A 230,015-nucleotide genomic window follows, 5' to 3' on the forward strand; every position below is an offset into this window, starting at 1 on the left:
CCGTGGCCGAGGTAGGCGGCGAGGTCGGCGCGCAGCTTGACCGCATCGCGGTCGGGGTAGCGGTTGAGGTCGGCGATCTCGCTGGTCAGGGCGGTGGCGACCGCTCGGACCACCTCGTCGGGGACCGAGTAGGAGTTCTCGTTGGTGTTGAGGCGGACCGCCACGTCGAGCTGCGGCGCGCCGTAGGGCGACAGGCCGCGCAGCCCCGGCCGGAGCAGGCCCTGGATCTCGTCGGCGACGGTCATGACGCCTCCCGGCTGAATCGCGCCGTCACGGCCTGGCCGTGCGCGGGGAGGTCCTCCACCGTGGCGAGCGTGACCACATGGTGCGCCACGTCGCGCAGCGCCTCCTGCGTGTATTCGATGAGGTGGATGCCGCGCAGGAACGACTGCACCGACAGGCCGCTGGAGTGCCGGGCGCAGCCGCCGGTCGGCAGCACGTGGTTGGAGCCCGCGCAGTAGTCGCCGAGGCTCACCGGGGCCCACGGGCCGACGAAGATGGCGCCGGCGTTGCGGACGCGGTCGGCCACGGCGCGGGCGTCGCGGGTCTGGATCTCCAGGTGCTCGGCCGCGTAGGCGTCGACCACGCGCAGCCCTTGGTCGATGCCGTCGACGAGGACCGTGCCCGACTGGGGGCCGCGCAGCGCCGCGAGGATGCGCTCGGTGTGCTTGGTCTCGCCGACCTGGCGGACCAGCTCGGCGTCGACCGCGTCGGCGAGAGCGACCGAGTCGGTGACGAGCACGCTCGCCGCGAGCGGGTCGTGCTCGGCCTGGCTGATCAGGTCGGCCGCGACGTGCACCGGATCGGCGGTCTCGTCGGCGAGCACCGCGATCTCGGTGGGTCCGGCCTCGGCGTCGATGCCGACCACGCCCCGGCACAGCCGCTTGGCCGCCGTCACCCAGACGTTGCCGGGGCCGGTGATGAGGTCGACCGGTGCGCAGTAGTCGTCGTCGGGCTCGTCACCGCGCTCGGCGGCGATCCGTCCCTGACTGCCGTAGGCGAGCATCGCGATCGCCTGGGAACCGCCGACGCCGTAGACCTCGTCGACACCGAGCAGCGCGCACGCCGCCATGACCCGCGCGTCGGGCAGCCCGGTCTCCTTCTGCGGCGGCGAGGCCACGACGAGGCCCTCGACGCCCGCGACCTGTGCGGGGACGACGTTCATGACGACCGTCGACGGGTACATGGCGAGGCCGCCGGGGACATAGAGCCCGACCCGGGAGACCGGCACCCAGCGCTCGGTCACCGTGCCGCCGGGGACGACCTGCGTCGTCACCTCGTGGCGCCGCTGGTCGGAGTGGACCTTGACCGCGCGGGAGATCGACTCCTCCAGCGCCGCCCGGACGGCGGGGTCGAGCTGCTCCAGGGCCTCGGCGAGCGAGGCGACGGGGACTCGCAGCCGCTCCGGGCGCAGACCGTCATAGCGCTCGGTCGCCTCGATGATCGCCTCGGTGCCACGCTGATGGACAGCCTCGATCACCGGCCGGATCGTCTCCGCCGCGACGGAGACGTCGAGCTGTGCACGGGGCAGCAGCCCCCGGGGGTCGGTCTTGCGACCACGCAGGTCGATCCGAGTCAGCACGTGTCGATTCTAGTGACCACCGCGCTGACCAGACCCGCCCGCCCACCTCCTGAGAAGTGACCCACATCTCGTGGGCTGCACGGAAGCCGTCGGCGGGGGTGGATTCCGCGCACGACCGGAGAGGCCGGTCCGCCACGGTCGCTGAGAATCGATGGCTGCGCCGACCGGATTCGGCGATCCGAGAGCGCTAATGTGGCGGCATGACGCAGCGGCTGCCCCTGTTTCCGCTCGGAACGGTGCTCTTCCCGGGTCTGGTGCTGCCGCTGACCGTCTTCGAGGACCGGTACAGGCACCTCGTGCGGCACCTGATGGACCTGCCCGACGGGACCCCCCGCGAGTTCGGGGTGGTCGCGATCGAGCAGGGCCTGGAGGTGCTGCCGCCGACGACGGGCGGGATCGTGCACAGCGAGGTGAGCCTGCACAACGTGGGCTGCGTCGCCCAGCTGCGGCAGGTCACCGAGCACACCGACGGGCACTTCGAGATCGTCAGCGTCGGCGACCGCCGGTTCCGGATCACCGGGCTCGTCGCCGATCCGGCGCCCTACCCCGTCGCCTCCGTCGAGTGGTTCCCCGAACCGGCCGCCACCGAGCTCGCCGACGAGCTCGCACCGCAGGTGCTGGCCGCCTTCCGGGAATACCTCGGCGTGCTGCGGGGCGGCCACGACGACCAGCTGCCCGACGATCCGACCGTGCTCTCGCACCTGATCGCGGCACTCACCGTCGCCGACCGGCAGGAGTTGCTCGCCACCCCCGACACCGACACCCGGCTCCGCGACGAGCTGAGGCTGCTGCAGCGGGAGACGGCGCTGCTGCGCCACGTGCGAGCGGTGCCCCTGACGCCGGGCGAGCTGGATCAGCGCTACTCGCCGAACTGACCCGGCCCCGGCTGCACCGGCTGCGGATAGGGCTGCCATGACTCCTGCGGCTCGGGGTTGAGCGAGGGCCACTGGGAGAAGCCGGCGAGCAGGGTCGTCGTCACCACCGCGCCGAGCGCGGGGACCAGCAGCACGCCCTGCAGGCGCCAGTCCTTCCAGGACGCCGGCCACCAGGTGTCGGCCGTGATCCGCAGTTGCGACGGTTTGCTGAGCTCAGCGCCCGCCTTCGCGCTCTGCAGCGCGGCCTGGTAGTCCGCGAGGCCCAGGTTGCGGCCGAACCACCAGGCGACGAAGCCAGCGGCGAGACACCCGAGCAGCAGCGTGATCAGGCCGACCGGCCCGCGCAGGCGGCGGACCAGCACCCAGACCAGGACCGCGACGAGGATGCCGAAGGCGAGCCCGAGCAGCGCGAACCAGCCGTCAGCGGCGGCGAACTCCTCCGGTTGCGACTCCGGGACGATGCCGGAGAGCTTGCCGCCGTCCTCCACGATCTGCACCGGGACGTTGGGGGCGAGCTGCTGCCAGAGCCAGCCCAGCGGCAGACCCAGCAGGCCCAGCAGGGCGAAGACGCCGACCGCGAGACCCACGATCAGCGCCGGCCGCCTCTTCGGCGCGGGCGACGGCTCGGCGGTCATCCACGGCTGATCGTGATAATCGGTCACCCACTGATCCTCTCAGACGATCGCGGCGGGCCCGAGGAGTGCCTTCAGATCCGCCATCAGCGCGGGTGAGGAGGCGACACGCAGCGGACCGAGCCGCAGCAGCGTCGCCCGGGTGCCGTTGGTCAGTTTCAGGTGCACCTCGGCCGAGCCGGGGTGGCTGGTCAGGACATCGCGCAGCCGCTCCACCAGCGGCGGGGTGCACTTGCTGGAGGGCAGCGCGACCACGACCGGCCGGACGTCGTCGGAGACCGTGATGTCCGGGATCGACAGGTCCATCGCCATCATCCGGGGCTGGTCGTCGCGGCGGTCGACGCGGCCCCGGACCACCACGATGGCGTCCTCGGCCACATATTGCCCGACCAGCTCATAGGTGTTGGGGAAGAAGAGCACCTCGACCGCGCCGCCCAGGTCCTCCAGCGTGCCCGAGGCCCAGGCCTTGCCCTGCTTGGTGATGCGCCGCTGCACGCCGGAGAGGATGCCCGCCAGGTTGACGATCTGCCCGTCGGAGACGTTGCCCTCCTCCGACAGCGCGGCGATGGACATGTCCGCGGCGCCGAGCAGGATGTGCTCGATGCCGAAGAGCGGGTGGTCGGAGACGTAGAGGCCGAGCATCTCCCGCTCGAAACCCAGCAGGTCGGTCTTCTCCCACTCCGTATCGGGGATCACCGGCGTGGCGAGCATGCTGCCCCCGGGCGTGGCGTCGCTGAACGCGCTCCCGAAGAGATCGAACTGGCCGACCTCCTCCTTCTTCTTGACATCGAGGAAGGAGTCGATCGCGTCGGCGTGGACCGCGAGCAGGCCCTTACGGCTGTGCTTGAGCGAGTCGAAAGCACCCGCCTTGATCAGTGATTCGATCGTGCGCTTGTTGCAGGCGACCGCCTCGACCTTGCGCAGGTAGTCGTAGAAGTCGGTGTAGGCGCCCTTCTCCTTGCGGCAGCGCATGATCGAATCCACGACGTTGACGCCGACGTTGCGTACGGCCGAGAGGCCGAAGCGGATGTCGTTGCCGACCGGGGTGAAGCGCATCGTCGAGGCGTTCACGTCCGGCGGCAGCACCTTGATGCCCATCCGGCGGCACTCCGCCAGATAGACGGCCATCTTGTCCTTGTCGTCGCCGACGCTGGTGAGCAGGGCGGCCATGTACTCCGCCGGGTAGTTGGCCTTGAGGAACGCCGTCCAGAAGGAGACGAGACCGTAGCCGGCGGTGTGCGCCTTGTTGAAGGCGTAGTCGGAGAAGGGGACGAGGATGTCCCAGAGGGTCTTGATCGCCTCGTCGGAGTAGCCGTTCTCCCGCATGCCGCCGGAGAAGGGGACGTACTCCTTGTCGAGGATCTCCTTCTTCTTCTTGCCCATGGCGCGGCGGAGCAGGTCGGCGGCGCCGAGGGAGTAGCCGGCGAGCTTCTGCGCGATCGCCATGACCTGCTCCTGATAGACGATCAGGCCGTAGGTGTCGCCGAGGATCTCCGAGAGCGGCTCGGCCAGCTCCGGATGGATCGGCACGACCGGCTTGCGACCGTTCTTGCGGTCGGCGTAGTCGTTGTGCGCGTTGGCGCCCATCGGACCCGGCCGGTAGAGCGCCAGCACGGCGGAGATGTCCTCGAAGCCGTCGGGGACCATCGAGCGCAGCAGCGACCGCATCGGCCCGCCGTCGAGCTGGAAGACGCCGAGCGTGTCGCCCCGGGCGAGCAGCTCATAGGTGGGCTTGTCCTCCAGCGGCAGCTCCTCCAGCACCACCTCGATGCCCCGGTTGGACTTGATGCCCTCCAGGCAGTCGTCCATGACCGTGAGGTTGCGCAGGCCCAGGAAGTCCATCTTGAGCAGGCCGATGTATTCACACGCACCCATGTCCCACTGGGTGATGATCGCGCCGTCCTGATCGCGCTTGTGGATCGGCAGCACGTCGAGCAGCGGCTCGCCGGAGAGGATGACACCGGCCGCGTGCACGCCCCACTGGCGCTTGAGCCCCTCCAGGCCCTTCGCCGTGTCGACCACCTTCTGCACGTCGTTGTCGGTCTCGTAGAGCTGGCGGAACTCGGCCGCCTCCGGGTAGCGGTTGTGCGAGGGGTCGAAGATGCCGCCGAGCGGGATGTCCTTGCCCATGACGGCCGGGGGCATCGCCTTGGTGATCCGGTCGCCCATCGCGAACGGGTAGCCCAGCACCCGGGCGGCGTCCTTGATCGCGGCCTTCGCCTTGATGGTGCCGTAGGTGATGATCTGGGCGACGCGCTCCTCGCCGTAGCGCTCCGTCGCGTAACGGATCATGTCACCGCGCCGACGCTCGTCGAAGTCCATGTCGATGTCGGGCATCGAGACGCGCTCGGGGTTGAGGAACCGCTCGAAGAGCAGGCCGTGCTGGATCGGGTCCAGCTCGGTGATGCGCAACGCGTACGCGATCAGGGCGCCGGCGGCCGAACCACGGCCCGGACCCACCCGGATCTTCTCGCTGCGGGCATAGGTGCACAGGTCGGCGGTGACGAGGAAGTAGCCGGGGAAGCCCATCTGGGCGATGACGTCGAGTTCGTACTCCGCCTGGCGGGCGTGGCCCTCGGGGACGCCGTTGGGGAACCGCTCGGCGAGGCCGCGGCGGACCTCCTTGCGCAGGAAGGACTCCTCGGTCTCCCCCTCGGGCACCGGGAACTGCGGCATCAGGTTGCGGGAGGCGAAGACGCTGGCGTAGTCGCCGATCTTGTCCGCGATCTCCAGCGTGTTGTCGCAGGCGCCGGGGACCTCGGAGTCCCACAGGTCGCGCATCTCCGCCGGGCTCTTCAGATAGAAGTCGCGCGCGTCGAACTTGAACCGCTTGGGATCCGCCATCGTGGATCCACTCTGGACACAGAGCAGGACCTCGTGCGCCTCGGCGTCCTTGGCATAGGTGTAGTGCAGGTCGTTCGTCGCGATCGGCTTGAGCCCCAGGCGCTTGCCGAGGTTGATCAGGTCCTGCCGGATCCGGGTCTCGATGTTGAGACCGTGGTCCATCAGCTCCAGGTAGAAGTTGTCCGCGCCGAAGATGTCGCGGAACTCCCCCGCGCTGGCACAGGCCCGCTCGAAGTCGCCGATGCGCAGCCAGGTCTGAATCTCGCCGGACGGGCACCCCGTCGTCGCGATGATCCCCTTGCCATAGGCGTTGAGCAGCTCACGGTCGGCACGGGGCTTGTAGAAGAAGCCCTCAAGACTCGCCTTCGACTGCATCCGGAAGAGGTTGTGCAGGCCGTCGGCGTCGATCGCGAGCATCGTCATGTGCGTGTAGGCACCGGAGCCGGAGACGTCGTTCTCGCCGCCGTCGGCCCAGCGGACCCTGGTGCGGTCGCGGCGATCGGTCCCGGGCGTGACATAGCTCTCGACGCCGATGATCGGCTTGATGCCCGCCGCGGTCGCCTGCTTGTAGAAGTCGAAGGCCCCGAACATGTTGCCGTGATCGGTCATGGCCAGCGCCGGCATCTCCAGCCGGCCCGCCTCCTTGAACAACTCCTTCAGCCGGGCCGCACCATCGAGCATCGAATACTCGGTGTGATTGTGCAGGTGAACGAAGGAGTCAGCCACCTTCTCGCCCCCTTTGTTTCCAACGTGCGCCAGCCAGCCTAGCCGCCGACGCCGATCGTTTTCGCGTGCCCCGCGCGGGGGTTTTCTATCCGCCGAAGGCAGACATCATGACCGAAGCCGCGGTGAGCCAAGCCCGACGTGTCGACGCCTGGAGCTGACCGTATTCGATCGACGATCCTGGCTCGAGAGCCGGGTCGTAGGGAACCACCGCCACGGCGCGTGTCCGCGTGGCGAAGTGCTTGCGGAGATCCTCCAGCATCGCCGACGGACCCGGCGTCGGGCACGACAGGAGCGTCACCGCGTTGGTGGCGAGCCTGCCCAGGCCGACCTCGTGCAGGATGTCGATCATCCAGTCGGCGGTGAAGGCGGCGTCCTCGCGCGGCACCGTGGTGATGACGAGCTGGTCGGCGGCCTGCAGCACCGTCTGCCAGTTGGCGCTCTCCACGTTGTTGCCGGTGTCGACGCAGATCACCTCGTGGGTCCGGGAGACCACGTCCAGCACCCGGCGCACGGTGTTGCGGTCGAGCTTCTGGGCGAAGCGCGGATTCTCCTCACCGGCGAGCACGTCATAGGAGGCGTCGGAGGCGTGGCGGAGGTATTCGTCGAGGCGGTCGGGCAGCTCCTGGGCCGGGAGGTTCTCCAGCTCGACCAGGTCGGCGAGGAGGTGCCGGATCGTCCGGGCATGCCGCGCACTGCCGGCCCGCAGGCCGAGCGTGCCGCGCAGCTCGTTGTCGTCCCAGGCGAGCACGCCGCGACCGCGGACGCTGCCGATCGTCGCGGCGGCGAGAACAGTCGCGGTGGTCTTGTGCACGCCGCCCTTGGGGTTGGCGAAGGCGAGCACCTTGGGGCCGCCGAGCGCCCGTTTGAGGATCGCCAGCTCCGCCTCGACGCCGCCGGGCGAGGGCGCCGGACGCCACTCGATCGGGCCGTTGATGCGCCCGGGCACCTGGCCGTCGGCCGCGCCGATCGTCGGCACGTCGGTCGGGCGGGGCGGACGGGCCTTGTCCAGGAGTGCACGCCAGCGCGGGCCCTGATCCGGCTTGTCCCAGCCGGCATCGGTGCGCTCCACGCTTCGCCTCCCCGATCCTGTGATTCCTGCGCGCCTTGCGGGGCTCCCTCGCTGTGCTCGGTCACTCCTCATGCCGGCGCGAGTTGCCTCAACCCTATGCGGAGCGCGCTGCGAAATGCATCCCGCCGTCGGCCGATTCCGCCCCTCGGAATGATCGTGCTGGACTGCAAGGATACCGAGTGCCCGACGACCGACCGAGCGGAGCGAGGATCAGCCCACCGGGATGGCCCGCTGCTTCTGCTCGGGCAGCGGCGGGAGGAACACCGTCCGGTCCAGGCGGTGGATCTCCGGCGCCGGGTCGACGGCCCGCACGCCCGGTCGGCCCGCGAGAGCCCGCAGCTCCGCCGGGGTCGCCGAAACCACCGCCGCGTACGCGCAGGAGCAGTGCTCGGCGTAGGCGGTCGCCTCGGCCTCGGCGGTGCGCGCCCCGGCGGAGTAGACGTCGGCGAGTCCGGGATCGGCCGCCTTGGCGAGCTGCTCACGATAGGAGGCTGCCTCCGCCGTCTTGCGGGCGGCGAGGGTGTCCATGCCCCGGACGACGTCCGCCGGGACCACGCTCGCCGACACCCGGACGATCTCGGTCTGGATCCGCTCGAGCGGGACCCGTACATAGACGTCAATGATCTTGACCTTGGCGAGGACCGGTGGCAAGCGGTCCGGCGCGAGGTAGGCGCTGAAGCTGACCAGCGCGTAGGCCGGCTCCCCCGCGTCGCCCAGCGCGGCGAGCTCGGCGCGGCTGGACAGCTCGTAGTCCGGGATCGAACCGCCCTGCGCCACGCCGACCCGGACCACCTGGCCGACCGACGTGTCCGTGGTCGGCGCCGCCTGGTTGGCCTGCCAGACTGCGGCGACCAGCACGGCGGCGACGCTGAGGCCCGCCACGATCGTCAGCGCCGGGGGTCGCCGCCGCCCCCGGGCGAGCCGCCGGTAGCCGCGGGCAACCGGCATGAGCAGGGTCCGGTCGAGGTCTCGCAGGAATGACCCCGCAGCGGTCACTGAACGTCCCGCAGAAGCTCCAGTGCGTGCGCGAGGTCACTCGGGTACTCGCTGACGAACGTGACCTGCTCCAGCGTCGTGGGGTGGACGAAGGAGAGCTGCCGCGCGTGCAGCCACTGCCGGGACAGGCCCAGCCGGGCGGCGAGCGTCGGGTCGGCGCCGTACTGCAGGTCGCCGACGCACGGGTGGCGCATCGCGGAGAAGTGGACCCGGATCTGGTGCGTCCGGCCCGTCTCCAGGTGCACGTCGACGAGGCTGGCGGCGGGGAAGGCCTCCAGCGTGTCGTAGTGCGTGACGCTGGGCTTGCCGCCGGACATCACCGCGAAGCGGTAGTCGTGCTGGGGGTGCCGGTCGATCGGCGCGTCGATCGTGCCGCTGAAGGGGTCGAGATGGCCCTGGACGACCGCGTGGTAGCGCTTGTCGACCTCGCGCTCCTTGAAGGCCCGCTTGAGCGCGGTGTATGCGTGCTCGCTCTTCGCCACGACCATGATCCCGGTCGTACCGACGTCTAGACGGTGCACGACGCCTTGCCGCTCCGCCGCGCCGCTGGTGGAGATCCGGTGCCCCATCGCGGCGAGGCCGCCGATGACGGTCGGGCCGGTCCAGCCGGGGCTCGGGTGCGCCGCGACCCCGACCGGCTTGTCGACCGCCACGATGTCGTCGTCGGCGAAGACGACCCGCAGGCCCTCGACGTTCTCCACGACGATCGTCGGCGGCGCCGGTGGCGGCGGCAGGGTGACCTCGAGCCAGGCGCCGCCGGCGACCTTGTCGGCCTTCTGCTTGGTGACACCGTTGACGAGGGCACCGCCGTTCTCGATGAGATCGGCGGCGACGGTGCGGGACAGGCCGAACAACCGGGAGACCGCCTGGTCCATCCGCATGCCGTCGAGGCCGTCGGGGACCGGCAGTGATCGCTGCTCACCCGTCATGCGGGCACTTCTCCGGCCGGCTTGTCGTCACGGCGCAGGCGACTGCCGTCGCGCTGCCGACCGGTCAGTTCCAGGTAGATCGCGAGGATGACACCGAAGGTCAGCGACATGTCGGCGACGTTGAAGACGGCGAAGACCTCGCCGTAGGGGCCGAAGAGGCTGATGAAGTCCACCACATGTCCGTTGAAGGGGCTGGGCCAGCGGAAGATCCGATCCAGCAGGTTGCCGCAGGCACCGCCCGCGACGAGGCCGAGGGCGACGCCCCAGGCCGGCGACGCGAGCTTGCGCGCGTTCCACCCGATCCAGGCGAGCACGCAGAACGCGATCACCGGGAAGATGAAGGTGTAGTCCTTGCCCAGGCTGAAGGCGGCACCACCGTTGCGGGTGACCGACAGGTAGACGGCGCCGCCCAGCCACTTGACCGGCTCACCGCCCTCGAGATGGGCGATCACGAGCTGCTTGGTCAGCAGGTCGAGCCCGATCGCGGCGAGGGCGACGGTGACCAGTGTGGCCACCGCTCGCCGCCGCTTGCCCTGCCCGCCGTGGAGGGGCGCCGACACCGGTTCTGCCTCGATCACCGTCTGGCTCCCCTTGGTCTCCATGGTCAGCGCCGCTCCTCCAACTGCTTGCACGAGACGCACAGTGTCGCCGACGGGAATGCCGCCAGGCGCTCGACCGGGATCGGGTTGCCGCATCGCTCGCACCAACCGTAGCTTCCCTCATCGAGCCGCTCCAATGCGCGCTCGACCTGGGTGATCCGCTCGAGGATCGAGTTGGCCAGGGTGATCTCCTGCTCCCGCTCGAACGTCTTCGTGCCGGTATCAGCCTGATCGTCCCCGGCCGAGTCGGTGAGGCGGTCGCGCTGCAGCTCCGTGATCTCGGTCAGCGTGTGATCATACTCGGCGCGGAGTTCGTCGCGCCGGGCGGCGAGCGCGGACCGGATCTTCTCCGTGTCGGCTGCGCTGCGGGTGCCCTTGGTGGCGGTGGCGGCGCCTCGAGTGCCGGTCGCCTTCGAATCTGCTGGCTTCGCCATCGTCGCTCCCTTGGCCGCGCTGTCGGCGGCTATCTCCGATGCATCAACTGGGGGGCGTGCCGAAGCCGTGGAGCGCTCCGACACCGGTTCCGCCGAGGCCGCTGGTGCCGACCCCGCCGGCACGGCCGCACCACTGCGGACGACCGTGGTCTTCTTCGCAGCTGCCGGAGCAGCCGCTTTCTTCGCCGAACCCGCCGACCCCGTCTTGGCCTTCACCGTGGCCTTCTTCGCCCCGGTGGCGGCCTGTGCCGCGGTGGCCGCGGCGGCCGGGACAGCCGCTCGCTTCGTGCCCGCCGCTGTGGCGGCCTTGGTCGTGGCCGCCTTGGCGGTCGTCTTCGCGGGCTTCGCCGGGGCCGACGTGTCAGCCTCGGTCTTTCCCGCAGTCTTTCGCGCTCGCGGCTCGGCCATGATGGGAAACCCCCACATGCAAAACGGGCGCGCGGCGGGTGCCGCGCACTCGGAGTAGGTTGGCAAGGATACGGAACCCTGAGGCGTCCGACAAACATGCAACACGTTCCGTGCCTAAACCGGACACTCAGGTAAGCGACCTTAGCCGCTAATCCCCCATGTCGGCGCCATTTTCGCCAAACCACCTGGCGAGTCGCCCGCGCCTGCTAACGGCTCGCAGACGGCGCACGGTCGCCTCGCGTACCTGGTCGGAGGCGACGATCAGCAGGCCGTCACCGGCCTTGATCCGGGTGCTCGGCGTCGGCACGAAGCCGGTCTCGCCACGCTGCACCATCGTCACCACCGCCCCGGTGGGCAGGCGCAACTCGTCAAGATGCACGCCGACGAGGTTGGACTCCGCCGGGACGTCGAGTTGCAGCAGGTCAGCACGCATTCGCTCGAGCGGCGCGGTCTCGACCCGCAGCTCCGTCGGCTCGGCGCCGGCGGTCACGCCGAGCCGTCGCGCGATCGGCGGAAGGGTGCTGGCCTGCACCAATGTGAAGATCACCACAAGCACGAAGACGACGTCGAAGAGCTCCTCCGCCCCCGGGACGGCGAGCGAGAGCGGAATCGTGGCGAAGACGATCGGCACCGCACCGCGCAGCCCCGCCCAGGAGAGGAACGCCTGCTCCCGAAGGGTGACCGGGGTGGTCCACCGGAACGGCAGCACCGAGAGGAAGACCGAAACCGGGCGCGCGAGGAGAACCAGCGTCAGCCCGATGATCACCGCCGGGACGATCGCCTCGGGCAGCCGGGACGGCGAAGCGAGCAATCCCAGCAAAACAAAGAGCCCGATCTGAGAAAGCCAGGCGATCCCGTCGGCGAAGCCGAGAATCGCCTGGCGGTGCGGCAGACGGGCATTGCCGATGAGGACACCGGCGACATATACCGCGATGAAGCCCGAGGCGTGCACGACGGCGCCACCGGCGTACGCGATCAAGGTCAACCCCACCGCGGCGATCGGGTAGAGCCCGGCCGACGGCAGGGCCGCCCGGCGCAGCAGCCACCGGCCGGTGAAGCCCACGACCAGGCCGATCAGCGTGCCGACGGCGAGTTCGTAGACGAAGAGCAGGGCGTCCCACCAGAGCGGGTGCGGCGCGGCGGCCGAGGTCGCGGCGGTCGCCAGCAGCACCACCAGCAGGACCGCGGGCGCGTCGTTGATGCCCGACTCCGCCTCCAGGATCGCCACCAGCCGGGGCCGCAGCCGCAGCCGTCGCAGCGTGGAGAAGACCGCCGCCGCGTCGGTGGAGCTCAGCACGGCGCCGTAGAGCAGCGCGGTCGGCAGGTCCAGGCCGAGCAGGAGGTGCAGCACGCCGCCGACGATCGCGACGCTGATCATGACACCGGCGGTCGCGAGCGTGGCCGAGATCCCCAGGGACGGGCGCAGGCTGCTCCAGCGGGCCGTCAGTCCGCCCTCGGCGATGATCAGCACGAGGGCGACCGTGCCGAGGATGCGGGTCAGGTCGGCGTCGTCGAACTGGATGCCGAAACCCGACTCGCCGAGCATCATGCCGAGCGCGAGGTAGACGAGCAGACTCGGCAGCCCCAGGCGGGTGGAGAAGCGGACGGCCACGACGGCCACGAGCAGGACGAGCGCGCCGACCAGCAGGGCGGCCTCGAAGGAGCCGGTCACCCGGCGGCCCGCAGGGATGTCAGGCGCTCCGCCAGGTCGGCCGGCGGGTCCGTGATCGCGAAGAGCTTGTCGCGGGAGGCGGCACCGCTGCGCAGCGACACGGCCGACGGCCGGAGACCCAGCGCGGCCGCGAGCGCCCGCCGGGCCGCCTCGGTCGCCTTGCCGTCCACCGGCGGGGACTGCACGGCGACGATCAGCTCCGCACCGAGCGGACCCTCGTGGACACCGCCCACGCGGGCACGGCTGACCCCCGGCTTCACCCGGATCGCAACCGTCACATCACCCTCGCCCGCCACCCCCACATCATCCCAGGTGGAAAGGCGCGCTCAGACCAGACCCTCAGACCGACCGCACCCCACCAAACGGTGCAACGCACAGTGACGCAACTCTTCAAGAGTTGGTGCTGAGGCCTGGCGGCCTGAAGCACCAACTCTTGAAGAGTTGCGTCACGCGGAGGTGCGGCTAGACGCGGCGGGCGTCGGCCAGCAGAGCCGAATCGGGCTCGCAGAGACCGCAGGGCGTGAACCCGAGCTCCACCGCCTCGCCGACCGGCAACGGCTCATGCGGCCGTCCCAGCAGGTGCACGCACCCGGCGACGTGGTACCTCGGGCGGCCGTCGATCACGAGCACATCGGTGGCCATCCGGGCGATCCGCGCCGCGTCCGCGGGCTGAACCCGCTGCGGGATCGGCTCGTCCGGCGGGTCTTCCTCATCGTCGATATCCTCCGGCGCGGCACTCGTGCCCTGCGCCGGGATGACGACCGTGGCCGTGTCGGACCGCTCGGCGCGGTCGTTGCGGTCCTGCCGGCGCTGCGACAGCGGCTCCGGTTCGATCAGGGGTTCGGCACCGCGTGCTGAACCCCGGCGTTCGCGTGGTTCTTCGTAGTCGTCGCTCTCGGCCCGCTCGTCCTCGATGTCGAGGAGGTCCGCCTCCGCTCGCGCGGAGGTGGCCTGACGCGCGCCCACTACCAGGGCGACCGCGGCCAGGAGACTGGTCCCGATCGAACCGACGAGCAGTCCGCTCGATCCGTTCGCCAGGCCCAGCACCAGCAGGCCGATAGCGACGGCAATGAGCAGCAGACTTGCGACTATCACAGCTCACCCCCGCCGCATCGGCATCCAGAGGTCATCCCGACGCGCGTCTTCGCGCCGGGTCCAACGTGCAGTGCATCAACCGCTACGCGCGCTGCCGGTTACGGCGGCGTGAGAAAGCGGACACGTGCTTGCCGGGGTGGGCCATGTGTGCTGAGTCGACCGTGCCAGGGCATGGTCGACCCACGGCACGCCCGCATGCTGGTGCGAGGGGTCGCAGGGACATGCGGGCGGCGTGTGTGTCAGCGCGCGTCAGCGCGCGGTGCCGCCGAAGGAGCCGCCGGCACCCGTCGCAGCGGCGGCCAGATTGCCGCCGACCGCGCCGCGGCCGTTGTCAGCCCCACGGGTGACCTCGGTCTCCAGGCCCTGTGCCCGGCCTTCGAGGTCGCGGAGCTGGCTCTCCAGGTACGCCTTCAGGCGCGTCCGGTACTCGCGCTCGAACTGCTTGAGCTCTTCGATGTGCTTCTGCAGTGCGGTGCGCTTGGCGTCGAGACCGCCCATCGCCTCCTGGTGCCGCTGCCGGGCGTCACGCTCCAGGGCGTCGGCCTTGGCCCGGGACTCCCGGGTGACCTCCTCCGCCTTGGCGCGTGCCTCGGAGAGCACTTTGTCGGCTTCCCGACGCGCGTCGGAGACGTGGTCGTCGGCGGTGCGCTGAGCCATCATGAGCACCCGCAGCGCCTGCTGCTCGCCATCGGGCCCCACGGGGCCGCCGGCGACAGCGCCGCGGAACTGCTCCAGCTCGCCCTGCATGGCGCGGGCAGCGCGCTCCGCCTCGCCCTTGTCCCGTTGGACACGGTCGAGCTGAGCCTTGAGCTCGTTGAGCTCGGCGGCGAGTCGTGGATCACCGCCACCGATGGCCATCGGGGGTCCAGCCGGTGGACGTCCGCCCCGGTCGCCTTGGGCGCGAAGCTCGTTGTTTTCCTCGATCAGACGAGCAAGTTCGCGCTCAACCTCGTCCAGGAAGGCGTCAACCTCCTCCTCGTCGTACCCCCGTTTGCCGATCGGGGGCTTCTTGAAGGCGACGTTGTGCACGTCGGCCGGGGTGAGCGGCATCGAAACTCCTCGGGTCAGTTGCGGCCGCGTCAGGGTGCTGGTCAGCGGGCTAGGGCCCGCTAAATCAGCCCCCTTACGATCTGCATCAGAACGTACAGGATAATCAGCAGGATAAGGTCAGCCAGCGCAACGCTCACGTTACCAAGTCGCAGTGGTGGGATCACACGCCTCAACGGCTTGAGGGCCGGATCAGTGACGCTCCACACCACTTCGAGTCCGGCTGCCCCGTTACGACCCGGCCGCCAGTGCCTGGACCGCTGGAGGATGAACGACATCAGGAACCGGGCGATCAAGATCACCCAGAACATGTACAGCACCAGATAAACGACTTGCCACACGATCGATAACACGACAGATGAGGTCCTTTGCCGAACTAGCCCTGGCCGGTGTACCCACCTTCGGCGATCTTGGCCTTCTCCTCCGCGGTCACCTGGACGTTGGCGGGCGAAAGCAGGAACACCCGGTGCGTAACGCGCTCGATCGTACCCCGGAGTCCGAATGCCAGACCCGCTGCGAAGTCAACCAATCGCTTGGCGTCGGCCTCGTCCATCTCCGTCAGATTCATGATCACCGGCGTGCCGTCGCGGAAGTGCTCACCGATGGTGCGCGCCTCGTTGTAGGTCGTGGGGTGCAGCGTCGTGATCTGGTAACGCCGCTCCTCCTGCTTCGGCGCCATGGCCGAGCGCGGTGCGGCCGTCGGCTGCGGGCTCAGGGCGAGGTTGTCCCGCGTCGGGAAGGCGCTCGCGCCACCCGAGCCCGAACCGGCGGAACCAGTCGAACGGGTGATGGGACGCACCGTCGAACGGTCCGACCGCGGCTCGTCGTAGCGGGACGTCTCGGACCGCGAGGCATCGGCCCGGGCGCTCTCGCCCCGACCGAGGTCACCGCGCCCGGCGGAGTCGGCGCGGCCGAGGTCCGGCCGGGACCGGTCGGAGTAGCGGGTCCGCGGGACCACCGGAAGGTCGTCCTCGTCGTCCTCGTCGTCGAAGTCGTCGGCCACGCGCGCATCGGCGTAGCGGGAGTCGCGACGGGAGTCCCGGTAGCTCGACCGCTCCCGGGTGCTCGCAGCACTGTAGCGCCGATCGTCGTACTCGCGGTCATCGTCATCCTCGACGAGCCCGAGCCAGACACCAGCCTTTCGCAAAGCGCTCACGTGCCACCGCCCCCTTATGATCTTGCGAAAGCGACCGGCACCGCTGGAGTGACCAGCAGCGATCTGTCACCTTCAACGGGACCGCGTTCGCGGCGCTGCCCCGGCTGGCCGCCGCACCGCCGCGATTGCCAGATGCGAACCACACACGTGTAGTTTCGCCCGCCGTCAGGCTACCGGAGCGGCGGTCTGTTTCCGAGCAATGCGCTGCCTATCCGCACATGTGTCGCGCCATTCGCAATCGCTTCCGCCAGGTCACCGCTCATTCCGGCGGAGATGATCGTCGCTGAAGGATGATCCTTTAGCAGGCGCTCCGCCACCCCGGCGAGGGATGCGAACGCCGCCAAGGGATTGACGGACAGCGGTGCGACAGCCATCACACCGGCCAGTCTCAGCCCGCTGCTCCCGGCGATCGCCTCGGCCACCCGGTCGAAGCTCCGATCAGGATCGTCGGTCGCCAGGGCGGCGCCACCCCGGTCGAGATCACCGTCGAGACTCACCTGCACCAGCGCCTCCAGCGGCCGCTCCCGGCCGGCCGCCGCAGCGGTGGCCAGCGCCCGGACGAGCCGGACGCTGTCGACAGAGTGCACGACATCGGCGTAGCCGACCACTGATCGACACTTGTTGCGCTGGAGTTGGCCCACAAAATGCCACGTCGGCGCCGCCGCCTCGGCGAGGGCGGCAGCCACCTCGGCCGCCTTGGGAGCGGCGTCCTGGTCCCGGTTCTCGCCGACATCGCGTACCCCCAGCTGGGCCAGGTGCACGACGTCAGCCGCAGGGTAGGTCTTGGTGATCGCGACCAGGGTGACCGAGGACGGGTCGCGGCCCGCCGCAGCGCAAGCGGCGGCGATGCGCTCGCGCACCGCCGCCAGGTTCTGCGCGATCTGCTCGCGCCGCTCGTCAGAGTTCATGTGGAGACCCGAACCGACCGCAGCCGGTCCCTATGAACCGTTCTTCAGGAAGTCCGGTACGTCGACATCGTCGAAGAGCACCTTGCGGGGCTGCTTCGGCGGCTCGACCTGCTGCGGGTGCGGGTGCCGGATCGTGGTCTCCACGGTCGGCGTGACCCGGCGCGGAATCTCCACCGGCTTGTAGGTGGGCGAGCCGCCGTCGAAGCCGGCCGCGATCACCGTGACCCGGACCTCGTCACCGAGGGCGTCGTCGATGACGGCGCCGAAGATGATGTTGGCGTCGGGGTGAGCCGCGTCGGTGACGAGCTGCGCCGCGTCGTTGATCTCGAAGAGGCCCAGGTCGGAGCCGCCCGCGATGGAGAGCAGGACGCCACGTGCGCCGTCCATGCTCTGCTCCAGCAGCGGGCTGGAGATCGCCCGCTCCGCCGCCTCGACGGCCCGGCTGTCGCCCCGCGCGCTGCCGATGCCCATGAGGGCACTGCCGGCACCGCTCATGACGCTCTTGACATCGGCGAAGTCGAGGTTGATCAGGCCGGGCGTGGTGATGAGGTCGGTGATGCCCTGGACACCGGAGAGCAGCACCTGATCGGCCTGCCGGAAGGCGTCCATCATGGTGATGCCACGGTCACCGAGGGCGAGGAGCCGGTCGTTGGGGATCACGATGAGCGTGTCGCACTGGTTGCGCAGCTCCTCGATGCCCGTCTCGGCCTGGACCTGACGGCGCTTGCCCTCGAAGGAGAACGGCCGGGTGACCACGCCGATGGTGAGCGCGCCCAGCTTGCGAGAGATGTTGGCGACCACCGGCGCGCCGCCGGTGCCCGTGCCGCCGCCCTCACCGCACGTCACGAAGACCATGTCGGCGCCCTTGAGCACTTCCTCGATCTCGTCGCGGTGGTCCTCGGCGGCGTTCTTGCCGACGTCAGGATTGGCTCCCGCGCCGAGACCCCTGGTCAGCTCGCGGCCGACATCGAGCTTCACATCGGCGTCGCTCATCAGCAGCGCCTGCGCATCAGTGTTGATGGCGATGAACTCGACGCCCTTCAGGCCAACCTCGATCATCCGGTTGACGGCGTTGACGCCACCTCCGCCGATGCCGACGACCTTGATGACCGCGAGATAGTTGTGCGGAGGTGTCATTCGGCCCTTCCCCTCTGTGGCGTGCGAGGGGGAGAGGAAACCCTCACCCTCTACTAGAGGCTCAGAGTTATGTCAACTACTGTGCCCTGTGGAAAACGTAGGCGCCCCACGCTCGTGATCCAAGGACCACGTGCGGCGTGTCGAGAGCGCTCCTGTCTGCTCCACTGTGGATCTGATGCTTTATGTGGCGAGTGATCAGGATATCGTGACCACCTCAGGGGCTGTCACGTCGATTGTCTTGCCGGGCCGGTTGAGCAACGCAGTCGCCACCCGAGCCTTGAGATCACCCTCCGACGTGTCACCCCAGAGCACCACCCTATCGCGCCGGAGCTCGAGTCTGATGCGCGCGGGCGCGTCCACGACCAGGGTGACGAGCTGATCACGGAGCTGCGGCGTCAGCACACTGAGGACGGCGATCGCCGCCATCGTCTCCGGATCGTCCGGTCCGGGCTCGCCGACCCGCACCAGCGGCAGGTGCGCGGGCCGCTCATCGACCGTCAGAAACGCCACTCCCGCGGCGTCTACCAGGGAAAACTTCTTCTCCCGAGGGACGGCGGCGACGGCCGTCCGCTCGGTCACCGCGATGGTGATCTCATGGGGCCAGGAGCGGCTCACGACCGCGTCGGCGGCCGGGACCAGCGCCGCCACCCGGTCGCGTACGGCCGCCAAATCCACTTTGAGCAGCGGCGTGCCGAGCGGGATCGCGGCGGCCGCGACCACCTCGTCCGGGTGCAGGATCGCCACGCCGGAGACACGGACGGAGTCCACGCCGAAGACCGAGGTCGCGAGCAGGACCCAGGCCGCCACCGCCCCGAGGGCCACGACGAGGGCGCCGATCCCCCACGGCGCCATCGACTTCAGCCGACGGCGCCGGGCCCGCCGCATGAAGCGCCGGACCGACGGCGGGACGGCGTCGCGCCCCGCCCGGACCAGGCGCCAGCGCCGGATGCCGTCGGCGTCGGTCTCGCCGGCCACGCTCACCCCTCCGCGAGGCGGGAGTGCCGGGCGATGTAGCCCTCGTCGGCGGGGTCGGCAGAACCGTCCGCCTCCTCCCGCAGGGCATCCGCCCGGCGGGCCAGGATCGTCAGGAGCTCGTCGCCCATGAGGGAGATCGGGGGCGCCCCCATCGTCACGACCACGTCGCCCTCACGGGCCCGGCGGGCCACCTCCGGCGGCACGTCCTCCCAGGACGGCACGAAGACCTTGGCATCGGCGGGGAGTCCGATCGCACCGGTGAGCGCGACACCACCCTCGCCCGGGTGCCGGGTCTCCCCCGGTCCGAAGACCTCCAGCACGATCACCTCGTCGGCGATCGCCAACGCCTGCGCGATCTCGGCCTGCAGATCCCGGGTGCGGTAGACGCGGTAGGGCTGGAAGACGACGATCAGCCGCCCGGCCCCGGCCACCTCCTTCAGCGTGGAGATCGCCGCGGTCATCGAGGTGGGGTGGTAGGCGTACTCGTCGTAGACCTTGACACCGCCGACGATGCCCTTGAGCTCGAACCGGCGGCGTACGCCGGGGAAGACCGCCAGCGCCTCGACCGCCATCGGCGCGGGCAGCCCGAGTTTCACCGCCGTGAGCAGCGCCCCGGCACTGTTGAGCCCCAGGTGCCGCCCCGGCGACGGCAGGCTCACCTCGCCGAGCGACTCACCGTCCACCGTGGCCAGATAGCGCACCCCGGCGACCGAGGAGGAGACCTCGGTGAGGCGCAGGTCGGCGTCGGCGGACTCACCGTAGGTGTAGACGGTGCGCCCCTCGGCCCGCAGCGTGGCGGCGAGTTCCCGGGTGAAGTCGTTGTCGGCCCAGGTCACCACGAAGCCCGACGGATCGGTGAGCCGCCCGAACTCCCGGAACGCCTCGCGGAGCCCGTCGAGGTCGCCGTAGGTGTTGAGGTGGTCCGAGTCGATATTGGTGACGATCGAGACATGCGGCCGATAGAGCAGGAAGGACCGGTCGCTCTCGTCGGCCTCGGCGACGAAGTAGTCGCCGCCGCCGTGGTGGGCGTTGGAGCCGACCTCGGAGATCTCACCGCCGATGACGAAGGACGGGTCCAGCCCGGCGTGCTGGAAGATGAGCGTCGCCATCGAGGTGGTGGTGGTCTTGCCGTGGGTGCCGGCGATCGCGATCGTCTGGCGGCCCGTCATCGCCGCGGCGAGCGCCTCGGCCCGGTGCAGCACCCGCAGCCCGCGCCGCCGCGCCTCGACCAGCTCGATGTGGTCGTCGGGGATGGCGGTGGAGTAGACGACCGTGTCCACGCCATCCAGATTGGACCCCTCGTGGGTCATGTAGATCGTGCCGCCCAGGGCGCGCAGCGCCGCCAGGGCGGGCCACTCCCGCAGCTCCGACCCCGAGACCGCGATGCTGCGGGTCAGGTAGAGCCGGGCCAGGCCGCTCATGCCGACGCCACCGACCCCGATGAAGTGCACGGTGCCCAGCTCCTCGGCGGTGAGCACGCCCGCCGGTGTCAACTCAGCAGTCTCCATGCCGACCTCCTTAGTTTCCCGCCCGCTGGGCGGCGACGGCGTCCAGGACAAACCTGCGCAGGGCCTCGTCGCCGTCCCGCCGCCCGTACGCCGCAGCCGCCACACCCATCGCCGACAGGCGCTGCCGGTCCGTGACGAGCGGGATGATCTGCTGCCCGATCCACTCTGGACTCAGGTCGGCGTCGTCGACGATGACACCGCCACCAGCCTCAACGACTGGGAGCGCGTTGCGCCGCTGCTCGCCGTTGCCGTAGGGCAGGGGGACGTAGATCGCCGGCAGGCCCAGGGCCGCGGTCTCGGCGCAGGTCAGCGCGCCGCCACGGCAGAGCACGAGGTCCGCGGCGGCGTAGCCGAGCTCCATCTCGGAGAGGAATTTCACCGTGACGTAGGGCGCGGCGAGGCCGGTCGGGATCTCGACATCGTCGTTGCGGGCACCGATGACGTGCAGCACCTGGATCCCGGCGTCGGTGAGCGCCCGGGCGGCGCCGGCCATGGCGAGGTTGATCGAGCGGGCGCCCTGGGAGGCGCCGAAGACGAAGAGGGTGGGCCGGTGCGGGTCGAGCCCGAAGTGGGCCAGGGCCTTCTCCCGGGTGGCGGCCCGGTCGAGCGAGGTGATCGAGGTGCGCAGCGGTACGCCGACCACGCTCGCGTCGCGCAGCGCCTCGGACTGCACGGGCTGGTGCGGGAAGCCCACGGCGACGTTCTGGGTGAACTTCATGCCGAGCCGGTTGGCGACACCCGGCGGCACGTTGACCTCGTGGATCACGATCGGCGTGTGCCGGCGCCAGGCCGCGAGGTAGGCCGGGACGCTGACGTAGCCGCCGAAGCCGACGACGACATCGGCCGAGACCTCGTCGAGGATCTCCCGGGCGGCCCGGGAGGACTTCCACATCCGGTCCGGGGTACGCAGCAGGTTCATGTTGACCGAGCGCGGGAGCTGATAGGCCGGGATGTGCCGCAGGTCGTAGCCGCGGGGCGGGATCAGCTCGGTCTCCAGGCCCTTCGGCGTGCCGAGGCACGTGATCCGCACGGACGGGTCGTGCCGGCGCAGGCAGTCGGCGAAGGCGAGCAGCGGATAGATGTGCCCGCCGGTGCCACCTCCCGCCAGCACTACCGACCGCACCGCAGAGCCCTCACCTGTCTGAGTCAACCGTCTCGCCCCTTCCACGTCCCGCACGTCGTTGCCCATCGCCGGATCGGCGTCTCGCCGCAGGCGCCGCGGGGCGGCCGGTCCGGCGCTCCCCGGGCGCGGTGGACGCGTCAGCGGGGACAGCCGAGTCGGCCGGGCGGAACCGGGCGGACAGAGCGGGCAACGGCGCCCAGAGTAGCCGCACCCATCGGGCCGGTGGGCGGGCATGCAGGGCCCGGGCCGCTTCGGGCTCCGCCCGGGCGAACGAGGCGAGCATCCCGACCGCGCCCATGGAGACGACGAGCGCCGATCCGCCGTAGGAGATGAAGGGCAGCACCAGGCCCGTGACCGGCAGCAATCCGACGACTCCGCCGATGTTGATCAATGCTTGGCCGAGCAGCCAGAGTGTCACCGCGGTCGCCGCGATCCGCCGGAACGGGTCCGGCACCCGGCTGGCGATCCGCAGCCCGGTGTAGCCGAGCACCCCGAACAGGACCAGCACCATCACGCAGCCGACGACGCCGAGCTCCTCGGCGATGATCGCGAAGATGAAGTCGTTGCGGTTCTCCGGCAGGCGGCCCCACTTGAACACGCTCTGGCCGAGGCCCGCACCGAACCAGCCGCCGTCGAGCAGGGCCAGCTTGCCCTGGGTGATCTGGTAGCACTCCTCCATCTGATTGCACAGCTCCGGATGGAGGAAGGCGGTGAGCCGACCGAACCGGTAGCCCTTGCCCGGCGCCATCACCAGCGCGGCGACACCGGCGAGCGCGACGAGGATCATGGTGCCGAAGACCCGGAACCGCACCCCGGCGACCCAGAGCATCGAGACGAAGATGATCAGGATCGTCAGCATCGTGCCGAGGTCGTTGTATCCGACCAGGACGAAGAGCAGGCCGACGACGGGGAAGAGCGGCGTCGCCAGCTCGCGCAGGCGGCCGATCTGCTCACCCTTGCGTACGAGCACGTCGGCGCCCCAGATGACCAGGGCGAACTTGGCGAGCTCGGACGGCTGGAGCTGGACCGGGCCGACGTTGAGCCAGAGCTCGTGCGCGACGAAGGGGCCGAGCTTCGGTGCGTTGATCTTGCTGGACCCGGCGAGCAGGTTGATCAGGTCCAGGATGGCGAGCAGGCCGATCGAGGTGCCGAGGGCGAGCCGCGCCAGGCCCCGGAACGTCCGCCGGGGCAGCCGCTGGCAGATCCAGAAGGCGATCAGCCCGACCACCGCCGCGCCGAACTGCTGGATCACGTCACCGTAGGCGCTGCGGGTCTCCACGAAGGAGGTGATGCTCGTCGCGGAGAAGACCATCGTCAGGCCGATGATGAGCAGCAGGCCCGCGCTCGCGAGCAGCAGGTAGTAGGAGGCGAGCGGCCGGTCCAGCATGCCGCGCAGGGCGGAGACCCACCCCAGCAGGTCAGCGGGGCTCGGCCGGTGCCAGGTGGTCGGCTGGGCCTCGGTGGCGGCGGGCGGGGCCGCAGGCGCGGACTCAGGCGCCTCCGGCGTACCCCGGCCGGTCCCCGTCACGCCTCACCCGTTGGCGCGGCACCCGACAGCGCCGCCACGGCGGCGGCGAACGCCTTGCCGCGGTGCGCGTAGCTCTGGTACATGTCCAGGCTCGCCGCGGCCGGTGCCAGCAGCACGGTGTCGCCCGGTCCGGCCAGTGCCGACGCCGCCTTCACGACCTCCCCCATCGCCCCATCATCGGTCCTCGCCACGTCGACGACCGGCACCCCGGGGGCGTGTCGGGCAAGCGCCGCGGCCACCTGGGCCCGATCGACGCCGAGCAGGACCGCCCCGGCGAGCCGGTCCGCGATCGAGATCACCAGCTCACTGATGTCGACGCCCTTGAGCTGACCACCCACGACCCACACCACCCGGGGGTACGCCGTGAGCGAGGCGAGGGCCGCGTGCGGGTTCGTCGCCTTGCTGTCATCCACATAGGAGACCTCGTCGACCGTGGCGACGAACTCGTTGCGGTGGTGCTCCGGCAGGTAGGCCTCGAGACCGGCCCGGATCGCCTCGACCGGCACCCCGTGCGCCACCGCCAGCGCCGCCGCGGCGAGGGCGTTGGCGACGTTGTGCGCACCGGCGGGCCTGATCACGGCAGCCTCGACGATCCGGGTGCCGTCGGGCGTGACGAGCCAGCCGTCGACGACGCCGAAGGATCCCGAGGCGTCCGCGCCGAGCGTGAAGCCGACATGCCGCCCGGGTGCCTGGGCCAGCTGTGCGCGTACCCACGGATCATCGAGATTGCCCACCGCGACCGGGCCGCGCCAGACGGCGGTCTTGGCCCCGCCGTATGCGTCGATGTCGCCGTGCCACTCCAGGTGGTCGGGGGCGAGGTTGAGCAGCGCACCGGCCTGCGGCGCGAGCGTGGAGGACCAGTGCAGCTGGAAGCTGGACAGCTCCACGGCGAGCACGGCGTAGTCGTCGGGGAGGTCGACGAGCGGCTCGCCGATGTTGCCGAGCGCGGCGGTGCGCAGCCCGGCGGCGCGCAGGATCGAGGCGAGCATCGTGACCGTCGTGGTCTTGCCGTTGGTGCCGGTGACCGCGAGCCAGGGCGGCGAGTCGGGCCCGCGCAGGCGCCAGGCGAGCTCCGGCTCGCTGTAGACGTCGATGCCGCGCGCGATCGCCTCGACGACGAGCGGGTGGTGCGGCGGGATCCCCGGCGAGACGATCAGGTCGTCGGCCCCGTCGAGCAGATCGGCCCGGGGTTCCTCGGTGATGACGACGGTAGCGCCCGCGGCGGCGAGCTCAGCGGTCTGCGCGGTGTCGGTCCGATCGACGACGGTGACGATCCCCCCGCGCCGCAGGACGGCCGAGGCGCACGCGCCCCCCGCCATCCGCGCTCCGACAACAACAACCCGACGCCCCGAAAAATCGGCCACCGTCATCGCTCAACCCCTCGTTAATTCGCGTTGATCAAGGGAAGACTCACCATGTCGGGTGTCCGATTCGCGGCGAGTCTTCCCTTGATCAACGCGATATCAGCTATGGCGAGACCGCTCTGAGGAACTCGCTGTAGAACAAGCCCAGGCCTACCGCCACGCCGATGCCGCCGATGATCCAGAAGCGGATGACGATGTTGACCTCGCTCCAGCCCGCTAACTCGAAGTGGTGCTGTAGCGGGGACATGCGGAAGACGCGTTTGCCGGTCGTCTTGAAGGAGATGATCTGGATGATCACGCTCATGGTGATGATGAAGAAGAGGGCGCCGATGATCGCCAGGAGCATCATCGTGCGGGTCGCCATCGCCAGGCCCGCGATCAGGGCACCCAGGCCCAGCGCGCCGGTGTCGCCCATGAAGATCCGGGCCGGCGAGGCGTTCCACCAGAGGAAGCCGACGCAGGCGGCGGCCGCCGCGGCGGCGATCATCGAGATCTCCAGCGGGTCCCGGACCTCGTAGCAGTAGTTGGCGGTGTAGGCGGGGTCCGCGCACCAGTGCCGGTACTGCCAGAAGCCGAGGAAGCTGTAGCACGCGAGCACCATCACCGAGGTGCCGGTCGCGAGGCCGTCGAGGCCGTCGGTGAGGTTCACCGCGTTGCTCGCCGCGAGCACCATGAAGATGAAGACGATGACCGCGCCGATCTTGCCGACGTTGAGCCAGTCGATGTCGCGGATGAAGGAGATCTTCGTCGAGCCGACGGTCGCCTGGTTGGTGCTCGGGTTGTAGAGCGCCACGACCGCGAAGATCGCACCGACCAGGAACTGGCCGAAGAGCTTGCCGCGCTTGTTGAGGCCGCCGCTGTTGCGCTTGCGCACCTTGAGGAAGTCGTCGATGAAGCCGACCGCGCCGCAGAAGACGAAGAGTCCCAGCAGCACCAGCGCCGTGATCGTGGGCTTGACCTGCCCGATCTGCGCGGCGGGCAGCGTGGTGAGGGCGAGGTGGCCCGCGACGTAGGCGATCACCGTCGAGACGATGAAGACGACGCCGCCCATGGTGGGCGTGCCCTTCTTGCTCAGGTGGCTCTGCGGCCCGTCGGCCCGGATGGGCTGGCCGCCGGTCTTCAGCTTCGTGAAGACCCGGATCGCGAGCGGCGTGCCGAAGAGCGACACGAGGAACGCCACGATCACCGCGATGAACACAGCCCTCATGACACAGGCTCCCGGAGGGAGTCGACCACGTCCCAGGTCCGGTAGCGCGACCCCTTCACCAGGATCACATCACCCGGACTCAATCGCTGCCGCAGCACCTCGATCGCGGCGTCCTGATCGTCGACCAGCACAGCCTCTCCTCCCCACTGCAATTGCGCTACCGCTCCGTCATGGATCGCCGCAGCGGGCGAACCCACCACGATCAGCAGGTCAACCCCGGTCTCGGCGGCGGTCCGGCCCACTTCTTCGTGTCCGGACCGTTCGAAATCGCCGAGCTCCGCGTGGTATCCCAGCACCGCGATGGAGCGCCGACCGGTCGCCATCGCCGCGAGCGCGTGGAGCGCGGCAGCGGTGGAGCCCGGATTCGCGTTGTACGAGTCGTCGATCACCGTGACACCGTCGGCACGGTTGAAGACATCCATCCTTCGGCTGGAGACGAGCCGCGACTCGCCCAGCGCGGTCGCACATTCATCGAGCGGCAGGCCCACCGCGCGGGCGACGGCGACAGCGGCCAGGCTGTTGCCGACCTGATGCCCGCCGGCCACCGCGAGCCGCACCGGCACGGTCCCATCCAGGGTGTACGCCGCCCGCCCCGCCTCGTCGAGCGTCACGTCGGTGGCCCGGAGCCCGGCGTCGGCGGAGGTGCCGACGGTGAGCACCCGGGCGCGGGTGCGCGGCGCCATCGCAGCGACGAGCGGGTCGTCGGCGTTGAGGATCGCGAGCCCGTCCGGCGGCAGCGCCTCGATCAGCTCGCCCTTCGCCAGCGCGATCTTCTCCACCGAGCCGAACTCGCCGATGTGGGCGGAGCCGACGTTGACGACCACGCCGATCCGGGGCGGCGCGATCTCGCAGAGGTAGCGCAGGTGTCCGACCCCGCGGGCGCCCATCTCCAGCACCAGGAAGCGGGTCTGCTCGTCGGCGATGAGCACGGTGTGCGGCAGGCCGAGCTCGTTGTTGAAGGACCCGGCGGGCGCCACGGTCGGGCCGACCCGGGCGACGAGCTGCCCGATCAGGTCCTTCGTCGTGGTCTTGCCCGAGGAGCCGGTGATCCCGATGACGGTCAGCTCGGGCAGCCGGTCGAGCACGGCGCGGGCGAGCAGGCCGACCGCGGCGAGCACGTCGCCGACGACGATCATCGGCACGCCCTCGACGACCCGGCTGCCGAGCACACCGGCCGCGCCCTGGTCGACGGCCCTGGCGGCGAAGTCGTGCCCGTCCACCGACGCGCCGTCGAAGGCGAGGAAGAGCCCGCCCGGCCCGACCTTGCGGGAGTCGTACTCCACCGCACCCGTCACCGGGGTCGACGGGTCGGCCGCGGACAGGGTGCCGCCGACCACCGCGGCGATCTCGCCGAGCGTCATCGTGATCATCGGGTGCTCCGGGCGGTCAGGGCGTCGGCGAGCTCGATCCGGTCGTCGAAGGGCAGCACCTGGCCGTGGATCTCCTGGCCGCGCTCGTGCCCCTTGCCGAGGACGGCGATGACGTCACCGGGCTCGGCGCGGCGGACCGCCTCGTCGAGGGCGCGGCGGCGACCGGCCACCTCGACCACCTCGGTGGCGGAGCCGTGCGTTCCGGCGATCACCTCGGCCCGGATCGCGGCCGGGTCCTCGGTGCGCGGGTTGTCGTCGGTGACGAGGACCAGGTCGGCGGCGACGGCGGCCGCACCCATCATCGGGCGCTTGCCGCGGTCGCGGTCGCCACCGGCACCGATCACGCAGATCAACCGACCGTGCCGGTGCTCGGCGAGTTCCCGCAGGGCGCGCAGCGCCGCCACGATCGCGTCCGGCTTGTGGGCGTAGTCCACGACACCGAGGATCTCCCCCGGCACGGTGACCCGCTCCAACCGCCCCGGTACGCCGGGGCAGGCGGCGATGCCCCGGGCCGCCGTGGCGGGGTCGACCCCGACGGCGGCGAGCAGGGCGAGGCCGAGCAGCGCGTTGGCGACGTTGTGCCGTCCGGCGATGGCGACACCCGCGTCGACCACGATCCCGTCCGGTCCCAGGGCGAGGAAGCTCTGGTCGTACCCCCCGGAGATCTTGTCCGCCCGCCAGGTGGCGGCGGGGTCACCCGCCGCCGAGTAGGTGAGCGTGCCCGGGCGCAGCAGCGGCTCCAGGGCCGGATCGTCGCGGTTGATGACCTCGGCGGCGGCGCGGCCGTCGAAGAGGGACGCCTTGGCCGCGAAATACTCCTCGGCGTCGGCGTGGAAGTCCAGGTGGTCCATGCCGAAGTTGGTCCAGCCCACGGCGGCGAAGCGGACCCCGCCGACCCGGCCCAGCGTCAGGGCGTGGCTCGACACCTCCATCACCACGGCGGTGACGCCGCGCTCGCGGGCCACCGCGAGCAGCGCGTGCAGGTCGGCCGCCTCGGGCGTGGTGCGGGCACTGTCGATCACCAGATCGCCGAGACGGGTCTCGACCGTGCCGATCAGCCCGGTCACGTGTCCGGCCGCCCGCAGCCCCGACTCGACCAGATAGGCGGTCGAGGTCTTGCCCGCCGTGCCGGTGATGCCGATGACCGTCAGCGCGGCCGTCGGCGCCCCGAAGACCAGGTCGGCCACCGCGCCCAGCACCGCCCGGGGATCGGGCACCACGAGCACCGGCAGGCCGGTGGCCGCCGCCTGCTCGGCGCCTGCGGCATCGGTGAGGACCGCCACCGCGCCCGCGTCGCGCGCCTGGGCGGCGAACTCGGCGCCGTGCCGCCGCGAGCCGGGCAGGCCTGCGTAAAGGTCACCGGGACGGACCTCAGACCCGGCGTGCGTGACGCCCGTGACCTGCGGGTTGTCGGCTGGAAGCGGTGCACCTGCGAGCGCCGCGATTTCCCGCAGCGCGACCGGTGGCACGCCGCCAGGCCGTGGAGTTGCTGACACGCCGTAGGACCTTACCCGTTGCTAGTAGGGAGCCCGCCGCTAGTGCTGGCCCATCGGTCGATGAGCGAGCCGACCGGGCTAGTAGGTGAGCTGGAACGTCGGCGGCTTCGTGCCCGTCGGCGGCACCCGGAAGTGCTTGAGGCTGAACTCCATCATCGCTTTGAAGGCCGGACCGCAGATCAGGCCGCCACCGCCGCCGGGCGTGTGCGCGAAGACCGCGACGACGTAGCGGGGCGCGTCGGCCGGTGCCATCCCGATGAAGGAGGCGACCTCGCCGGGCGCGTACTTCCCGTTGACGACGAGCTGCCCCGTGCCGGTCTTGGCGGCCACCCGGTAGCCGGGGATGGCCCCGCTGCGCCCGGTGGCGTCCTTGACCGTCGTGACCGCCTCCAGCATCGTGCGCAGCTGTGCGGCGTGCTCCTCGCTGATCACCCGGCGGGTGGTCGGCGGGGCGGCCGGGGTGACGGTGTTGCCCGGGGGCGGGCTGATGAACTCCCGGACCAGGTGCGGCTGCACCCAGACGCCGCCGTTGGCGATCGCCGCGTAGACGGCGGCCATCTGGATCGGCGTCGTCGAGACGCCCAGCCCGATCGGGATCGAGCCGTAGGACGTCCCGCTCCAGTTCTCCGGCGGCTGCACGAGTCCGGCGGCCTCGCCCGGGACGGAGATCCCGGTCGGGGTCCCCAGGCCGAACCTGCGCTGGTACTCATAGAGCTTCTCGGCACCGAGCTCGTTGGCGATCTTGATCGTGCCCACGTTCGACGAGTACGCCAGGATCGCCGGCACGCTGATCTTCGTGCCCTCGGCGAACGGGTGCGCGTGGTCCTCGTAGTCCTTGTCCTTCGGGCCGCCGACGTGGATCGACGGGCCGACGGTGATCGGCGTACCGGGGGTGATGACCCCCTCCTCCAGCGCCGCGGCCATGACGATCGCCTTGTGCACCGAACCGGGGTCCACGACGATGTTGGTCATGTTGTCGCCCCGGTCGGCCTGCTTGCTGGCGAAGGGGTTGCCCGCGTCGTAGGTCGGCCAGCTCGCCTGCGCCAGCACCTCGCCGGAGGCGATGTCGAGCACCACGGCGGCACCCATCGTCGCCTTGGCCTGTGCCATCTTGGCGGTGAGGATCCGCTGCACCTCATATTGCAGGTCGCGGTCGATCGTCAGCTGCAGCGACGAGCCCGGCTTCGCGGGGGTGTTGCTGTGGAAGCCGCCGGGGATCTCCTCGCCCAGCATCGCGCCCTGGCCGACCTCGTAGATCCGCTGGCCCTTGACCCCGGCGAGCTTGTCGTCGAAGCGGGCCTCCAGCCCGGCGAGCCCGTTGAGCTCCTCGCCGGTGAAGCCGATGATGTTGGCGGCCAGGTCGCGGCCGGGCACGTCGCGGCTCTCGCCCCGGGTCACCACGACGCCCCGGATGGCGAGGGAGTTGACGGCGTCGCCGGTGGCGAGCTTCAGCCCGTGCGCGAGCCACTCGAAGCAGGTCGGACCGCTGCCGTCGGGCTGCTGGTGCGGGCTCAGCAGCGGCAGCAGCACCGAGGCGGGCCGACCGAGCAGTGGCGCCAGCTGACCGGCGACGGTGGCCGGGTCGAGCTTCGCCTCCTGGATCAGGCACGGGTCGGCGAAGATCGAGCGCGCCTCGACGCTGCGGGCGAGCACCGCGCCGTTGCGGTCGAGGATCTGGCCGCGGGGCGCGGGCAGCTCCTCCACGCGGGTGCGGTCCTTGAGCCCCTGGGCCGCGAGCGCGGGGTCGCCGGTGACCTGAAGCTGCATCAGGCGCAGCCCGACCATGACGAGCATCAGCAGCACCAGCGCCGAGGCGAGGCGGATGCGGCGCCGCGGGTCGCCCAGCGGCGGCGGGCCGAGGTCGACGATCGGCTCCGGCTCGCGCGGCGGGCGCGGGGCGCGATCGCCCCGCCCCCGTGGTGCCCGCCGATCCCGGTCGGCACCGGCCCGCCCGCCGGTGACGACCTTCAGCTCGGGACGCGGCTCGCGCGTGGCGGCGTCCCGCTCACGCTGCGGCTCCCGAGTGGTCCTGCCCCGAGGTGTGTACGCCCGGGCGGCGCCCAATCCACCGCGACGCGGCTGCTCGGGTGCCCTGTCGGTGCTGCCCCGGGACTTGTCGCCGGTGCCTTTGGAATTCTCGCCGTCGGCCCTCGGGTTCTCGCCGCCGGTCCTCGACGACGACGTGCCGCGACCCGCGCCTGGCCTGCGGGCCTGGCGCGGGTCGTCGGGCTCGTCGGGTCGGCGCGGCATCAGCCGGCGCCTCCGCCCGTCGTCGTCGAATTCGTGTTCGTCTCGCTGGTGATCGCCGTCGACCCCGTGGCCGGCTGCGGCACGCCGATGACCCGGCCGTCCGGCAGCCGGATGAAGGCCGGTGCGCCCGCCGGGACGAGGCCCAGCTTGCGCGCGTGCGCCGCCAGGTTGCCCGGCGCCTCGCTGTCGGCGATCTCCTGCTCGAGCTGCTGCTGGCGCTGATTGAGCTTCTGCTGCTCGGTCTTGAGGTCGCCCACGGTGAAGGCGCTCTCGTTGATCTTCGTGTTGAGCAGCAGGATGCCGATCGTGCCGCCGACGACGAGGAACACGATGAGCAGCACAAACGGCGCACGGGGTGCCGAGACCGGTGCCGGTGGCGCCAGCTTCAGCTTCGACCGCCGCTCGGCCGCCTCGTTGAGCTCAGCGCGCCGTGCCCTGGTGGTGTCGTAGTTGTCCTCGTCCCGCGGCGACCGTGCCGCATTACCGCGCGTGTTCATCTCTTCCCTCCCCCGCTAGCTCTCGTGCCGTGCCTGTCTGGTGCTGGTTGGTCCTGTGCCGGTGGTCCTTTTCCCGGCGCGCCCAGCGGGGCTGACGCCGGCGCTGTCGATGAGCTCCGCGGCTCGCAACTTCACCGACGCCGCTCGCGGGTTCGCGGCGACCTCGGCCTCGGTCGGCGGCTCGGCGCCCCTGGTGAGGAGCCGGACCGTGGGGCCCGTCCCGGGCAGCTCGACCGGCAGGTCGATCGGCCCGGTGGAGCGTGCCCGCTCCGTCAACGCCTGCTTGGTGATCCGGTCCTCCAGCGAGTGGTAGGACATGACCACGATCCGTCCGCCCGGCGCGAGCGCGTCGAGCGCGGCCGGCAGGGCTGCCTCCAGCACCGCCAGCTCCCGGTTGACCTCGATCCGCAGCGCCTGGAACGTGCGCTTCGCCGGGTGTCCACCGGTCCGCCGCGTCGCCGCCGGGATCGCGTCCCGGACCAGCTCCGCCAGGCGGGCCGAGCTGGTGAGGCCGCCCGGCTTCGCCCGTTCCTTAACGATCGCCGAGACGATCCGGGTCGCGAACTTCTCCTCGCCGTAGACCCGCAGGACCCGGACCAGCTCGCCGGGCGGGTATTCGTTGACCACCTGCGCGGCGGTCGTCCCCCGGCTCTGATCCATCCGCATGTCCAGCGGCGCGTCCTGCGCGTAGGCGAAGCCGCGATCCGCCTCGTCGAGCTGCAGCGAGGAGACGCCGAGATCGAAGAGGGCACCGTCGATGCGGTCGATGTCGAGCTTCGCGAGTACGTCGGGAAGCTCGTCATAGACCGCGTGGACGAGGTGGATGCGGTCGGCGAAGCGGGCCAGCCGGTGGCCCGCGTGCGCGAGCGCCTCGGTGTCCCGGTCCAGTCCGATGAGGATGGTGTGCGGGTGCCTTTCGAGCACCGCCTCGGCGTGTCCGCCGAGACCAAGCGTCGCATCGACGTGGTACGTGGTCCGATCAGCCCGGTCGAGCGCGGGTGCGAGCAGGTCGAGACAACGTTCGAGGAGCACCGGCACGTGCGTGCCGCGCGGTTCCTCCATCTCGACCCCCCTCACATTGTTTCGAATGCCGTACCGCCAGATCCCCATCCGCTCCACCGCCGGAGTCCACCGCGCGGTGGGTCCGAAGCAGAGGCGCCTGGCACCGGGGAAGTGACGCCAGGTGGCCCCTCAAGCGGCTGGAGATCTCGCGGTACGCCAGTCGTGTCCGGTGCTGCGGCCTTCGCGGGGCCACTCGCCGAACGTCGCGCTTCTCATCGGCTGTCGGACCACCCCCGCTCGTCCGCTGCGTCTCCCAGGCCTGGGCCCGCTTCGTCGACGTCGGCGAAGGCTTCCTCGCTCGCTGCCAGGTAGCTCTGCCAGGCCGTCGCGTCCCAGATCTCCACCCGGGTGCTCGCCCCGATGACGACCAGGTCGCGCTCGAGCCCGGCATAGTCCCGCAGCGTCGCCGGGATGGTGACCCGGCCCTGCTTGTCGGGGACCTCGTCGTGCGCTCCGGAGAAGAGGACCCGGGTGAAGGCCCGAGCCGCCTTGTCGCTCATGGGGCGCGCCGACTGCTCGGCGGCGTATCGCTGGAATTCGGCGGTGGGGAAGACATAGAGACAGCGCTCCTGCCCTTTTGTGATCACGACCCCTCCCGCCAACTCGTCCCGGAACCGGGCCGGGAGGATCAGCCGGCCCTTGTCGTCGAGGCGCGGGGTATGCGTACCGAGGAACATCGGCAACCCCCTGCGCCTGAAGTCCTGCGCCGACGACGGAGCCACTCCGTCGAAGGATTGGGACGTTTCGATGATCAGGACTCGTTCGCGGCGAGTCCCTCCCCAGGCCGATGGAGACTCCCGACTCCACCATCAGCCACCACTTTACTCCACTTCCCTCCACCGTCAACCGGAAATGACTCTTGACGAACACTTCTCGCTCCACATCGCCGCAGCTCAGGGCATACGTGAATGAGTGGAGGGGAATGATGATCGAATTCGTCCACATTCCGACATGGCCGTAACGAGGAGCACAATTCGTCGTTGCCATCCAGTCGTCTTAACGACAATCGCCACGAACGAGTCGTGGCGATGTCGAACAGATGGCGGCGGCGCGGGGCGCCGGGGTCAGACGAGGCGGCGTACCTCGTAGGAACTGGTCCAGATGCGGTGCAGACCGGTGGTCCTGCCCGGGCGCGGCGCGTCGTACATGTAGCCCTTACCGGCGTAGATCGCGACGTGGTAGACCGATCCCCCGCTGGAGAAGAGCATCAGGTCCCCGGGCCGGGCGGCGGACTTCGCGACGTGCTTGCCGTAACGGCCCTGCGCGCCGGAGTGCGGCAGCGTGATGCCGACCCGCTTGAAGATGAACTTGGTGTAACCGGTGCAGTCGAAGGTCTTCGGACCCGCGGTGCCGAAGACATAGGGTCGACCGCTGTACTGCTTCGCCAGCGCGATCACCGTCTGCGCCTTGGTCGGCTTCGGTGCGGGGGGCTTGGGCGGCGCCGGCGGCCGCGGCACGGCCTTGACGGCCGCCGGACCGGCGGTCGGCTCGGGGTTCATGCTCACTGGCGCCGGTACGGCGGCCGGATCGACGGCGGTGAAGACCGTGGGGGCGGCGGCGTCACCGGTCGGCGTGGCGGCGATGCCGTTGGCGGCGAGCGCGGCCGGGGCGCCGGTATGTCGGGCTGCGGCGTGCGCGCCGGAGCCGATCAGCGGGGCCGTGACCAGGCCTGCGGCGACCGCGAAGGCCACGGCGACCGGTCGGCAGGGCATCCGCCGGGTTGCTCGGGGGGAAGTCAACATTGAGCTTTTCTACCGAGCGGGCGGCCTTCAGCGAAAGCCGACAACAACGCCCGTGACCTGCCCGAACGTGCCCGAGACTGCCCCTCACGCATTCAATGCCCGATATATTTCCGCCCCTATGCCATGGTTTGTTTGTGTCGCAGGTCACAGAGAATCCCCAGCACCTGTCCGTAACCGTCGACCGGATACGCTCGCCGACGTGACCGAGGAGGAACGAAAGCTACCGCTGCGAGCGGCGCTGGCCGTGTCGGTGTCCAAGACCGCTGCCGCTCTCTCCCGCGCGACCGGCCGCGGCGACGGTTCGGTCATCGGCGGCCGCATCGGCATGATGATCGACCCCGACCTGCTGGCGCACCTCGCCGACGGACGACAGATCGCCCTGGTCTCCGGCACCAACGGCAAGACCACGACGACCAGGTTCACCGCCGCCGCGATCGGTGTCCTCGGCGATGTCGCCACCAACTCCTTCGGCGCCAACATGCCGACCGGGCACACCTCCGCGCTCGCCAAGGCCGGCGCCACCAGGTACGCGGTGCTGGAGGTCGACGAGCACTACCTGGCCCAGGTCATCACCGCGACGAAGCCGCTCGTCGTCGCCCTGCTCAACCTCTCCCGCGACCAGCTCGACCGGGCGAAGGAGGTGGCGATGATGGCGCAGCTCTGGCGCGACACCCTCGCCGCCAACCCGAACGTGCACATCGTCGCCAACGCCGACGACCCGATGGTCGTCTACGCCGCGATCGGCGCGGGTGTCGCCATCCCCGCCCCGCGCAAGCCGTCCGATCCGCCGCTCGCCGAGCTCGCCGTCGTTCCCGCGCTCGCCACGGCCACGGCCCCGCCCGCAGCTCCCGCAGCGAAGTCGAGTGCCATCTCGGTCGAGGCGGGCCGGTCGTCGTCCACCGCCGATGTGGTCGACGGCGAGGTCATCGGCGACCCGATCGTCGAGCCGGAGCCCGCAGCACCGGCAGCCACCGCACCCGCCGCGAGCGGCCGGGTGACCTGGTTCTCCGCCGGTCAGCGCTGGCAGGAGGACTCGCACGTCTGCCCCGCCTGCGGCGGTCACATCGATCGCGTCGACGGCGGCTGGGCCTGCGCCAACGGCGACCTGCGCCGTCCCGAGACCCAGTGGAGCGTCGCCGACGGCAAGGTGATCGGCCCCGACGGCACCGCGCACGAGATGAACCTCCAGCTCCCCGGCACGGTCAACCTCGGCAACGCGGCGACCGCGCTCGCCGTCGCCGCCCGCTTCGGTGTCTCCCCCGCCGCCGCCGCGCCGCGCCTGCGCGAGGTCGCCAGCGTCGCGGGCCGGTACGCCCAGGTCGACCGCGAGGGCCGCAACATCCGGCTGCTGCTCGCCAAGAACCCGGCGAGCTGGCTGGAGGCCTTCGAGATGGCCGACGACGCGCCGACACTGCTCTCGATCAACGCCCGCGATCCCGACGGGCTCGACACGAGCTGGCTCTACGACGTCGACTTCGCCCCGCTGCGCGGCCGCCAGGTGCTGATCACCGGTGACCGCGCGATGGACCTCGCCGTCCGGCTGGAGGTCAACGAGGTGCCGTTCACGCACGTCACCACGTTCGCAGCGGCGCTCGCGGCCGTCCCGGCGGGTCGCCTGGAGGTCATCGCCAACTACACCGCCTTCCAGGACATCCGAGCGGAGCTTGATCGCGTTGTCTAAGTTGCAGATCGTCTGGGTCTACCCCGACCTGCTCTCCACCTATGGAGACCGGGGCAACATGCTGATCCTCGGCAAGCGGGCCGCCGCCCGCGGCATCCCCGCCGAGATGGTCGAGGTCCGTTCCGACCAGCCGCTACCGCGTCAGGGCGACATCTACCTGCTCGGCGGCGGTGAGGACGGGCCGCAGGCGCTCGCCGCCGAGCGCCTGCGCGCCGACCAGGGCCTCTCCCGGGCCGTCGACCGCCGGGCCGTCGTCTTCGCCGTCTGCGCCGGTTACCAGCTCCTCGGCAAGGACTTCTTCGCCAAGGGCGAGAAGTTCGCCGGGCTCGATCTGATGGACATCAGCTCCGACCGGGGACCCTCCCGGGCGGTCGGCGAGCTCGCCGGCGAGTGCGACCCCCAGCTGGGGCTGCCCGCACTCACCGGTTTCGAGAACCACGGCGGGCGCACCCACGTCGGTCCCGGCGCCCGGCCGCTGGCGAAGGTGCTCGCGGGCATCGGCAACGACGGCAGCACCGAGGGCGCGTGGTCGGGCACGATGCTCGGCACCTACGCACACGGTCCGGCGCTCGCCCGCAACCCCGACCTCGCCGACCTGCTGCTGCGCTGGGCCACCGGCGAGGAGCAGCTCGCACCGATCGACGACACCTGGCCGCAGAAGCTCCGCGCCGAGCGGCTCGCGGCGCTGCGTTAGATGACGGCACCCGAACCCGCCGCCCCGTCGCGGCGAGCCTGGCTGAAGCCTGCCCTGCTGGCCCTAGCCATCGGTGCCGCCGCGATCGCCGTCAGCCTGCTCCCGGTGGAGCGGATCCCGGATCACGTCGCCACCCTCGGCACCGCCGGTCCGGTCGCCGCGGTCGCCGTCGGTGCGACGCTGCTGACGGTGCTCTTCCCGCGTACCCTGCTGTCGCTGGCGTGCGGCGCGCTCTTCGGCGCGCTGGGCGGCGCGGCCACCTCCCTGGCCGCGGCCCTGATCGCGGCCCTGACGACCTTCGCGATCGGGCGGTGGGCCGGGCGCGAGGTGGTGGCCGCGCGGCTGCGGGGGCGGCTGGCGCGGGTCGACTCCTTCCTCGCCCGGCGCGGGCTGCTCGCGGTGGTGGTGACGCGGCTGCTGCCGCTGGGCCCGTTCGGGCTGATCGGCTACGTCTACGGCAGCTCGTCCACCCGGCTGCGCGACTTCGCCGCCGGCACGGCGATCGGCGCGGCGCCGTCGTCCTTCGCCTACGCCGCGATCGGCGCGGCGGCGGTCTCCCCGTCGGAGTTCACCTGGGTGACCTACGCCCCCGCTGCAGCAGGCCTGCTGATCAGCGCATCCGCCGCCCTCTACTGGCGCCACACCACCCGCCGCGAGGCCGCAGCAGCCACCCCGACCGGCGAGCCCACCGCGAGCAAGCCCACCGCTGACGCACCCGAGTAGCGCAGCAGCCCAAGATCGCCGCAACTCTTCAAGAGTTGGTCCTAAAGCCGCGCGTTTTGCAGCAAAGCGTGGCCATTTCGCGCCGCAAGGCCACGCTTTGCTGCAAAACGTGACGCCCCTCACGCGGCGGCCAGCTCCAGGACCGGGGCGGGCCAGCGGCGGCGCAGCCAGCGGTCGTGGCTGGCGATCACCACCGCGCCGGGTGCCGTCCCCAGGGCCGCCTCCAGCTCGTCGGCGAGCGCCAGCGAGAGGTGGTTCGTCGGCTCGTCCAGCAGCAGCACCTGCGGCGGCGCGGCGATGAGCAGCGCGAGCGCCACCCGGCGCCGCTGGCCGACGCTGAGCTGCCCGACCGGCCGATCGAGGTCGGCCGGTGCGACCAGACCCAGCTCCCCGAGCGGCACCGCAGCCTCGACCCGCTGGTAGAGGGCGCGCGGCGTGAGCGTCGGCTCCGGGAAGTGATCGTCCTGGGCGAGTAGCCCCACGGTGAGGCCCGGCCGCCGCAGCACCTCCCCCGACACCGGTGCGAGCTGCCCGGCGAGCACCGCGAGCAGCGTGGACTTGCCCGAGCCGTTGGGCCCGGTGACGAGCAGGCGGCCTCCGGCGGGCAGATCCAGGTGATCGAGCCGGAGCCGTCCCGGTATGGCGAGCCCGCTCGCCGTCAACGCGGCACCCGACGGACCTTCGCTGGTCAGCGCGGGCGCCTGGAACCGCAGCGGGGCGGGCGGGCGGCGGACGGCGTCGCGTTCGAGCACGGTCAGCTTCTGCTGCGCGTTGCGTACCCGCTGGGAGATCGAGGCCTGGACCAGCTCACCGTGCCTCTTGTAGCCCATCTTGTCGCCGTCTTTCGGCGGGCGACCGTGCGCGACCTGCCGCGCGGTCGTCGCCATCGCCACCCGCAGCGCCGCGAGCTGGTCCTGCTGCGCGGCGAAGAGCTGCTCCCACCGCGCGCGCTCCGCCGCCTTGGCACGCAGATAGGAGGTGTACGCCCCACCGTAGCGAGTGACACCGCCACGGGCCGGATCGAGATCGACGATGTCGGTGCAGACGGCATCGAGGAAGACCCGATCGTGGCTGACGACGACCACGACGCCGGGCAGCTCCCGCAGGTGCCGCTCGACGAAGCCGATCGCGTCGTCGTCGAGGTGGTTCGTCGGCTCGTCCAGCAGCAGCGCGCCCGGTCGGCGGACCAGCAGCGCGGCGAGTCCGACCCGGGACCGCTGACCGCCGGAGAGGGTCCCCAGTGGACGGTCCCGCCCGATGGCGGCGAGGCCGAGGCCGTGCAGGATCTCGTCGGCCCGCCGGTCGGCACCCCACGCGTCCAGCTCTTCGGCACGGGTGAGCACCTCGCCGTACTCGGCGAGCACGGTCGGGTCGGCGAGCCGGGGCGAGAGCTCGTCGAGGCGGCTGAGCACCCCGAGCGGAACGGCGAGCGCGTCGGCGATGACGTCACCGACGGTCCGGTCCGGTTCGAAGGGCAGCTCCTGCGGGAGGAAGCCGAGGTCGGCCGGGCGGATGATCTCGCCGTCGTCGGGGTCCTCGGTGCCCGCGAGGAGGCGGAGCAGCGTGGACTTGCCGACGCCGTTCTCCCCGACGAGGCCGATGCGCTGGCCGGGGTGGGCGAGGAGGGTGACGCCGTCGAGCACGCGCCGGTCGGCGTAGAGCTTGACGAGGTCACGGGCGATCAGGGAGGGAGCAGGCATGGGCACCACCGATGGCGAGAGAGCCGGAAGCCCGCCGGGCAGGTCAGCCTCGGGCGCGGGCGGGTTCGGTGATCACAGCTTCATAGTGGGGCCAGCGTAACCGGGCTCCCGAAACCCCGGCAAGACATTTGTGACCTGCATGATCGCCGCAACTCTTGAAGAGTTGCGGCGATCACGGCTCAGGCCTTGACCGTGACGACGGCGCCGACGACCTCGCGGGTCTTGCGGGCGGCGAGGGCGTCGAGCAGCGCATCGGCCTCCGTGCGGTCGGAGAGCAGCAGGCACCTTCCCGGTACGCGTCGCCGCCCCACGTCCGCCGCCGAGATCCGGAAGTAGGGCGACTCGACCTCGGCGGTCCGCACCGACCGGAACCCGTATCCGCTGAACCACTCCTCCAGCACCTCGGCCGCCGACTCGAAGTCCTGCGGCACCTCGACGATGACGAACGCCTGCGCGACCGTGGCCGAGAGGCGCTGGGCGGCACCGGCCACCATCGCCATCGCCCGGTCGGCCTCGAGCTCCGCATTGCCGAGGGAGAAGCCGGTGGGCGTGTTGAAGGCGAGGCCGGCCACGGCGCCACCGGTCTCGGCCGGCCCGACCGTGCTCGCATCGCCGACGGCGAAGGTGGCGTCCACGTCGTTGAGGAACGCGTTGGCGGTGGAGAACGCGACCGCGCGCGGATTGATGTCGATCCCGAGGACGCGGGTGTGCGACCGCCGCCGGGTGATCGCGGCGAAGCCGCAGCCGCAGCCGAGGTCAAGGAACGCGCCGGGCGGCTGGTCGCCGAGGTAGGCGTTGAGGGCGAACGTCGACGCGTGCGGCGGCATCACCACCTGCGGCGGGCGCTCCACCGTGACATCGGAGGTCCCGGCGCTGCGGAAGAGCCGGTCGGAGAGGAAATACTGCGAGCGGAAGGGCGTCAGCGAGGCCCGGCCGGTCGTCACGCCGTCGGCCTCGGCGAGCAGCCCCAGCCCGTCGAGCGACTTCGTCAGCCCCTTGCCGAGCGCGCCCCGGATCACCTTGGTGGGGACCGGCCGGTTGAGCACGAAGAGGTGGCCGAGGACCGTGGCGGCGTCGGCGCGGGCGAAGTCGGGCACGTCGGCGGCGTAGGCGTACATCGCCGACTCGCTGAGCACCTCGTCCACGTTGGCCGCCCCGATCGCGGTGGCGAGCCCCGGACCAGAGTAGGCGAGGTCGCGCAGGTGCTCGCCGAGCTCCCGCAGCCGCTTGTCGGCCTTGCGCTCGGCGAGCAGCGCGTCGATGTCGAGGCTCATCGCGGTCCCCAGGTGGTGAGCAGGCGCCGCACCCACGCGTACGCCATCGGCAGGTACTGGAACTCGTAGTCCGGGCCGACCCGGTCGGCGAGGTCGACGAACTTGAGCAGCTCCGCGAGGGCGGCGACCGGTCGGGTCGCCTGCCAGGCGGAGCGCAGCGCGGTCGGCGACCCGTGCCCGCGCCAGCGGTCCAGGTAGACCTTGACGTGCTGCGCGGCGGACTCCTCGGTCTCCTGGTGCAGCCAGGAGGCGAGGTCGAAGAACGGGTGCGAGACGGCGGCGAAGCTCCAGTCATAGAGGACGAAGCCGTCGTCGGTGCGGGCCACGTTGTCGATGTGGAAGTCCCCGTGGGTCAGGGTCAGCGGCAGGTCGAGGTCGGCGAGCTCCGCGCACTGGTCCTGCAGCCGCAGCCCGAACTCGGCCCAGCGCAGGCGTTCCTCGGTGCTCAGCGTCGCGCCGACGGGCGCCGCCCGGCCGGGGAAGGCCCAGAGGTCGGCTCGCCGCATCAGGGCCGGGACCCGGGCGGCGAGGTCGTCGAGGGTGACGACCGGGCAGTCGAGTTCGTCGACGATGTCGATCGTGGCCTGCTGGAGGTCGGCGAGGGCGACGAGGGCACCGGTCCGGGTGGCCGGATCCAGCAGGGAGCCCGCGGTGCCGCCGAAGTCGGCCGCGAGCCACCAGCCCTGCGCGGCGTCGTGAGCGAGGACCTGCGGAGCGCTGCCCGGCCGGATCGCCGCGATCCGCGAGATCACCTGCGGTTCGTGGGCCAGGTGGGGCAGGACCGCCTTGAAGAACAGGAAGCCCTGAGGAACCGGGACACGGAGCACACACGACATGCTCCAGTGCTGCACCTGCTCCACGGGCCCGATCCTGACCAGGTCCCGGACCGCGAGCGCCTCGTCGATCCAGGTGACCGCGGTCTCCAGCCACCCCGCCCGGAACCACGCCGGGCGCCGGTCGTCGTCGGGGCGGGCCAGCCAGTTCCGCAACCCGGGGTGGTCGACCTTGTCGGCGTCGACCCAGGCGTACCCGTCGAGGGGCGCGACCCGGCCGACCGGCGTGAGCACGAAGGCCGTCTCGTCGAGCGGCTCCAGCAGGAAGGAGTCGACGCCGGTCTCGGCGGCGAGCGCGCGCGGCATCGCCGCGTTGGTGGGCGCCCAATCCGCGTCGATGCGGAGCAGCGGCAGTGTGTAGCCGCCGCCGGACGGTCGGGCGAGGACCGCGCCGTCCGGCGTCGGCACGATCACCTCGATCTCCACGCTCATCGGCGGGCACCCGCCAGGGGCCGTTCCTCGACGGCCGGAGCGGTCGACGCGGCGGCCCGTTCGGCGAGCACCTGGACGCCGACGACGTCGTCGGGGAGCGCGTCGGGCACGTCGGTGTCGAACCGGGACAGTGCCCTGGTCCGCATCGCGACGAGCACGAGCACCACCATCGCGGCGCCGAGGATGAGATAGAGGAAGCCCATCCCCCGGCCGGGCCCGGTGCCGAGGACCACGCCGACCGTGTCGGCGAGCGCGCCGCCGGGCATCAGCATCGGCTCGAAGACCGCCGTGCCGAGCGGCGCGATCACGGCGAAGCCGAGCGGCAGCGTCGACCAGGAGATCATCTGGTTCACCGCGAAGACCCGGCCGTGATAGCGCTGCGGCACCTTGACCTGCACGATCGTGCCATAGATGCCGTTGACGAAGGTGAGGCCGACCGACATCGCGAAGACGCCGATGCCGATCACGATGAGCGACGGCGCGCTTCCGACCACGGCGACCGCGAAGCCCATGCAGAGCGCCGCGATGAGCACGCCGCGCATCCGGCGCCGGGGCGGACCACCCCAGAGCAGCACGGCGAAGCCGGCGAGCACCACGCCGAGACCCTCGACGAAGGCGATCCGGCTGGCATCGGTGAGGTCGCCGAAGGAGAGCACCAGCGGTGTCGACATGATCATCGGACCGGCGAGGAAGATGTTGAAGGCGACGAAGAAGGTGAGCATCGCCCGGAAGCCCTTGTTGCCGCCGGCGAAGCGGAACCCGTTGGCGATCTCGGTGAGCAGGGGCTCCTTCGGCCGCCACGGCATCGTGTTGGGGAAGCGCACGATGAGCAGGACGCCGAGCATCACGACGAAGGTGATGATGTCGATGACGACGATGCCGTCGAGCCCGATCGCGGCCATGATGCCGACCGCGAAGAGCGGCACGCAGATCACCGCGAGCCCGTTGACGAGCTGCACCGCACCCATCGCATGGCCCAGGTAGTGCTTGGGCACGAGCTGGGCGATGGCCGCCGCGTAGCCGAGGCGCTGGAAGGTCTGCGATATCGACAAGCCGATGAGCAGCACGTATATGTGCCAGATCTGCAGGTTGTCCGTCCACAGCAGAGCCCCGAGCGCGACCTGGGTGGTGCCGGCGCCGATGTTGGCGGCGAGCATCACCTTGCGGCGGTCGAAGCGGTCCACGAGCGCACCGGCGAGCGGCGCGACGAGCAGGCCGGGCACCATGGCGACGACGACGAAGAGCGCGAACCGCATCATCGAGCCGGTCGTGGTGTAGATCCAGATCGGCACCGCCCAGCCGGTGAGCGAGGAGCCGATGACCGAGACGAACTGGCCGCCGATGACCGAGAGGAAGCGCCCCATGCTGGGCTTCACCTCTTTACTCGCGGCCGCGGGTGGTTCCTCTCCCGCTCTGTGTACGCCGTGCAGCCACCACGTCGCCGCCTCGCCCCGTGCGCCCTGGGTGAGCGGCTCGGTGATCCCCGCCTCGACGGCGAGGTCGGTCCGGCTGACGATCTCGGCGAGCTCCTCGGCCCGGTAGCGGGCGAAGTAGTGCCCGCCCTCGGCGAGGACCACCAGCGCGGTGGTGTCGCTCAGGAACTCCCACTCCCGATAGCGCTCCTGGAAGAAGTCGGTCGCCGGGTCCTGGTCGCCGATGACGGAGATGATCGGGGCGTGCAGCTTCGCGGTGCCCTCGTGCAGCAGCCCGTCGAAGTAGTCCTCGGCGCTGCGCGAGTCGTGCCGCATGTTGCGGACGATCCGGTCGATCTGCTCGGAGTCGAAGTCCTCCAGGTCGACGCCCTGCGACTTGAGCCGGTTGGTGTAGGTGCGGTTGCTGCGCAGCCGCTCGGCCTGGGCGAAGCGGGACAGCCCGCCGAGGATGCCGCGCGGCCGGGCGAAGGGGAAGATCGCCGCGATGTAGACGGCCTCCAGCTCCCGCCCCGCCGCCTCCAGCCGACGGGCGATCTCCACGGTGAGCGTGGCACCGACACCGCAGTGTCCATAGAGGACCAGCGGGCCGGGCACCTCGGCGAGGATCTCCGCGACGCAGGCCGTCGCCATCTCGTCGAGGGACATCGTGTCCTCGATCCGGCCGACATCGTGGCCGTGGGTGGCGACGGCGAAGAGCGCCTGGCCCTTCGGGAGGGCGTCGGCGAGCGGCTGGTAGACGACCGCGCTGCCACCGCCGTAGGGCACGCAGACATAGGAGCGGGTCCGTGCCTCGGGAGCGAGCCCCCGGGTCAGCTCGAAGAGCAGCTTGCGCGGCTGGTCGACATCGGTCGGGCCGTTGTCGATGAGCGCGGCGAGCTCCCGGACGGTCCGGCTGCGGAAGATGTCCATCACCGTGACGACACCGCTGCCGGGCCCGGTCGCCTTGCGCAGCCGGGAGACCATCTGCGTGGCGAGCAGCGAGTGCCCGCCGAGGTCGAAGAAGTCGTCGTCGATGCCGATCTGCTCGACCGTGAGCAGCTCCGCCCAGACACCGGCGACGAGGCGCTCGGCGTCGGTGCGCGGCGCCACGAAGGCGGTCTCGGCGGCGCCGCCGGACCAGTCGGGCTCGGGCAGCGCCCGGTGGTCGAGCTTGCCGTTCGCGGTGATCGGCAGCGCCTCCAGGGCCACGAAGGCCGCCGGGACCATGTACTCCGGCAGCGTGGCGCGGAGGTGTTCGCGCAGCTCGGCGGTGCTCGGCTTCACGCCGTTGGCGACGATGTAGCCGACGAGCGAGCGGTCGCCGTTGCCGTCGTCGCGGGCGAGCACGGCAGCGGCCCGCACCTGCGGGTGCTTCTCCAGCGCGGCGACGATCTCGCCCGGCTCGATCCGGTAGCCGCGGACCTTGACCTGCTGGTCGACGCGGCCGAGATACTCCAGGTCGCCCTCGGGGAGCCAGCGGACCTGGTCGCCGGTGCGGTACATCCGGGCGTCGGGGTCGCTGTGGAACGGGTCGCGGGGGAAGCGCTCGGCGTTGAGCTCGGGGCGGTTGAGGTAGCCCCGGGCCAGGCCCGCGCCGCCGACGTAGAGCTCACCCGGTACGCCGGCCGGCACCGGATTGCCGTGCTGGTCGAGCACGTAGGCGCGCAGGTCGCCGAGCTGGCGTCCGATCGGCGACGAGACGCCCCGGCGCAGGTCCGCCCGGCGCATCCGGTGCGCGGTGACGTGCACGGTGGTCTCGGTGATGCCGTACATGTTGACGAGGGCGGGTTTGGCGTCGCCGTACTGGGTGAACCACTGGCGCAGCTCGCGGACGTGCAGCTCGGCACCGCCGAAGACGATCGTGCGCACGTCGGTGTCGGCGAAGGACCGGTCGGTCGCCGCCAGGGTGGCCCGCAGCGCCCGGAAGGCGGCCGGGGTCTGGTTGAGCACCGTCACCTTCGTGTCGCGCAGCACGTCGAAGAGCTGCTCGTGGTCGCGGACCACGTCGGCGGGGACGATGACGAGCTTGCCGCCCTTGGCGAGCGCGCCCCAGATCTCCCAGACCGAGAAGTCGAAGGCGTAGGAGTGCAGCATGATCCAGGTGTCGGCGGCGGTGAAGTCGAAGACCTCGTCGCAGGAGTCGAGGAGCCGCACCACCTGCCGGTGCTCGATCAGCACGCCCTTGGGCAGCCCGGTCGATCCGGAGGTGTAGATGACGTAGGCGAGGTTCGCGGGGCCCGCCAGCGGCTCCGGGTTGTGCTCGGGTCCGCCCGCCGCGCTCACCTCGCGCAGCACCTCGTGGGTGAGGTTGATCTCGGCGCCGGTGTCGCCGAGGATGAAGTCGAGCCGCTCGGCCGGGTTCGCCGGGTCGAGCGGCACGTAAGCGCCGCCCGCCTTGAGCACGCCGAGGATCGCCACGATCGTGTCGAGGCTGCGCTCGACGCTGATCGCGACGAGGGTGTCCGGCCCGACGCCTCGGCCGCGCAGGTGGTGGGCGAGCCGGTTGGCGCGCGCGTTGAGGTCGGCGTAGGTGACCTCGGCGTCGCCGAAGACGAGCGCGATCGCGTCGGGAGTCTCGGCGGCCCGTGCCTCGAAGAGCTGCGGCAGCGTGGTGCTCACCGGGAAGTCGCCGGTCTCGGCGCCCCAGCCCATGATCGTGGCGAGCTCGGCCTCGCCGAGCAGGCTCAGCTCCGCGAGCGGCCCCTCGGGGCGGGCGACGACGGCGCGCAGCAGCGTCTCGAAGTGCTGGGCGAGCCGGGAGACGGTCGGCTCGCCGAAGAGCGCGGTGCTGTAGGTGAACAGGCACTTCAGTCCGGCATCGGCCTCGGTGACGTAGAGCTCCAGGTCGAAGCGGGTCGCCGGGAGCTGCACGGGGTACCAGCTCACCGCGAGGTCGCCCTCGGCGTCGGTGTGGCGGCCCCGGGCGTAGTTCTGCATCGCGAACGTCACCTGGAACAGCGGCGACCGGCTGACGTCCCGCTTGACGGCGAGATCGTTGACGAGCTGGTCGAACGGGAGCTCCTGGTGGCTCATCGCGTCGAGCACCGACCGCCGGGTGGCGGTGAGCAGCTCGGTGAAGGTGTTCGCGCCCGCGAGGGACGAGGGCAGTGCCAGCACGTTGACGAACATGCCGACCAGGCCCTCCAGCTCGGTCCGGCCGCGACCGGCGACCGGCGAACCGATCGCGAAGTCGTCCTGCCGGGCATAGATGCCGAGCAGCACCTGGTAGGCCGAGAGCAGCGTCATGTAGAGCGTCGCGCCGTTGGCCCGGCCCAGCTCGGTGAGCGCGGCGGTCAGCTCGGCGTCGAGGTGGAAGCCGAACGCGGCGCCCTCGAAGCTCTGCACGGCCGGGCGCGGCTTGTCGGTCGGCAGCTCCAGCGGCGCCACCCCGGCGAGCCGGTCCCGCCAGAAGGCGATGTCGGTCCGGTAGGCGTCGGACGCGACGCGGTCGCGCTGCCAGTGGGCGAAGTCGGCGTACTGCAGGGGCAGGGCGGGCAGCTCGTCGCCGCGGTAGAGCGCGAGCAGCTCGCCGACGACGATGTCGGTCGACCAGCCGTCGGAGACGACGTGGTGGGAGGTGAGCGCCAGCACGTGCTCCCGCTCGCCGAGCCGGATCAGCAGCGCCCGCACCAGCGGGCCGCCGGCCAGGTCGAACGGCTCCTCCAGGTCGTCGCGGATGAGGTCGAGCGCGCCGTCGGTGTCGGCCTCGACGATCCGCAGCGGGACCGTCACCGCCTCGTCGATGACCGGGGCGGGCTGGCCGCCGTCGCCGACGGGCACCCGCATCCGCAGCACCTCGTGCCGGTCGGCGAGCGCGTTCAGCGCCGCGGCGAGCCGGTCGGTGTCGAGCGGGCCGGTGAGCCGGACCGCGACGGGGACGGCGTAGGCAGCCGTGCCGGGTGCGAGCTGCTCCATGAACCACAGGCGTTCCTGCGCCGAGGAGAGCTGCACATCCGCATCGGCCGGTCGGGCGCCGATCCGGTCGCCGCCGGAGCGCTGGGCGAGCCTGCGCTCCAGCAGCGCCCGCTTCGCGGCGGAGAGGGTCGAGTCGCTGGGTGCCACGGTCATGCTGGCCTTACCTCCTGTTGTCGTCGGCGGCGAGCAGCATGGCCGCCTCCTCGTCCGAGAGCTCGCCCAGCTCGGCGAGGAGCAGCTGCTCCACCGCGTCCGCGAGACCAGCGACGGTCGGGTGATCGAAGATCGTGTGGATCGGCACGGCGAGCTCGACGTTCGCCGAGAGCCGGGCGATGACCCGGGTGGCGAGCAGCGAGTGCCCGCCGAGGCCGAAGAAGTCGTCGTGCGCGCCGATCCGGTCCACGCCGAGCACCTCGGCCCAGACCGCCGCCACCAGCTCCTGCGAGGCACCGGCCGGGGCCTGGAAGGGCCGGTCGGCGGCGACGGCGGGCGCGGGCAGCGCGCGGCGGTCGAGCTTGCCGTTGGGCGTCAGCGGCAACGCGTCGAGCGGCATGAGCGCGTCGGGGACCATGTGCGCGGGCAGCCGCCGGGCCAGGTGCTCCCGCACCTGCTCCACGGTGGCCGCGCCCACGAAATAGCCGACCAATCGCAGATCAGAGCTGTCCTTGCGGACCACGACAGCGGCGAGCGCCACGTGCGGGTGGTCGAGCAGAACCGCCTCGACCTCGCCCGGCTCGATCCGGTAGCCGCGGAGTTTGACCTGGTCGTCGAGGCGCCCGAGGAACTCCAGCGTGCCGTCCGGGCGCCAGCGCACCCGGTCGCCGGTGCGGTAGAGCCGCCCCGCCGGGTGGTCGACGAACCGCGCCGAGGTCAGCTCGGGCCGGCGCAGATAGCCGCGCGCCAGGCCCGCGCCGCCGATGCACAACTCGCCGGGTGAGCCGACCGGCACCTCCCGCAGCGCCGCGTCGAGCACGAGCGTGACGGTGTCGGCGATGGGCCGGCCGATCGGCGGCTGCCGCAGCGCGTCGGCGGCGCCGAGCTCGTGCGTGGTCGCGATGATCGTCGCCTCGGTCGGACCGTAGGAGTTGATCAGCCGGACCCGGTCCCCGAAACGCTCCCGCCACGCGGCGACGGCCTGCGCCCGGACCTGATCGGCACCGAGGATGACCAGGCGCAGCGAGGCCGGCCAGGTGACGTGCGGATCGGCGACGAGCTCGTGCCAGTAGGGCGTCGGCAGGTCGAGCACGGTCAGCGCCGCGGCGGCCGGGGTGGTGAGGAAGTCGGTCAGGTGGGCGCTCGCCGTGGGCGGCAGCACCAGCCCGGCCCCGGCCGTCAGCGCCGGGAAGACCTCCTCGACGTGGGTGTCGAAGCTGACCGAGGCGAAGAGCAGCACCCGGTCGGCGGGCGTGATCGCGTAACCCTCCCGCATCCAGGCGACCCGGCTCGCGACGGCCCGGTGCGCCACCTCGACGCCCTTGGGCTGCCCGGTCGACCCGGAGGTGTAGATGACGTAGGCGAGGTCGTCGAGGCTCGGCGGCTCGCCGTGCGGCGCCGGGCCGACGGCGTCGGGCGCGAGCACGGTGACCCCGGGGAGCTCCCGGTCGGAGACGACGAGCCGAGCACCACCGTCGCTGAGCAGATAGGCGATCCGGTCCGCCGGGTAGGCCGGGTCCAGCGGCAGGTAGGCGGCACCGGCCTTCCAGATCGCCAGCAGCGTGACGACGAGCTCCGCCGACCGGTCCAGGCAGACGCCGACGAGCGACTCCGCCCCGGCTCCGGCGACGAGCAGTGCACCGGCGAGCCGGTCGGCCCGGGCGTCGAGCTCCGCGTAGGTGATCGATTCGCCGGCCGTGTGCAGGGCGACCGCCTGCGGTGTCTCGGCGACCTGGGCGACGAACTCGTCGAGGACGGTGCCGTGCGGTGTGCCGCCGACGGGTCCGGTGGTCCAGGCCCGATCGGGCTCGTCGCCGAGGGAGACCGCCGAGAGCGGCAGGTCGGGTGCGGCGCTCCACTCGTCGAGCAGGCGGGCGAAGCGGCGGGCGAACCCGGCCACCGTCTCGGCGTCGAAGAGCTCGGCCGCGTAGACGAACTGCGTGTGCAGCGCCGACGGCTCCCGCCAGGCCTCCAGGGTGAGGTCGCAGCGGGCCTGCGGCAGGAGGTCGGTGAGCATCCGCACGTCGAGCCCGTGGAAGGGGGCCTGCTCGGCGCCCTGGTTCTGCAGGGTGAACATCGCCTGGAAGAGCGGCGTGCGGCTGGTGTCGCGGTCCACCCGCAGCTCGGCCATGAGCCGCTCGAAGGGGATGTCCTGGTAGGAGAAGGCGCGCAGCGCCACCTCACGGGTCCGGGCCAGCAGCTCCCGCAGCGTCGGATCGCCGGACAGGTCGCCGCGCAGCACGACGGTGTTGAGGAAGTAGCCGATCAGCGGCTCCAGCTCGACCCGGTCCCGGCCCGCGACGGGCGAGCCGACACAGACGTCGTCCTGCCCGGCGTGCCGTCCGAGCAGCACCTGATAGGCGGCGAGCAGGCCCATGAAGGGGGTGCAGCCCGACTCGGCGGCGATCCGGGTGAACCGGTCGGCGACCTCGCCCGGCACCCGGTGGGTGACCATGGCGCCCCGACCGCTGCGGACCGGCGGGCGCGGGTGATCGGTCGGCAGGTCCAGCACCGGCGCGTCGGCGAGCTGGTTTCGCCAGTAGGCGGCACCCTGCTCGCCGACGCCGTTGTCACGCTGCCAGGCGGCGAAGTCGGCGTACTGGACGGGCAGGTCGGGCAGGCTCGGCGTGGTGCCGATGACCCGGGCCGAGTAGCCGGTGGCGAGCTCGTCGAGGAAGACGTTCATCGAGACGCCGTCGCTGACGATGTGGTGGGTGACGGCGCAGAGCAGGTGGTCGTCGTCGCCGAGCCGGATCAGCGTCACCCGCAGCAGCGGCGCCGCGGTGAGGTCGAAGGGGCGGCTGGCGAGTTCGGTGGCGAGCGCGCGGCCCGCCTGCTCGTCGGCGGCGTCGGCCCGGTCGATGACGACCCGGGCGTCGGGCCGGACGACCTGGGCCGGCGTGCCGTCGCGGTCGGGGAACTCGGTCCGGATCGCATCGTGCCGGGCCACCACGTCGGCGAGGGCGCCGTCGAGCGCCGCCACGTCGAGCGGGCCGCGCAGCCGGCGGACGATCGGCACGTTGAAGCCGATGTCGGCCGGGTCGTAGCGGTGCAGGAACCACAGCCGTTCCTGGGCCGCGGTGAGCGGCGCTTCGGCCTGGTCGCGGCGGGTGATCGGTGCCTGCGCGGGCGTGTCGGCCCGCTCATCGAGCACCCGGGCGAACCCGGCGACGCTGGACGCGCTGAACATCGCCCGCAGCGGCACCTCGACCCCGGTCAGCGCCGCCAGCCGGGCCAGCGCCCGTGTCGCCAGCAGCGAGTGCCCGCCGAGGCCGAAGAAGTCGTCGTGCGCGCCGATCCGGTCGACCCCGAGCACCTCCGACCAGGCCAGGGCCACCTGGCGCTCGGTCTCGGTGCGCGGCTCCACGTGCTCGCGGGTCGGGCCGCCGGCCTCCGGCACGGGCAGCGCCGCGCGGTCCAGCTTGCCGTTGGCCGTCACCGGCAGCCGGTCCACGGGCACGAAGACCGAGGGCACCATGTACGCCGGGAGCGTCTTGCCCAGCGCCTCGGCGTCTGCCCGGCCCACCACGTAGGCCACGATCCGCTGATCGCCGGGCACGTCCTCGCGCAGCAGCACGACGGCGTCGGTCACCTCGGGCTGCGCCCGCAGGACGGTCTCGATCTCGCCGAGCTCGATCCGCTGCCCCCGCAGTTTCACCTGGTGGTCCAGGCGCCCCAGGTAGACGAGGTTGCCGTCGGCCCGCCACTTCGCGAGGTCGCCGGTGGCGTAGAGGCGGCCGAAGCGGGTCTGCAGGAAGCGCTCGGCGGTGAGCTCCGGCCGCCGGTGGTAGCCCTCGGCGATGCCGACGCCGCCGATGTAGAGCTGGCCCGCCGTGCCGATCGGCACCGGTTCGAGCTGCTCGTCGAGGACGAACAGGCGGATGTTCTGGATCGGCGCGCCGATCGGCACCGGGCCCGGGTCGCCGGGGCGGCACTGCCAGGCGCTGACATCCACGGCCGCCTCGGTCGGGCCGTAGAGGTTGTGCAGCTCGGTCCAGGGCAGCCGGTCGAGCAGGCGCCGGGCCAGGTCGGCCGGGAGCTCCTCACCGGAGCAGATCACCCGCCGCAGCGAGGTGCAGGAGCCGATGCGGCCCGCGCCGAGGAAGGCGGCGAGCATCGACGGGACGAAGTGGAGGGTGGTCACACCCTCGGCGACGATGAGGTCGCGGACGGCGGCCGGGTCCCGGTGCTCCCCCGGCGGCATCAGCACGAGCCGGGCACCGGTGATCAGCGGCCAGAAGAACTCCCAGACCGAGACGTCGAAGCTGGCCGGGGTCTTCTGCAGCACGGTGTCGGCGGCGTCGATCTGGTAGCGCTTCTGCATCCAGTCGAGCCGGTTGACGATGGCCCGGTGCGTGTTGGGCACGCCCTTCGGGCGCCCGGTGGAGCCGGAGGTGTAGATCATGTAGGCGGGGTCGGCCGGTCCGGCCCGCTCGCCCTCGGGGTCGGTCGTCGGCTGGTCCGCCCACTGTGCCGGGTCGTCGAGCCGCAGCACGACCGGGCTCGGCGGTGCGTCGGCGGCCCCGGCGGTGAGCAGGATCGTCGCGCCCGAGTCCTCGACCATGAAGGCCAGCCGCTCCGACGGGTAGTCCGGGTCCAGCGGCACGTAGGCGGCACCGGCCTTCACCACGCCGAGCAGGCCCGCGACGAGTTCGGGCGAGCGGTGGGCGTACACCCCGATGAGAGTGCCGGGAGCGGCGCCGAGCGCGCGGAGGCGGTGGGCGACCCGGTTGGCGCTCGCGTTGAGCTCGGCGTAGCTGAGCGTGCGGCCGTCCAGCACCACGGCCGGGGCGTCCGGCGTCCGGGCGGCCTGGGCCTCGACCAGCGACGCCAGGGTCTCCTCGGCCGGGAAGTCGGCCTCGGTGTCGTTGAACTCCTCGGTGACCTGGCGCCGCTCGACCGCGCCCAGCAGCGGCAGCTCGGAGAGGCGGAGCTCCTCGTCGACCATCGCGGCGACGACGCGCAGATAGCGTCCGCCGAACGCGAGCACGCTCGCCTCGTCGAAGAGCGCGACGTTGTAGTTGATCCGGAGCTGGTCGAGGCTCATCGTGAGCGAGAGGTCCTCGTGCGCACCGCCGTTGGGGGTGTCGCCGGTGCCGGTCTGCGGCAGGTAGTTGAAGCTGAGCTGGTAGAGCGGCGGCACCCCGGTGTCGCGGGGCGGCGCGAGCGCCTCGACGACGTGCTGGAACGGCGCGTCCTGATGGCGCCAGGCATCGACCATCGTGTCGCGGACCCGGTCGGCGAGCTCCTCCAGCGTCGGGTCGCCGCTCGCGTCCACCCGGGCGACGAGGGTGTTGACGAACATGCCGATCAGCGGTTCGAGGTCGGGGTCGCCGCGGCCCGCCACCGGGATGCCGACCACCACATCGGACTGGCCGCTCAGCCGGGCCAGCAGCGCGACATAGGCGGTGAGCAGGACGACGAACGGGGAGGTCTTCCACTGCCGCGCCACCGCGTTGACCTCGTCGTTGATCCCCGCCGCGATCGGCACCAGGGCGATCTCGGTGGCGTAGGAGTCGTCGGCGGGCCGGGGGCGGTCGGTCGGCACTCCGTGCACGAGCGGGAGCCCGGCGAGCGCTTCGCGCCAGTAGTCGAGCTGTGCGGCGATGAGCGCGGTGTCGGCGCGCTGGGCCAGGGTGGCGTCGGCGTACTGCAGACGCAGCTCCGGCAGGACCGCCGGGCGCCGCTCGACGTCGGCGGCGCAGAGTTCGACGAGCTCGAGGTAGATGTTGTTGATCGAGGTGGCGTCGAAGATCGCGTGGTGCGCGGCGAAGAACAGCGTCCACCGGTCGTCGGCGATCCGGAGCAGCCAGGACCGCCACAGTGGAGCGTCGTGCAGCGGCAGCGGCTCGGCGAGGAGCTCGTCCACCAGGACCGAGGCGCGCGCGGTGACCTCGTCGGCGTCGAGACCCCGAAGGTCGGTCTCGCGCAGCGGAGGCAGCGGAGCGACCGCGTGCACGACCTGGACCAGCGTGTCGCCGTCGAGGCGCAGACTGGTGCGCAGCGCCTCGTGCCGCGCGACGATCGCCGCCAACGCCGCCTGCAGCGTCGCCGGAGTCACCCCGGCGGGCGCGCGGAACGGCGGCGCCAGGATGGTGAAGTCGGTCGAACCCGGGTCAAGCAGACTCGCCAGCCAGATCCGCTCCTGACCGAACGACGCGGGGGTCGCCCGCAGAACTGTCGAAACGATTCCGTCCATGGTTGACAACGCCGTCTCCCTGTTGCCCCAGCCAGTGGTTCCGGCGCGCAATCAGGGGAGACCGATCGGTCGACCCGGACAGCGGACGATGGTGATCGTCAATGCCCAGCCCTCATACCCATCGACCACAGAACACGCGGCGGTGCGGCGAGCATAGATCGGCCCACTAGAGGAATCAATCAGCGTCACCCTTACGACAGTCTGAACAGCACTCTATGTTTAGATGCATTTTGGCGATTCGCGTCTACATAGCAGCAAAGCGCGACCCGCCTGACCAGGCGAACCACGCTTTGCTGTGATGTTGCTGAAATATAGAGAACTATTGATTTTCTATATGACGATGCTCACCATTCGGCCCGGCACCACGATTACTTTGCGTGGGTCTGAGCCTACGGGCAGGTATGTCGCGACGGCGTCCAGCGCCGCCGCCCGGACCGACTCCTCGGCGGTGTCGGCCGCGACCTCGATCCGGCCGCGCACCTTCCCGTTGATCTGCACGGGGTAGGTGACCGTCGACTCGACCAGCAGCGCCGGGTCCGCCACCGGGAAGTCGACGTAGGCCAGCGTGCCCTGGTGCCCCAGCACGCCCCACAGCTCCTCGGCGATGTGCGGCGCGAACGGCGCCACCATCAGCGTCAGCGCCTCCGCGACCTCCCGGGGCGTCGAGGACAGGCGGGTCAGGCCGTTGGTCAGCTCGATCAGCTTGGCGATCGCCGTGTTGAAGCGCAGCTCGGCCAGGTCCTCGCGGACCCCCGCGATCGTCTTGTGCAGCAGCCGCCGGGTCGCCTCGTCGGCGGGCTCGTCGACGACCCGCGAGGCGCCGGTCTCCTCGTCCACGACGACGCGCCAGGCGCGCTGCAGGAACCGCTGCGCACCGACGACGGCACGGGTGTCCCAGGGGCGGGACACCTCCAGCGGACCCATCGACATCTCGTAGACCCGGAACGTGTCGGCACCGTACTGCTCGCACATCTCGTCGGGGGTCACCGCGTTCTTCAGCGACTTGCCGATCTTGCCGTACTCCCGGTTGACCTTCTCGCCGTTGTAGGTGAAGACGCCCAGCGGCTCCTCCACCACCTCGGCGGCGGGCACGTAGACCTTGCGGTCGTCGGTGAAGGCGTACGCCTGGATCATGCCCTGGTTGAACAGGCGGTAATAGGGCTCGATCCCGCTGACGTGGCCCAGGTCGAACAGCACCTTGTGCCAGAACCGGGCATACAGCAGGTGCAGCACGGCGTGCTCGGCGCCGCCGACATACAGATCGACGCCACCCGCCTCCTGCCCCGGTCGCGGGCCCACCCAGTAGGCCTCGTTGGCCGGGTCGACGAACGCCTCGGTGTTGGTCGGATCGGTGTAGCGCAGCTGGTACCAGCACGATCCCGCCCACTGCGGCATCGTGTTCGTCTCGCGGGTGTAGGGCTTCGGCCCGTCGCCCAGGTCCAGGGTGACCTCGACCCACTCGCGGGCCCGCGACAGCGGCGTCTCCGGCGAGGAGTTCGCGTCGTCGGGGGCGAAGGTCTTCGGCGAGAAGTCGTCGACCTCCGGCAGCTCCAGCGGCAGCATCGACTCGGGCAGCGCGATCGCCGCGCCGTCGGCGGAGTAGACGATCGGGAACGGCTCGCCCCAGTAGCGCTGGCGGCTGAACAGCCAGTCGCGCAGCCGGTAGGTCACCGCGCCCTGGCCGTGCCCGTTGGCCTCCAGCCACTCGATGATGGCCGCCTTCGCCTCGGCGATGCCCAGCCCGTCCAGCATGCCGCTGTTGATCGCGGGTCCGTCACCGGTGAACGCCTTGCCGGCGAAGTCCGGCGTCGGCTCGACGGTCCGGATGATCGGCAGGTCGAACGCCTCGGCGAAGGCCCAGTCCCGCTCGTCCTGGCCGGGGACGGCCATGATCGCGCCGGTGCCGTAGCCCGCCAGGACGTAGTCCGCGATGAAGATCGGGATCTGCGCCCCGTTGACCGGGTTGGTGGCGTAGGCGCCGGTGAAGACCCCGGTCTTCTCCTTCGTCTCGACCTGGCGCTCCACATCGGACTTGCTGCCCGCGAAGGCCCGGTAGGCGGAGACCGCACCCGCCGGGGTCTCGGCGGCGGCGGTCCAGATGTCCTTGGTGCCCTCCGGCCACGCGGCCGGGACCAGGGCGTCGACCAGCTCGTGCTCCGGCGCCAGCACGATGTAGGTGGCGCCGAAGATGGTGTCGGGCCGGGTGGTGAAGACCCGGATCGGCTCGCCGGGGGTGGCGAAGCTGATGTGCGCACCGGTCGAGCGGCCGATCCAGTTGCGCTGCATCAGCTTGATCGGCTCGGGCCAGTCCAGCGAGTCCAGATCGGCGATCAGCCGGTCGGAGTAGGCCGTGATCCGCATCATCCACTGCTTCAGGTTGCGCTTGAAGACCGGGAAGTTGCCCCGGTCGCTCAGCCCGTCGGCGGTGACCTCCTCGTTGGCCAGCACCGTGCCCAGGCCGGGGCACCAGTTGACCGGCGCCTCGCTGATATAGGCCAGCCGGAACTCGTTGACGACCGCCCGGCGCTCGACCCCGGTCAGCTCCGACCACGCCCGGCCGTCCGGCGTCGCCCGCTCCCCCGACTCGAACTGCGCCTCCAGCTCGGCGATGGGCCTGGCCTTGCCGACCGACGGGTCGAACCACGAGTTGAAGATCTGCAGGAAGATCCACTGGGTCCAGCGGTAGAATTCGACATCTATCGTTGCCACACTACGGCGGTCGTCATGACCCAGACCCAGCATCCGCAGCTGTTCCTTATACCGGGCGATGTTCTGCTCGGTGGTCGTGCGCGGGTGGGTGCCGGTCTGCACGGCGTACTGCTCGGCGGGCAGGCCGTAGGCGTCGAAGCCCATCGTGTGCAGCACGTTGAAGCCGGCCATCCGCTGGAAGCGGGCGAAGACGTCGGTGCCGATGAAGCCCAGCGGGTGCCCGACGTGCAGCCCCGCGCCCGAGGGGTAGGGGAACATGTCCAGCACGAACTGCTTGGGCGCACCGCTGCGCGGGTGCGAGGGGTCGCTGAGCGGTCCCACCGGATTAGGCGCCCGGAATGTGCCGTTAACTGCCCAGTAGTCCTGCCAGCGCTTCTCGATGTCATTCGCCAGCGCGGCGGTGTACCGGAACGGAGGAACGCTCTCGCTCATGCTCGTCACCCTCTATCGAAAGCTTGCGACCTAACCCGGACAACAAAAAACCCCTCGCGCAGGAGGGGTTGCCGTGCTCACGCCATATGTCGCGTCAGCACGGCTCCGTAAGGAGCGCGAAGGTCCGGGTCATGCCCTCCACCATACCGTATCGACCGCGACGCACGCCTGGGCATATCGGGTCGCTATTGCCGGGGGACTGGAGCGTCGGCAAGACTGGCCAAGACCGGCGGATTACCCACTCCGTAATCTACCTGCAACCGTGTGGCGGGCCTATCGCGTCATGTGTTGGCAAGCCGCGCTAACGACGATGAGGGAGGAAGTCCCGTTGACCACGCAACGCACTTGGGACGAGCTCGGCGGTGGGATGCCCACCGAGGAGTTCCGGACCGCGACAGAGGCCATCGTGGCCAACATCGAGCAGGTCATCGAGGGTAAGACCGCGACGGTGAGGCTGGCCCTGGCCGTCCTCCTCGCCGAAGGTCACCTGCTCATCGAGGACGTGCCCGGTGTCGGCAAGACCAAGCTGGCCAAGGCGCTCGCCCGCTCGATCGACTGCTCGGTCCGGCGGATCCAGTTCACGCCCGACCTGCTCCCCAGCGACGTCACCGGCGTCAGCGTCTACAACCAGGAGAACCACGACTTCGAGTTCAAGCCGGGCGCCGTCTTCGCCAACCTGGTGGTCGGCGACGAGATCAACCGCGCCTCGCCGAAGACCCAGTCGGCGCTGCTGGAGTGCATGGAGGAGCGGCAGGTCACCGTCGACGGCGTGACCTACCCGCTGCAGACGCCGTTCATGGTGATCGCGACGCAGAACCCGATCGAGATGGAGGGCACCTACCCCCTGCCCGAGGCTCAGCGGGACCGCTTCACCGCCCGCATCGCGATGGGCTACCCCGACGCCCGGGCCGAGCTCGCCATGCTCGACGTGCACGCTGCCGCCGACCCGCTCGACAACCTGGGCGCGGTCTCCGACGCCGCCACGGTTCGCGGCCTGATCGCGACGGTACGCGGGGTGCACGTCTCCGAGCCGGTCAAGCAGTACGCCATCGCGCTCGTCACGGCGACCCGCGAGTCGCAGGACCTCCGCCTCGGCGCCTCGCCCCGGGCCACCCTGCAACTGCTGCGCACCGCCCGTGCCGTTGCCGCCCTCGACGGCCGCGACTACGTGCTCCCCGACGACCTGCAGGCCCTCGCGGTGCCGGTGCTCGCGCACCGCATCATCCCGACGGCCGACTCGCAGCTTTCGCGGCGTACCACCGATGCGATCGTCGCGGACCTGGTGCACCGCCTGCCGGTGCCGACCGACCGCCGCTCGGGCACGAGCCAGCATTACGACCGGAGGCGCTGACGTGCGAGAGGCCCTGCGCGGGCTCACGACGAGAGGACGGGCGTTCCTCGGCGCGGCGGGTGCCGCCGCGCTCGCCTCGCTCGTCCTGGGCGAACGTGACCTCTTCCGCGTCGCCGTGCTCCTCTTCGCCCTCCCGATGCTCGCAGCGGCCTACGTCGGGCGCTCCCGATACAAGCTCGCCTGCAGCCGCAACCTCGACCCGCACCGGGTCCCGGTCGGATCGACCGCGCGAGTCGTGCTGCGCCTGCAGAACCTCTCCCGGCTGCCCACCGGCACGATGCTGCTGGAGGACCGGCTCCCCTACGCGCTGGGCAGCCGTCCCCGGCTGGTGCTGGAGCGGCTCGGACCGCACCAGTCGTCGAGCGTGGCCTACACGGTGCGCGCGGACGCGCGGGGGCGCTATGACGTCGGACCGCTCTCGATCCGGCTCACCGACCCGTTCGGGCTCTGCGAGCTGACCCGCTCGTTCCCCAGCACCGACAACCTCGTGGTGATCCCGCAGGTCGTGCCGTTGCCGACGGTTCGCCTCGCGGGCGAGTTCGCCGGTTCCGGCGACAGCCGGGCCCGCTCCGTCTCCACCCACGGTGAGGACGACGCCGCGACCCGCGAATACCGCCACGGCGACGACCTGCGCCGGGTGCACTGGCGCTCGACGGCCCGCGTCGGCGAGCTGATGGTCCGCCGCGAGGAGCAGCCCTGGGAGAGCCGCGCCACGGTCGTGCTCGACATGCGCTCCGTCGCGCACCGCGGTGAGGGGCCCGCGGCCAGCTTCGAATGGGCGGTCGCCGCGGCCGCCAGCATCTCCCGGCACCTGCGTGAGGCCGGTTACCGGGTCCGCCTGGTGGCGGGCTCGCAGATCGACATCGACGCCAACGACGCCTCCGGCGACGTGCTGCTGCTCGACCACCTCGCCGAGGTGAAAGCCAGCCCGCGTTTCGACATCGCCACCCTGGTGGAGCAGGTCCGGCGACGCGGCGACGGCGGCCTCGTCATCGCCGTGCTGGGCCAGATCTCCCCCGCCGAGGCGCAGATGCTCGCGGCGGTCCGGGGCAACGGCGCCACCTGCATCGCCTTCCTCCTCGACACCTCCACCTGGCTCAACCTGCCCGCGCAGCACCGCGAGTCGGCGGAGCGCGAGCAGGCGGCCTCCGCCCTCGCGCTGATGCACACGGGCTGGCGGGTCGTCTCGGTCGCGCACGGTGCGCGGCTGGCGACGCTGTGGCCGCAGGCCGGTCGCGGGTCGGCAGGATTCGCCTGGCGGGCCGCGCTCGCCGAGACAGCCATGACCGGAGGCATGCGATGACGACACGGCGGCATCTCGGCTTCGTCGCGGCGGGCGCCACGCTGATGGCGTCCTTCCCGCTCTCCCTCATCTTCGAGCAGTGGACCTGGGCGTTCTTCGCGCTGATCGTCGTCGGCATGGTCGCCGGCGGCGCGCTGATCGCCCGGACGCTGCGGGCACGGCCGCTCTTCCAGGCCGGTGCCATGGTGCTCGGCCTGCTCATCTCGCTCACCTGGCTCTTCCCCAACGGGTCGGCGCTGCTCGGGCTGGTGCCGATGCCGGACACGTTCGTGTACTTCGCCCACCTGCTCACGCAGGCCGGCACCGAGATGCGCGAGAACGCCCCGCCGGTGCACGACCTGGACGGGCTGCTCTTCCTCTGCGTGCTCGGCGTCGGACTGGTCGCGGTCATCACCGACCTCGTCGCGGTCACGCTGCGCCGGCCGGCCCTCGCGGGCCTGCCGATGCTCGCGATCTACTCCGTGCCGGTCGCGGTCTACAGCGAGTCCATCCCGGTGCTGCCGTTCATCGTCGGCGCCGTCGGGTTCCTCTGGCTGCTGGTCAGCGACTCCGTCGATCGCGTACGCCGGTTCGGCCGCCGCTTCACCGGCGAGGGCCGCGATGTCGACGTGTGGGAGCCGTCTCCGCTCGCCTCGGCGGGACGGCGACTGGCGATCGTCGGCGTGGTCACCGCGATCCTGCTGCCGATGGCGATGCCGACCTTCGGCGGCGGCTGGTTCGGCGAGGGCGTGGGCAGCGGTGACGGCGAGGGCGGCGGGCCCGGCCGGGGCGGCGGGCCCGGCTCGGTCAACCTCTTCGCTGAGCTCTCCGGCCGCCTCAACCAGATCGAGGTTCAGGATCTGGCCCGGGTCACCACCAACGACCCGTCTCCCTATTACCTGCGCTTCGGCATCGCCGACGAGCTCACCGACAACGGCTTCAAGACCCGCACGCCGAGCGGCCAGCAGATCGGCGGCGCCAACCTGCCCAACCCGCTCGACCGGGAGCAGCGCCAGGGTGTCGAGCGGCGGCAGTTCCAGGCCAAGGTCGAGATCACCGGCAACTTCAACATGCCGATGCTGCCCGTCTACGCCGAGCCGATCTCGACGAAGCAGATCGATTCGAGCTGGTCCTACGACCCCAACATGGGCATCGTCTTCTCGACGCGGTCCCGGTCGACCAACAAGCGCTACGAGTTCGATTTCGTCCGCTCGACCTACACCGCCGACGCCCTGCGTACGGCGCAGCAGCTCAGCGTCGACAGCTCCATCCGGCGGCAGTTCGCGCACGTGCCGGTGGTCCCCGAGGTCAAGCAGCAGGCCGACAAGCTGGTCACCGCGGACATGACGCAGTACGACAAGGTCCGCGCGATCTTCGACTTCTTCTCCTCGAAGAACGGCTTCCGCTACGACACCACGACGGTCGCGGGCACCTCCGGCAACAAGATGGTGGACTTCCTGAAGGCGCGGGTCGGTTTCTGCGAGCAGTACGCGGCCGCGCTGGCCTGGATGATCCGCTCGGTCAACATCCCGGCGCGGGTGGCGTTCGGCTTCACCCGGGGCAACAACCCCACCCAGAACGGCGTCTACACCCTCACCAACCACAACCTGCACGCCTGGACCGAGGTCTACTTCGACGGCTTCGGCTGGGTCCCGTTCGACGCCACCCCGGCGTCGAACGTCGCGGGTTCGGTGAGCCCGCCGTGGGCCCCCGACGTCAACGCCCCCACCCCGAGCGACGGCCCGACCGACCCGGGCGCTTCGATCGACCCCAACGAGGACCTGCCCGGCGCCGGGCCCCGTCCCGATCGCAACCCCAACGACCTCGACGGCGAGCTGGGCGGCGACGCGGCGGCGAAGGCACCCGTGTGGCCCTGGTATGTCCTGGGCGGCGTGATCCTGCTGCTGCTCTTCCTGATCAGCCCCGCCATCCGGCGTACCCTGCTGCGTCGCCGGCGGTCGGCGGCGGTCGCGGAGCTCGGCGACGCCACGGAGCCGCTGCTCACCCGGGACGGCTCACCGGCCGCACCGGGGGTGGAGATCTTCGTCGGCGGCGACGAGGTGACTCTCGGCAACTACCGGCGACGGGCTCACGCGGCCTGGGACGAGCTGATGGACACGCTCGTCGACTTCCGGGTCGAGGTGGACCGGTCCGACACACCGCGCATGGTGGCGGCGCGCCTCATCGAGGAGCAGGTGCTCGGCGAGACCGCGGCATCGGCGGCGAAGCTGCTGGCCTGGGCGGAGGAGCGGGCCCGCTATGCCCTGACACCGCTCGCACCGGTCGGGCTCTCCGACGCGCTCATCGTCGTCCGCCGGACGCTCTCGGAGAGCGCGACCAGGCAGACCAGGATGGTGGCCTTCCTCGCGCCGCCGTCGGTGGTCGGGCGCTGGCGCACGTCGTTCCTGAACTCCTCGACCGGTGTGATCACCGGCATCGGCCGGTTCCGGGACCTGCTGGTGCGTTACCTGAGCCCGCGAAGGCTCCTGTCCCGCTGATCACACGGCGTACAGCATGGAGAGGAGGGCCGGATCACCGGCCCTCCTCTCCATGTGTGGAGTCTTAACGGCTCTCGGGGCGATCTCGCCATCGCGCTTCGAGCCTTGCGATGAAGCCCCCGCTGCTGCGCTGGCCGGTCTGGCGGCTGGCGGTGCCGTCGACCGCGCGCAGTTCGTTGCCCTGGGCGCGGCGCCTGGATTGGATCGCGAACCCGGAGGCAAGCATCATGATCACAAATCCGGCGACGCCCAGCAGTGTGTTGTCCCGCACCGCGCCGAGGACGACCACCCCCAGGCCGGCGAGCACCACGACACCGGCGACGACCATCCGTCGCCGCGCGTGGAACCGCGGGTCTGTGCTGCGCACGGCTGAGGCGAACTTCGGGTCCTCGGCGAGCGACTTCTCGATCTGCTCGAACAGTCGCTGCTCGTGCTCGGAGAGCGGCACTCTTACTCCTCCCCGGTACGACACTTACACAGCCGGTCGGCTGCTTCTCATTAGTCTACGAGTGTGACAAGCAGTCGGAAAGCGCGAAGCTGTGTTTCCCGCTGCGATGAGTTTCGGCATGGGCACTCCGCGTCAGCATTCGAGCCCGTCCGGCCCGGCTGAAATCACGAAAGACCAGGTCACCGGCTTTCCTCCCGGCCGAGCAGGCTCGCCGGCCGGATGGCCGATCGGCCATAGCGAGCCGACGCGGCATCCACCGCCGCCTCCGCCTCCCGCCAGCCCCGCTCCGGCTCGCCGAGAAAGAGCTGCCGCACCTGGTCATCGGCGTCGCCGAGGCCCTCGACCCGCACCCCGATCAGCCGGATCCGCTCGGTCGTCTGCAGCGCCTCGAAGAGCGACCAGCCCGTCTCGAAGATCTCCCGGGTGACGTCGGTGGGCGCGGGGAGCGTGCGGGAGCGGTTGATCGTGTGGAAGTCCGAGTAGCGCACCTTCACGGCGATCGTGCGCCCCGACTGCCCGGCCTTGCGCAGCCGGGCACCGACCGTGCCGGAGAGCGCGAGCAGGGTCTGCCGGATCTTCACCGGGTCGGTCACGTCGACGGGGAAGGTGACCTCCGCACCGATCGACTTCTCCTCCCGGCGGGTGTCGACCACCCGGGGGTCGCGGCCCCACGCCAGCTCCTGCAGGTGCGCGGCGGCGGCCTGGCCGACGGCCGAACGCAGCAGACCGATGGGAGCCTGCGCGACATCGCCCACGAAACGCAGGCCGAAGCGCCGGAGCTGCTCGGCGGAGCGCTCGCCGACACCCCAGAGCGCCGTGATCGGCAGTGGGTGGAGGAACTCCAGCACCCGCTCCACCGGAATGACCAGCAGACCGTCGGGTTTGGACCGGGTGGAGGCGAGCTTGGCGACGAACTTCGTCGGCGCGACCCCGACCGAGCAGGTGAGCCGCTGCTCGTGCTGGATGCGGCGGCGCAGCTCCACGGCGATGGCGGCGGGTCGGCCGAACAGGCGCTCGGCCCCGGCGACGTCGAGGAACGCCTCGTCCACCGAGAGCGGCTCCACCAGGGGCGTCACGTCGGCGAAGATCGCCATCACCGCCCGCGACGCCTCCTGGTAGGCGGTGAAGTCGGGCGGGAGGACGATCGCCTGCGGGCAGAGCCCTCGGGCCCTCGCCATCGGCATGGCGCTGCGCACCCCGAAGGCCCGGGCCTCGTAACTCGCGGCGGAGACGACGCCGCGCAGCCCCGTGCCGCCGACGATGACCGGCTTGCCGCGCAGCTCAGGACGGGCCCGCACCTCCACCGAGGCGAAGAACGCGTCCATGTCGACGTGCAGGATGTGGCAGCCGGAGTCGTCGCCATCGGGTCCGAATGACCCGGTGTCGCCCCGCTCGGCCTCGCTGCTGCGTCCCACGCCGCCACGGTAACCCCCACCACCGACGTTCCCGTGCCGACCCCGTGTCACGTTTTGCAGCAAAGCGTGGCCATTTCGCTGCGCGAAGCCACGCTTTGCTGCAAAACGTGACGGGGGGGGCAGCGCGCCGCGCGAAACGTGACACGGTGGCAGCGCCGCGCGAAACATGACGGGGTGGCAGCGGGACGCGCGGACGGACCAGCGAGGTCAGCTGGTGATGGTGATCAGGGGGATCGTCATCTCGGCCTCGGTGAGGGCGCCGTGGAACGCGACCAGCCGGGCGATCTCGGCCGGCTCCCGCTCGGTGGCGAGGATCGCCCAGTCGTCGGCGCAGATCACGACGAGATCGCCGATCCGGTCCCGGTGCGCGGCCGGGACCGGCCCGAAGAGTCCCTCGTCGATCGCTTCGTCCCGGGTGAGCACCCAGCCCGCCGCGCCGAGCACCCCGCGCCACGCGTCGGCGACGTCGGCGGTGGCGCCGGGCAGGGTGTGCAGGTAGCGGACCCGGGGCTCGCCCGCCGCCACCCGCAGACCGGCGCGCAGGCGGGGATCGGTGTCGAGGTCGATCCGCCGGTCCGCCGGCACGTCGAGCTGGCCGTGATCGGCCGTGATGACCAGTGCCGTGCCATAGGGCAGGCCCTCGACGAGCGCCGTCACCAGCCGGTCGACCCCGACGGCGGCATCCCACCACCGCATCGACGTGATGCCGTGGCGGTGACCCGCCTGGTCGAGATCTGAGTGGTACCCGTAGACGACGGCCGGTCCCGGTGTCCGCGCGATCGTCGCCAACAATTCGGCCGCGAGGGCGTCGGCGCCGCTCGCGCCCCGATAACCGGAGACGCCGGTGCTGACCCGGGTGAGGCCGCTCGACGCGAACTCGGGGTAGTTGACGATGGCCGTGTTGACCCCCGCCCGCCCGGCGGCGCGGAAGAGCACCTCGACCGGCTGCCACAGCTCCGGCACCGGATCGTCCGGCCAGTGCGTGTGGACGAGGATCCGGTCGGTGCCGGGCACGTTGACGGTGAAGCCCAGGACGCCGTGCTCGCCGGGGCGGGCGCCCGTGCCGAGGCTGACCAGGCTCGTCGGGGTGGTGGACGGGAAGCCGGTCGTCATCGGCCGGGCCGCACCGAGCCCACCGGCGGTGATCGCGTGCAGGGTCGGCGTCCGGATCGGGTCCTCCGGCAGGTTGTGCCAGCCCATGCCGTCGACGAGCAGCACGATGACCTTGTCCATCCCGGCGAGCGTGCCGGTGAGGCCGAGCGGGTCGCGCTGCCCCGCCACACCGAGCGCGGCGAGCACGCTGGGCATCAGGTCGGCGAGGCTACCGTCACCGTACGCCGGGCGGGTCCACATCGACGTCAAGCAGTCTTGCGGGCGAACAGGTGCAGTTGCGTGGCGATGTCGCGATAGGGGGCCAGCCCCGAGACCGCCAATTCGAACCGCAGCAGCCCCTCGGGATCGGCATCGGCGAGCGCGCCGGGGATGAGGTCGGCTATCACGCGTACCCCATGGAGCTTCTCGACGGTGAGCCCGGCGGACCGCAGCAGCTCCGCGGCGCTCTCGGCGTCGTAACGTCGCGGGGTGCCCTCGGCCTGGTCGAGGAGCTGCTCGGCGGCGTCGATCTGGCCGGCGACGGCCTTCGCCAGCACGGCGGCGGCCCGGTTGACGACGACGACACTCGCCGCGCCACCCGGCAGCAGGACCTGTGCGAGCGCCGCCGTGACCTTGGCGGGATCGTCGACGACCTCCAGCACGGTGTGGCAGAGGACCAGGTCGACACTGGCCGGCTCGACGAGCTCGGCGAGCGAGTCGGCGTCGCCCTGCCGTGCGGTGATGAGTCCGGCGACACCCGCCTCGGCGGCCCGGCGCTCGGCGGCGGCGAGCGCGTCCGGGCTCGGATCGATGACCGTGACCGAGTGACCGGCCCGGGCGAGCGGCACGGCGAACCCGCCGGTGCCGCCACCGACATCGACCACCCGCAGCGATCGACCGGTCCGGGCCATCTCCTCCCGGAGCGCCGCCCAGATCACCGCCTGCCGGGGTCCACCCCGAGTCTGTGTCCGCTCCATCCGGCCAGCCTAGATACCGAACCGGTCCGGCGCAGCCCCGGGGCGGTCAGGACCGTCCGGCCCTGCTCGGCAGGACCGTCAGCGCGTCGCCGTAGCGTGCCTGCAACTGGGCGACCTCGGCCGTGGTGAAGTCGCCGGTGAGCTGCACGCTGCAGCTCACCGGGTCGACGTTGACGCCGACGGCCATCTCCTTGGCCCGGGGCAGGAAGTTCTGCTCGGTGAGCTGGGCCTGCAGGCCGCGCAGCTCCCCGCCGGAGTAGCGGCACGGCTGGAGCCGGAACTTCTCGCCCCGCACGAGCGCGGCGACCCGGGCCTGCCAGCTCTCCACGCTGATGGTCGGCGCGAACGCGATGACGAGCGTGCCGTCGCGGTCGGCGCCCACTCCGACGATCGACTCCTGATCGAGCCGGGCGAGCTCCGCGATGGCTCGGGCGCCGGGCGTGCCCTCGCCACCGGCGACCGGCGGCTTGCCCGCGACGACGACCACGACCACGTCACCGGTCTCGGCCCGGCTGCCCGCGACGGGCTCCAGCGCGACCACCGTGCCCGCGTTGGTGATGAGTTCGGGCGCGAAGCGCAGGATCGGTACGAGGAGCTGGGTCTGCAGGGCTGCGTCGGCCTCGTCGTAGCGCATGCCGACGAGGTCGGGCACGAAGCCGCGGACGATCGTCGGACCGGGCAGCGCCTGCAGTGGCTCGGGCGAGCGGGAGCAGCCGACCGTGAACGCGACGGCCAGCACCGCCGTCAGGGCAGCGAACCGGCGCAGCGCGGCGGGGGCTGTCGGCACGCGATCACCCGGTCACAATCGTGACGCCCAGACCGACCTTGACCGACGCCGCCGTCTCGGCGAGCATCCGGTTGCCGCCGTAGTAGGCGTCCTGGCCGACGATCATGCCGTTGATCACGGCGTCGTCGGTGCCGACCCGGCTGTAGACCGGGCCGCCGGAGTCGCCGGCCCGGACGATGGCCCTGTCCCAGCGCTCGGCCGCGATCAGGTTGGTGACGCACCCCTCGGGCTGGCAGTAGACCCCGCCGACATTGACGACCTTGAGACTGCAGAGCGCCTTGGAGGACATGCCGCTGACGCAGACGTACATGTTGACCGAGGGGGTCTCGTCGCCGACGACCGTCCGCGTGCACGGCGAGCACGGATCGACGTGGATGACCGGCGCGTAGCTCTCCGTGGTGCTGTAGATCCCGATCACGTCGTGGTTGTTGACGTTCTCGTTGGCGGCCGTGCCGACGTAGGACGGCCCGGAGTAGATCGCCTGGTTGTTCTCGAAGCAGTGCGCGGCGGAGACCACGCCCCGGCGGGCATCGCTGTTGCGGCGCACCATGAAGCCGGTGCTGCAGATGTTGCTGCCGGTCGAGCCCGAGCCGACCCGGACCGCCGAGCCGCCGTAGTGGGGCTCGCCGTCGTCGTAGCGGCCGGTGGGGATCCGGTTGGCGCCGAGCTGCACCTGGACCCGGTCGCCGAGCGCCTTGCCCAGCGCCTCGGCGGCCTCGGGGTAGCGGGCGTCGAAGCTGACGTGGAAGACGGAGTCGGCGGGGTCGAGCTCGTAGTTGAAGCTCGCCCGCGCCGCGTCGGGGTGCCAGGCCCGGCCGAAGATCAGGTCGTCGGCCTCGATGAGGCTCTCCGCGCTGCGGCAGGCCGTCACGACCGCGACCTTGGGCGTGAACGCCGAGACCCCGGTGAACGCGCGGCGCACGACGTCGAGGCGGCCGGCCACGTTGGTCCTAGCCGTCACATCGGGGGTGACGACGACGCTGATCGTCTGCGTCGTGTCGTCGGCGGCATAGCCCACGAGCCCGCGCCGGAGCTGGTCGGCGATCCGCTCCTTGCCCTGGGGCGCCGCGCCGAGCAGGGCGCCGAGCTCGCGCTGGATGCGGGTGTTGAGGCTCTGGGTGGTGCTGTCGGCGAGCCAGCGCTCGCTCGGGGCCAGGTCGTCGGCGCCGCGCGCGACGGGGCTGAGGCTCTGCCTGCTGCGGCTCTCCGCGGTGGCACCGGTGATCGTGCACTGTGCATCCTCGGACCCACGGCGTGGCGCACCGGCGGCAGCGCCGGGCGCGAGCAGCGCACCGGCCACCATCACCGTCGCAACGGCCGTGGCCGTCAGCGCTCTGGCCATGCGTCCTCCCCGAAATCAGCGCGCAATTCGCACCGACGGTAGTCGCGAGTGGACTTTCGGGCAATATCCCGTGTCCGAAGCAGGACCCCCTGTCCGGAACATCCGGCGGGGAATCAGCGCATTCCGCCACCAGCGCGGCTACGGCTCGGCCATGATCGAGGAACGATGGCCGAAACCATGCCGATAACCAGTCCACCGCCGGAAAAGAGAGTGCTCCCCCGGATCGCGCGGCTTCTCGCGCCCTATAAGGGTTCGCTCCTGCTGGTGGCCCTCGCCGTGGTGGTCGCGGCGGTGGTGACGTCGATCGCGCCGTTCCTCACCAAGGCGGTCTTCGATAAGGCGCTCTTCCCGCCCGGTGGCGGCCCGCCCGACCTGCCGCTGCTGACCTGGCTGGTCGTCGGGCTCATCGCGATCCCGCTGATCTCGGCGGTGATCGGGATCGGGCAGAACTACCTCACCAGCAAGGTCGGCAACTCGGCCATGGCCGATCTGCGCAGCAGCCTCTTCGAGCACCTGCAGCGGATGGAGCTGGCCTTCTTCACCGCCACGAAGACGGGGGCGATCCAGTCCCGGCTCGCCAACGACGTCAACGGTGTGCGTACGGTCCTGACGAGCACGGCGACGACGATCCTCGCCAATGTGGTCACGGTGACGGCCGCCCTGATCTCGATGATCATCCTGTCCTGGCAGTTGACGATCATCACGCTGATCCTGATGCCGATCTTCATCTTCGTCCAGGTACGCGTCGGGCGGCGCCGGCAGCGGTTGGCCCGGCGTACGCAGGAGTCGCTCTCGGAGATGACCGCGATCACCGAGGAGTCGCTGTCGGTCTCGGGCATCCTGCTGGCGAAGGTCTTCAACCGGGCCGATGTGGAGACGCAGCGCTACCGCCGGGAGAACCAGCGGCAGACCCGGCTGCAGGTGAAGGCGTCGATGACCGGGCAGAGCTTCTTCGCCCTGGTGAGCACGTTCTTCGCCATCACACCGGCGATCATCTATTTCGTCTCCGGCCGGATGCTCGGCAACGACGCCGCGCTGACGGCGGGCACCCTGGTGGCGTTCACGACGCTGCAGGCCCGGTTGCAGATGCCGCTGATGCAGCTGATGCGGGTCTCGCTCGACGTGCAGACCTCGCTCGCGCTCTTCCGCCGGATCTTCGAGTACCTCGACCTGGTCCCGGCGATCCAGGAGCGGCCGGGCGCGATCGCGGTCGACCCGAAAACGCTGCGCGGCATGGTCGAGCTGCGCGATGTCTGGTTCCGCTATCCCCCGCCGCGCCAGCTCTCCGAGGCACCCGCGTCGAGCCGCCTCCCCACGCCGGGCGGCCGGGCCGGTGGTGGCGGTGGCGGTGGCGGCCGGATGGGCCTGCTGTCGAGCGGCGGTGGCGAGACCGTGCTGGCGGCGACCGTCGCGGCGGACTCGGCGATCACCGACGAGCAGCAGGCCGAGAGCACGCTGGAGGAGACCGAGTCGCCGGGGCGCGACGCGGAGCCGCTGGAGCCGGTCGGCGCCAGCGAGCGCTGGGCGCTGACGGGCCTGACGCTGCGGGTCGAACCGGGCCAGCTCGCCGCGATCGTCGGCCCGTCGGGGTCGGGCAAGACGACCGCGACCTATCTCATCCCCCGCTTCTACGACGTGGACCGGGGTGCGTGCCTCATCGACGGGATCGATGTCCGTGACATCACGATGGGCTCGCTCGCCGACACCGTCGGCATGGTCACCCAGGAGCCCTACCTCTTCCACGGCACGATTCGTGACAACCTCGCCTACGCCCGGCCCGACGCGAGCCAGGACGAGATCGAGCAGGCGGCGCGCGACGCGAACATCCACGACAAGATCATGAGCTTTGAGCAGGGGTACGAAACGATCACCGGCGAGCGCGGGTACCGCCTGTCCGGCGGCGAGAAGCAACGGCTGGCGATCGCCCGCGTCCTGCTGATGAACCCCCGCGTACTCATCCTCGACGAGGCGACCTCGGCGCTGGACACCGAGACGGAGCGGCTGGTCCAGGAGGCGCTGGAGCGGGCCACCCAGAACCGCACCACGATCGCGATCGCGCACCGGCTCTCCACCATTCAGAACGCCGACGTCATCTTCGGCCTGGAGGACGGCCGCCTGGTCGAGCAGGGCACCCATGACGAACTGCTCGCGCACGGCGGGCTCTACTGGCGGCTCTACACCGAGCAGTTCGGCGGCGGCCAGGTCGAGGCGCGCCTCGCCGACGGGATCAAGTTCACCGACGGCACGGTCCTGTGCGACCACGGCCCCCACGTCCACACCGACGTCCGGGTCTGACGCCGCGAGTGGGGTCACGCTCGCCCGGTCACGTTTTGCAGCAAAGCGTGGCCATTTCGCGCCACGAGGCCACGCTTTGCTGCAAAACGTGACCAGGCCGCGCAGCGTGCGGCACGGCGGCGCAGCGCGGGTGGGAGCTAGCGGCTGATCTCGACGCCGTGGACCCCCGGGAGGGCTCGGACGCGTTCGCCGATCGAGGTCAGGGCGGTGCCGTTGTGCGGCTGGGAGCTGAAGACGAGCGCCTGCCCCGTCGCCGTGTAGGAGACCCGCAGCACCCGGCTGCGCGGCAGGATCAGCCTGACCTCGCGTTCCACCTCGTCGAGCGGCGCGGACTGCTCCAGGGTGACGGTGACCGCGAGCATCCGCCGGTGCGGCAGCACCTCGCGCTCCACCCGCTTGACGACCCAGAGCACCGCGAGCGCGAGCACGGTCGAGATGATCGCGGCGAACCACCAGCGCAGCCCGGCGGCGAGCCCGATCGCGGCGGTCACCCAGAGCGACGCGGCGGTGGTGAGCCCGCGCACGGTGGCGCCCTCGCGCAGGATCGCGCCGCCGCCGAGGAAGCCGATCCCGGTCACGACCTGGGCCGCGATCCGCGTCGGGTCGCTGCCGACCACGCCCGCGCCGGCGAGCGTGAACAGCGCCGCGCCCAGCGAGACCAACATGTGGGTACGCAGACCCGCCGGCTGCGCACTCATCTCCCGCTCCAGTCCGATGGCAGCACCGCAGACGGCCGCCACCGCGATCTGCAGGATGACGATCCACTGCCCGTTCGTGGCTACCATCCCCTCAGCATCCCCGCACCGAAGTGACCCGGCACCGCGACACCCCGGATGCCCGATGTCCCCTTTGAGTGCTAAGTAACCCCAGGTCACAGTTGCTTGGCGAGATCATTAGAACTAGTGTTCCAATCCATGCGGCCGGCGATCGAGGGACTGGTCCGGCGGGCCAGCGACCTGGCACCGGACATGGTCGGGCAGGGCTCCGACCGGCTCCTGCCGGTGCGGCCGGAGCTGCGCGACCTGCTGCCGGAGCACGGGCTGCGCCGGGGCACCACGATCGCGATCACCGGCGACGAGCCCGGCGCCACCTCCCTGCTGCTGGCCCTGCTGGCGGAGGCATCCCGGACCGGCTCCTGGTGCGCGGTGGTGGGCCTGCCCGGCCTGGGCCTGGTCGCCGCCGCCGAGTCCGGCATCGCCCTGGACCGGCTCGCCGTCGTGCCGAGGCCGGGACCGGAGTGGGCCACCGTGGTCGCAGCCCTGCTGGACGGGTTCGACGTGGTGGTCACCGCGGTGACCAGGGTGACCGCCACCGTCGCCGGGCAGCTCGCCGCCCGGGCCCGTCAGCGCGGCAGCGTGCTGGTGCCGTTCGGGGCGGGGTGGGACGGTTCCGAGATCACCCTCAGTACGGCGGAGCACCGCTGGCACGGTGTCGGGGAGACGGCGACCCGGCGGATGACGGTCGCGGCACGGGGCCGGGGTTCGGCGGCGAGACCGCGTCGGACGCAGTTCTGGCTGCCGGGACCGGCCGTCCCCGAGTCCGCGCCACCCCGGTTGCGCTCGATCCACTGAGGACGAGGATGGCATCTATCAATCGATGATTCTAGTTATGATGCATGCCATGCGCCCCTCCATCAAAGCCCTGATCGCGACGGCCGCGATCACCCTGGGCCTGCTGACGGTGACCCCCGGCACCGCCAGCGCCGCACCCGTACCCGAGTGCTCGTCGGGCTACTCCGCGTTCACCTGCGTCGCGACGGCCAACACGGGCCAGACCACGTGGACCCTCACCTTCTACTACGCGACCAGCGGCTCCCCCGTCACCACCCAGTGGCGCACGCCGGAGGCGAAGGTCTCGTCCGCCTGCTACAACCCGAACCAGCTGATCATCGTGAGCTACGCCCTCTCCAGCGGCGGCGGCTCCAGCCCGGCGGCCTGGTTCTACTGCAACCCGGGCGCCTGGCCGTAGGCCGGATGACACCGACTCTTCAAGAGTTGCGTCGGGTTCGTGCCCGCTCGGCCGGATCAGCACAGTGGGCCATCACACCACGCACGGCCAGCCCCTTTACCCGGACAGCCGTTAGCACTAGCGTTCGACCAGCAGTAAGATCACTAACGGCTGGTCGGGTGGATGAGCAGGCAAACAGCGACGCGCACGATGCTGGTGTGGTGCCCCGACTGGCCCATCATCGCGGCGGAGATCGTCGAGGGCGTCCCCGCCCGGGCGCCCGTGGCGGTGCTGCACGCCAACCGGGTGGTCGCCTCCTCGATCGCCGCCCGCGCCGAGGGGGTCCGGCGCGGGCTGCGCAAGCGTGACGCCCAGGCGCGCTGCCCCGAACTGATCGTGCTCGACCAGGACCTCGGCCGCGACGCCCGGGCCTTCGAACCGGTCGTCGCCGCCGTCGAGGAGATCGCCGCCGGGGTGGCGATCCTGCGGGCCGGGGTCTGCGCCTTCGCCGCCCGGGGTCCGGCCCGCTACTTCGGGGGCGAGGAGGCCGCCGCTGAGCGGATCGTGGAGCAGATCGCGGTCGAGTGCTCGGTGGAGGCGCAGATCGGCGTCGCCGAGGGCACCTTCGGGGCGCTGCTCGCCGCCCGGGCCGGCCGGCACGTCCCGCCGGGCCGGACGGGGGAGTTCCTCGCCGGGCTGCCCATCGGGCACCTGGACCGGCCGGCACTGACCGGACTGCTGGAGCGGCTGGGTGTGCGTACCCTCGGCGGGTTTGCCGATCTTGATCCTTCCGACGTGATGGCGCGCTTCGGACTCGACGGCGCGCTCGCGCAGCGGCTCGCGGCGGGGCGCGACGACCGGCCGCTCGCGGTCCGGCGGCCGCCGCCCGATCTCGCGGTGGCGGAGCGGTTCGAGGACCCGATCGAGCGGGTCGACGTGGCCGCCTTCGCCGCCCGTTCGCTCGCCGAGCAGCTGGCGGAGCGGCTCGCGGGTCACGGGATCGCCTGCACCCGGCTCGCGATCACCGCGATCACCACCGACGGCCGCGAGCTGCACCGCACGTGGCGGCACGAGGGCGTGCTCACCGCCGTCGGCATCGCCGACCGCACCCGCTGGCAGCTCGACGGCTGGCTGGCCCGGCGGGGCCCGACCAGCCCGTCGGCGACCGGAGGCATCGTCGCGCTGCGCCTGTCCCCCGAGGGCATCCTGGCCCAGGCGGCCCTGCAGCCCGGGCTGTGGGGCGAGGCCGGCGACGAACGCGACCGGGCCCATCGCGCGATGCACCGGGTGCAGGGCCTGCTCGGACCCACCGGGGTGCTGCGCGGGGTGCTCGGCGGCGGCAACGACCCCGGCGCGCGGGTGACCCTGGTGCCCTGGGGCGAGGAGTACCTCCCCGCGCTCCCCGACGGACCCTGGCCGGACCGGCTGCCCTCGCCGTCACCGGCACGGATCATGCCCGAACCGCAGCCCGTGGCCGTGCTCGACACCGACGGCGAGCCGGTGACGGTGAGCCCGCGGCTGGCGCTCTCGGCGATGCCCGCCGCGGTCGTGCTCGCCGGATCGGCGCACACGATCGCCGAGTGGGCCGGGCCCTGGCCGACCGACGAGCACTGGTGGGACCGGGGCCGGGCCCGGGCGCTGCTGCGCGCGCAGGCGCTGCTCGACGACGGTCGGCTGCTCCTGCTCGTCGTCCATCGTGGAGCGTGGCTGCTGGTGGCGGATTATGACTGACTTCGGCAGGCACCGCGCTTCCCGGTGCGCTCGCTCCTCGGGGCGGCGCTGAATGGGCTGGGACAGTCAGACCACCCGACCGTGGGCCGAGCTGGAGCAGCTCATGTCCGGGGATCGGATCATCGACCCGCTCGCCGAGGCCGACGGCGGCGACGCGCCCGGCTTCAGCCGCAAGCGGGCGGCCTACGACCCTCCGCCGCTGGAGCGGGGCGTCAGCGCGGTGCCCTATGCCGAGCTGCACTGCCACTCCAGCTTCTCCTTCCTCGACGGCGCCTCCAGCCCCGAGGAGCTGGTGCAGGAGGCGGTCCGGCTGGGCCTTTCGGCGCTCGCCATCACCGACCACGACAACCTCTCCGGCGTGGTCCGCTTCGCCGCCGCCGCCCGCGAGCACGATCTGCGCACCGTCTTCGGCGCCGAGCTCGGCCTCACCGGCGGCGAGCTCGCCGGGCCGCCCGACCCCGACGGCACCCACCTGCTGGTCCTCGCCCGAGGCCTCGCGGGCTACACCCGCCTCTCGCGGGAGATCGGGCGCGCCAATCTCCGCGGCGGCGAGAAGGGCAAGCGGGTGTACGCCATCGAGCAGCTCGCCGACGGCCTGGCCGGGCACGGGGTGATCCTGACCGGCTGCCGCAAGGGCGGCGTGGCCCGTGCCCTCGCCGCGGGCGGACCGGATGCGGCTGCGAGTGAACTCGACCGCCTGGTGCACCTCTTCGGCCGCGACAACGTCATGGTCGAGCTGATCGACCAGGCGAACCCGCGGGACCGGCACCGCAACGACGTCCTCGCCGAGCTCGCCGACCGGGCCGGGCTGCCCACCCTCGCCACCGGCAACGTGCACTTCCACCACCCGTCCCGCCGCCGCCTTGCCGCGGTCGTCGCCGCCGTGCGGGCCCGGGGCAGCCTCGACCAGCTGCAGCCCTACCTGCACACACCCGCCGCGTACCTCCGCTCCGGCGACGAGATGGCGGTCCGGTTCGCGCGCTACCCGGGTGCGGTGCCGCGCGCCGCCGAGCTGGGGCTGGAGCTCGCCTTCGACCTGAGCCTCATCGCACCGAAGCTGCCTCCCTTTTCTCCGCTCGACGGGCACGCGACGGAGGCCGACTACCTGCGATTCCTCGCCTACAAGGGTGCCCTGAAGCGTTACGGGCCACCGCAGGCGAACCGCGAGGCCTATCAGCGGATCGACCGGGAACTCGCCCTGATCGAGGAGCTGGAGTTCCCCGGCTACTTCCTGACCGTGTGGGACATCGTGCGCTTCTGCCGCGAGAAGGGCATCTTCTGCCAGGGGCGGGGCTCGGCGGCGAACTCGGTGGTCTGCTACGCGCTCTGGGTCACCAATGTGGACCCGGTCGCCAATGACGGCCTCATCTTCGAGCGGTTCCTCGCCCCCGAACGCGACGGGCCGCCCGACATCGACGTCGACATCGAGTCCGACCGGCGCGAGGAGGTGATCCAGTACGTCTACACCAAGCACGGCCGCGAGCACGCCGCGCAGGTGGCCAACGTCATCGCCTACCGGCCCCGATCCGCCGTGCGGGACGTGGCCCGCGCCTTCGGCTACTCCCCCGGCCAGCAGGACGCCTGGAGCAAGCAGATCGACCGCTGGCACGCCATCACCGCCACTGACGTCGACGGCATCCCGCAGAACGTGCTCACCTACGCCAACCAGCTCCTCGACGCCCCCCGCCACCTCGGCATCCACTCCGGCGGGATGGTGATCTGCGACCGGCCGGTGATCGAGGTCTGCCCGGTGGAGTGGGCGCGGATGCCGGGCCGGACCGTGCTGCAGTGGGACAAGGACGACTGCGCCGCCATCGACCTGGTCAAGTTCGACCTGCTCGGCCTCGGCATGCTCTCGGCGCTGCGCTACGCCTCGGACTTCCTCGGCGGCGCCTGGAGCTTCGTCGACATGCCGACCGACGACCCCGAGATCTACGCCATGCTCTGCGAGGCCGACACGGTCGGGGTGTTCCAGGTGGAGAGCCGGGCCCAGATGTCCACCCTGCCCCGGCTGCGGCCGGAGAAGTTCTACGACATCGTCGTGGAGGTGGCGCTGATCCGACCCGGCCCGATCCAGGGCGGCTCGGTGCACCCCTTCATCCGGCGCAAGAACGGGCAGGAGACCTGGAGATCCCCGCACCCGCTGATGACCGCGGCGCTGGAGCGCACCCTCGGCGTACCGCTGTTCCAGGAGCAGATGATGCAGCTCGCCACCGACACCGCGAGCTTCAGCCCGGCGGAGGCCGACCAGCTCCGGCGGGCCATGGGCGCCAAGCGGTCCACGGAGAAGATGGAGCGGCTGCGCCAGCGCCTCTTCGACGGGATGGCTGCCAACGGGATCCCGCTGGAGATCGCCGAGGACATCTACAAGAAGCTCGCCGCCTTCGCCAACTACGGCTTCCCGGAGAGCCACGCGATCAGCTTCGCCTACCTCGTCTACGCCAGCGCCTGGCTCAAGCGATACCACCCGGCCGCCTTCCTCGCCGCGCTGCTCGGCGCGCAGCCGATGGGGTTCTACTCCCCGCAGTCGCTCGTCGACGACGCCCGGCGGCACGGGGTGACGGTGCACCGGCCCGACATCAACGCCAGCGGGGTCAAGGCGGTCCTCGAATGCCCGCCCGGCTGCCGGATGATCAGCGCCGGTGGGGAGCCGCCGTCGCAGTGGGGGCTCGACGGCCCGACGGTCCGGTTGGGGCTGGACAGCGTACGGGCCCTCGGCACCGACCTCGCCACCCGGATCGTGGCTGCCCGCGATGCCGACGGGCCCTTCCTCGACATGGCCGACCTGGCCCGCCGGGCCGAACTGAAGGCCGGACACCTGGAGGCGCTCGCCACGGCGGGTGCGTTCGCGTGCTTCGGCCTCGATCAGCGGGAGGCCCTGTGGGCGGCCGGCGCGGCTGCGGCGGAACGACCGGACCGGCTGCCAGGCACCTCGGTCGGCACGCACGCACCGCCGCTGCCCGGCATGGACGCGACCGACCGGCTCGTCGCCGACGTCTGGGCCACCGGGCTCTCACCCGACAACCACCCGATCCGGCTGGTGCGGACCACATTGGACGAACAGGGCGCCCTGCCGATCGGTCGCCTGGCCGCCGTGGCGGACAGGACACGGGTGCTGGTCGGCGGGCTCGTCACGCACCGGCAGCGCCCCGCGACAGCGGGCGGGATCGTGTTTCTCAGCCTGGAGGACGAGACCGGGATGCTCAACGTCGTCTGCTCACCGGGTCTGTGGTTGCGCTTCCGCAGGGTCGCGATCCGCAGCCCGGCGCTGGTGATCCGGGGACAGCTGGAGTCCACGGCGGGCGTGATCAATCTCGTCGCCGACCGGCTCACCGCCCTGCCGATCGCGACCAGCCCCTCCTCCCGCGACTGGCGCTGACCCGTCACGGTGTGCAGCGGTCACGGTGTGCAGCGAAGCGTGGTCATTTCGCGCGGCGAGGCCACGCTTTGCTGCACACCGTGCCGGGGACCGAGCAGGCTCAGCGCGACCCCAGCTCCGCCCTCACCTGCATCAGGTGGGTCCAGAAATCCCATGTCCGCGTACGCACACCGCACGCCGCCTGGAGCCCCTGAACAGCCAGTTCGAGCCCTGAGCACGGTGCATCCGTCGTCCCGCAGGACTCGCACGAGCCGTCGACCGGTTGGTGCTCGGCGAACAGCTCCCGGGCAGTCGCCCACATCGTCAGGTCCACGCACGCCTCGGGTGGATCCTCCGGTGGGTCGGCGAGGTCGAAGGGCGGCAAGGCTGCTGTGGTCGACATCGGAACGAACTCGGCCCGAGTGATGTCAGGCATGACAACTCCTTCAATATCGGCTGGTCGGGCTCGTCGGGAGGAGCAGCCGTTTCTCGCTGCTCGTGGCCGTCGCTTCTGCCGAGGGGCGCGAATCCTCAGCGGCGCTCTTCGAGCAGCACGGGCGGCTCCTCCCGACGAGGCTTCACCTGGAGCACCAGCCCCGAATGCCAGTTCGAGGGCCGTTACTGGGCGCTTCCAGGCAGGACCTGGTCACCTGGTCGGCCCGCGCCTGCCGCAGACAGGCTCGGAGGCAGGCAGGCGGCCCGGTCGATCATGAGCGACATGCGCCGCCGCAGGGTGGTGATCATCGCGGCGTACCCTCGATGATCAGCGTCCGGTTCGCCCATCCGTGCACAGTGCACGGATATGGGACGAAGAAGCTGTACGCGCTCTTGCACCCCTCGCAGTAGCCCGTGCCGTCGTCGACGTGAAGGGCGAGACTGGCGCGGGCCTGCCGGACATTCGGCGGCTCGTTCGGGGTCGCCTGCTCGGTCATCACAGCTCCTGAAAGGCTTGACGCAGGCGATTCGAGGTCAGGCAATGCCAGCGCGCTCGAGCTCCAGTGCCTTCCTCGTGTCCCACACATAGGAATAGATTCGATCCGACACGCACGTTCGGCGACGGCGAGACGACAGGTTGTGAAGAACGGTGAAGAAGTCGGGCGGGCAGCTTCGTCAGCGAGGTGACCGCAAACTCGGGGCGGTGCTGCGCCAGCTGCGCTTGGCGCGCGGTCTTACCTTGGCCACGGCTGCCAGCCGGGTGGGCTGCGCCGAATCCCTGATGTCGCAGGTGGAGACCGGACACCGTGGGCTTCAGCCATGGCTGGCCACCGCGCTGGACATGGTGTATGACACCGGCGGGACGATCACCGCTCTGGCCGACACGACGGGCACAGGCCCAAGCGACAACGACGATGGGGGGCATGGTGCAACCGATGAGGTGGTGCTGGTGCTGATCCCTGGCCGAAGAGCCAGCATTCCGGTGTCCCGCCGGGAGTTACTGGCAGCTCTAGGGATCGGCGCGGTCGGCGGAAGCCTGCTCGGCGCGCTTCAACGGGCCCTGGCCGATGTCGTACCGGACGAGGAGGTCCTCGCCGAACTCGAGCAGACCCTGACCGGGCTGAAAGCCGCCGGACGAGTGATGCCACCCGCGAGATTGATCGGGCCGCTCACGGCGCAGGTCGCACTCATTGAAGCCCTGCGGCGCCGGGCACCAGCTCCGCTACGCGACCAGTTCACCGTTCTGCAGGCGCGTTACGCCGAGTCGCTGTCGTGGATGGCGGAGGAAGCGGACGACCTCAACACCGCCCTGTACTGGACGGATCGGGCCGAACACTGGGCGCATATCTGCGACTGGCGGGCCATGGTTGCATACGCCCATGTACGCCGCTCCATGCTGGCGATCAGCTACGCGGGGGACGGCTTGGCCGCCGTCGAGCACGCCCAACTCGCCCTGCGCATACCCAGGGTGACCGCACGCATCCGGGCAATGGCCTGCAAGCAGGCAGCCTATGGGTATGCCCTAGCCGGGCAGCCCGACGCCAGCCGGTATGCCCTCGACGAGACCGCGGCTCTGCTAGTCCCCAGCGATGATGCAGGCCGGCACGACCTGCCGGGGCAGAACAGCGTCGCTGACGCCGACCTCATGGCCATCTTCACCGCGACGTGCGACGTGTACCTTGGCGCCGGTGACCGAGTGATCGACTCCCTCAGCCCGCGCATGACCAGCATCGGTACCGGGTCGCAGCGCAGCGGGGCGATCACCGCGGCGAAACTCGCTCAGGCCTATGCCCACGCTGGAGAACCCGGCCTTGCCTGCGGGCTGATCCTGTCCGCCCTGGACACAGCGGCGACCGTGGACTCGCTGACCACCCGCAGTGAGCTACGCCGCGCACTGCCGACCCTCGCCCGCTGGCCTGGACGAGATGACGTACGCGAGGTCACTCACCGCCTCGCCGCATGATCTAGTCCAGCCGGTGCGCTACGTCAAGCACCATCTCCTCGGTCTGTCCGCCTTCGCTGCGCTCGACCCGATATGCGTCTGCGCCTGCCCGGTCGCTGACCACCTCAACTGTGATCTCCGGGCCGATGCCCCGATAGAGCAGGCCCGCGCCGATGTCGGTGGCGTACCCGACGCTCGGCAGTTCCCCGGCGGCAATCATCTGGTGGAAATGCTTGCGTCGCTGCGAGAAGTGCACCGCGTTGGCATACGGCAAGAATCCCAACCCTGCGGCGACGGTGAGCCGCGGCCCGAACGAGTCGGTGGTCCCGGCGGCATGCCAACAGATCGACCCCGCCGACTCCCCCGCCAAGACCACCCCGGCCCGCCAACAACGGCGCAGCACCTCATCGAGGCCATGCGCATGCCACACGGCGATGAGGTTCACCAGACTCCCGCGATCGATCCAGATCACATCCTGGGCGAGCAGGTGTTCCGTGAGGTCGTCCACGTTGGGCATGTCGAACAGCGCAACATGCGACGCGCGTACCCGCGTCCCCGCGAACGCGCCATAGAACCCGGCGATGCTGGCGGGGCTGTCGCCATTGGCCGTGGATAGGAAACATAGGCTCGGCTGAGCAGGCTTTCCTGCGAGCGTGAACGCGAAGTTGAATACCGGGCCTGGCGTCCATGCCCGGCCGCCACGATGGAAGCCCATCGTCGTCGCGAGGATCGTCGGAGCGTCGGCCACCATGCCGTGATCGTGTCACACCGATGGCTCGGCGACCCGTTGTCGCGCGACCCGTTGCCGCACACTGGCGCACTTACCGCCCGCCCCATAACACCAACTCTTGAAGAGTTGCGGCGATCTTTGGTGCCGAAGACCCGTACACGCACACGCCGCACCTGTACACGCCGAAGCCGGCATCGCGCGAGACGCGGCGATGCCGGTGGCGAACGAGGTCGCTATGCGGCCATGGCGGGCTGTGCGTTCAGACCCAGCTTGTCCTGGACGACCTGGATGAACTCCCCGGCGGCGAGCACCAGGTCATCCGCCTCGTGCGCGGAGACCCGGCCGATCCCGGCCTCCGCAGCGGAACGCTTGGTCGCGCTGCCCGCGAAGTAACCGGCCCACTCGCTCAGCTCCGGTGCGACCCGGACGAGCAGCGCCCAGGTGCTGGTGTCGCGCGGGCCTCGGCCGGTGGCCACCGGCCGAGCACGGACCGAGAGCACCGCGGCGGCGGCCCGGAGGGCGGCGAGGTGCGCGGTGGCATAACGCTGGCCAGCGGAGTCGGTGGACTCAGCCTCGGCCAATCCGCGCCAGGCGATCGTCAGAAGCTCGATCGGCGTCCGTTGCGGCAGTAGTCGGGCTGGCACATTGATCGTGGTCGCTGGCATCGTACTTCTCCTTCGGCGGCCGACGTGCGTCAACACACCGCTGCGGGAAGGTGCAGCAGTCCCGGCCGCGCGCCCGGTTGAGCACGGGCCGGATGAGCGATGGAGCTGATCCCGGCTGGCCGGGTGGGTGCGGAGCTTCCCCACACCACACCCGACCGGCCAGCCGACCGGGCTCGCCATCCGCCACCCGGGGGTCGGTGGGCGGCGGATGACGCTCCCGCCTGGGGTCGGCCTCCGGGCACCGCGAATGCCCGTCAGCCTTGGTGTGGCCCGTGCGCACCGGTCCGCACCGTTGTCATGTGGTCGCGTCGCGAACCGCTCCCTCACGACAGTCTATTCGAACAACGTTCGAACACCTAGAACATTAGTTCTAACCGGCTCCACTGTAAAGACCGGACACAACGAACTCCTTCGGTAAGGACCCGATAGCCTAACGGGCATGACCACATTCACCGCGGGGCGTACGCCCGCCCGCCCGGGCCTGGGCGTCGCCATGGTCCTGCTCGCCGGACTGTTCTTCGCGGTGAACGGCACGGTCTCCAAACTGATCCTCCAGTCGGGGATCGCCGCCCAGCAGCTCACCCTGGTCCGCGCCACCGGCGCCTTCGCCGGCCTGCTGCTGCTCATGGTCTTCCTTCCCGGCTCGACCAAGCCTCGCCTGCGCATCCAGCGGCGGGAACTGCCGCTGATCGTCGCCTACGGGCTGACGGGCTTCTTCCTCGTTCCGATGCTCTACTTCGTCTCCATTACCCGGATGCCGGTCGGAATAGCCCTGCTCTTCGAGTACACCGCTCCCCTTTTCGTGGCACTTTGGGCCAGATTCGGACAGGGCTCCCCCGTCCGACCACGGCTCTGGGGCGGCCTGGCACTCTGCCTGCTCGGTCTCGCCTGTGTCGCCGAGATCTGGGGTGACCTGCGGTTGGACCCGATCGGAGTCGCCGCCGGCCTCGCCTGCGCGGTGCTGCTCGCGGTCTATTTCGTGCTCGGCGAGCGGGGTGTCCAGGGCCGCGACACGATCTCGCTCACCGGGTGGGCCTTCGGCGTCTCGGCGCTGGCCGGTCTGGTCGTCCGCCTGATCGTGGCAGGTCCCGGCGGCTGGGAACCGCTCGCCGGCACGACCGCGGACGGCGTCCCGATCCTGCTGCTCGCCGGGTACATGGTGCTCTTCGGCTCGATCGCCGCCTATCTGCTGATCGTCGGCGCGATGCGTCACCTGCCCGCGACGAGCGTCGGCATCATCGGCATGATCGAACCGGTCATCGCCTCGGCGGTCGCCTGGATCGCCATCGGCGAGCATCTCAATCCCGCCCAGCTCGCCGGGGGTGCGCTGCTGCTCGTGGGCGTCGGCCTCGCCGAGACGGCCCGCATCACCCAGCCGCCACCAGCACCGATCACGCACGAACCGGCACCGGCGCACGCACCCGTACCGATGTGATGCACCCGCGCGCCCGCGCGGGAAGGCGAGCCCGCGACGCGCGGAAGTGACAGAATCGCCTGATGCACGATCACCCCAATGTCCGTGCCGTGCAGGAGGCGCTCGACATCGCCGACGCCCTTGACGGCAGCGGCGCCCCCAGCCAGGCGCGGATTCTTCCCGACGCGGTGCACACCGCCGCCGCGGCCGCCGCCGCCCTCGGCGTCGAGGTCGGCCAGATCGCCAATTCGCTGATCTTCAATGCGGATGGCGAGCCCCTGCTCGTGCTCACCTCGGGCGCCCATCGAGTCAACACCGCGCAGGTCGCGGCGCAGCTCGGCCTCGACTCGCTGGACCGGGCCACACCCGAGTTCGTCCGCGAGCACACCGGTCAGGCGATCGGCGGCGTGGCGCCCCTGGGCCATCCCAAACCCGTCCGCACCCTCGTCGACACCGCGCTCGCCGCGTGGGACGAGGTCTGGGCTGCGGCCGGCGTGCCCCAGTCGGTCTACCCGACGACCTATGCCGAGCTGATCAGGGTCACCGGCGGCACTCCGGCGGAGGTAGCGTGACCGTGAACCTGCGCATGGTGGCCTGGACGTCCGACGATCTGATGCGGCGGATCGACGAGGTCGTCGCCGTCTACAGCGACGCGATGGGCTACCACGGCGGCGACCTGGCCGGTCGCACCAGCCGCTTCCGCACCCACGCCCGCCGCCCCGGCCTGCGGGCCGTCGCCACCCTCACGCACGACGGCAGTCTCGCCGGATTCTGCTATGGGTACGCGAGCGAGGCCGGCCAGTGGTGGCACGACCAGGTGCACGAGGCACTCGCCGAGGACGGTCGGCAACGGTGGCTGACCGACTGCTTCGAGGTGGTGGAGCTGCACGTCAGCCCGCCCGCACAGGGGCACGGCATCGGCGCGCACCAGCTCCGCGCGCTGCTCAGCATGACCGCCGCCCGGACCACGCTGCTCTCCACCCCGGAGGCGGACGAGGCGAAGTCCCGGGCCTGGCGCCTCTACCGCCGTTACGGCTTCACCGATGTGCTGCGCCAGTTCATCTTCCCCGGCGACGTGCGCCCGTTCGCGATCCTGGGCCGAACCCTCCCCCTCCACGACGCCCCCACCACCCCCACCCCCTGACCCACAATTCGCGTTGATCAAGGGAAGACTCGCCGCGAATCGGACACCCGGGATGGTGAGTCTTCCCTTGATCAACGCGAATTTGAGGGCTTACCGCGAGGTTTGACGGCTTATCGCAGGGCCTTGCGGATGATCGTCAGCAGCTGGACCAGGCCGAAGATCGCCAGGAGGGTCCAGACGGCCAGGAGCAGGGTGGTCGTACCCGCCGCCAGGTCTTGATCCACTCCGGCGGCGGCACCCGCGACTGCCAGCAGGACCAGCGTGATGATCGCGCGGGTGGACCTGTCGCCGATGGTGGCCGTGCCGGCCGGGCGCATGCCGACCGCGGTGGCGCGCACCCGCACGTATTCGTGCACCATCACCAGGACCACGCAGGTGCCGACGAGCGGCGGCGAGCCGCCCAGCAGCAGCGCGGCGAGCAGCCAGCAGACCTCGGCCACCCGATCGACCATCGTGCGATAGAAACCGATGAGCCGCGAGGTGCGCTCGCTCAGCACACCGATCGCGTCGGCGGTGGTGTCGGCGATGAGGCCGAGCGCGACGAGCAGCGCGGCGGCCCACGGCCAGTGACCGCCCTGAGCGGCGAAGGCGGGCACCAGCAGCGCCGCACCGAGCGCGGTCGCCGTCATCGCCGCCTCGCGGACACCGTTGCGCAGGGCGAACCCGCCCACCCGATAGGCGCAGCGCACCCATCGCTGGGCGAGCGCGCCCGCGTGGCGGAGATCGAAACCCTGGTGGGTGGCGGCCCAGCCGCTGACGAACCGGAGCCACTCCATCGACCGCGGCGGTGGCGCGTCGAGCCCCGCCGCATCGGCGACAGTCTCTTCGATCACTGCGAGCACCCCCGGTCACGGGGGTGCCGTCATGCTCAGACTTCGGCGCCGACCCGCAGGTTCTGCCACACCTCGCGCGTGGCGGTCGACCTGTTCAACGTGATGAAGTGCAATCCGGGTGCGCCCTCACGGAGCAGTTCGGTGCAGAGGTCGGTGGCGACCTCGACGCCGATCGCGCGCACCGCGACAGGGTCATCGGCGACGGCCAGGAGCCGCTCAGCGATATCGGCGGGCACTCCGGCACCGTTGAGTTTCGCCATCGTCTGGATCGATTTGACGTTGGTCACCGGCATGATTCCGGGCACGATCGGAACATCGCAGCCGCGCGCCGCGACCGCGTCGCGCAGCCGGACATAGTCCTCCCAGCGGAAGAAGAACTGGGTGATGGCGAAGTCGGCGCCCGCACGGCACTTGTTGACGAAATAGTCCACATCGGTCTCGAAGTCGATCGAGCGCGGGTGCTTCTCCGGGAAGGCGGCCACGCCGACGCAGAAGTCGCCGCTCTCGCGCAGCAGCCGGACCAGCTCGTCGGCGTAGTTGAGCCCGCGCGGGTGCGCCACCCACTCGGCCTGCGGGTCGCCCGGGGGATCGCCGCGCAGCGCCAGCACGTTGCGCACGCCCGCCGAGGCGTAGGCGCCGATGATGTTGCGCAGCTCGTCGACGGAGTGGCCGACGGCGGTGAGGTGGCCCATCGGGACCAGCGTCGTCTCGGAGGCGAGGCGCTCGGTCCAGGCGACCGTGGAGTCGCGCGAGGTGCCGCCCGCGCCGTAGGTCATCGAGACGTAGTGCGGCCGCAGCGACTCCAGCTCGCGGACGGCCTGCCAGAGCAGCTGGTCGCCCTCGGGGGTCTTGGGCGCGAAGAATTCGAAGGAGATCGCTGGCTCGGCCGAGCTGAGCAGCTCGGCCACGGTGGGCCGAGCGCCGGGGAAGGTGGAGGCGGCGCCCAGAGTCATGCCCTCACTCTATCCAGTGACACTCGAGCCCTTCTCAACGTCCCAGCCCGTGGTGCCCTCCCGGCCGCTCTTGTCAGACCCCCGGGATAGAAATGTTCGCGGGGGATGGGGGTCGCCGGCGAGTCGCTTCGGCGACGGAGAGGGATCGACCTTGCCCAGCTCAGCGGACCTGCCCGACGAGACCATCGACACACTGCTGACGTTGCTGCGCCAGTCCCGGGGGCTGAGTCAGCTCCGCCTCGCCGAGCTGCTCTGCGCCGCGTCGGGCACGCCGACACTGAGCCGGCACGAGATCAGCCGCTGGGAGCGGGGCGAGCGGGTGCCCGGCCCACACTGGCTGAGCTGGCTCGCCATCGTGCTGGAGGTGCCGCCGGAGGTCCTGGAGCGATCGGCCAGGATCAGTCGCTGGGTCCGGCACGCCCCGCCGGAGCCCCGCTTCGTGTGGGGGGAGATAGCACCGGGCGTGCGCGGACGCCGCCTTGCCGACAAGCCTCTGACGGCCAGCGGCTAGGTTCTTCATCGTGACCATCCATCCCGTCGACCGAGCCGATCTCCGCGACCGCGTGCAGCGAGCTCTGGCGGAGTTCCTCGCCGCTCGCCACCGCCAGCTCATGGAGATCGATCCGGCCCTGGCCCCGATGGCCGAGACCGCCGAGTCGTTCGTGCTCGGCGGCGGCAAGCGGCTGCGCCCGGCCTTCGCCTACTGGGGCTATCGCGGTGCCGGCGGCGCCGACGGCGAGGAGGTCGTGCGAGCGGCGGCCGCCATGGAGTTCTTCCAGGCGAGCGCCCTGATCCACGACGATCTGATGGACCGGTCGGCGACCCGGCGCGGCGAGCCGTCGGTGCACTGCCGCTTCGCCGAGCTGCACCGCCGCTCCGGGTGGCACGGCGACCCGGAGGGCTACGGCAGCTCGGCGGCGATCCTGCTCGGCGACATGTGCCTGGTCTGGTCCGACGAGCTGCTGCACGCGAGCGGGCTCGACCCGGTCACCCTGGCCCGCGCCCGGGTGATCTTCGACGCCATGCGGACCGAGGTCACCGCCGGGCAGTATCTCGACGTCCTGGTGCAGGCGACGGGCGATGTCTCGACCGCCAAGGCGAGCACGATCGCGCGCTTCAAGTCGGCGAAGTACACGGTCGAGCGGCCGCTGCTGCTCGGCGCCGCCATCGCCGACGCGCCCGCGGCGACGCACGCCGCCTACTCGGCGTTCGGGTTGCCGCTGGGTGAGGCCTTCCAGCTCCGCGACGACATCCTCGGCGTCTTCGGCGACCCCGCCGCCACCGGCAAGCCCGCCGGGGACGACCTGCGCGAGGGGAAGCGGACCTACCTGATCGCGATCGCGTTCGAGTCGGCGGCCCCGGCCGAGGCGGACCGGCTCCGCGCCGGTCTCGGCGACCCGGACCTGAGCACCGAGGGCGTGCACGACCTGCGCGAGATCATCGTCCGCACGGGCGCCCTCGACGCCACCGAGAAGCGGATCAGCAACCTGACCGGCGAGGCGCTCGCGGCCCTGGGCCGGGCGCCTATCGACCCGACCGCCGCCGGGGTGCTCACCGAGCTCGCCGACGCGGCCACCCACCGCTCTACCTGAGGACCTGCCGGAACGAGTCGTAGTGGTCGTCGGTGTAGTAGACATCGCCCTGATCCCCGACGACGAGCCGGCGGGCACCCCGGTCCTGCTCACCAGGGGTCGGCACCGTGTATTCGTGGTAGTAACCACGGGCCCGCGCGGGGAGGATCTTCTCGTTGTTGCCGAAGACGATGCCGTCCCGGCTATAGGGGAACGGTCCCTTCTTGTCGATCAGCACCAGCGTGTCCCGGGCCTGCTTGGGCAGGTCCGCGGCGGCGATCGTGGCGAGGCCGGAGACCGGGGTCGCCCGGCCCGCCGGTGCCTGCGAGGCCGTGGCCGCAGCGGTTCCCGCCGGTTCGTCGGCGCCGATCCGGCGAGCGGCATAGCCCACCAGCACCGCGAGGAGCAGCACCAGCGCCGCCGCACCCGCGCCGAGGACGATCAGACGCCGAGGCGGGCGCGATGCTGACTGCTCACTCATGCGCAAGAGTGTGACATCCGCCGGCCCGGGGAGTGGCGAGCGCGGCGAGGAGCCCCGCAGGGCGCGGCGAAAGACGGCCGTCATGGAATGATCGCAGGATGTCCGTGCCGACCCGGTGGAGGGCAGCCGGGCTCGTCGCGACCGTGCTGCTGGCGATCTCGGCCTACCTCGCCGGTGCCCTGCCCGGCGGTGATCCGGCCCCGCTGCTGCGCGCGTCGGGCACGGCACCGGTCTCGTTCTGGCTCGGGCTCGGCGGTTGGCTGGCCGGCTCGGTGCTGCTCGCCGTCGCGTGGTGGCGCGGTCGCGGGCTCACCGCTCGCCAGGTGGTCGTCACCGGGTCGCTCTGGGCGGTCCCGTTGCTGCTCGCGCCGCCGCTGGCGAGCAGGGACATCTATGCGTACGCCTGCCAGGGCGCCACGGTCACCGCGGGCGCCGACCCGTACGCGGTGGGTGCCGCCGAATCAGGCTGCCCGTGGCTGACCGCCGTACCGGAGATCTGGCAGCACAGCACCGCCCCCTATGGACCGCTCGGGATGGCGTTGAGCGCCGGTGCCGCCCGGGTCGCCGACGGGCACCTGTGGATCGCGGTGCTCGGTCTGCGGGTGATCGCGCTCGCCGGACTGGCACTGATCGGCTGGTTCGGCATCCGGCTGGCCCGAGCCACCGGGATGGCCCCGGAGGTGGCCCTGTGGGCCGGTCTCGCGACCCCGCTGGTGCTGGTCCACGCGGTCTCGGGCGCTCACAACGACGCCCTCGTCGCAGGCCTGCTCGTCGCCGCCCTCTCCCTCCCCGTCACGTTTTGCAGCAAAGCGTGGCCTCGCGCGGCGAAATGGCCACGCTTTGCTGCAAAACGTAACGGCACCGCAGACCACGACGGCACCGCAGACCACGACGGCACCGCAGACCCCGACGGGGAACAGACCGCGGCGTGGCGGATCGCCGCCGTGATGATCATCGCCGGTGTCTGCGTCGCCGGGGCGGTGGCGGTCAAGGTGACGGCGATCGCGGCGCTGCCGTTCGTGCTGATCCTGGCCGGGCGCCGGTGGTGGCTCGCGCTCGCCGGAGCCGTCACGGCCTTCGCGGCGCTCACCTGGAGCACCGGCCTCGGGTTCGGCTGGACGGGTGCGCTCACCGACACCCAGCAGCTCACCCAGTGGACCTCGGTGCCGACGGGGATGGGGATGGCCGTGGGCTACCTGGTGCGCGCCCTCGGGCACCCCGGGGCCGAGGCGGGGGTGGTGGCGGGGGCGCGGCTGGTCGGCGTACTCATCCTGGGTGTGATCGGGCTCGTGGCACTGCGGCACGCGTGGCGCGCGGACAGCCGGACCGTCGTCGCGGCCTGCGGCTGGGTCCTGGTCGCGGTGGCGCTGCTGGGCCCGGTCTTCTACCCCTGGTACGCCCTGACCCCCCTCGCCGTCCTCGCCTGCGTCCCGACCGTGCTGCCGAGGGTGCGTGCCGCCGTGACGATCGGCCTGATCTTCCTGGTGCTCCCGCACGGGCTCGGCATCGCCGCGCTGACCAAGGGTCCCGGTGCGGTCGCCGTGCTCATCGCGGTGGTGTGGCTCGCGGTCCGCCAGGTGCGCGGTGCCAGGTCCAGAGCGAAAGCGTGACCAGCACCATCGCGAAGCCGAAGAGCAGGTCCTCGACGGGTGCGTGGATGATCCGCCAGCCGATGATCGTGCCGGGGTCGTAGCGCACCACCCCGCGCCCGGTGAGGATCCCGTTGGAGAGCAGCTGGAACCCGAGGATGATCGGATAGGTGGCCCAGAAGACCACCCCGAGCAGCAACCGCGTACGCAGAACCAGCAGATCGACCCCGACGGCGAGCGCGACGCCGACGCAGGCGGCGACGGTGTAGGTCATCGGCGTGGCGCGGTGAAGCGCCCCAGCACCGTGCGGACCGCCTCGAACCCGAGGATCGCACAGACGGGCACCACGAGGAAGAAGAGCAGCTCCTCGATCGGCAGGCCGCCGGGCAGCACGAGACCGACGATCTGGGCCGGGTCGAAGTCCCACCAGCCGGCCCGGATCGCGGCGAGGTCGACCGCGACGAAGAAGATCGCCACCGGCAGCACGGTCCGGGCGAGTCGGCCGAACTGCCGGAGCACGCCCGTCCCGAGCACGGGTTCGAGCCAGATCGCGCAGGCCAGGCACCCGGTGAGCACCGCCAGGTAGGTCAGGTGCGCCACCGTGGGCTAGAAGGCGAGCGCCTGGGCCCGCCGCTTCACCTCGCGGGCCAGGTCACCGCCGAGCGCGACGGCGGGCTTGCCCGGAAGTGAGTCGTCGTCGGTGTAGAGCCACCGCAGCGCCTCTTCGTCGTTGTACCCGGCGTCGCGGAGCAACGTCAGAACACCGGGGAGGTGCTTGAGCACGATGTCATTTGCCACGAGCTCGGCCGGGACCCGGAGTACGCCTTCTCGGCGGACCGCGAGCAGCGAGCCCTCTTTGATCAGCTGGTGCACCTTCGTGATGGGCAGGCCGAAACGCTCGGCGATGTCCGGGAGGTTCACCCAGTCGGCCGCGTTGATTGATACAGACTCACTCACCCCCACACCATGCCATAGCCCCATCGCCGTCGCGGAAGGACTCTTGTCGTGAGCTTCTGGCATGCCATCTACCGGGAAGCCGCGGGTGCGTGGCGGTCGCTGCGCTACGACCTCCGCCGGGAGCGCCACCCGGCCGGTCCGGCGGGCACGATCGAGGAGGAACGCGGCACCACGCGCGGCCGGGTCGTCTTCGCCGGAGCCGCGATCATGCTGCTCGCCGGGGCTATCGCGGGAGCATGGGCGCTGGTCGGCGGCGTGCGAGCGCTCATGGACCCGGGCGCGCCGCCGGCCGCGCTGCCGGCGCACGCCGCGCCCGCCCCGAGCCGGGGACCGACCGGTGCGGCCCAGCCGGTGACGACGACGCCGACCGGCACAGTGCCAACCCTCGGCGCCGCGCCGACCTCCTCGCCGACCCGCCGGGGACCGGCCCCGAGCCCCTCGGGCAAGAGCCTCGAACCCGTGCCGACACCTGCACCTACCTGCGGTTGTTCACACCCGCCGACCCCGGTGCCGACCCCCGCCCCGACCTCGTCGCCGAGCCCGTCACCGAGCCCGACGCAGGAGCCGAGCCCGTCACCGTCAGCCTCCGGCGAACCGGTCGGTGTGGTCTCCACTTCAACAGTCGCCCTCGACTGACTTAGACTTCCTGCCGATGGACACTCAGGTCGCCGATCCCCTACTCGGATCGCTCGTAGACGGGCGATACCGGGTGCGCAGCCGTGTCGCCCGGGGCGGCATGGCGACCGTCTACACGGCGGTCGACGAGCGCCTTGAGCGCACCGTCGCTCTCAAAATCATCCATTCGGGTCAGCGGCACGCCGCTGCCCACCCGATGAGCATCGAGCGCTTCACCGACGAGGCGAAGACGATCGCCCGTCTGGTGCACCCCAACGTGGTCGCCGTCTACGACACCGGCCTGCACCTCGGCACTCCCTATCTGGTGATGGAGTATGTCCGAGGTCACACGCTGCGCGACATCCTCAGCGAGCGCCGCCGCCTGTCCCCCCGCGACGCGCTCGCCGTGCTGGAGCAGATGCTCGCCGCGATCGCCGCCGCGCACCGGGCCGGCCTGGTGCACCGCGATGTCAAGCCGGAGAACGTGCTGATCGCCGAGGCGCCCGGCGGCAACGGCCAGCTCGTCGACGCCGTGGTCAAGGTCGCCGACTTCGGCCTGGCCCGCGCGGTCGAGGCGAGCGCCGACGATCCGGCCGGCGGCCAGCTCATGGCCACCGTGGCCTACGTCGCGCCCGAGCTGGTCACCGATGGTCACGCCGACCCCCGCACCGATGTGTACGCGGCCGGCATCGTCCTGTTCGAGATGCTGACCGGGCGGGTGCCCTACGAAGGCGACCGCCCCGTCGACGTGGCCTGGCAGCATGTGGACCTCGATGTCCCGCCGCCCTCGAAGTTCGTCCCCGGCCTCCCGCCGGTCCTCGACCGCCTCGTCGCCCGGGCCACCCGGCGCGACCCGGGTTCCCGCCCCACCGACGCCGGCGCCTTCCTCGCCGAGGTGCAGCTGGTGCGCGAGGAGCTCAACACGACGGCGATGCGGGCCGGCCCGGCCGCTCAGCCGACGGTCGTCGTCGACCAGATCGTGCCGACCGACCGCCCCTCCTGGGCCCGGCTGCCCTCGCCCGGCCCCGCCGCCGCCCCGCGCAGCCGTCGCGCGTCGGCACCCGTGGCGGAGGTCGAGGAGGAGGATGTCACCCTCATCGACCAGGCCCGGCTCGGGCTGCGCCGGCTCCAGAGCACCGAGCGGGGCCGGATGGTGCTCACCGCCGCCCTGGTCGTGCTGACCCTGCTCGTGCTGACCGGCGGCTGGTGGTTCCTCTTCGGCCGCTACGAGGCGGCACCGCAGCTCGCGGGCAAGACCAGGGTCGAGGCGGAGCAGCTCGCCAAGACCGCCGGGTTCACCCTGATCATCGGCACCGGGCAGTTCCGCGAGGATGTCAAGAAGGACATCGTGCTGACGCAGGACCCGCCCGCCGGTGATCGGGCGGTCAAGGGCAGCGCGATCACGCTGATCCTGTCGCTGGGCCCGGAGCGCTACCTGGTGCCCGATGTCATCGGCCGGTCGTGGGACCTCGCCGTCGTCGACATCCAGGACCGCAAGCTCGTTCCGGTCAAGGGCACCGGCAAATACAGCGACACCGTCGCCAAGGACGTCGTGCTGGAGGTCAACCCGCCGGTCGACACCCAGTTGAAGCCCGGCGACAAGGTCACCGTGATCCTGAGCAAGGGTCGCGCCCCGATCACCGTGCCCAACGTCGTCGGCACCCACCGCGACCAGGCCACGGCGAAGCTGCAGGAGCTCGGCCTGATCGTCGCCTACATCGAGCAGCCCAGCGACAAACCGGGCGGCGAGGTCCTCACCCAGGACCCGGTCGGCGGCGCGGGCGTCGAGGCCGGGACCAAGATCACGCTGACCGTGGCACAGGGACCGCCGGGCGTGGTCATGCCCCGGGTCCTCGACATGAACTGCCGGCAGGCCACCGACCAGCTCCGCGGCATGGGGCTCGACGTGGAGGTCGACGGCAACGTGATCGAGCAGAACTTCGGCACCGTCAAGGAGCAGCGCCCCGACGAGGGCAAGCTGCTCAAGCAGGGTGAGAAGGTTCGGATCAAGTGCAAGTGATCACGCACGGGATCGGCGCGCACACCTTCGTCGCGGGCGGCCTGGCGAAGGCGGCGCTGCCGTACGTCGACTCCGTCGGCGCCGGCAGCGTGCAGATCTTCGTCGGCAACCCGCGCGGCTGGGCGCTCGCCGCCGGGGACCGCCGACAGGACGAGCTCTTCGCGGCGGGCTGCGCCGAGCGCGGGATCCCGTCGTTCATCCACGCCCCGCTCCTGGTCAACCTGGGCTCGCCGACCGCGGCGACGGTGGCGAAGTCGGTGGCGGTTCTCGACCACGGCCTGCGCCGCGGGGGCGAGATCGGTGCGGGCGGCGTCGTCTTCCACGCCGGCAGCTCGGTGGACGAGTCCCATACCGATCAGGCCTTCAAGCAGGTCCGGGAGGCGCTGCTGCCGCTGCTCGACGCCGCCGAGGCGGCCGGTGGACCCCGGTTGCTCGTCGAGCCGAGCGCGGGCGGTGGGCGCTCCCTCGCCTCCCGGGTCGAGCAGCTCGCGGAGTATTTCGACGCCGTCGACCACCACCCCTGGCTCGGTGTCTGCTTCGACACCTGCCACGCGCTCGCGGCCGGGCACGACCTGATCACGCCCGGTGGCATGACCGCTGCGCTCGACGCCCTGGTGGCGACGGTCGGCGCGGGCAGGCTGCGGTTGATCCACGCCAACGACTCCAAGGACCCGGTCGGCTCGACCCGGGACCGGCACGAGACGATCGGCCGGGGCACGATCGGTCTCGCCCCCTTCGCCGAGCTGATGGCGCACGAGGCGGCCCGCGACATCCCGTGGATCGTGGAGACCCCGGGCGAGTTCCAGGCGGCCGACATCGCCGCGCTCGCCGCGCTGCGCCCGACCGCCTGACCCTGCCCGTTCGGGTCATTTTCGCGGTGATCGGCATCACGACCCTTGCGCTGACCTGGGGGTTTAGTGCACCCTTACTGAGGCAAGGTAAGCCTAACCACAGCGAGGTGTCATGTTCGTCTGCATCTGTGCCCGGGTGCGTGAGTGCGAAGTCCGCACCGCGATCCTGTGCGGCGCACGGACAGAGGAATCGGTCGGCGACGCGTGCGGCGCCGGGACCGGCTGCGGGAGCTGCCTCGACCGGATCGTCGATCTGATCGACGAGCACACCGCCGACACACCCCTTGCCATGGCAGCCTAAGCCCGGATTTAATTAGACATAAAGGCTAATCTTCCCTCACCGACCGATGTGGGGGTTATTTACCATGCAAGGCGACGCGCGCGTCATCGAGTTCCTCAATGAGCAGCTCACCGCTGAGCTCACGGCCATCAACCAGTATTTCCTCCACGCCAAGATGCAGGAGAACTGGGGCTTCACGAAGCTCGCGAAGCACACCAAGCACGAGTCCATCGACGAGATGCGCCATGCCGAGGTGCTCACCGACCGCATCCTCTTCCTCGAAGGACTGCCGAACTACCAGAAGCTGCTCGCGCTGCGCATCGGCGAGAACGTCAAGGAGCAGTTCGAGTGCGACATGCTCGTCGAGGCCGAGGCGATCGAGCGGCTGCGCCGGGGCATCGACCACATGCGCTCCGTGGGTGATGTGACCTCCGCGAAGATCTTCGAGGACATCCTCCAGGACGAGGAGCACCACATCGACTACCTGGAGACGCAGCTCCAGCTGATCGAGACGCTGGGTCTGCCGCTCTACCTCCAGAACGTGACCGAGCACCCGGAGTCCTGATCCACCCGGGAGGCCCTCGCCCCACCGCTCGTCATCGGGCAGGTTGCGGCGGGGGCCTCCATCGGTAGACTCGCTACGCATGAAGGCCGACGCACTCCGGGGACACCTCGACGCGGTGCTGCTCTCGGTGCTGGAGTCCGGCCCGCGCCACGGCTACGCCGTCATCGAAGCCCTGCAGACCCGCAGCGGAGGCGCACTCGACCTGCCCACGGGGACCGTCTATCCGGCGCTGCGGCGGCTGGAGCGGGCCGGTTATGTCCGCAGTTCGTGGAGCACGGTCGGCGGACGCGAGCGGCGGACCTATGAGCTGACCTCCGCCGGTGGCCGGGCGCTCGCCACCGAACGCACCGCCTGGCAGGACTTCACCCGCACCATCGGCGGATTCCTCAACGCCCCCGCTTGAAACACCAACTCTTCAAGAGTTGCGCCGATCATGGCGCTACCGCGACCGCCGTGTGATCGCGAACCCGTCAGGACGCGTGCAGGCAGCGGCTCGTGGACCTGATCACCAGCGTGAAGCAGACCGTCCAGACGATCATGTTGGCGCCCATCGCCGCCGACAGCAGCGCCTGCGGCGCCCAGATCACGCTCATGGCGAGGAGCCCGGTCCCGGCGAGCAGCGACGCGCTCACCATCCCCGCCGCCGCCCGGCCGAGCGCCCACGGCACCCAGCGCGGCATCGGCAGCAACCGGGCGCCCGGCCCGAGCAGCAGCCACATCACCAGGAAAAAGGCGCCCGAGCCGTAGCCGAAGAGATCGACGAGACGCGCGAAGGTCAGATAGTCCTGCGGCGGCGAGAACTGCGCACCCGGCGCGCTCGCCGGATGCAGATGGTGCCACGACAGCCCCGAGAGGAAGACGGCGAGCGGCAGCATCACGCCGAGCTTCAGCGCGGTCCGCCGCCCCTGGGTCATCGCCAGCTCGCGCTGGAACTCCCCCGCCAGCTCGTCCACCCGCCCGAAGTCGGCCACCGCGCGGCGCTCGGCCTCCACAACCCCCAAACCCCCGCGCCGGTACGCCGAAGCAGCGTCCCACAGACCGTCCCTGACCTCGGTCAGCACGTCGTCGACGAGCGGGCTCGGACCCCGCAGCCGCCCGCCGAGCGAGGTCACGAAGTCGTCGATGGCGGTCATGCCAGCAAAGGTACAAGAACCTCGACGGCCCGCTCGACCCCGGCATCATCGAGGTCGAGGTGCGTCACCAGCCGGCAGACCTGCGGAGCGAGCGCCGTGACATGGACCCCTTGCGCGGCTGCGGCCTTGGCGAGGGTGGGCGCGTCGATCGACGCTTTCGCCAGGTCCAGCAGCACCAGGTTGGTCTGGACCGCGGCCGGATCGACGACGCCGGACGGGGCGAGCGCCTCGGCGAGCCGCCGTGCCCGGACGTGGTCGTCGGCGAGCCGCTCGATGTGGTGGCGGACGGCGTGGAGCCCCGCCGCGGCGAGGATCCCGGCCTGGCGCATGCCGCCGCCGAGGCGCTTGCGGATGAAGCGGGCCTTGTCGATGCGCTCCGCACTGCCGACGACGAGGGAGCCGACCGGCGCGCCGAGACCCTTGGAGAGGCAGACCGACAGGGTGTCGAAGACGCCGCCGTAGATGTCGAGCGGCACCCCGGCGGCGACGTGCGCGTGCCAGATCCGGGCACCGTCGCAGTGCAGCGCGACACCCCGGTCGGTGGCGACCTCACGCAGCTCACGCAGCGTGTCGAGGGGGACGACCGTGCCGCCGCCGACGTTGTGGGTCTGCTCGACGGCGATCGCGGCGGTCGGGATCGTCCAGCCGCCACCAGGGTTGATCATGGAGGCGATCAGCTCGACATCGAGGGCGCCGTGGGCGAAGGGCCACGTGCGGCTGGAGATCCCGCCGTACGCCGCCGCCGTGCCCATCTCGAAGAGGAGCACGTGCGCCTTGGTGTCGGCGATGATCTCGTTGCCGGGCGGGCAGAGCAGCTGCATGGCGATCTGGTTGGCCATCGACCCGGTCGGCGTGAACAGCGCCGCCTCGTGCCCGAAGAGCGCGGCCACCTCGGCCTGCAGCTCGTTGACGGTCGGGTCCTCGCCGTAGACATCGTCGCCGACCTCGGCGTCCGCCATCGCGGCACGCATGGCGGCGGTGGGCTTCGTGACAGTGTCCGACCTCAGATCAACAACCATGCTCACTTCCTACCGCATCGGTTTGTCCCGGGTCGCCCCGGGACGGAATTAGCGACCCGTCAGCGCAAAGATCCGGGCTGGTTCGGGGAATCCGACGCGATCACCTTGCATGATCACGTCCGGTTCCCCGAACCAGCCCGGATCTTTGCCGAGCTTGCGAGCGGGTGAGGACTAGCCGCGGAGCATCTCCGCGACGAGGAACGCCAGCTCCAGCGACTGCTGCGTGTTGAGGCGCGGGTCGCACGCGGTCTCGTAACGGCGCTCGAGGTCGATGTCCTCCAGCGCCTGCGCACCGCCGAGGCACTCGGTGACATCCTCACCGGTCAGCTCGATGTGGATGCCGCCCGGGTGGGTGCCGGTCATCTTGTGGACCTCGAAGTACCCCAGCACCTCGTCGACGATCCGGTCGAAGTGACGGGTCTTGTAGCCGTTGGACGACTCGTGGGTGTTGCCGTGCATCGGGTCGCACTGCCACACGACCTTGAGCCCGGCATCGCGGACCGTCTCGACCAGGCGCGGCAGCGCGTCGCGGACGTGCTGGTTGCCCATCCGGCTGACGAAGGTCAACCGGCCCGGGATGTTGTCCGGGTTGAGCTTCTCGGCCAGCTCCAGGACGTACTCCGGGGTCGCGGTCGGCGAGAGCTTCACACCGATCGGGTTGGCGATCCGCGAGATGAAGTCGATGTGCGCGTGGTCGAGCTGCCGGGTCCGCTCGCCGATCCACAGGAAGTGGCCGGACAGGCCGTACGCCTTGCCGTTGGCGATCCGGGTCAGCGCCCGGTCGTACTCCAGGGCCAGCGCCTCGTGCCCGCAGTAGAGCGTGACGGTGCGCAGGGCCTCTTCGTTGGTCATGCCGCAGGCGGTGATGAAGGCGAGCGCGCGGTCGATCTCGCGGGCGATCGCCTCATAGCGCTCGCCGAAGGCCGAGGTCCGCACGAAGTCGCGGTTCCAGTCGTGCACGGCGTGCAGGTCACCGAGGGCCGCCGCCGAGGTAGGCGCGGAGCATGTTCATCGCCGACGACGAGTTGGCGTAGACCCGGATCATCCGCTGCGGGTCGGCGACGCGCGCCGCGGCGTTGGGAGCCAGATCATTGATCATGTCGCCGCGGTAGGCCGGCAGGCCCAGCGCGTCGTTCGCCGACGACCGGGGCTTGGTGTACTGGCCGGCGACCCGGGCCACCTTGACGACCGGCAGCGACGCGCCATAGGTCAGCACGACCGCCATCTGCAGCAGGGTGCGGGCGTTGGCGAGCAGGTGGTGCTCGGTGTTGTCGGCGAAGGTCTCGGCGCAGTCGCCACCCATCAGCAGGAAGGCGCGGCCCTCGCAGACGTCGGCCAGCTTCGCGGTCAGCTCGTCGACCTCGTTGGGCGATACGATCGGCGGGACGCTGTCGAGCAGCTTGCAGACGTCGTTGACGGCCCCCATGTCCTCCCACGGGGGCATCTGCAGCCGCGGGAGGTCACGCCAATAGTCCAGGCCCAGGTCAGCGGCCTCGGCGGTGTCGACAGACGACCGGGGTGTCTCGATGGGCCGGGGGTACTGGTGCCACTCAGAGCGCATGGTCACAAGAGTACGGCGGCCCTCTGGATCACTCCCCACCCGATTCCCATATTCCGCAGCATGGGATCTTCCAGCGCAGCGTGGTGATCGTTACAACTGGTGTGGGTGAATTGCCGGCTCTGTCCGCGTACCGGCGGCATAAGGAGATCCAGGACATCGACCTGGAGGGAATCGCGATCCCCGGGCTGGTCGGTGAGTTCTTCCGCCGCCCGGAGGGCGAGCGGATCGCGACCGTCGGCCTCTACCGCCACGCGGGGGTCGAGCTCTTCATGGCCTGGGGGTACGCCGACGAAGCCCACTGCCAGTGGACCGCCTACCGGCGGTCGGACGGTGGCTGGACCGCGCCTTCGCGCGGCTGCCCGAGGGTGCGTCCCGTGGCCGGCGGTATCGAGCTGGAGGCCGACGACGGCCCGAGGTTCCTCCCCGCCCAGCCACGTTCTGCAGCAAACGGTGGCCTCGATCGCGAGAATGACCACGCTGTGCAGCAAAGCGCGGCAGGCGCACAGACGCCGCCGCCGACCACGACTGCCCCTCTCACAGCCGCAGCCGACAGCGGATCGTCTGGCCTGCCGCTACTGCGCGACTTCGCGGATGGCCGTCTGTGGAGCCCGGGCGGCACGTCGCACGTAGCCGACCGAGGCGATGGTGATGGCGAGGCTGGTGACGAGGGCGATCGCGTGCAGCACGGGGTTGGCGATCGGGACGAACGCGATGACCGCTGACGGGACCTGGACGATCGCGATCAGGGCGAGCAGCAGGCCGCGGCGCTGCGCCCCCCACAGGAACGCCGACCAGATCGGGGCACTGACCACGGCGAACGTGATGAGGTCGAGGACCGCGTGCAGATAGGGGTTGGTCACCCGATCGTGGGCGTAGGCGTAGGCAGGGACCGAGACGAGAACACCCGTGATGGCCGTGCCGAGGACAATGGCAGCGCGTCGCATGACCGCCTCCGATGGCTGAGGTGACTTGCTTCCCTTGCCACTCACGGTAAGGCGGACCTCACTCGGGCCGGAAGCCTGAGCAGGTTTCATTCACGGTAAGTAATCCCTGCGGGTGAGAGGCTTGTCAGCCGTTCTGCGCCGCGATCTCCCGGGCCCGGTCCCGGGCCGCTTCCAGCGCACCGAGCAGGGCCGCCCGAACCCCGTGATTCTCCAACTCCCGAATCGCCGAGATGGTCGTGCCCGCGGGCGAGGTGACCGCTTCCCGCAGCTTGACCGGGTGCTCCCCCGAGTCCCGCAGCATGATCGCCGACCCGATCGCGGTCTGCACGATCAGGTCGTGTGCCACCTGCCGAGGCAGCCCCAGCAGAATCCCCGCGTCGGTCATCGCTTCGACAAGATAGAAGAAGTAGGCGGGCCCCGACCCCGACAGCGCCGTCACCGCGTCCTGCTGGTTCTCCGGCACCCGAATCGTCCGCCCCAGCGGCTTGAACAGCTCCTCGGCCACCCCGAGATGCTCCGCCGTGGCGTGGGCCCCCGCCGAGATGGCCGTCATCGCCTCATCGACCAGCGCCGGCGTATTGGTCATCACCCGAACCACCGGCGTCCCCGCCACCAGGAACTTCGTGAAAAAGGTGGTGGGCAGCCCAGCACACAGGGACACGACCAGCTTGTCCGCAGGAATGTGCGGTCCCAGCTCGGCCATGAGCACGCCGGCGTCCTGGGGCTTCACCGCGATGGCGATCACATCCGCGGCCACCGCAGCTTCGGCGTTGCTGAGGACGCGACACCCATACCGCTCCCGAAGTTCAGCAGCACGCTCTGGCCGCCGAGCAGTGGCGATCAGGTGGTCAACCGGCCACCCGGCCTTCACCAGGCCGGAGAGCAGCACCTCACCGATCTTCCCAGCCCCGATAACAGCAACAGTCCGCATGAAGTCCAGCCCTCAAGCCTCAACAAATAGTGCGGTCGCCACCACCACAGGATTTCGGGGCCGGATCGACCCGCGGAGGGATCAAGCCTGACCGCCCGGAGCGGGTCGATCCGGCCCCGAAATCCTCGAGAGCGATTAACCGAAAAGAACCTCAGACTCGGCGTACCGCTCCACCGGAACGGTCTTCAGCTCCCGCGTGGCCTCGATCAGCGGAACGCGGACGATGTCCGTCCCCTGCAGCGCGACCATCTTGCCGAAGTCGCCCTCGTGCACGGCGTCGATCGCGTTGAGCCCGAATCGAGTGGCGAGCACCCGGTCGAAGGCGGTCGGCGTTCCACCGCGCTGGGTGTGACCGAGCACGACGGCCCGGGCTTCCTTGCCCGTGCGCTTCTCGATCTGCTCCGCGAGCCAGGTGCCGATGCCGCCGAGGCGGACGTGGCCGAAGGCGTCGAGCTCGTTGTGCGAGGTCATCATGTCGCCGTCGGCCGGAACCGCGCCCTCGGAGACCACGAGGATCGGCGAGTAGTTGGTGCGGAAGCGGCTCTCCACGTGGTCGACGACCTTCTCAAGGTCGAACGGCTTCTCCGGGATGAGGATGACGTTGGCGCCACCGGCGAGGCCGGCGTGCAGCGCGATCCAGCCGGCGTGGCGGCCCATGACCTCGACGATCAGCACGCGGTGGTGCGACTCGGCGGTGGTGTGCAGCCGGTCGATCGCCTCCATCGCGATGTTGACCGCGGTGTCGAAACCGAAGGTGAAGTCGGTCGCGTTGAGGTCGTTGTCGATCGTCTTCGGGACGCCGATGACGTTGACGCCGAGGCTGTCGAGCTTGGTGGCGACACCCAGGGTGTCCTCACCGCCGATGGCGACGAGCGCGTCGATGCCGAGGTTGGCGAGGTTCTCCTTGATGCGCTCCACACCGTTGTCGATCTTGAACGGGTTGGTGCGCGAGGAACCCAGGATCGTGCCGCCGCGCGGCAGGATGCCACGGACCTGCTCGACGCCGAGGGGCTTGGTGAGGCCCTCAAGGGGTCCCTTCCAGCCGTCCTTGAAACCGACGAACTCGTGACCGTAGGTGCCCACACCCTTGCGGACAACAGCACGAATCACCGCATTGAGACCGGGGCAGTCGCCGCCGCCGGTAAGAACACCGATACGCATCTCGATCCTCCGAGTGGCGATGTAGCCAATAAGAGCCCTATGTGAGCCCCAGGAGCAAGGAGATCGGCGTCGTTGCCGGCCCGGGGCGGGCCGCAGATGCGAACTTTAGTCCTACCGGATGAGCGGGCACCAGCGACCCCGCCTTTACACGCCGCTAATAGTTCGGTAACGCGCCAAATTGTGCCGGGCGTCCACCAGTGCGTCGTGACGTGCGGCTTCGGCATCCGGGAGCGGTGGCCGGCCCGCGTCGTCCCACAGCTGGCGCAGCTCCTTGGTGAACCGGGGGATCTCCCTCGGCAGCGCCGTCATGGCACCCCAGATCTGGGCGAGCACGACGTGGTCGTAGGCCGCGTACCACGCCCAGAGCTCGATCTGCTCCGTCGGATCGGCCTTCAGCGGCTCGACCAGGAAGTCGTAGAGGTCGTCGCGGATCCGCTCGCGGGAGCGCCACGCCTTGTGCCCGGGGCTCGGCAGCTTCTCCAGCACGTTGCGGCGCACCCAGGGGATGGCCTTCGACTCGTCGAACTGCGACGAGATCGCGTAGAACTCGCGGCCGTGCTCGTCGACGACCCCGATCGAGACCAGGTCGATGGTGACGCCGTCCTCGATGAACTCGCAGTCATAGAAATACCGGTAGGTCACCTGGTCCATCTTTCACGGAAGAATTAATGTGCCGCCATGACCTTCTCGATAGTCGCGCGGTCTGCCGACGGAGCCTCCCACGGCGTCGCTGTGGCCAGCAAGTTCCTCGCCGTCGGCGCGGCGGTGCCCGCTGCCGAGGCCGCCGTCGGAGCCGTCGCCACCCAGTCCTACGCCAACCTCGCCTACCGGCCGCAGGGGCTCGCCCTGCTGCGTACGCAGGTGGCGGCGGCCGACGTCGTGGCCGGGCTGACCGCCGCCGACCCGGGCCGCGACCAGCGCCAGCTCGGGGTGGTCGGGCCGAGCGGCAGCGGCGCGACCTACACGGGAGCGCAGTGTCACGCCTGGGCGGGCGGCAAGATCGGCGACGGGTACGCCATCCAGGGCAACATCCTCACCGGCCCCGAGGTGGTGGAGGCGATGGAGGCGGCGTTCCTCGCCAGCGACCCCACGGCACCGCTGGCCCGGCGCCTGCTCGCCGCGCTCCGCGCCGGTGACGAGGCGGGCGGCGACCGCCGGGGCCGCCAGAGCGCCGCTCTCGTCGTCGTCTCCCCCGGTCAGGGCTACGGCGGCACCAGCGACACCGTCGTCGACCTCCGGGTGGACGATCACCCGACTCCCCTGGCGGAGCTGGCGAGGCTGCTGGACATCCACGCCCTCCTCTTCGACAAGCCCGACCCGGCCACCCTGATCCCCCTGACCGGGGAGATCGCCACCGAGGTCAAGACCCGCCTGGCCGCCCTGGGACACGCTCAGGACGACGTCAACGAGGCGATGGCCGACTGGGCGGGAATCGAGAACCTGGAGGAGCGGATGGTCCCCGACCGCATCGACCCGCTGGTCCTGGCTCACCTGCGCGCGCTCTAACCCGTGCGGAGGGCATCCCGGGCGTCGTGGAGGCCCTTGATGTTCTCGGCCGGGTCCGCTATCCCCGTGGTGTCCCTCGTGGTGATGCGCTGGGCGAAGTAGTCGGCCTGGACCGCCCAGCGGAATCGCAGCAGGGTGGGCAGGGCCGCTTCGATCTCGCCCCTCGGGACCGGGCCCGCCGCCGAGTACGCCTCGATCAGGGCTGCGGCCCGGTGGATGCCGCCGGCGTACATGACCGCGGAGGCCAGATCGTAGACGTGCGGGCCGGTGACACACGAGCCCCAGTCGATGATCCCGATCCGACCCGTGGCCGGGTCGAGCAGGAACGCCTCGGCGGCCGGGTCGCCGTGCAGGGCGCCGACGGAGAGGCGGTCGGTCACCTGGAGGCGGGTCAGTTCGGCGACCGCCGAGCCGACGGCGGGACGCAGCCACGGTTCGAGATCGAGGTGCTCGGCATCGGGGCGCACCCAGTGCCAGCGAGGTGTACCCGGATGGGTGAATCCCGCCAACTTCCGGTGTGCCGCGCCCAGCCGATCACCCCACCACTGCTGGTCGAGCTGGTCGCAGGCGTCCAGCGGCCGGCCACCGACGAAGCGCAGGAGCCCCAGCGCACCCCCGACCAGGGGGGTCGTCAGAGATCCATCGACGGTGCGGACGGGTGATCCGGCGTCGATATTCACCCGGCTGAGCGCCTCTGCCATACTCAGCCCGGCCTCGAACTGGGACTGAAGCGCGGTCGGAACCACCTTGGCGACATACCGGTCGGACCCGACGGTGACCATAAAGGTGACCGAGGTCATCCCTCCGGTCAGCCGAGTGCAACCGTCCGGCGGAAGATGCCAAGACGTCCGAAGCGCGGTGCGGATCGTATCGTCACCCAGCATGGGGCGGATTATGGCACGCGACAAGCATTTGCCAGCGTCCCACGAGGTGTCCCGCCCGTTGCCCGGCCAGGTCCGGCCACAACGGGGGGTGTACAGCACGCCATGAGGGGGCGATGATCTGTCTAGCAAAGCCGCGCCGATCCGGCAGGGAGATCGGCAATCGTTTTCGGGGTGGGAGACGGGGAGGGGTAGAGCCGTGGAGATACGGCTTCCGGAGCCCGCAGATGCACTGACCGGCGTCGAGATGTTCGCCGGTCTGGAGCAGGAGGCGCGGCAACGGGTGATCGCCGCCTCCGTGCCGCGCAGCTATCGCAGGGGCCAGCTTCTCTTCGTGGAGAACGACCCGGGCGAGTCGCTCATCGTGCTCAAGCGTGGCAGCGTCGCGGTCTTCCGCACCGCACCGACCGGCGAACGTGCCGTGCTGTCGGTGCTGCGCCCGCCTGACGTTTTGGGCGAGGTGTCCCTTTTGGATGGCTCACCACGGTCGCTCTCCGCCGAGGCGATCGAGGACTGCACCGCGCTCGCGCTCAGCCGGGGCGCCTTCATGGAGCTGGTGCACTCCAACCCGCGGATCCTCGACGCCGTCATGCGGTCGCTGGGTGCGCTGATCCGTCGTCTCACCGAGCAGAACGCCGACCACGTCTTCCTCGATCTGCCGGGCCGGGTCGCCAAGACCCTGGTGCGGCTCGCCGGGGAGAGCCAGGCGCCGATGATCACCATCGAGCTCAACCAGAGCCAGCTCGCCGAGATGGCGGGCGGTTCCCGGCAGAGCGTCAACCAGGCGATCGGATCCTTCGCCAGCCGTGGGTGGCTGCGCACCGAGGGCCGTCGCATCGTGGTCACCGATGTCTCGGCGCTGCGCCGCCGCGCGGGTATGGCCGACCGCTAACCGCTTGGAGGAGCGCGGGCGCTCCTAGCCTCCGATTTTCGAGATGCCCGTCCCGGGCATCTCGAAAATCGGGCGCGCATTCACGCGCGATCGCGACCATGGTCACGGTCAGGCCGACTACTCCGAAGCCTCGTCAGCGGCTTCCTCTTCGGCCGCACCGGGTCCGAGCCAACCGGGCTCTTCCTCGGCGACGCCCGGTCCGAGCCACTCCGGCTGGGCTTCTTCGACGGCCTCTTCGGGCCCGCCGTCCAGGTTGTCGACCACGCCTCGCTCCTCAAGCTCGGCGAGGGTGACCGCGTCGATGTCGACGACCTCGCCCGCGTCGTGGGCGATCCCGAACGGATCGGTCCAGGACACCGCTAGTCGCACCAGCACCGCGATCCTCCTCGCAGATTGTTACCCGACTGGGTAAGTCGGTAGGGCAAGACTTTAGCCACCAGGCCATCTTTCCGCTGCCGTCGCACTGTCGGCTTGGCTACAGCTGGCCGAGACTGGCCCGCACCTGGCCTTTTCCTCCGGGCGAGGATCGCGGATACTGGGACACCCAGTGACGCGCAGACCGTTCCCTCGACCCAGAGGAGAATTACCATTTCCCGTCCCTGCCCGAACTGCTCCCGTGCGGCCGGTCCGGAGGACAGCTTCTGTGGTGGCTGCGGCTCCAACCTGGCCGCCGCGTGCCTCCAGTGTGGACGACAGGGAACGCCCGGGGCCACCTTCTGTACACATTGCGGCAGCAGGCTCGGCGAGACGCTGCCCAGTGGCCCGAGGGAGGATCGGCGCCACGTCAGCGTGCTCTTCGTGGATATGGTCGGATTCACCGGTTTCGCTGAATTGGCCGATCCGGAGCAGGTGCGCTCCACCCAGCACGAATACTTCTCCATGGTCCGGCAGGTCATCCGGCAGTACGGCGGCGTGGTCGAGAAGTACATCGGCGACGCGGTCATGGCGATCTTCGGCGCCCCCATCGCCACGGAGAACGACGCCCTGCGCGGCGTCCGGGCGGGGCTGGAGCTCCAGCGGGTGCTGGGGCGGCACAAGAGCAGCCAGACCGCCGATCTCGCCTTCCGGGTGGGTGTCGCCTCCGGTGAGGCCCTGGTCGACATCGCGGCCGCCCACGACGGCGGCCAGGCGATCGTCGCCGGCGACGTCGTCAACACGGCGGCCCGTCTGCAGGCCGAGGCGCCGCCCGGCGGGGTGCTCGTCGACGAGCGGACCTACGACGCGACCCGGGACGAGATCGACTACTCCGAGCAGCCGTCCGTGGTGCTGCGCGGGCGCACGTCGGCGAGCCAGGTCTGGCTGGCGAAGGCCGCCCGGATGACCCGGGTCGGCGAGCGCGACGAGTCGACGCCGATGGTCGACCGCGACCACGAGCGCGGTCTGCTCACCAACGCGCTGCACCGCACGATCGCCGACCGCACGCCGCAGCTCATCACGGTCTTCGGCACCGCCGGCATCGGCAAGAGCCGCCTGCTGCGCGAACTCTCCCGCTACGCCACCCGGCTGCCCGGCACCCCGGTGCGCTGGCGGGTCGGGCACTGCCCGCCCTTCGGGGAGAACGTCACCTACGCCGCGCTCGCCGAGATCGTGAAGACGCAGGTCGGCATCCTCGACACCGACGACGACACCCGCGCGCAGACCCGGCTGGACGAGGCGCTGCGGGCGCTCACCAACACGCAGGAGGCGGCGCGTCTCGCCGAGGCGCTGGGCCCGCTGCTCGGCCTGCCCGGCACCCGGCTCTCCCCCGCCGAGACCGAGTCGTCCTGGCGGCGGTTCCTGCAGCTCATGGCGGGCACCGGGCCGACCGTGCTCGTCTTCGAGGACATGCACTGGGCCGACGAGGCGATGCTGCGCTTCGTCGAGATGCTCTGCGGTGCGGGCCAGGGCCTGCCGCTGCTCGTCATCGCGACCTCCCGCCCTGAGCTGCGCGAGCGCCACCCGAGCTGGACCAGCGCCGTCACCGGTGCGATGTCGATCTCCCTGGGCCCGATGCGCGACAGCGACATCAACACGATGTATTCGCAGATGTTCGGCCAGGCCGTGGTGCCCTCGACCGGCCTGGGTCCGCTGGTCGAGCTGGCCGGCGGCAACCCCCTCTACGCCCACGAGTACGTCCGGATGCTCGTCGAGCGCGGCGAGCTGCGCCCGACCGGCCCGTCCTGGACGGTCGACACCGACGAGACGGCGCCGATGCCGCAGACGGTGCAGGCCGTCATCGCCAACCGGCTCGACCTGCTGGAGCTGACCGACCGCGCGGTGCTGCAGGCCGCGGCCGTCATCGGCAGCCAGTTCTGGCCCAGCGCGATCGGCATGGCGGTCGGCATCAGCACGGAGTCCGCCGCCCGTGCCCTGCACCGGCTGGAGCAGCGCGATCTCGTCGTCGAGCACCCGGCCTCGGTCATGGCCGACGAGCCGGAGTACGGCTTCCGCCACGTCCTGGTCCGCGACGTCTGCTATCAGCGGCTGCCCCGGGCCGAGCGCGTCGTCCGCCACCAGCGCGCCGCCGACTGGCTCGAACGGGTCAGCGAGGGCCGCTCCACCGACCTCGCCGAGGTGCTCGCCAACCACCGCTGGGCAGCGCACGAGATCGCCCGGACGCTGGGCCACGACCCGACGCCGCACGCCCCCGCCGCCCGGGTGGCGCTGCACCGGGCCGCCCGGCGTGCCTACTCGCTGCACGCCCTCGACGCCGCCGTCACGCTCGTCACCCGGGCGCTGAGCCTGCGCCTCGAACCCGACCTGGTGCTCGAGCTCTTCGCCGCCGAGCTCGCCCTCTACCGCGATCGCGACGCCTTCCTCACCGACGGCGGGGCCAAACGGCTCGCCGAGCTGGTGGAGGCGCTCGCCGGTGCGGGCGAGGAGGCCGGTGCCGCCCGCGCCTGCACGCTGCTCGGCACCGCCGCCTGGTCGCGGGCCGACCGCATCCTGGCGCTGCAGTGGCTCGACGAGGCGGCCCGGCGCTATTCGCGGCTGCCCGACAGCGCGGAGAAGGCCGAGGCGCTGCTGGAGCTCGCCCGGGTGCGTATGTTCGACTACGAGACCGCCGAGGCGATGTCGGCCGCGCAACGGGCCGCGGAGATCGCCGACCGGCTCAACCTCGTCGAGGTGCGGGCCAACGCCCGGATCACCGCCGGGCTCTCGACCTACCTGGCGGGCGGCGAGGAGGGTTTGGCGGAGCTGACCGAGGTCGCGGAGTACTGCAAGGTCCAGCAGCTCACGAGCTGGCGGCGGGCCGCGCACAACCTCGCCTACGCCCGGCAGGAGGAGGGCGACCTCGCCGGGTCCAACGCGATCATCAACGAGCAGCGGCGGACGGCCGCCGTCGGCGGCACCAGCCTCGCCACCTCCTATGTCGAGGAGGCGCAGACGGCGTACATGGCCGGGGACTGGTCGACGACGATCACCGCGACCGCCGCCGCGATGCGCCGCCCCACGGTCGAGTGGGACCTGCACACGGTGACCCTCGCCGCCTGGATCCGGGTGCTGCGGGGTGAGCTGGACCCGGCCGAGAACGATCCGGTCGCCGAGGCGATCCTCGCGGCCCGCCGCTCCGGCTTCCACCGCATCCTGCGCTCGACCGTCGCCCACGCGGCGCTCTGCCGGGTGCTCCAGGGCCGCAAGGACGAGGCTCGGGACCTCCTCGACGAGCTGGACGAGGACTGGTCCGCCACCCGCATGATCGCGACCGGCGAGTGGGTCGCCGCCGCCGCGCACACCGGTTCGCTGCTCGATCGCCGGGCGGCCCGGAAGGTGCGCGACATGCTGGAGCGGTCGGCCCGGCGCACCCTGTGGGTCTCGGCGGCCCTGGCGACGACCGAGGGCGCCCTCTCCAACGGCCTCACATCGGCCGAGTGCCACCTGGCGGCCGCCGACGGTTACCGGGCCATCGGCAACGCCAGCGACCGCGCACTGGCGCTCTGGGCGGCCGCACGGAGCTTCTCCGGCATCACCAACGGCGCGGACCGGGCCGGGCCGATCCTGGCGGAGCTGCGCGGCTTCGTCGAGCGCAACGCAGCCCCACGGCTCCTGGGCGGCTGAGCACGGAGGTCAGGCCGGGACCGGCACCACCGGGGCGGCGGCCTTCGCCTTCACCGCGTAGGTGTCGACGTACTCCCGGCCGGAGAGCTCCATCAGCTCATACATGATCTCGTCGGTGACCGCGCGCTCGATGAACCGGTCCCCCGCGAGCCCCTCGTAGCGGCTGAAGTCCAGCGGCGTCCCGAACCGGATCTTGACCCGCATGATCTTCGGGATGAGCTTGCCGGGCGGCTGGACCTCGTCGGCGTTGAGCATCGCCACCGGGATCACCACGGCACCGCTCTCCAGCGCCAGCCGGGCCACGCCGGTCTTGCCCCGGTAGAGGCGGCCGTCGGGCGACCGCGTCCCCTCGGGGTAGATGCCGGCCACCTCGCCTTGGCGCAGCACGCGGAGCTGGGTGTCGAGGGCGGCCTGCGCCGCCCGCCCGCCGGAGCGGTCGACCGGGATGCAGCCGGTGCCGACGAAGAAGAGCTTCGTCAACCAGCCCTTGATCCCCTTGCCGGTGAAATATTCCGCCTTCGCGACAAAGGTGACGCGGCGGCGCACCATCAGCGGCATGAAGATCGAATCGGAGAAGGAGAGGTGGTTGCTGGCGAGAATCACCGGACCGGTGGACGGGACATTGTCACGGCCTTCGACCTGCGGCCTGAAGATCAACCGCAGGACAGGGCCAAGGATGACGTACTTGAGCAGCCAGTAGAGCACTGGTGTCCTTCCCGAGCGCGTCGGTGGCGATATTGCGAACCTTGGCGTAGAGCCTAGGAGGAGGGCACGCCGTGCCACAACGCACTCCCCACCGAGCCCCGGAGCGTGTCACGATGGAGCGGCAACCCATTCACTCGGCGAGGAGGAAGCACTGTGCCAACGGTCGGCGATCCGGACGGTCGATCCTCGGAACAGGTCGATGCGGCCTTTGCCGAGATCGTTGCGGGCTTTGACACCCCCATCGAGCCCGACAAGGCCTCGTGGCACGCCAGCGAGGATGTCCCCGTCGAGAGCGTCGGCACGACGCCCGCGACCGGGCCCATCTGGCCGGCCGGTGGACCCATCCTCAACCACGACCCGCGCGCTGATCCGCACGGGCCGTCGCTGCTGGAGGGGCTCGACACGTTCGGCGCGGATCTGCCCGACGACGGCCAGCCCTTCGTCCGGCCCGAGCCGCAGCCACTCCCGCGCATCTCCGCCCCGGCGGTCTTCGGCGCGCTCATCACCGTCTTCGGCGTGTTCATGATCATCAAAGGCAACCTGCTGCCCTCCGTGGGATCGAGCGCCAACCTGCTCGCGGGCGTCACGGTCACCGTCGCGGGCGTCGCCCTGCTGATCAGCCGCCTGCGCCCCGGCGGCGACGACGAGCCAGAGCTCCCCGACGACGGAGCAGTCGTATAAAGATCGAAGCCTCCGGCGGGCTCGCCCGCGGAGGCTTCGATCAATAAACCGTGATCAGTAGGCCGTGGTGATGACCCGGTGCAGTTCGGCGGTGATGGCGTCGCGGAGTGCCTCGTGCTTGTCCGCCGCCGGAGAGCTGGTCGCGTCGTGCTCGGGAGCGAACCGGTCGCTGTCGGGGTAACGCCACACCGGCACCCCCCGGAACTCGCCGGACTCCCAGTAGTACCTGGCGTGCACATGTCCGTGCAGGTGGTGGTAGCTGTTGCCCAACACCTCGTAGTTGATCCGCAGGAACGCCGGATCCTGCCCCGAGCAGACGTTGAAGACCACCTCACCCAGGAGGGAGAGGTCCGTGAGGAACTCGAGCCGCTGCTCGCGACTGAGGTCCGTCAGGTGGTCGGCATCATCCACATCGGAGATGAGTACGCAGTAACCCGGCAGGTGCTGGGTGTCGCCGAAGACCGCGAAACCGCTGCGCATCTTGGCCATGAGCATCGGATTGTCACCGGTGCGCGCGGCGGCCAGGCGGTCTTCCCGCCAGTCCACCACCGTTTCCAGCGGTGACGAGTGGTGCCGCCCCATCAGAACTTCGGCGCGTCAGGGGCCTCGAGAAGGCCGAGCCGAAGTGCGGTCATGAGCGCCTGGGCACGGTTGGCCGCGCCGAGCTTCTCGTAGAGCTTCGAGATGTGCGTCTTCGCCGTGGACTCGCTGACGAAGAGCTGCTTGGCGATGCCATTGACGCTCATGCCGTCGGCGAGCAGCCGCAGCACCTGGCCCTCGCGGGGCGAGAGCTGCGGTCCGGCCGGGGCCAGCCGACGCTTCATCGCCTCGGCGAGGTCGGCGGCGGTGAAGGCGGACGGCGCGGAGGCGGCGTGGCGGGCGGCGGCGACGACCTCGTCGGCGGGCGCGGTCTTCGGCACGAAGGCGCTCGCACCGGCCTCCAGCGCTCCGAAGAGCTGGTCATCTCCCGCATACATGGTGAGGACGACGATGCCCATGGTGGCGCTGCCCTTGCGCAGGGCGCGGGTCGCCTCGAGTCCGCTGCCGTCCGGCAGGCGGAGGTCCATGATCACGACATCGGGCTGCAGGGCGCCGGCTTGGCGCACCGCCTCGGCCGCAGTCCCAGCCTCGCCAACGACCTCGAACTGGCGGTCACGCTCGAATGCGTGCCGGAGACCCTTTCGGATCAGGTCGTGGTCGTCGACGAGCAACACCTTGGTGCGGCCTGTCGGTACGGTGCTGGTCGACATGCTCTCCCCTTCTTCGAGCGCTGTTGGTTGAGCGCTCACACGTTATCGCGCCGACCGGAGGAACCCAACACCACCGCGACGGTTGTTCCGTGCGGGTGACGCGGGCGAATCTCCAGCCTGCCTCGGATACGTTCCGCTCTCTCTTTCATGATCGCAATACCGTAGTGTCCGTCAACTCGCTGGTCAGCGATTCCCTGTCCGTCGTCCGACACTTCGATTTGGGCGTTTGGCGGGTCGACGGAACAGGTCACCCACAGGTTCGTGGCCCCCGCGTGCTTGCGAGCGTTGGTGATCGCCTCCTGGGCGATTCTCAGCAGCTCAGCCTCGGTGGCGGCGGGCAGACGGGCCGGCGAGTCGTCGAGCGACAAATGAACTCGCAGTCCGGCCGAAGCCCCCACGATACGGGCAAATTCGGCGATTGCAGCCGTCAATCCCCCATGACGCTCAACTTCACTGCGCAACTCGAAGAGACTCAATCGAAGTTCGGTGATCACCCGAGTCACCTCGGCCCGCAGCGCGCGCAGTTCGGTCTCGGTGGTCTCCGATCCCTCCTCGGGCAGCGTCGCGAGCGCGTTGTCGATCCCGTAACCCACCATGACCAGCTCCTGAGCCACTCCGTCGTGAATTTCACGGGCGAGGCGTTGGCGCTCCTCGTTGGTCGCGAGCGAGCGAACCTCGTCGAAGAGCAGCGCCGCTTCCAGCCGCAGGGCGGCCGGGTCGGCCACCGAGCGCAGTCGCGCCGCCGCGTTGGGCGGGAAACCGCCGGCCGCGTCGAGCTCCAGGACGAGGAGCCCGACTGTACGCACACCCGCCACGAGCGGCACCACCAGGGCACTCACCTCGCTGCTGGTGCCGGGCGCCGCCGCCGTACGCCGGATCGTCTGGGACCGGCTGGAGATCTGCGAGAGCTGGCTCGCCCACGCCTCCGCGATCGCCGAGTCGGTGTCGAGCGTCGTCTCCCAGTCGCTGCGATCGCTGCCGTCGAGACCGAGACCCGACTGGGCGAGCACCATCAGCCGACCGCCGCCGCTGGCGGTGAGGACGGCCGCCCGGTCCGACTTGGTCACGGTGCGGACCTCGTCGATCAGGTGCTCGGCGATGCCGCCGGGGTCCAGGGTGGCGCCGGGCAGCTGGCGGGCCACCGTGCGCAGCTGGGTCAGCAGGCGGGTCGCCTCCGCGTAGGGCTGCGGGACGGACCTGCGGGCCAGCACCGCGCGCTGGAGGGCACCGCTGGTGAGCGTGCCGAGGGTCACCAGGACCAGCCACTGCGCGCAGATCGCGAGGTAGCCAGGCGAGTCGATCAGCCGCACGCCGTCGACGTGGATGAAGGCCCCCGCCGTACCGAGGCCGATCGTCGCGGCGAGGAGCAGCGCTCCGGCTTCGAACCGGTGGCCGTAGAAGGCCGCGGCGGTGAGCGGGACGGCGAGGTAGGGCAGCAGGGCACCCGCGCCGACACCCGAGGTGAAGGTGCCCGCGTCGACCGCCGCGCCCGCGATGTAACTGGCGCCCACCGCGATGAGCAGCACCTCGGCGAGGCGCCCGAGCGGCGCGATGACGCGATGCCGGGGCATGAACAGGGTCGGGAGTCCGGCGACGGCGAGCGCGCCGATCCAGACGAGCTGGCCGACCCCCGCGACGAGCACCGTCAGCGCCGCCACCAGGGTGAGCAGCGCGAGGCGCACCACACCGGCGATCAGTGCGGCGTTGCGGGCCCGGCCGGGGGTCCGGCTCCGGTCAGGCTGGGTAGATCGCTTCGATCTCGTCGGAGTACTCCTTGATCACGACGGCGCGCTTGACCTTGAGGGAAGGGGTCAACTCGCCGGTGGCTTCGGTGAAGTCGCGCGGAAGGAGACGGAAGACACGGATCGCCTCGGCCTTGGAGACCGCCCTGTTGGCATCGTCGACAGCGGTCTGGATCTCCGCGCGCAGGGCGGGATCGTCCCGCAGCGCGGCAGGGTCGACCATGGTGCGTCCCTGCCCTTCCAGCCACTTCGGCAATGCCTCCTCGTCGACGGTGACGAGGGCGGCGATGAACGGTTTACCGTCGCCGATCACCACGCACTGGCTGACCAGCGGGTGTGCCCGAACCCGGTCCTCCAGCACCGCCGGCGCGACGTTCTTGCCGCCGGCCGTCACGATGATCTCCTTCTTGCGCCCGGTGATGCTCAGGAAGCCGTCGTCGGAAAGGCTGCCGAGATCCCCGGTGTGGAACCAGCCGTCGACGAGTGCGTCGGCTGTCGCTTGCGGATTGTGCCAGTATTCACCAAAGACGATATCGCCGCGCACCAGGATCTCGCCATCGTCGGCGATCCGCACGGTGACCCCGGGCAGGGGCTGCCCGACGGTGCCGATACGGGTGCCGCTCTCCCGGTTGAACGTGATCGCCGGTGAGGTCTCCGTCAGCCCGTACCCCTCGAAGATCGAAAGCCCTAGACCTCGGTAGAAGTGGCCCAGGCGCGCGCCGAGCGGCGCGCCGCCGGAGATGGCCGCGGTGCAGCGGCCGCCGAGCGCGGCCCGCAGCTTGCCGAAGACGAGCAGGTCGAAGAGCTTGTGCCGGGCTCGCAGCGCGAGTCCGGGTCCGCCGGGCTTCTGCAGCGCCGTCGAGTACGCGATGGCGGTCGCCTCGGCCGCGTCGAAGATCTTGCCCTTGCCCTCGCCGTGCGCCTTCTGCCGGGCCGAGTTGTAGACCTTCTCGAAGACCCGCGGCACGCCGAGGATGAAGGTCGGCCGGATCCGGGCGAAGTCGGCGATGAGGTTCTTCACGTCGGGCGCGAACGCGGTCTTGACCCGGGCCTGCACGGCACCGAGCTGTAGCAGCCGGGCGAAGGCGTGCGCCAGCGGCAGGAAGAGCAGCGTCGTGGCGCCCTCGTGGAAGAGGATGCCGAGCTCGGGGATGGCGTTGGAGATGTCGGCGAGCAGGTTGCGGTGGGTGAGCACGCAGCCCTTCGGCCGTCCCGTGGTGCCACTGGTATAGATGATCGTCGCGACATCCTCGGCGCCGAGCGACCGGCGCCGGTCCTCGACCTCCTCCTCGGCGACCGCCGTGCCGTTCTCGACGAGCCGGTCGAGGTCGCCGGCGTCGATCGTCCAGACCTTCGCGGCGGCCGGCGAGGAGGCCCGGATCGTCTCGGCGTGGTCGGTGCTCTCGGCGAAACACGCCACGGCGCCCGAGTCGGCGAGGATCCAGGCCACCTGCTCGGCGCTGGAGGTCTCGTAGACGGGGACCGTCACCGCGCCGCAGGACCAGACCGCGTAGTCGATCAGCGTCCACTCGTAACGCGTGCGGCTCATCAGCCCCACCCGGTCACCCGGGCCGACTCCGGCGGCGATCAGGCCCTTGGCCAGCGCGGCGACCGCGTCACGGAACTGAGCGCACGTGATCTCGGAGTCACCCACGAGGAACTGGACGCTCTCCGGATGGGTACGCGCGTTGGACCAGACCGGATCGGTCAGGTTGTCCCCCGCGTTGATCGTGACCACCGGCGCTACGGAAACCTCCCGCACCGTGCCTCCTTCGCCGACCGACTGTGACGTCGACTCGAACCTACCTGCTCCACCAGCGGTCGTCCGCAGCGGTAGCCTGCTGAACTATGGCCGACTCTTCCACGCAGTCGATCGTGATCGACGCCACGCCCGAGCAGGTCGCTTCGGTGATCTGCGACTTCGCCGCCTACCCGGAATGGGTCACCGCCCTGCGCTCGGTGGAGGTGCTCACCGAGTACGAGGACGGGTACGCCGCCGAGGTGACCTTCGCCCTGGACGCCGGCCCGGTCTCTGACGAATACACGGCAATCTATGAGTACGCGGAGGACCTGACCCGGATCGAATGGCAGCTCGCCCGCCCGTCCAAGATGCAGAAGGTGCAGAACGGCGCCTATGACCTGGTCGACAACGGCAACGGGACCACCACGGTGACCTACACGCTGGAGGTGGAGCTCGCGATCTCCATGCTCGGCATGTTCAAGCGCAAGGCCGAGAAGGCGATCATGGATGCTGCCCTGGGCGGCCTCAAGAAGCGCGTGGAGGGGCAGGCCTGATGTTCAGCGGTGACCCCGGCACCGCCCGACAGGAGGCCGAGCGCCTCGTCGTCGCCGCGCTCGCGGCCGCCACCCTGGCCGCCAACGCGCACCCCGACCTCGCCACGGGCAGCCCGGCCTGCTGCGTCTGCCCGTTCTGCAAGGTGATCGAGGCGGTCCGGGATCCCGATCCCGAGTTCGTCGAGCGCCTCGCGACCGGCGCGGGCGATCTCGCCGTCGGCATCGCCGGCCTGATGCGCAATCTCGCCACGCCCAAGACCGACGGCGAGCCCGCCGACGTGTGGCGGGCTGCGACGACGACCCCGCCGCACGAAGCCGCACAACCGGGTGATGACACACCACCGAAACCGGCTAAAAAAATAGCCAAGAAGGCGATCAGGAAGGTCGTACCCAAGGATCCATCCACGACCGTCACCACCGGGCCGGAGCAGGGTCTCAAGCAGGTACCAAAGAAAGCCGTACACAAGATCTCTTTGCCTGATCCCGAGTAGGGTGTCACCAACTGTTTCATGTTGGTTTCAAGGGCAAGGTGGTAAGTCGGTGGCACTCACCATCGGTGTGGACGTCGGCGGCACGAAAGTGCTGGGCGGCGTGGTGGACGAGGGCGGGAAGGTGCTCGCGACGACGCGACGGGCCACCCCGGCCGAGGACGTCGCCAAGACCCTGGACGTCATCGTCGACGTCGTGCGGGAACTGACGGAGCAGCACGAGGTCACCGGCGTCGGCATCGGTGCCGCCGGCTGGATCGACGCGAGCCGGTCGACCGTCCTCTTCGCACCCAACCTGGCCTGGCGGGATGAGCCCCTGCGCGGCAAGGTCGAGGCTGCTCTCGGCGGCCTGCCCGTCGTCGTCGAGAACGACGCCAACGTCGCGGCCTGGGCCGAATTCCGCTTCGGTGCCGCCGAAGACGCCGACGACTCGATGGTGCTCTTCACCGTGGGCACCGGCATCGGCGGCGGCATCATCCTCGGCGGTCAGCTCGTCCGCGGTGCGCACGGCATCGCCGCCGAGCTCGGGCACGTCCAGGCGGTCCCCGAAGGCCAGCTCTGCGGCTGCGGCCGCCGAGGCTGCATCGAGCAGTACGCCTCCGGCAACGCCCTGGTCCGCTTCGCCCAGACCGGCGCGAAGAACGATCCCGGTGACGCCGGCCTGCTGCTGAGCCTCGCCGGTGGCGAGGCCAACGCGATCACCGGTCCGATGGTGACCGAGGCCGCGCAGTCCGGTTGCCGGGTCGCCATCGACGCGTTCCACCAGTGCGGCACGTGGCTCGGTGTCGCGATCGCCGACATGGTGCAGATCCTGGATCCCCAGATCATCGTGGTCGGCGGAGGTGTCATCGACGCCGGCGAGCTGCTGCTCGGCCCGACGATGTCGTCGTACAACGAGCAGATCGCCCAGCGCGGCCGCCTCCCGATCGCCGAAGTCCGCCCCGCAGTCCTCGGCAACACCGCAGGCATCGTCGGCGCCGCCGACCTGGCCCGCCGCTAAACCACACCCGCACCACGCCACCGCGCGCCCACTCCCCTGAATTTTAATGCTGGACACGCCGGTAAACCCGTCACAAAGGTCAGGATCATCTGGGGCCCAGATGTCGATCCTGACCTTTGTTGCACTTTTGCCGGCGTGTCCAGCATTAAAATTCAGGGGATTTAGCGGGGTGGGGCTGTCGTGCCGCGGGGGGTCAGGCGGGCCGTCTCGGCCTGGTAGCCCGCCGGTGCCGCACCGGCGATCAGGTCCAGCAGCGTGCGGGCCGACTGGGAGCCGTAAGCGGGGATGTCGCGGCCCAGCGCGGTCAGGGCCGGGTGGACCAGGCGGCACAGCGGTGAGTCGTCCCAGGCCACGATCGACAGGTCGCCGGGGACCGAGAGCCCCATCTCCTGCGCCACCGCGAGCCCGGCGATCGCCATCACGTCGTTGTCGTAGACGATCGCGGTGGGCCGCTGCGGCGAGCTGAGCAGGCGCCGGGTGGCCCGGGTGCCGTCCTCGCCGCTGTAGTCGGCGCCGATCGTGCTCGCCTCGGCCAGCCCGAGCCGCCGGGCTACGGCGTCGAAGGCCGCCGTCCGCGTCTCGGTGTGCAGCAGGCCGGGCATGCCGCCGACCCGGGCGATCCGGCGGTGGCCGAGGGCGGCGAGGTACTCCATCGTCTCGACCAATGCCGCCGCGTCGTCGGACCAGACGTGGGCGAGCGCCCCGGTGTGCCCGGGTCCGCCGATCACCACGGCGGGGAGCTGAAGCTCCTCCAGCACCGGCACGCGCGGGTCGTCGACCCGAAGATCGCAGATGAGTACGCCGTCCACGCGCCGCTCGCCCCACCAGCGCCGGTAGACGGCGATCTCGTCGTCGGCGTTGGCGACGACCTGGAGGGTGAGCGCGAACGACATCGCCGAGAGCTCGGCCTCGACGCCGCTGATCAGCTCCATGAAGAACGGTTCCATGCCGAGCGTGCGGGCGGGGCGGCAGAGTGCGAGCCCGATGGCGCGGGCGGGCGCGCCGGAGAGGGCCCGGGCGGCGCTGTTGGGGTTGAACCCGATCTCGGTGGCGATCGCGATGATCCGTTGCCGGGTCGACTCGCTGACGCCGGGTTGGCCGTTGAGCGCGTACGACACCGCTCCCTTGGACACCCCGGCCTGGCGGGCGATGTCCGCGATAGTCGGTCGCTTCATGTGCTGCGCTCCCTGTGATCACCTGAGACCGGCGCATGGTAGCAATGCCGGCCGTAAAACCCCTGGTGCGGTTAAGTATAGGCAGGTTGCTGAACCGAATTAGTGATCACATAACGCCTGACCATTCTACTGGAAGCGCTCCCATTGACACGTTCGTAACACGCTCGTACAGTCTCCTTCACTTACCCGGTTCAGTGAAATGTGATCCGTCGGAGGATGGCATGAAAAGAATCATTCGTACCCTCATGGTCGGCTCGGTCGCCGCGGCGATGCTCGTCGCCTGCAGCGGTAAGGCCGCCGAGTCGACGGCCGATGGCGAGATCTCGCTGAAGGTCAATTTCTGGGGCGATTTCGGCCTCACCGACCTCAAGGCGAAGTACGAGGCGTCCCACCCCAAGATCAAGATTGTCCTCAACTCGGGCGAGTTCAACGCCCAGCACGAGGACCTGCAGAAGAAGCTCGTCGCGGGCTCGGGTGCCGCGGACATCGCGGCGATCGACGAGGGCTTCATCGTCCAGTTCCGCGGCCAGGCCGACAAGTTCGTCAACCTGCTCGACAACGGCGCCGGCAAGTACCAGGACAAGTACCTGCCGTGGAAGTGGAAGCAGTCGCTGTCGGCCGACGGCAAGACCCAGATCGGTCTCGGCACCGACGTCGGCGGCCTCGCCATGTGCTACCGCACCGACCTCTTCAAGGCGGCCGGGCTGCCCACCGACCGGGCCGCGGTCTCCGCGCTCTGGCCCACCTGGGACAAGTTCATCGAGGTCGGCCAGACCTACAAGGCGGCGACCAAGAAGGGCTTCGTCGACAACGCGACGAACATCTTCAACCCGATCCTCGGCCAGCAGCCCGTCGGCTTCTATGACGAGTCCGAGGCGCTGAAGATGGACGGCGGCCCGAAGGCGGCCTTCGACACCTCGGTGAAGGCGATCGACGCCGGCCTCTCGGCCAACCTCGCGGCCTGGTCGCCGGAGTGGAACGCGGGCTTCGTCAAGGGCGACTTCGCCGTCCTCGCCTGCCCCGCGTGGATGCAGGGCCACATCAAGAACACCGCGCCCGACACCGCCGGCAAGTGGGACATCGCCGCGATCCCGGGCGGCGGCGGCAACTGGGGCGGCTCGTTCCTGACCATCCCCAAGCAGGGCAAGCACGTCAAGGAGGCGTACGAGTTCATCGAGTGGCTGATCCAGCCGGAGCAGCAGATCGAGGTCTTCAAGAAGGTCGGCAACCTGCCCTCGCAGCCCGCCCTCTACAAGGACCCGCTGATCCTCGACTTCAAGAACCCGTTCTTCAGCAACGCACCCGTCGGCCAGATCTTCGCCGGCACCGCCGAGGGCCTCACCCCGCAGTATCTGGGCAAGAAGAACGGCCCGACCCGGGTCGCGGTCGAGAACGTGCTGAACAGCCTCCAGGCCAAGAGCATCAAGAGTGCCGATGCCTGGGCCGAGGCCGTGAAGGCCGCCGAGAAGGAAGCCGCCAAGGCGTAGCCCTTCCCAGACCGGGGTGGGCGCGCTGCGCGAGGAGCGCCCACCCCACTGACGTGCTCAGTCCGTGCTCACCAGGAGGCCCCATGCCCGCCACCAAGATCGGCGTGCGCGACCGGTTGCACCGGTTCGACATGCGGTATACGCCCTACATCCTGATCGCGCCGTTCTTCCTGCTCTTCCTGGTCTTCGGGCTCTTCCCGCTGATCTTCAACGGGGCCGTCTCCCTGCGGACCTGGCGGCTGGACGATCCCACCCGCGACGGCTGGGCCGGCTTCGAGAACTTCACCAGGCTCTTCGGCGACACCGAATTCTGGAACGCGCTCGGCAACACCTTCGGGATCTTCCTGCTCTCGACGGTGCCCCAGCTCTTCGCGGCGCTGATCATCGCGAACATCCTCAACCGGCGGCTCCGCGCGACCACCTGGTTCCGCGTCGGCGCCCTGCTGCCCTACATCACCCCGGTCGTCGCCTCGACCCTCATCTTCGACGTCGTCTTCGCCAAGCAGTACGGCCTCGCCAACTGGGTGCTGTCGCTCGGCGGCGTCGACGGAGTCGACTGGCGCGCGGAGAAGTGGTCGTCCTGGCTGGCGATCGCCACCATGGTCAACTGGAAGTGGATCGGCTACAACGCGCTGCTCTACCTCGCCGCGATGCAGTCCGTGCCGCGCGACCTCTACGAGGCCTCGGCGCTCGACGGCGCCTCCCCGTGGAAGCAGCTCTGGAAGATCACCGTCCCGGGCATCCGGCCCGTCGTCATCTTCACCGTGGTCCTGTCCACCATCGGCGGCCTGCAGCTCTTCACCGAGCCGATGCTCTTCGAGCCGAACCCGCAGGCCGCCACGGGCGGGGCGCGGGGCGAGTGGCAGACCATCGCCCAGCTGATCTACAAGGTCGGCTGGAAGGACCTGAATCTCGGCTACGCCGCAGCCATGTCCTGGGCGCTCTTCCTGATCATCGTCATCGTCGCCATCGTCAACGCCCTCATCACCAACCGCGTCGGAGGTGGGAAGAAGTGAGCACCCGCAGCAACCGCCGGGCCCTGCTGATGGGCCGGGCACCGCAGGACACCCCCGGCAGCATCTGGAACTACGTCGTGCTCGTCGGCATCATCGCCTTCTTCGCGTTCCCGCTCTACTGGATGTTCGTCATCGCCACCGGCACCGACGCGGACCTGGCGAACATCCCGCCGAAGGTGCTTCCCGGCAGCCGCTTCCTGGACAACGTACGGGAGGTGTTCGGGCTCTCCGAGGTCTACTTCTCGGCCTCGTTGATCAACAGCTTCTTCGTCTCGACGATCACCACGGTCTCGGTCCTCTTCTTCTGCTCGCTCGCCGGGTTCGCCTTCGCCAAGCTGCGCTTCAAGGGCCGCAACGCGCTGATGGTGATCGTGATCCTCACCCTCACCGTCCCCAACCAGCTCGGCATCGTGGCGCTCTACATCGTGATGGGCAAGATGCCCAGCTCAGACGGGACCGGCTGGAACGGTACGCTGGCCGCGGTGATCGTTCCGGGCCTGGTCAACGCGTTCGGTGTCTTCTACATGCGGCAGTTCATCATCGGCTCGGTCCCGGACGAGCTGATCGAGGCGGCCCGTGTCGACGGGGCCACCACCCTGCGCACCTACTGGAGCATCGTGGTCCCGGCGATCCGGCCCGCGCTCGCCGTTCTCGGCCTGCTCAGCTTCGTGACCAGCTGGAACGATTTCCAGTGGCCGCTGATCACGCTCGGCGGCACCGAGTTCCCCACCTCGATGGTGGCCCTGTCGGACCTCGCCAGCGGCAACTACGTGCTCTACCGGCGGGTGCTCGCGGGCGCGTTCCTCGCCACCGTGCCACTGCTGATCATGCTCTTCGTCGGTGGCAAGCAGATCGTTCGCGGAATCATGGAAGGCGCGGTGAAGCATTGAGCCCCGTTAGTCCGTTGCACGACGGTTGGACACTCAGCTCGGCGGAGCAACCGGCCATCCCGGCCTCCGTGCCCGGCTGTGTGCACACCGATCTGCTGGCCCAGGGCCTGATCGCGGACCCCTACCTGGACGACAACGAGACTCGCCTGGGCTGGATCGGCCGGACCGCCTGGCGGTACGAGACCTCCTTCGACGCCGACGACCTCGGCACCGACCGGTTCGACCTGGTCTGCGACGGCCTCGACACGGTCGCCACGCTCACGCTCAACGGCATCGAGCTCGGCACCACCGCCAACATGCACCGGCGTTACCGCTTCGACCTGCGCCCGGCGGTCCAGCCGGGGCGCAACACGCTCGCGGTGGAGTTCGCGTCGGCCTACGCCCACGCCGAACGGATGCGGGCACTCGTCGGCGACCGGCCGGGCGCATATGATGAGCCTTATCAATATATTAGGAAGATGGCGTGCAACTTCGGCTGGGACTGGGGTCCGACCCTGGTCACGGCCGGGATCTGGCGCGCGATCGGCCTGCACGCCTGGTCGGTCGCGAGAATCAGCCGGGTACGCCCACACGCCACCTTCGACGGCCCCGACGCCCTCGTCGAGGTGCACGTCGAGCTGGACCGCGCCACCGAGGAGCCGGTGACCGTGACCGTGACGACAGGTGAGACCGGCGGCACGGTGGCCGTCGCACCGGGCGCGACGACCGCCGTCGTCACGCTGCGGATCGCCGACGCGCAGCGGTGGTGGCCGGTGGGCTACGGCGCCCAGCCGCTGCACCGCCTTCAGGTGTCCCTGAGCGGGGCCGACGGCGTACTCCTCGATGACTGGAGCCGGAGCATCGGCCTGCGCGAGGTGCGCGTCGAGACCGCGCCCGACGAGCATGGCTCGCCCTTCACCCTGCACGTCAACGACGTGCCGATCTTCGTGAAGGGGGTCAACTGGATCCCGGACGACGCGTTCGCCGACCGGGTCACCCGCGACCGGCTGGCGCGCCGCTTCGACCAGGCCATCGCCGCCAACGTCAACTTCCTGCGGGTCTGGGGCGGCGGCGTCTACGAGTCCGAGGACTTCTATGAGCTCGCCGACGAGCGCGGGCTGCTGGTCGGCCAGGACTTCCTCTTCGCCTGCGCGGCCTATCCGGAGGAGGAGCCCTTCGCGAGCGAGGTCGCGGCCGAGGCTCGGGACAATGTGGACCGGCTCGCCCACCACCCCAGCCTGGTGCTCTGGACCGGCAACAACGAGAACATCTGGGGCTTCCACGACTGGGGCTGGCAGGAGCCGCTCGCCGGTCGGAGCTGGGGCGCGGGCTTCTATCACGAGCTGCTGCCCGCGATCGTCGCCGAGCGCGACCCGGGCCGGTTCTACTGGCCGGGCAGCCCCTGGTCCGGCGATCCGGCGATCCACCCCAACGACTCCTCGCACGGGACGATGCACATCTGGGACGTGTGGAACCAGATCGACTACACCCACTACCGCGATAAGAAGCCACGGTTCGTCGCGGAGTACGGCTTCCAGGCCCCGCCGGTCTTCGCCACCCTGCGCCGCTCGATCAGCGACGCCGAACCGGCACCGGACTCCCCCGGCATGCGGCACCACCAGAAGGCCGCCGACGGCGACCGGAAGCTCCAGCGGGCGCTCGACGCGCACCTGCCGCCGCCGCGCGACTTCGACGACTGGCACTACCTGACGCAGCTCAACCAGGCCCGGGCGATCCGGCTCGGGATCGAGCACTTCCGGTCGCTGCGCCCCCACTGCATGGGGAGCATCGTCTGGCAGCTCAACGACTGCTGGCCGGTCACCTCGTGGTCGGCGATCGACGGCGACGGCCGCCGCAAGCCACTGTGGTATTCCCTGCGCGACGCCTACGCCGACCGGATCCTCACGATCCAGCCGGGCGGGCGGCTCATCGCGATCAACGACACCGGCGAGGCCTGGCTCGGCCAGGCGGAGGTCACCGCGCACGCCCTGGACGGCTCCGCGCTCGCCACGGCGAAGCTGGAGATCGACGTGGCACCCGCTGCGGTGACCGGCCTCGACATCCCGGCCGAGGTCATCGCGGCGGGCGGGGTGGCGCTGCGGGCCCGGCTCGGCGACGCCGCCGCCTGGTGGTTCCTCGCCGAGGATCGGGAGATCGACTATCCCCCGGCCCGGTTCACCACCACCGTGCAGCAGGTGCCGACCGGCTATCGGGTGACCGTCACCGCCGAGACGATCCTGCGGGACCTGACCCTCTTCCCCGATCGGCTCGACCCGTCGGCCGAGGTCGACGACGCGATGATCACGCTGCTGCCCGGCGAGTCGGCGAGCTTCCTCGTCACCACCTCGGCAACGCTCGACGCGGCGGCGCTCACCACCGCACCAGTCCTGCGCTGCGTCAACGACATCGCACGCGCATGACGACGGCGCTGGCGGTCGACGTCGGCGGCACGAAACTCGCCGCCGCGCTCATCCACCACGACGGCACCGTCCTCACCAGGGCCGAGGTCGCGACACCCCGGACCGCCGAGGCGGGAGCCCTCACCGACGAACTGCTCGCGCTGGCGAGCCGGGTCATCGCGGCCGACCCGGGACGGATGATCTCCGCGCTCGGCGTCGGCTCGGCCGGGCCGGTCGACCTGATCCGGGGCACGATCAGCCCGGTCAACATCCTCGGCTGGCGGAGCTTCCCCATCCTCGACGCGCTCCGCGAACTGCTGCCGGGCCGGCCCGCCGTGCTCGCGGGCGACGGCCACTGCATGGCGCTCGGCGAGCACCGCTTCGGCGGATTCGACTCGCGCGCCCTGCTCGGGATGGTCGTCTCCACCGGCGTCGGCGGCGGCATCGTCCTCGACGGCAAGCTGCACCCCGGACCGACCGGCAACGCCGCGCACATCGGCCACATCGTCGTCGACCTCGACGGCGGCCCGTGCCCCTGCGGCGGGCGCGGCTGCGTCGAGGCGATCGCGTCCGGGCCCTGCATGGTCCGCTGGGCCCAGGAGCAGGGCTGGTCCGGCCAGCCCGACGGGCGTTCGCTCGCCGCGTCAGCGATGTCGGGCGACCGGATCGCCCGGGAGGCCTTCACCAGGGCCGGCCGAGCGATAGCGGCTGCCGTGGTCTCCGCCGCCGCGATGATCGACCTGGACGACGCGGTGATCGGCGGCGGGGTGGCCCAGTCCGGCCCGCTGATCTTCCGCCCCATCCGCCGGGCCCTCAACGACCTGGCCGGCCTCCCCTTCGTCCGCCGAGTCCAAGTCCACGAGGCCCGCCTGGGCAGGGACGCCGGGCTCCTGGGCGCCGCAGCCCTCGCCTTCGACGAGGCTGCAGCCGCCGTCGCCGCCCGCTAAATTCGCGTTGATCAAGGGAAGACTCGCCGCATATCGGGCACCCCGGATGGCGAGTCTTCCCTTGATCAACGCGAATTAGGGCGGCGCCCGCCGCTACAGTCGGCGGATGGGTGCACGGTTGCGGGTTGTGTCTTACAACGTCCACTCCTCGCGGGACGACCGCGACGCGCTCTCGCGTGTCGTACGCGGGCTACGGCCGGACGTGTTGATCGTGCAGGAGGGGCCGCGGCGGTTTCGGTGGCGGACCAAGGGGGCCGATCTCGCGCACTCCTTCGGGCTCTTCGTCGCCGGTGGCGGGCTGCCCTCGCTCGGCAACGTCATCATGACCAGCCTGCGGGTCAAGGTGGTCGAGGCGTGGAACCAGCAGTACCCGTTGAAGCCCGGACGGCACATGCGCGGGGCGGCCTTCGTCCGGATCGAGGTGGAGGGGTCGCCCGCCACGATCGTCGGCGCGCACCTCTCCACCGACGACGAGGAGCGGCCGTCCCAGGCCAGGCTGCTGCGGGACTCGCTCGACCGGATCGACGGACCGGTGATCCTCGGCGTCGACCTCAACGACGAGCCGGGCTCGGAGTCCTGGCGCATCGTCCACGACGGGCTCACCGACGCCGCCGAGTCGACCGGCTGCGGTGGCGAGTGCACCTTCCCTGCTCACGGCCCCCATCGGCGGATCGACACGCTCGTGGCAAGCACCGGCGTCACGATCGACGCGTACCGGGTGGAGACCGGACCGCTCACCCTCGCAGCCAGTGATCACCTGCCGATCCTGATCGATGTGACGCTCCCGTAGGGCTGGACAAGACAGCCCGACAACAGCGAAAATGCCTCGCGTCTCCCTTTGTGAGGCCACATCGCTTGTTAAGGAGATCACCCGGTGAGCTACGACCTCGACGCGCCGGGCGTGACGCTCTGGCGCGACGGCTTCCCCGTCTATGACCGTGGCGAGACCGTCTGCGTCATCGGCGCCGGTCCCAGCGGCCTGACGGCGATCAAGAACCTCAAGGAAGCCGGTTTCGGGGTCGACTGCTACGAGCGGGAGACGAGCGTCGGCGGCGCGTGGAACTGGCGGCACGACCGCAGCCCCGTCTACGGCAGCACGCATCTCATCTCGTCGAAGCCGTTCACGCAGTTCCCCGACTTCCCGATGCCCGACTCGTGGCCGGACTACCCCCACCACTCGCAGGTGCTGACCTATCTGGAGCGCTACTCCGAGCACTTCGACCTCAAGCCGCACATCTGGTTCGGCACCGAGGTCGTCAAGGTCGAGCCCGCCGAGGGCGGCCACTGGGATGTCACGACCCGCAGCACCAGCAAGTACGGCGGTGCCGAGCGGATCCACCGCTACACCGGTGTCGTCATCGCCAACGGGCACAACTGGTCGCCGAAGATGCCCGCCTACGAGGGGCTCGAGGACTATCGGGGCTCGGTCATCCACGCCTCGGCGTACAAGGACGCGGCGCAGCTGCGCGGCAAGAAGGTCCTCGTCATCGGCGGCGGCAACACCGGCTGCGACATCGCGGTCGAGGCCGCGCAGCAGGCCGCGCGCTGCTGGCACTCCACCCGCCGAGGATATTGGTACGCACCGAAATACGCCCTCGGCCGCCCCACCGACCAGGTCAACGCCGGACTGCAGCGGCTGCCCCTGAAGCTGCGCCAGTGGGTCGCCCAGCGCACCCTGAAGCTCACCGTCGGCGACGTGGCCCGCTTCGGCCTGCCCGCACCGGACCACAAGGTCTACCAGAGCCACCCGATCGTCAACAGCCAGCTGCTCTACTTCATCGGCCACGGCGGGATCACCCCGACCGGCGAGGTGGCCCGGTTCCACCGCAACTCCGTGCAGCTCAAGGACGGTCAGGAGATCGAGCCGGACCTCGTCATCCTCGCCACCGGCTACACACCGACCTTCGGCTTCATCGAGCCCGAACTGCTCGGCACCGACGCGCAGGGCAAGCCCAACCTCTACCTGCACGCCTTCCCGCGCCGCCACCCCACCCTCGCCGTCGCCGGACTGCTGCAGCCCGACTCCGGCGTGCTGCCCCTGGTGCACTGGCAGATGGTCGTCTTCGCGCAGTACCTGCGCCAGCAGCAGGCAGCCCCCGCCAAGGCCGCCCTCGTCGGCCGACGCGTCGAGTCCTTCGCCGGGCGGGCCTGGACGGCCACCCGCACGACCGATTCGACGCGTCACTGGTTCGAGGTCAGCCACATGCTCTACCTGCGGGAACTGCAAGCCGTGCTCAACGACCTCGAGGGGACCCGATGACACCCACGATCATCCGGCAGGCCGAGTGGTCGCGTCCCGTCCGGCCCGTCCGGCGCGAGGTGCTCACCGCCACCCCCGAGGTCGACGAGGGGCACCCGCCGCTGCTCTTCGTCCCCGGCTTCGGCCACGGGGCCTGGGCATACGCCGAGCACTGGCTGGAGCACACGGCGTCGCGGGGGTTCGCGGCGCACGCCGTGAGTCTGCGGGGGCACGGGCGCAGTGATGCGGACTCCAAGGCGTCGCTGCGGGCGTACGCCCACGATGTGGCCCAGGTCGCGGCGAGCCTGCCGCGCCGCGCGGTGCTGGTGGGGCACGGAGCCGGCGCGCTCGTGGTCGCGCACGCCCTGGCGCGCTACGCCGCCCGGGCCGGTGTGCTGATCTCGCCGATCCTGCGCAACCGCAACCCGCTGGCGGTGCTCGGCGGCAAGCCCGGCGCGCGGCAGCTCTTCAGCAGGGAGCTGCCGTCGGCGACGGCCCGCGGCTACACCGCGAGGATCGGCAAGGCGAGCGGGCGGGCCCGCCGGGAGCTGCTCATCGGCCGGACGCCGGAGGAGCCGGTCGGCAACCCGCCGATGCTCATCGTCGGCAGCCCCGACGACGCGCTGGTCTCGTCGAACGCGCTGAAGCAGGCGGCTCGCGCCTATGGCGGTGCCCCGCTGCTCTTCCCCGGCATGGGCCACGACGTGATGCTCGACGCCCGCTGGCGCGAGCCGATCGACGCGATCCTGGACTGGCTGGAAAAAGCCTGACCCCATCCGGGGGTACGCCCACCCGCCCGGTCACGCTGCTTCCGCGCCCCCTGGCCGTGGGCGCCTCGTATGCGGCGCCCCCACTCGCATGATCGCGTCGTTTCCCGGAAACCGGCCCCACACTCGGCCGCCGAGGGGACTGTTTCCCGGAAACAACGCGATCATGCGTTGCGACCGGGCCTACACGCGTCCGCACTCTTCGCCCGCTCATACCCATCGCCGCCCGACGCCCCCACTCGCATGATCGCGTTGTTTCCCGGAAGCCGGCCCCACACTCGGCCGCCGAGGGGACTACTTCCCGGAAGCAGCGCGATCATGCGGGGTTGCTACGAGTGCAGGAGAGCGGACAGGCGAGCCGCCTGGTGTTCCCAGCGCCATTCGCGCTCCGTCCACGCCCGGCCCGCCTCGCCCATCGCCCGCGCGGCGGCGGGATCGCCGAGCAGCTCCACCAAGCGCTGGACCAGCAACGTCAGGGTGCCCACCACATAGCCCGTCTCACCCTCGCGAACCGCGTCCGGCGCGCCGCCCGAGTCGCCCGCGATCACCGGCAGCCCGGTCGCGGACCCCTCCAGGTAGACGATGCCGAGCCCTTCGACGTCCAGCCCGCCGCGGCGGGTCCGGCACGGCATCGCGAAGACATCTCCCGCCGCGAAGTGCGCGGGCAGCTCCGACCACGGCACCGCCCCCGTGATCGTCACCGCGTCGGCGACGCCGTGCTGCTGCGCCAGACCCTCCAGGGTGGACCGATAGGGCCCGCCGCCGACGATGAGCAGGGCCGCGTCCGGCACAGCCTGGCGCACCAGCGGCAGGGCGCGGATCAGCGTGTCCTGCCCCTTGCGCGGCACGAGCCGGGAAACGCAGACGATCACCGGCCGGTCGACGAGTCCGTGCTGCTTGCGCACGATGGAGCCGTCCACCGACGGATGGAAGGAATCGACATCGACACCGGGCGCCAGCCGCTCCAGCCGGGTCCGGTCGCCGAGCGCCTTCGCCAACCGCGACCTGGTGTATTCGCCGAGATAGGTGAGCACATCACACCCGTCGGCGATCCGTCGCAGCGCCGTCCTGGCACCGGGCAGCGCAGCCCAGCCGACCTCGTGGCCGTGGGTGAGGCCGACGGCTCGCTCGATGCCGGTCCGGCTGCGCAGGCCCTGCGCGAGCAGCCCGAGCGGGGCCGAAGCGCCGAACCAGACCGCGTCGCAGCCGTGCGCCTTAGCGATCGACGCCGCCCGCCGGGCGACGCCGGGGGTGGGCAGGAGCATCCCGGTCGACTCGCGGATCACCTCGAAGGGCTGCTCCGCGTCGAACGCCGCCGACCCCTGGTGATCCGAGCAGTAGACGACCAGTTCGTCCGGCGGCAACCGCAGGGCCAGGTTGTGCACGAACTGCTGGATGCCACCGGGGCGGGGCGGGAAGTCGTTGGTGACGAGCAGCGTGGACATCCGGCCACCCTACCGACTGGGGCTCTGGATGCGCCGCCACGAGGCGGCCCGGCCGAGGCCGTCGACCGCGATCAGCTGCTCATGCCGCATCCGGTCCAGCGCCATCCTGATGGTCTGATCGCTGATGCCCGGCAGTGCGGCCCGCACGTCCGCCATGCGGAACACCGGTTGAGCGTGGTGCGTGACGTAGTCGCGCACCCGTTCCATCTTCGAGCCACCGGACCGGCCGGCTGCGGCCCGATCGGCGAAGGTGCCATAGGCAGCGGCCAACACGTCCACGAAGTACCGCAGCCAGGGCCACGGATCATGACTGCCCTCGTGCCAGTCCTTCGTCGAGTCGAGCAGCGCCTGGTAGTACTCGTCGGCGGATTCGGCGATCGTCTGCTCAAGGCTGACATATCTGGAGACGCCGTAGCCGCTGGACATGAGCAGCGCGTTGGTGACGGCTCGCGCTACCCGGCCGTTGCCGTCCTCGAAGGGGTGAATGACGAGGAAGTCCAGGATGAAGAGGCCGACCAGCAGAACCGGGTGGTGCAGTCCGGTGTGCACGGCGGCCTTGTATCGATCGACCAGCTCGCTGATGTAGAAGTCGGTCTGCGCTGCGGGAACCGGCCGAAACCGCACCGTGATGTCACCATCGGGGGATCGATCGACGACGAGATTGTCCTCGTGCTTGAACCGTCCGCCGATCACCGGGGTATGCGCGAAGAGCAGCTTGTGCAGGTGGACCAGGAGTCCGGCGTTGAGCGGCTGCCAGTCGCCCCGGAAGAGGTAGTCCTGCGCGTCGCGGTAGCCCGCGAACTCCTGCTCGCTGCGGGTACGCAGAGTCCTGGCCTGGCCTGAGAGGATGCGATCGGCCCGAGCGATGTCGGGAACGACGATTCCCTCGATTGCTGATGAGGCGGTGATGCTCTGGACTCGGGCCCGATGTTCCAACTGGCCGAGCAGACCGGGCAGCTGATCACGGAAGAGCGCCTCGGAGCCTCGGCCGACATCAACGGTGCTCAGCGTCGCCACCAGGCCCGACGGCACTCGGCCGACCAAACCATCAAGATCCGCGAAGCTTCGCATGTGCACCCCACCACTGACGCTAAACTACCTAATCTGATGTCAGATTAGGTAGTTTAGTAGATTCCCTAGGTAGTTCTGCAACCAGAATCAACGGCGGGCGAAGGCGCGGGCTGCGGCCATGCGCTCGACGGTGGTGGGGTGGCTGCCGAAGAGGAACTGCTCCAGCCACGGCGGGTCCGGCTCACCGAGGTTGACCAGGGAGAGCTTCGCCTCCATCGACTCGAAGACCACCGGATCCCCGGCCAGCTCCAGCGCATGGCGGTCGGCGCGGGCCTCCAGCTGCCGGGAGACGAAGGCCTGAGCGGGCCCGGCGAGCAGCCCGACGATCGTCGCGATCGCGAGGAGCAGCCCGATCGCCTGCGGGCTGCCGATCGATTCGACCCCGGCCCGGCGCAGCAGCCCGGTCCAGCCGCCGAGCAGGAAGATGCCGATCACCAGCAGCGCCGTACCGAGTGCGCCGATGATCGTCCCGCTGACCACGTCACCGGCCTTGGCGTGGCCCAGCTCGTGCGCGACGACCGACTCGACCTCGGCCGGGGAGGCCTCGGCGAGCAGGGTGTCGTAGACGACGATCCGCCGCGTCGGCCCGAGCCCGGAGACGTAGGCGTTGAGCGCCGTCGTCCGCCGCGAGGCATCCGCGACCAGGACATCCTTCACCGGTACGCCATCGCGCTCCGCCAGCTCCAGCAGCGCGGTCCGCTGCGGCCCGTCGGCCATCGGCGTGAAGGTGTTGAAGATCGGCTCGACGAGGACCGGGAAGACGAAGGTCATCAGTACGACGAGACCCGCCGCGGCGACCGCCCCGAAGCTCCACCACCACTGGGGCGACCAGCGGGTGGCCCAGAAGAACAGGAGCAGCACGACGGCGCCGATCACGGCGGAGACGGCGAGGTTGCGGAGCTGATCGGCGGTCCAGGCGCCCCAGGTGCGGATGTCGAGACCGTAGCGGGCCCGCACGGCGTGCTGCCAGGCCGCGAACGGCATCGTGACGAGGCTGGCGATGCCGAGGACGAGCAGCCCGCCGCCGACCGCCTTGGCCGGCCAGGGTCCGGGCACCAGGTTGACGAGCTTGGCGCCGAGCGGGGTGAGCCCGAGCAGCAGTGCCACGACCAGCCCGAGCACCATGCTGGGGTAGGACGACCAGCGCAACTCGGCGTGCAGCGCCTTCGCCTGCGCGACCCGCTCGGCCGGGAGGGTGGCGAGTGCGGCGAGCTGGTCGGCTCGGGGCGCGGGCGGCCGCTGCCACGGTGTCAGCACGGCGACGGCGATCCCGAGGGCGACGAGCAGCACGGCGAACGACAGCGCCGCCCAGCTTCGAGGTGTCATGAAAGGTCTAACCCCGGGAGAGGCGCCGGAGGAGTGAGTCGGCGGCCATCGGGTAGGCGCCGTGGCGGCGCACCCCGTCGGCGACCTCGCGGTCGGAGGAGACGACGACGATGGGGCGCCCGGCCGGTTCGGCCCGGACCAGCCGCCTGATCAGCTCGTCTGCGGTCTCGCCCTTGCGGGAGAAGAGGACGCGCACTCCGCGCGGGGCCGGTGGCAGCCCGTGCACGGATTCAGCACCGTCGAAGACGACCGTCACCTCGGCGCGGGTCTGTGCGGCGAGCCCGCCGAGACCGGCGATGAGGCGGCTTCGTTGCTGCTCGAGGGAGATCTCGCCGTACCCCCGCTTGGTGACGTTGTAACCGTCGACCAGCAGATGCGCCTTGGGGAGCGCGAGCAGCTGATCAAGGCGCGCGGGGTCGTCGGTGCTCTGCGCGCGGGCGGAGGCGGTGGAGCCGCCGGGGCGCTCGGCGTGTGCGTCGGCGACGGCGTCGGCCGGGAGCACGTCGACGGGGTCGAGGGCGAGTTCGCGGCGCAGGCCGACGGCGGCCTGGCCGATCGTCTCCAGCAGCAGCCACAGCCGCGCCTCGTCGACCTGCCGGGCGTCGCGGGCGGCCTGGCGGACGCTGCTGCCCGCGGTCTCGGCCTCGGCGAGCTTGGCGCGCAGGCGCTTGAGCTCCGCGTCGTGGTCGGACGCGTTCTTGGCGATGCGGCCCTTCTCGGCCGAGAGCTGATCGGTCGCCTTCTTCAGCGCGCCCTGGGTCTCCCGCAGGGCCTTCGCGGTGCCCCGGGACTCCTCGCGGACCTGGGCCATCTCGCGGTGGATCTTGGCGAGCTCGTCGCGCAGCTTCTCCGCCTCGGTCCGCGCCACCGCCCGGTCGTGCTCGGCGCGCAGCGCGCGGGTCTCGGCGGCGGCGACGAGTTCGGCGACGGCGGCGCTCTCGCTCTCGGCGCGCACGGCGGTGTCGGCGGTCTCGATCAGCTCGCGCCAGCCGTTCGGCCGGGCGAGGTAGGCGAGGGCGGCGACCTCCACCGGGTCGGCGGCGGCCGGGCTGATCCCCTCGAGCACGGCGAGGCCGAGCTCGCCGGAGTCGGCGAGCACCCGCTGGCCGACGCGCTGACGGAAGACCGAGTCGGCGGTGAGGTGGGCGGCGATGACCTGCCCGCCCATCCGGGCGCGGCGATTCGGCGCGAACTTGGCGATCTTGCGCAGAGGCACGTTGAGCTCGTCCTGCGGCAGCCCGGACAGGACGCTCGCGGTCATCGTGATCACGCGCTGGCGGACCGGTTCAGGCAGGATCGGCTCCGGAATGAAGTCCGTTTCGTCGGAATTTTCGCCAGAGACCGCGCCCTCCATCTCCACGAGGGCATCCTGCTCCGGTTCCGACATCCCCCTATTCTCTCATTCATTACCCGCGTGTCATCTAGGGCGCATCGGACGGTCTGTCACACCCCCTTCGTACGCTCCGCGCGTGCAGCTCTCCTTCGACGACTTGCTGGACGATCCTCGCTCCCGTGACCTGTTCCACACCACTTTCGTCGTGCTCGATCTGGAGACGACCGGCGGCAGCCCGCACGACGCCGACGGCATCACCGAGATCGGCGCGGTCCGGGTGCGCGGCGGCGAGCAGCTCGGCACCTTCGCGACCCTCGTCAACCCCGGCTCGCCCCTGCCGCCCTTCATCACCGTCCTGACCGGCATCACCCAGGCGATGCTCGCGCCCGCGCCGCGGATCGAGGCGGTGCTCCCGGCGCTGCTGGAGTTCATCGGCGACGCGGTCTTCGTCGCCCACAACGCGCCCTATGACGTCGGCTTCCTCAAGGCCGCCTGCGCCCGGCACGGCTACCCCTGGCCGGTCCGGCGGGTGCTCGACACCGCGGCGCTGGCCCGGCGGGTCTTCACCCGCGACGAGGTGCCCAACCGCAAGCTCAGCACGCTCGCGAGATACCTGCGCACCCCGCACCAGCCCAACCACCGGGCCCTCGAGGACGCGCTGACCACCGTCGACCTGCTGCACGCGATGATCGGCCGACTCGGCGGGCACCGGGTGCACACGCTCGGCGACGCGATCGAGTTCAGCAAGCCGATCACGCCGGAGCAGCGGGCCAAGCGCACCCTCGCCGACGGCCTGCCGCACGCGCCGGGGGTCTACGTCTTCCGCGCCGCCGACGACCGGCCGCTCTACGTCGGCACCTCGCAGGACATCGCCACCCGCGTCCGGACCTACTTCACCGCCGGCGAGAAGCGGGCCCGGATCTCCGAGATGATCCGGATGGCGACCCGGGTCGAGGCCGTGACCTGCGCACATGCTCTGGAGGCCCAGGTCCGCGAGCTGCGGCTGATCGCCACCCACGCGCCGCCCTACAACCGGCGCTCCAAGTTCCCCGAGCGGGTGCTGTGGCTGAAGCTGACCCATGAGCACTTCCCCCGGCTCTCGGTGGTCCGGCAGCTCGCCGACGACGGCGCGACCTATCTCGGACCCTTCGGCGGTCGCCGCGCCGCCGAGGCGGCCGCCGCCGCCTGCCACGAGGTGCTGCCGATCCGGCAGTGCACGCCGAAACTCTCGCTCCGGGTCACCTCCCCGGCCTGCGCGCTGGCCGAGCTGGGCCGCTGCCCCGCGCCCTGCGAGCACAAGATCACCCCCGAGGTGTACGCCGAAACGGCCGCCCACCCCTTCCGCCAGGCGGTGACCGGCGACCCCGGCCCGATCGTCGAGGCGCTCCTGGCCCGGCTGCGGGTCCTCGCCGCCGCCGAGCGTTTCGAGGAGGCGGCAGCCCTGCGGGAGCGCCTCACCGCGTTCCTCCGGGCGGTCGTGCGGATGCAGCGACTCAGCTCGCTCACCGGCATCGAGGAGCTGGTGGCGGCCCGGCTCGACGCGCAGGGCGGCTGGGAGATAGCCATCATCCGATGGGGCCGGCTCGCCGCAGCGGCCCTCTCACCTCGGGGCACGCACCCGCGCACCACCCTGGATCAGGCACGACTCACCGCGGAGGCGGTGTCGCCGGGGCACGGGCCGGTGCCCGCGGCGACCGCCGAAGAGACGGAGCGGGTGCTCGACTGGTTGGAGCGGCCGGAGACCCGATTGGTGGAGGCATCCTCCGGCTGGGGGTCACCCGTCGGTGGCGCGGCCCGCTTCCGGACACTGCTCGGACGGCTCGATCTGAGCGCTCGGACCACTGAGTGAGACAGATGCTGTCCGATCGCCCATCAGGTATTGACCGAAAGGCCCACATGTTCGTTACTAGGCTATAGAGGTTCCCCGACGTCATCGGTAGGGAGGTGTCCATCGTGGACGTCAACGCTGCCCTGGGTGCCTCGGATGAGATCTCCATCGCAGCCCGTTTCCGCGGGATGCTGCAGTGGCCGGACCGGCTCGGCCGGCTCTCATCCCCCGCCGACCCGGTGACCGCGCTTGTCCGCGCGCACCGATCGGTGCATCCGGGCGCCGACACCGCACTGCTCCGCCGGGCCTATGTCACGGCCGACCGTGCCCACTCGGGCCAGTTCCGCAAGAGCGGCGAGCCCTATGTCACGCACCCGCTCGCCGTCGCGCAGATCCTCGCCGACCTGGGCATGGACACGACGACCCTGGCCGCGGCGCTGCTGCACGACACGGTGGAGGACACGCCCTACCTGCTCGACACGATGCGGGCCGACTTCGGCGACGAGGTGGCCTACCTGGTCGACGGCGTGACGAAGTTCGAGAAGAGCCACTTCGGTGCCATCGCCGAGGCCGAGACGATCCGCAAGATGATCATCTGGGCCGGGCGGGACGTGCGCGTCCTCGTCATCAAACTCGCCGACCGGCTGCACAACATGCGCACGCTCGACGCCCGATCCCCCGCGTCCCGGGCCCGCATCGCCGGGGCGACCCGCGAGGTGCTGGTGCCGCTCTGCGACCGGTTGGGCATCCAGGCGCTCAAGCGCGAGCTGGAGGACGTGGTCCTCTCCCACCTCGAACCGGAGACCTACGAGGAGATCGACCAGGTGATCCAGAAGCGCGCTCAGTGGAGCGGCTTCCTGGCCCACATCATCGCCTCCGCCGAGCAGGCGCTGCGCGCCGACAAGGTCGACGCCTCCGTCGAGCCACGGCACCGCCACCATTACACGATCTGGCGCGACACCGTCGCCAAGGGCATGAGCCTGCCACCCATCGACACCCCGCGCATCGTGGTGCTGGTCGACGGCCCCGAGGGTGAGTGCTACACGGCGCTCGGCGCGATCCACGGCATGTGGCGCCCGGTGCCCGGCCGGTTCAAGGACTTCATCGCCGCGCCGAAGAACAACCTCTACCGCTCCCTCCACACCACCGTCCTCGGCCCCGACAACCAGCCGATCGAGGTGCTGATCCGCACCGAGGAGATGCACCGCGACGTCGAGTGGGGCATCGTCGCGCGGTTCCGCTTCCCGACGAAGATGCTGCCCGACCGGTTGTCCCGCCCGCTCGGCGCCGCGCTCGGCGCCGCCTGGCCCGCCGCGCTCAGCAAGACCCTGCCCGATGCCCTGCGCCGCCCGCTCAACGGCGCGCTCGGCATGCTCACCGGCGACTCGCGGACAGCCTCGGCCTCGGCCGCCGCCGCCGCGACCGACGTCGACCTGGAGTGGCTGCGCCGGGTCATCGAGCTGGAGCAGGACACCGACGACGCGCTGCAGTTCGTCCGCTCGCTGCGCTGCGACCTCGCCGAGACCCAGATCCAGGTCATCTGCCGGGGCAAGCACCTGCTGCTCCCCGCCGGGTCGACGCCGATCGACGTGGCGTACGAGCTCGGCACCTCCGTCGGCGACCGGTGCATGGGCGCGACGATCAACGGCGAGATGGCACCCCTGACGACACCGCTGCTCGACGGCAACGTGGTCGAGGTCTACACCGCCCCCAAGGGCAAGGCGACCGGACCCTTCCGCGAGTGGCTCGACCACGTCAAGGCGCCCAAGGCACAGCTCCACCTGCGGCGTCGCTTCGCCGAGCCGGAGGCGCCCGCGGGCACGATCGCCGACCGCATCGCCATCGGCCGGGCCGCGCTCGGGCTGGCCCTGCGCCGCCGCAGCCGGGGCCTCGCCAACGACGAGTGGCTGCACAAGCTCGTGGCGCAGTTCCCCGACTACCCCGACCTCGACACGCTGCTCGTCGCCATCGCCGATCACAAGCTCTCCGCCGAGACCGCCGTCGACCAGCTCATCGCTCTCGTCGACAACGGACCCGAGCCGACCGCACCGGCCCGTTGACCGGGCGCGCCCGGATCCGCACGATCGCCGCTCCCCTAAGCTGATGCGGTGACCCGTCGCCGCTCGCCAATGCGTGTCCGCCTCACCGCCCTCGGCTACGGCGTCTTCTACCGCCTGCCGCACAAGCTGCGGATGCGCCTGGTGCGTCTCGCCACCCCGAAATACACGATCGGCGCGGTGGGCCTCATCTTCGACAGCGAGGCAGCCGACCCCGGCCGCATCCTGCTGCTGCGCCAGCCACCCGGGCGCGGTTGGACCCTGCCGGCCGGACTGCTCGGCCGCGGCGAGACACCGCTGACCGGCGCCGTCCGGGAGATCGCCGAGGAGACCGGCATCGAGCTCACCCCCGATCAGATCACGCCTGCGGTGCCGAGCGCGGTCGTGCACACCAACGGCAAGTGGGTCGACACGGTCTTCACGGTCCGGGTCCCGGCCGCCACCACCACGCTCGACGTCGACGGCGCCGAGGTCTTCGAGGCAGCCTGGCACGCCGTCGACGAGCTGCCCAAACTCACCCCCGCGACAGCGCGCCTGCTCGCGATCTACGGCATCGGGCCGCTCGCGTCATGAGCGGCTTCCCGGAGAGCGGACTCGGCAGCTCCGTCTGCGCCATCGTGCTCGCCGCCGGCGAGGGCACCCGGCTGCGCCCCCTGACCACGCTGCGGCCCAAGGCGCTCTGCCCGGTCGGCAACATCGCCCTGCTCGACCGGGCGATGGCCCTGCTCTCCGACGCGGGTCTCGGCGGCCCCGGCGAGGTCGCGGTCAACGCGCACTGGCTCGCCGACCAGGTCGCCGAGCACGTCGACGGCCAGGCCCACCTCTCCGTCGAGCGGGAGCTCCTCGGCAGCGCGGGCAGCGTCGGCGCACTGCGGGAGTGGGTCGACGGACGTGCGGTGCTGGTGCTCAACGCGGATGCGTACCTGTCGGGAGATGTCTCCGTGGCGAGCCTGCTCGCGGGCTGGGACGGCCGGACCGTGCGCATGCTCGGCCAGCGCCACGTCGGCGGCGCCGGCGAGTTCGGCGACCACGACTTCGCCGGCATCTCGCTGCTGCCCGGCGAGATCGCGGCGGGCCTCGCCGCCGAGCACTCGGACCTGGTGCGCTCCGCCTGGCGCCCGGCCGAGCGCGTCGGCAAGCTGGAGGTCGTCACGCTGCGCGGCCTCTACCTCGACTGTGGTACGCCCACCAGCTACCTGCACGCCAACCTGCTCGACGTCGAGGACCGGCTGATCGCCGCAGAAGCCAAGGTCACCGGCACGGTCACCCGGTCCGTGATCGGCGCGGGCGCCATCGTGGAGGGTGACGTCACCGAGTGCGTGATCTGGCCGGGCGCTCACGTGGGGCGCAACGAGCGCCTCAGCGGCGTCATCCGGGCCGGGGAGTTCACCGTCCCTGCCGGGTGACCCCGGGCTGCTCCCCCGCCGCTGCGTCCGTCTGAGCGCGCCGGAGGTCTATAGGCCGATCGCGAAGGTCTCTTCCAGATCATGCTTGGAGTAGGCACGGAACGCGATGTGCGTGTCGGTGTTGATGACACCGGCCACCTTGGAGATCCGCCCGGCGATGACCTCGGCGATCTGGTCGAACTCGCGCACCCGGACCACGGCGATCAGGTCCACGCTGCCTGCCACCGAGTAGACCTCGCTGACGCCCGGCAGATCCGCCAGGGCCATGGCCACCTCGGGAATCGTGTCGGTGGCGCAATCGATGAGGACGATCGCAGTGATCATTTCTGCCTCCGGGCTGAACGGTCGATCACTGCATCGTAGGGCGTCGGGATTCGCGCTGCCCGGCACACCGTCCACCCCGCCTACTTCCCGCTCGACCTATCGCTCCGGCTTATCGCTCTGCTTACACCGGCGCACCACCACCGCAGCGCCGCACCACCACCGCAGCGCCGCCGCCGCCGCACCACCGCCGCAGCGCCGCCGCACCGCCGCGTGGGGTGAAGGCGAGCGCGGTGATCGCGTTGTTTCCAGGAAACTGGCCCCTCCGACCACGCCGGAAGGGACTATTTCCTGGAAACAATGCGATCACCGCGCCTCGGCCTCCCTCCCGGGCATCGCTTCGGCCCTCAGCCGCCCTGCACAGCAACGCGGCACAGGCGGGGCACCCTCCAAGATCGCGCTGTTTCCCGGAACTTGCCCATCCGACCTCGCGGGAAGGGGCTGTTTCCCGGAAACAACGCGATCACCGCACGGCACGGCGGCACATCAGCACAGCGGTGATGCGCCGGTGTAAGCAGAGCGATAAGCCCGAGCGGGAAGCCCGAGCGGGAAGCCCGAGCGATAAGCCCGAGCGCGAAAGCATCCCCCGCAAACGGACCGTGGGCCCGCATCCGCCGAACGGCGAGTGCGGGCCCACGATATGGAGCAGGAACCTCAGTGCGAGGAGCCGATCTTCTCGCGGTCGGGTGCCGGGGGCACCTGCGGCGGGGTCGGCGGCGCCGGCTTCTCGACGGGGAAGAAGAAGCCCTTGATGGCGGGGCCGAGCGCGCCCAGCCGGTTCATCTTCTTCGGGACCGTCCAGCCGACGTAGTCCAACGTACCGTGACCGTGGTCGTCGCCCTCGGCGAGCGGCTGGTGCACCTCGACGAACTGCCCGCTCGGCAGCCGCTTGATGATGCCGGTCTCGACGCCGTGCGCCAGCACCTCGCGGTCGTGCTGCTGCAGACCGAGGCAGATGCGGCGGGTGACGTAGTAGGCGATCGGCGGAACCAGCAGGATCGCGATCCGACCGGCCCACGTCATCACATTGAGGCTGATGTTGAACTTGTCGGCGATGATGTCGTTACCGCCGGAGAGCACCAGCACCAGGTAGAACGAGACGGCCATGGCGCCGAGCGCCGTCCGGTCCGGCACGTCGCGGGGACGCTGGAGCAGGTGGTGCATCTTCTTGTCCTTGTTCCAGCGCGCTTCCAGGAACGGATAGGCCATCGGCAGCATCGTCAGGATGCCGGGCAGCACCACCGTCGGCCAGAACATCGCCGGGATCATGTACTCGTGGCCGAACAGCGCGAACCGTATCTCCCACGGGGGCATGAGCCGCGTCGAGCCGTCGAGGAACATGACGTACCAGTCGGGCTGGCTGCCTGCGGAGACGACGGCCGCCTCATAGGGTCCGAAGAGCCAGATCGGGTTGATCTGGAACAGGCCGCCCATGAACGCGATGACCGCGAAGACGAGCATGAAGAACCCGCCCTGCTTGATCGCGTAACGGGGGAACATCCGCTCGCCGACCACGTTGCTGTTGGTCCGGCCCGGGCCCGGCCACTGCGTGTGCTTCTGCACGAAGACCAGGCCGACGTGCGTGGCGATCAGCGCGAGCAGGATGCCCGGCAGGATCAGTACGTGCACGATGTAGAGCCGGTCCAGAATGATGGTGCCCGGGAACTCGCCACCGAAGAGCGACGAGGTGACCCAGGTGCCGATCACCGGGATGGCGAGCATGATGCCGCTGGCGATCCGCAGGCCCGTGCCCGACAGCGCGTCGTCCGGCAGGGAGTATCCGGCGAAGCCCTCGGTGAAGCCCAGCCAGAACAGCGAGACGCCGATGATCCAGTTGATCTCACGCGGCTTGCGGAACGCGCCGGTGAAGAAGATCCGGAACATGTGCACCACGATCGCGGCCATGAACAGCAGCGCCGCCCAGTGGTGCATCTGCCGCATGATCAGACCACCGCGTACCTCGAAGGAGAGGTTGAGCGAGGTCTCGTAGGCACGCGACATCTCCGCGCCCTTGAGCGGGGCGTAGGCGCCGTCGTAGACGACCTCCTTCATCGACGGGTCGAAGAAGAGGGTCAGGAACGTGCCGGTCAGCAGCAGGACGATGAACGAGAAGAGCGCGATCTCGCCGAGCAGGAAGGACCAGTGGTCCGGGAAGACCTTGTTGAGGAGGCCCCGAATCGGTCCGGCGGCCTTGAACCTCTGGTCCACCTGGTCGGCGGTTGCCGCAGGCAGCGCCTTGAGGTCGAGTTTGCGACGCTTCATTGGTTGGGCCTCTCCCAGTATCCCGGGCCGACAGAGACGGCGAAGTCGCGCTTCGCCACGAGGAAGCCCTCTTCATCCACCGTGACCGGCAGCATCGGAAGCCGTCGCGTCGCCGGGCCGAAGACCGGGCGGGCGTTCTCGGTGATGAGGAACTGCGACTGGTGGCAGGGGCAGAGCAGCTTGTTGGTCTGCTGCTCGTAGAGACTGGCCGGGCAGCCCGCGTGGGTGCAGATCTTCGAGTAGACGACGATGTTCTCCCACATGCCGCCGCTGTTCGGATCGTCCGCGGACGCCAACGCGTTGGCGGAGTAGTCGGCGAGGTGGCCGCGCAGCTCCGCGGCGTCGTCCTCACGCAGGTGGATGACGAGCACCGGGGAGTCGGCGAACTGGTTCGACGTGCCGTGCGGGATGCCCGGGAACGCCGTGATCTGACCGCCGATGCTGACGTCCTCCGGCCGGATCGGCGTGTAGTCCTCACGGACCAGCCGGACCAGGTTGCCGTCGTTGTATTTCGGGTTGAACCCGGTCGACGTGTAGGGGTCGAGACCGTGCTCGTTCTTCTTGTGCGGGTCCTTGATGAGCATGCCGAGCGGGACGGCGAGCGCAGCCGCGCCCAGGCCCGCGCCGGTGACCGCGAGCGCGCCCTTGATCAGCGGACGGCGCTGGATGCCCAGCTCGTTGCCGATGAAGCCGAGCGTGCCGACCGCGATGGTGCGGTCCTCGTCGCTCGACGGGCCGTCGTGCCGCTGCTGGATCGCGATCTCGTGCGGCAGCAGCTTCTTGCCGTAGGTCAGCACGCCCAGGCCGACGCCGGTGAGGGCGAGGCCGAGCAGCGCGCCGAGCGCCGGGGTGTAGTAGTTGTAGTCGCTGGCACCCAGCGGGTATTCGTCCGGGTTCCACGGACCCCAGATGTAGACCGCGACGAAGCCCAGCGCGGCGAGGCCGGCGAGCAGGAACAGGAACGCCACGACGCGTTCGAGCCGCCGCTCGGCCTTCGTGCCGGGCACCGGGAACTGCGGCTCGTAGTGGACGATCTCGATGTCGTCGCGCCGCAGGCCCTCGGTGAGGATCTGCTCGTTGGTGAGCTTCGGGTCGCTCAGGTCCACGCCGCTCGGGGTGGTCTCCTCCGCGCTCATGACTTCCCCGCAATCCAGAGGGTGGCGAAGACCAGTGCCACGATGCCGACCAGGAAGATCGCGAGACCCTCGGTGACCGGACCGAAGCGGCCCAGTCCCCAGCCGCCGGGGTTGTGGTCGGCGTTGAGGTCCTGCACGTACGCGATGATCTGCATCTTCTGCTCGGGCGTGAGCTGGTTGTCGCCGAAGACGGGCATGTTCTGCGGGCCGCTGAGCATGGCAGCGTAGATCTGCCGGTCGGTCGACTCCGCGAGGCTCGGCGCGAACTTGCCGGACGAGAGCGCCCCGCCGCCGGCCGAGAAGGCGTGGCAGGAGGAGCAGTTGATCCGGAAGAGCTCGCCGCCCTTGGCGATGCCCTGGCCGTTGGCGCTCGCGGCACCCTGCGCGGCGAAGTCGTTGCCGGCCGGCACCTGCGGGCCGCCGCCGAGCTCCTGGATGTACTGCGCCAGCGCGTTGGAGTTGTCGACCAGCTCCTGGCCCTCCCACATGGGCTGCTTGCGCTCCATCTGGGCCTCCTGGCGAGCCGCGGGCATGCGGCCGGAGGTGACCTGGAACTCGACCGCGGCTGCGCCGACGCCGATCAGGCTCGGTCCCTTGTCGGTGACGCCCTGCGCGTTACGGCCGTGGCAGGAGATGCAGCTCTGGTCGTAGATCGCCTTGCCGTCCTGCGCCGTGGCCGACAGCGGCACGTCCTGCGCCTGTGAGGCCGGTGCGATGGCGATGTAGAGGCCGCCCGCCAGGGTCAGCGCCGCCGTCAGCCGCAGCGCCGAGCCCAACCGGCGAGCGAGCCGACCGCGTCGGCGCGGCGCACCGTTGGATGCCCGTCGCAGCCGGGCCAGCAGGCCCCTGCCGCCGGGGGTGTCAGTTGTCATGGCCATACCTTCGAGGTCTGGGTCCGCTGTAACCGGTCGGCGTCTCAACTGAGGCCCGCCATCCGCTCCAGAAGATAGATCATGAAGAAGAGTGCGATCCAGACCACATCGACGAAGTGCCAGTAGTAGGACACCACGATCGCCGAGGTCGCCTGAGCCGGGGTGAACCGGCCCATGGTGGTCCGGACCATGTAGATGAGGAAGGCGATCAGGCCACCGGTCACGTGCAGACCGTGGAAGCCGGTCGTCAGGTAGAACATCGACCCGTAGCCGTCGCCATTGATCTTGATGCCTTCCGTCACCAGGTGCCGGTACTCGTTCGCCTGGCCGAGCACGAAGATCAGGCCCATCACGAACGTCAGCGTGAACCATCGCCGCAGGCCGTGCACGTCACCCTTCTCGGCCGCGAAGACACCCATCTGGCAGGTGATCGACGAGAGCACGAGGATGACCGTGAACGTCAGTGCGTAAGGGATGTCAAGCACCGGATAGTGCTTCTCCCACTGCGAATAGTCCGCCGCGCGGATGGAGAAGTACATCGCGAACAGAGCCGCGAAGAACATCAGTTCACTGGAGAGCCAGACGATCGTCCCGACGCTGACCATGTTGGGCCTGGTCAGAGAATGGATGCTGCTCTTTGCGATGGCTGGGGCCGCTGTCACGCGGTCATTATTATCCTTGAGCAGCATCGAACCGCGTCCGGGTCGCCGTTCGGACCGCGTGTCGCGGTCAGATCACTCAGAGCAACCTTCGCCGGTACGCCTGCCGAAGCCCCGGAAATGCACGTGGAATACCCTGCCGGAGTGCCCCAGATCGTAGAGATCACCGCGTTGACCTCGGCGGGAATGCCCGAGCCCTTCACCGTGGCGAGCATCCTGACCCAGACCAGAGTGGACGGATGGCTCGCCGCCGGGCTGCTGATCGTCGCAGCGTGTTACCTCTACGGCGTGCACCGGCTGCGGCTGCGCGGCGACTCGTGGCCGATCGCCCGGACGATCTTCTTCCTCGGACCCGGCCTCGGCTCCATCGCGCTGGTGACCCTGAGCGGCATCGGCGCCTACGACACGACCATGGTCTCGGTGCACATGGTGCAGCACATGGTGCTCGGCATGGTCGCTCCGATCTTCCTGGCCCTGGGCGCGCCGGTGACCCTCGCCCTGCGCACGCTGCCGGTCCGGCCACGGCGGGTGCTGCTGGCCGGCGTACACAGCAGGGTTGCCAAGGTTATCGCTTTTCCCCTGGTCGCGTTCGGCATCTTCGTCGCGAACCCGTTCGTGCTCTACTTCACCGGTCTCTATGAGGTGACGTTGCGCACTCCCTGGCTGCACGAGGCGATGCACGCGCACTTCATCGCGACGGGATGTCTCTTCTTCTGGCCGCTGCTCGGGCTCGACCCGCTGCCCGGTCGCTGGCCGCACCCGGGCCGAGCGCTGTTGATGCTGCTCTCGGTGCCTTTCCACACGATCCTCGGCCTCACGATCATGCAGCAGACGGTGCTGCTCGGCGGGGACTACTACCCCTCGCTCGGGCTGTCCTGGCTCGACCCGGCCGCCGACCAGCAGCTCGCCGGGGGCATCCTCTGGGCCGGTGGTGAAGTGGTGAGCGTCACCATGCTCGGCGTCCTCGTCGCCCAGTGGATGCGCCACTCCGAACGCGAGGCTCGTCGGATCGACCGGCAGCTCGACCGCGAGGAGGAGGCGGCGCAGCGGGAAAACGCCGCCACCCCCCTACCCGCCCAGGCACCCGAGTACGATCAGCGAGCAACTGCGATCCCCAGGGGAGAACGATGAGCGCGACCCACACCGTCCTGCTGTACAGCGACGACCCGGCGGTCCGCGACAGCATGCGCGGCGCCATCGGCGAGCACCCGGCGGCCGACATCACGATCGAGTTCGTCGACGCCGAGACCTACGCCGAGTGCGTGAAGCTCGTCGACGACTACGAGATCGACCTGCTGGTGCTGGACGGCGAGGCGGCGCCCGCGGGCGGCCTGGGCATCTCCCGGCAGCTGCACGACGAGCTCGAGGTGACCCCGCCGATCGTCGTCGTGATCGCGCGGGCGGCCGACCGATGGCTCGCCGCCTACGCCAAGGTCACCGCAACGCTGACCCACCCGCTGGACCCGGTCACCACCGGCCGCACGGTCGCCGAGCTGCTGCGTGACGGCCAGCCGGCGCGGGTCACCTCATAATCTTCGTCGAGCGTCCGCCGACGGGTCGCCCGCAAGGCGCACAGCGCCGCTGACGGCTCGTCGGCGGTCGCTTACCCCTACTGGGGAGGTGCCCGTCATGGGCGATAGGACCTGGTCCGGCTTGCTGTCAGCGCTGCTGCGGGCCGAAGAGATCTCCACCGACGACGCCGCCTGGGCGATGGAGGAGATCATGGCCGGGGATGCGACCTCGGCTCAGATCGCCGGTTTCGCCCTGCTGCTGCGGGCCAAGGGCGAGCGCCCCGACGAGGTCTCCGGTCTCGTCGCGACGATGCTCGCCAAGGCGCCCCGGGTCGTGCTCACCGACGAGCAGCGGGCCCGCTCGGTCGACGTCGTCGGCACCGGCGGCGACCAGTCGCACACCGTCAACATCTCCACCATGGCCGCGATCGTCGTCGCGGGCGCGGGCGTCTCGGTCGTCAAGCACGGCAACCGGGCGGCCTCCTCCGCGTGCGGCGCAGCCGACCTGCTGGAGCACTTCGGCATCCCGCTCGATCTGGGCCCGGACGAGGTCGCGGCGTGCATCGCCGAGGCCGGCATCGGGTTCTGCTTCGCGGGCCGGTTCCACCCCGGCATGCGGCACGCCGGTGCCACCCGGCGCGAGCTCGGCGTACCGACGGCCTTCAACTTCCTCGGCCCGCTGAGCAACCCCGGCCGCCCCCGGGCGGGCGCGATCGGCTGCGCCGACAACCGGATGGCGCCGGTGATGGCGGAGATCTTCGGCCGCCGGGGCGACTCGGTGCTGATCATGCACGGCGATGACGGCCTGGACGAGTTCACCACCACGACCACCACCTCCGTGCAGATCGTGCGGGGCGGGCAGGTCGTGCCGGTCACCGTGGACGCCGCCGATCTCGGCATAGCCCGGAGCACCATGGGCGACCTTCGCGGCGGTGACGTCACGGTCAACGCCGGAGTGGCCCGGCGCCTGCTCGCCGGGGAGCGCGGCCCGATCCGCGACGCGGTGCTCGTCAACGCGGCGGCTGCGCTGGTCGCGGTCGAGGGCGTCGACGAGGAGCCGTTCGCGGACCCCCGCAGCGACCTCACCGCGGCTCTGGCGAAGGCGCTGGATGTCGTAGGTACCTCGATCGACTCCGGCGCCGCAGCGGCCACCCTGGACCGCTGGATCACCACCGCCCAGTCCCACCGCGCGTAACCCAAGATCGTCGCAACTCTTGAAGAGTTGGTGCTTCAGGCCGCCAGGCCTTAAGCCCAACTCTTCAAGAGTTGCGACGATCTTGCCCAGGCGTCCGCCCTCACCGCACGTGGATGTCCTTCATGTGGTGACGCCGGGGATCACGGCGACGACGTGGATGTCCAGCGCGGGTTTGCGCCTGCCGACCACCGCTTGATCGCGTTGTTTCCCGGAAACAGCCCTTAAGCAGTGCGGACATAGGCACTCTTTCCGGGAAACAGCGCGATCAAGCGCCCGTGACGCCCGCCGAGGGCGCCCTCGGCGCCCCGCCAAGCCCCGCGCCCCTGCGGCCTGCACCCTGCACCCCGCGCCCCGCGCCCCGCGCCCCGCGCCCCGCGCCCCGCGCCCCGCGCCCCGCGCCCCGCGCCCCGCGCCCCGCGCCGAAGATCACACCATCTTCAGGGAAATAGGCGTGATCATGGTCCATGATCACGCCTATTTCCCTGAAGATGGTGTGATCTTGAGAGTCAAGCTACGCGGGCATGCGCCCCCGCAGACAGCTCAAGGCCAGCAATGAAGCACGCGGAAGCACCGCGCGGGCAGGCAGCGCATGAAAAGCAGCGCCGCACGGACAAGCGCCGCACGGACAAGCGTCGCGAGGGCAGGCAGCACACGGTCAGGCACCGCACCGGCAAGCAGAACCCCGCAGCCAAGCCGCGGGGACACCGCACCGGGCAAGCAGAAGCGTGCACGCAGGCAGGCACAAACGCCAGCGGGCGCCCCTCCAACGTGGAGGTGCGCCCGCTGGGCGTAGAGCGTGAGTATCAGTGCTCGGCGGTGCGACGGGTTCCCGTGTAGTACTCGAAGAGCATCGCTGACGAGGTGCCGACCACGCCGAGCAGGCCGACGGCGACCAGCCACCACATGTCGAAGACGAGCCCGATGCCCGTCGTCGACGCGAGCAGCGCGATGCCGAAGGGCCAGTAGCTTCCCGGCGAGAAGAACCCGATCTCACCGGCACCGTCGGCGATCTCGCCGTCGTGCCGGTCCTCGGGACGCGGGTCGATGCGGCGCGACACGAACCAGAAGTACCCGCCGCACATGATGCAGAGCAGGCCGGAGAGGATCAGCGCGACCGTGCCGACCCAGTCGACGTGGCCCAGGTCGTGGTTGGTCCACCAGGGATAGACCACGGCCATCACGAAGAGGAACAGCGACACGCCGCCGAAGATCCGCCACTCAGTCTTCATAGTCGGCTCCTCAGCTCTGCTGACGCTTGGTGTCGAAGGGCTTCGTCGTGTAGGCGAAGGGCGAGGTCACGGTGCCCGGAGCGCCGGTGAACCCGATCAGCTCCAGCGCCTCCGGTGAGGACTTGCCCGCGGCGAGCGCAGCCACGTACTTGTCGTACTTGTCCGGCGACACCGTGATGACCTCGAAGTTCATCATCGAGTGGTAGGTGCCGCAGAGCTCCGCGCACCGGCCGACGTAGCGGCCCTCCTGCTGCGCGGTGATCTCGAAGACGTTGCGGGCGACGCCGTTCTTGCTCGCGGGGAAGACGTCCCGCTTGAAGAGCATCTCGGGCACCCAGAACGAGTGGATGACGTCCTTGCTCGTCTCCTCGAACCGGATGGTGCGGTTCGTCGGGATGACGAGGATCGGGATGTACTCGCTGGAGCCGGTCGTGGAAGCGACCGTCTTCGCGTCGGACTGCGGCGTGAGCTGCGGCCCGCTGCGGTAGTTGAACTGCCAGTTCCACTTGAACGCCACGACCTCGACGGTCACGTCGGGGTTGGCGGAGACCTTGTTCACATTGGTCTGGGCGACGGCGGTGTAGTAGAAGAGCACCGCGATGACCAGCACCGGCAGGACCGTGTAGAGGACCTCGATCGGCAGGTTGAAGCGCGTCTGCTCGGGCAGCTCGTCGCCACGCTTGCGGTAGCGCGTGGTGCACCAGAAGATCAGGCCCCAGACGAAGACGCCGACGGCGAGTGCTGCGACGACGGACCAGAACCACATGTCGTACATCGCGGTCGACTGCTTCGTCACGCCGCCACCGGGCCAGCCGAAACCGCCCAGGGTGTTGTTGATATCGCAGCCGGCGAGCGCCGCAGCGGCGGCGATGGCGACAACGGTGAGCCTGACCGCTCGCGCGGGGGAACCCTTTGCGACCACCTGCTCCTGCCTCCTTAGGCGGATCTGACATCCTCGCCGGCGGCTCGCGCCACCACCAAGAACAGGACATGCCGTCCTCGACGGTCGCAGAGTACTCGACCTCGGGCGGCGATTCGGTCTTGGGGTCGGCGTGTCTGCAAGCCACTGATCCAGGCGCGATACGGTCGAATCATGGCCCACGAGCTCGAAACCGCGTACTTCGATGCCGCGACCGCGAGCCCGCTGCACCCGGTGGCGCGGGAAGCGTTCCTGGCAGCGCTCTCCGACGGCTGGGCCGACCCCGGGCGTCTATATGCGCAGGCCCGCCGGGCACGCCGGCTGCTCGACGCGGCACGCGAGACCGTCGCAGAGCAATTGGGGGTACGCCCACCGGAGCTGATCTTCACCGCGAGCGGAACCGTCGCCGCGCACACGGCGGTCCTGGGTGGACTGGCACCCCGCAAACGGGTCGGGCGGGCCTTCGTCCACTCGGCCATCGAGCACTCGGCTGTGTTGCACGCCGCATCCGATCACGTCGACGCAGGTGGCACGGCTGTCAGCGTGCCGGTGGACCGCACCGGCCGGATCATCGAGGCGGACTGGCGTGCGGCGGTGACCGCGCCGGGTGTGGCGTTGGCCTCATTGATCTCGGCGAGCCACGAGGCGGGGACGCTGCAGCCGACGCAGTGGGCGGCCGGGATCTGCGCCGAGGCACGGGTTCCGCTGCTGGTGGACGCGGCGGTGTCGGTGGGGCGGGTGCCCGTACCCCCGGGGTGGTCGTTCTTGACCGCGAGCGCGCGCAAGTGGGGCGGGCCGGCCGGGGTGGGGTTGCTGGCCGTGCGGGCCGGGACCCGGTTCGAGCCGCCGCTGACGGCGCACTGGTCGCTGGAGGAGCGGCGGGCGGGGCACGGGCCGGGTGCGGCGAACCTGCCCGCGATCGTGGCGGCGGCGGCGTCCCTGCGGGCGGTGCGGGCGGAGGCTGCGGCCGAGGCGCAGCGGCTGAGCGCCCTGGTGGAGCTGATCCGGGACCGTGTCGCCGCCACCGTGCCCGACGTCGAGATCGTCGGTGATCCGGTGGAGCGGCTGCCGCACCTCGTCACCTTCTCCTGCCTCTATGTGGACGGCGAGGCGCTCCTGACGGAGCTGGACCGGCGCGGCTTCGCCGTCTCGTCGGGTTCGTCGTGCACCTCCTCGACGCTGACGCCGAGCCACGTGCTCGCCGCGATGGGGGTGCTGACGCACGGCAACATCCGGGTCTCGCTGCATCGCGAGACGACGGCCGCCCAGGTCGAGCGGTTCCTGGCGGAGCTACCCGGGATCGTCGCGGAGCTGCGGTCGCGGGCGGGCGTGAGCGACCTGTGAACCCGGTCGTCGTCGACTGCCTCGGGCAGCGCTGCCCCCTGCCGGTGATCGCGCTGGCCCGGCGGCTGCCGCTGGTGCCGATCGGCGGCGTCGTGCGGATCCTCGCCGACGACCCGGCGGCGGCGCTGGACATCCCGGCGTGGTGCCGGATGCGAGGTCAGGAGTACGCGGGCTCCCCGGCACAGAACGAATTCGACGTGCGGCGGATCGTCTAGCGCCGTATATTCGGATAGCGTCACTATCCGAAATGAGGCCACGCTTATGGCACCCGTGACACCCGGCCGGATGACCGCCGACATCGACGGCGAGTTCGTGGTCTTCCTGATCGGGATGCGCTTCAACAGACCGTGGAAGGTCGGCAAGTGGTGGGGTGCGTTCACCGCGATGCCCCGCATGCTGCGTGAGCTCGCCAAACATCCCGAGCTCGGCCTGCTGGGCTGGATGTCGACGATCGGGTCGGGCGGGCCCGTCTTCGTGCAGTACTGGCGCTCCGCGGAGCAGCTGCAGTCCTTCGCCCGCAATCCCGACTTCGCCCACCTGCCGGCCTGGCGCGCCTTCAACCGGACGGTCGGCGGCAGCGGTGACGTGGGGGTCTGGCACGAGACCTACGCGGTGGGCGCGGGCCGTTACGAGGCGCTCTACGTCAACATGCCGCGCTGGGGGCTGGCGGCCGCCGGTGAGCACCTGCCGGTCGCCCGGAAAGGAGACACCGCCGCCCAGCGCATGAGCGCGGACGGCGGTGTCTGAGGTCGTTACAGCGGCAGGTGCGGGCGGACCTCCTCGGCCGCGGCATCGCCGTAGGACTCCGAGAGGCGCTTGACGAAAAGGTCGCTGCGCACCTCGTACTCCTGGGTGCCGACGGTCTCCAGGACCAGGGTGGCGAGCAGGGCGCCGACCTGCGCCGCGCGCTCCAGCCCGAGGCCCCAGGAGAGGGCCGAGAAGAACCCGGCCCGGAAGCCGTCGCCGACGCCCGTCGGGTCGTACGCCTTGATCTCGCGGGCCACCGGCACGTGCAGGCGCTCCATGCCGTTGCCGGTGATCTCGACACCGTTCTTGCCGAGCGTGGTGACCCGGATCTTCACCCGGTCCAGCACCTGGGCGTCGCTGAGCCCGCTCTTCGTCTCCAGCAGCGACTTCTCGTACTCGTTCGTCAGCAGGAACTCCGCGCCGTCGATGAGGCCGAGGACATCCTCGCCGCCCATCCGGGCGAGCTGCTGCGACGGGTCGGCGGCGAAGGGCAGCCCGCGCTCGCGGCACTCGGTGGAGTGGCGCAGCATCGCGGCCGGGTCGTTGGCGCTGATCACGACGAGGTCGAGGCCGTCGACCCGCTCGTTGACCGGGCCCAGCTCGATGTTGCGGGCCTCGCTCATGGCGCCGGCGTAGAAGGACGCGATCTGGCAGAGGTCGTTGTCGGTGGTGCAGACGAAGCGGGCGGTGTGCGCGACCTCGCTGATGTGCACCGAGTCGCAGTCGACACCGTGGCGCTCGAGCCACGAGCGGTAGTCGGCGAAGTCGGCACCGACGGCGCCGATCAGCAGCGGGCGCAGGCCGAGCTGGCCCATGCCGAACGCGATGTTTGCGGCGACCCCACCACGGCGAACAACCAGGTCGTCGACGAGGAACGACAGCGAGACCTTGTCGAGCTGGTCCGCGATGAGCTGGTCGGCGAAGCGACCCGGAAAATGCATCAGGTGATCGGTGGCGATCGAACCCGTGACGGCGATCTTCATGAGAGCCCTACTGGTCGGCGGTGATGTGGCCGAGCCAGCTTAACCGAGAGCACACGGCAAGGGCCTCTCCGCGCATGCGTGGAGAGGCCCTTGGCTGGTCAGATCAGTGGAACGAGTCTCCACAGGCACACGATCCGCCCGCGTTGGGGTTGTCGATCGTGAATCCCTGCGCGTCGATCCGGTCGGCGAAGTCGATCGTGGCACCCGCCAGGTAGGGCGAGCTCATGCGGTCGGTGACGACCTCGACCCCGCCGAACTCCTTGACGATGTCGCCATCGAGCGAACGCTCGTCGAAGAAGAGCTGGTAGCGCAGGCCGGAGCAGCCACCGGGCTGCACGGCCACGCGGAGCCGCAGGTCGTCGCGGCCCTCCTGCTCAAGCAGGGCCTTGACCTTGACCGCTGCGAAGTCGGTCAGGTTGATGCCGATGCTGTCGGTCGCCGCAGCCGCGGTCTCCGTCACTGCGTTTTCCGTGGTGGTCACTGCGCTGCTCCCTCTTGCCGCAAGCTTGACTGCGTCAGGCGTAACGGTACCCACCCCGACGGATATTCCCCAGAGCGGGTGACCGAAATAGCAGATCAGACGTCTACAAATCAGTCTATACCTACCAGCGGGACGACGCTCTTCTCCACATCCCGTCGAGCGCACGCGCATGCTGTGAGGTGGACCACAACGTTTACCTGCGGTAGCCATCACAGGCACCGCATGGGAGCGATATGGGTCACGGCGTGGGAAAATGGTCGCCGTGACCACCACATGGGCTGAGCCTTCAGGTACGGCTACCGCGCTGCTTCTGCTGGGGCGAGGGAGCGATCCGTCATCCGAGCGGGGGGTCGACTGTCCGGGCGACCTGCCCGCACCCAGCGACCCGACGCTCGTGGCGCGCGCGACCGCGGCCAAGGCTGCGCTGGGCGACCGGGTCTTCGTGCTCGGACACCACTACCAGCGCGACGAGGTCATCCAGTTCGCCGACGTGACGGGTGACTCGTTCAAACTCGCCCGCGAGGCCGCCGCCCGGCCCGACGCCGAGTTCATCGTCTTCTGCGGCGTGCACTTCATGGCCGAGTCCGCCGACATCCTCACCACCGAGTCGCAGCGGGTCATCCTGCCCGACCTCGCGGCCGGCTGCTCGATGGCCGACATGGCCGTCCTCGGCCAGGTCGAGCGCTGCTGGGACACCCTCACCGACCTCGGCATCGCCGACGACGTGGTGCCGGTGACCTATATGAACTCCTCCGCCGACATCAAGGGCTTCGTCGGGCGCAACCGCGGCGTCGTCTGCACCTCCTCCAACGCCAAGCGGGCACTGACCTGGGCATTCGAGCAGGGCGAGAAGGTCCTCTTCCTGCCCGACCAGCACCTCGGCCGCAACACCGCCGTGCTGGAGATGGGCCTCTCGCTCGACGACTGCGTCCTCTACGACCCGCACAAGCCGCAGGGCGGCCTCACCGCCGAGCAGCTGCGTGCCGCCAAGGTGATCCTCTGGCGCGGGCACTGCTCGGTGCACGGGCGCTTCACCCTGGACAGCGTCAACGACGTGCGCGAGCGGGTGCCGGGCGTCAACGTCCTTGTCCACCCCGAGTGCAAGCACGAGGTCGTCACGGCCGCCGACTACGTCGGTTCGACGGAGTACATCATCAAGACCATCGACGCGGCGCCGGCCGGCTCGGCCTGGGCGGTGGGCACGGAGCTCAACCTGGTCCGCCGGATCGCCAACGCGCACCCCGACAAGCAGATCATGTTCCTGGACAAGACCGTCTGCTACTGCTCGACGATGAACCGGATCGATCTGCCGCACCTGGTGTGGGCGCTCGAGGAGCTCGTGGCCGGACGCGTTCCCAACCAGATCGTCGTGGATGCCGCCACCGCTGCGGATGCCCGGGTCGGCCTGGAGCAGATGCTCGCTCTTCCTTAGTCGTCGCTGTGGGTTTCGGGGCTGTGTGCCCCACGACGGGCGGTCAGGCTTGATCCCGTCGTGGGGCGCACAGCCCCGAACCTGTGGTGGGGGACTCAGCGTCGGGTTTGTTGCGGCCCGGCTGCTGGATTTGACCGTTATGTGCCCAGGGTGCGGCACTGTCGGTAGTCGGGTCCGGACTGTGGGTCTTGGCTGGTGGCCTGCGGTTACGGCTTAAGGTTTGAGATCCCTCGCTATCGGGGCAAGAGCGCTATGCTTTCGCGGTTCGCCGTCGCTCCCAACTTATTCGGAGGCCCCTGTGCAGGATCTTCTCGTCGTTCACGGCGGCACGCCGTTGCAGGGGTCGGTTCGGGTGCGGGGCGCCAAGAACCTCATCTCCAAGGCGATGGTCGCGACGGTGCTGGGCAATTCGCCGAGCACGTTGCACGACGTGCCGCGGATTCGCGATGTGGAGATCGTGCGGGGCCTGCTGGAGCTGCACGGCGTACGGGTGTCGGACGGCGCCACCCACGGCGAGATGATCTTCGACCCGGCCAACGTCGAGCGGGCCCATGTCGACGAGATCAACGTGCACGCGGGCTCGTCGCGGATCCCGATCCTGCTGACCGGACCGCTGCTGCACCGGCTGGGCCACGCGTTCATCCCGGACCTCGGCGGCTGCAACATCGGCGGCCGGCCGATCGACTTCCACCTGGCGGCGCTGCGGGAGTTCGGCGCCCAGGTCGACAAGACCGCGGGCGGGCTCGACATCAGCGCGCCCAACGGGCTGCACGGCATCAAGTTCGCCCTCGACTACCCGTCCGTGGGCGCCACGGAGCAGATCCTGCTCACGGCGGTGCTCGCCAAGGGCGTCACCGAGCTGAGCAACGCGGCGGTCGAGCCGGAGATCATCGACCTCATCTGCGTCCTGCAGAAGATGGGCGCGATCATCAAGGTGCACGCCAACCGGGTGATCGAGATCCACGGCGTGGAAACGCTCGGCGGCTATGTCCACCGCCCGATCCCCGACCGGATCGAGGCCGCGAGCTGGGCGTCCGCCGCCCTCGCCACCGGTGGCGACGTCATGGTCGAGGGCGCACGCCAGGCCGACATGATGACCTTCCTCAACACGTTCCGCTCGATCGGCGGCATGTACGAGGTCGACGACTCCCCCGTGGGCGGCGGCATCCGCTTCTGGCACCCCGGCGGCGACCTGCGCGCCACGGTGCTCGAGACCGATGTGCACCCGGGTTTCATGACCGACTGGCAGCAGCCGCTCGTCGTGGCGCTGACCCAGGCGTCGGGCATGTCGATCGTGCACGAGACCGTCTATGAGAAGCGCTTCGGCTACACCGCCGCGCTCAACCAGATGGGTGCCAACATCCAGGTCTACCAGGAGTGCCTCGGCGGGACGCCGTGCCGCTGGGGCCGCCGTGGCTTCGCCCACTCCGCGGTCATCGCGGGCCCGACCAAGCTGATCGCCGCCGAACTGGTCATCCCCGACCTCCGGGCCGGGTTCAGCCACCTGATCGCGGCGCTCGCAGCGGCGGGGACCTCGACGGTCCACGGCGTGGACCTGATCAACCGGGGCTACGAGGACTTCGAGGCGAAGCTCGCGGCGCTGGGCGCCCGGGCCGAGCGGGGCTGAAGCCCGCACCGGGTGTGAGCCGAAGCTCCGCACGCGGCTGAGGAAATCACCGGACATCGGCTACCCTTGCCTCGTGTCTACGCTGTTCCGTCGCAAGCCTGCCGAGCCGCAGGTCATCGAAGAGGTGACCCCGGCCGAGGGCGACCTCGTGTCCGCCACCCGTCGCGCCACGCCGAGCAAGAAAGAGCTCGGCAAGGTGACGCCGAAGCGGTCGGACGGTCGCCGCAAGGCTGAGCCGCCACCGGCCAACCGGCGCGAGGCCTACAAGCGCATGCGCGAGAAGCAGAAGCTCGACCGGGCCGAGGCGATGGAGGGCATGCGCTCGGGTGACGAGCGCTACCTGCTCGCCCGCGACAAGGGCCCGGAGAAGGCGCTGGTCCGCGACCTCATCGACTCGCGTCGCAACGTCGGCACCTGGTTCTTCGGCAGCGCGTTCCTCGTGCTGCTGGGCACCTCGATGCAGTCGCCCGCGATCGCGCTCTACGCCCAGCTCCTGTGGTTCGTCATCGCGCTCGCCGCGGCGGTCGACACGGTGCTGATCTGCCGCAAGCTCGGCAAGCTGGTCCGGGAGCGGTTCCCGAAGAGCGAGGTCAAGAGCCGCTCGCTCTACTTCTACGCCTTCATGCGCTCGATCACCTTCCGCCGCCTGCGGATGCCGAAGCCGCGCGTGAAGCTCGGCGAGAGCTTCTAGTCGTCACGGTCAACGGCGGCCCGCCCCGGATCCGGGGAGGGCCGCCGTCGTCGTGTGCCTACGCGGTGATGATGTCCGGTGCCACCGCGGTGAGCGTTTCGTTGACGTGCGTGATGACGTGCTCGGGCACCCCGAGCTCGACCAGGACGGCGATCAGGTGCGCGCCGACCCTGGCGTAGTCGTCCGAGGTGATGGAGAGGTGTGCGTGCGCCTGCGACAACTCCCGGCCGGAGTAGGCGTCGGGCCCGCCGAGCACGGTGGTGAGGAGCGCCACCTGGTGCTGCCGAAGCACTTCGATGTCGATGCCGTCGAAGAACTCGGCGGTCTGCGGATCGGCGAGCAACCGCTCGTAGAAGCGCCGGACAGCCTCCTCGACGGCTTCGCTGCCGCCGATCTCCTCGAACATCGGGGGTGTGACATCCACGCTCATGAGAGCCTCCGCTCATGGCTGTGACTGAACCGTGCGTGCCACCTCAGGCTAGGTTCCGACCCGGCGGGCCACCACCGCTGAAGCGGTACTCCCGCCCCGTCGCTGCGATAGGTTCGGCCCATGTCGTTCACGGGCTTCCCCGACGAGGCACTGGCGTTCTATGAGGGGCTCCAGGCCGACAACTCCAAGACCTATTTCACCAAGCACCGGGAGGTCTACGACCGCTCGGTGAAGGCGCCGATGCAGGCGCTGGTCGCCGAGCTCAGCGACGAGTTCGGCGAGTGCCGGCTCTTCCGGCCGCACCGCGACGTGCGCTTCGCCAAGGACAAGTCGCCCTACAAGACGCACCAGGGCGCGTTCTGCGACCTGGACCCGGGAATCGGCTTCTACGTCAGCATCGACGCCGACGGGATCGTCACCGCGGGCGGCTTCCACTCCCCGGATCGCGAGCAGACCCTGCGCTACCGGACGGCGGTCAACGACGACGTGCTCGGCGACCTGCTCGTCGGCATCCTCGGCAAGCTGACGAAGGCCGGGTTCACCCGGAGCGGTTCGCAGGTGAAGACCCGGCCGCGCGGCTGCCCCGCCGATCACCCCCGGCTGGAGCTGATGCGCCACGAGTCGCTCACCGTGCACCGCCGCTACCTCCCCGATGACGAGATGCACAGCCCGAAGATGCTGGCGAACGTCCGCCGGGACTGGAAGGCGATGCGCCCGCTGCTCGACTGGATCGACAAGAACATCGGTCCCGCCTGATGGATCAGCTCTCCGACTCCGGGCGGGGAGCCATGTGCACCGCCCAGGCGATCTGGACGCCGAGGAAGACCAGCAGGCAGAGCAGGATGCCCTCCACCTGGAGCGGGGTCAGCCCCAGGTGGAGCGCCTTCGGCAGGCCGGGGAAGAGCGCGACCACGGCCACGACGGCGTAGAGCGGCGCCACGATGAAGCGCAGCGCCGCCGCGACGAGGCCGCCGTCGCGGATCCGGTCCACCATCGGTGCGAGCAGGATGACGCCGATCGCCCCGGCGATCCCGGCGATCGCGAAGGACGACCGCCACAGCGCGGGCACGTCCGGCGCCACCTGCGAGAGCAGCGCCATCGTGCCCGGGATCAGGAACTGCAGCGAGACCAGGTAGGCCATCCGGCGCCCCGAGGCCCCCCGGTCCCCCACCTCCGGCCGGTCCCGCATCGCCACCCACCAGAGCCCGAGCAGGGTGAAGTTGATCGCCGAGACCACGCCGTAGAAAGCGTTGAGATCCATGTACCCGACGGTACCGATTTGTCGCTTTTAGCGGATGCCCAACAGCCGAAGTCCCGCGGCTACGGCGGCGGCGGCCACGACCACCACGACGAAGGGGGCCTTCCGCCACGCCAGGACCGCGCCGACCAGCACCCCGGCCGGTCGGGCGAGGCCGATCGAGATCCGGTCGCCGTCGGTGAAGACCGAGGTCGCGACGAGTGCCGCCAGCAGGGTCACCGCCGCGATCGGGAGCAGGTGCTTCAGCCGGTCCGGCAGCACCAGCCGGTCGTGCAGCAGCACACCGGCGAGGCGCACCCCATAGGTCCCGGCGGCGAGCGCCAGGATCACCCAGGCGGCGGTCATGGCGTACCCCCCGGTTTGATCATGAGAGCCGCCGCCAGACCGACCAGCGAGAGCAGGACGGGCAGGCCCGCCGGGAGCAGCGGCGTGGTCGCGACCGCGATCACCGCGCCCGCCCCGGCCGCGACGCGCGCCGCGGAGTCGCGCAGCGAGGGCAGGAGCAGGGCGAGCAGGCCGGCCGGGAAGGCCGCGTCCAACCCGAAGGTCTCCGGGTCCCCCACGGCGTTTCCGATGAGTACGCCGACCACGGTGCCCAGGTTCCACAGCACGAACAGGGTGCCGCCCACCAGCCAGAAGGAACGCCGCTTGCGACCCGGATCGGGCTCCGCCATCGTGAACGCGGTCGACTCGTCGATCAGGATGTGCGAGCCCAGCAGCTTCGACGGCAGCGAGTCGCCGATGTATCCGCCGATCGCCAGCCCGAACGGGAAGTGCCTGCTGTTGATCAGGATGCCGCCGACGACCGCGGCGATCGGGTTGCCGACGCCGAGCAGCCCGGCGGCGAGGAACTGCGACCCGCCGGCGAAGACGATGAGCGACATGGCGATCGGCACCCACGGTTCCAGCCCGTTGGCGACGGCGATGGCCCCGTAGGACAGCCCGATCACGCCGGCCGCAGCCCCTATGGCGAGCGCGTCCCGCACCAGCGCCCTATCGGTGATCACGGTTGGTGAACGTAACGGGCTGTGGGGGGTCGTGCAAGTTACATACCGATGGTTGGTCACCAAGATCGCCGCAACTCTTGAAGAGTTGGTGTTATTACGGGCTTGATCATGTTCTCGCGGCGTGAAATGGGCACGCTTTGCTGCAAAGCGTCACCGCCGATAGCACCAACTCTTCAAGAGTTGCGGCGATCTTGGTGGCTACCGGTAGGCGGGCTCGGGCTGCGGGGTGGCGACGGTGGGCGGGACGTGCGTGAGGGCTCCGCGGAGCGGGCGGAGGCTCGCCAGGGCCAGGGCCAGCGCAGCGGCTCCGGCCAGCAGCGGGAGCAGGAAGGCAGCCTGGTAGCCGTGGCTGTCGGCGAGACGGCCCGCCGCTGCGGCACCCAGCGCCACACCCGCCACCACGCCGGAGGCGAGCAGGGTCATCACGGTGCCCGCGCGGCGGGCGGGGGTGATGGCGTTGGCGACGCCGTAGACGCTGATCAGGTACGGCGCGCTGACGACACCGATGACCGCCATCGCGACCAGGACGCCGACCAGGGTGCCCGGCATCACGACGAGGAGCGCACCGCCGGCGGCCAGGGCGATCGCGGCGACCACATAGCGGGTGAGCAGCCCGATCCGCGCCGGGATCCAGGCGGTGGCGAGCCCGGCGATGGCGCTGCCGACGCCGAGGACGGCGTAGATGAGCCCGGCCGAACCGGAGGCGCCGACCGACGACGCATAGGCCGTCACACCGGTCTGGGTGGCGCCGAAGACGGCGCCGATCGCCACCATCGCCACGACCAGGGCGATCACGGCTGCGATCGGGAGCCGGACCGCGACAGCCGCGGCCCGGGGCGCCCTCACGACGGGCGGCGCGGTGCGGTGCAGGGCGAACGGGACAGCCGCCGCGACGGTGAGACCGGCTGCGACGAGCAGCGGCGCCGAGGGCGAGCCGAGCACCGCCACGAGCCCGACGAGCGCCGGTCCGGCCATGTAGGAGAGTTCGTCGGCGGCACCCTCATAGGAGAACGCCGTCGGCAGGTTCCGCTGCTCACCCCGGTCGCCGAGCAGGGCGGCCCACCGTACGCGTACCAGCGGACCCACCTGCGGAGTCGCGAAGCCGGCGGCCGCCGCGAGGAGGCCGACCACGACGGGCGTCGCGCCGGTCCGGACCGCGACCACGACGGCGACGAGCGCCGCGGCGTCGATGAGGGCGGCGACGGCACCGACGAGCCGCTGCCCGTGCCGGTCGGCGAGCGCACCCACGACCGGACCACCGAGCGCGGCACCGATCCCGTAGGCGGCGGCGACGGCACCCGCGACGGCGAAGCTGCCGGTCGCGACCGCGACGAGCGTGATCACGCCGAGCGGGCCCATCGCGGCGGGGAGGCGGGCGAGGAAGGAGAGGCCGAGAAACCCGGGCCCGGTCACGCGGACGAGACCGCGATAACCGGCGGGAGAAGTGACGACTGACACAGGGAACTCCGGATGCAGAGGCGCCATGCCCGCCGTCCCACCCATCCGACGGACCCCTGACGGCCCTGTGCGTTGATCACGTTACCGGTTCGACCCCCGCCGGGGACAGGTAGAGGCGCGAGATCACATCTTCGATCGCGGGTTCGGCGATCGCGAGGTCGCGCAGGGTGCCGAGGGACACCAGGCGGGCCACGAGATCGCCGACCTCGGCGTGCGCGTCGAGCGCGAAGGTGATCCGCGTCCCCTCGACCGACTCGACCGAGACACCCGGTAGCTCCACGACGGTGGTGAGCGGCGTGTCCAGCTCGACGACGACGCGGCGCCGCGAGCCGTAGCGGGCGTGCAGCTCCGACAGGCTCCCGTCGTGGACGACCCGGCCGTGGTCGATGACGACGATGCGCCGGCAGAGCCGCTCGATGTCGGCGAGGTCGTGGGTGGTGAGCACGATGGTCGTGTCGCCGCGGCGGCCCAACTCGGCGAGGAAGCCGCGCACCGCCTGCTTGCTGAGCACGTCGAGACCGATCGTCGGCTCGTCGAGGAAGATCACCTCGGGGCTGTGCAGCAGGGCGGCGGTGAGCTCGCCGCGCATCCGCTGGCCGAGCGAGAGCTGGCGGACCGGGGTGTCGAGGAAGGCGTCGAGGTCGAGCAGTTCCCGGCAGCGGCGCAGGGCGGCCGCGTGATCGCCCGGCGGCACCCGGAAGACGTGCCGCATCACCTCGAAGGAGTCCCGCAGCGGCAGGTCCCACAGCAGCGCCGAACGCTGGCCGAAGACGACGCCGATCCGCGCGGCGAGCTTGCGGCGCTGCGGCACCGGGGTGAAACCGCAGACGGTCAGCTCGCCGCTCGACGGCATGAGTACGCCCGTCAGCATCTTCAGCGTCGTGGACTTCCCGGCGCCGTTGGGCCCGAGGTAGCCGAGGAGTTCGCCGCGCTCGACGGTGAGATCGATCCCGGCGACCGCCTCGACGACGCGGGACTCCCGGCGGAAGCGGCCCACCTTGGCCTTGACGACGAACTCCTTGCGCAACCCGCGTACCTGGATGACCGTCATGACCCCGTGCTCCTGTAGTGGCGGACGCCGGTGCGCCAGACCAGGGCGGCGAGCCCCACGGCGACGAGCGCGACGAGCGGCGATGCCCAGCCGGTGAGCTCGGGCAGGCCCAGCGGATCGGGCAGCTCCAGCAGCACCAGCGCGGGATAGTAGGCGACGAACCCGAAGCCCAGCCCGTATGCGAAGACGCGCCGGAAGAGCTGGCCGTAAACGGTGATCGGATAGGTGCTGAAGTCGCGCCCGCCGTAGGTCACGGTGGCGGCGATCTCGCCGGACTCGATCCACCAGAACGCCACCGCCGAGGCGGCGACGAAGATCGAGCCGAAGAGCGCGGCACCGGCGATCGGGGCGACCACCACCAGCACGGCCTTCGCCGGGGTCCACGCCACATCGGCGAGGACCAGGGCCACCACCAGGATCGTGACGGCGTAGAGGACCCTGCCGATCCGGCGTACGCCGAAGTCGAGCGCGAGGAGCTGCGACAGCACCCCGAGCGGCCGGATCAGCACGGTGTCGAGGGTCCCGGTGCGGACATACATCCGGATCCGCTCGATGTTGCCGACGGCGAGGTCGGCGACGTTGAAGGCGACCATGCCGAGGGCGAACATCACCAGCACCTGCGGCCGGGTGAAGCCGCCCAGCGACGGGGTGACCTGGAAGAGCACGATCACGGTCAGCAGGTCCCCGCCGAGCAGCGCGAAGTTGCCGACCATGTCGAGCCAGAAGGAGGCGCGGTAGGACGCCTGGCCGCGTACCTGTGCCTTGAGCAGCTCCCAGTAGGGCGTCAGCCGAGTCCCCGGAGCTCCCTCGCTTCGCTCGCTCACTCCTCGCGCCAGCTCACCCACCCTGCACCACCAGCTTGCGCTCGGCGCGGCGCTGGACGAGGAAGCAGAGCCCGATCAGCGCGGCGGCCCACGCGATCTGTCCCCCGACGATGGCGAGCTGCCCGGTGAGCCCGTCCCGCTCGACCAGGACGTCGAGCGGTGCCTGGAGCATCGACGGCATCGGGGTGCCGATCCAGATGAGAAGCAGCAGCGGTTCGGGCAGGAAGCGCAGCGGGAAGTAGAGCCCGGCGAGCAGCCCGGAGCAGACGAGCCAGACGAGGTTGACCCCTCGGCTGTCCATCAGCCAGAACGAGGCCGCATTGACAAGATAACGACAGCCGAAGCTGATCACGACGCCGAGCACGATCGACGCCGCGCCGAGCGGATAGGTGGGCCAGCGCTGCGGCACGTAGAGCGTGAAGCAGAGCGCCCCGACCAGCATCGGGGCGAAAAACCTGGTCAGGAAGGCGTAGGCGGCCCGGCCGAGGTCGGCGGCGAGGAAGTAGACGACCGGGTGCTGCGGACGCAGCAGGTCCATCACGACGTCGCCGGAGCGGATCCGGTCGGCGAGGTCGTTCCAGCCCCACAGCAGCAGCACGCCGAGCAGGCCCTGGCCGAGCCAGACGAAGCTGAGCAGCTGAGCCTCGGAGTAGCCCGCGGCGGCACCGCCGACGACCGTCACGGCGATCATCACGTAGCTGCGAAGAAAGCCGAACATCGAATTGGTGACGGTCGCGGCTACGGTTGCTTGACGATAAGTGGCATAGCGACGGAAACCGGCTGCGGCTATTGCCCCATTTCGTCCAAGCGCTTCGGTGAAGTTTTCGGCCGTGTGCCGAGCCGCAGTAGCGGTGATTAAGCCCACGCCGTACCCTCCCGATGCGACCTCTTCACATTCCGGCCGAGTGAGCCTACTCGCCGGGCGAAGCTGCGCGCTGATCGTTTCCTGGAGGTGGGGCGTGACCGACGAGCGCACCGACGACCGGCACCGGCCGACCGCACCCGCTTGGGCCGGTGCGCCGACGAAGCCGTGGTCCAAGGTGCCTGCTCAACGGCCCCATAGCGACAATCCGGACGGCCAGCCCGTCTCCGGCACCGCTCGCGTGCCGCAGCCCGGCGCGCAGGCCCCCAACGTGCACCCCCAGCAGCCCGGACAGCAGCCACCGCGCCCCGGAGGCGTCTATGGCCAGCCGCAGCAGCCGGGCCAGCCCGGTCCGCCGCCGCAGCCCGGTCCGCAGGGCCAGCCCGGCCAATACCCGCCGCCCGGGCCCTTCCCGCCGCGGCAGGGTGTTTCGCAGTTCGCGCCGCCGCCCCAGCCGCCCGCTCATCAGCCGCCACCCGCCCAGACTCCGCCCGGCGTGCGCGGTCGCCACGCTGCCGAGCAGACCGGTGAGCTCCCGGCGATCCCGGCGAGTGTCTCCGCCGCCCCGGTCTCGGTGGCACCCGCCGCACCCGCAGCCGCGGCCGTAGCGCCCGTGTCGGAGGCTCCCGTCTCCGTGGCGCCCGCCCCGGCCATGCCCGCTGCGACCGAGGCGCCGCAGGCGGTGGCGACGCCCGACACCGTCGTACCCGTCTCGGCACCCGCCGCGGGCAGCGCCACCGCGCTCACCGCGCCGACGATGATGCATGCGATCGTGCGGCCCAAGCAGGCCGCCGCGACCGCGGAGCCGGTGACCACGCCCGCCGAGGCCGCCGCAGCCGTCGCGGAAGCGGTCGAGAAGGAGAAGACCCCCGATCCCGAGCAGGTGCTCGCCGCGATCGAGTGGCGTTTCCACCACGACACGCTGCGCGAACTCGTCGACGATCCGGACCAGCTCCGCGACGTCCGCGAGGCGCTGACCGAGAAGCTCAGCCCGGCCACCGACAACGCGACCCGGGCCCGGCTGCTCAGCCTGCGCGCGGTCGTCTCGCGCATCCTCGGCGACCTCGGCAAGGCGCACTCCGATGCCAAGATGGCGCTCGTGCACGCGGAGGCGACCGGCGAGCTGCGGCGCATCGCGATCGCCCAGGCCCGCCTCGCCAACGTGCTGCAGTGGCGCGGCGACTTCGCCGAGGCCGACCAGCTCTTCGAGCAGGCCAACTCCACCGAGCTGCCCGACCGGCTGCGCGCCACGATGCACGAGCACTTCGGCAAGTCCTGCTATGACCAGGGCCGCTACATCGAGGCGTGCAACCACTTCGAGAAGGCCCTGGAGCTGCGCAAGGTCGAGGACCCCGACCTCACCGCCCGCACCGAGCTGGCGCTCGACGCGGTCTTCCGCAAGGTCGCGGAGAATGGCTGGGGCCCCTACCCGCGCGGTCGCGACGAGATCCTGCGGGTCCACAAGCCCCCGGTCCCCAAATTCGATCAAAAGCTTCAATGCTGGGGGTACGCGGACCCGTCCGGCGAGACCGGCATCCAGCCCGCCTTCGCCGACGCCCAGCCGTTCCGCGACGGAGTGGCGTGGGTTCGCCGCCCCGAGTCCGAGACCTGGGAGCTGATCGACGAGGGTGGTCAGCGCCTCATCGACAACCGGGCCGGCTGGCTCGGCGTGGGATCGTTCTCGGACGGCCTGGCCTGGGTGTCCCGCGACGGAACCGGCAACTGGGTGGCGATCGACAAGACCAACCGGATCGTCATCTCGACCGGTTTCGACGACGTCCGCCCCTTCCGCCGCGGCATCGCCGCCGTCCGCCGTGGTGGCTGGGGTGCGATCGACAAGGTCGGCCGGATCGTGGTCCCGTGCCAGTTCGGCCCGTTCGCCACGGCGCTCACCGACGGCCGCTACGTCGACGGGTTCACCGACGAGGGTCTGGCGATCGTCGACGCGGGCGGCCGCAAGGGCATCGTCGACCGCGCGGGCAACATGATCGTCCCTCCGGTGCACCCGGCCCTCGTCATCCACCCGGTCGCATTCCTGGTGGCGAGCCCGGCCGGCAAGTGGGGCGCTCTCGACCGCAAGGGCCGCCCCCTCATCGACCCGCAGCTTCCCAGCCGCACGGTGGTCATGGAGGAGATCGACCGCCTCCTGGCCGACACCAAGCCGGTCCTGTAGGCACCGTCGCACGCCCACTTCCCTGAATTTTAATGCTGGACACGCCGCAGAATCCGCAACAAAGGTCAGGGTCAACTCGGCCCTGACCTTTGTCGCACTCCGCCCGGCGTGTCCAGCATTAAAGTTCAGGGGAGTTCGGGCAGTGGGACTATCCGCGGCATAGGGTTCTGGTATGGAATTCCGACACCTCGGGCGATCTGGGCTGCTGGTCAGCGAGATCTCCTACGGAAACTGGATCACTCACGGCTCACAGGTCGAGGAGGACGCGGCCCTCGCCTGCGTCCGCGCGGCCCTCGACGTCGGCATCACGACCTTCGACACGGCCGATGTCTACGCCGGCACCAAGGCCGAGGCCGTTCTCGGCCGGGCGCTCAAGGGCGAGCGCCGGGCGGGGCTGGAGATCTTCACCAAGGTCTACTGGCCGACCGGTCCGGGCCGCAACGACCGGGGCCTGTCCCGCAAGCACATCCTGGAGTCGATCGACGGCTCGCTGAGCCGCCTCGGCACCGACTACGTGGACCTCTACCAGGCACACCGGTTCGACCACAGCACGCCGCTGGAGGAGACGATGGTCGCCTTCGCCGATGTCGTCCGGGCGGGCAAGGCGCACTACATCGGCGTCTCCGAGTGGACCGCCGACCAGCTCCGCGAGGGCCACGCGCTCGCGACCGAGCTGCGGATCCCGTTCGTGTCGTCGCAGCCTCAGTATTCGATGCTGTGGCGGGTCATCGAGGACGAGGTCGTGCCGACCTCCGAGGAGCTCGGCATCAGCCAGATCGTCTGGTCGCCGATCGCCCAGGGCGTGCTGACCGGAAAATACCTGCCGGGCCAGCCGCCGCCGGACGGTTCCCGCGCCACCGACGAGAACGGCGGCCGGTTCATGCAGCGCCTCATGAGCGACGAGGTGCTGAGCCGGGTCCAGCAGCTCAAGCCCCTCGCCGAGCAGGCCGGGCTGACGATGGCCCAGCTCGCGGTGGCCTGGGTGCTGCAGAACACCAACGTGGCGAGCGCGATCGTCGGCGCGACCCGCCCGGAGCAGGTGCTCGACAACGCCAAGGCGTCCGGGGTCAAGCTCGACGCCGATCTGTTGAAGGCGATCGACGAGATCCTGGAGCCGGTCGCGGAGCGCGATCCGGCCAGGACCTACGAGACCTCGCCCAAGGAACGTCCCTAGGCTTCGGCCTCCCGCGTCACCTCATGATGAGTCTGCTCGACGGTTACGCCGCGAGCAGGCTCATCTTGTATTCCACCCGCTCGTCATCGACGAGGATCGCCGTCACCGCACCGGATTCGACCAGCTCACGCCAGCTCTGACCCAGCCACGACTCCGCATCGGCCTGGCCGCCGAAGCTCTCGGTCGGCCCCTCGATCGACTTGCCATCGGCATCTTCGTAACGCCAACTCCACGCCATAGCCCGGACTCCCTCCGCCCCCACTACCAATAAGCCACTAGGGTACGTGGCATGTCGGTTGACGCGTGGACGAGCGCCCTGGTGTTGGGTGGCATCCGATCCGGAAAGTCGGAGTTCGCGGAGTCCCTCGTGGCTGCCGCCCTGACGGACCAAGAGGGCAGCACGGTGCGATATGTCGCCACCGCCGAGATCGGCGACGATCCGGCCTGGGCGGAGCGCATCTCGGCCCACCAGCGACGACGCCCCGTCGAGTGGACCACCGAGGAGATCATCGAGCCCGCAGACCTGCTGCGGTCGCTCGGCAATGCCAGCGCCGAGGAGATCGTGCTCGTCGACGACCTCGGCGGCTGGGTGGCCCGGCTGCTCGACCTCGACGCCGAGGCGCAGGAGCAGCAGATCGAGGCTCTGGGCTGGTCGGTCGGCGCGTGCAAGGCGACGCTCGTGCTGGTCAGCTCCGAGGTGGGCCTCGGCCTGGTGCCGACCACCGAGATCGGCGCGGCCTATGCCGACCTGCTCGGCGCGACCAACCGCACCGTCGCCGACGCGGCGACGCAGGTGGCGCTCGTCGTCGCCGGACAGCCGAGCTGGCTCAAGCAGTCCGCGAGCCGGGCTCCGGCCCCCGCGGGCAAGGCCGCTGCCGCCAAGCCGGCGGTCGTCGTGCCGCCGCAGGAGGTCCCCGAGGTGATCACCCCGGTCGTGGCCGACCCGACCGCCGCGCTCAGCGCCCCGACGATGACGCTGCCGATGGTCGCCACCGGCCTCGTGATCCAGCACGGCATGGACCTGCCGATGCCCAACGAGGAGGCCGAGCGCGATCTCACCGCCCGGCTCGCCACCCTCGACCTGCCCGGCGCCGGTTTCGGCGGGCTCAGCGGGATTCTCGCCTTCGCGGCGAAGACCCAGGGCACCGCCACCCCGTCCCAGTGGCGTTCCGTGCGGGTCATGCTGGTCCACGCCGACTTCCTGGGTTCGGCCGCTGCCGGGGTCGACGCCGCCGACTCGCAGCACCGCGCCGACCAGGCTCGCGCCGGGGCCGGCCCGATCGGTGTGCTCGCCGCTCGCCTCGGCGCCAGCCTGCAGGTGGTCGACGCCGCCACCGCCGAGCCGATCGACCTCGGCAGCGCCACGACACCGGAGGCCGTCGAGGCGGCCCTTCGGCACGGCTGGCGGCTCGCCGAGGAGGCGGCCGACGCCGGAGTGGACCTGCTCGTGCTCGGTTCCTGCGGTGCCGGGACGGAGACCACCGCCGCCGCGATCGTCTCGTCGATCACCGGCGCCGAGATCGCCGGGCTGCTCGGGCGCCGGGTCAGTGCCGACGGGCGGGTCGACGACACCGCCTGGATGCTGCGCTGCCTCGCCGCCCGCGACGCCCTGCACCGGATCAAGTCGGTCGGCAACAACGCCCGGGACCTGCTCACCGAGCTCGGCGGTGCCGGGATGGCGATCGCGGTCGGACTGATGCTGGGTGCCACCGCTCGGCGTACCGCGATGGTCCTCGACGGACCGCTGGGTGTCGCGGCCGGGCTGCTCGCGCGCGACCTGGCGGGCCAGGCCCGGCACTGGTGCCTGCTGCCGGACCACGGCGGCGACCCGACCACGAAGCTGGGTGCCGACGTGCTGGGCCTGGACCCGATCCTCGACCTCAAGCTCGACCTGGGCGAGGGCGCTTCGGCGCTCGCCGCGATCCCGCTGATGCAGTCGGCGCTGGCGCTCGCGGAGTCGCTGTGGCAGGGGGCGCCGCCCGCGGTGGCCGCTCCGGCCGAGACCGAGCCGGACGCGGTCGACGTCGCCGGGCTGGAGTCGGCCGCCGAGCCGATGCCGGGCGGTCCCGGCTTCAACGCGCCGAGCGGTGCCTATCCGGTGACCGAAGCCTGATCATGGCCGTCGGCGACGGACTCCGGCTCGCCATCACCACCTTCACCGTGTTTCCGCTGCGTGCGGGGCGGGTGGACCGGGCCGCCGGTGCCGTCGCGATCTCCGTCGCGCCCGCGGTCGGCGCGCTGCTCGGCCTGGTCGTCGGCGGTGTCGGCTGGTCGCTGTCGTGGCTGGGCACGCCCGCCCTCGTCGCGGGGGCGCTCGCGGTCGGCACCGGGGTGCTGCTGACGCGGGGTCTGCACCTCGACGGGCTCGCCGACACCACCGACGCGCTCGGGTCCTACGGCGGCCCGGAACGGGCTCTGGAGATCATGAAGAAGCCCGACATCGGGCCCTTCGGCGTCGCCGCGATCTGCCTGGATCTGCTGATCCAGACCGCGTGCCTCACCGCTCTGGTCACCCACCCGGCCGCCACCGCGCTGGTGGCGACCGCGACCGCGATGGCCTGCGGCCGGCTCGCGGTGACGGTGGCCTGCGCTCGGGGCGTGCCCGCGGCACGCCCCGGCGGGCTGGGCGCACTGGTCGCGGGCTCCGTCCCGCCGGTGGTGGTGGCGCTCGCCGCGGTCGCCGTCGGCCTCCTGGCGGTCCGGGCGACCCCCGCCCACCCGTGGCAAGGCCCCGTCGTGGTCGCGGTCGCCACCGCCGTCACGGCGGTCCTGCTGCGCCATCTGGTACGCCGGTTCGGCGGCATCACCGGCGACGTACTCGGATTCGTGCTCGAAGTGTCCACGGGACTCTGTTTGGTCGGCCTGACGCTGGACTAGGTGATCGAACGCGTGTTCTAATTGGGCAATGCGTTGGAACAATCTGCGGACCGCGCCAGGCACCACGGCCGGGCCTGGAGTGGCTTCGACCGAGCGTTCCCTCGCACCACGCGCAGCTGCGCGGCCGGCTCCACCCCTGTCGGCCGCGCAGCTGGCACTCTCCTTCCCCGCCGTGCCCGACGCCGTGGTCCGCACCTTCGACACGCCGGGTTTCGCCGGGATGACGTTCTACGAGATCCACGCCAAGTCGATCATCAACAGGGTGAGCGGCGAGAGCTCCGTCCCGTTCCAGTGGACGGTCAACCCCTATCGGGGCTGCACGCACGCCTGCACCTACTGCCTCGCCGGGGACACGCCGATCCTGATGGCCGACGGCCGCACGAAGCCGCTCTCCGACCTGCGCCCCGGCGACCGGATCTACGGCACCCGCCGCCACGGCGCCGGCCGGCGCTACGTGCGGACCCGGGTGATCGACCACTGGCAGACGACGCGGGCCGCCTTCCGGGTCACGCTCGCCGACGGCACGGCGCTGACCTGCGGCGGCGATCACCGTTTCCTCACCGCCGACGGCTGGCGCTACGCCTCCCCCGGCCCGACCGCGCGGCCCGTCCTCGCCGTCGGCGATGTCGTGCTCGGCCCGGGCGGCTTCCCGACCCCGCCCAAGGACTCCCCCGACTACCACCACGGCTACCTCCGGGCGATGATCCGCGGCATCGGCACGATCGGGGCCACCTCGACGAGCGACCCCGAGGTGATCGAGCGCACCGCCGCCTTCCTGGCGGACCTCACGACCGACACGCTGACCGAGTGGGCGGTGAGCGCGAGCGACGACTGGTGCGCGGGCTTCCTCGCCGGGGTCTTCGACGCCGAGGGCTCCTTCAACCGCGGCACGATGCTGCTGGCGAGCGCCGATCCCGAGACGGTCTACTGGACCGAGCAGTGCCTGGCGCGCTTCGGTTTCCGCACCGACGTCGAGTGGTCCGCGAGCACGCTGAGCCGCTGGCTGCGGATCACGGGCGGCCTGTCGGAGCAGGTCCGCTTCCTGCTCACCACCGACCCGGCGTCGAGCCGCAAGCGCTCCCTCGCGAGCTGCGACCTCGACACCCCCGGCACCGAGCGCAACCGCGTGGTGGCGGTGGAGGCGCTCGGGCTCGACCTGCCGCTCTTCGACATCACCACCGGCACCGGGGACTACATCGCCAACGGCACGGTCAGCCACAACTGCTTCGCCCGCAACACGCACACCTACCTCGATCTCGACGCGGGCCGCGACTTCGACACCAAGGTCGTCGTCAAGGTCAACGCCGGTGAGCTGCTGCGCCGCGAGCTCGCCGCTCCGCGCTGGTCCGGTGCGCCGATCGCAATGGGCACCAATGTGGACTGTTACCAGCGGGCTGAGGGTCGCTATGGGCTGATGCGCCCGATCATCGCGACGCTGCGCGACTTCGCCAACCCGTTCTCGATCCTCACCAAGGGCACGCTGATCCTGCGCGACCTCGACCTGCTGCGCCAGGCCGCGGAGGTGACCGAGGTCAACCTCGCCGTCTCGATCGGCTTCGTCGACGAGGAGCTGTGGCGATCGGTGGAGCCGGGCGCCCCCAGCCCGCGCCGCCGCCTCGACGTGGTCAGTCGGCTCGCCGACGCCGGTTTCTCCGTCGGCGTCCTGATGGCTCCGATCCTGCCCGGCCTCACCGACACCGACGAGTCGGTCGATGCCACCGTCGCGGCGCTCGCCGCCGCCGGCGCCTCCCACGTCGTGCCGCTCCCGCTGCACCTGCGCACCGGCGCCAAGGAGTGGTTCGCGCAGTGGCTGCGGCGCGAGCATCCCGAGCTGCTCGCGCGCTACCGTGAGCTCTACGGTGACCGGGCCTACCTGGGCAAGGACTATCAGCGCGAGATCCTGGCGCGGGTGCGCACAGCCGGTCGACGGCACGGCATCGGCGCGGGCGGGGACTCGTTCCGGACCGCACGGCGCACCTCCGTCCCCGCGCCGCCGCCCGAGCAGCTCAGCCTGCTCTAGGGCGGCCCACAGCCGGATGGGGCCCGCGTCGGTGCGGTACGCGGGCCCCATCCTCCCCATCACGGGGCCGACCGGACGAGCCGATTCCATTACCGTGTCGGCATGCGCGTTTTCGCTGCTCCCCTCGTTCAGCGCACCTTCACCATGCGCCGCAACATGATCGTCCTGATCACCAGCTACGCGGTCTTCGTCCTGGCGGTCATCGTGGTGCCCCTGACCAGCGATCGGATCGAGCAGGTCACCCTCGGCCTGATCGGGGCCGTCTGCCTGATCGTCGTCGTCGCCGTCCTGCTGCACAGCTGGAGCGTCGGCCACCTCGCCCGGACCGACGAGCTGCTCGTGGCCGAGGACGCCTTCATCGCGCCCTTCAGCACGGGTGCCAACGCCCTGGTACCGGTCGCATTCCTGCCCTTCCTGGCTGCGCTGATCCCGCTCTTCGTCCGGGTCGATCCGGAGCAGGGCTGGGATCCGAGCCGGCTCGCCATCGTCGCGATCCTGATCGGCCTGTTCCTGACCGTCATCGTCGGCTACGGCATCGGGGTCTTCCGGGGCAACCACACGCTGGTGATCAGCCCGGTCGGCGTACAGGTGCCGCGCGCCTTCGGGTCCATGCTGGTGCCGTGGACCGCGTTGGACGCCGAGACCGCTCTGCCACCGAGCAAGCGCGACGCCGTCGAGCTGGTCGTGACCGATCTCCGACAGGTGATCCGGCTCGGACCGGTCACGCCGCGCCGGGTGCTGCGGGTGCAGAGCTCCCTGGTCAACCAGGTGTTCCTCGGCGAGGTGCTCCGCTATTACGTCGAGCATCCGCAGCACCAGCCCGCGATCGGCACGCAGGCCGAGCTGGACCGCCTCCATGCCGACCTCGCCGACGAGACCGCCCGCCCGGAGCGCGCCCCCTTCATCGCGTGGAGCACCCGCGGGTAAGGCCCGCGCGAGTCGCCCGCAGCCCGCTCATCCGCGGCGCGGCGGCCCATGATCACGCAAGAACCCTGTTTCCCGCCCCTCCGATGCAGTCGGAGGGGCAGGAAACAGGGAGACAATGCGATCATTGCGCCCTCGCGCACCGGGCGTGAGCTGGGGCGCAGGGGTGTACCCGGCTGGCGGACATGATCTACCCTGCTGCCATGGCCACCCCCTCCCCTCGACCGCTGGCGGCGTCGCTGCGCCACATCCGGCGGTCCTACGCGGTCGTCGCGGCCGTCCTGGTCGCCTATCTCGGCAGCCAGATCGCCGCAGGGTGGTACGCCGGTCGGCACCCCGACATCTACATCGCCATGCGCTACCTGGTCCTGCTCGGCTGGGCGGTGCCGTTGCTCGCCGTCGGCGTGGTCTGGATCGCCTATCACCTGATCCGGGGTCAGCACCGCACACGCACGACGGAGATGCTGGTCAGCACCGTGGACGACGAGCCCGCGTTCGTGGTGCCCGCCGTCGTCCACCGGTGGTCGCTCACCCTGTTCGCCGTGCCGATCTCCTTCTCCTTCCAGCTCGGCATGCAGCTCAACGTGGTCGCCGCGGGGAAGGATGACGTGCTCAACCTGGTCACGATCGGGATCTGGTCGATGCTCATCGTGCCGATGCTCGGCTGCTACGCCCTCGGCCTGCGTCGGGGCAGCCAGCGGCTCGTGCTGACCCCGACCGGGGTGCGCATCCCGACCGCGTTCGGCTTCCGGTTCGCCGCCTGGGGCGAGCTCGCACCGGGTGGTCCGCTGCACCCGTCGAGCGACCGCGATCCCATCCTGCTCCGCTTTCACAGCCGACCGCTGGTGCTGCGCTTCTTCTCCAGCCTGGTGCGGCCGGACTTCGTCGCGGACCTGCTGCGCTTCTATGTCGAGCATCCGGCGCAGCGACCGGTGATCGGCACGGCCGACGAGTACGCCCGCATCCAGGTCACCGCCTCGCTGGAGCTGAGCAACGCATGACCATCGCCGGGTTCCTGGCGCATGTGATCGGGCACTACACCGGGCATCCCGAGCACCGGTCGGCGATCGGGACGCCCGGCGAGTACGCCCGGCTCCGAGCTCAGCTCGGGATGTCGTAGAGCTTGACGAGCTTCTTCGGCGCTGTCCGGCGCCACGCCTCCACGACGAGTTCGTGCAGCTCGTCGGCGTCGACGGTGGACAGCTCCACGCGTACCCAACCGAATCTGCCCGTGTAGGCGGCGATGCTGAAGGTGTCGGGCCGGGCCGCGAGCAGCGCGGCCTGCTCTTCTTTGGAGGCCTTGACCGACATGGTCGGCGAACCCGGCGAGCCGGCGGCGAACATCTTGCCGTTGACCCGCAGGGTCGGGTGCCCCCACTCGGCGACCATGACCTCCTCGCCCCCGGGGAGGGCGAGGACCCAGTCACGGACCTGCTCGTAGGTGACGGTCACGGCTACTTGACCGAGGTGCTCACGAACGGGGGCTTGGTGACGGTCATGGCCGAGCGGCGACCGCGGACGTCGACCTCGACGGTGTCGCCCTCGGCGAGCTCGGCCGCCGTGTCGAGCAGGGCGAGCGCGATGCCGGCCTTGCGGGTCGGCGAGAAGGTGCCCGAGGTGATCTCGCCGACGACCTCGTCGCCGCGGTAGACGGTCATGTGGGCGCGCGGGATGCCCCGGTCGGTGGCGACGAGCCCGCGCAGCGAGCGGCGCGGACCGGCGGCCTTCTCCGCCAGCAGCACGTCGCGGCCCCAGAAGGCGGGCTTGGACCAGCCGACGGCCCAGCCGGAGCGGGCCTGGACGGGCGTGATGTCGAGGGAGAGGTCCTGGCCGTGCAGCGGGTAGCCCATCTCGGTCCGCAGCGTGTCCCGAGCACCGAGCCCACACGCCCGCGCCTCGATCCCCGTGCTGAAGAGGGCATCCCAGACCGCGAGCGCGTCGGCGGACGGGACGACCAGCTCGTAGCCGTGCTCGCCGGTGTAGCCGGTGCGGCAGACGGTCAGCTCGACCCCGCCCAGCGTCGCGGTCTCGAAGCTCATGTACTCATGGTCCACCGGCAGGCCGAGCAGCGTGAGCAGCTCCGCCGACTTGGGACCCTGGATCGCGAGGACCGCGTAGTCGCGGTGCTCGTTGGTGATCGTGATCCCCTCGGGCGCACCGGCCTGGAGCAGCTCCACCACGCGGGTGGTGTTCGCCGCGTTGGGGATCAGGAAGACATGGTCGTCGCTGTGCAGATAGGCGATGATGTCATCGACCACACCGCCGGTGGCGTCATCGCAGCAGAGCGTGTATTGCGCCTTGCCCGGTTTGATCCGGTCGAGGTCGTTCGTGAGGCACGCATTGACGTAGGCCGCGGCACCGGATCCGGTGAGGCGGGCCTTGCCGAGGTGGGAGACATCGAAGATTCCGACACTTTCCCGGGTTGCCGTGTGCTCGCGGATCACGCCACCACCGGCATACTCGATGGGCATTTGCCACCCACCGAACGGGGCAAACTTCGCACCAAGGGCAATATGCCGAGCGTGCAGCGGTGACTCCAGAAGAGCCGTATATGCCTCAGTCATGGGTGGGAACTTACCCGGGGTCCACGATGTGGATAGCATCGGCAGGTCAGATCACTACCGATTCGGAGTCCCGTGTGACCACCTCCGCAGCAACCCTGAGCCTGTTCGACACCGACCCCGCGGAACTCGCGGTCGACGCAGTGGTGATCGGCGTGCACAGCCCCGGCGATTCCGACGGCAAGCCAGGTGATCTGCTGCTCGCTTCGGGGGCGGAGAGCATCGCGGCTGCCTTCGAAGGCAGGCTGAGCGCCACGCTGAGCCTGCTCGGCGCCACCGGCAGCGTCGGCGAGGTCACCAAACTCGCCACGCTCGGCGCCGTCACCGCACCGCTCGTCGTCGCCGTCGGCCTCGGGCCGGAACCCACCGGCGCCGCCCCCGCCACCGAGACCCTCCGCCGCGCCGCCGGCAACGTCATCCGGGCCCTCGCCGGGTGCGAGCGCGTCGCCTTCGCCCTGCCCCTCTCCGACGACGAGGCCGAGCCGGTCACCCCGGCCCTGCGCGCACTCACCGAGGGGGCGCTGCTCGGCGGCTACCGCTTCTTCGGCTACAAGTCACAGCCCGCCAAGGGGCTGCGGGCCCCGGTCGGCGCCGTCGCCGTCCTCGTCTCCGACGCCGCCGACACCGACGCGCAGGCCGAGCTGACCCGTGCGGCGATCGTGGGCGCGGCGGTCGCGCGTACTCGCGACTGGGTCAACGTGCCCGCCAACCAGCTCACCCCGCCGGTCTTCGCCGACCAGGTCGCGGCCGCCGCCCGCGAGGCCGGCCTCGACGTCGAGGTCCTCGACGAGAAGGCGCTCCGCGAGGGCGGTTACGGCGGCATCATCGCCGTCGGCGACGGCTCGGAGGCAAAACCTCGGCTGGTACGCCTGCACTACAAGCCCGAGAACGCCGGCACCCGGGTGGCGCTGATCGGCAAGGGCATCACCTTCGACACCGGTGGCGTCTCGATCAAGCCCGCTCAGGGCATGTGGGAGATGAAGTCGGACATGTCGGGTGCTGCCGCGGTGGCGTCCACCATGATCGCGATCAGCGCGCTGAAGCCCGCCGTCGAGGTCGTCGCCTACATCCCGATGGCGGAGAACATGCTCTCCGGCACGGCGTACCGGCCGGGTGACGTGGTCACCATGCGCAACGGCAAGCGGGTCGAGGTGCTCAACACCGACGCCGAGGGCCGCATGATCCTCGGCGACGCGATGGCCCGCGCCTGCGAGGACAACCCGGCCTACCTGCTGGAGACCTCCACGCTCACCGGCGGCCAGGTGATCGCACTCGGCAAGAAGATCTCCGGGCTGATGGGCACCGAGTCCCTGACCGCCCGGATCAAGGCGGCGGGTGACGAGGTCGGCGAGCCCGGCTGGCCGATGCCGCTGCCCGACGAGATCCGCAAGACGATGGAGTCCGACGTCGCCGACATCCTGCAGGTCAGCGCAGGCATGGAGCGGTCGGGCCACATGCTGCAGGGCGGCATCTTCCTGCGCGAGTTCGTGGCCGACGGCGTCGACTGGGCGCACATCGACATCGCCGGGCCCTCCTTCAACTCGGGCGAGGCGAGCGGGTACCTGACGAAGGGCGGCACCGGGGTGCCCGTACGGACCCTGATCGCCATGGTGGAGGACATCGCCGCCAACGGATAGGCGAAGCGCGCCCCCTCAGCGGTCGGCTGAGGGGGCCGCTCAGCGGCCGCGCCGACGTTCGTTGTAATCGCGCATCCGCTGCGGATAGCCGGTCAGCTTCACGTCATAGACGGGAATGTTGAGCCGCTTGCCGAACTGCCACGCCGCGCCGGGGTCGCTGACCCGGCGGCGGGTCCACTCACCATCGTGGGCGATGAGGATGACGGTGGTCTCGGTGACCGTCGTCTTCGGTTCGATGAAGGCCTCGACCCCATAACGCGTACGCACGAAGTTCTCAAGATGTGCGAGATCTGCGTTGATTGTCTGCCTCACGGGTGAGCGATCGTTGTCGAACAGGCGTCGCAACCAGCCCACCAATGCCTCCCACGTCACGGTTTCAGCGCTCCCAGTGTAGGGCGGCGCGCACATAGGTTACTGAGGAGAACGTGGTCTTGGGCACCTCTGTGCGCGGGGACGGTCTTTAAGTGACAAGATGACCGGAGATGAGGTGCCCGGCCGATCGTCGCGGCACGCATGCAGCCAGATGCGACGTGGGAGATGTGACGTGAGCGACACGTTCGACGTAGTGATTCTCGGTGGGGGCAGCGGTGGCTACGCGACCGCGCTCCGTGCAGCACAGCTCAACCTGAGCGTCGTGCTCATCGAGAAGGACAAGCTGGGCGGCACCTGCCTGCACCGCGGCTGCATCCCGACCAAGGCTCTGCTGCACGCCGGCGAGGTCGCCGACCAGACCCGCGAGGCGGAGGCCTTCGGCATCAAGGCCGAGTTCCTCGGTGTCGACATGAAGGGCGTCAACACCTACAAGGACGACATCGTCGGCAAGCTCTACAAGGGTCTCCAAGGTCTGATCAAGTCGGCCAAGGTGACCTACGTGGAGGGCACCGGCACGCTCGTGGCGCCCAATGTGGTCGAGGTCGCGGGCACCCGTTACACGGGCCGCAACATCGTGCTCGCCACCGGCTCGTACTCCAAGACCATCCCAGGCCTCGAGGTCGACGGGGTGAAGGTGCTCGCCAGCGAGCACGCCCTCGTGCTGGACAAGCTCCCCGCGAGCGCGATCGTGCTCGGCGGCGGCGTCATCGGCGTCGAGTTCGCGAGCGCCTGGAAGTCCCTCGGCTCGGACGTGACGATCGTCGAGGCGCTGCCCCGACTGGTCGCCGCCGAGGACGCGGACATCAGCAAGCAGCTCGAGCGCACCTTCCGCAAGCGCGGCATCGGCTTCAAGGTGGGCAAGCCCTTCGAGAAGCTCGAGAAGACCGACACCGGCGTCAAGGTCACGATCGCGGGCGGCGAGGTCCTCGAGGCCGAGGTGCTGCTCGTCGCGGTCGGCCGCGGCCCCTCCACCGCAAACTGCGGCTATGAGGCCCAGGGCGTCAAGATGGAGCGTGGCTTCGTCCTCACCGACGAGCGCCTGCGCACCAACGTGCCCAACGTCTTCGCCGTCGGCGACATCGTCCCCGGCCTGCAGCTCGCGCACCGCGGCTTCGCCCAGGGCATCTTCGTCGCCGAGGAGATCGGTGGCCTCAACCCGCCGGTCATCGTCGAGTCGGGCATCCCGCGCGTCACCTACTGCGACCCCGAGATCGCGTCGGTCGGCATCACCGAGGCCCAGGCCAAGGAGAAGTACGGCGACGACAAGGTCAAGTCGCTCAACTACAACCTCGGCGGCAACGGCAAGAGCGGCATCCTCAAGACGCAGGGCTTCGTCAAGCTCGTCAGCGTCGTCGACGGGCCGGTCGTCGGCGTCCACATGATCGGCGCGCGCATGGGTGAGCAGGTCGGCGAGGCCGCGCTCATCGTCAACTGGGAGGCTTTCCCGGCCGAGGTCGCGCAGCTGATCCACGCTCACCCGACGCAAAACGAGGCTCTGGGCGAGGCGCACCTGGCGCTCGCCGGCAAGCCGCTGCACGCCCACGCCTGAGAACTCATCGGATTGATCACAAGGAGATAGCTGAGATGCCGGTATCGGTCACCATGCCGCGCCTCGGGGAGAGCGTCACCGAGGGCACCGTCACCCGCTGGCTGAAGCAGGAGGGGGACCGGGTCGAGGTCGACGAGCCGCTGCTCGAGGTCTCCACCGACAAGGTCGACACCGAGATCCCCTCCCCTGCGGCGGGCATCCTGACGAAGATCGTTGTCGGTGAGGACGAGACGGCCGAGGTCGGCAGCGAGCTCGCCGTCATCTCCGACTCCGACGAGCCCGCCGCCGAGGCCGCACCGGCTCCGGCTGCTCCGGCGGAGGCTCCGGCCGCCGAGCCGGTGGAGGCCGCGCCTGCCGAGGCCGCCCCCGCCGAGGACGCTCCCGCCGAGGCTGCTCCCGCCGCCGAGGCCGCGCCTGCGGCTCCGGCCGCTGAGGCCGCCGCGCCGGCCGGCTCCGGCGGTTCCACGCCGGTGACGCTGCCCGCACTGGGCGAGAGCGTCACCGAGGGCACCGTCACTCGCTGGCTCAAGGCGGTCGGCGACAGCGTCGAGGTCGACGAGCCGCTGCTCGAGGTCTCCACCGACAAGGTCGACACCGAGATCCCGTCGCCGGTTGCGGGCACCCTGCTGGAGATCAAGGTCGCCGAGGACGAGACCGCACCGGTCGGCGCGACGCTCGCGGTGATCGGCACCGCCGGTGCCGCTCCTGCCGCTCCTGCCGCTGCTCCCGCCCAGACGCCTGCCCCGGCCGCTCCGGCCGCCGCGCCGGCTCCGGCCGCCGCTGCTCCGGCTGCTCAGCCCGCGGCACCGGCCGCGCCCGCAGCGCAGCCCGCAGCACCTGCTCCCCAGCCGGCAGCTCCTGCTGTCCAGCCCGCGCCGGTCGCAGCAGCGCCCGCTGCGGCTCCGGCCGGCGCGCCGAGCGGCGACGGCTACGTCACCCCGCTCGTCCGCAAGCTCGCGGCCGAGCACGGCGTCGCCCTCGCCACCCTGACGGGTACGGGCGTCGGCGGCCGCATCCGCAAGCAGGATGTGCTCGACGCCGCTGAGAAGGCGAAGGCACCCGCCGCAGCCGCACCGGCGACGGCAGCCAAGGCCCCGGCCAAGGCGGCAGCCGAGCCGAGCCCGCTGCGGGGCCGGACCGAGAAGATGTCCCGGATGCGCTCGCTCATCGCGCAGCGCATGGTGGAGTCGCTGCAGATCTCCGCGCAGCTCACCACGGTCGTCGAGGTGGACATCACCAAGATCGCCAAGCTGCGGGACCAGGCGAAGGGCGACTTCCTCGCCAAGCACGGCGTGAAGCTGTCCTACCTGCCGTTCTTCGCCCTGGCCGCGGTCGAGGCGCTGCGGATCTACCCGACCGTCAACGCGCAGATCGACCAGGAAGCCGGCACGATCACCTATCACGACGCCGAGCACCTGGGCATGGCCGTCGACACCGACCGGGGCCTGATGGTGCCGGTGATCCGCAACGCGGGCGACCTCAACCTCGCCGGTATGGCGAAGCGGATCGGCGAGGCCGCCGAGCGGACCCGCACCGGCAAGATCAGCCCGGACGAGCTGTCGGGCGGCACCTTCACGCTGACCAACACGGGCAGCCGGGGTGCCCTCTTCGACACGCCGATCATCAACCAGCCGCAGGTCGCGATCCTCGGCACCGGCGCGGTCGTCAAGCGCGCGGTCGTGGTGGACGACCCGGACCTCGGCGAGCTGATCCTGCCTCGCTTCATGGTCTACCTGGCACTCTCCTACGACCACCGGCTGGTGGACGGCGCCGACGCCGCCCGTTTCCTCAGCTCGATCAAGGAGCGCCTGGAGGGCGGCAACTTCGAGGCCGACCTAGGCCTGTAAGCACGCGATGGTGAGGGGCGCTCCGCGATTGCGGAGCGCCCCTCACCCGTTCTTCACGTGTATCCAAGATCGCGCCCCTTCCGGGAAAGTCGGCGCTCGCGCCTGCATGATCGCGCTGTTTCCCGGAAATAAGGCGCTCACCCGGCGCGCGAGGGGCCTGTTTCCGGGAAGCAGCGCGATCATGCAGGCTCGGCCCGGGCCGAGCTGATCAAGATCGGCGCAACTCTTGAAGAGTTGGTCTAAGAGTTCCTAACAGAGTCGGTTGACGTGTCGGAACGTGATGATGCAGGTGGCGAGGCTGAGGAAGGCTTCGTGGATGTCGTCTCGGCGTTCCCAGCGGATGCGTAGGCGTTTCATCCCGTGGTACCAGGCGATGGTGCGTTCGACGACCCATCGGATGGTGCCCAGGCCGGAGCCGTGGGCTTCGCCCCGGCGGGCGATGTGTGGCCGGATGCCTCTGGCGCGTACGAGTCTGCGGTATTTGTCGTGGTCGTAACCGCGGTCGGCGTACAGCTCGTCCGGACGCTGGCGCGGCCTGCCGCGCTTGCCTGGTATCGCGGGGATGGCGTCGATCAGTGGAATGAGCTGGGTGACATCGTTGCGGTTGCCGCCGCAGAGCGTGACGGCCAGGGGAATGCCCGCGCCGTCGGTCAGGAAGTTGTGCTTGGAGCCGGGTCTGGCACGGTCGACCGGGCTCGGTCCGCTTTTGGGCCGCGGCGGGCGGCGCGCACGTGCGAGGAGTCGATGACCGCGCGAGACCAGTCCAAACGCCCGGCCTGGTGCAGTTCAGCCAGCAGCACCTCGTGCAGACGCTGCCAGACGTCGGCGTCGTTCCATTCCGCCAGGCGCCGCCAGCAGGTCATCCCGGACCCGAACCCGAGCTCCTGCGGCAGGAACTCCCACTGAATACCGGTGTGCAGCACGAACAGGATGCCCTGCAACGCCTGGCGGTCCGACAACCGCGACCGGCCGGGGCTACGGAACCGGCGCGGCTTGACCGGCAGCAACGGCTCTATCCGCCGCCACAACTCGTCCGGCACGATCCACGGCGGCCGTTCACCCTTCCTCACCACCTGCTCAACAGGATCGAGCGACCCGAGACGCGCCCGAGCCACCCGAGTCATCCCATTGTGTTAGGAACTCTAAGAGGACGCGCGACCGGCCCGGTCAGGGCAGGACGGCGGCGAGCGCCTCACGTACCGTCTCGTGCTGGAACGTGAAACCGGCGTTGAGCAGCACCTTCGGCAGCACCCGCTTGCTGGCGACCATGTCCGCGGCGACATCGCCCGCGACGACCTTCATCGCCAGGCCCGGGATACGCCAGAAGGTGGGCCGGTGCAGCGCCTCGCCGAGTGCCTTCGTGAACTCGGCGTTCGTCGCCGGCTGCGGCCCCACCAGATTGACGGGGCCGGCGATCTCGTCGTGCTCCAGCACGAACCGCACCGCGTTCAGCCAGTCGACCATCGAGATCCACGGCACGTACTGGCCCCCGTTACCGATCTTGCCGCCGACCCCGAGCTTGAAGGGCAGCAGGAGCGGCTTGAGCAGCCCGCCGCCGGGGTCCAGGGGGAAACCCGTCCGCAGCATCACCGTCCGCACACCGGCCATCTCAGCCCGCCGGGCGGCCGTCTCCCAGTCGCGGGAGAGGATCGCCAGGAAGTCGTCGCCGGGCTCGGCCTCCTCGTCGACGAGGGTGTCGCCGGTGTCGCCGTAGAAGCCGACCGCCGAGGAGTTGATCAGCACCTTGGGGCGCCGGTCGGCGGGCATCGTGGCGAGCGTCATGGCGAGCAGGCTCGTCGGCACGATCCGGGACGTACGCAGCTCACGGCGGTAGGAGTCGGTCCACCGTTTGTCGGCGACACCGACGCCGCCGAGATTGACGATGGCGTCGGCTCCGTCGAGCACCGAGGCGTCCAGGCGACCCGCTTCGGGGTCCCAGGACGCCTCGGTGGGCGTGGTGGCCGGTCGGCGTACCAACCTGGTTATCTCGTGCCCGTCGGCGCGTAAGGTGCCGACGAGCTTCGTGCCCAGAAAGCCGGAGCTACCGGCCACCACGATCCGCATGTGCCAATTGTGCGGGACTGCTAGCAGTCGCGAAGCTCCGGGCTCTGGTTGAGCAGTTGGCCCCGCACGGAGATGAACTCCTGGTAGGTGGCCTCGCCGACGGCGCCGAGCCGGAACGCGGCGACGCGGTGGCAGTTCTGGAAGGCGAGTTTGACGCCGAAGTGACGCTCAAGACCGCCGCGGATCGCGTCGCTGGCGAGCGCGCGGAGCAGTTCGCCACGCTCGGCCTCCGACGGCGGCGGCACCTCGTGCTCGCCGAGGTCGGCGCCGGGATTGGCGGCGAGGTCGGCGGCTGCGGCGGAGATCACGGTCCACGCGTAGGGCAGCGACTCGCGGACAACCCCGACGAACTCGGCGTCATCGACCTGGCCGGCCGCGGCTCGCTCCAGCAGCGCGGTGGGGACGTTCAGAGACATTCAATCCTCCTGGTACGGGCAAAGGTGCTTACCGGTATTGAATGTCGTTTTCATTAAGCGAACAAGGCGCCACGCCGATCGGTTGATAGGGTTCACCGAGTGTCACCAACCCCCCAGCCACTCCCCCGCAGGCCTCGGCGCGCCGACCTGATCGTCGCCGTGATCGCCGTCGCCCTCGCGATCTGGGTCACCAGCGCCCTCTGGCTCGACCCCAACGGGCGTGCCGTCGCCGTCAACTCCGGTGACCAGGCCCTCTTCGAGTGGCTGCTCGCCTTCGGCGGGCACAGCCTCGTCGGCCTGGACAACCCGCTGCTGACCGGCCTGCTCAACGCACCCGACCAGGTCAACCTCGCGGTCAACACCTCGATCACCGTGCTGGCCTGGCTCTTCGCCCCGGTGACCTTCCTCTTCGGCCCGTCGGTGTCGTTCCTGGCGATCCTCACGCTCAACCTGGCCGGGTCGGCCTACGCGTGGTACTGGCTCTTCCAGCGCAAACTCGACATGAGCCCGGTCGCCGCCGGAGTCGCCGGGATCTTCGCCGGGTTCGCCCCGGCACTCGTCTCGCACGCCAACTCGCACCTCAACTGGACCGCGCAGTGGCTCATCCCGCTGATCCTCGCCAACCTGATGGGCCTGCACCGCCGACCCCTCCGCCGAGGCATCCTGCTCGGCCTGCTCGTCGGGGTGACCTTCTCCATCGCCGCGGAGGCGCTCTTCTTCACCGCGCTCGCCTGGGCGGTCTTCCTGCTCGTGTGGGTCCCGGCCCGGCGTGACCGGCTCGGCGCGGTGGTCAAGCCCTATCTCAAAGGGCTCGGCATCACCGCGATCGTCGCCGGGATCCTCCTCGCCTACCCGCTCTACCTGCACTTCGCCGGTCCGCAGCGTTATGAGGGGACCGGGTTCGACCACCGGATCCACAGCGAGGACGTGGCCGCCTACGGCTCGTTCCCGAAGCTCTCCCTCGCCGGGGCGCTCGGCCTCAACAGCGATCTTGCGCCCAACCCGACCGAGGAGAACTCCTTCTTCGGCCTGCCGCTGCTGCTCGTCGCGATCGCCTGCCTGATCCTCCTCTGGCGGCTGCGCCCGGAGCGCCGGGCCACCCTGCGGGCGCTCGCCGTCACCGGCGGAGTCTTCGCGCTGCTCTCCTTCGGTCCGCGGATCAAATTCGCCGGAACCTCGATCGACATCCCGCTGCCCTATGCCTTCCTGGGCAAGCTGCCGGTCTTCGACGCGGCGCTCCCCGCCCGGCTGGCGCTGGTGGTGGCGCCGATCATCGCCCTGATCCTCGCGCTCGCCCTGGACGAGCTGCCCCGGCTGCCCGCCGGCAGCCGCCGCGTGGCTCGGCCGGTGCTGATCGCCGGGCTGGTGGCGGGGCTGCTGCCGCTCTTCCCGATCCAGATCCCGGCGGTGGAGCGCCCCCGCGTGCCGCACTTCATCAGCTCCGGCGAGTGGAAGACGGTGGTGCCGCCCGGCGGGGTGCTCGTCCCGGTCCCGCTCCCGTCGGACGTGCTCCCCGACGGGCAGCGCTGGCAGGCTTCGGCGCTGGCGGCCGACCCGACCGGCGAGGTCTTCACGGTCCCGGCCGGCTTCTTCCTCGGCCCCGGCGGCCCGGACGGACGCGGCCGCATCGGTCCGGTCCCCCGCCCGACAGCAGCCCTGTTGGAGCAGGTGGCGAACACCGGCGAGGTCCCGGTCGTCTACCCGAGCATGATCTCGGCCGCGCAGGACGACCTGGCGTACTGGCAGGCCGACGCCGTCGTCCTCCCGACCCGCCCGTTCGGCCGCGCTCCCATCCACACCGAGGCGTTGCTGGAGACGATGACGAAGCTGCTCGGCGCCCCGCAGCGCCGCGACGACGTCTGGGTGTGGCAGGTCTCATGATCGCTGCCGCAGGTGCGCGGTCCTCAGCACCAACTCTTGAAGAGTTGCGGCGATCGTGGCCTTACTCGGAGGTGCGGGTGATGTGCCGCACAGTGGCCGGGTGCCGGGGGCGGATTACTGTGAGGAGCATGAGCAGCGCCGCCACCGAGGTCGCGAGCCTCGCCGCCGGGACCGATCCGCTTCGCATCGTCCGGGTGGGCACGATCGACTATCAGACCGCGTGGGACGAGCAGCGCAGGCTGCACCAGGCCGTCGTCGACGGGGTCGAGCCCGACACGCTGCTGCTGCTGGAGCACCCGAGCGTCTACACTGCGGGCAAGCTGACCGAAGCGTGGGAGCGTCCCGTCGACGGGACGCCGGTCGTCGATGTCGATCGCGGCGGCAAGATCACCTGGCACGGTCCCGGCCAGCTCGTCGGCTACCCGATCCTCACGCTGCCGACGATTCGCGGCGGGCTCGCCGACGTGGTCGCGCACGTGCGTCGGGCCGAGCAGATGCTCATCGACGTCTGCGCCGAGGTCGGGCTCGCCGCCGAGCGGGTCAAGGGCCGCTCCGGTGTCTGGGTCCGCGCCGACGAGCGCGGGCCGGACCGCAAGGTCGCCGCGATCGGCATCCGGGTGGCGCGGGGCGTCAGCCTGCACGGATTCGCCATCAACTGCGATCCCGACCTGACCTACTTCGACCGGATCGTGCCCTGCGGCATCAAGGACGCGTCGGTCACGTCCCTCTCCGCGGAGCTGGGCCGAGACGTCACCGTCGACGAGCTCCTCCCGATCGTCGAGCGCCACGCCCCGACTCTCCTCGCGGTCTAGCCCAACGCGGTCCAGCCAGCCCGACGGCGCGGCGTCCGCGCGCCCACTTCCCTGAATTTTAATGCTGGACACGCCGCCCAAAGTGCAACAAAAGTCAGGATCAACTCCAGCGCGAAGTTGATCCTGACTTTTGTTACCGGTTCACCTGCGTGTCCAGCATTAAAATTCAGGGGGTTACCCGGTGCAGGTCGCGGGGGAAGAGGGTGACCTCTCGGATGTTGGACGCGCCGACCAGGCGGGCCACGAAACGCTCCAGGCCGATCGCGAACCCGCCGTGCGGTGGCATCCCGCGCCGGAAGACCTCCAGGAAGTCCGCGTAGGGCTCGATCGCGTCGCCGCGCGCCGCGATAGCCGCGACATAGTCGTCATGGCGATGCAGCCGCTGCGCACCGCTGACCAGTTCCAAACCCCTAAAGAGCAGGTCAAACCCTCGGCTGTACGCCGACCCGCCCGGCTCCGGATGCGTGTAGAACGCCCGCTTGGCGGTCGGGTAACCCTCCACGAAGAGGAAGTCCGACCCGTGTTCGCGCAGCGCCCACTCGCCCAGGGCCCGTTCGTCGGCGGGCGCGAGGTCCAGCTCCGCCGGGTCCGCCCCGGCGATCTTGAGCGCCTCGGCGAAGTGCAGGATCGGGATCTCGGCGGGCACCGTCGGCAGGTCGAAGCCGAAGCCCTGTGCTGATGCGAGCATCCCCGCGAGGACCTCGCGCAGGACCGTCATCACGTCCCGCTGGTCCTCGATGAAGCCGAGTTCCACGTCGAGCGACAGGAACTCCGCCAGGTGCCGGGCAGTGTCGCTGGGCTCAGCCCGGAACGCCGGCCCGACTTCGTAGACGCGCTCGAAGACGCCGACCATCGTCTGCTTGTAGAACTGCGGCGACTGGGCCAGGTAGGCCTTGCGACCGAAGTAGTCCAGCTCGAAGACGTTGGCCCCGGATTCGGTCGCCGAACCGACGATCTTCGGCGTGAAGATCTCGGTGTAACCGGCCTGGTCGAGGGTGGTGCGGAAACCGCGTACCAACGCTGCGGAGAGAGCGAAGACGGCCGTGCGGGACGGATGGCGCAGCGTGACCGCGGCATGGTCGAGCAGGGTCGGCAGCGTGGCCGCCAGCGTCGGACGGTGCAGCTCGACCGGCAGGTCGGTGACCGGCTCGCTCAGCGCGGTGATCTCGGGTTCGGTGAGCTCGGCGCCGCCGGGTGCGGCGGCGTTCGCCACGACCAGGCCGGTGATCTGCACCACGGTCTCCTCGCCGAGGAGTTCGAGCTGAGCGCGGACGGCCGGGTCGGTGACGAGCACCTGGGCCAGCCCGGCGCGGTCGCGCAGGATCAGGAAAGCGACGGATTTGAGCAGTCTGCGGCGGTGAATCCAGCCGGCGATCGTGACTTTCCGCCCGGCATGGGACGCCAGGGCTTCAGACAGGATGCGTTGCATGGGTGGTCCTCCTCGTCTCGCGCAACGCGATCCCCAGGAGGTGTGGGCGAATGGGTCCCTCGCGGTGCCACCACACCTTTATCCCGCCCGGAGGCGGGACCTCTTCGACCAGTGTGACGGAGGTCAATCCGGTGGGGTTCTAATGGCACAAGCCCTCTTCCCCACGGCTCTGAGCTGGTCCGCCCGGTCGTCACTCGTCGACTCAGCCCGTCATCGCCTTGTTCCGGTGACCATAGCAAGGGTCATTCCGGTCACTCAAGTGGTTTGAGCGGGTGTCGGCACGCGTAGGCTGGCCCACGTGACCATCGCCGTTCCCGAGGGCCGTCGCCTGCTGCGCATCGAGGCCCGTAACGCTGAGACACCCATCGAGCGCAAGCCCGACTGGATCAAGGTCAAGGCCAAGATGGGACCTGAATACACGCAGCTCCACGGCCTCGTGCGCCGCGAAGGCCTGCACACGGTCTGCCAGGAGGCCGGTTGCCCCAACATCTACGAGTGCTGGGAGGACCGCGAGGCGACCTTCCTCATCGGCGGCGACCAGTGCACCCGGCGCTGTGACTTCTGCCAGATCGACACCGGCAAGCCGGCCGAGTTCGACGCCGACGAGCCCCGGCGCGTCGCCGAGTCGGTCGCGACGATGCAGCTGCGCTACGCGACGATCACCGGTGTCGCCCGCGACGACCTGCCCGACGGCGGCTCCTGGCTCTACGCCGAGACGGTTCGCCAGATCCACTCGCTCGTCGAGGGGTGCGGCGTCGAGCTGCTCATCCCCGACTTCAACGCGGTCCCCGAGCAGCTCGCCGAGGTCTTCAGCTCGCGGCCCGAGGTGCTCGCGCACAACCTGGAGACGGTGCCCCGGATCTTCAAGCGGATCCGCCCGGCGTTCCGCTACGAGCGGTCCCTCGAAGTGATCTCGGCGGCCCGTGCGGCCGGTCTCGTCACCAAGTCCAACCTGATCCTGGGCATGGGCGAGGAGCGCGCCGAGGTCTCCGAGGCCCTGCGCGACCTGCACGCCGCCGGTTGCGAGCTGATCACCATCACGCAGTACCTGCGCCCCAGCACCCGGCACCACCCGGTCACCCGCTGGGTGAAGCCGGAGGAGTTCGTCGAGCTCCAGGCCGAGGCCGAGGAGATCGGTTTCGCCGGTGCGCTGAGCGGTCCGCTGGTGCGCTCCTCCTACCGGGCCGGTCGTCTGTTCCAGCAGGCCATCGCTGCTCGCGCCGCCTGATCCGCATCACAGTGCCGGAAGCCTCACTCCGCTGCTTCCGGCTCGGCAGCACGGCTACACTCTCTCCTCATGGCGACGGCAAAACCCCAGGAAAAGATCAGCTTCTTCCAACGACTGAAGCAGATCGGTCAGGTCTTCACGTTCACCGCGAAGCAGGACCGCTGGTTCGTCCCGCTGGTCGTCGCTGCGGTGCTCATCCCCATCGCGCTGACCGTTCTCCTGGTCGGGCTGCTGGGGAGCTGGGTCTGGATCCCGCTGGGCATCCTGACCACGCTGCTCGCCGTGCTGATCGTGCTGAACCTGCGTTCCAACACCGCGATGATGAGCTCACTGGAGGGCCAGCCGGGTGCCGGCGCCCAGGTGCTCACCACGCTGCGGGGAGACTGGCGGTTCAAGGCCGAGCAGCCGCTCGCCTTCACCGTGCAGAACGACTTCGTGCACCTGGTGATCGGCAAGCCGGGTGTGATCCTGCTCGCCGAGGGTGAGCCGTCCCGGGTGAAGCCGCTGCTCTCCGAGCAGAAGCGCCGCCTGGGCAAGGTGATCGGCAACGCCCCGCTCTACGACATCATCGTCGGCAACGCCGAGGGCATGGTCCCGCTCCGCAAGCTCCGCACCCACCTGACGAAGCTGCCGAGGAACCTCTCCGGCAAAGAGGTGAACGCCCTGGACCGGGCGCTGACGGCCCTGACCGCCCGCCCCGCGATGCCCAAGGGCGGCATCCCCAAGGAGTTCCGCCCGCCGAAGGGCGCCCAGCGCCAAATGCGCGGCCGCTGACCCCAACACCGCCCCGCCCGCCGTCCCGCCGACCTAATTCGCGTTGATCAAGGGAAGACTCGCCGCATATCGGGCACCCGAGATGGTGAGTCTTCCCTTGATCAACGCGAATTTTCTTATGGGATCTTCGTCCAGATGCCGCAGCCCTGGGACTGGAACGCCTTGTCGCCCTCGCGGATCGTGACCACCGCCTGGGCGCCGGGCTGGCTCAGGCCGTTGGCGAGGAGCGCGTCCGAGGTTCCGTCCGTGCTGGCCAGCCGGGCCCAGTAGCAGCCGACCGAGTCCTCGGGCACCCGAGCCTTGTACTCCCCCGGCTCGACGTCGCTGCCGACGAGCCACGTGCCGTCGCCGAACCCCTTGCCGGAGGGCGATGGCGTGGGTGACGGCTCGGTGGGGCTGGGGCTCGCCTCCGGGGTCGGCGCTGCCGCGCTCGCGACCACCGCCGACGGTCCGGCCGCGACCTTGTCGTTGTGGCGGCGGACCATCGCCGTGCCGATGAACCCGGCGGCGACGCAGAGCCCGCAGAGCAGGGCGACGGAGCCGAAGATCAACAGCATGATCAAACCGGCGGATGGGCGTTTGCGCTCCGGCGGACCGGACACAGGCGGATATTCCGGCAACGACGCGTCAGACATCACTGCCTCCTCGGAGCGTCTTCGCCAACGGCCTGACCTCACGGTAGGCCGTCCGACACGCCCGGCGCAGAGATCAGCCGATACGCGTACGCGCAGGTCAGAACCCCGCTACAGTGCCTTGCTCAGGCGGGGACGACGATCGATCGGGCAGCCCGGTCGTGCAGACCCCGACGCTGTCCGTCCATGATCAGCGCGGGGATCACCAGGGCGAGCAGGAACCCGCGCAGGGCACCCCGCAGCACGCCGATCGAGCCGTTGTCGTCGACGTCCACGCAGCGCAGCTTCATGACCCGCATGCCGGGTGTCTGAGCGAAGAAGCCCAGGAAAACGGCGTACACGAGGATGAGAATGACCACCGGCGGCCAGGCCACGACCCGGGGGTCGGCGTAGAAGCCGGCGACGAGGAGGCAGAGCACCCAGTCGATCAGGAGCGCGCCGAAGCGACGGCCGAGGGACGGGGTAGCCTCGGTCACGGTTTCCGGCATGGTCTCGGTCACCCGGTGAGCGTACCGGCAGGTGGTATTTGTGCTCCCGGGGGACCGTGTAACACGGTGGAAACAAAGGCGACACGACTGGGCAATCCGATCCTCGTACCGTCGCGACCAGCCAACGGCCACCGCGCAAGTCAACGAACGCCTTCCGCCCGTGACCGCGAGCGACCTGACTAATGCCACTGCCAGGAGGACGTTTTGTTCGCCAATTCCGATGAGCTCCTGCGGTACCTGCAGACCGAGAACGTGCGGTTTGTCGACGTCCGGTTCTGCGACCTGCCGGGCCAGATGCAGTTCTTCACGGTGCCGGTCGAGTCGTTCGACGCGGCCGTCTTCACCGACGGGCTCGCCTTCGACGGTTCGTCGATCCGCGGTTTCCAGCAGATCCACGAGTCGGACATGCTTCTGCTGCCGGACGTGACGACCGCGTTCATCGACCCGTTCCGGGTGCAGAAGACGCTCGCGCTCAACTTCTTCTGCCACGACCCGTTCACGCGTGAGTCCTACTCCCGTGACCCGCGCAACGTGGCCCGGAAGGCCGAGTCCTACCTCGCCGCCAGCGGCTTCGCGGACACGGCCTACTTCGGTGCCGAGGCGGAGTTCTACATCTTCGACTCGATCCGCTACGAGACGGCCGCCAACCGGGGCTACTACTACATCGACTCCGTCGAGGGCGCCTGGAACACGGGCCGCGAGTCCGACAACGGCGGCCCCAACCTGGGCTACAAGCCGGGTTACAAGGGCGGCTACTTCCCGGTCGCGCCGACCGACCACTACGCCGACCTGCGCGACCAGATGACCTCCAACCTGATCAACCTCGGCTTCACCGTCGAGCGCGGTCACCACGAGGTCGGCACCGCCGGTCAGGCTGAGATCAACTACCGCTTCGGGACGCTGCTCCAGGCCGGCGACCAGATGCAGCTCTTCAAGTACACGATCAAGAACACCGCGTGGCAGGCCGGCAAGACCGCGACCTTCATGCCGAAGCCGCTCTTCGGCGACAACGGCTCGGGCATGCACACCCACCAGAGCCTCTGGCTCGGCGGCCAGCCGCTGTTCTACGACGAGACCGGCTACGGCGGCCTCTCGGACATGGCCCGCTGGTACATCGGCGGCCTGCTGCACCACGCCCCGTCGCTGCTCGCCTTCACCAACCCGTCGGTGAACTCCTACCGTCGTCTGGTGCCGGGTTACGAGGCGCCGGTCAACCTGGTCTACTCGCAGCGCAACCGCTCGGCCTGCACCCGCATCCCGGTCACCGGGACGAACGCCAAGGCCAAGCGCATCGAGTTCCGGTGCCCCGACCCGTCGTCCAACCCGTACCTCGCCTTCTCGGCGATGCTGATGGCCGGCCTCGACGGCGTCAAGAACAAGATCGAGCCCCCGGCTCCGGTCGACAAGGACCTCTACGACCTCGCGCCCGAGGAAGCCGCCAACGTCACCCAGGTGCCGGGCTCCCTCTCCGCGGTGCTGGACAAGCTGGAGACCGACCACGAGTACCTGCTCGCGGGCGGCGTCTTCACGCCGGACCTGATCGAGACCTGGATCGACTACAAGCGCTCCAACGAGATCAACCCGATCAGCCTGCGGCCGACCCCGCACGAGTTCCAGCTCTACTTCGACGTCTAAACCGCGTCCTAGCAGCTCAGCTTCACCAAGCGGGCCCCACCTTCCGGTGGGGCCCGCTTTTTGTCGAGTCTTCCAGCTTGAGTTTGCCCATAACTGCCACTTGCCATGGTAGCCACTAGGAAGTAATGTCCCATCACGAAGAAATGTGCCAGACTGAGCGACGAGGCTGATCCGGAGGTGAGCAGCATGACCGCGGTGGTGGAGACAGCGATGGATCTAGAGGACCCGCAGGAGTCCGAGACGGCCGTGTGGACCGAGGAACGGTATTTCGCGCTTGGCCACACCCTCAACCGCGTCGAGCTCTTCGACGGGAGCCTCATCGTGTCCCCAGCACCCACCGTTCGCCATCAGCAGGTGTCCAACCTGCTCGCCAACTTGATCCAAGAGGCGGTGACAGAGGGCATCGAGGTCGCTCAAGCGATCAACATCCGACTTCGGCATGGGCGCATCGCCATCCCTGACGTGGTGGTCTACGTGGGGGACCACGACGATGATCTCGTGATCGGCTCCGGCGACGTCCTCCTCGTCGCCGAGGTCGTCTCCCGCAGCAACGCGAGCAACGACCAGACCATCAAGGTCCGTTCTTACGCCCAGGCCGGGATTCATTGGTACCTCATCGTGGAACCCCTGTCGGACGGATTCGCGATGACCCTGCACGAACTCTCCGACGACCATTACGCCGTTACCACCCGGGCCGGAATCGGCGAGTCGCTTACCATTGGCGAGCCGATCAACACCACCGTCGACCCAAAGCGGCTGACTCGACGTTGACCTGCGGGTAACATGCCGTACCCAGGCCGTACACTGCCCAACGTGAAAAACCCCCGCTTCTGGCGACGCCTTCGCAAGATTGCGCTCTGGGCGCTCGCGTCCGTGCTGGTGCTGGCCTTGATCCTCGCCGGCACGATCGTCTGGTCCGTGCGCCGGGCGTTCCCCGAACAGGGTGGAACCCTCGCACTCAAGGGCCTGCAGTCGAAGGTGACCGTCCTGCGGGACGAGTGGGGCGTGCCGCAGGTCTACGCGGCCAACGCCGACGACCTCTACCGCGCCCAGGGCTACCTGCACGCCCAGGACCGCTTCTGGGAGATGGACTTCCGCCGCCACGTCACGTCGGGCCGCGTCGCCGAGCTCTTCGGCGAGTCGCAGGCCGAGACCGACGTCTACCTGCGGACCATGGGCTGGCGCCGGGTCGCCGAGCAGGAGTGGGGCCTCATCTCCGCCGAGGCCAAGGGCTTCCTCACCTCCTACGCCGAGGGCGTCAACGCCTGGCTCGACGCCAACGGCGGCACCGAGGCGACGGGTGCCAAGAGCCTGGAGTACACGATCCTCGGCCTGCAGAACAGCGGCTACACCGTGGAGAAGTGGGATCCGATCGACTCGCTCGCCTGGCTCAAGGCGATGGCGTGGGACCTGCGGGGCAACATGGAGGCGGAGATCCGCCGCGCCGCGCTGCTCGCGCACGGGCTCAGCACCGAGCAGGTCAACGACCTCTACCCCGCCTATCCGTTCGACCGCAACGTGCCGATCGTCGGCGGTGGCGATGTCGTCAAGGGCGCTTTCGTGCCGGGTGGGACATCGGCACCGGCGGGTCCGGCGAAGGCGGCGATCACCGGCAGCGGTCCCCTGATCGACGCGCTCGCCCGGGGCATCGACGCGCTTCCGCAGCTCCTCGGCGACGGCGGTCCCGGCATCGGCTCCAACTCCTGGGTCATCGGCGGCGGGCTCACCACGACGGGCAAGCCGCTGCTCGCCAACGACCCGCACCTCTCGCCGTCGCTGCCGGGCATCTGGTACCAGATGGGCCTGCACTGCGAGTGCGGTCTCGATGTCGCCGGCTTCACCTTCTCCGGCGTACCGGGGGTCGTCATCGGACACAACGCCAAGATCGCGTGGGGCTTCACCAACCTGGACCCCGACGTGATCGACCTCTACCTGGAGCGGGTCGAGGGCGACAGCGTCGAGGTCGACGGCAAGATGGTCCCGCTCACCAAGCGCGAGGAGAGGATCAAGGTCGCGGGCGGCAAGGACCGGGTCATCACGGTCCGCACCAGCGCGCACGGTCCGCTGCTCTCCGACGCGAGCGAGGCCCTTCGCAAGATCGGCGCGTCGGACCAGGTCGCTAAGGTCCAAACCGAGAAACCCACGGCCGATGGGTACGCCATGGCGCTGCGCTGGACCGCCCTGGACCCGGGTAAGACGGTCGAGGCCCTCTTCGCGCTGAACCGAGCCGCCGACTGGACCGATTTCCGGGCCGCCGCGGCGCTCTTCGAGGTGCCCGCGCAGAACATCGTCTACGCCGATGTCGACGGCAACTTCGGTTACCAGTCCCCCGGCCGCATCCCGGTCCGGGGCAAGGGCGACGGGCACTGGCCGGCGCCGGGCTGGGACTCGGCCTACGACTGGAAGGGCTTCATCCCGTTCGCGGAGCTGCCCAGCGTGCTCAACCCGGCCAGCGGCTTCATCGCCACCGCCAACCAGGCGGTCATCGGCCCGCAGTACTCGCACCACCTCACCGACGACTGGAGCTACGGCTACCGCAGCCAGCGGATCAACGACATGATCAAGCAGGCCGGATCGGCGGGCAAGATCGGGCTCGACGAGATCCAGCGGATGCAGTTCGACAACCGCAACGGGTTCGCGCCCACCCTCGTACCCCACCTGGAGCGGACCGCACCCACCTCGGCGCGGGAGGCGGCGGCGCTGCTGAAGGAGTGGGATTTCCAGCAGCCGGAGTCCTCGGCCGCGGCGGCCTACTACAACGCGGTCTGGAAGCACCTGCTGATCCTGACCTTCGACGAGCTCGGCACCGACTACGTCCCGGACGGCGGTGACCGCTGGTTCGAGGTCGTCCGCAGTCTGCTCGACAAGCCGGAATCGCCCTGGTGGAACGACCGGACCACCTCGGCGACGGAGAAGCGCGACGACATCCTCGCCAAGGCACAGGACGCGGCGTTCACCGAGCTCGCGGAGGCACAGGGCACCGACCCGCTGGCCTGGAAGTGGGGCGAGATGCACACGCTCACCGCACGCAACCAGACCTTCGGCGAGAGCGGCATCGGGCCGATCGAGTGGCTCTTCAACCACGAGACGACCGGCGTGAGCGGCGGCGACGCGATCGTCAACGCGACCGGCTGGAGCGCGGGTGACGGTTACGAGGTGGACGCGGTGCCGTCGATGCGGATGATCGTCAACATGGCGAAACTGGACGACTCGCGGTGGATCCAGCTCACCGGCAACTCGGGGCACGCGTTCCACGCCAACTACACCGATCAATACGAGATGTGGCGGACCGGGCAGCTGCTGCCCTTCCGCTTCGATCGCGCGAGCATCGAGAAGGTGGCCCGCCAGACCCTGACACTCACCCCCTAGTCACGGTGTACAGAAAAAGCGGGGCCGTCTCCGAGGAGACGGCCCCGCTTCTGCCGCGACGGGTCAGCAGACGGGCGTCGCGGCGCAGAGCCGGACCGCCGCCTTCTTCGCCAGCTCCATCGTCCGGGCCTCATCGTTCAGCCCCAGATCGACGATGGTGACCAGGTCGTCGACCCGGATCACCGCCAGCACGCTGACGACGGCGTCGCCGAGCGGTTCGCCCGCCGGTGTCACCGGCTGCACCGTCCCCTTCATCAGCAGGGACTCGTCACCGGCGAACCCGGTCGAGAGCACCACATAGCTGCGGCGGCTCACCATCACGCGCTCCGGCGTGCTCAGCACCGGATCCCGGGTCTCATAGGTCGGGCAGGCCTCGACGACCTGCCGCACGCCGCCGAGCACCTGGGTGGCGTCGGCGGACGCGTAGCGCCGGATCTCCAGCGCACCCGTGCCGGCCACGCCGGGCCCGGCCCGCCGCACCTTCTGCGACAGCTTGAACAGGTAGCTCGCCGGCCGCACGTTGAGCGCCGTGTACGCCGTGCACCCCTCCGCCGCGAAGATCCAGTCCTGCGTGTCGGGCTGCGGCTGGGCCTCCTTGACGTCGAAGACGACGAGGTCCCGGCCCATCTCGGCGGTGGGCGGCAGCGCCTCCGTGGGGATCCACGCCACGTCGGCCGAGGTGACGACGTGCGCCGGCGTCCGCGAGGGCGACGGTTTCGGCGACGGGCTCGGTGACGGCGTCGGCGTGGAGTGGGCGAGCTGCCGCGTACCGGCCTGCTGGTGATCGTCCCGGTTGACGGCGATCACGATGCCCCCGGCGAACGCCAGCGCCAACACCGCCGCGGCCGGTGTGGCGATGGCGACGTTGCGCCGCCGCCGGTCGCCCCGAGCGCGCACGTCGACCGCGTCGGCCCAGCTCACATCCGCTTTGTCCGACTCCATGAACTGCACATATTCCTGCCTGAGCTCAGGCATCAGCAACCTCCCTCGCATCGGTCCGCAGGAGGCCGGCGAGTTTCTCCCGCCCCCTCGCGAGCCGTGCCTTGACCGTGCCGGTGGGCGCGCCGGTGGCGCGGGCGACCTCCTCGACCGAGAGGTCGAGCAGGTAGAAGAGCGTGATCGCGGTCCGCTGCGCCTCCGGCAGCTTCCGCAGTGCGGTGACGACCTCCAGCGTCGCGGAGCTGGGTGCCGGCGACGACTCCACGACTCCGTGGCGGATGTATGCCTTCGCCCGCGTCCGCAGGCTCCGCCACTTGCTGATGGCGATTCGCGTGGCCACCACCCTCACCCAGGCCTCGGGGTCGGCGTGCTCGCGCACCGTCGACCACCGCTGCCAGGCCCGCGCGTACGCCTCCTGCACCGAATCCTGCGCCTCGGTGACGTCACCGGTATGCAGGTAGACGAAGCCCAGCAACCGCTGCCTGCTTCGTCGATAAAACTCGTCGAATCCCTCGACGTCCTCCACCAACCACCTCCGGTGACCCCCAACTCAGGAGATACGTCCTGGAAGGACGGTTGGTTGCAGACCGGCCTACGTTAGTTTGACGGGAACGCAGGCGGAGCCGAGCGCGATGCCCGTGTCCGCGGCGACGGCGAGCCCGCCCGCGTAGACCACCGGCCCGTCCACATCGTTCGGTGCGACGCCGAAGGTCTCCGGGATGGTCGAGTGCCCGTGCACGATCCGCGAGCCGCCCAGCGCCGCCAGCATGGCCTTGACGTTGGTGATGCCGCGCTTGGCGTCGAGGAACTCGAAGCGCCGGAAGAGCACCCGGGTCTGGATGCCGAAGGTCGCCGGATCGGGGTGTGCGACGAATCCCCGGACGTAGGCGTTGATCTCGGCGATGCTGTCGCCGAACTCCAGGTAGCCCGTGGTGTCGGCGTGGATGAGCAGGTGGTCGTCGATGAGCGCGACGGCGGGCAGGGCGGCGATCCAGTCCTGCCGGTCGGGGGTGAGCCCGACCAGGTCGGAGTCCTGGCCGCCGTTGAGCGCCCACACCTGCACGACGCTGCGGACCTCGCTGACGGGCGCGTTCGGCACCAGCTTGGCGCCGTAGAGCAGCAGGTCGTGGTTGCCGATGACGCAGCCGACCTCGCCACCCGCGGCGGCCGCCTGGGGCTGCAGGCCGCGGATCAGGTCGATCACGCCGATGCCGTCGGGGCCGCGGTCGGTCAGGTCGCCGAGAAACCACAGCTTGTCCGTGCCGCCGACCCAGCCGCCGGAGTCGCCGATGAGCCCGGCCTCCTGCAGCGCGTCGGTCAACTGGACGAGATGTCCGTGGACATCACCGACCACATAGAGCGCCATCGGGACACCTTAGCCCATGAAGATCCGCTCCACGACGGCTCTCGCTCGGCGCGTGCCGCGCAGGTAGTCGTCGAGGAATTCGCCCGGGTCACCCGCGGCGAGCACCCTGGCTATCCCGGCGAGTTCCGGCCCGTGCCGGGGCAGTTGATCACCCGCTCGGCCGCGGATGAGTGTCAATGCGTTGCGGACCCGGCCGGCGAGCTGCCAGGCGGCGGCGAGCACCGCGGCGTCCATCGGGGAGACGAGCCCGGCGTCCTGCGCGGCGGCGAGCGCCGTGAGGGTCCTGGTGGTCCGCAGTCCGGGCACCCGGTGGCCGTGGCGGAGCTGGAGCAGCTGCACGGTCCACTCGACGTCGGCGATGCCGCCCCGGCCGAGCTTGGTGTGGGTGAGCGGGTCCGCGCCCCGGGGCAGCCGCTCGGTCTCCACCCGGGCCTTGATCCGGCGGATCTCGATGATCTGCTCCCTGGTCAGCCCCTTCGGCGGGTAGCGCAGCTCGGCCACGAGCTCCAGGAATTCCTCGCCGAGCGAGACCGACCCGGCCACCGGGCGGGCACGCAGCAGCGCCTGTGCCTCCCAGGTGTGCGACCAGGTGGCGTAGTAGCGCCGGTGCGAGGAGATGCTGCGGACCAGCGGCCCCTGCCTGCCCTCCGGCCGCAGGTCGGCGTCGATGCCGAGGGGCGGGTCGGACGAGGGCAGCGAGAGCAGCCGCCGCAGGTGCTCGGCGATCGCCAGCGCGTGCCCCTGCGCGGTGTCCTCGGGCATCCCCGGCGGCGGGTCGTAGACGAACATCACGTCGGCGTCGGAGGGGTAGCTCACCTCGTAGCCGCCGAGCCGGCCCATCCCGATGATGGTGAAGCGCAGGTCCTCGGGGGCGTCGGCGGCGAGCCGGGCGACCGCGAGACCGGCGGTGAGGGTGGCGTCGGTGACGTCGCTGAGCGCCTGGCCGACGCCGTCCAGCGTCACCTTCGGGTCGAGCGCGATCTCACCCGCCGCGGAGAGCAGGTCGGCGCAGGCGATGCGGAAGAGCTCCCGCCGCCGCAGCCCTCGAACCGCACGGATCGCCTGCTCCGGCTGGGTGTGCCGGGCAGCAGCGTGGACCATCGCGTCGATGAGCGCCTGGCGCGGCCGGGGCAGCAGCTCGGCGTCCTGCGCCAGCAGGCGCAGCGCCTCGGGGTCGCGTTCGAGCAGGTCGGTGACGTAACGGGAGGTGCCGAGCAGCCGGGCCAGGCGCAGCGCGACCGGGCCCTCGTCGCGAAGGAGTCGCAGGTACCAGGGGGTGGTGCCGAGCTTCTCCGAGACCCGGCGATAGGCGAGCAGTCCCGCGTCCGGGTCGGGGTCGTCGGCCCACTCGTCCAGCATCACCGGCAGCAGGGTGCGCTGGATCGACGCCGTCCGCGAGACGCCGCCGGTCAGCGCCTCGATGTGGCGCAGTGCCCCGACGGGGTCGGCGTAACCGAGGGTGGTGAGCCGGTCCTTCGCCGCGTCGGCGCTCAGCGTGAGGTCGCCCGAGGGCACCTTCGCCACCGCGTCGAGGAGGGGGCGGTAGAAGAGCTTGGCGTGGAGTCGGCGTACCTCCGCGGCATGCGCGACCCAGTCGGCACGGAAGGCCTCGACGGCGTCGCGCGTCCCACCCGCCCGGTAGCCCAGGCCGTGCGCGAGCCACCGCAGCGCCGTGGGCTCGGTCGGGACGGTGTGGGTACGCCGCAACCGCTGCACCTGCAGCCGGTGCTCCACCTGCCGCAGGAACCGGTAGCCCAGGGCGAGCGCCTCCCCGTCCCGGCGCCCGATATACCCGCCGGTGACGAGCGCGTGCAGTGCGGGCAGCGTGCCGGTGTGCCGCAGCGTGGTGTCGCCCCGCCCGTGCACGAGCTGGAGCAGCTGCACCGCGAACTCGATGTCGCGCAGCCCGCCCGGACCCCGCTTGATCTCCCGATCACGCTCCCCGGCCGCGACCTGGGCGATGATCCGGCGGCGCATGTGCCGGATCTCGTCGACCGCCTCGGGGCGTTCGGCGGCGGTCCAGATCAGTGGTTCGAGGTCGGCGAGCCAGCGCTCGCCGAGCTCGATGTCACCGGCGGCGGGCCGGGCCTTGAGCAGCGCCTGGAATTCCCACGTCTTGGCCCAGCGGTGGTAATAGGCCCGGTGGCTCGCCATGGTCCGCACGAGCGGTCCCTGGCTGCCCTCGGGGCGCAGGTTGGCGTCGACCGGCCAGGCGACCTGCCCGCAGATCTCCATCATCCCGGCGGCGACGGTGGTGGCGGCACCGAGGTCGGCGTCCTCCTCCGCGACGAAGATGACATCCACATCGGAGACGTAGTTGAGCTCGCCACCACCGCACTTGCCCATCGCGATGACGGCGAGCTTCGGCCGCCGGCCGACCCGGGCCGCGGCGATCTCGAAACCGGCCCGCAGCGTGGCGTCGGCGAGTCTGGTGAGCGCGGTCATCGTCCGCTCGACGTCGACGCCCCCGGCGAGGTCGTCGGCGGCGATGCGCAGGATCTCGTGGAGGTAGGCGAGCCGCAGGTGCGCGACGCTCGTCGTGGGCAGCTCGGTGACGGGCGAACCGACGAGAGCGGTGATCTCGGCCGGGTTGGCGACGAGGTGGTCCCCGAGGGTGGAGCTGGCGCCGAGCACCGCGACGAGCCGCTGCCTGAGCAGCGGATTCTCGCTGAGGTCCAGCTCTACACCGGCACGCAGGGCGGACTCGACCAGCCGGTCCATCTGCCGAGCCGCGAGCTCCGGATCCGCCGCGCCCAGGGCGAAGGCCTCACGCCGGGAGATCATCTAGTGGCCGTGCCCGTTGCCGTTGCCGAGCAGCGGCAGGGCGCTGGGCCGCTGCGTCGACACGTTCCGGCCCAGGGCGAGGTCGGCGAAGCGCCGGGCGAAGGGCTGCCACACCTCGAACAGGTCGTCCATGACCGCGTCGACCGACTCGACCAGCTGCTCCGGGTCGCGGCCCTGCTCGCGCAGCCAGTCGGCGTTGTTCTCGACCCACCCGGCGAACATGGCGGTGTCGCACTCGATGTGGAACTGGGTGCCCCATGCCCGATCGCCGAGGCGGAAGGCCTGGTGCGGGAAGCGGGGCGAGGCGGCGAGCAGCTTCGCCATCAGCGGCAGCTCGGTGATCTCGTCGAAGTGCCACTGGAGTACGTCGGGTGCGAACGGCACCGCGGCGAAGAGCGGATCGTTCTCGGCCTGGTCGCGCCGGGCCACCAGCCCCGGACCGATCTCCGGCCCGGACGGCGCGCGCTCGACCAGGCCGCCGTGCGCCTGGGCCAGGAGCTGCCCGCCGAGGCAGAGCGCCAGGGTCGGCACGCGGTGCCGGACCGCCTTGCGCAGCAGCCCCTCCATCTGCGGAAACCACGGCGCACCGGGCTGCCCCGCGTCGTCGGGGTAGGCGTTCTGGTCGCCGCCGAGCACGATCAGCGAGTTGAAGGACTCCAGGTCGGCGGGGAGCTCCTCGCCCGCGTGGGCGCGGATGACGGAGAGCTCCAGCCCTGCGTCGGTGAGCCACTCCCCCAGCCGCCGGATGTCATCGGTCGGGTCGTTCTCGATCACGAGTGCGGTCGCCACGCCTCCTAGGGTAGGACGAGCTCCGCGAGGAGCATCCGGTGGTCACCTCCCGGCAGTCCGAAGACGTGGCAGTCGCGGACGCCGATCCGCCGGTCGGCGAGCACGTGATCGATGGTCACGGGCGGGAGGAGGTCCCCGTCATAGGGCCCCCACGTGCCGACGAACCCGTCACCGGTCACCTCGGCGGCGTCGCGGTAACCGGTGTCGACGAGTCGGCGTACCGGTGCGTGGTCGAGGGTGGCGTTGAAGTCGCCGAGCAGCACCCGGAGCCGGCCGTCCGGCGTGGCGGGCGGCTCGTCCCGATAGCTGGCCCGCCAGTAGCCGACCATCTCGGCGCTGTAGGGCGAGGCGGCGTGCACCGACTCCACCGCGACCGTCACGCCGCCGGGCAGGACCAGGTCGGCGTGGGCCTGCCGGAACCAGGAGTCGCCGACCCGCCTGGTGGCTCCGTCACGCAGCTCGTAGCGGGAGAAGAGGGCCGAGCCGTCCTGCCCCGCGTCGATCGCCACATAGCGATAGGCGAAGACGTCGCCGATCCCCGCCGCATCCGCCCTCGCCAGCCAATCGTCGGTCATCTCCTGCACGGCGAGCAGATCCACCCGGTGCACCCGGGCCAGCCGGATGATCTCGGCCGGATCGGCCCTCCCGGCGTAGACGTTGCTGGTGGCGACCCGCAGGTCGAGCCCCGTGGCCCCGGCCTGCGGGTCGCTGTCGGTGAACGCTCGCGGCAGCACACAGGCCACCAGCGCGACGGCGGTCACGGCAGCGACGGCCGTCGCGCCCCACCGCCGCGTCCAGGCGACGACGGGTACGAGCACCAACGCACCCAGCGCAACATAGGGAGTGAAAGCCATCAATTGAGTTGTCGGGTACCGGTCATCCCAACCGATGAGTCGAAACACCGCCCATACCGCACCCGGGACCACCGCCGCCCACACGAGCGCTCGTCTCCACATGCCGTCATCCCAGCAAACCAGGGCTGCGGGCTGGTGGCGTTCCTGTGCCCATCGTGTGAAGATGGGCGACCGTGACCCTCCACCCCGCTCCGCTCCAGGCCGGCGACGCCGTTGCCCTCGTCTGCCCCGCTGGTCCCGTGCCGCACGACCGGCTCGACATCGCCGTCGGCGTCCTCGCCTCATGGGGTCTGGAGGTCAGGGTCGCCCCACACGTACGCCTGAAGCACGACACCTACCTCGCCGGCACCGATGAGCAGCGGCTCGGGGACCTCAACGCCGCGCTCGCCGACCCGGAGATCCGCGGCGTGCTCGCCGTCCGGGGCGGTTACGGCATGCAGCGCATCGTCGACCGCGTCGACTTCGACGCCGTTCGCCGCGACCCGAAGCTCGTCATGGGCTTCTCCGACATCACCGCCCTGCACCTGGCGCTGTGGGCGGAGACCGGCCTCGCCACCGTGCTCGGCCCGGTCGTGGCGCAGTTCGACAAGGGCGCCGACTCGCCCACGACGCTCGGTGCCCGGCACAGCCTCATGTCGGCCGAGCCCGTCGAGGTGCGGGCCGATCCGGCCGAGTCCACCGCGTCGGTACGGGTCGGCGGCGTCGCCACCGGCACCCTGATCGGCGGCAACCTCTGCCTGATCGACGCGACGATCGGCACCCGGCACTCACCGGAGCTGGACGGCGCGATCCTGCTGATCGAGGACGTCTTCGAGGCTCCCTACAAGGTGGACCGGATGCTGACGCACCTGCTCCGCAGCGGCCTGCTCGACCGGGTCGCCGGTGTCGCGGTGGGCCAGTTCACCGACTGCGCCGACGGCTGGCCGGTCACCGCGGCGGAGGTGATCGGCGAACGTCTGGGCGGGTTGGGCGTACCGGTGCTGGGTGGTCTGCCGATCGGCCACGGCGTCGACAACATCGCGATCGGGCACGGCGTCCAGGCGACCCTCGACGCCACCGCGGGCACCCTCACGGTCGCCCCCGCCACCCATGATCCCCGCAACTCCTGAAGAGTTGGTGTTGATGGCTCTCCCCCGGTACTGTAAAACTTGAGCGACTGCTCAAGGAGGTCACCGAGATGCCCGCACCTGCACGCATCTACTTCGCCGCCGGCTGCGGACCGTGCCAGCGTGCCCGGGCGTTCGTCGAGCGCCGCCGCCCCACCGGCCTGCAATTCATCGATGCCCAGGAGTACCCGGGCGGGCTGTGGCGGTTGCGGTACGAGTCCGACAGCGGCATCCGGGCCGACGGGATCGCCGCCGTGGCCCGCGCGTTCAGCCACGCCGGACCGGGCTGGGCGGCGCTCGGGGCGCTGATGCGGCTCCCCGGTGTCGGCTGGCTGCTGCAGACCTGCGCCGACGCACTCGGCTACGGCCCCCGTTACGTCGGACCGGAGACGGAGATCGCATGTCGGATACCAAGACGAAGCTGATGGACGGCGCGATCGCGGCGATCAAGGAACACGGGATCGCGGGCGCCTCGGCGCGGGCTATCGCCACCTCGGCCGGGGTCAACCAGGCTCTCGTCTTCTATCACTTCGGCACCGTCGACGAACTGCTCACCGCGGCGTGCCAGCGGGCGACCGCCGAGCGGGTGGAGACCTACGCGGAGCGCTTCGCCGGGGTGACGAGCCTGCGCGGGCTGCTCGCCGTCGGCCGGCAGCTGCACGACGAGGAGCAGGAGCTCGGCAACGTCACCCTGCTGGCACAGCTCCTCGCGGGTGCCCGGACCAACCCGGTGCTCGCCGCGGCCTGCGCGCAGTCGCTGAAGATGTGGTCGGCCTCGATCGAGGCGGTCCTCACCCGGGTCCTCACCGGCTCCCCCTTCGCCGACCTCGCCGACATCGGCGGTCTGTCCAGGGCGATCTCCGCGGCGTTCCTGGGCCTGGAGCTCTACGAGGGCGTGGACCCCGCAGGCGCGGCCCAGGCCCTGGACGCCCTGGACCAGCTGGGCATCCTCATGGAGGTGGTCGACGAGCTGAGCCCCATGGCGAAGAAGCTCGTCCGCTCCCGCCTCCGCAAGGCCACCCGCTGAAATTCGCGTTGATCAAGGGAAGACTCGCCGCGAATCGGACACCCCCGATGGTGAGTCTTCCCTTGATCAACGCGAATATCGGTCAGGTCTTGGTGCGGGACAGGCCGTAGGTCAGGGCGTCCACCAGCGCGTGCCAGCTCGCCTCGACCACGTTTTCGTGTACGCCCACCGTCACCCAGGTCGTCAGGTCGTCCGTCGTCTCCAGCAGGACCCTGGTGATGGCACCGGTGCCGTGGGAGCCCTCCAGGATGCGGACCTTGTAATCGGTCAGTTCCAGGCTCGCCAGCTGCGGGAAGTGCTTGCTCAATGCCGTGCGCAGTGCCTCGTCCAGGGCATTGACGGGGCCGTTGCCCTCGGCGGTGGCGATGATCCGCTCCCCGCGTACGCGAACCTTCACGGTCCCCTCGCTGACCACGGCCCCGTCCTCGCGATGCTCCACGATCACCCGGTAGGACTCCAGCGTGAACGGGCTGGTGATCTCACCGAGAGCACCGCGGACCAGCAGCTCGAAGCTGGCGTCGGCGGCCTCGTAGGACCACCCCTCCGCCTCGCGCTGCTTCACCTGGTCGGTCACGGATGCCGCGACCTCCGGACGTCCGGCCAGGTCCAGTCCGAGCTCACGGCTCTTGAGCTCGATGCTGGCCCGGCCGGCCATCTCGGTGACCAGGATCTTCATGTCGTTGCCGACCACGATCGGGTCCACGTGGTTGTAGAGGACCGGGTCGACTTTGATCGCACTCGCGTGGATGCCCGCCTTGTGAGCGAAGGCAGCCGCCCCGACATAGGCCTGGTGGGTGTCGGGGGCGATATTGGCGATCTCGGCGATGGCATGCGAGACGCGCACCATCTGTTCCAGGCACCCGTCCGGTAGGACGGTCCGCCCGAGCTTGAGTTGGATGTTGGCCACGACAGCGAAGATGTCCGCGTTGCCCGGACGCTCGCCGTACCCATTGGCTGTGCCTTGAACGTGCTCGACCCCGGCCTCGACGGCCGCGATGGTATTGGCCACCGCGCAGCCGGTGTCGTTCTGGCAGTGGATGCCGAGCAGCGAGGGCGAGACGCCGAGCCGGGCGGTGAGGTCGCCGATCGCGGCGGAGATCCAGGACGGCAGCATGCCGCCGTTGGTGTCGCAGAGCACCACCCGTTCCGCACCCGCGCCGAACGCCGCCCGGGCCACCTCGGTGGCGTAGTCCGGGTCGTAGCGGAAGCCGTCGAAGAAGTGCTCGCAGTCGAGGAAGACGCGGCGGCCGTTGGCGACGAAGAAGCTCACCGTGTCGTGCACCATCGCGAGGTTCTCCTCGGGCGTGGTGCGCAGCGCGCGCTCGACATGCCGGATGTCCGACTTGGCAAAAAAGCAGACCACGGGGGTAAGCGTGTCGAGCATCGCGCGGACCAGCGGATCCTCTTCGACGTGTACGCCGGCCTTGCGGGTGGAGCCGAAAGCGACGAGCTTGGCGTGTTTCAGCTCCAGCTCCTCCCGGGCTCTGCGGAAGAACTCGGTGTCCTTGGGCATCGCACCGGGCCAGCCGCCCTCGATGAAACCCACACCGAACTCGTCGAGCAGCCGCGCGACCGCGAGCTTGTCGGCGACCGAGTAGCTGATCCCCTCGCTCTGGGCCCCGTCCCGCAGCGTGGTGTCAAAGATCTGCATTTCAGACTCTTTCCTGGGCAGTGTGGAGGGCGGCGGAAAACAAGAAGACCCCCCGCGGGTCGCGGGAGGTCTGCGCGTCGGCGAGGGCTCTGATGGCCTAACTGCGTCCGGCGCGCTCACTCGTAATAATCAGTACGAGGAAAGTCACGTCGAGTAGCCTTACACATCCCGTCCGGTGGATGGAAGCATCGTCCCACATTGTGGAGGTCCTGATGGGCATCGACGCACTCATGGCAGCCCTGCCGGACTACGCGAAGGACATTCGGCTCAATCTTGGTTCGGTCATCGACGACTCCCTCCTCACCGAGCAGCAGCTCTGGGGGACTCTGCTGGCCAGCGCCATCGCCGCTCGGAGCGCTGTGGTGATCCGCGAGGTCGGCGCCGACGCGGTCCTGCACCTCGGTGCCGAGGCATTGCAGGCGGCCAAGGCAGCGGCCTCGATCATGGCGATGAGCAATGTGTTCTATCGGGCCAAGGATCTGATCGGGGACGAGGCGTATCTGTCGTTGCCTGCGCGACTGCGGATGACCGCGGTGGGGCGGCCCGGGGTGGACAGGGTGGATTTCAAGCTGTGGTGCCTGGGGGTCAGCGCCGTTCATGGGTGCGGGGTGTGTTTGTCCTCGCACTCCGCGGCGGTGGTGGCCGCTGGGATTGCGGTGGAGGTGGCGCACGAAGTGTTTCGGGTGGCTGCTGTGGTTCATGCGGTTGCGGTCACTGTGGACGGTGAGGCCGCATTGGGGTCGACCTTGGGGGTAGGTGATCCCGGCATGGGGCACCCCCAACCCCCGTCGTGGTCACGGTGAGGGGCAACCACCTGTTAGGTCAGCACGGTCCTGAGCGCCGCGGTGATCACACCGTTTTCCCTGAAGATGGCGTGATCATGGGCCTTGATCACACCGTTTTCCCCCAACTTGGTGTGATCTCCACGCACGGCGCGCGGGAGCGGGGTTCGCGCAGCTGGTGATCGCGTCAAGTTCGGGGATTTAGACGTGATCTTGGATCGTGATCACGTCTAAATCCCCGAACTTGACGCGATCACCGCAAAGGAAGCGTCGTTGGCGAGCTCCGCGGCGGCATGTGTGATCTGCGAGGCCCGCAGGGAAGGGGGCGGCGCACACCCGCACCGCGCGGACCAGCTCAAACAACCACCACCTCCTCGTCGGCGCGCCCTTAAACCCCCTCCCGACCGCGAGATGCCACAAACCGCCGCACCACCACGAGCGCGCCGCAAGATCGTCGCAACTCTTGAAGAGTTGGTCCCGATAACACCAACTCTTCAAGAGTTGCGACGATCTTGCGGGGGGCATGACCGCCCTGCGGGACCGGGTCCTGCCCGCGGTCCCCGATCGCCACCTCCTGGTTACCCTGGAAAACGTGACCACCGAACCCCGCGACCGTTCCATCCGCTTCGCCGCGGTCTTCAACTTCCGCGACGTCGGCGGGCTCACGACCGCCGCCGGACAGACGGTGAAGCACCGCCGGCTGTTCCGCGCCGACACGCTGTCGAGACTCGCGGACGCCGATCGGGAGGCGTACAACGCGCTGGGCGTACGCACGGTCATCGATCTACGCAGGCATGAGGAGGTGCTGAGCGGACGGGCACCGGAGTGGGCCGCGCCGACCTACATCCACCACCACATCGACCACCCCTACTGGAACAGGGCCGACTACCGCGAGGAGCTCGGGGTGGTGGCCTTTCTCAGCGATCGTTATCGGGAGCTGACCACGCACGGTGCCCGCGACCTGGCGCAGATCGTCGAGGTGATCGCAGATCCGGAGAGCGGGCCGGTCGTGGTGCACTGTGTGGCCGGGAAGGACCGGACCGGAACGGTGATCGCGTTGACGTTGGAGCTGCTCGGGGTGCCCGACGAGGAGATCGCGGCCGATTACGCGCTGACGGAGCGGTCCGAGGACGCCTACTCGCGGTGGGCATCGGTCAATGTGCCCGGGTTCGCGGAGGCGCCGCCGGTGCCCTACTACGTGAGTACGCCCGGCGAAGCGATGCTCAATACGCTGTCGCACCTGCGGGCGGAGCACGGCACGATCACGAACTACCTGGTGAACGCAGGCCTCAAGCCCCAGTCGATCGAATCGCTGCGCGCCAAGCTGCTCGACGAACCGCGCTGAACCCATATGACCGCTCGCCCGATCGCCGCACCTGCCGGCGGCTACGTGACCGTGACCGCGACGGTGTGCAGGCCGGTGGCGCCGTCGGGGAACGGGGTCGCGCGGGCCTCGGTCTGCACGTCGCCGGTCTTGTCGATGGCGCGCACCTTGATCGAGTGGCCGCCCGCCGGGGCCTTCCAGGCGTAACGCCACTGGACCCAGGTGTCGGCGGTGGCGACGGGGATGAGCTCCGCCTCGACCCACTGCCCGCCGTCGATCTGCAGCTGGACCGAGGTGATGCCCCGGGTCTGCGCCCACGCGACGCCGGCGACGGTGACCTCACCGGCCTTGATCTGGGCGAAAGGCAGCGGGCGATCGATGCGGGAGGCGGTCTTGACGGGTGCCTTCGCGGCCCAGCCCCGCTTCACCCAGTAGGGGTCGAAGTCGGCGAAGGTGCCGAGCTCGATGTCGACGATCCATTTGCAGGCGCCGACGTACCCGTAGAGGCCGGGGGTGAGCATCCGCATCGGGAAGCCGTGTTCGAGGGGCAGCGGTTCGCCGTTCATGCCGATCGCGAGCATGGCGTCCCGGCCGTCCAGGACGGTGCTCACCGGCGTACCGATCGTCATGCCCTCGGTCGCGCGGGAGATGATCTGGTCGGCGCCGGACTGGATGCCGGCCTCGCGCAGCAGGCCGGCGAGCGGCACGCCGAGCCATTTCGCGTTGCCGATGTAGGGTCCGCCGACCTCGTTGGAGACGCAGTTGAGCGTGATGTCGCGCTCGGTGAGCGGTCGTTTGAGCAGGTCGGCGAAGGTGAGCGTCATCGGCCGGTCGACCATGCCGTGGATGCGCACCTGCCACGATTCCACGTCGATCGTCGGCACCGTGAGCGACGTGTCGACCCGGTAGAACTCGCCGTTGGGCGTGAAGAAGCTGGTGGAGCCGTTGGGCTGTGGCTTGGCGGCGTCGGCGGGGGCCGGGAGCTTGATCGCGTCGCGAGCACGCTGCGCGTCCCGCCCGGTCACCTGCCGCAGCACGGCCGCGCCCGCTCCGGCCACGGCGACACCCCCCGCGATGATCGCCGCGGTGGTCAGGAAGCGTCGGCGCCCGCCGGCTTCGCCGATGGGCCTGGTCAGGATGGCGAGTACGCCGACGGCCACCACCCCGCCCACGATCGGTGCCAGCACGTCGATGGACCGATGGGCGGGACGGCTCAGCGCGGCGATGACGCCCAGGACCCCGAAGAGGCCCACCGCCGCCAGCCCCGCCGTCCGTTTCCGGCTGGCCAGGATGCCGACGAACGCGGCGAAGGCCACCAGCCCGACGACGATCCCGGTGAGCAGGAGCGGCTTGTCATTGGTGCCGAAGTTGCGGACCGCCCACTCCTTGACCGGAGTCGGGGTGGCGTCGATGACGGAGCCGCCGATGGTGACGAGCGGGGAGGCTTCGGGGCGGGTGAGCGAGGCCACCAGCTCCGCCGCCGCGAGACCCGCGGCGGCGGAGAGAAGGCCACAGAATGCCGGCCTGACCAGTGGTTTCATGGCGAAGGTCAGGGCATCAGAACGGAGTCGATGATGTAGACCGTGGCGTTGCCGGTCTGCACGTTGCCGCAGACCACGGCGGCGTTTCCGTTGACCTTGAAGTCGGTGCCGCTGCCGGTCACCGTCAGGTCCTTGCCCTCGAGCGTCTTGTGGGTGCCCGCGAGCTGGTCGGGCGAGAGCCGGCCCGGCACGACGTGGTAGGTGAGGATCTTGGTCAGCGTCGCGTTGTCGGCGAGCACGGCCTGCAGGTCGGCAGCCGGGATCTTGGCGAACGCGTCGTTGGTGGGCGCGAAGACGGTGATGTCCTTCGCGCTGTTGAGCGAGTCGCCCAGGTTGGCCTTGGTGACGGCCGTGACCAGGGTCGACAGGAGCGGGTTGCCCGAGGCTGCTGTCGCGACCGGCACCTTGGCCATGGCCTCGAAGCTGCCCTTGTTCGCCGGGTCCGTGGGTACTGCGGCGCAACCGGCACCGAACTCATCGCTCGCGGCGGCGCTGGCACTCGCGCTGGCGCCGGTCGAGGTGGTCATCTCGGTGCTTCCGCAGGCCGCGATGGCCAGCAGGAGTGCTCCGGAAGCGGCTATCTGGGTGAATCTCCTGGCACGCATGGCGAGTTCCCTTCAAGTAGCTGATGTGCTCTTGTCCGGTATTCGAAGCATGCGTGCCAGAGGATGGGTCTATTCCAGATATTTCCTAGGTCATCGGGATATCGCTGATCGCGGGCGCGCTGGGAGCCTTCGATCCGCCCGCCGGTTCCTGGGTCAGGGCGAGGACGTCCTTGCCCACGACACCGCTGATCAGACGCGTACCCCCGGAGTGCCCGTCGGCGAGCACACCGGCCGAGACCGGAGTCGTGCCGTCGACCAGCCACAGCTGATAGGTGTGGTCGGCGCCCGGTGCGGTGAGGTCGTTGAGGAAGACCACGCCCGCGTTCTGGCTGGGTGACATGACGATCGCCATCCGGCCACCGCCGACGACCGGCGCGCTGCGCATGACGGCGTCGGGAGCGGAGAGCACCTGCTGGATCCGCTGCGCCTCGGCCTGTGCGGCCACGGTCTGCTGCGACTGCCTGTCGAGACGGCTGTCCATCACGGCGTAGGTGGTGGAGCCCGCCGCGACGGCGAGAATCCCCGCCGCGAGCGTGTAGGCGGCCCGCCGGCGCCACGGCGACGGAATCAAGGCGGTTTCGCGGTCGGGGCGGCGCGGTGGCAGCTGCCTGGTCCGGGCGACCTCGGCGAGGACCTGGGCCCGCAGCCGGGGCGGCGGCACCGACCAGGCGCCGTCGGCGAGGCGGCCGGCGATCTCGGACAGCTCGTAGATCTCGGCCGAGCAGACGTCGCACTGCGCGAGGTGCCGGGAGAAGGCGATCCGCTCCTCCTCGCTCACCGCGTTCAGGACATACGGGCCAGCCAGCGCATGGATGTCCATGGTCGTCATCCCGTCACCTCCACACCCAAGCAGTCCCTCAACCGGATGAGCCCGTCGCGCATCCTCGTCTTGATCGCCGGCAAGCCGGTGTCGAGCAGCTGGGCGACCTCGCGATAGGTATGGCCCCCGTAATAGGCCAACGTGATCGCCTCCCGTTGCAGTTCGGTGAGGCCCTTCAGGCATCTCCGCACGAGCTGCTGTTCCAGCCGTGCGGTCGCCGCGTCCTCCACCTCGTCATAGGGCGTCTCCATCGACGCGGCGGCGACCCGGCGGGTGCGCTCGGCACCGGCCTGCTCCGATCGGACGCGGTCGACGCTGCGGCGATGCGTGATCGTGAAGATCCAGGCGGTCGCCGAGCCCTTGGACTGGTCGAACCGGCTGGCGGTCCGCCACACCTCCACGAGCACCTCCTGCGCGACCTCCTCGGCCTGCGCCGGGTCGCGCAGGACACGCTTCGCGAGGCCGTAGACGCGGGGCGCGACGCTGTCGTAGAGGCGGGCGAAGGCTTCCTCGTCACCGCGCGCGACAGCTTTGAGCAGCATCTCCGCATCCGGTGCCGTGGTTGCGTCCGGCTCGGGTACCGCCTGTAAACGATCGTCGCGTCGTGACGCGCGGGGGCGCTGATCACCACTACTCATGAAGGCCGACCCTTTCCGCTGGCTCTTCGGCCACAAAGCCGCTTGATATCTATTCGAACCCAAACAGAGATCGGATGGGTGGCAAGTCGCACACGTCGTGCGAGGGCGCCGTCACCCTACGGTGCTAATGTATGCACTTCCCTCGATCGCCCGTGGAACGTGAGGCAGAGGCTTGAAATCGCGTACCTCGAACCTCCGAGTAAAGATCGCCTTCCTGCTGGTCTCATTGACCGCATTATGGGCCTTCGCCGCCTTCGTCACCCTTCGCGAAGGCTTGAACCTCATCTGGATCAGCTCGCTCGACCAGCAGGTGGGACGGCCGACCGACAGCCTCGTCTCGCTCCTGCAGGACGAACGACGGCTCTCCGCGGTCGCGCTGGCCGGGCCCGCCGACGCGCCCCGGGACGCGCTCACCTCCGCCCGGGCCAAGACCAACGCCGCGGCCGACGTCTTCCGGACCTCCGCGCTCGGCTCGTCGGCCCAGTTCGCCGCCACCGGCCTGGCCCGGCAGCGCATCGATGAGCTCAAGGCGAAGCTCGACCTGCTCGAGACGAAGCGGTCCGAGATCGACGCACGTCTGATCACCCGGACCGGTGCCGTCAAGTACTACACCGACACGATCGGCATCGGTTATCAGATCTACGAGACGATCGCGACCTTCGACGACCGGGACATCAACACCCGCCTCGGCCACCTGCTGACCATGTCGCGGGGCCGGGAGGTGCTCTCCCAGGAGGACGCCCTGATGTCCGGGGTGCTCGCCGACGGCAACTTCCGCACCCACGAGGCGGCCGAGTTCGGCCAGCTCGTCGGCGCCCAGCGCTATATCCGCACCCTCGGCCTCGCCGGGCTGCCCGACGACGCCGCGATCTTCGACCCGGTCCTCAAGGGCCCCGAGCTCACCAAGCTGCAGGAGGTCGAGGACCGGCTGATCCTCGGATACCGCGACGACGCCACCATGCCCGTGGTCAGCGCGGCGGAGTGGCGGGCCGCCGTCGACCCGGCACGCGTAGCCCTGATCCAGCTCGACAACGATCTCGCCGATGCCGCGGTCGAGCGGGCGAGCTGGCCCGCGATCCTCGTCGTCGTGCGGCTCGTGCTCGCCGCCGGTCTGGGGCTCATCGCCGTCATCGCCTCCGTCATCGTCTCGGTGACGACCGCCCGCGCCCTGGTCAGCCAGCTCCGGCGGCTGCGCGACGCCGCCGACGAACTCGCCACCGTGCGCCTGCCCCGCGTCGTGGAGCGACTGCGCGCCGGTGAGGAGGTCGACGTCGCCGTCGAGGCACCACCCTTGATCTTCGGCGACGACGAGATCGGCCAGGTGGGCCAGGCATTCAACGCCGCCCAGGAGACCGCCGTGCGCACCGCGGTCGAGCAGGCGGAGCTCCGCCGCAGCGTCCGCGATGTCTTCGTCAGCCTCGCCCGGCGCAGCCAGACCCTGCTGCACCGCCAGCTCACCCTGCTCGACGGCATGGAGCGCCGCGCCTCCGACCCCGGTGAGCTCGACGAGCTCTTCCGCGTCGACCACCTCGCCACCCGGATGCGCCGCAACGCCGAGAACCTCATCGTGCTCTCCGGCGCGGCACCCGGCCGTGGCTGGCGGCGTACCGTCCCCGCGGTCGACGTGATCCGGGCGGCGATCGCCGAGGTCGAGGAGTACACGCGGGTCACGCTGCTGCCGACCGACCCCGCCGGGCTCGCCGGACGGGCCGTCGGCGACGTCATCCACCTGCTCGCCGAGCTGATCGAGAACGCGATCTCGTTCTCGCCGCCGCACACCACCGTCGACGTGCGGGGCAGCGAGGTCGGCACCGGTTACACCGTCGAGATCATCGACCGCGGGCTCGGCATGAGCGACGCCGACCTCGACGAGGCCAACGAGCAGCTCCGGCACCCGCCGGAGTTCAAGCTGAGCAGCACCGCGCGCCTCGGCCTCTTCGTCGTGGGGCGGCTCGCCGAGCGCCACCACATCGAGGTGCAGCTGCGGCGCTCGCCCAGCGGCGGCACCGCCGTCATCGTGCTCATCCCCGGCGAACTCATCACCGAGACACCGGCCCTGCCGGCACCGGCTGCGCTCGCGATCGCCGCGGCGCCGCTCGTCGCACCACCGCAGCGTCCGGACGGCGAGCGCGAACTCGCACCGTCGGGGCTTCCGCTGCGTACCCGCAAAAACAGCCGCAGCGTGCCCACCCAGGCCGAACCGAGCGAGGTGGTCGGCGGGCCAGCGGCCGAGCAGGCTCGCAAGCTGATGGCGTCATATCAGCTCGGCTCCCGGCGCGCCCGTTTCGAGATACCGGAGGATATGGATGCAACCCCAGAAAACGACGGCTGAGCTGGCCTGGCTCGTCGATGAGCTGGTCGAGCGAGTGCCCGACGTGCAGAGAGCGATCGTGCTCTCGGCCGACGGGCTGCTGATGGCCTCGTCCTCGGGCCTGACCCGCGAGGAGGCCGACCACTTCGCGGCGATCGCCGCCAGCCTGCACGGCATCGCCCGGGGCGCCGGGCGCATGTTCGCCAAGGGCGGCATCCGCCAGGCGATCATCGAGATGGACCTCGGGTTCCTCTTCGTCACCGCCGCCGGCAACGGGGCGTGCCTCGCCGTCATCGCGGGGGCGGAGGCCGACGCCGGGCTCATCGCCTACGAGATGGCGATGCTCGTCGCGCGGGTCGGCAAATACCTCACCGCACCCGTGCGCACGGCTGCCGGGTGACGCACTGATGGACGACACCCGCTGGATCGATGACGACGCTGGGCCGATCGTGCGGCCCTATGCCCTCACCGGCGGGCGTACCCAGCCCGCCACCGGCGGCTTCGACCTGATCGCCGTCGTGGTCGCCAACCGGCCGGCCACACCCGGCGACGCGGGTCTCGGCTCGACATACGCCGAGATCATGCGCTTGTGCCAGCAACCGCACTCCGTCGCGGAGATCGCAGCCCACCTGCGGCTGCCCACCGGAATCACCCGCGTCCTGCTCGGCGACCTCGTCGAGAAGGAACTCATCCGCAAGCCGATCTCCACAGCATCCGTGCCAACCGACGACATATTCAGGGCGGTCATCGATGGAATCCGCGCACTCTGACGTCCTCGCATACAAGGTGCTCGTCGCCGGGGGCTTCGGCGTCGGCAAGACCACCCTCGTCGGCGCCGTCAGCGAGATCAAACCGCTCTTCACCGAGGAGCACCTCACCGACGCGAGCGTCGGCATCGACGACACCTCGGGAGTCGAGGCGAAGTCGACGACGACCGTCGCGCTCGACTTCGGCCGCATCACCATCAACAACGGGCTGATGCTCTACCTCTTCGGCACACCCGGCCAGGACCGCTTCATGTTCGTCTGGGACGAGCTCGCCGAGGGCGCGATCGGCGCGGTCGTGCTCGCCGACACCCGGCGCCTGGAGGACTGCTTCTCCTCGATCGACTATTTCGAGTCGCGGGGGACGCCCTTCATCGTCGCGGTGAACTGCTTCGACGGATCGCACGTCTACGCACCCGACGACGTGAAGGTGGCGCTCAACCTCGACGACGACGTCCCGGTGGAGCTCTGCGACGCGCGGCACCGGGAATCGGTGAAGACCGTGCTCATCTCGCTCATGCGGTACCTGATGACGCGCAAGGCGGGCGAGCCGGCGAGGGTCTAGCCGTGCGCGGTTACGGCTGCTCCTGCTGGTTCTGGGGCAGCCAGTCGTCGTCCTCGAGGCCGGCGTCGGGAACGGGGACCCAGACCAGCCCGGCGCCGTGGCACGCCATGCAGTCGATGTCGTTGCGCTCGCCGGTCCCCCGGCAGAATCCACAGGTACGCAGTACAGGTGCCTGGTCGGTCATAACACTTCCCTTCCTGAACCCCCAGGCCAGCTTATTCGCCGTAGCACCACCCGTCGACTCGGGGAACGGGCCAACCTCACATCTCCGACAGCACCTCAGCACCGCCGAGACCGCCGCAACTCTTCAGGAGTCGGTCCTCAGCAGACCCGTCGAGGGGGGTACGCCGTGGACCCCCCTCGGCGGGGCCGATAGCGTCACGGAGGGGGTGACGATGAGGTCGGACAGTGGTGTCGAGGTCATGGTGAAGCTGGGGCATCTGTCGGAGGTGCGGGTCGACTCGATCGATCGCCATGGCAGCCTGCCCATCATCGAGATCCTGGTCAACAGCGAGCTGACCGTGATGCTCACGCCCTACGTCGGCGTCGAGCAGAACGCCCCGCTCACCTGGGACGATCTGCGGGTCGCCGATGATCTGGCCCGGGCCGCCACGGTCTACCGGGACGAACTCGCCCGCCTGCTGCGGGACGAGAAACAGACGAGTTGAGGGGCAGCTTGTGCGCGTACTCATCACGGGTGGCCGGGGATTCCTCGGCCGTGCCGTCACCGCGGACCTGATCGCGCGCGGGCATGGGGTGACCGTGCTCAGCCACACGGCAGGCGGCGACGGGACGGTGCTCGGCGACCTGCGCGACCGCGAACGCCTGACCGAGGTGATCGCCCAGGTCAAGCCCGAGATCGTCTGCCACCTCGCGGCGCTGACCAACCCGCGCGACTCCTTCGCGAACCCGCTCACCTACTTCGACGTCAACGTCGGCGGCACGCTCAACCTGCTGCACGCGCTGGCCGCGGCCGGCGAACCGGCCCGGATCGTCTTCACCTCGACCAGCGCCGTCTACGGCTCCGCGCGCCCCGGCCACCTCAGCGAGGACATGGTTCCCAGCCCGGAGAGCCCCTATGCGGTCTCGAAGGTCACGGCCGAGCAACTCCTGGCCAGCTATGTGGGTACGGGTGCGATCGGCGCGACCAGCCTCCGCTGCTTCAACATCGCCGGAGCGGTGAGCGGCTTCGGCGACCCGGACCCGACGCGGATCATCTCCGCCGCACTGCGGGCGGCCGCCGGGGTGATCCCGCACGTCTCGGTCAACGGCGACGGCAGCGCGGTGCGGGAGTTCACGCACGTCCTGGACGTGGCGGCGGCGGTGGGACTCGCGGCGGAGTCTTCGTCCATCGGCGACTCACGGGTGCTGAACGTCGGGACCGGCAACGGGATCACGATGATGGAGGTGATCCGGGCGGCGGAGAAGGTGACCGGGCGGGAGATCGCCGTGGTGCACCGGCCGCCGGCCCGGGAACCGCACACGTTGATCGCCGACGGGCGGCGGGTGCGGGAGGTGCTGGGGTGGGAGGCTCAGCGCTCGTCGATCGAGGAAATCGTCGCGGACAGCTGGGCAGCGCTGGGCGCCTGAGCGGAATTCATGGGCGGTGGTCGGCTTTACGCTGGTCACCGCTGTTTTATGATGGTGGGCGCGGCAGGTTTCGAACCTGCGACCCTCCGCTTGTAAGGCGGATGCTCTCCCACTGAGCTACGCGCCCTCGCACGCGACCACGTCCGTGCAAGACCTCGGACAGCCTACCCGATGACCGGTCTCCCCTTCTCTGGGGTTTCCGTCCACCAACCAGTAGATCTTGTGCGTTTTCCGTCGCCAGAGCGACGGAAAACGCACAAGATCTACGAATCCCCAGCGAAACGGGCTACAGGGCGGCTAGGGCCTTGCGCCAGGCCTGCTGGTCGCGGGCCTCGCCGGGGAGGTTCATCTCGGCGAACCGCACCACGCCGTCCTTGTCGATCACGAACGTGCCCCGGTTGGCGAACCCGCGCTCGGAGTTGAACACGCCGTAGGCGGTGGCCACCTCCCCGTGCGGCCAGAAGTCGGCCAGCAGCGGGAACTCGTAGCCCTGCTCCGTCGCCCATACCTTGTGGGCGAAGACCGAGTCGACGCTCACCGACAGCACCTGCGTGGAGTCGTTGACGAAGTCGTTGAGGTTGTCCCGGATCTCGCAGAGTTCGCCCTGGCAGGTGCCGGTGAAGGCGAGCGGGTAGAAGACGAGCAGGACGTTGCGCTGCCCGCGGAAGTCGGAGAGACGCACTTCCTGGTTGTTCTGGTCCTTCAGGACGAAGTCGGGCGCCACGGCGCCGATCTGGATGGTCACAAATCCTCCAACGAGGGCAGGTTGGAGCGGCGCGCTATCCACAACAGCGCGCCGCGATCTGCGACAACCCTAACGCTTGCTTCGCGCGGCCTTAGGCGCGACCAATCTGGAAGCTGCCCAGTCACTGCCGGCGCTGAGAGTGGTGGTCTGCGCCAGACCTGCGGTCGGCGCCGATTCACTGATCTCGCTGGGCTCGACGTGGCCGTCACGGCCGGACTTCGGAGTCAGCAGCCACACCACGCCACTGTCGGCGAGGGGGCCCAGTGCGTCGACTAGGAGGTCTACCAGATCGCCGTCGCCGTCGCGGTACCAGACGAGCACCGCATCGACCACCTCGTCGGTGTCCTCATCGACTAGTTCGCCGCAGCGATCGGCCAGCGCGTCACGAAGATCTTCATCGACGTCATCGTCGTATCCCATCTCCATGACCACCATGCCCGGCTCAATGCCGAACCGGTCCGCCAGGCTGCGTACGCCATCAGCGGCCTGACCAGCGGTCGCGCTCACGTTTGGGTGCCTCCCATTCTTTGTCTCGGGGTCGCCCGGCAACATACCGGACAACGCGTAGTTCACACAGTTCTAGCGTCCAGCGCAAGTGCAACACCGACCAGTTCGCAAACTAGGAGTTACGCCGCGAGTATCGCCCGTGCGCTTGACATGATCTGATCTTCGCTGACGAGGACCGTCTTCGCAGCATGTCCGAGCGGAATAAATGTGTCAGCAGCGGCGACCCGCGTCACCGAGCCGACGTAGCCGGAGTCGATCAGCGCCGCGAGCACGCCCTCCGCTACCCCTCCTGACCTGCGGGTTTCGTCGACGACGAGGACCCGGCCGGTGGCGGAGGACTCGCGGACGATGTCGGCGACCGGCAGCGGGGCGAGCCAGCGGAGATCGACGACCCGGGTGCCGACCCCCTCCTGGGCGAGCCGGGCGGCGACCCGCAGGGACATCCGGAGCCCGTTGCCAAACGTGATCATGGTGAGAGCATCGGCACTCCCCACCCCGTAGACGCGGGCCCGGCCGATCGGCACGTGGGTGGAGCCCCAGCGCCGGGGGTCGGGGTAATCCGAGAGCCACTCACCATCGCCGGACTCGTAGAGATCACGGGTGTGATAGAGCGCGATCGGCTCCAGGAAGGCACAGACTGCGCCATCCACGGCGGCGGCCGTCAGGCACGTCCGCAGCATCGCCGCCGCGTCGTCGGCGCGGGCGGGGCAGGCGATGACGAGCCCGGGGATGTCGCGGAGCACGGCGATCGAGTTGTCGTTGTGGAAGTGCCCGCCGAACCCCTCCTGGTAGCCGAGGCCCGCGATGCGCACGACCATGGGGTTGCGGAAGCGCCCGCCGGAGAAGAACTGCATCGTGGCGGCCTCGCCCCGGAGCTGGTCCTCGGCGTTGTGCAGGTACGCCAGGTACTGGATCTCCGGCACCGGCACCATCCCGGCGAGCCCGGCCCCGGCGGCGAGCCCCAGGATCGACGTCTCGTCGAGCAGCGTGTCGAAGACCCGGTTGACGCCGAACCGCTCGCGCAGCCCCTTCGTGACGCCGTAGACGCCGCCCTTCGCCGCCACGTCCTCGCCGAAGAGCAGCGTCTCCGGCATCGTGAGCAGCGCGTCGGCGAGCGTCGTGTTGATCGCCTGGGCGAGGGTCTGCGGTGCGGTGGGGTGCGAGCGCTGCATGGCGAGCGGCCCGGCTGCGCGCTCCCCCGCCTCGGCGATGGCCCGGGCGACCCGGACCGGTCGGCGCGGGGCGAGCGGGGCCGTCACCTCGGCGGACGAGGCCAGCTTGGGCTCGCGGATGACCTCCTCGGCGGTCCGGCGGACCTGCCAGCCGACCTCGTCGTAGCGGGCCAGCAGCTCCTCGGGCGAGATCAGGTCGGCCTCGATCAGGCGTCGGGCGGTCGCGACGAGGGGATCGCGGGCGAGGTCCGCCTCGATCTCCCGGGTGCTGCGGTAGGCGATCTCCGCGTCGGCGCCGGCGTGGCCCATCAGGCGCACGGTCTTGAGGTGGAGGACGGCGGGGCGGCGCGTCGTGCGTACCCACTCGGATGCCTGGAGGGTCGCGGCATGGACGGTCACCGCGTCGCAGCCGTCCGACTGGAAGTAGCGGACCCCCGGCCGGGAGGAGAGCGCGGCCTCGACCCACCCGTCGGGCGATCGGACGCTGATGCCGAGCCCGTTGTCCTCGCAGACGAAGAGGATGGGCAGTTTAAGGCCGGTGTGGTCGATCCAGCCCGCCGTGTTGAAGGCGGTGGTGGCCGAGGCGTGGTTGACCGACGCGTCGCCGAAGGAGCAGACCATGAGCGCGTCGGCCGGCCACGGCGTGGTGACGGGTGCGGTGCCGAGTGCGCTCGCGACGCGGCCCTCCAGCTTGGAGCCGTTGCCGCCGCGCCGGGACCGTTCCAGGGCGAAGGCGAGCCCGACCGCCCGGGGCAGGTGCGACGCGATCGTGGAGGTGATCGGGATGATGTTGAGCGAGTGGTGGCCGAAGACCTTGTGCCGGCCGCCCGCGATCGGCTCCAGACTGGACGCGACGGTGCCCCGGAGCACGTCGCGCACCGGATCCATGTCGGGCTCGCCCGCCTGCCCGGCCCGCAGGCAGTAGAAGGCGCCCGAGCGGTAGTGCAGCATCGCCGGGTCGGTGTGGCGCAGCGCGGCGGCGACGGCGGCGTTGCCCTCGTGTCCGGACGAGCCGATCGTGTAGAAACCCTCGCCGAACCCGCGCAGCCAGCGGGCGGCGAGATCGAGATGACGGCTGGTGACCTGCGCGTCGAAGATCCGCAGCAGTTGCGGCGGGGTCAGTCCCCAGCCGCCCACCTCCAGGGTGCTGCCGGCATCGGGCTTGAAGCCGGTGACGGTGGTCCGGAACCGCTCATCAAGATCCTGAGGGGTTGTCATGCCAGCCAGCATGACCCACCCGGCGCGGGCTGACCACCCCGAAGCGGATCATGCAGTAGAACTGAACGCGTGAAGCACCGCCTGACCTCGGCCTTCGTCTGCACAGCGCTGGCTGTCGCATTACTGATCACACCGGCGAGCGCGCCCGTCGCGGCCGCACTGCCGGATCCGGTGCTGGTGGCCGCGGGTGACATCTCGACCTGCTACGGCGACGGCGACGCGGCGACCGCGCTGCTGCTCGACCGGATCCCCGGCACGGTCGTGTCGCTCGGCGACCACGCCTACCCCTACAGCAGCGCGGAGCTGCTCACGACCTGCTACGACCGCACGTGGGGTCGACACAAGGCCCGGACCCGGCCGGTGGTCGGCAACCATGAGTACAAGGTGGGCGGCGGCAAACCCTACTTCGACTACTTCGGCGCGGCGGCGGGCGACCCGACCAAGGGCTACTACTCCTATGACCTGGCCGGATGGCACGTCGTGGCGCTCAACTCCAACTGCCTCATCGTCGCCTGCGCGGCCGGATCGGCGCAGGCCCAGTGGCTGCGGGCCGACCTGACGGCGAGCGCCGCGCGGACGTGCCAGATCGCGCTGTGGCACGCCCCGCTCTTCACCTCGGGCAAGGAGCACAAGCCGGAACCCGCGATGCGGGACCTCTTCCAGATCCTGGTCGACTTCGGCGTCGAGGTGAACCTGACCGGCCACAACCACCACTACGAGCGCTTCGCCCCCCAGTTGGCGGACGGCACCGCCGATCAGGCCCGCGGGGTCCAGGAGTTCGTCGTGGGCACGGGCGGCGCGAGCCACTACAGCTTCCTGCCGACCCCCAAGCCCAACTCCCTGGTACGCGAGAACGCCACCCACGGCGTCCTGGCCCTGACCCTCCACCCGACGACATACGACTGGCGCTTCCACGGCATAGAGGGCCCCTTCACCGACGCCGGCACCGCCCCCTGCCACTGACCCCCCCAAATTCGCGTTGATCAAGGGAAGACTCGCCGCATATCGGACACCCGACATGGTGAGTCTTCCCTTGATCAACGCGAATTTGGGGGCTTACTCGCGCCAGCCGGTGATGGTGGCGTCCTTGGGGTGGTCTACTCGGAAGGCCATCGTCAGGGTCGTTTTGGCTTCTGGGGGGAGGGTCAGGGTCCAGGTGATCTCGCCCAGATCCGTTTTCTCGGTGGGGGCGGGGGTGAGGCGGACGTCGGCGATCTTGATCGTCTCGTCGCGGCCCACCGGGATCTGGTCCAGGACCGTGATCCTGGCCTCGCGGCCGGTGTGGTTGCCGATCTTCGTGCGGTATTCGAGCTCCACTCGACGGTCGGAACCCAGCATCTGCTTGGTCACGGCTCGCTTGACCAGCTCGCGCTCGACCCGCACCCGATCCGTGAGGCCGAGGGCCAGCTCGCGCTCCTCGCCGGGCGCCCAATTCTCCACCTGGGTACGCGAGACGAACTCCCCGCCGTGGAACAGCGAGCCCAGACCGGGGCGCAGCGCGTGCTGCGAGGTGTTGGTGACCGTGGCCCGCAGGTAGGTATCCGTCGAGACGACCGGGGCACTGACGTAGTCGACCACGGCCGGCAGGTCGAAGACGGCGAGCGTGACCTGCTCCCCGCTCCCGTCGCCGGGGATCGCCACGGGGTGCTCCGGGCGGTAGACGACGGCGGCGGTCGTCTCGTTGACCTCCATGACGGCGGTCTTCGCGAGCATCGGAGCCGGGGCCGCAGCGGCGGGCGGGGCTCCCGCGAAACCGTCGGCCGAGGCGGCCATCGTCATCCGCATCGCCCGCGCCTGCGGCTGCGGCACGGGTGGCGGGGTCCACCGGGACAGGAACCACGGGTCGAGCTTCGGGATGCCGACCCGGCCGCTCGCGGCGGCGGTGGACAGGCGCAGCTCGCACTCCGGCCAGTCCTCACCGGTGTGCTGGGACACCTCGGCGTACCAGGTGACGGCGAGGGTGTCGCCCTCGAGGCGCAGGTCGTAACTGGACTCCCAGCCGACTCCGTAGACCTCGTAGGTCAGGTCCAGCTCGATCTCACCGTCGGCGTCGGCGGCGAGGCGCACCTCGACGAAGTGCTGGTCGGGCATGTACTGCTGGGGCAGCTCGTGCAGCTCCCGCTGGACGGCCGCCATCTCTTCGGTGAGGCGGTCGCGCAGCCGGACGGTGGCGCGCTGGCGGGCCTTGGTCTGCACCACCTGCTCGGTGATCGAGTCGGCGAAACCGAACGCGGTGGCGGGGTCGCCCTCGCCGGTCGCCATGGCCCGGGCATAGCTCGTACCGGCCCGCTGGGCGAGCCGGTCGATGAAGGTGAGCCGGGCTTCGAGCGCCTGCTCCTCGTCCTCCAGCGCGGCGAGCTGCACCTCGAAGTCCCGGACGCGCTCCTCCAGCTCCGCCACCCGGGGGTCGGTCTGCCGCGCCTGGCGACGCAGGGTGGTGGCGACGCCGAGGATGGTGGCGGGGCCGCGCCCGGCGACCCGGACGGACTCGGTGTTGATGGTCTGCGGCAGCGGGCCGAGGTGCACGCGCTCCTCGCCTGCCGTGAGCTGGGCCGCTACCCGACGGGTCACCCGTGCGGCGTCGGGATAGACGGTGACGGCAACGATCGGTGGCTCAAGCTGGATGGACATCGCTCGAGGTTATCCGGCTCGCACCACTTGACGGCCGACCGGGCGCGGGTTTTCAATATTTAGAGAGTTCTGAACGTTCAGAAGGTAGGAACCATGGACATCGACGACGAACGGCGGTACGCCGAAGATGTCGGCCTGACCCTCGGCCTGATGGGTCTCACCCCCGCATACGGCAAGCTCCTGGGCTGGCTGCTGATCTGCGACCCGCCTGCGCAGACCAGCACCCAGCTCGCCGAGGCGTTGGGATTGTCGAAGGGCTCGGTCTCCACCGGCATGCGCATGCTGGAGCAGATCGGGATGGCCCGGCGGGTCAGCCTGCCCGGGCAGCGCGGACACGCCTACGAGATGACGCCGGACGGGATGATCCGCGCCACCGACACCGGCGACAAGTTCCGCATCATGTGCGACCTGATGCAGCGCGGGCTCGACCTCATCGTCGACGAGCAGAGCCCCCGCGCCCAGCGGCTGCGGGTCACCCGCGACTTCTACGAGTTCATCGCGGCCCGGGTCCCCGACCTGGTCGCCGAGTTCAAACGAGCCAACGACATCTAGTTCTGGAGAAGGGACGCACGATGGCTGACTCACCGGCCATCGAGGCCGAAGGACTGATCAAACGGTACGGCTCCGGCCGCACCGCGAAGACCGCCCTGACCGGCCTCGACCTCACCGTGGAACGAGGGGAGGTCTTCGGCTTCCTCGGTCCCAACGGCGCCGGCAAGACCACCACGATCCGCCTCGTCCTCGACCTCATCCGACCCACCTCGGGCCGACTCGCCGTGCTCGGCGGCTCACCCCGCGACGCGGTGGCGACCCGCGCGAGGATGGGCTACCTCGCGGGCGACTTCGTCGTCAACGGCCGACAGACCGGCCGCGAGCTGCTCACCTACCTGGGCCGGTTGCGGGGTGGCGTCCCGGCGGCCCGGATCGACGAGCTCGCCGGGCGCCTCGACCTCGACCTGTCCCGCCGGATCGGCAGCCTCTCCAAGGGCAACCGGCAGAAGGTCGGCGTCGTGCAGGCGTTCATGCACTCCCCCGAGCTGCTCATCCTCGACGAGCCGACCAGCGGCCTGGACCCGTTCCTGCAGCAGCAGTTCGTCGAGCTGGTCCAGGAGGCGAGCGCCAACGGCCAGACCGTCTTCATGTCGTCGCACGTGCTCAGCGAGGTGCAGCAGACCTGCCACCGGGTCGGCATCATCCGCGACGGCTCGCTCGTCACCGTCGCCGATGTGGACCAGCTGCGCGAGCAGGCCCAGCGCCGGGTCGAGCTCGTCTTCGCCACGACGGTCACCGCCGACGACTTCGCCGCGGTCACCGAGCTGCGCGACGTGACCGTCACCGACTCCCCCGCCGGCGGCAGCATCCTGCGCGGGCACCTCTCCGGCAGCCCGGACTCGCTGATCAAGGCGGCGGCCCGGTACGACGTGACCGGCCTGCTCGCCGAGGAGCCCGAGCTGGAGGAGCTCTTCTTCAGCTACTACGAGCGAGGAGCGCAGTCGTGAACGTCTTCCGCAAGCACCTGCGGGACAACCGGCGGGGCTACCTCGGCTGGACCGTCGCGCTGGCCGCCGTCGCCGCCATGTACGCCTCGTTCTGGCCCTCGCTCGGCGGCAACGCCGACATGGCGAGCGCGATGGAGGCCCTGCCCCCGGCGGTCAAGGACGCCTTCCACATGCAGGACATCACGAGCGCCTCCGGGTACTTCGGGTCCAGCGTCTTCGGCATCCTGATCCCCGTACTCACCACGGTTTTCGCGATCGGCACGGGCGTCAGGGCGATAGCCGGCGACGAGGAGTCGGGGACCCTGGACCTGACGCTCGCCCACCCGGTCTCCCGGGTCGGGCTGGCGCTGCAGCGCTTCGCGGCGATCGTGGTCGCGCTGCTCGCGGCGACGGCGGCGATCCTGGCGATGCTGCTGGTGCTGCGGTCACCGGCCGAGTTCACCCAGCTCAGCGTGGGCAACCTCGCCGCGACGAGCTTCCAGCTGGCCCTGCTGGGGATCTGCTTCGCGTCGATCGCCTTCGCCCTCGGCGCCTTCACCGGCCGGCGGACCCTGGCGCTGGGCACGACGGCCGGGCTGGCGGTCGTCACCTACCTCGCGGATTCGTTCCTGCCGCAGATCAAGGGCTTGGCCTGGACCGAGCGCTTCTCCCCCTACAACTGGTATCTGGGCGGCGAACCCCTGGTCAACGGTGTCCAGTGGGCCGATGTGGCGCTCCTGATCGCGGTCTCAGCGGCGGCGGTGGCCATCGGCACCTACCGCTTCACCAAGCGCGACATCGCCGTCTGACCACAAGATCGTCGCAACTCTTCAAGAGTTGTGCTTAAGGCCTGGCGGCCTGAAGCGACAACTCTTGAAGAGTTGCGACGATCTTGGCTGCGCGGGGAACGCAGGGATCAGAGGGCTTGGAAGAAATCGGTGAAGTCGCGCACGATCCGGGCGGTCTGGGCGGGAAAGAGCGCCGGGTAGATCAGCGCGTTGGGGAGCAGCATCACGTACCCCAGGATCAGACCGGTCACGGCCATTCCCCGCCCGGGACGCGCACCGTAGCGGGTCGCCTTCAGGCCGACGTGGCCGCTGATGATCGCGAAGAGCGCCATCAACCCGCAGGAGAACCAGCCGATGAAGACCGCGAGGATGCCGAAGACGAGCGCGTTGATCGCACTCGCCGCGGCCGGTCCCGTCACCGGTGTCGGGAACACCGACGTGCCCGGGCTCCCATAGGGATATGTCATAGCGTGATTATGCAAAAAATGCGGCCGGTGTGGGGCGACTCCCACACCGGCCGCATCTAACCCCCGATCAGCCGGTGCAGGACGCACCGTTCAGCGTGAAGAACACGGGATTCGGGTTGGCGAACAGGCCCGGCTTGCCGATGAAGCCGAGGTACGCGGAGGCCCCCGGCACGAGCTTGCCGTTGTAGCCCAGGTTCGTGGCGGTGACGGTCGGGCCGGACTGGCTCGTCGTCATCCCCCAGGCGCTGTCGATCGACTGACCGGTCGGGAACGACCACTTCAGCGACCAGCCGTTGATCGTCGTGGTGCCGGTGTTGCGTACCACGATCTCGATGTTGGAGCCGTCGGCCCACTCGGCGTGCTTGGTGTAGGTCACCGAGCAGGACGAGGCGGCCGGGCTGCCACCGGCGCCCTGGTCGGCGAGGAACGCCGAGATCCAGGCGAGCGGGGCGTTCCAGTTGACGGTGAGCTCGTTCGTCGACCACGACTCGATGTCGTCGATGTAGCAGAACTGCGCCACGCAGCCGACCAGCTTCTGCTGCGCCACCGGGTCCTGGATGGACGAGTTGGGTCCGCCCGAGAGCGTGCCCTTCGGCGGGTTGGGCAGGTCCGGGTTGAGCTGGTGCGAATACCACCGGCTGTGCTGGTTGTGCGAGTTGACCTCGCCGTAGCCGGTCACGTAGCTCATGTTGAGCGCGTTGCGGCCGAGCAGGTAGTCCATGCCCTCGACCACGCCGTTGCGGTAGGTCGCCTGCCCCGTGATGTCGTAGGCGGCCGCCACGACGATCAGGTTGTTGGCGACGAGCGCGTTGGAGCCCCAGTCGAAGGCGTTGCCGTTGGGTGCGTAGGCGATGGCGTAGCCGTTCGCCGCCTGCGCGGCGAGGTAGCTCTGCGCACCGGCCACGACCGAGGCCCGGATCGCGGCCCGGTTGGGGATGGCGCTGGGCAGCAGGGCCAGGTCGAGACGGCCGAGCCCGGCGGTGTGGCCCCAGTCGAAGCCGCCCGCGCCGAAGACCGGTGCGGTGTGCAGCGGCGACGCGAGCAGGTAGTTCTTGAACTGCGCCTCGCCCGTGGTCAGGTAGAGCTCCGCGGCGGCCCAGTAGAACTCGTCGGTGACATCGGTGTCGTCGTAGGGTCCGCCGCCGACACCGCCGGCGGGTGCGTAGACGGCGGGGTGTGCCAGCGCCGCGGTCCACGCCTTGCGGGCGGCGGCGAGGTTGCGCTGGGCGAACGCCTTGTCGTAGGCGGCGTAGACGCGGGCCGACTGGGCGGCGGTCGCGGCCAGGTTGAGGGTCGCCGCGGTCGACGGCGGGTGCAGGTGCCGCTCCTGCGGGTCCAGGTTCGGCAGCAGCGGCAGGCCGGTCCAGTTGTCGTCGTGGATCTTGTGGTGGACCATGCCCGCGAGCGGCTTGCCGGCCGGGACCTGCATGCTGAGCAGGAACTCCTGCTCCCAGCGGGCCTCGTCGAGGATGTCCGGGACGCCGTTGCCGCTCTCGGGAATGTCGAGCTCCCCGTCGGTGAAGCCGCCCGAGCGGGCGTAGGAGGTGCGCTCGAACTCGTTGACCAGCTGGAAGACGGAGATGCCGCCGTTGACGACGTACTTGCCGTGGTCACCGGCGTCGTACCAGCCGCCGGCCACGTTGAGCGAGTAGTCGCACGTGCCGGGCAGGCACGCGACGGAGGTGTCACCGGAGTTCGGCGCCACGCCGACGTGCCCGGCCGGGCGGCCGTAGCCGGGGCGCAGGGCGTTGTCGATGGCGATGCCGGAGCGCTGCGGATAGTAGAACTTCAACGCATCCGTCGCCAGGCTGTCGTAGAGGTCGGCGCCGATGTCGAACGGTCGGCTCGTCTCCCCGTCGGCACGCAGGGTGTAACCGGTGCCCGCAGTGGCGTACCCGCTGAAGTCGATCGTGTGGATCGCCTGGCCGGAGGTGGCGTCGAGACCGCGCGGCGCGGTGACGCCGCTCGCCACGACGGCGTCGGCGGCGCTGCGCAGCTCCCAGGCGACCCCGGCGGCGGCGTCGGTGACGACGGTGGCCCGCTTCGGTCCGGCGGTGAGGTAGCCGACCTGGTTGACCCGCACGCGCGGACCGGTGTCGGGGACGTAGACCTCGGGTGCCGCGCCGCCCTTGAGCGACACGTTGTCCACACAGAACCGCCACGGCGCGGCGCTGCCGCCGATCTGGAACGCGACCTGCGCGTTGGGCAGGCTCACCGGCGCGGTGAAGGTGTAGTCGTAGGTGGCGCTCGCCTCACTCACCGTCGGGGTCGCGGAGAGATACTGGGTGTACGGGTCTACGGGCAGCTGGACCAGCATCTTCGCCGGTTTCGCCGGGCTGCCGGTCGCGTCGACCGAGAAGGCGTAGGTCTCCCCCGCGACGAGCGGGATGTCGTTCTGGCCGATGATCACGTCCCACGGGTTGCTCGTGCTGCCGGGGATGTCGGCGCAGAGCCGACCGCCGCTGGAGTCCAGCGTGATGTTGCCGGTCCCCCACCACGGGGCGTGACCGGAGTCGAAGGTGCCGTTGATGATCTGCTCTGGCGGGTCGGCGTAGGCGGTGCCGGACGCCGTCAGACCGCCCGCGAGCAGGGCGAGCCCGGCCAACGGGACGAGACGGAGGGGTGTGCGCACTGGGGGGTTTCCTCTCGGAAAGGAAGCGGGGTTGCGCGAGTTGATGTTGGGAGCGCTCCCAATCCATCACGACGAATTATTGCCAACTCGTTTCCGGGGTGTCAACCGGCAGAAAGCTCGATTCGACAGATCATTTCGATTCGGTCGAGCCGAGGCGCCCCAGGCTGCCCCGGCACGAAGTTACTGGTCAGTATGCGTGTCGCGAATCGCATCGGGTGCCCGTAAGCGTGACGAGATGCCCCTCCGAGAGGCAGGATGACACCAAACGCAACAGACTTGTAGACCACACAAACGCGAGGGAACGCCTGTGTCCACCGAACGCAAGCGCCCGGTCATCAGCGACGGCCTGCCGAGCCAGCTACCGGACATCGACCCGCAGGAGACTGCCGAGTGGGTCGAATCGCTCGACGGAGTCATCGACGAGCGCGGCGCCAAGAGGGCCCGCTACATCATGCTGAGCCTGCTGGAGCGCGCCCGTGAGCGGCAGGTCGGCGTCCCACCGCTGACCACGACCGACTACATCAACACCATCTCCACCGAGCGGGAGCCCTGGTTCCCCGGCGACGAGGCCGCGGAGCGACGCATCCGCGCGTTCATCCGGTGGAACGCCGCGATGACCGTGCACCGCGCGCAGCGGCCCGGCGTCGGCGTGGGTGGGCACATCTCGACCTACGCGTCGTCGGCCTCGCTCTACGAGGTCGGCTTCAACCACTTCTTCCGGGGGAAGAACCACCCCGGCGGCGGCGACCACATCTTCTTCCAGGGTCACGCCTCCCCCGGTATGTATGCCCGGGCCTTCCTGGAGGGACGCCTCACCGAGCACCAGCTCGACGGCTTCCGCCAGGAGCTCACCCACCCCGGCGGCGGTCTGCCCAGCTACCCGCACCCGCGCCTCATGCCGGACTTCTGGGAGTTCCCGACCGTCTCCATGGGAATCGGCGGCATCAACGCCGTCTACCAGGCGCGGTTCAACCGCTACCTGCACCACCGGGGCATCAAGGACACGTCGCAGCAGCACGTCTGGGCATACCTGGGCGACGGCGAGATGGACGAGCCCGAGTCGCTCAGCGCGATCGGCCTCGCCGCCCGCGAGGAGCTGGACAACCTCACCTTCGTGATCAACTGCAACCTCCAGCGGCTCGACGGGCCGGTCCGGGGCAACGGCAAGGTCATGCAGGAGCTGGAGTCCTACTTCCGCGGTGCCGGGTGGAACGTCATCAAGGTCGTCTGGGGTCGCGAGTGGGACCCGCTGCTCGCCGCCGACACCGACGGTGCGCTGGTCAACCTCATGAACACCACGCCCGACGGTGACTACCAGACCTACAAGGCCGAGTCCGGCGCCTATGTCCGCGAGCACTTCTTCGGGCGCGATCCCCGCACCCGCAAGATGGTCGACCACATGAGCGACGACGAGATCTGGGGCCTCAAGCGGGGCGGCCACGACTACCGCAAGCTCTACGCCGCCTACAAGGCTGCGACCGAGCACACCGGCCAGCCGACCGTCATCCTCGCCAAGACCATCAAGGGCTGGACGCTGGGCTCGCACTTCGAGGGCCGCAACGCCACGCACCAGATGAAGAAGCTGACCCTGGACGACCTCAAGGCCTTCCGCGACCGGCTCTTCCTCGACATCCCGGACTCCGTGCTCGAGGCCAACCCCTACGAGCCGCCCTATTACCACCCGGGCAAGGACAGCGACGAGCTCGCCTACCTGCTCGACCGGCGCAAGGAGCTCGGCGGGTCGCTCCCGTCCCGGCGTACGGTCACCAAGCCGCTGACGCTGCCCGGCGACGACCTCTACAAGGACATGAAGAAGGGCTCGGGCAAGCAGAAGGTCGCCACCACGATGGCCTTCGTCCGCCTGCTCAAGGACCTCATCCGCGACAAGAACATCGGTGCCCGCTGGGTGCCGATCATCCCGGACGAGGCACGCACCTTCGGCATGGACTCGCTCTTCCCGACGCTCAAGATCTACTCCCCGCACGGCCAGACCTACACCTCGGTGGACCGGGAGCTCTTCCTGTCCTACAAGGAGTCGACCGCCGGGCAGATCCTGCACGAGGGCATCAACGAGGCCGGCTCCGTCGCGTCCTTCACGGCTGCGGGCTCGGCGTACGCCACGCACGACGAGCCGATGATCCCGGTCTACATCTTCTACTCGATGTTCGGGTTCCAGCGGACCGCCGACAGCCTCTGGGCCGCCGCCGACCAGATGACCCGGGGCTTCCTGCTCGGTGCCACCGCCGGGCGCACCACGCTCAACGGTGAGGGCCTCCAGCACGAGGACGGTCACTCGCTGCTCATCGCGGCGACCAACCCGGCCGTGGTGACCTACGACCCGGCGTTCGGGTTCGAGATCGCGCACATCATGAAGGACGGCCTCCGCCGGATGTACGGGGACGACCCGGAGAACATCTTCTACTACCTGACGGTCTACAACGAGCCGATCTTCCAGCCGGTCGAGCCCGAGAACGTCGACGTGGAGGGCATGCTCCGGGGGCTCTACCGCTACGCACCCGGCACCGGCAAGGGACCCAAGGCGCACATCCTCGCCTCCGGCACCGGCATGCAGTGGGCCCTGCGGGCCCAGGAGCTGCTCGCACAGGACTGGGGCGTCTCCGCCGACGTCTGGTCCGCGACGAGCTGGACCGAGCTTCGCCGCGACGCCATCGAGGCCGAGGAGCACAACCTGATGCACCCCGAGACGCCGCGGGTGCCCTACATCGAGAGCAAGCTCGCCGATGCCGACGGCCCCAAGGTGGCGGTCTCGGACTGGATGCGGGCCGTGCCGGACCTCATCTCCCGCTGGGTCCCGGGCGACTACACCTCGCTCGGCACGGACGGCTACGGCCGCTCCGACACCCGGGCGGCGCTGCGGCGGCACTTCCACGTGGACGCCGAGTCCATCGTGGTCGCGACGCTGGCGCAGCTCGCCAAGCGCGGTGAGGTGGCCGCGACGGCACCCGCCGACGCCTACCGGAAATACGCGATCGACGACGTCCTCGCCGCTCCGGCGGGCGAGACCGGCGGCGACTCGTAAGCAGCACCGTGCACGACGAGGGGCCCGCGCTGGTGCGCGGGCCCCTCGTGTCATCTGCGCTCACCTCGCGTGATCGCGTTGTTTCCCGGAAACAGCCCCCTCCACCTCGCTCGGAGGGGGCTATTTCCCGGAAGTAATGCGATCAAGCTGCGAGTGCAGCGGCGCGGATGAT

Annotated in this window: 202 protein-coding genes, 1 tRNA gene and 5 pseudogenes (2 of these 208 running past the window's edge); 89 read left to right on the plus strand and 119 right to left on the minus strand. The window is 70.3% G+C overall.

Going from position 1 to position 230,015, the window contains the following annotated elements:
• Both F4553_RS13405 and hisD read right to left on the minus strand, forming a co-directional pair.
• Positions 1–245 carry the 5' end (the start) of a histidinol-phosphate transaminase gene (locus F4553_RS13405; protein ID WP_184835917.1) on the minus strand. 832 nt of this gene lie to the left of the window's left edge, so the window shows 245 of its 1,077 coding nt (coding positions 1–245); its start codon is at positions 243–245; its stop codon lies beyond the left edge, outside the window.
• Complete coding sequence (gene hisD, locus F4553_RS13410; RefSeq protein ID WP_184835919.1) at positions 242–1,582, minus strand: histidinol dehydrogenase; 1,341 nt, start codon at positions 1,580–1,582, stop codon at positions 242–244. Before hisD ends, F4553_RS13405 begins: the two co-directional genes overlap by 4 nt.
• A 200-nt stretch (positions 1,583–1,782) precedes the next feature.
• Here hisD and F4553_RS13415 point away from each other — a divergent pair, with 200 nt between their 5' ends.
• Positions 1,783–2,457, plus strand: a complete 675-nt coding sequence (locus tag F4553_RS13415; protein ID WP_184835921.1) for an LON peptidase substrate-binding domain-containing protein — start codon at positions 1,783–1,785, stop codon at positions 2,455–2,457.
• Here the strand turns inward: F4553_RS13415 and F4553_RS13420 are convergent.
• The 7 genes and pseudogenes from F4553_RS13420 to F4553_RS13450 all read right to left on the minus strand — a co-directional run bounded on the left by F4553_RS13420 (position 2,442) and on the right by F4553_RS13450 (position 10,686).
• Positions 2,442–3,119 carry a DUF2567 domain-containing protein gene (locus tag F4553_RS13420; RefSeq protein ID WP_184835923.1) on the minus strand — a complete coding sequence of 226 codons (678 nt, stop codon included), beginning with the start codon at positions 3,117–3,119 and terminating at the stop codon, positions 2,442–2,444. The genes F4553_RS13415 and F4553_RS13420 overlap by 16 nt on opposite strands.
• 12 nt (positions 3,120–3,131) lie before the next feature.
• The gene (gene dnaE / locus F4553_RS13425) at positions 3,132–6,659 is read right to left on the minus strand and encodes a DNA polymerase III subunit alpha (protein WP_184835925.1); all 3,528 of its coding nucleotides are present in this window, start codon (positions 6,657–6,659) and stop codon (positions 3,132–3,134) included.
• Positions 6,660–6,744: 85 nt separating this feature from the next.
• Positions 6,745–7,821: pseudogene (locus F4553_RS13430) on the minus strand (MinD/ParA family ATP-binding protein); the annotation flags it as partial.
• Between the two features lie 117 nt (positions 7,822–7,938).
• Positions 7,939–8,724 (minus strand): hypothetical protein, encoded by a 786-nt coding sequence (locus F4553_RS13435; protein WP_184835929.1) that lies wholly within the window; start codon positions 8,722–8,724, stop codon positions 7,939–7,941.
• On the minus strand, positions 8,721–9,653 hold the full coding sequence (locus F4553_RS13440) for an RluA family pseudouridine synthase (protein ID WP_184835931.1): 933 nt from the start codon (positions 9,651–9,653) through the stop codon (positions 8,721–8,723). Before F4553_RS13440 ends, F4553_RS13435 begins: the two co-directional genes overlap by 4 nt.
• Positions 9,650–10,348: a signal peptidase II gene (gene lspA / locus F4553_RS13445; protein WP_376776211.1), complete on the minus strand. Its 699-nt coding sequence runs from the start codon at positions 10,346–10,348 to the stop codon at positions 9,650–9,652. The genes F4553_RS13440 and lspA overlap by 4 nt, the downstream gene beginning before the upstream one ends.
• On the minus strand, positions 10,258–10,686 hold the full coding sequence (locus F4553_RS13450) for a TraR/DksA family transcriptional regulator (RefSeq protein WP_184835935.1): 429 nt from the start codon (positions 10,684–10,686) through the stop codon (positions 10,258–10,260). Before F4553_RS13450 ends, lspA begins: the two co-directional genes overlap by 91 nt.
• 10 nt (positions 10,687–10,696) lie before the next feature.
• Between F4553_RS13450 and F4553_RS42945 the strand changes: the two genes are divergently transcribed.
• A complete protein-coding gene (locus F4553_RS42945; protein WP_184835937.1) occupies positions 10,697–11,152 on the plus strand; it encodes a hypothetical protein in 456 nt (151 codons plus the stop codon).
• Between the two features lie 90 nt (positions 11,153–11,242).
• On the opposite strand, the gene F4553_RS13460 is transcribed toward F4553_RS42945, so the two are convergent.
• From F4553_RS13460 to F4553_RS13560, 21 genes and pseudogenes are all read right to left on the minus strand, one after another.
• Positions 11,243–12,766, minus strand: coding sequence for a potassium/proton antiporter (locus F4553_RS13460; RefSeq protein ID WP_184835939.1), 1,524 nt, complete (start codon positions 12,764–12,766; stop codon positions 11,243–11,245).
• Positions 12,763–13,044 carry a DUF167 domain-containing protein gene (locus F4553_RS13465; RefSeq protein ID WP_312875195.1) on the minus strand — a complete coding sequence of 94 codons (282 nt, stop codon included), beginning with the start codon at positions 13,042–13,044 and terminating at the stop codon, positions 12,763–12,765. Before F4553_RS13465 ends, F4553_RS13460 begins: the two co-directional genes overlap by 4 nt.
• A 184-nt stretch (positions 13,045–13,228) precedes the next feature.
• Positions 13,229–13,861, minus strand: coding sequence for a hypothetical protein (locus F4553_RS13470; protein ID WP_184835943.1), 633 nt, complete (start codon positions 13,859–13,861; stop codon positions 13,229–13,231).
• Positions 13,862–14,110: 249 nt separating this feature from the next.
• Positions 14,111–14,911, minus strand: coding sequence for a DivIVA domain-containing protein (locus tag F4553_RS13475; RefSeq protein WP_184835945.1), 801 nt, complete (start codon positions 14,909–14,911; stop codon positions 14,111–14,113).
• A gap of 59 nt (positions 14,912–14,970) precedes the next feature.
• Positions 14,971–15,261, minus strand: a complete 291-nt coding sequence (locus tag F4553_RS13480) for a YggT family protein (protein WP_184835947.1) — start codon at positions 15,259–15,261, stop codon at positions 14,971–14,973.
• Between the two features lie 23 nt (positions 15,262–15,284).
• Positions 15,285–16,064, minus strand: coding sequence for a cell division protein SepF (locus F4553_RS13485; RefSeq protein ID WP_184835949.1), 780 nt, complete (start codon positions 16,062–16,064; stop codon positions 15,285–15,287).
• 170 nt (positions 16,065–16,234) lie between these two features.
• On the minus strand, positions 16,235–16,972 hold the full coding sequence (locus tag F4553_RS13490) for a YggS family pyridoxal phosphate-dependent enzyme (RefSeq protein ID WP_184835951.1): 738 nt from the start codon (positions 16,970–16,972) through the stop codon (positions 16,235–16,237).
• A gap of 30 nt (positions 16,973–17,002) precedes the next feature.
• Positions 17,003–18,109 (minus strand): cell division protein FtsZ, encoded by a 1,107-nt coding sequence (gene ftsZ / locus F4553_RS13495; protein WP_184835953.1) that lies wholly within the window; start codon positions 18,107–18,109, stop codon positions 17,003–17,005.
• A 195-nt stretch (positions 18,110–18,304) separates the two neighbouring features.
• Positions 18,305–19,084 (minus strand): cell division protein FtsQ/DivIB, encoded by a 780-nt coding sequence (locus tag F4553_RS13500; protein ID WP_312875196.1) that lies wholly within the window; start codon positions 19,082–19,084, stop codon positions 18,305–18,307.
• Positions 19,085–19,086: 2 nt separating this feature from the next.
• On the minus strand, positions 19,087–20,592 hold the full coding sequence (gene murC, locus F4553_RS13505; protein ID WP_184835955.1) for a UDP-N-acetylmuramate--L-alanine ligase: 1,506 nt from the start codon (positions 20,590–20,592) through the stop codon (positions 19,087–19,089).
• A 10-nt stretch (positions 20,593–20,602) separates the two neighbouring features.
• Entirely contained in the window at positions 20,603–21,715 is a 1,113-nt protein-coding gene (gene murG / locus F4553_RS13510) for an undecaprenyldiphospho-muramoylpentapeptide beta-N-acetylglucosaminyltransferase (protein WP_312875197.1), read from the minus strand.
• Positions 21,716–21,725: 10 nt separating this feature from the next.
• A complete protein-coding gene (locus F4553_RS13515; protein ID WP_184840708.1) occupies positions 21,726–23,102 on the minus strand; it encodes an FtsW/RodA/SpoVE family cell cycle protein in 1,377 nt (458 codons plus the stop codon).
• 137 nt (positions 23,103–23,239) lie between these two features.
• Positions 23,240–24,613 carry a UDP-N-acetylmuramoyl-L-alanine--D-glutamate ligase gene (gene murD, locus F4553_RS13520; protein ID WP_184835959.1) on the minus strand — a complete coding sequence of 458 codons (1,374 nt, stop codon included), beginning with the start codon at positions 24,611–24,613 and terminating at the stop codon, positions 23,240–23,242.
• 97 nt (positions 24,614–24,710) lie between these two features.
• Positions 24,711–25,814: a phospho-N-acetylmuramoyl-pentapeptide-transferase gene (gene mraY, locus F4553_RS13525; protein ID WP_184835961.1), complete on the minus strand. Its 1,104-nt coding sequence runs from the start codon at positions 25,812–25,814 to the stop codon at positions 24,711–24,713.
• Positions 25,811–27,184, minus strand: a complete 1,374-nt coding sequence (locus tag F4553_RS13530; protein WP_184835963.1) for a UDP-N-acetylmuramoyl-tripeptide--D-alanyl-D-alanine ligase — start codon at positions 27,182–27,184, stop codon at positions 25,811–25,813. The genes mraY and F4553_RS13530 overlap by 4 nt, the downstream gene beginning before the upstream one ends.
• Positions 27,181–28,680 carry a UDP-N-acetylmuramoyl-L-alanyl-D-glutamate--2,6-diaminopimelate ligase gene (locus F4553_RS13535; protein WP_184835965.1) on the minus strand — a complete coding sequence of 500 codons (1,500 nt, stop codon included), beginning with the start codon at positions 28,678–28,680 and terminating at the stop codon, positions 27,181–27,183. Before F4553_RS13535 ends, F4553_RS13530 begins: the two co-directional genes overlap by 4 nt.
• A 78-nt stretch (positions 28,681–28,758) precedes the next feature.
• On the minus strand, positions 28,759–30,930 hold the full coding sequence (locus F4553_RS13540; RefSeq protein ID WP_246466317.1) for a peptidoglycan D,D-transpeptidase FtsI family protein: 2,172 nt from the start codon (positions 30,928–30,930) through the stop codon (positions 28,759–28,761).
• Positions 30,930–31,427 (minus strand): cell division protein FtsL, encoded by a 498-nt coding sequence (gene ftsL, locus F4553_RS13545; protein ID WP_184835967.1) that lies wholly within the window; start codon positions 31,425–31,427, stop codon positions 30,930–30,932. The genes F4553_RS13540 and ftsL overlap by 1 nt, the downstream gene beginning before the upstream one ends.
• Positions 31,411–32,537, minus strand: a pseudogene (rsmH, locus tag F4553_RS13550) (16S rRNA (cytosine(1402)-N(4))-methyltransferase RsmH). Before rsmH ends, ftsL begins: the two are co-directional and overlap by 17 nt.
• A 164-nt stretch (positions 32,538–32,701) precedes the next feature.
• Positions 32,702–33,166: a division/cell wall cluster transcriptional repressor MraZ gene (gene mraZ, locus F4553_RS13555; protein ID WP_184835971.1), complete on the minus strand. Its 465-nt coding sequence runs from the start codon at positions 33,164–33,166 to the stop codon at positions 32,702–32,704.
• 387 nt (positions 33,167–33,553) lie between these two features.
• The gene (locus tag F4553_RS13560; protein WP_184835973.1) at positions 33,554–34,231 is read right to left on the minus strand and encodes a C40 family peptidase; all 678 of its coding nucleotides are present in this window, start codon (positions 34,229–34,231) and stop codon (positions 33,554–33,556) included.
• Between the two features lie 199 nt (positions 34,232–34,430).
• Here F4553_RS13560 and F4553_RS42950 point away from each other — a divergent pair, with 199 nt between their 5' ends.
• Genes F4553_RS42950 through F4553_RS13580 form a run of 3 tightly spaced genes read left to right on the plus strand, consistent with a single transcriptional unit; the run spans position 34,431 to position 37,329 of the window.
• Positions 34,431–35,912 (plus strand): MurT ligase domain-containing protein, encoded by a 1,482-nt coding sequence (locus F4553_RS42950; RefSeq protein ID WP_376776212.1) that lies wholly within the window; start codon positions 34,431–34,433, stop codon positions 35,910–35,912.
• A complete protein-coding gene (locus F4553_RS13575; protein WP_184840713.1) occupies positions 35,899–36,606 on the plus strand; it encodes a type 1 glutamine amidotransferase in 708 nt (235 codons plus the stop codon). The genes F4553_RS42950 and F4553_RS13575 overlap by 14 nt, the downstream gene beginning before the upstream one ends.
• The gene (locus F4553_RS13580) at positions 36,607–37,329 is read left to right on the plus strand and encodes a TVP38/TMEM64 family protein (protein ID WP_184835975.1); all 723 of its coding nucleotides are present in this window, start codon (positions 36,607–36,609) and stop codon (positions 37,327–37,329) included.
• A 119-nt stretch (positions 37,330–37,448) separates the two neighbouring features.
• On the opposite strand, the gene F4553_RS13585 is transcribed toward F4553_RS13580, so the two are convergent.
• From F4553_RS13585 to leuS, 6 genes are all read right to left on the minus strand, one after another.
• A complete protein-coding gene (locus F4553_RS13585; RefSeq protein WP_184835977.1) occupies positions 37,449–39,029 on the minus strand; it encodes an ABC-F family ATP-binding cassette domain-containing protein in 1,581 nt (526 codons plus the stop codon).
• A 179-nt stretch (positions 39,030–39,208) separates the two neighbouring features.
• Complete coding sequence (locus tag F4553_RS13590; RefSeq protein WP_184835979.1) at positions 39,209–40,303, minus strand: methyltransferase; 1,095 nt, start codon at positions 40,301–40,303, stop codon at positions 39,209–39,211.
• A complete protein-coding gene (locus F4553_RS13595; RefSeq protein ID WP_184835981.1) occupies positions 40,300–41,568 on the minus strand; it encodes an aminoglycoside phosphotransferase family protein in 1,269 nt (422 codons plus the stop codon). Before F4553_RS13595 ends, F4553_RS13590 begins: the two co-directional genes overlap by 4 nt.
• Positions 41,565–47,048, minus strand: a complete 5,484-nt coding sequence (locus F4553_RS13600) for a non-ribosomal peptide synthetase/MFS transporter (RefSeq protein ID WP_184835983.1) — start codon at positions 47,046–47,048, stop codon at positions 41,565–41,567. Before F4553_RS13600 ends, F4553_RS13595 begins: the two co-directional genes overlap by 4 nt.
• Positions 47,049–47,055: 7 nt before the next feature.
• Positions 47,056–53,247 carry a non-ribosomal peptide synthetase gene (locus F4553_RS13605; RefSeq protein WP_184835985.1) on the minus strand — a complete coding sequence of 2,064 codons (6,192 nt, stop codon included), beginning with the start codon at positions 53,245–53,247 and terminating at the stop codon, positions 47,056–47,058.
• Positions 53,248–53,577: 330 nt separating this feature from the next.
• On the minus strand, positions 53,578–56,388 hold the full coding sequence (gene leuS, locus F4553_RS13610) for a leucine--tRNA ligase (protein WP_184835987.1): 2,811 nt from the start codon (positions 56,386–56,388) through the stop codon (positions 53,578–53,580).
• A 367-nt stretch (positions 56,389–56,755) separates the two neighbouring features.
• Between leuS and F4553_RS13615 the strand changes: the two genes are divergently transcribed.
• From F4553_RS13615 to F4553_RS13625, 3 genes are read left to right on the plus strand one after another with little or no spacing between them, the layout of a single operon-like run.
• Entirely contained in the window at positions 56,756–57,739 is a 984-nt protein-coding gene (locus tag F4553_RS13615; RefSeq protein WP_312875381.1) for an AAA family ATPase, read from the plus strand.
• Between the two features lies 1 nt (position 57,740).
• Entirely contained in the window at positions 57,741–59,042 is a 1,302-nt protein-coding gene (locus F4553_RS13620; protein ID WP_184835991.1) for a DUF58 domain-containing protein, read from the plus strand.
• Positions 59,039–61,519, plus strand: coding sequence for a transglutaminase TgpA family protein (locus F4553_RS13625; RefSeq protein ID WP_184835992.1), 2,481 nt, complete (start codon positions 59,039–59,041; stop codon positions 61,517–61,519). Before F4553_RS13620 ends, F4553_RS13625 begins: the two co-directional genes overlap by 4 nt.
• Positions 61,520–61,583: 64 nt before the next feature.
• Here F4553_RS13625 and F4553_RS13630 read toward each other — a convergent pair whose 3' ends face one another.
• From F4553_RS13630 to F4553_RS13655, 6 genes are all read right to left on the minus strand, one after another.
• Entirely contained in the window at positions 61,584–61,967 is a 384-nt protein-coding gene (locus tag F4553_RS13630) for an SCO2097 family morphological protein (RefSeq protein ID WP_184835994.1), read from the minus strand.
• A 179-nt stretch (positions 61,968–62,146) separates the two neighbouring features.
• Positions 62,147–63,382: a DNA polymerase IV gene (locus F4553_RS13635; protein ID WP_312875198.1), complete on the minus strand. Its 1,236-nt coding sequence runs from the start codon at positions 63,380–63,382 to the stop codon at positions 62,147–62,149.
• A 207-nt stretch (positions 63,383–63,589) separates the two neighbouring features.
• On the minus strand, positions 63,590–64,735 hold the full coding sequence (locus F4553_RS13640) for an alkaline phosphatase family protein (RefSeq protein ID WP_184835998.1): 1,146 nt from the start codon (positions 64,733–64,735) through the stop codon (positions 63,590–63,592).
• A gap of 5 nt (positions 64,736–64,740) precedes the next feature.
• Complete coding sequence (locus tag F4553_RS13645) at positions 64,741–65,451, minus strand: methyltransferase domain-containing protein (protein WP_184836000.1); 711 nt, start codon at positions 65,449–65,451, stop codon at positions 64,741–64,743.
• Positions 65,452–65,497: 46 nt separating this feature from the next.
• Positions 65,498–66,238: a PASTA domain-containing protein gene (locus tag F4553_RS13650; RefSeq protein WP_184836002.1), complete on the minus strand. Its 741-nt coding sequence runs from the start codon at positions 66,236–66,238 to the stop codon at positions 65,498–65,500.
• A 4-nt stretch (positions 66,239–66,242) separates the two neighbouring features.
• Complete coding sequence (locus tag F4553_RS13655; RefSeq protein WP_184836004.1) at positions 66,243–67,580, minus strand: chymotrypsin family serine protease; 1,338 nt, start codon at positions 67,578–67,580, stop codon at positions 66,243–66,245.
• A 210-nt stretch (positions 67,581–67,790) separates the two neighbouring features.
• On the opposite strand from F4553_RS13655, the gene F4553_RS13660 reads away from it, so the two are divergent.
• Entirely contained in the window at positions 67,791–69,875 is a 2,085-nt protein-coding gene (locus tag F4553_RS13660; protein WP_312875199.1) for an ABC transporter ATP-binding protein, read from the plus strand.
• Between the two features lie 137 nt (positions 69,876–70,012).
• Here the strand turns inward: F4553_RS13660 and F4553_RS13665 are convergent, their stop codons facing one another.
• Complete coding sequence (locus F4553_RS13665; protein ID WP_184836008.1) at positions 70,013–70,660, minus strand: MgtC/SapB family protein; 648 nt, start codon at positions 70,658–70,660, stop codon at positions 70,013–70,015.
• A gap of 129 nt (positions 70,661–70,789) precedes the next feature.
• On the opposite strand from F4553_RS13665, the gene imuA' reads away from it, so the two are divergent.
• The 4 genes from imuA' to F4553_RS13685 all read left to right on the plus strand — a co-directional run bounded on the left by imuA' (position 70,790) and on the right by F4553_RS13685 (position 76,932).
• Entirely contained in the window at positions 70,790–71,446 is a 657-nt protein-coding gene (gene imuA' / locus F4553_RS13670; RefSeq protein ID WP_184836009.1) for a DnaE2-dependent mutagenesis accessory factor ImuA', read from the plus strand.
• 49 nt (positions 71,447–71,495) lie between these two features.
• The gene (locus F4553_RS13675; protein ID WP_184836011.1) at positions 71,496–71,843 is read left to right on the plus strand and encodes a hypothetical protein; all 348 of its coding nucleotides are present in this window, start codon (positions 71,496–71,498) and stop codon (positions 71,841–71,843) included.
• 162 nt (positions 71,844–72,005) lie between these two features.
• Positions 72,006–73,553 (plus strand): DNA polymerase Y family protein, encoded by a 1,548-nt coding sequence (locus tag F4553_RS13680; RefSeq protein ID WP_246466323.1) that lies wholly within the window; start codon positions 72,006–72,008, stop codon positions 73,551–73,553.
• Between the two features lie 52 nt (positions 73,554–73,605).
• Positions 73,606–76,932: an error-prone DNA polymerase gene (locus F4553_RS13685; protein WP_184836013.1), complete on the plus strand. Its 3,327-nt coding sequence runs from the start codon at positions 73,606–73,608 to the stop codon at positions 76,930–76,932.
• A 100-nt stretch (positions 76,933–77,032) separates the two neighbouring features.
• Here the strand turns inward: F4553_RS13685 and F4553_RS13690 are convergent, their stop codons facing one another.
• The gene (locus F4553_RS13690; protein WP_184836015.1) at positions 77,033–77,347 is read right to left on the minus strand and encodes a hypothetical protein; all 315 of its coding nucleotides are present in this window, start codon (positions 77,345–77,347) and stop codon (positions 77,033–77,035) included.
• A gap of 304 nt (positions 77,348–77,651) precedes the next feature.
• Complete coding sequence (locus F4553_RS13695; protein ID WP_184836017.1) at positions 77,652–77,843, minus strand: hypothetical protein; 192 nt, start codon at positions 77,841–77,843, stop codon at positions 77,652–77,654.
• Between the two features lie 206 nt (positions 77,844–78,049).
• On the opposite strand from F4553_RS13695, the gene F4553_RS13700 reads away from it, so the two are divergent.
• On the plus strand, positions 78,050–79,309 hold the full coding sequence (locus tag F4553_RS13700) for a helix-turn-helix domain-containing protein (RefSeq protein WP_184836019.1): 1,260 nt from the start codon (positions 78,050–78,052) through the stop codon (positions 79,307–79,309).
• Between the two features lies 1 nt (position 79,310).
• Here the strand turns inward: F4553_RS13700 and F4553_RS13705 are convergent, their stop codons facing one another.
• The gene (locus F4553_RS13705; protein WP_184836021.1) at positions 79,311–80,039 is read right to left on the minus strand and encodes a Type 1 glutamine amidotransferase-like domain-containing protein; all 729 of its coding nucleotides are present in this window, start codon (positions 80,037–80,039) and stop codon (positions 79,311–79,313) included.
• A gap of 212 nt (positions 80,040–80,251) precedes the next feature.
• Complete coding sequence (locus F4553_RS13710) at positions 80,252–80,683, minus strand: SAV_6107 family HEPN domain-containing protein (protein ID WP_184836023.1); 432 nt, start codon at positions 80,681–80,683, stop codon at positions 80,252–80,254.
• A gap of 439 nt (positions 80,684–81,122) precedes the next feature.
• Between F4553_RS13710 and F4553_RS13715 the strand changes: the two genes are divergently transcribed.
• From F4553_RS13715 to F4553_RS13725, 3 genes are all read left to right on the plus strand, one after another.
• A complete protein-coding gene (locus F4553_RS13715; RefSeq protein ID WP_184836025.1) occupies positions 81,123–82,118 on the plus strand; it encodes an EamA family transporter in 996 nt (331 codons plus the stop codon).
• Positions 82,119–82,180: 62 nt separating this feature from the next.
• Positions 82,181–82,669, plus strand: a complete 489-nt coding sequence (locus F4553_RS13720; RefSeq protein WP_184836027.1) for a YbaK/EbsC family protein — start codon at positions 82,181–82,183, stop codon at positions 82,667–82,669.
• An 8-nt stretch (positions 82,670–82,677) separates the two neighbouring features.
• Entirely contained in the window at positions 82,678–83,241 is a 564-nt protein-coding gene (locus F4553_RS13725) for a GNAT family N-acetyltransferase (protein ID WP_184840717.1), read from the plus strand.
• A gap of 110 nt (positions 83,242–83,351) precedes the next feature.
• Here F4553_RS13725 and F4553_RS13730 read toward each other — a convergent pair whose 3' ends face one another.
• Positions 83,352–84,074, minus strand: a complete 723-nt coding sequence (locus F4553_RS13730) for a CDP-alcohol phosphatidyltransferase family protein (RefSeq protein ID WP_184836029.1) — start codon at positions 84,072–84,074, stop codon at positions 83,352–83,354.
• 35 nt (positions 84,075–84,109) lie between these two features.
• On the minus strand, positions 84,110–85,027 hold the full coding sequence (metF, locus tag F4553_RS13735) for a methylenetetrahydrofolate reductase [NAD(P)H] (protein WP_184836031.1): 918 nt from the start codon (positions 85,025–85,027) through the stop codon (positions 84,110–84,112).
• Between the two features lie 151 nt (positions 85,028–85,178).
• Between metF and F4553_RS13740 the strand changes: the two genes are divergently transcribed.
• Positions 85,179–85,538: a helix-turn-helix domain-containing protein gene (locus F4553_RS13740; protein WP_221469881.1), complete on the plus strand. Its 360-nt coding sequence runs from the start codon at positions 85,179–85,181 to the stop codon at positions 85,536–85,538.
• A gap of 10 nt (positions 85,539–85,548) precedes the next feature.
• The gene (locus F4553_RS13745; RefSeq protein WP_312875200.1) at positions 85,549–86,619 is read left to right on the plus strand and encodes a polyprenyl synthetase family protein; all 1,071 of its coding nucleotides are present in this window, start codon (positions 85,549–85,551) and stop codon (positions 86,617–86,619) included.
• Here the strand turns inward: F4553_RS13745 and F4553_RS13750 are convergent.
• Positions 86,612–87,079 carry a guanyl-specific ribonuclease gene (locus F4553_RS13750; protein WP_184836035.1) on the minus strand — a complete coding sequence of 156 codons (468 nt, stop codon included), beginning with the start codon at positions 87,077–87,079 and terminating at the stop codon, positions 86,612–86,614. The two genes, F4553_RS13745 and F4553_RS13750, sit on opposite strands and share 8 nt — an antisense overlap.
• A 98-nt stretch (positions 87,080–87,177) precedes the next feature.
• Here F4553_RS13750 and mptB point away from each other — a divergent pair, with 98 nt between their 5' ends.
• Entirely contained in the window at positions 87,178–88,689 is a 1,512-nt protein-coding gene (gene mptB, locus F4553_RS13755) for a polyprenol phosphomannose-dependent alpha 1,6 mannosyltransferase MptB (protein ID WP_184836037.1), read from the plus strand.
• Here the strand turns inward: mptB and F4553_RS13760 are convergent.
• Genes F4553_RS13760 through F4553_RS13770 form a run of 3 tightly spaced genes read right to left on the minus strand, consistent with a single transcriptional unit; the run spans position 88,625 to position 89,649 of the window.
• Complete coding sequence (locus F4553_RS13760; protein ID WP_184836039.1) at positions 88,625–88,942, minus strand: lycopene cyclase domain-containing protein; 318 nt, start codon at positions 88,940–88,942, stop codon at positions 88,625–88,627. The genes mptB and F4553_RS13760 overlap by 65 nt on opposite strands.
• Entirely contained in the window at positions 88,939–89,268 is a 330-nt protein-coding gene (locus F4553_RS13765) for a lycopene cyclase domain-containing protein (protein ID WP_184836041.1), read from the minus strand. The genes F4553_RS13760 and F4553_RS13765 overlap by 4 nt, the downstream gene beginning before the upstream one ends.
• A 6-nt stretch (positions 89,269–89,274) precedes the next feature.
• On the minus strand, positions 89,275–89,649 hold the full coding sequence (locus F4553_RS13770) for an Rv2175c family DNA-binding protein (RefSeq protein WP_246466326.1): 375 nt from the start codon (positions 89,647–89,649) through the stop codon (positions 89,275–89,277).
• A 24-nt stretch (positions 89,650–89,673) separates the two neighbouring features.
• Here F4553_RS13770 and F4553_RS13775 point away from each other — a divergent pair, with 24 nt between their 5' ends.
• The 6 genes from F4553_RS13775 to F4553_RS13800 all read left to right on the plus strand — a co-directional run bounded on the left by F4553_RS13775 (position 89,674) and on the right by F4553_RS13800 (position 94,359).
• The gene (locus F4553_RS13775; RefSeq protein ID WP_184836044.1) at positions 89,674–90,261 is read left to right on the plus strand and encodes a hypothetical protein; all 588 of its coding nucleotides are present in this window, start codon (positions 89,674–89,676) and stop codon (positions 90,259–90,261) included.
• Between the two features lie 16 nt (positions 90,262–90,277).
• The gene (gene pknB / locus F4553_RS13780; RefSeq protein WP_184836046.1) at positions 90,278–92,260 is read left to right on the plus strand and encodes a Stk1 family PASTA domain-containing Ser/Thr kinase; all 1,983 of its coding nucleotides are present in this window, start codon (positions 90,278–90,280) and stop codon (positions 92,258–92,260) included.
• Positions 92,251–93,111 carry a deoxyribonuclease IV gene (locus F4553_RS13785; protein ID WP_312875201.1) on the plus strand — a complete coding sequence of 287 codons (861 nt, stop codon included), beginning with the start codon at positions 92,251–92,253 and terminating at the stop codon, positions 93,109–93,111. Before pknB ends, F4553_RS13785 begins: the two co-directional genes overlap by 10 nt.
• Positions 93,112–93,223: 112 nt before the next feature.
• Positions 93,224–93,412 (plus strand): (2Fe-2S)-binding protein, encoded by a 189-nt coding sequence (locus F4553_RS13790; RefSeq protein ID WP_184836048.1) that lies wholly within the window; start codon positions 93,224–93,226, stop codon positions 93,410–93,412.
• A 64-nt stretch (positions 93,413–93,476) separates the two neighbouring features.
• The gene (gene bfr / locus F4553_RS13795; RefSeq protein ID WP_184836050.1) at positions 93,477–93,956 is read left to right on the plus strand and encodes a bacterioferritin; all 480 of its coding nucleotides are present in this window, start codon (positions 93,477–93,479) and stop codon (positions 93,954–93,956) included.
• A 79-nt stretch (positions 93,957–94,035) separates the two neighbouring features.
• Entirely contained in the window at positions 94,036–94,359 is a 324-nt protein-coding gene (locus tag F4553_RS13800) for a PadR family transcriptional regulator (RefSeq protein WP_184836052.1), read from the plus strand.
• Between the two features lie 67 nt (positions 94,360–94,426).
• On the opposite strand, the gene F4553_RS13805 is transcribed toward F4553_RS13800, so the two are convergent.
• The 7 genes and pseudogenes from F4553_RS13805 to F4553_RS13835 all read right to left on the minus strand — a co-directional run bounded on the left by F4553_RS13805 (position 94,427) and on the right by F4553_RS13835 (position 101,347).
• The gene (locus tag F4553_RS13805; protein WP_184836054.1) at positions 94,427–95,089 is read right to left on the minus strand and encodes a permease prefix domain 1-containing protein; all 663 of its coding nucleotides are present in this window, start codon (positions 95,087–95,089) and stop codon (positions 94,427–94,429) included.
• Entirely contained in the window at positions 95,086–96,108 is a 1,023-nt protein-coding gene (locus F4553_RS13810; RefSeq protein ID WP_184836056.1) for a threonine aldolase family protein, read from the minus strand. The genes F4553_RS13805 and F4553_RS13810 overlap by 4 nt, the downstream gene beginning before the upstream one ends.
• Before the next feature lie 171 nt (positions 96,109–96,279).
• Positions 96,280–97,669 (minus strand): annotated as a pseudogene (locus F4553_RS13815) (class II 3-deoxy-7-phosphoheptulonate synthase).
• A gap of 572 nt (positions 97,670–98,241) precedes the next feature.
• Complete coding sequence (locus tag F4553_RS13820; RefSeq protein WP_184836058.1) at positions 98,242–98,613, minus strand: hypothetical protein; 372 nt, start codon at positions 98,611–98,613, stop codon at positions 98,242–98,244.
• A 124-nt stretch (positions 98,614–98,737) separates the two neighbouring features.
• A complete protein-coding gene (proC, locus tag F4553_RS13825; protein ID WP_184836060.1) occupies positions 98,738–99,544 on the minus strand; it encodes a pyrroline-5-carboxylate reductase in 807 nt (268 codons plus the stop codon).
• Between the two features lie 135 nt (positions 99,545–99,679).
• Entirely contained in the window at positions 99,680–100,705 is a 1,026-nt protein-coding gene (locus F4553_RS13830) for a 6-phosphofructokinase (RefSeq protein ID WP_184836062.1), read from the minus strand.
• Positions 100,706–100,849: 144 nt separating this feature from the next.
• The gene (locus tag F4553_RS13835) at positions 100,850–101,347 is read right to left on the minus strand and encodes a polyadenylate-specific 3'-exoribonuclease AS (protein ID WP_184836064.1); all 498 of its coding nucleotides are present in this window, start codon (positions 101,345–101,347) and stop codon (positions 100,850–100,852) included.
• A 36-nt stretch (positions 101,348–101,383) separates the two neighbouring features.
• Between F4553_RS13835 and F4553_RS13840 the strand changes: the two genes are divergently transcribed.
• The gene (locus tag F4553_RS13840) at positions 101,384–102,211 is read left to right on the plus strand and encodes a DUF1028 domain-containing protein (RefSeq protein ID WP_184836066.1); all 828 of its coding nucleotides are present in this window, start codon (positions 101,384–101,386) and stop codon (positions 102,209–102,211) included.
• Here the strand turns inward: F4553_RS13840 and F4553_RS13845 are convergent.
• Entirely contained in the window at positions 102,208–103,095 is an 888-nt protein-coding gene (locus F4553_RS13845) for a phosphotransferase enzyme family protein (RefSeq protein ID WP_184836068.1), read from the minus strand. The genes F4553_RS13840 and F4553_RS13845 overlap by 4 nt on opposite strands.
• A gap of 196 nt (positions 103,096–103,291) precedes the next feature.
• Here F4553_RS13845 and F4553_RS13850 point away from each other — a divergent pair, with 196 nt between their 5' ends.
• Positions 103,292–103,984 carry a Crp/Fnr family transcriptional regulator gene (locus tag F4553_RS13850; RefSeq protein ID WP_184836070.1) on the plus strand — a complete coding sequence of 231 codons (693 nt, stop codon included), beginning with the start codon at positions 103,292–103,294 and terminating at the stop codon, positions 103,982–103,984.
• A 117-nt stretch (positions 103,985–104,101) separates the two neighbouring features.
• Here the strand turns inward: F4553_RS13850 and F4553_RS13855 are convergent, their stop codons facing one another.
• On the minus strand, positions 104,102–104,359 hold the full coding sequence (locus F4553_RS13855) for a hypothetical protein (protein WP_184836072.1): 258 nt from the start codon (positions 104,357–104,359) through the stop codon (positions 104,102–104,104).
• 213 nt (positions 104,360–104,572) lie between these two features.
• Between F4553_RS13855 and F4553_RS13860 the strand changes: the two genes are divergently transcribed.
• The gene (locus tag F4553_RS13860; RefSeq protein WP_376776265.1) at positions 104,573–108,022 is read left to right on the plus strand and encodes an AAA family ATPase; all 3,450 of its coding nucleotides are present in this window, start codon (positions 104,573–104,575) and stop codon (positions 108,020–108,022) included.
• Between the two features lie 9 nt (positions 108,023–108,031).
• Here F4553_RS13860 and F4553_RS13865 read toward each other — a convergent pair whose 3' ends face one another.
• Positions 108,032–108,727: a lysophospholipid acyltransferase family protein gene (locus tag F4553_RS13865; RefSeq protein ID WP_184836074.1), complete on the minus strand. Its 696-nt coding sequence runs from the start codon at positions 108,725–108,727 to the stop codon at positions 108,032–108,034.
• 153 nt (positions 108,728–108,880) lie between these two features.
• Between F4553_RS13865 and F4553_RS13870 the strand changes: the two genes are divergently transcribed.
• Positions 108,881–109,408 (plus strand): hypothetical protein, encoded by a 528-nt coding sequence (locus F4553_RS13870; protein ID WP_184836076.1) that lies wholly within the window; start codon positions 108,881–108,883, stop codon positions 109,406–109,408.
• A 54-nt stretch (positions 109,409–109,462) separates the two neighbouring features.
• Here the strand turns inward: F4553_RS13870 and F4553_RS13875 are convergent, their stop codons facing one another.
• From F4553_RS13875 to F4553_RS13890, 4 genes are read right to left on the minus strand one after another with little or no spacing between them, the layout of a single operon-like run.
• Positions 109,463–109,954 (minus strand): HIT family protein, encoded by a 492-nt coding sequence (locus tag F4553_RS13875; RefSeq protein ID WP_312875202.1) that lies wholly within the window; start codon positions 109,952–109,954, stop codon positions 109,463–109,465.
• A 35-nt stretch (positions 109,955–109,989) separates the two neighbouring features.
• Entirely contained in the window at positions 109,990–110,658 is a 669-nt protein-coding gene (locus F4553_RS13880; RefSeq protein ID WP_184836080.1) for a response regulator transcription factor, read from the minus strand.
• A gap of 35 nt (positions 110,659–110,693) precedes the next feature.
• On the minus strand, positions 110,694–112,352 hold the full coding sequence (locus tag F4553_RS13885; RefSeq protein ID WP_376776266.1) for a sensor histidine kinase: 1,659 nt from the start codon (positions 112,350–112,352) through the stop codon (positions 110,694–110,696).
• A gap of 40 nt (positions 112,353–112,392) precedes the next feature.
• On the minus strand, positions 112,393–114,162 hold the full coding sequence (locus tag F4553_RS13890; protein WP_184836082.1) for an AMP-dependent synthetase/ligase: 1,770 nt from the start codon (positions 114,160–114,162) through the stop codon (positions 112,393–112,395).
• 86 nt (positions 114,163–114,248) lie between these two features.
• Between F4553_RS13890 and F4553_RS13895 the strand changes: the two genes are divergently transcribed.
• The 3 genes from F4553_RS13895 to F4553_RS13905 are packed head-to-tail and all read left to right on the plus strand — an operon-like array spanning position 114,249 to position 116,183.
• Positions 114,249–114,695, plus strand: coding sequence for an SRPBCC family protein (locus tag F4553_RS13895; RefSeq protein WP_184836084.1), 447 nt, complete (start codon positions 114,249–114,251; stop codon positions 114,693–114,695).
• Positions 114,695–115,186, plus strand: coding sequence for a hypothetical protein (locus tag F4553_RS13900; RefSeq protein ID WP_184836086.1), 492 nt, complete (start codon positions 114,695–114,697; stop codon positions 115,184–115,186). The genes F4553_RS13895 and F4553_RS13900 overlap by 1 nt, the downstream gene beginning before the upstream one ends.
• 49 nt (positions 115,187–115,235) lie before the next feature.
• Entirely contained in the window at positions 115,236–116,183 is a 948-nt protein-coding gene (locus F4553_RS13905) for an ROK family glucokinase (RefSeq protein ID WP_184836088.1), read from the plus strand.
• Between the two features lie 161 nt (positions 116,184–116,344).
• Here the strand turns inward: F4553_RS13905 and F4553_RS13910 are convergent, their stop codons facing one another.
• Positions 116,345–117,358 carry a LacI family DNA-binding transcriptional regulator gene (locus F4553_RS13910; RefSeq protein ID WP_184836089.1) on the minus strand — a complete coding sequence of 338 codons (1,014 nt, stop codon included), beginning with the start codon at positions 117,356–117,358 and terminating at the stop codon, positions 116,345–116,347.
• 221 nt (positions 117,359–117,579) lie between these two features.
• Between F4553_RS13910 and F4553_RS13915 the strand changes: the two genes are divergently transcribed.
• From F4553_RS13915 to F4553_RS13950, 8 genes are all read left to right on the plus strand, one after another.
• The gene (locus F4553_RS13915) at positions 117,580–118,845 is read left to right on the plus strand and encodes an ABC transporter substrate-binding protein (protein WP_184836091.1); all 1,266 of its coding nucleotides are present in this window, start codon (positions 117,580–117,582) and stop codon (positions 118,843–118,845) included.
• Positions 118,846–118,928: 83 nt separating this feature from the next.
• Positions 118,929–119,861, plus strand: coding sequence for a carbohydrate ABC transporter permease (locus F4553_RS13920; protein ID WP_184836094.1), 933 nt, complete (start codon positions 118,929–118,931; stop codon positions 119,859–119,861).
• Between the two features lie 29 nt (positions 119,862–119,890).
• Positions 119,891–120,751, plus strand: coding sequence for a carbohydrate ABC transporter permease (locus F4553_RS13925; RefSeq protein WP_184840727.1), 861 nt, complete (start codon positions 119,891–119,893; stop codon positions 120,749–120,751).
• A 68-nt stretch (positions 120,752–120,819) separates the two neighbouring features.
• The gene (locus F4553_RS13930) at positions 120,820–123,150 is read left to right on the plus strand and encodes a glycoside hydrolase family 2 protein (protein WP_312875204.1); all 2,331 of its coding nucleotides are present in this window, start codon (positions 120,820–120,822) and stop codon (positions 123,148–123,150) included.
• Entirely contained in the window at positions 123,147–124,076 is a 930-nt protein-coding gene (locus F4553_RS13935) for an ROK family protein (protein WP_184836097.1), read from the plus strand. The genes F4553_RS13930 and F4553_RS13935 overlap by 4 nt, the downstream gene beginning before the upstream one ends.
• A gap of 106 nt (positions 124,077–124,182) precedes the next feature.
• A complete protein-coding gene (locus tag F4553_RS13940; protein ID WP_184836099.1) occupies positions 124,183–124,866 on the plus strand; it encodes an endonuclease/exonuclease/phosphatase family protein in 684 nt (227 codons plus the stop codon).
• 84 nt (positions 124,867–124,950) lie between these two features.
• Positions 124,951–126,336, plus strand: a complete 1,386-nt coding sequence (locus F4553_RS13945) for a flavin-containing monooxygenase (RefSeq protein ID WP_184836101.1) — start codon at positions 124,951–124,953, stop codon at positions 126,334–126,336.
• Positions 126,333–127,085 (plus strand): alpha/beta hydrolase, encoded by a 753-nt coding sequence (locus tag F4553_RS13950; RefSeq protein WP_184836103.1) that lies wholly within the window; start codon positions 126,333–126,335, stop codon positions 127,083–127,085. Before F4553_RS13945 ends, F4553_RS13950 begins: the two co-directional genes overlap by 4 nt.
• A 326-nt stretch (positions 127,086–127,411) precedes the next feature.
• Here F4553_RS13950 and F4553_RS13955 read toward each other — a convergent pair whose 3' ends face one another.
• From F4553_RS13955 to F4553_RS13970, 4 genes are all read right to left on the minus strand, one after another.
• On the minus strand, positions 127,412–128,527 hold the full coding sequence (locus F4553_RS13955; RefSeq protein ID WP_184836104.1) for a glycosyltransferase family 4 protein: 1,116 nt from the start codon (positions 128,525–128,527) through the stop codon (positions 127,412–127,414).
• A gap of 9 nt (positions 128,528–128,536) precedes the next feature.
• On the minus strand, positions 128,537–129,598 hold the full coding sequence (locus F4553_RS13960) for a Fic family protein (RefSeq protein ID WP_184836105.1): 1,062 nt from the start codon (positions 129,596–129,598) through the stop codon (positions 128,537–128,539).
• Between the two features lie 87 nt (positions 129,599–129,685).
• Positions 129,686–130,924: a M48 family metallopeptidase gene (locus F4553_RS13965; RefSeq protein WP_184836106.1), complete on the minus strand. Its 1,239-nt coding sequence runs from the start codon at positions 130,922–130,924 to the stop codon at positions 129,686–129,688.
• Between the two features lie 7 nt (positions 130,925–130,931).
• Positions 130,932–132,278 (minus strand): NYN domain-containing protein, encoded by a 1,347-nt coding sequence (locus tag F4553_RS13970; protein ID WP_246466951.1) that lies wholly within the window; start codon positions 132,276–132,278, stop codon positions 130,932–130,934.
• A gap of 115 nt (positions 132,279–132,393) precedes the next feature.
• On the opposite strand from F4553_RS13970, the gene F4553_RS13975 reads away from it, so the two are divergent.
• The 4 genes from F4553_RS13975 to F4553_RS13990 all read left to right on the plus strand — a co-directional run bounded on the left by F4553_RS13975 (position 132,394) and on the right by F4553_RS13990 (position 137,548).
• On the plus strand, positions 132,394–134,106 hold the full coding sequence (locus tag F4553_RS13975) for a DEDD exonuclease domain-containing protein (protein ID WP_312875205.1): 1,713 nt from the start codon (positions 132,394–132,396) through the stop codon (positions 134,104–134,106).
• 104 nt (positions 134,107–134,210) lie between these two features.
• Positions 134,211–136,145, plus strand: a complete 1,935-nt coding sequence (locus F4553_RS13980) for a RelA/SpoT family protein (protein ID WP_184836109.1) — start codon at positions 134,211–134,213, stop codon at positions 136,143–136,145.
• Positions 136,146–136,214: 69 nt separating this feature from the next.
• Entirely contained in the window at positions 136,215–136,715 is a 501-nt protein-coding gene (locus F4553_RS13985; RefSeq protein ID WP_184840729.1) for an NUDIX hydrolase, read from the plus strand.
• Positions 136,712–137,548 carry a nucleotidyltransferase family protein gene (locus F4553_RS13990; RefSeq protein ID WP_184836110.1) on the plus strand — a complete coding sequence of 279 codons (837 nt, stop codon included), beginning with the start codon at positions 136,712–136,714 and terminating at the stop codon, positions 137,546–137,548. The genes F4553_RS13985 and F4553_RS13990 overlap by 4 nt, the downstream gene beginning before the upstream one ends.
• 48 nt (positions 137,549–137,596) lie before the next feature.
• Here the strand turns inward: F4553_RS13990 and F4553_RS13995 are convergent, their stop codons facing one another.
• From F4553_RS13995 to ctaE, 5 genes are all read right to left on the minus strand, one after another.
• Positions 137,597–137,872 carry an Lrp/AsnC family transcriptional regulator gene (locus F4553_RS13995; protein ID WP_184836111.1) on the minus strand — a complete coding sequence of 92 codons (276 nt, stop codon included), beginning with the start codon at positions 137,870–137,872 and terminating at the stop codon, positions 137,597–137,599.
• A gap of 651 nt (positions 137,873–138,523) precedes the next feature.
• On the minus strand, positions 138,524–140,131 hold the full coding sequence (gene qcrB / locus F4553_RS14000; RefSeq protein ID WP_184836112.1) for a cytochrome bc1 complex cytochrome b subunit: 1,608 nt from the start codon (positions 140,129–140,131) through the stop codon (positions 138,524–138,526).
• A complete protein-coding gene (qcrA, locus tag F4553_RS14005) occupies positions 140,128–141,267 on the minus strand; it encodes a cytochrome bc1 complex Rieske iron-sulfur subunit (protein ID WP_184836113.1) in 1,140 nt (379 codons plus the stop codon). The genes qcrB and qcrA overlap by 4 nt, the downstream gene beginning before the upstream one ends.
• Entirely contained in the window at positions 141,264–142,139 is an 876-nt protein-coding gene (qcrC, locus tag F4553_RS14010; RefSeq protein WP_184836114.1) for a cytochrome bc1 complex diheme cytochrome c subunit, read from the minus strand. Before qcrC ends, qcrA begins: the two co-directional genes overlap by 4 nt.
• 44 nt (positions 142,140–142,183) lie before the next feature.
• On the minus strand, positions 142,184–142,801 hold the full coding sequence (gene ctaE, locus F4553_RS14015; RefSeq protein WP_184836115.1) for an aa3-type cytochrome oxidase subunit III: 618 nt from the start codon (positions 142,799–142,801) through the stop codon (positions 142,184–142,186).
• A gap of 117 nt (positions 142,802–142,918) precedes the next feature.
• Here ctaE and F4553_RS14020 point away from each other — a divergent pair, with 117 nt between their 5' ends.
• The 3 genes from F4553_RS14020 (at position 142,919) to trpD (ending at position 145,504) form a co-directional block, all read left to right on the plus strand.
• A complete protein-coding gene (locus F4553_RS14020) occupies positions 142,919–143,929 on the plus strand; it encodes a cytochrome c oxidase assembly protein (protein ID WP_376776213.1) in 1,011 nt (336 codons plus the stop codon).
• On the plus strand, positions 143,926–144,330 hold the full coding sequence (locus tag F4553_RS14025) for a helix-turn-helix domain-containing protein (protein WP_184836116.1): 405 nt from the start codon (positions 143,926–143,928) through the stop codon (positions 144,328–144,330). Before F4553_RS14020 ends, F4553_RS14025 begins: the two co-directional genes overlap by 4 nt.
• 97 nt (positions 144,331–144,427) lie before the next feature.
• Positions 144,428–145,504 (plus strand): anthranilate phosphoribosyltransferase, encoded by a 1,077-nt coding sequence (trpD, locus tag F4553_RS14030; RefSeq protein ID WP_184836117.1) that lies wholly within the window; start codon positions 144,428–144,430, stop codon positions 145,502–145,504.
• A gap of 803 nt (positions 145,505–146,307) precedes the next feature.
• Here trpD and F4553_RS14035 read toward each other — a convergent pair.
• Together F4553_RS14035 and ctaC are read right to left on the minus strand one after the other, a co-directional pair.
• The gene (locus F4553_RS14035; RefSeq protein ID WP_184836118.1) at positions 146,308–146,733 is read right to left on the minus strand and encodes a cytochrome c oxidase subunit 4; all 426 of its coding nucleotides are present in this window, start codon (positions 146,731–146,733) and stop codon (positions 146,308–146,310) included.
• 10 nt (positions 146,734–146,743) lie between these two features.
• The gene (gene ctaC, locus F4553_RS14040; protein ID WP_376776214.1) at positions 146,744–147,655 is read right to left on the minus strand and encodes an aa3-type cytochrome oxidase subunit II; all 912 of its coding nucleotides are present in this window, start codon (positions 147,653–147,655) and stop codon (positions 146,744–146,746) included.
• Between the two features lie 171 nt (positions 147,656–147,826).
• On the opposite strand from ctaC, the gene F4553_RS14045 reads away from it, so the two are divergent.
• From F4553_RS14045 to F4553_RS14055, 3 genes are read left to right on the plus strand one after another with little or no spacing between them, the layout of a single operon-like run.
• On the plus strand, positions 147,827–148,996 hold the full coding sequence (locus F4553_RS14045) for a cysteine desulfurase family protein (RefSeq protein WP_184836119.1): 1,170 nt from the start codon (positions 147,827–147,829) through the stop codon (positions 148,994–148,996).
• Entirely contained in the window at positions 148,993–149,211 is a 219-nt protein-coding gene (locus F4553_RS14050) for a sulfurtransferase TusA family protein (RefSeq protein WP_184836121.1), read from the plus strand. Before F4553_RS14045 ends, F4553_RS14050 begins: the two co-directional genes overlap by 4 nt.
• A 46-nt stretch (positions 149,212–149,257) precedes the next feature.
• Complete coding sequence (locus tag F4553_RS14055; protein ID WP_184836123.1) at positions 149,258–149,743, plus strand: DUF4188 domain-containing protein; 486 nt, start codon at positions 149,258–149,260, stop codon at positions 149,741–149,743.
• Between the two features lie 5 nt (positions 149,744–149,748).
• Here the strand turns inward: F4553_RS14055 and F4553_RS14060 are convergent, their stop codons facing one another.
• Together F4553_RS14060 and F4553_RS14065 are read right to left on the minus strand one after the other, a co-directional pair.
• Entirely contained in the window at positions 149,749–150,726 is a 978-nt protein-coding gene (locus F4553_RS14060) for a carbohydrate kinase family protein (protein WP_184836125.1), read from the minus strand.
• 103 nt (positions 150,727–150,829) lie between these two features.
• Positions 150,830–151,207 (minus strand): HesB/IscA family protein, encoded by a 378-nt coding sequence (locus F4553_RS14065; protein ID WP_376776215.1) that lies wholly within the window; start codon positions 151,205–151,207, stop codon positions 150,830–150,832.
• Positions 151,208–151,469: 262 nt separating this feature from the next.
• Here F4553_RS14065 and nadA point away from each other — a divergent pair, with 262 nt between their 5' ends.
• The 3 genes from nadA to F4553_RS14080 all read left to right on the plus strand — a co-directional run bounded on the left by nadA (position 151,470) and on the right by F4553_RS14080 (position 154,957).
• Complete coding sequence (nadA, locus tag F4553_RS14070) at positions 151,470–152,639, plus strand: quinolinate synthase NadA (RefSeq protein ID WP_184836126.1); 1,170 nt, start codon at positions 151,470–151,472, stop codon at positions 152,637–152,639.
• A gap of 298 nt (positions 152,640–152,937) precedes the next feature.
• Positions 152,938–154,266 carry a UDP-N-acetylglucosamine 1-carboxyvinyltransferase gene (murA, locus tag F4553_RS14075; protein ID WP_184836127.1) on the plus strand — a complete coding sequence of 443 codons (1,329 nt, stop codon included), beginning with the start codon at positions 152,938–152,940 and terminating at the stop codon, positions 154,264–154,266.
• Between the two features lie 73 nt (positions 154,267–154,339).
• Positions 154,340–154,957, plus strand: a complete 618-nt coding sequence (locus F4553_RS14080; protein ID WP_184836128.1) for a DUF3043 domain-containing protein — start codon at positions 154,340–154,342, stop codon at positions 154,955–154,957.
• A gap of 58 nt (positions 154,958–155,015) precedes the next feature.
• Here the strand turns inward: F4553_RS14080 and F4553_RS14085 are convergent, their stop codons facing one another.
• The gene (locus F4553_RS14085) at positions 155,016–155,387 is read right to left on the minus strand and encodes a group I truncated hemoglobin (RefSeq protein WP_246466330.1); all 372 of its coding nucleotides are present in this window, start codon (positions 155,385–155,387) and stop codon (positions 155,016–155,018) included.
• 120 nt (positions 155,388–155,507) lie between these two features.
• Between F4553_RS14085 and F4553_RS14090 the strand changes: the two genes are divergently transcribed.
• On the plus strand, positions 155,508–156,143 hold the full coding sequence (locus tag F4553_RS14090; RefSeq protein WP_184836129.1) for a DUF2461 domain-containing protein: 636 nt from the start codon (positions 155,508–155,510) through the stop codon (positions 156,141–156,143).
• Positions 156,144–156,147: 4 nt separating this feature from the next.
• Here F4553_RS14090 and F4553_RS14095 read toward each other — a convergent pair whose 3' ends face one another.
• From F4553_RS14095 to F4553_RS14125, 7 genes are all read right to left on the minus strand, one after another.
• Positions 156,148–156,648 (minus strand): hypothetical protein, encoded by a 501-nt coding sequence (locus F4553_RS14095; RefSeq protein WP_184836130.1) that lies wholly within the window; start codon positions 156,646–156,648, stop codon positions 156,148–156,150.
• 27 nt (positions 156,649–156,675) lie between these two features.
• Positions 156,676–156,990, minus strand: a complete 315-nt coding sequence (locus tag F4553_RS14100; protein WP_184836131.1) for a branched-chain amino acid transport AzlD family protein — start codon at positions 156,988–156,990, stop codon at positions 156,676–156,678.
• Positions 156,987–157,652 carry an AzlC family ABC transporter permease gene (locus tag F4553_RS14105; RefSeq protein ID WP_312875206.1) on the minus strand — a complete coding sequence of 222 codons (666 nt, stop codon included), beginning with the start codon at positions 157,650–157,652 and terminating at the stop codon, positions 156,987–156,989. The genes F4553_RS14100 and F4553_RS14105 overlap by 4 nt, the downstream gene beginning before the upstream one ends.
• A gap of 198 nt (positions 157,653–157,850) precedes the next feature.
• Positions 157,851–159,110, minus strand: a complete 1,260-nt coding sequence (locus tag F4553_RS14110; protein ID WP_184836132.1) for an MFS transporter — start codon at positions 159,108–159,110, stop codon at positions 157,851–157,853.
• A 76-nt stretch (positions 159,111–159,186) separates the two neighbouring features.
• A complete protein-coding gene (locus tag F4553_RS14115) occupies positions 159,187–160,161 on the minus strand; it encodes an ABC transporter ATP-binding protein (protein WP_184836133.1) in 975 nt (324 codons plus the stop codon).
• Positions 160,158–160,985, minus strand: a complete 828-nt coding sequence (locus tag F4553_RS14120; protein WP_312875207.1) for an ABC transporter permease — start codon at positions 160,983–160,985, stop codon at positions 160,158–160,160. Before F4553_RS14120 ends, F4553_RS14115 begins: the two co-directional genes overlap by 4 nt.
• 13 nt (positions 160,986–160,998) lie before the next feature.
• Positions 160,999–161,703, minus strand: coding sequence for an ABC transporter permease (locus F4553_RS14125; protein WP_184836135.1), 705 nt, complete (start codon positions 161,701–161,703; stop codon positions 160,999–161,001).
• Positions 161,704–161,944: 241 nt separating this feature from the next.
• Here F4553_RS14125 and F4553_RS42425 point away from each other — a divergent pair, with 241 nt between their 5' ends.
• Both F4553_RS42425 and F4553_RS14135 read left to right on the plus strand, forming a co-directional pair.
• Positions 161,945–164,020 carry a WG repeat-containing protein gene (locus F4553_RS42425; protein ID WP_312875208.1) on the plus strand — a complete coding sequence of 692 codons (2,076 nt, stop codon included), beginning with the start codon at positions 161,945–161,947 and terminating at the stop codon, positions 164,018–164,020.
• 172 nt (positions 164,021–164,192) lie between these two features.
• Positions 164,193–165,194 carry an aldo/keto reductase family protein gene (locus F4553_RS14135; protein ID WP_184836137.1) on the plus strand — a complete coding sequence of 334 codons (1,002 nt, stop codon included), beginning with the start codon at positions 164,193–164,195 and terminating at the stop codon, positions 165,192–165,194.
• A 43-nt stretch (positions 165,195–165,237) separates the two neighbouring features.
• Here the strand turns inward: F4553_RS14135 and F4553_RS14140 are convergent, their stop codons facing one another.
• Positions 165,238–165,432 carry a hypothetical protein gene (locus F4553_RS14140; protein WP_184836139.1) on the minus strand — a complete coding sequence of 65 codons (195 nt, stop codon included), beginning with the start codon at positions 165,430–165,432 and terminating at the stop codon, positions 165,238–165,240.
• Positions 165,433–165,483: 51 nt separating this feature from the next.
• On the opposite strand from F4553_RS14140, the gene F4553_RS14145 reads away from it, so the two are divergent.
• The 6 genes from F4553_RS14145 (at position 165,484) to F4553_RS41865 (ending at position 172,135) form a co-directional block, all read left to right on the plus strand.
• Positions 165,484–167,307 carry a bifunctional adenosylcobinamide kinase/adenosylcobinamide-phosphate guanylyltransferase gene (locus tag F4553_RS14145; RefSeq protein ID WP_184836140.1) on the plus strand — a complete coding sequence of 608 codons (1,824 nt, stop codon included), beginning with the start codon at positions 165,484–165,486 and terminating at the stop codon, positions 167,305–167,307.
• A gap of 2 nt (positions 167,308–167,309) precedes the next feature.
• Positions 167,310–168,071: an adenosylcobinamide-GDP ribazoletransferase gene (locus tag F4553_RS14150; protein ID WP_184836142.1), complete on the plus strand. Its 762-nt coding sequence runs from the start codon at positions 167,310–167,312 to the stop codon at positions 168,069–168,071.
• A 28-nt stretch (positions 168,072–168,099) separates the two neighbouring features.
• Positions 168,100–170,091, plus strand: coding sequence for an intein-containing Rv2578c family radical SAM protein (locus F4553_RS14155; protein ID WP_184836144.1), 1,992 nt, complete (start codon positions 168,100–168,102; stop codon positions 170,089–170,091).
• Between the two features lie 102 nt (positions 170,092–170,193).
• A complete protein-coding gene (locus F4553_RS14160) occupies positions 170,194–171,018 on the plus strand; it encodes a hypothetical protein (protein ID WP_184836146.1) in 825 nt (274 codons plus the stop codon).
• A gap of 200 nt (positions 171,019–171,218) precedes the next feature.
• Positions 171,219–172,016 (plus strand): hypothetical protein, encoded by a 798-nt coding sequence (locus F4553_RS14165; protein WP_184836148.1) that lies wholly within the window; start codon positions 171,219–171,221, stop codon positions 172,014–172,016.
• Positions 172,013–172,135 (plus strand): hypothetical protein, encoded by a 123-nt coding sequence (locus F4553_RS41865; protein ID WP_281395011.1) that lies wholly within the window; start codon positions 172,013–172,015, stop codon positions 172,133–172,135. The genes F4553_RS14165 and F4553_RS41865 overlap by 4 nt, the downstream gene beginning before the upstream one ends.
• On the opposite strand, the gene F4553_RS14170 is transcribed toward F4553_RS41865, so the two are convergent.
• Complete coding sequence (locus F4553_RS14170) at positions 172,117–172,467, minus strand: MmcQ/YjbR family DNA-binding protein (RefSeq protein ID WP_184836151.1); 351 nt, start codon at positions 172,465–172,467, stop codon at positions 172,117–172,119. The genes F4553_RS41865 and F4553_RS14170 overlap by 19 nt on opposite strands.
• A 2-nt stretch (positions 172,468–172,469) precedes the next feature.
• Positions 172,470–173,579 (minus strand): glycine cleavage system aminomethyltransferase GcvT, encoded by a 1,110-nt coding sequence (gcvT, locus tag F4553_RS14175; RefSeq protein ID WP_246466332.1) that lies wholly within the window; start codon positions 173,577–173,579, stop codon positions 172,470–172,472.
• 74 nt (positions 173,580–173,653) lie between these two features.
• Between gcvT and F4553_RS14180 the strand changes: the two genes are divergently transcribed.
• On the plus strand, positions 173,654–175,213 hold the full coding sequence (locus F4553_RS14180) for a leucyl aminopeptidase (protein WP_184836155.1): 1,560 nt from the start codon (positions 173,654–173,656) through the stop codon (positions 175,211–175,213).
• A 39-nt stretch (positions 175,214–175,252) separates the two neighbouring features.
• On the opposite strand, the gene F4553_RS14185 is transcribed toward F4553_RS14180, so the two are convergent.
• Positions 175,253–175,558, minus strand: coding sequence for a hypothetical protein (locus tag F4553_RS14185; protein ID WP_184840744.1), 306 nt, complete (start codon positions 175,556–175,558; stop codon positions 175,253–175,255).
• A gap of 168 nt (positions 175,559–175,726) precedes the next feature.
• Here F4553_RS14185 and lpdA point away from each other — a divergent pair.
• Together lpdA and sucB are read left to right on the plus strand one after the other, a co-directional pair.
• A pseudogene (gene lpdA / locus F4553_RS14190) lies at positions 175,727–177,134 on the plus strand (dihydrolipoyl dehydrogenase).
• Between the two features lie 35 nt (positions 177,135–177,169).
• Positions 177,170–178,981 carry a 2-oxoglutarate dehydrogenase, E2 component, dihydrolipoamide succinyltransferase gene (gene sucB / locus F4553_RS14195; protein WP_184836160.1) on the plus strand — a complete coding sequence of 604 codons (1,812 nt, stop codon included), beginning with the start codon at positions 177,170–177,172 and terminating at the stop codon, positions 178,979–178,981.
• Positions 178,982–179,230: 249 nt separating this feature from the next.
• On the opposite strand, the gene F4553_RS14200 is transcribed toward sucB, so the two are convergent.
• The 3 genes from F4553_RS14200 to F4553_RS14210 form a co-directional block, all read right to left on the minus strand.
• A protein-coding gene (locus F4553_RS14200; RefSeq protein WP_376776267.1) for an IS5 family transposase occupies positions 179,231–180,024 on the minus strand; the annotation gives its coding sequence in 2 pieces (ribosomal slippage) (positions 179,231–179,691 and positions 179,691–180,024; 795 coding nt in all).
• A gap of 124 nt (positions 180,025–180,148) precedes the next feature.
• Positions 180,149–181,045, minus strand: a complete 897-nt coding sequence (locus F4553_RS14205) for a TIGR01777 family oxidoreductase (RefSeq protein ID WP_184836162.1) — start codon at positions 181,043–181,045, stop codon at positions 180,149–180,151.
• A gap of 20 nt (positions 181,046–181,065) precedes the next feature.
• Positions 181,066–181,461, minus strand: coding sequence for an SCO5389 family protein (locus tag F4553_RS14210; RefSeq protein ID WP_184836164.1), 396 nt, complete (start codon positions 181,459–181,461; stop codon positions 181,066–181,068).
• Positions 181,462–181,560: 99 nt separating this feature from the next.
• Between F4553_RS14210 and F4553_RS14215 the strand changes: the two genes are divergently transcribed.
• Positions 181,561–183,342, plus strand: a complete 1,782-nt coding sequence (locus F4553_RS14215) for a DUF6311 domain-containing protein (protein ID WP_184836166.1) — start codon at positions 181,561–181,563, stop codon at positions 183,340–183,342.
• Between the two features lie 128 nt (positions 183,343–183,470).
• Positions 183,471–184,154, plus strand: a complete 684-nt coding sequence (gene lipB / locus F4553_RS14220) for a lipoyl(octanoyl) transferase LipB (protein ID WP_184836168.1) — start codon at positions 183,471–183,473, stop codon at positions 184,152–184,154.
• A 166-nt stretch (positions 184,155–184,320) separates the two neighbouring features.
• On the opposite strand, the gene aspS is transcribed toward lipB, so the two are convergent.
• Positions 184,321–185,583 (minus strand): aspartate--tRNA(Asn) ligase, encoded by a 1,263-nt coding sequence (gene aspS, locus F4553_RS14225; RefSeq protein ID WP_184836170.1) that lies wholly within the window; start codon positions 185,581–185,583, stop codon positions 184,321–184,323.
• Positions 185,584–185,881: 298 nt separating this feature from the next.
• Between aspS and lipA the strand changes: the two genes are divergently transcribed.
• The gene (lipA, locus tag F4553_RS14230; protein WP_312875209.1) at positions 185,882–186,811 is read left to right on the plus strand and encodes a lipoyl synthase; all 930 of its coding nucleotides are present in this window, start codon (positions 185,882–185,884) and stop codon (positions 186,809–186,811) included.
• Positions 186,812–186,880: 69 nt separating this feature from the next.
• On the plus strand, positions 186,881–187,585 hold the full coding sequence (locus tag F4553_RS14235; protein ID WP_184836172.1) for a DUF4191 domain-containing protein: 705 nt from the start codon (positions 186,881–186,883) through the stop codon (positions 187,583–187,585).
• Between the two features lie 116 nt (positions 187,586–187,701).
• On the opposite strand, the gene F4553_RS14240 is transcribed toward F4553_RS14235, so the two are convergent.
• Together F4553_RS14240 and F4553_RS14245 are read right to left on the minus strand one after the other, a co-directional pair.
• Positions 187,702–188,142, minus strand: a complete 441-nt coding sequence (locus tag F4553_RS14240; RefSeq protein WP_184836174.1) for an Rv1352/Rv1906c domain-containing protein — start codon at positions 188,140–188,142, stop codon at positions 187,702–187,704.
• Positions 188,143–188,342: 200 nt separating this feature from the next.
• Positions 188,343–188,705: an RDD family protein gene (locus F4553_RS14245; RefSeq protein ID WP_184840748.1), complete on the minus strand. Its 363-nt coding sequence runs from the start codon at positions 188,703–188,705 to the stop codon at positions 188,343–188,345.
• A gap of 204 nt (positions 188,706–188,909) precedes the next feature.
• Here F4553_RS14245 and glnA point away from each other — a divergent pair, with 204 nt between their 5' ends.
• From glnA to F4553_RS14260, 3 genes are all read left to right on the plus strand, one after another.
• The gene (glnA, locus tag F4553_RS14250) at positions 188,910–190,340 is read left to right on the plus strand and encodes a type I glutamate--ammonia ligase (protein WP_184836176.1); all 1,431 of its coding nucleotides are present in this window, start codon (positions 188,910–188,912) and stop codon (positions 190,338–190,340) included.
• 186 nt (positions 190,341–190,526) lie between these two features.
• Positions 190,527–191,111, plus strand: coding sequence for a Uma2 family endonuclease (locus tag F4553_RS14255; protein WP_184836178.1), 585 nt, complete (start codon positions 190,527–190,529; stop codon positions 191,109–191,111).
• Positions 191,112–191,153: 42 nt separating this feature from the next.
• Entirely contained in the window at positions 191,154–193,709 is a 2,556-nt protein-coding gene (locus F4553_RS14260) for a penicillin acylase family protein (protein ID WP_312875210.1), read from the plus strand.
• Positions 193,710–193,772: 63 nt separating this feature from the next.
• On the opposite strand, the gene F4553_RS14265 is transcribed toward F4553_RS14260, so the two are convergent.
• The 6 genes and pseudogenes from F4553_RS14265 to F4553_RS14290 all read right to left on the minus strand — a co-directional run bounded on the left by F4553_RS14265 (position 193,773) and on the right by F4553_RS14290 (position 200,543).
• Complete coding sequence (locus F4553_RS14265) at positions 193,773–194,684, minus strand: hypothetical protein (protein WP_184836182.1); 912 nt, start codon at positions 194,682–194,684, stop codon at positions 193,773–193,775.
• Positions 194,677–195,174, minus strand: coding sequence for a SigE family RNA polymerase sigma factor (locus tag F4553_RS14270; protein WP_184836184.1), 498 nt, complete (start codon positions 195,172–195,174; stop codon positions 194,677–194,679). The genes F4553_RS14265 and F4553_RS14270 overlap by 8 nt, the downstream gene beginning before the upstream one ends.
• A gap of 66 nt (positions 195,175–195,240) precedes the next feature.
• Positions 195,241–196,014, minus strand: coding sequence for a metallophosphoesterase (locus tag F4553_RS14275; protein ID WP_184836186.1), 774 nt, complete (start codon positions 196,012–196,014; stop codon positions 195,241–195,243).
• Between the two features lie 9 nt (positions 196,015–196,023).
• A pseudogene (locus tag F4553_RS14280) lies at positions 196,024–198,765 on the minus strand (bifunctional [glutamine synthetase] adenylyltransferase/[glutamine synthetase]-adenylyl-L-tyrosine phosphorylase); the annotation flags it as partial.
• A gap of 33 nt (positions 198,766–198,798) precedes the next feature.
• On the minus strand, positions 198,799–199,587 hold the full coding sequence (locus tag F4553_RS14285) for a type 1 glutamine amidotransferase (RefSeq protein ID WP_184836190.1): 789 nt from the start codon (positions 199,585–199,587) through the stop codon (positions 198,799–198,801).
• Between the two features lie 5 nt (positions 199,588–199,592).
• On the minus strand, positions 199,593–200,543 hold the full coding sequence (locus tag F4553_RS14290; RefSeq protein ID WP_184836192.1) for an endonuclease/exonuclease/phosphatase family protein: 951 nt from the start codon (positions 200,541–200,543) through the stop codon (positions 199,593–199,595).
• A gap of 71 nt (positions 200,544–200,614) precedes the next feature.
• Between F4553_RS14290 and F4553_RS14295 the strand changes: the two genes are divergently transcribed.
• The 3 genes from F4553_RS14295 to F4553_RS14305 all read left to right on the plus strand — a co-directional run bounded on the left by F4553_RS14295 (position 200,615) and on the right by F4553_RS14305 (position 202,574).
• Positions 200,615–201,550, plus strand: coding sequence for a S66 peptidase family protein (locus tag F4553_RS14295; protein WP_184836194.1), 936 nt, complete (start codon positions 200,615–200,617; stop codon positions 201,548–201,550).
• 68 nt (positions 201,551–201,618) lie between these two features.
• A complete protein-coding gene (locus tag F4553_RS14300) occupies positions 201,619–201,972 on the plus strand; it encodes a thiol-disulfide oxidoreductase DCC family protein (protein ID WP_184836196.1) in 354 nt (117 codons plus the stop codon).
• On the plus strand, positions 201,948–202,574 hold the full coding sequence (locus tag F4553_RS14305) for a TetR/AcrR family transcriptional regulator (RefSeq protein WP_184836198.1): 627 nt from the start codon (positions 201,948–201,950) through the stop codon (positions 202,572–202,574). The genes F4553_RS14300 and F4553_RS14305 overlap by 25 nt, the downstream gene beginning before the upstream one ends.
• Positions 202,575–202,656: 82 nt before the next feature.
• Here F4553_RS14305 and cimA read toward each other — a convergent pair whose 3' ends face one another.
• On the minus strand, positions 202,657–204,225 hold the full coding sequence (gene cimA, locus F4553_RS14310; protein ID WP_184836200.1) for a citramalate synthase: 1,569 nt from the start codon (positions 204,223–204,225) through the stop codon (positions 202,657–202,659).
• 212 nt (positions 204,226–204,437) lie between these two features.
• Between cimA and ahpD the strand changes: the two genes are divergently transcribed.
• A complete protein-coding gene (gene ahpD, locus F4553_RS14315) occupies positions 204,438–205,028 on the plus strand; it encodes an alkylhydroperoxidase, AhpD family (protein ID WP_184836202.1) in 591 nt (196 codons plus the stop codon).
• Between the two features lie 571 nt (positions 205,029–205,599).
• Positions 205,600–206,352 (plus strand): tyrosine-protein phosphatase, encoded by a 753-nt coding sequence (locus F4553_RS14320; protein WP_312875211.1) that lies wholly within the window; start codon positions 205,600–205,602, stop codon positions 206,350–206,352.
• Between the two features lie 41 nt (positions 206,353–206,393).
• On the opposite strand, the gene F4553_RS14325 is transcribed toward F4553_RS14320, so the two are convergent.
• The 4 genes from F4553_RS14325 to sigK all read right to left on the minus strand — a co-directional run bounded on the left by F4553_RS14325 (position 206,394) and on the right by sigK (position 209,935).
• Positions 206,394–207,872, minus strand: coding sequence for a molybdopterin-dependent oxidoreductase (locus F4553_RS14325; RefSeq protein ID WP_184836206.1), 1,479 nt, complete (start codon positions 207,870–207,872; stop codon positions 206,394–206,396).
• Between the two features lie 8 nt (positions 207,873–207,880).
• Positions 207,881–208,477 carry a fasciclin domain-containing protein gene (locus tag F4553_RS14330; protein ID WP_184836208.1) on the minus strand — a complete coding sequence of 199 codons (597 nt, stop codon included), beginning with the start codon at positions 208,475–208,477 and terminating at the stop codon, positions 207,881–207,883.
• A gap of 85 nt (positions 208,478–208,562) precedes the next feature.
• Positions 208,563–209,306 (minus strand): anti-sigma factor, encoded by a 744-nt coding sequence (locus tag F4553_RS14335; protein ID WP_184836210.1) that lies wholly within the window; start codon positions 209,304–209,306, stop codon positions 208,563–208,565.
• Entirely contained in the window at positions 209,303–209,935 is a 633-nt protein-coding gene (sigK, locus tag F4553_RS14340; protein ID WP_184836212.1) for an ECF RNA polymerase sigma factor SigK, read from the minus strand. Before sigK ends, F4553_RS14335 begins: the two co-directional genes overlap by 4 nt.
• 172 nt (positions 209,936–210,107) lie before the next feature.
• On the opposite strand from sigK, the gene F4553_RS14345 reads away from it, so the two are divergent.
• From F4553_RS14345 to F4553_RS14360, 4 genes are read left to right on the plus strand one after another with little or no spacing between them, the layout of a single operon-like run.
• Positions 210,108–212,267, plus strand: a complete 2,160-nt coding sequence (locus F4553_RS14345; protein WP_184836214.1) for a sensor histidine kinase — start codon at positions 210,108–210,110, stop codon at positions 212,265–212,267.
• A complete protein-coding gene (locus F4553_RS14350; protein ID WP_184836216.1) occupies positions 212,242–212,646 on the plus strand; it encodes a roadblock/LC7 domain-containing protein in 405 nt (134 codons plus the stop codon). The genes F4553_RS14345 and F4553_RS14350 overlap by 26 nt, the downstream gene beginning before the upstream one ends.
• Before the next feature lie 7 nt (positions 212,647–212,653).
• Positions 212,654–213,016, plus strand: a complete 363-nt coding sequence (locus tag F4553_RS14355) for a DUF742 domain-containing protein (protein WP_184836218.1) — start codon at positions 212,654–212,656, stop codon at positions 213,014–213,016.
• The gene (locus F4553_RS14360; protein WP_184836220.1) at positions 212,997–213,575 is read left to right on the plus strand and encodes a GTP-binding protein; all 579 of its coding nucleotides are present in this window, start codon (positions 212,997–212,999) and stop codon (positions 213,573–213,575) included. The genes F4553_RS14355 and F4553_RS14360 overlap by 20 nt, the downstream gene beginning before the upstream one ends.
• Positions 213,576–213,585: 10 nt before the next feature.
• On the opposite strand, the gene F4553_RS14365 is transcribed toward F4553_RS14360, so the two are convergent.
• Positions 213,586–213,759, minus strand: coding sequence for a hypothetical protein (locus tag F4553_RS14365; RefSeq protein ID WP_184836222.1), 174 nt, complete (start codon positions 213,757–213,759; stop codon positions 213,586–213,588).
• Between the two features lie 211 nt (positions 213,760–213,970).
• Between F4553_RS14365 and F4553_RS14370 the strand changes: the two genes are divergently transcribed.
• Positions 213,971–214,243, plus strand: a complete 273-nt coding sequence (locus F4553_RS14370; protein WP_184836224.1) for a hypothetical protein — start codon at positions 213,971–213,973, stop codon at positions 214,241–214,243.
• Between the two features lie 10 nt (positions 214,244–214,253).
• Positions 214,254–215,165 (plus strand): NAD-dependent epimerase/dehydratase family protein, encoded by a 912-nt coding sequence (locus tag F4553_RS14375; RefSeq protein WP_184836226.1) that lies wholly within the window; start codon positions 214,254–214,256, stop codon positions 215,163–215,165.
• A 52-nt stretch (positions 215,166–215,217) separates the two neighbouring features.
• Here the strand turns inward: F4553_RS14375 and F4553_RS14380 are convergent.
• The 4 genes from F4553_RS14380 to F4553_RS14395 all read right to left on the minus strand — a co-directional run bounded on the left by F4553_RS14380 (position 215,218) and on the right by F4553_RS14395 (position 218,819).
• Positions 215,218–215,292 (minus strand) — tRNA-Val (locus F4553_RS14380).
• A 159-nt stretch (positions 215,293–215,451) separates the two neighbouring features.
• A complete protein-coding gene (locus F4553_RS14385) occupies positions 215,452–215,910 on the minus strand; it encodes a peroxiredoxin (protein ID WP_184836228.1) in 459 nt (152 codons plus the stop codon).
• 69 nt (positions 215,911–215,979) lie between these two features.
• Positions 215,980–216,417, minus strand: coding sequence for a DUF3052 domain-containing protein (locus F4553_RS14390; RefSeq protein WP_184836230.1), 438 nt, complete (start codon positions 216,415–216,417; stop codon positions 215,980–215,982).
• A 119-nt stretch (positions 216,418–216,536) separates the two neighbouring features.
• Entirely contained in the window at positions 216,537–218,819 is a 2,283-nt protein-coding gene (locus F4553_RS14395; RefSeq protein ID WP_184836232.1) for a thiamine pyrophosphate-dependent enzyme, read from the minus strand.
• A 57-nt stretch (positions 218,820–218,876) separates the two neighbouring features.
• Between F4553_RS14395 and F4553_RS14400 the strand changes: the two genes are divergently transcribed.
• The gene (locus F4553_RS14400; protein ID WP_184836234.1) at positions 218,877–219,770 is read left to right on the plus strand and encodes a metallophosphoesterase family protein; all 894 of its coding nucleotides are present in this window, start codon (positions 218,877–218,879) and stop codon (positions 219,768–219,770) included.
• Positions 219,771–219,863: 93 nt separating this feature from the next.
• On the opposite strand, the gene F4553_RS14405 is transcribed toward F4553_RS14400, so the two are convergent.
• On the minus strand, positions 219,864–221,438 hold the full coding sequence (locus F4553_RS14405) for a mucoidy inhibitor MuiA family protein (RefSeq protein ID WP_184836236.1): 1,575 nt from the start codon (positions 221,436–221,438) through the stop codon (positions 219,864–219,866).
• Positions 221,439–221,531: 93 nt separating this feature from the next.
• Here F4553_RS14405 and F4553_RS14410 point away from each other — a divergent pair, with 93 nt between their 5' ends.
• From F4553_RS14410 to F4553_RS14420, 3 genes are read left to right on the plus strand one after another with little or no spacing between them, the layout of a single operon-like run.
• Complete coding sequence (locus tag F4553_RS14410) at positions 221,532–221,990, plus strand: GbsR/MarR family transcriptional regulator (RefSeq protein ID WP_184836238.1); 459 nt, start codon at positions 221,532–221,534, stop codon at positions 221,988–221,990.
• Between the two features lie 20 nt (positions 221,991–222,010).
• Complete coding sequence (locus F4553_RS14415; RefSeq protein ID WP_184836240.1) at positions 222,011–222,937, plus strand: ABC transporter ATP-binding protein; 927 nt, start codon at positions 222,011–222,013, stop codon at positions 222,935–222,937.
• Positions 222,934–223,725: a DUF2705 family protein gene (locus F4553_RS14420; RefSeq protein WP_184836243.1), complete on the plus strand. Its 792-nt coding sequence runs from the start codon at positions 222,934–222,936 to the stop codon at positions 223,723–223,725. Before F4553_RS14415 ends, F4553_RS14420 begins: the two co-directional genes overlap by 4 nt.
• 107 nt (positions 223,726–223,832) lie before the next feature.
• Here the strand turns inward: F4553_RS14420 and F4553_RS14425 are convergent, their stop codons facing one another.
• Both F4553_RS14425 and F4553_RS14430 read right to left on the minus strand, forming a co-directional pair.
• The gene (locus F4553_RS14425; RefSeq protein ID WP_184836245.1) at positions 223,833–224,171 is read right to left on the minus strand and encodes a DUF4190 domain-containing protein; all 339 of its coding nucleotides are present in this window, start codon (positions 224,169–224,171) and stop codon (positions 223,833–223,835) included.
• A 67-nt stretch (positions 224,172–224,238) separates the two neighbouring features.
• Positions 224,239–226,803 (minus strand): glycoside hydrolase family 9 protein, encoded by a 2,565-nt coding sequence (locus F4553_RS14430; protein WP_376776216.1) that lies wholly within the window; start codon positions 226,801–226,803, stop codon positions 224,239–224,241.
• Between the two features lie 307 nt (positions 226,804–227,110).
• Here F4553_RS14430 and aceE point away from each other — a divergent pair, with 307 nt between their 5' ends.
• On the plus strand, positions 227,111–229,843 hold the full coding sequence (gene aceE, locus F4553_RS14435) for a pyruvate dehydrogenase (acetyl-transferring), homodimeric type (protein ID WP_184836247.1): 2,733 nt from the start codon (positions 227,111–227,113) through the stop codon (positions 229,841–229,843).
• A gap of 142 nt (positions 229,844–229,985) precedes the next feature.
• On the opposite strand, the gene F4553_RS14440 is transcribed toward aceE, so the two are convergent.
• Positions 229,986–230,015, minus strand: the end of a protein-coding gene (locus tag F4553_RS14440; protein ID WP_184836249.1) for a pyridoxal phosphate-dependent decarboxylase family protein. 1,362 nt of this gene lie beyond the right edge of the window; only the last 30 of its 1,392 coding nucleotides appear in the window; the start codon falls outside the window, past its right edge — the gene reads right to left on this strand; the stop codon is at positions 229,986–229,988.

It is taken from the genome of Allocatelliglobosispora scoriae (genome assembly GCF_014204945.1).
GTDB classification, from domain to species: Bacteria; Actinomycetota; Actinomycetes; order Mycobacteriales; family Micromonosporaceae; genus Allocatelliglobosispora; species Allocatelliglobosispora scoriae.

Excerpts from the sequence above, each read along its gene's own strand:
- F4553_RS13415 (WP_184835921.1), top strand. The coding sequence starts at position 1,783 with ATGACGCAGCGGCTGCCCCTGTTTCCGCTCGGAACGGTGCTCTTCCCG.
- F4553_RS13440 (WP_184835931.1), bottom strand. The coding sequence starts at position 9,653 with ATGACGGGTGAGCAGCGATCACTGCCGGTCCCCGACGGCCTCGACGGC.
- lspA (WP_376776211.1), bottom strand. The coding sequence starts at position 10,348 with ATGCGGCAACCCGATCCCGGTCGAGCGCCTGGCGGCATTCCCGTCGGC.
- F4553_RS13450 (WP_184835935.1), bottom strand. The coding sequence starts at position 10,686 with ATGGCGAAGCCAGCAGATTCGAAGGCGACCGGCACTCGAGGCGCCGCC.
- F4553_RS13475 (WP_184835945.1), bottom strand. The coding sequence starts at position 14,911 with ATGCCGCTCACCCCGGCCGACGTGCACAACGTCGCCTTCAAGAAGCCC.
- F4553_RS13490 (WP_184835951.1), bottom strand. The coding sequence starts at position 16,972 with ATGAACTCTGACGAGCGGCGCGAGCAGATCGCGCAGAACCTGGCGGCG.
- ftsZ (WP_184835953.1), bottom strand. The coding sequence starts at position 18,109 with ATGACACCTCCGCACAACTATCTCGCGGTCATCAAGGTCGTCGGCATC.
- murC (WP_184835955.1), bottom strand. The coding sequence starts at position 20,592 with ATGGAGACTGCTGAGTTGACACCGGCGGGCGTGCTCACCGCCGAGGAG.
- F4553_RS13515 (WP_184840708.1), bottom strand. The coding sequence starts at position 23,102 with ATGCTGGACCGGCCGCTCGCCTCCTACTACCTGCTGCTCGCGAGCGCG.
- murD (WP_184835959.1), bottom strand. The coding sequence starts at position 24,613 with ATGACGGTGGCCGATTTTTCGGGGCGTCGGGTTGTTGTTGTCGGAGCG.
- mraY (WP_184835961.1), bottom strand. The coding sequence starts at position 25,814 with ATGAGGGCTGTGTTCATCGCGGTGATCGTGGCGTTCCTCGTGTCGCTC.
- F4553_RS13530 (WP_184835963.1), bottom strand. The coding sequence starts at position 27,184 with ATGATCACGATGACGCTCGGCGAGATCGCCGCGGTGGTCGGCGGCACC.
- F4553_RS13540 (WP_246466317.1), bottom strand. The coding sequence starts at position 30,930 with ATGCCGCGCCGACCCGACGAGCCCGACGACCCGCGCCAGGCCCGCAGG.
- ftsL (WP_184835967.1), bottom strand. The coding sequence starts at position 31,427 with ATGAACACGCGCGGTAATGCGGCACGGTCGCCGCGGGACGAGGACAAC.
- mraZ (WP_184835971.1), bottom strand. The coding sequence starts at position 33,166 with ATGTTCCTCGGTACGCATACCCCGCGCCTCGACGACAAGGGCCGGCTG.
- F4553_RS13560 (WP_184835973.1), bottom strand. The coding sequence starts at position 34,231 with ATGTTGACTTCCCCCCGAGCAACCCGGCGGATGCCCTGCCGACCGGTC.
- F4553_RS13580 (WP_184835975.1), top strand. The coding sequence starts at position 36,607 with ATGACGGCACCCGAACCCGCCGCCCCGTCGCGGCGAGCCTGGCTGAAG.
- F4553_RS13585 (WP_184835977.1), bottom strand. The coding sequence starts at position 39,029 with ATGCCTGCTCCCTCCCTGATCGCCCGTGACCTCGTCAAGCTCTACGCC.
- F4553_RS13590 (WP_184835979.1), bottom strand. The coding sequence starts at position 40,303 with ATGAGCCTCGACATCGACGCGCTGCTCGCCGAGCGCAAGGCCGACAAG.
- F4553_RS13595 (WP_184835981.1), bottom strand. The coding sequence starts at position 41,568 with ATGAGCGTGGAGATCGAGGTGATCGTGCCGACGCCGGACGGCGCGGTC.
- F4553_RS13600 (WP_184835983.1), bottom strand. The coding sequence starts at position 47,048 with ATGACCGTGGCACCCAGCGACTCGACCCTCTCCGCCGCGAAGCGGGCG.
- F4553_RS13605 (WP_184835985.1), bottom strand. The coding sequence starts at position 53,247 with ATGGACGGAATCGTTTCGACAGTTCTGCGGGCGACCCCCGCGTCGTTC.
- leuS (WP_184835987.1), bottom strand. The coding sequence starts at position 56,388 with ATGAGCGAGAGCGTTCCTCCGTTCCGGTACACCGCCGCGCTGGCGAAT.
- F4553_RS13615 (WP_312875381.1), top strand. The coding sequence starts at position 56,756 with ATGCCCACCGAGGAGTTCCGGACCGCGACAGAGGCCATCGTGGCCAAC.
- F4553_RS13625 (WP_184835992.1), top strand. The coding sequence starts at position 59,039 with ATGACGACACGGCGGCATCTCGGCTTCGTCGCGGCGGGCGCCACGCTG.
- F4553_RS13640 (WP_184835998.1), bottom strand. The coding sequence starts at position 64,735 with ATGTGGACCCGCCCGGCGTACGGTGACGGTAGCCTCGCCGACCTGATG.
- F4553_RS13645 (WP_184836000.1), bottom strand. The coding sequence starts at position 65,451 with ATGGAGCGGACACAGACTCGGGGTGGACCCCGGCAGGCGGTGATCTGG.
- F4553_RS13655 (WP_184836004.1), bottom strand. The coding sequence starts at position 67,580 with ATGGCCAGAGCGCTGACGGCCACGGCCGTTGCGACGGTGATGGTGGCC.
- F4553_RS13665 (WP_184836008.1), bottom strand. The coding sequence starts at position 70,660 with ATGGTAGCCACGAACGGGCAGTGGATCGTCATCCTGCAGATCGCGGTG.
- imuA' (WP_184836009.1), top strand. The coding sequence starts at position 70,790 with ATGCGGCCGGCGATCGAGGGACTGGTCCGGCGGGCCAGCGACCTGGCA.
- F4553_RS13675 (WP_184836011.1), top strand. The coding sequence starts at position 71,496 with ATGCGCCCCTCCATCAAAGCCCTGATCGCGACGGCCGCGATCACCCTG.
- F4553_RS13680 (WP_246466323.1), top strand. The coding sequence starts at position 72,006 with ATGAGCAGGCAAACAGCGACGCGCACGATGCTGGTGTGGTGCCCCGAC.
- F4553_RS13685 (WP_184836013.1), top strand. The coding sequence starts at position 73,606 with ATGGGCTGGGACAGTCAGACCACCCGACCGTGGGCCGAGCTGGAGCAG.
- F4553_RS13690 (WP_184836015.1), bottom strand. The coding sequence starts at position 77,347 with ATGCCTGACATCACTCGGGCCGAGTTCGTTCCGATGTCGACCACAGCA.
- F4553_RS13695 (WP_184836017.1), bottom strand. The coding sequence starts at position 77,843 with ATGACCGAGCAGGCGACCCCGAACGAGCCGCCGAATGTCCGGCAGGCC.
- F4553_RS13705 (WP_184836021.1), bottom strand. The coding sequence starts at position 80,039 with ATGGTGGCCGACGCTCCGACGATCCTCGCGACGACGATGGGCTTCCAT.
- F4553_RS13710 (WP_184836023.1), bottom strand. The coding sequence starts at position 80,683 with ATGCCAGCGACCACGATCAATGTGCCAGCCCGACTACTGCCGCAACGG.
- F4553_RS13715 (WP_184836025.1), top strand. The coding sequence starts at position 81,123 with ATGACCACATTCACCGCGGGGCGTACGCCCGCCCGCCCGGGCCTGGGC.
- F4553_RS13720 (WP_184836027.1), top strand. The coding sequence starts at position 82,181 with ATGCACGATCACCCCAATGTCCGTGCCGTGCAGGAGGCGCTCGACATC.
- metF (WP_184836031.1), bottom strand. The coding sequence starts at position 85,027 with ATGACTCTGGGCGCCGCCTCCACCTTCCCCGGCGCTCGGCCCACCGTG.
- F4553_RS13750 (WP_184836035.1), bottom strand. The coding sequence starts at position 87,079 with ATGAGTGAGCAGTCAGCATCGCGCCCGCCTCGGCGTCTGATCGTCCTC.
- mptB (WP_184836037.1), top strand. The coding sequence starts at position 87,178 with ATGTCCGTGCCGACCCGGTGGAGGGCAGCCGGGCTCGTCGCGACCGTG.
- F4553_RS13760 (WP_184836039.1), bottom strand. The coding sequence starts at position 88,942 with ATGACCTACACCGTCGCCGCCTGCGTCGGCGTCGCGCTCGCCGTCGGG.
- F4553_RS13770 (WP_246466326.1), bottom strand. The coding sequence starts at position 89,649 with ATGGGGCTATGGCATGGTGTGGGGGTGAGTGAGTCTGTATCAATCAAC.
- pknB (WP_184836046.1), top strand. The coding sequence starts at position 90,278 with ATGGACACTCAGGTCGCCGATCCCCTACTCGGATCGCTCGTAGACGGG.
- F4553_RS13790 (WP_184836048.1), top strand. The coding sequence starts at position 93,224 with ATGTTCGTCTGCATCTGTGCCCGGGTGCGTGAGTGCGAAGTCCGCACC.
- bfr (WP_184836050.1), top strand. The coding sequence starts at position 93,477 with ATGCAAGGCGACGCGCGCGTCATCGAGTTCCTCAATGAGCAGCTCACC.
- F4553_RS13800 (WP_184836052.1), top strand. The coding sequence starts at position 94,036 with ATGAAGGCCGACGCACTCCGGGGACACCTCGACGCGGTGCTGCTCTCG.
- F4553_RS13805 (WP_184836054.1), bottom strand. The coding sequence starts at position 95,089 with ATGACCGCCATCGACGACTTCGTGACCTCGCTCGGCGGGCGGCTGCGG.
- F4553_RS13810 (WP_184836056.1), bottom strand. The coding sequence starts at position 96,108 with ATGGTTGTTGATCTGAGGTCGGACACTGTCACGAAGCCCACCGCCGCC.
- F4553_RS13820 (WP_184836058.1), bottom strand. The coding sequence starts at position 98,613 with ATGCGACGCGCTGCCATTGTCCTCGGCACGGCCATCACGGGTGTTCTC.
- proC (WP_184836060.1), bottom strand. The coding sequence starts at position 99,544 with ATGCGGACTGTTGCTGTTATCGGGGCTGGGAAGATCGGTGAGGTGCTG.
- F4553_RS13830 (WP_184836062.1), bottom strand. The coding sequence starts at position 100,705 with ATGCGTATCGGTGTTCTTACCGGCGGCGGCGACTGCCCCGGTCTCAAT.
- F4553_RS13840 (WP_184836066.1), top strand. The coding sequence starts at position 101,384 with ATGACCTTCTCGATAGTCGCGCGGTCTGCCGACGGAGCCTCCCACGGC.
- F4553_RS13845 (WP_184836068.1), bottom strand. The coding sequence starts at position 103,095 with ATGCTGGGTGACGATACGATCCGCACCGCGCTTCGGACGTCTTGGCAT.
- F4553_RS13880 (WP_184836080.1), bottom strand. The coding sequence starts at position 110,658 with ATGTCGACCAGCACCGTACCGACAGGCCGCACCAAGGTGTTGCTCGTC.
- F4553_RS13895 (WP_184836084.1), top strand. The coding sequence starts at position 114,249 with ATGGCCGACTCTTCCACGCAGTCGATCGTGATCGACGCCACGCCCGAG.
- F4553_RS13900 (WP_184836086.1), top strand. The coding sequence starts at position 114,695 with ATGTTCAGCGGTGACCCCGGCACCGCCCGACAGGAGGCCGAGCGCCTC.
- F4553_RS13910 (WP_184836089.1), bottom strand. The coding sequence starts at position 117,358 with ATGAAGCGACCGACTATCGCGGACATCGCCCGCCAGGCCGGGGTGTCC.
- F4553_RS13915 (WP_184836091.1), top strand. The coding sequence starts at position 117,580 with ATGAAAAGAATCATTCGTACCCTCATGGTCGGCTCGGTCGCCGCGGCG.
- F4553_RS13920 (WP_184836094.1), top strand. The coding sequence starts at position 118,929 with ATGCCCGCCACCAAGATCGGCGTGCGCGACCGGTTGCACCGGTTCGAC.
- F4553_RS13925 (WP_184840727.1), top strand. The coding sequence starts at position 119,891 with ATGGGCCGGGCACCGCAGGACACCCCCGGCAGCATCTGGAACTACGTC.
- F4553_RS13935 (WP_184836097.1), top strand. The coding sequence starts at position 123,147 with ATGACGACGGCGCTGGCGGTCGACGTCGGCGGCACGAAACTCGCCGCC.
- F4553_RS13940 (WP_184836099.1), top strand. The coding sequence starts at position 124,183 with ATGGGTGCACGGTTGCGGGTTGTGTCTTACAACGTCCACTCCTCGCGG.
- F4553_RS13950 (WP_184836103.1), top strand. The coding sequence starts at position 126,333 with ATGACACCCACGATCATCCGGCAGGCCGAGTGGTCGCGTCCCGTCCGG.
- F4553_RS13955 (WP_184836104.1), bottom strand. The coding sequence starts at position 128,527 with ATGTCCACGCTGCTCGTCACCAACGACTTCCCGCCCCGCCCCGGTGGC.
- F4553_RS13960 (WP_184836105.1), bottom strand. The coding sequence starts at position 129,598 with ATGCGAAGCTTCGCGGATCTTGATGGTTTGGTCGGCCGAGTGCCGTCG.
- F4553_RS13965 (WP_184836106.1), bottom strand. The coding sequence starts at position 130,924 with ATGACACCTCGAAGCTGGGCGGCGCTGTCGTTCGCCGTGCTGCTCGTC.
- F4553_RS13970 (WP_246466951.1), bottom strand. The coding sequence starts at position 132,278 with ATGGAGGGCGCGGTCTCTGGCGAAAATTCCGACGAAACGGACTTCATT.
- F4553_RS13985 (WP_184840729.1), top strand. The coding sequence starts at position 136,215 with ATGCGTGTCCGCCTCACCGCCCTCGGCTACGGCGTCTTCTACCGCCTG.
- F4553_RS13990 (WP_184836110.1), top strand. The coding sequence starts at position 136,712 with ATGAGCGGCTTCCCGGAGAGCGGACTCGGCAGCTCCGTCTGCGCCATC.
- F4553_RS13995 (WP_184836111.1), bottom strand. The coding sequence starts at position 137,872 with ATGATCACTGCGATCGTCCTCATCGATTGCGCCACCGACACGATTCCC.
- qcrB (WP_184836112.1), bottom strand. The coding sequence starts at position 140,131 with ATGAAGCGTCGCAAACTCGACCTCAAGGCGCTGCCTGCGGCAACCGCC.
- qcrA (WP_184836113.1), bottom strand. The coding sequence starts at position 141,267 with ATGAGCGCGGAGGAGACCACCCCGAGCGGCGTGGACCTGAGCGACCCG.
- qcrC (WP_184836114.1), bottom strand. The coding sequence starts at position 142,139 with ATGACAACTGACACCCCCGGCGGCAGGGGCCTGCTGGCCCGGCTGCGA.
- F4553_RS14020 (WP_376776213.1), top strand. The coding sequence starts at position 142,919 with ATGCACGTGGAATACCCTGCCGGAGTGCCCCAGATCGTAGAGATCACC.
- F4553_RS14025 (WP_184836116.1), top strand. The coding sequence starts at position 143,926 with ATGAGCGCGACCCACACCGTCCTGCTGTACAGCGACGACCCGGCGGTC.
- trpD (WP_184836117.1), top strand. The coding sequence starts at position 144,428 with ATGGGCGATAGGACCTGGTCCGGCTTGCTGTCAGCGCTGCTGCGGGCC.
- F4553_RS14035 (WP_184836118.1), bottom strand. The coding sequence starts at position 146,733 with ATGAAGACTGAGTGGCGGATCTTCGGCGGCGTGTCGCTGTTCCTCTTC.
- F4553_RS14045 (WP_184836119.1), top strand. The coding sequence starts at position 147,827 with ATGGCCCACGAGCTCGAAACCGCGTACTTCGATGCCGCGACCGCGAGC.
- F4553_RS14055 (WP_184836123.1), top strand. The coding sequence starts at position 149,258 with ATGGCACCCGTGACACCCGGCCGGATGACCGCCGACATCGACGGCGAG.
- F4553_RS14060 (WP_184836125.1), bottom strand. The coding sequence starts at position 150,726 with ATGAAGATCGCCGTCACGGGTTCGATCGCCACCGATCACCTGATGCAT.
- F4553_RS14085 (WP_246466330.1), bottom strand. The coding sequence starts at position 155,387 with ATGAGCGTGGATGTCACACCCCCGATGTTCGAGGAGATCGGCGGCAGC.
- F4553_RS14090 (WP_184836129.1), top strand. The coding sequence starts at position 155,508 with ATGTCGTTCACGGGCTTCCCCGACGAGGCACTGGCGTTCTATGAGGGG.
- F4553_RS14095 (WP_184836130.1), bottom strand. The coding sequence starts at position 156,648 with ATGGATCTCAACGCTTTCTACGGCGTGGTCTCGGCGATCAACTTCACC.
- F4553_RS14100 (WP_184836131.1), bottom strand. The coding sequence starts at position 156,990 with ATGACCGCCGCCTGGGTGATCCTGGCGCTCGCCGCCGGGACCTATGGG.
- F4553_RS14115 (WP_184836133.1), bottom strand. The coding sequence starts at position 160,161 with ATGACGGTCATCCAGGTACGCGGGTTGCGCAAGGAGTTCGTCGTCAAG.
- F4553_RS14125 (WP_184836135.1), bottom strand. The coding sequence starts at position 161,703 with ATGTTCGGCTTTCTTCGCAGCTACGTGATGATCGCCGTGACGGTCGTC.
- F4553_RS14135 (WP_184836137.1), top strand. The coding sequence starts at position 164,193 with ATGGAATTCCGACACCTCGGGCGATCTGGGCTGCTGGTCAGCGAGATC.
- F4553_RS14140 (WP_184836139.1), bottom strand. The coding sequence starts at position 165,432 with ATGGCGTGGAGTTGGCGTTACGAAGATGCCGATGGCAAGTCGATCGAG.
- F4553_RS14145 (WP_184836140.1), top strand. The coding sequence starts at position 165,484 with ATGTCGGTTGACGCGTGGACGAGCGCCCTGGTGTTGGGTGGCATCCGA.
- F4553_RS14150 (WP_184836142.1), top strand. The coding sequence starts at position 167,310 with ATGGCCGTCGGCGACGGACTCCGGCTCGCCATCACCACCTTCACCGTG.
- F4553_RS14155 (WP_184836144.1), top strand. The coding sequence starts at position 168,100 with ATGCGTTGGAACAATCTGCGGACCGCGCCAGGCACCACGGCCGGGCCT.
- F4553_RS14160 (WP_184836146.1), top strand. The coding sequence starts at position 170,194 with ATGCGCGTTTTCGCTGCTCCCCTCGTTCAGCGCACCTTCACCATGCGC.
- F4553_RS14165 (WP_184836148.1), top strand. The coding sequence starts at position 171,219 with ATGGCCACCCCCTCCCCTCGACCGCTGGCGGCGTCGCTGCGCCACATC.
- F4553_RS41865 (WP_281395011.1), top strand. The coding sequence starts at position 172,013 with ATGACCATCGCCGGGTTCCTGGCGCATGTGATCGGGCACTACACCGGG.
- gcvT (WP_246466332.1), bottom strand. The coding sequence starts at position 173,579 with ATGACTGAGGCATATACGGCTCTTCTGGAGTCACCGCTGCACGCTCGG.
- sucB (WP_184836160.1), top strand. The coding sequence starts at position 177,170 with ATGCCGGTATCGGTCACCATGCCGCGCCTCGGGGAGAGCGTCACCGAG.
- F4553_RS14205 (WP_184836162.1), bottom strand. The coding sequence starts at position 181,045 with ATGCGGATCGTGGTGGCCGGTAGCTCCGGCTTTCTGGGCACGAAGCTC.
- F4553_RS14210 (WP_184836164.1), bottom strand. The coding sequence starts at position 181,461 with ATGTCTCTGAACGTCCCCACCGCGCTGCTGGAGCGAGCCGCGGCCGGC.
- lipB (WP_184836168.1), top strand. The coding sequence starts at position 183,471 with ATGAGCAGCGCCGCCACCGAGGTCGCGAGCCTCGCCGCCGGGACCGAT.
- aspS (WP_184836170.1), bottom strand. The coding sequence starts at position 185,583 with ATGCAACGCATCCTGTCTGAAGCCCTGGCGTCCCATGCCGGGCGGAAA.
- F4553_RS14235 (WP_184836172.1), top strand. The coding sequence starts at position 186,881 with ATGGCGACGGCAAAACCCCAGGAAAAGATCAGCTTCTTCCAACGACTG.
- F4553_RS14240 (WP_184836174.1), bottom strand. The coding sequence starts at position 188,142 with ATGCTGTTGATCTTCGGCTCCGTCGCCCTGCTCTGCGGGCTCTGCGTC.
- F4553_RS14245 (WP_184840748.1), bottom strand. The coding sequence starts at position 188,705 with ATGCCGGAAACCGTGACCGAGGCTACCCCGTCCCTCGGCCGTCGCTTC.
- F4553_RS14255 (WP_184836178.1), top strand. The coding sequence starts at position 190,527 with ATGACCGCGGTGGTGGAGACAGCGATGGATCTAGAGGACCCGCAGGAG.
- F4553_RS14265 (WP_184836182.1), bottom strand. The coding sequence starts at position 194,684 with ATGCCTGAGCTCAGGCAGGAATATGTGCAGTTCATGGAGTCGGACAAA.
- F4553_RS14275 (WP_184836186.1), bottom strand. The coding sequence starts at position 196,014 with ATGGCGCTCTATGTGGTCGGTGATGTCCACGGACATCTCGTCCAGTTG.
- F4553_RS14290 (WP_184836192.1), bottom strand. The coding sequence starts at position 200,543 with ATGTGGAGACGAGCGCTCGTGTGGGCGGCGGTGGTCCCGGGTGCGGTA.
- F4553_RS14300 (WP_184836196.1), top strand. The coding sequence starts at position 201,619 with ATGCCCGCACCTGCACGCATCTACTTCGCCGCCGGCTGCGGACCGTGC.
- F4553_RS14305 (WP_184836198.1), top strand. The coding sequence starts at position 201,948 with ATGTCGGATACCAAGACGAAGCTGATGGACGGCGCGATCGCGGCGATC.
- cimA (WP_184836200.1), bottom strand. The coding sequence starts at position 204,225 with ATGCAGATCTTTGACACCACGCTGCGGGACGGGGCCCAGAGCGAGGGG.
- ahpD (WP_184836202.1), top strand. The coding sequence starts at position 204,438 with ATGGGCATCGACGCACTCATGGCAGCCCTGCCGGACTACGCGAAGGAC.
- F4553_RS14325 (WP_184836206.1), bottom strand. The coding sequence starts at position 207,872 with ATGAAACCACTGGTCAGGCCGGCATTCTGTGGCCTTCTCTCCGCCGCC.
- F4553_RS14330 (WP_184836208.1), bottom strand. The coding sequence starts at position 208,477 with ATGCGTGCCAGGAGATTCACCCAGATAGCCGCTTCCGGAGCACTCCTG.
- F4553_RS14335 (WP_184836210.1), bottom strand. The coding sequence starts at position 209,306 with ATGACGACCATGGACATCCATGCGCTGGCTGGCCCGTATGTCCTGAAC.
- sigK (WP_184836212.1), bottom strand. The coding sequence starts at position 209,935 with ATGAGTAGTGGTGATCAGCGCCCCCGCGCGTCACGACGCGACGATCGT.
- F4553_RS14350 (WP_184836216.1), top strand. The coding sequence starts at position 212,242 with ATGCAACCCCAGAAAACGACGGCTGAGCTGGCCTGGCTCGTCGATGAG.
- F4553_RS14355 (WP_184836218.1), top strand. The coding sequence starts at position 212,654 with ATGGACGACACCCGCTGGATCGATGACGACGCTGGGCCGATCGTGCGG.
- F4553_RS14360 (WP_184836220.1), top strand. The coding sequence starts at position 212,997 with ATGGAATCCGCGCACTCTGACGTCCTCGCATACAAGGTGCTCGTCGCC.
- F4553_RS14365 (WP_184836222.1), bottom strand. The coding sequence starts at position 213,759 with ATGACCGACCAGGCACCTGTACTGCGTACCTGTGGATTCTGCCGGGGG.
- F4553_RS14370 (WP_184836224.1), top strand. The coding sequence starts at position 213,971 with ATGAGGTCGGACAGTGGTGTCGAGGTCATGGTGAAGCTGGGGCATCTG.
- F4553_RS14395 (WP_184836232.1), bottom strand. The coding sequence starts at position 218,819 with ATGCTGGCTGGCATGACAACCCCTCAGGATCTTGATGAGCGGTTCCGG.
- F4553_RS14405 (WP_184836236.1), bottom strand. The coding sequence starts at position 221,438 with ATGTCCATCCAGCTTGAGCCACCGATCGTTGCCGTCACCGTCTATCCC.
- F4553_RS14410 (WP_184836238.1), top strand. The coding sequence starts at position 221,532 with ATGGACATCGACGACGAACGGCGGTACGCCGAAGATGTCGGCCTGACC.
- F4553_RS14415 (WP_184836240.1), top strand. The coding sequence starts at position 222,011 with ATGGCTGACTCACCGGCCATCGAGGCCGAAGGACTGATCAAACGGTAC.
- F4553_RS14425 (WP_184836245.1), bottom strand. The coding sequence starts at position 224,171 with ATGACATATCCCTATGGGAGCCCGGGCACGTCGGTGTTCCCGACACCG.